Source organism: Tumebacillus avium, assembly GCF_002162355.1.
Taxonomy (GTDB): Bacteria; Bacillota; Bacilli; order Tumebacillales; family Tumebacillaceae; genus Tumebacillus_A; species Tumebacillus_A avium.
In genome coordinates, this window is record NZ_CP021434.1 from 1,344,842 (window position 1) to 1,575,527 (window position 230,686).

203 protein-coding genes and 1 pseudogene (2 of these 204 cut by a window edge) are annotated in these 230,686 nt (G+C 55.6%); 56 read left to right on the forward strand and 148 right to left on the reverse strand.

What is annotated here, in order from left to right; all coding sequences use genetic code 11:
• From CBW65_RS06180 to CBW65_RS06195, 4 genes are all read right to left on the reverse strand, one after another.
• Positions 1-729, reverse strand: the 5' portion of a protein-coding gene (locus tag CBW65_RS06180; protein WP_087456109.1) for a DEAD/DEAH box helicase. 1,464 nt of this gene lie to the left of the window's left edge; the window shows 729 of its 2,193 coding nt (coding positions 1-729); the start codon lies at positions 727-729; its stop codon lies beyond the left edge, outside the window.
• Between the two features lie 25 nt (positions 730-754).
• Complete coding sequence (locus CBW65_RS06185; protein ID WP_087456110.1) at positions 755-1,054, reverse strand: DUF3817 domain-containing protein; 300 nt, start codon at positions 1,052-1,054, stop codon at positions 755-757.
• Between the two features lie 64 nt (positions 1,055-1,118).
• Positions 1,119-1,838 carry a 23S rRNA pseudouridine(2604) synthase RluF gene (gene rluF, locus CBW65_RS06190; RefSeq protein ID WP_087456111.1) on the reverse strand — a complete coding sequence of 240 codons (720 nt, stop codon included), beginning with the start codon at positions 1,836-1,838 and terminating at the stop codon, positions 1,119-1,121.
• A gap of 162 nt (positions 1,839-2,000) precedes the next feature.
• Positions 2,001-2,246: a YiaA/YiaB family inner membrane protein gene (locus CBW65_RS06195; RefSeq protein WP_157721807.1), complete on the reverse strand. Its 246-nt coding sequence runs from the start codon at positions 2,244-2,246 to the stop codon at positions 2,001-2,003.
• A gap of 127 nt (positions 2,247-2,373) precedes the next feature.
• On the opposite strand from CBW65_RS06195, the gene CBW65_RS24115 reads away from it, so the two are divergent.
• Positions 2,374-2,532 carry a hypothetical protein gene (locus tag CBW65_RS24115; RefSeq protein ID WP_157721808.1) on the forward strand — a complete coding sequence of 53 codons (159 nt, stop codon included), beginning with the start codon at positions 2,374-2,376 and terminating at the stop codon, positions 2,530-2,532.
• A 16-nt stretch (positions 2,533-2,548) separates the two neighbouring features.
• On the opposite strand, the gene CBW65_RS06200 is transcribed toward CBW65_RS24115, so the two are convergent.
• The 4 genes from CBW65_RS06200 to CBW65_RS06220 form a co-directional block, all read right to left on the reverse strand.
• Complete coding sequence (locus tag CBW65_RS06200) at positions 2,549-3,736, reverse strand: hypothetical protein (protein WP_198299764.1); 1,188 nt, start codon at positions 3,734-3,736, stop codon at positions 2,549-2,551.
• Between the two features lie 698 nt (positions 3,737-4,434).
• Positions 4,435-4,869, reverse strand: coding sequence for a hypothetical protein (locus tag CBW65_RS06210; RefSeq protein ID WP_087456114.1), 435 nt, complete (start codon positions 4,867-4,869; stop codon positions 4,435-4,437).
• A 75-nt stretch (positions 4,870-4,944) separates the two neighbouring features.
• Positions 4,945-5,676, reverse strand: coding sequence for a Na-translocating system protein MpsC family protein (locus tag CBW65_RS06215; RefSeq protein WP_232463452.1), 732 nt, complete (start codon positions 5,674-5,676; stop codon positions 4,945-4,947).
• A gap of 96 nt (positions 5,677-5,772) precedes the next feature.
• Entirely contained in the window at positions 5,773-6,456 is a 684-nt protein-coding gene (locus tag CBW65_RS06220; protein WP_198299765.1) for a Na-translocating system protein MpsC family protein, read from the reverse strand.
• Between the two features lie 210 nt (positions 6,457-6,666).
• Here CBW65_RS06220 and CBW65_RS06225 point away from each other — a divergent pair, with 210 nt between their 5' ends.
• From CBW65_RS06225 to CBW65_RS06245, 5 genes are all read left to right on the forward strand, one after another.
• Positions 6,667-7,677, forward strand: coding sequence for a tripartite tricarboxylate transporter substrate binding protein (locus CBW65_RS06225; protein WP_087456116.1), 1,011 nt, complete (start codon positions 6,667-6,669; stop codon positions 7,675-7,677).
• A 156-nt stretch (positions 7,678-7,833) separates the two neighbouring features.
• On the forward strand, positions 7,834-8,304 hold the full coding sequence (locus CBW65_RS06230; RefSeq protein ID WP_087456117.1) for a tripartite tricarboxylate transporter TctB family protein: 471 nt from the start codon (positions 7,834-7,836) through the stop codon (positions 8,302-8,304).
• 13 nt (positions 8,305-8,317) lie between these two features.
• Positions 8,318-9,844, forward strand: a complete 1,527-nt coding sequence (locus CBW65_RS06235; protein WP_087456118.1) for a tripartite tricarboxylate transporter permease — start codon at positions 8,318-8,320, stop codon at positions 9,842-9,844.
• 43 nt (positions 9,845-9,887) lie between these two features.
• Entirely contained in the window at positions 9,888-11,513 is a 1,626-nt protein-coding gene (locus CBW65_RS06240) for an ATP-binding protein (RefSeq protein ID WP_087456119.1), read from the forward strand.
• Entirely contained in the window at positions 11,485-12,177 is a 693-nt protein-coding gene (locus CBW65_RS06245) for a response regulator (RefSeq protein WP_087456120.1), read from the forward strand. Before CBW65_RS06240 ends, CBW65_RS06245 begins: the two co-directional genes overlap by 29 nt.
• Here CBW65_RS06245 and CBW65_RS06250 read toward each other — a convergent pair.
• Both CBW65_RS06250 and CBW65_RS06255 read right to left on the reverse strand, forming a co-directional pair.
• Complete coding sequence (locus CBW65_RS06250; RefSeq protein ID WP_087456121.1) at positions 12,174-12,680, reverse strand: hypothetical protein; 507 nt, start codon at positions 12,678-12,680, stop codon at positions 12,174-12,176. The two genes, CBW65_RS06245 and CBW65_RS06250, sit on opposite strands and share 4 nt — an antisense overlap.
• Positions 12,677-13,153: a hypothetical protein gene (locus CBW65_RS06255; RefSeq protein ID WP_087456122.1), complete on the reverse strand. Its 477-nt coding sequence runs from the start codon at positions 13,151-13,153 to the stop codon at positions 12,677-12,679. Before CBW65_RS06255 ends, CBW65_RS06250 begins: the two co-directional genes overlap by 4 nt.
• A gap of 126 nt (positions 13,154-13,279) precedes the next feature.
• Here CBW65_RS06255 and CBW65_RS06260 point away from each other — a divergent pair, with 126 nt between their 5' ends.
• Positions 13,280-13,720 carry a MarR family winged helix-turn-helix transcriptional regulator gene (locus tag CBW65_RS06260; protein ID WP_087456123.1) on the forward strand — a complete coding sequence of 147 codons (441 nt, stop codon included), beginning with the start codon at positions 13,280-13,282 and terminating at the stop codon, positions 13,718-13,720.
• A gap of 374 nt (positions 13,721-14,094) precedes the next feature.
• Entirely contained in the window at positions 14,095-15,006 is a 912-nt protein-coding gene (locus CBW65_RS06265) for a hypothetical protein (RefSeq protein ID WP_087456124.1), read from the forward strand.
• Between the two features lie 56 nt (positions 15,007-15,062).
• Here the strand turns inward: CBW65_RS06265 and CBW65_RS06270 are convergent, their stop codons facing one another.
• Together CBW65_RS06270 and CBW65_RS06275 are read right to left on the reverse strand one after the other, a co-directional pair.
• The gene (locus CBW65_RS06270) at positions 15,063-15,734 is read right to left on the reverse strand and encodes a retron system putative HNH endonuclease (protein ID WP_087456125.1); all 672 of its coding nucleotides are present in this window, start codon (positions 15,732-15,734) and stop codon (positions 15,063-15,065) included.
• On the reverse strand, positions 15,721-17,064 hold the full coding sequence (locus CBW65_RS06275; protein ID WP_087456126.1) for an AAA family ATPase: 1,344 nt from the start codon (positions 17,062-17,064) through the stop codon (positions 15,721-15,723). Before CBW65_RS06275 ends, CBW65_RS06270 begins: the two co-directional genes overlap by 14 nt.
• A gap of 183 nt (positions 17,065-17,247) precedes the next feature.
• Here CBW65_RS06275 and CBW65_RS06280 point away from each other — a divergent pair, with 183 nt between their 5' ends.
• The 3 genes from CBW65_RS06280 (at position 17,248) to CBW65_RS06290 (ending at position 22,212) form a co-directional block, all read left to right on the forward strand.
• The gene (locus tag CBW65_RS06280; RefSeq protein WP_087456127.1) at positions 17,248-19,857 is read left to right on the forward strand and encodes a winged helix-turn-helix domain-containing protein; all 2,610 of its coding nucleotides are present in this window, start codon (positions 17,248-17,250) and stop codon (positions 19,855-19,857) included.
• An 81-nt stretch (positions 19,858-19,938) separates the two neighbouring features.
• Complete coding sequence (locus tag CBW65_RS06285) at positions 19,939-21,168, forward strand: FAD-dependent oxidoreductase (protein ID WP_087456128.1); 1,230 nt, start codon at positions 19,939-19,941, stop codon at positions 21,166-21,168.
• 117 nt (positions 21,169-21,285) lie between these two features.
• Positions 21,286-22,212, forward strand: coding sequence for a GNAT family N-acetyltransferase (locus CBW65_RS06290; protein ID WP_198299766.1), 927 nt, complete (start codon positions 21,286-21,288; stop codon positions 22,210-22,212).
• Positions 22,213-22,254: 42 nt separating this feature from the next.
• Here the strand turns inward: CBW65_RS06290 and msrB are convergent, their stop codons facing one another.
• Complete coding sequence (gene msrB / locus CBW65_RS06295) at positions 22,255-23,220, reverse strand: peptide-methionine (R)-S-oxide reductase MsrB (RefSeq protein WP_087456130.1); 966 nt, start codon at positions 23,218-23,220, stop codon at positions 22,255-22,257.
• A 150-nt stretch (positions 23,221-23,370) separates the two neighbouring features.
• On the opposite strand from msrB, the gene CBW65_RS06300 reads away from it, so the two are divergent.
• From CBW65_RS06300 to CBW65_RS06310, 3 genes are all read left to right on the forward strand, one after another.
• A complete protein-coding gene (locus CBW65_RS06300) occupies positions 23,371-24,369 on the forward strand; it encodes a DUF3231 family protein (protein WP_087456131.1) in 999 nt (332 codons plus the stop codon).
• A gap of 120 nt (positions 24,370-24,489) precedes the next feature.
• Positions 24,490-25,302, forward strand: a complete 813-nt coding sequence (locus CBW65_RS06305) for an alpha/beta hydrolase family protein (RefSeq protein ID WP_087456132.1) — start codon at positions 24,490-24,492, stop codon at positions 25,300-25,302.
• Positions 25,299-25,550, forward strand: a complete 252-nt coding sequence (locus tag CBW65_RS06310; RefSeq protein WP_087456133.1) for a transporter suffix domain-containing protein — start codon at positions 25,299-25,301, stop codon at positions 25,548-25,550. The genes CBW65_RS06305 and CBW65_RS06310 overlap by 4 nt, the downstream gene beginning before the upstream one ends.
• Before the next feature lie 32 nt (positions 25,551-25,582).
• On the opposite strand, the gene CBW65_RS06315 is transcribed toward CBW65_RS06310, so the two are convergent.
• The 4 genes from CBW65_RS06315 to CBW65_RS06330 all read right to left on the reverse strand — a co-directional run bounded on the left by CBW65_RS06315 (position 25,583) and on the right by CBW65_RS06330 (position 33,632).
• On the reverse strand, positions 25,583-26,023 hold the full coding sequence (locus tag CBW65_RS06315) for a Dps family protein (RefSeq protein ID WP_087456134.1): 441 nt from the start codon (positions 26,021-26,023) through the stop codon (positions 25,583-25,585).
• An 81-nt stretch (positions 26,024-26,104) separates the two neighbouring features.
• Positions 26,105-26,875: a MerR family transcriptional regulator gene (locus CBW65_RS06320; protein ID WP_087456135.1), complete on the reverse strand. Its 771-nt coding sequence runs from the start codon at positions 26,873-26,875 to the stop codon at positions 26,105-26,107.
• Between the two features lie 100 nt (positions 26,876-26,975).
• The gene (locus CBW65_RS06325; RefSeq protein WP_087459141.1) at positions 26,976-28,109 is read right to left on the reverse strand and encodes an NADH-dependent flavin oxidoreductase; all 1,134 of its coding nucleotides are present in this window, start codon (positions 28,107-28,109) and stop codon (positions 26,976-26,978) included.
• Between the two features lie 123 nt (positions 28,110-28,232).
• Entirely contained in the window at positions 28,233-33,632 is a 5,400-nt protein-coding gene (locus CBW65_RS06330; RefSeq protein WP_198299767.1) for a cadherin-like beta sandwich domain-containing protein, read from the reverse strand.
• 870 nt (positions 33,633-34,502) lie between these two features.
• Between CBW65_RS06330 and CBW65_RS06335 the strand changes: the two genes are divergently transcribed.
• From CBW65_RS06335 to CBW65_RS06350, 4 genes are read left to right on the forward strand one after another with little or no spacing between them, the layout of a single operon-like run.
• The gene (locus CBW65_RS06335) at positions 34,503-34,988 is read left to right on the forward strand and encodes a GNAT family N-acetyltransferase (RefSeq protein ID WP_087456137.1); all 486 of its coding nucleotides are present in this window, start codon (positions 34,503-34,505) and stop codon (positions 34,986-34,988) included.
• A gap of 23 nt (positions 34,989-35,011) precedes the next feature.
• Positions 35,012-35,518 carry a phage tail protein gene (locus CBW65_RS06340; RefSeq protein WP_087456138.1) on the forward strand — a complete coding sequence of 169 codons (507 nt, stop codon included), beginning with the start codon at positions 35,012-35,014 and terminating at the stop codon, positions 35,516-35,518.
• A 37-nt stretch (positions 35,519-35,555) separates the two neighbouring features.
• Positions 35,556-36,053 carry a phage tail protein gene (locus CBW65_RS06345; protein ID WP_087456139.1) on the forward strand — a complete coding sequence of 166 codons (498 nt, stop codon included), beginning with the start codon at positions 35,556-35,558 and terminating at the stop codon, positions 36,051-36,053.
• Between the two features lie 17 nt (positions 36,054-36,070).
• Complete coding sequence (locus tag CBW65_RS06350) at positions 36,071-36,607, forward strand: phage tail protein (RefSeq protein WP_087456140.1); 537 nt, start codon at positions 36,071-36,073, stop codon at positions 36,605-36,607.
• 70 nt (positions 36,608-36,677) lie between these two features.
• On the opposite strand, the gene CBW65_RS06355 is transcribed toward CBW65_RS06350, so the two are convergent.
• Positions 36,678-37,778 (reverse strand): hypothetical protein, encoded by a 1,101-nt coding sequence (locus tag CBW65_RS06355; RefSeq protein WP_087456141.1) that lies wholly within the window; start codon positions 37,776-37,778, stop codon positions 36,678-36,680.
• A 118-nt stretch (positions 37,779-37,896) separates the two neighbouring features.
• Between CBW65_RS06355 and CBW65_RS06360 the strand changes: the two genes are divergently transcribed.
• Together CBW65_RS06360 and CBW65_RS06365 are read left to right on the forward strand one after the other, a co-directional pair.
• Positions 37,897-38,628 (forward strand): MBL fold metallo-hydrolase, encoded by a 732-nt coding sequence (locus CBW65_RS06360; RefSeq protein ID WP_232463453.1) that lies wholly within the window; start codon positions 37,897-37,899, stop codon positions 38,626-38,628.
• Positions 38,629-38,667: 39 nt separating this feature from the next.
• A complete protein-coding gene (locus CBW65_RS06365; RefSeq protein WP_087456142.1) occupies positions 38,668-39,456 on the forward strand; it encodes a lipase family protein in 789 nt (262 codons plus the stop codon).
• Between the two features lie 117 nt (positions 39,457-39,573).
• Here CBW65_RS06365 and CBW65_RS06370 read toward each other — a convergent pair whose 3' ends face one another.
• The 6 genes from CBW65_RS06370 to CBW65_RS06395 all read right to left on the reverse strand — a co-directional run bounded on the left by CBW65_RS06370 (position 39,574) and on the right by CBW65_RS06395 (position 45,161).
• Positions 39,574-40,002 (reverse strand): SRPBCC family protein, encoded by a 429-nt coding sequence (locus CBW65_RS06370; protein ID WP_087456143.1) that lies wholly within the window; start codon positions 40,000-40,002, stop codon positions 39,574-39,576.
• A gap of 110 nt (positions 40,003-40,112) precedes the next feature.
• Positions 40,113-41,558, reverse strand: coding sequence for a nicotinate phosphoribosyltransferase (locus CBW65_RS06375; RefSeq protein WP_087456144.1), 1,446 nt, complete (start codon positions 41,556-41,558; stop codon positions 40,113-40,115).
• A gap of 3 nt (positions 41,559-41,561) precedes the next feature.
• Positions 41,562-42,566, reverse strand: coding sequence for an LLM class flavin-dependent oxidoreductase (locus CBW65_RS06380; RefSeq protein ID WP_087456145.1), 1,005 nt, complete (start codon positions 42,564-42,566; stop codon positions 41,562-41,564).
• A 113-nt stretch (positions 42,567-42,679) separates the two neighbouring features.
• A complete protein-coding gene (locus CBW65_RS06385; protein ID WP_087456146.1) occupies positions 42,680-43,765 on the reverse strand; it encodes an MBL fold metallo-hydrolase in 1,086 nt (361 codons plus the stop codon).
• 23 nt (positions 43,766-43,788) lie between these two features.
• Positions 43,789-44,556 carry a DNA-3-methyladenine glycosylase family protein gene (locus CBW65_RS06390; protein WP_332457833.1) on the reverse strand — a complete coding sequence of 256 codons (768 nt, stop codon included), beginning with the start codon at positions 44,554-44,556 and terminating at the stop codon, positions 43,789-43,791.
• Positions 44,557-44,711: 155 nt separating this feature from the next.
• The gene (locus CBW65_RS06395; RefSeq protein WP_087456148.1) at positions 44,712-45,161 is read right to left on the reverse strand and encodes an SRPBCC family protein; all 450 of its coding nucleotides are present in this window, start codon (positions 45,159-45,161) and stop codon (positions 44,712-44,714) included.
• 93 nt (positions 45,162-45,254) lie between these two features.
• On the opposite strand from CBW65_RS06395, the gene CBW65_RS06400 reads away from it, so the two are divergent.
• A complete protein-coding gene (locus tag CBW65_RS06400; protein WP_087456149.1) occupies positions 45,255-46,037 on the forward strand; it encodes a helix-turn-helix domain-containing protein in 783 nt (260 codons plus the stop codon).
• On the opposite strand, the gene CBW65_RS06405 is transcribed toward CBW65_RS06400, so the two are convergent.
• From CBW65_RS06405 to CBW65_RS06445, 9 genes are all read right to left on the reverse strand, one after another.
• On the reverse strand, positions 46,034-46,642 hold the full coding sequence (locus tag CBW65_RS06405) for an HD domain-containing protein (protein WP_087456150.1): 609 nt from the start codon (positions 46,640-46,642) through the stop codon (positions 46,034-46,036). The two genes, CBW65_RS06400 and CBW65_RS06405, sit on opposite strands and share 4 nt — an antisense overlap.
• 69 nt (positions 46,643-46,711) lie before the next feature.
• The gene (locus tag CBW65_RS06410; RefSeq protein ID WP_087456151.1) at positions 46,712-47,803 is read right to left on the reverse strand and encodes a threonine aldolase family protein; all 1,092 of its coding nucleotides are present in this window, start codon (positions 47,801-47,803) and stop codon (positions 46,712-46,714) included.
• 49 nt (positions 47,804-47,852) lie between these two features.
• Positions 47,853-48,950 carry a DNA alkylation repair protein gene (locus tag CBW65_RS06415; RefSeq protein WP_087456152.1) on the reverse strand — a complete coding sequence of 366 codons (1,098 nt, stop codon included), beginning with the start codon at positions 48,948-48,950 and terminating at the stop codon, positions 47,853-47,855.
• A gap of 96 nt (positions 48,951-49,046) precedes the next feature.
• On the reverse strand, positions 49,047-50,405 hold the full coding sequence (locus CBW65_RS06420; protein WP_087459143.1) for a DJ-1/PfpI family protein: 1,359 nt from the start codon (positions 50,403-50,405) through the stop codon (positions 49,047-49,049).
• Between the two features lie 149 nt (positions 50,406-50,554).
• Positions 50,555-50,881 carry a metal-sensitive transcriptional regulator gene (locus CBW65_RS06425; RefSeq protein WP_087459144.1) on the reverse strand — a complete coding sequence of 109 codons (327 nt, stop codon included), beginning with the start codon at positions 50,879-50,881 and terminating at the stop codon, positions 50,555-50,557.
• Positions 50,882-50,974: 93 nt separating this feature from the next.
• Positions 50,975-51,433 carry an SRPBCC family protein gene (locus tag CBW65_RS06430; RefSeq protein WP_087456153.1) on the reverse strand — a complete coding sequence of 153 codons (459 nt, stop codon included), beginning with the start codon at positions 51,431-51,433 and terminating at the stop codon, positions 50,975-50,977.
• Between the two features lie 101 nt (positions 51,434-51,534).
• A complete protein-coding gene (locus CBW65_RS06435) occupies positions 51,535-53,016 on the reverse strand; it encodes a PAS domain-containing sensor histidine kinase (protein ID WP_087456154.1) in 1,482 nt (493 codons plus the stop codon).
• A 199-nt stretch (positions 53,017-53,215) separates the two neighbouring features.
• Entirely contained in the window at positions 53,216-53,584 is a 369-nt protein-coding gene (locus CBW65_RS06440) for a DUF4180 domain-containing protein (protein WP_087456155.1), read from the reverse strand.
• Between the two features lie 72 nt (positions 53,585-53,656).
• Positions 53,657-53,998: a zinc ribbon domain-containing protein YjdM gene (locus tag CBW65_RS06445; protein WP_087456156.1), complete on the reverse strand. Its 342-nt coding sequence runs from the start codon at positions 53,996-53,998 to the stop codon at positions 53,657-53,659.
• 149 nt (positions 53,999-54,147) lie between these two features.
• Here CBW65_RS06445 and CBW65_RS06450 point away from each other — a divergent pair, with 149 nt between their 5' ends.
• Positions 54,148-55,020 carry an AraC family transcriptional regulator gene (locus tag CBW65_RS06450; protein ID WP_087456157.1) on the forward strand — a complete coding sequence of 291 codons (873 nt, stop codon included), beginning with the start codon at positions 54,148-54,150 and terminating at the stop codon, positions 55,018-55,020.
• A 312-nt stretch (positions 55,021-55,332) separates the two neighbouring features.
• On the opposite strand, the gene CBW65_RS06455 is transcribed toward CBW65_RS06450, so the two are convergent.
• From CBW65_RS06455 to CBW65_RS06465, 3 genes are read right to left on the reverse strand one after another with little or no spacing between them, the layout of a single operon-like run.
• The gene (locus CBW65_RS06455; protein ID WP_087456158.1) at positions 55,333-56,403 is read right to left on the reverse strand and encodes an endonuclease NucS domain-containing protein; all 1,071 of its coding nucleotides are present in this window, start codon (positions 56,401-56,403) and stop codon (positions 55,333-55,335) included.
• A gap of 18 nt (positions 56,404-56,421) precedes the next feature.
• Positions 56,422-57,057 carry a VOC family protein gene (locus tag CBW65_RS06460; protein WP_157721811.1) on the reverse strand — a complete coding sequence of 212 codons (636 nt, stop codon included), beginning with the start codon at positions 57,055-57,057 and terminating at the stop codon, positions 56,422-56,424.
• Between the two features lie 16 nt (positions 57,058-57,073).
• Complete coding sequence (locus CBW65_RS06465; protein ID WP_087456160.1) at positions 57,074-57,835, reverse strand: TatD family hydrolase; 762 nt, start codon at positions 57,833-57,835, stop codon at positions 57,074-57,076.
• 101 nt (positions 57,836-57,936) lie between these two features.
• Between CBW65_RS06465 and CBW65_RS06470 the strand changes: the two genes are divergently transcribed.
• Entirely contained in the window at positions 57,937-58,947 is a 1,011-nt protein-coding gene (locus CBW65_RS06470) for a DUF3231 family protein (protein ID WP_087456161.1), read from the forward strand.
• A gap of 13 nt (positions 58,948-58,960) precedes the next feature.
• Here CBW65_RS06470 and CBW65_RS06475 read toward each other — a convergent pair whose 3' ends face one another.
• The 7 genes from CBW65_RS06475 to CBW65_RS06505 form a co-directional block, all read right to left on the reverse strand.
• On the reverse strand, positions 58,961-59,335 hold the full coding sequence (locus CBW65_RS06475) for a YciI family protein (RefSeq protein WP_087456162.1): 375 nt from the start codon (positions 59,333-59,335) through the stop codon (positions 58,961-58,963).
• A gap of 84 nt (positions 59,336-59,419) precedes the next feature.
• Positions 59,420-60,097, reverse strand: coding sequence for a GNAT family N-acetyltransferase (locus CBW65_RS06480; protein ID WP_157721812.1), 678 nt, complete (start codon positions 60,095-60,097; stop codon positions 59,420-59,422).
• A 104-nt stretch (positions 60,098-60,201) separates the two neighbouring features.
• On the reverse strand, positions 60,202-62,442 hold the full coding sequence (locus tag CBW65_RS06485; protein ID WP_087456164.1) for an ATP-binding cassette domain-containing protein: 2,241 nt from the start codon (positions 62,440-62,442) through the stop codon (positions 60,202-60,204).
• Positions 62,443-62,583: 141 nt separating this feature from the next.
• Positions 62,584-63,516, reverse strand: a complete 933-nt coding sequence (locus tag CBW65_RS06490; RefSeq protein ID WP_087456165.1) for a hypothetical protein — start codon at positions 63,514-63,516, stop codon at positions 62,584-62,586.
• 243 nt (positions 63,517-63,759) lie between these two features.
• Entirely contained in the window at positions 63,760-63,975 is a 216-nt protein-coding gene (locus tag CBW65_RS06495; RefSeq protein ID WP_087456166.1) for a helix-turn-helix domain-containing protein, read from the reverse strand.
• A 10-nt stretch (positions 63,976-63,985) separates the two neighbouring features.
• Positions 63,986-64,414, reverse strand: a complete 429-nt coding sequence (locus CBW65_RS06500) for a DUF2975 domain-containing protein (protein WP_157722168.1) — start codon at positions 64,412-64,414, stop codon at positions 63,986-63,988.
• 187 nt (positions 64,415-64,601) lie between these two features.
• A complete protein-coding gene (locus tag CBW65_RS06505) occupies positions 64,602-65,477 on the reverse strand; it encodes a LysR family transcriptional regulator (protein ID WP_087456168.1) in 876 nt (291 codons plus the stop codon).
• A 119-nt stretch (positions 65,478-65,596) separates the two neighbouring features.
• Between CBW65_RS06505 and CBW65_RS06510 the strand changes: the two genes are divergently transcribed.
• From CBW65_RS06510 to CBW65_RS06525, 4 genes are all read left to right on the forward strand, one after another.
• Complete coding sequence (locus CBW65_RS06510; protein WP_087456169.1) at positions 65,597-66,337, forward strand: SDR family NAD(P)-dependent oxidoreductase; 741 nt, start codon at positions 65,597-65,599, stop codon at positions 66,335-66,337.
• A gap of 107 nt (positions 66,338-66,444) precedes the next feature.
• Complete coding sequence (locus tag CBW65_RS06515; RefSeq protein WP_087456170.1) at positions 66,445-66,858, forward strand: DoxX family protein; 414 nt, start codon at positions 66,445-66,447, stop codon at positions 66,856-66,858.
• Complete coding sequence (locus tag CBW65_RS06520; RefSeq protein ID WP_087456171.1) at positions 66,855-67,448, forward strand: YdeI/OmpD-associated family protein; 594 nt, start codon at positions 66,855-66,857, stop codon at positions 67,446-67,448. The genes CBW65_RS06515 and CBW65_RS06520 overlap by 4 nt, the downstream gene beginning before the upstream one ends.
• A gap of 131 nt (positions 67,449-67,579) precedes the next feature.
• Positions 67,580-68,017: a YybH family protein gene (locus CBW65_RS06525; protein ID WP_087456172.1), complete on the forward strand. Its 438-nt coding sequence runs from the start codon at positions 67,580-67,582 to the stop codon at positions 68,015-68,017.
• A gap of 79 nt (positions 68,018-68,096) precedes the next feature.
• Here CBW65_RS06525 and CBW65_RS06530 read toward each other — a convergent pair whose 3' ends face one another.
• The 3 genes from CBW65_RS06530 to CBW65_RS06540 form a co-directional block, all read right to left on the reverse strand.
• A complete protein-coding gene (locus CBW65_RS06530) occupies positions 68,097-68,525 on the reverse strand; it encodes an SRPBCC domain-containing protein (RefSeq protein WP_232463454.1) in 429 nt (142 codons plus the stop codon).
• Positions 68,526-68,556: 31 nt separating this feature from the next.
• The gene (locus CBW65_RS06535) at positions 68,557-69,063 is read right to left on the reverse strand and encodes a tetratricopeptide repeat protein (protein ID WP_087456174.1); all 507 of its coding nucleotides are present in this window, start codon (positions 69,061-69,063) and stop codon (positions 68,557-68,559) included.
• A gap of 73 nt (positions 69,064-69,136) precedes the next feature.
• Positions 69,137-69,724, reverse strand: coding sequence for an NAD(P)H-dependent oxidoreductase (locus CBW65_RS06540; protein WP_087456175.1), 588 nt, complete (start codon positions 69,722-69,724; stop codon positions 69,137-69,139).
• Between the two features lie 121 nt (positions 69,725-69,845).
• Between CBW65_RS06540 and CBW65_RS06545 the strand changes: the two genes are divergently transcribed.
• Both CBW65_RS06545 and CBW65_RS06550 read left to right on the forward strand, forming a co-directional pair.
• Complete coding sequence (locus tag CBW65_RS06545; RefSeq protein ID WP_087456176.1) at positions 69,846-70,274, forward strand: MarR family winged helix-turn-helix transcriptional regulator; 429 nt, start codon at positions 69,846-69,848, stop codon at positions 70,272-70,274.
• A gap of 29 nt (positions 70,275-70,303) precedes the next feature.
• A complete protein-coding gene (locus tag CBW65_RS06550; protein ID WP_087456177.1) occupies positions 70,304-70,837 on the forward strand; it encodes a GNAT family N-acetyltransferase in 534 nt (177 codons plus the stop codon).
• Between the two features lie 77 nt (positions 70,838-70,914).
• Here the strand turns inward: CBW65_RS06550 and CBW65_RS06555 are convergent, their stop codons facing one another.
• From CBW65_RS06555 to CBW65_RS06570, 4 genes are all read right to left on the reverse strand, one after another.
• Positions 70,915-71,529, reverse strand: a complete 615-nt coding sequence (locus CBW65_RS06555; protein WP_087456178.1) for a GNAT family N-acetyltransferase — start codon at positions 71,527-71,529, stop codon at positions 70,915-70,917.
• 65 nt (positions 71,530-71,594) lie between these two features.
• Positions 71,595-72,317, reverse strand: coding sequence for a YebC/PmpR family DNA-binding transcriptional regulator (locus tag CBW65_RS06560; protein WP_087456179.1), 723 nt, complete (start codon positions 72,315-72,317; stop codon positions 71,595-71,597).
• A gap of 125 nt (positions 72,318-72,442) precedes the next feature.
• Positions 72,443-73,045 carry a class I SAM-dependent methyltransferase gene (locus tag CBW65_RS06565; RefSeq protein ID WP_087456180.1) on the reverse strand — a complete coding sequence of 201 codons (603 nt, stop codon included), beginning with the start codon at positions 73,043-73,045 and terminating at the stop codon, positions 72,443-72,445.
• Positions 73,046-73,064: 19 nt separating this feature from the next.
• Positions 73,065-73,475: a DUF6157 family protein gene (locus CBW65_RS06570; protein ID WP_087456181.1), complete on the reverse strand. Its 411-nt coding sequence runs from the start codon at positions 73,473-73,475 to the stop codon at positions 73,065-73,067.
• Between the two features lie 126 nt (positions 73,476-73,601).
• On the opposite strand from CBW65_RS06570, the gene CBW65_RS06575 reads away from it, so the two are divergent.
• Positions 73,602-74,114 carry a hypothetical protein gene (locus tag CBW65_RS06575; protein ID WP_087456182.1) on the forward strand — a complete coding sequence of 171 codons (513 nt, stop codon included), beginning with the start codon at positions 73,602-73,604 and terminating at the stop codon, positions 74,112-74,114.
• Positions 74,115-74,188: 74 nt separating this feature from the next.
• On the opposite strand, the gene CBW65_RS06580 is transcribed toward CBW65_RS06575, so the two are convergent.
• Positions 74,189-74,851 carry a Type 1 glutamine amidotransferase-like domain-containing protein gene (locus CBW65_RS06580; RefSeq protein ID WP_087456183.1) on the reverse strand — a complete coding sequence of 221 codons (663 nt, stop codon included), beginning with the start codon at positions 74,849-74,851 and terminating at the stop codon, positions 74,189-74,191.
• A 688-nt stretch (positions 74,852-75,539) separates the two neighbouring features.
• Here CBW65_RS06580 and istA point away from each other — a divergent pair.
• Together istA and istB are read left to right on the forward strand one after the other, a co-directional pair.
• The gene (gene istA / locus CBW65_RS06585; protein WP_087455348.1) at positions 75,540-77,039 is read left to right on the forward strand and encodes an IS21 family transposase; all 1,500 of its coding nucleotides are present in this window, start codon (positions 75,540-75,542) and stop codon (positions 77,037-77,039) included.
• Positions 77,036-77,764, forward strand: coding sequence for an IS21-like element helper ATPase IstB (gene istB / locus CBW65_RS06590; protein ID WP_087455364.1), 729 nt, complete (start codon positions 77,036-77,038; stop codon positions 77,762-77,764). The genes istA and istB overlap by 4 nt, the downstream gene beginning before the upstream one ends.
• Before the next feature lie 52 nt (positions 77,765-77,816).
• Here the strand turns inward: istB and CBW65_RS06595 are convergent, their stop codons facing one another.
• The 15 genes and pseudogenes from CBW65_RS06595 to CBW65_RS06665 form a co-directional block, all read right to left on the reverse strand.
• On the reverse strand, positions 77,817-78,638 hold the full coding sequence (locus tag CBW65_RS06595) for a P-loop NTPase family protein (RefSeq protein WP_087456184.1): 822 nt from the start codon (positions 78,636-78,638) through the stop codon (positions 77,817-77,819).
• A gap of 41 nt (positions 78,639-78,679) precedes the next feature.
• Positions 78,680-79,022 (reverse strand): annotated as a pseudogene (locus CBW65_RS24775) (peptidase E); the annotation flags it as partial.
• Between the two features lie 179 nt (positions 79,023-79,201).
• Positions 79,202-79,879 (reverse strand): ABC transporter ATP-binding protein, encoded by a 678-nt coding sequence (locus tag CBW65_RS06605; RefSeq protein WP_087456185.1) that lies wholly within the window; start codon positions 79,877-79,879, stop codon positions 79,202-79,204.
• A complete protein-coding gene (locus tag CBW65_RS06610; RefSeq protein WP_087456186.1) occupies positions 79,876-80,994 on the reverse strand; it encodes an ABC transporter permease in 1,119 nt (372 codons plus the stop codon). Before CBW65_RS06610 ends, CBW65_RS06605 begins: the two co-directional genes overlap by 4 nt.
• Positions 80,995-81,264: 270 nt before the next feature.
• Entirely contained in the window at positions 81,265-81,927 is a 663-nt protein-coding gene (locus CBW65_RS06615) for a Type 1 glutamine amidotransferase-like domain-containing protein (RefSeq protein WP_087456187.1), read from the reverse strand.
• A 323-nt stretch (positions 81,928-82,250) separates the two neighbouring features.
• Positions 82,251-82,475: a helix-turn-helix domain-containing protein gene (locus CBW65_RS06620; protein WP_087456188.1), complete on the reverse strand. Its 225-nt coding sequence runs from the start codon at positions 82,473-82,475 to the stop codon at positions 82,251-82,253.
• A 10-nt stretch (positions 82,476-82,485) separates the two neighbouring features.
• Positions 82,486-82,965, reverse strand: a complete 480-nt coding sequence (locus CBW65_RS06625) for a DUF2975 domain-containing protein (RefSeq protein ID WP_087456189.1) — start codon at positions 82,963-82,965, stop codon at positions 82,486-82,488.
• Between the two features lie 756 nt (positions 82,966-83,721).
• Positions 83,722-85,587 carry a hypothetical protein gene (locus CBW65_RS06630; RefSeq protein WP_087456190.1) on the reverse strand — a complete coding sequence of 622 codons (1,866 nt, stop codon included), beginning with the start codon at positions 85,585-85,587 and terminating at the stop codon, positions 83,722-83,724.
• A complete protein-coding gene (locus CBW65_RS06635) occupies positions 85,584-86,186 on the reverse strand; it encodes a hypothetical protein (protein WP_087456191.1) in 603 nt (200 codons plus the stop codon). Before CBW65_RS06635 ends, CBW65_RS06630 begins: the two co-directional genes overlap by 4 nt.
• 670 nt (positions 86,187-86,856) lie before the next feature.
• Positions 86,857-88,041 carry a helix-turn-helix domain-containing protein gene (locus CBW65_RS06640; protein WP_087456192.1) on the reverse strand — a complete coding sequence of 395 codons (1,185 nt, stop codon included), beginning with the start codon at positions 88,039-88,041 and terminating at the stop codon, positions 86,857-86,859.
• 27 nt (positions 88,042-88,068) lie between these two features.
• Positions 88,069-88,812, reverse strand: a complete 744-nt coding sequence (locus CBW65_RS06645) for a DUF5986 family protein (RefSeq protein ID WP_087456193.1) — start codon at positions 88,810-88,812, stop codon at positions 88,069-88,071.
• A gap of 710 nt (positions 88,813-89,522) precedes the next feature.
• Positions 89,523-90,245, reverse strand: a complete 723-nt coding sequence (locus CBW65_RS06650; protein ID WP_087456194.1) for a DUF3800 domain-containing protein — start codon at positions 90,243-90,245, stop codon at positions 89,523-89,525.
• A gap of 35 nt (positions 90,246-90,280) precedes the next feature.
• Complete coding sequence (gene rlmH / locus CBW65_RS06655) at positions 90,281-90,760, reverse strand: 23S rRNA (pseudouridine(1915)-N(3))-methyltransferase RlmH (RefSeq protein ID WP_087456195.1); 480 nt, start codon at positions 90,758-90,760, stop codon at positions 90,281-90,283.
• A gap of 33 nt (positions 90,761-90,793) precedes the next feature.
• A complete protein-coding gene (locus CBW65_RS06660) occupies positions 90,794-90,964 on the reverse strand; it encodes a CxxH/CxxC protein (RefSeq protein ID WP_087456196.1) in 171 nt (56 codons plus the stop codon).
• A gap of 104 nt (positions 90,965-91,068) precedes the next feature.
• Positions 91,069-92,238, reverse strand: a complete 1,170-nt coding sequence (locus tag CBW65_RS06665; RefSeq protein ID WP_087456197.1) for a S1C family serine protease — start codon at positions 92,236-92,238, stop codon at positions 91,069-91,071.
• Positions 92,239-92,479: 241 nt separating this feature from the next.
• On the opposite strand from CBW65_RS06665, the gene CBW65_RS06670 reads away from it, so the two are divergent.
• Entirely contained in the window at positions 92,480-92,698 is a 219-nt protein-coding gene (locus CBW65_RS06670) for a hypothetical protein (RefSeq protein ID WP_087456198.1), read from the forward strand.
• Positions 92,699-92,797: 99 nt separating this feature from the next.
• Here CBW65_RS06670 and CBW65_RS06675 read toward each other — a convergent pair whose 3' ends face one another.
• Genes CBW65_RS06675 through yycF form a run of 5 tightly spaced genes read right to left on the reverse strand, consistent with a single transcriptional unit; the run spans position 92,798 to position 98,341 of the window.
• The gene (locus CBW65_RS06675; protein WP_087459145.1) at positions 92,798-93,598 is read right to left on the reverse strand and encodes an MBL fold metallo-hydrolase; all 801 of its coding nucleotides are present in this window, start codon (positions 93,596-93,598) and stop codon (positions 92,798-92,800) included.
• 24 nt (positions 93,599-93,622) lie between these two features.
• Entirely contained in the window at positions 93,623-94,504 is an 882-nt protein-coding gene (gene yycI, locus CBW65_RS06680; protein ID WP_087456199.1) for a two-component system regulatory protein YycI, read from the reverse strand.
• Positions 94,491-95,855 carry a YycH family regulatory protein gene (locus tag CBW65_RS06685; protein WP_157721813.1) on the reverse strand — a complete coding sequence of 455 codons (1,365 nt, stop codon included), beginning with the start codon at positions 95,853-95,855 and terminating at the stop codon, positions 94,491-94,493. Before CBW65_RS06685 ends, yycI begins: the two co-directional genes overlap by 14 nt.
• Before the next feature lie 2 nt (positions 95,856-95,857).
• Entirely contained in the window at positions 95,858-97,636 is a 1,779-nt protein-coding gene (locus tag CBW65_RS06690) for an ATP-binding protein (RefSeq protein ID WP_087456201.1), read from the reverse strand.
• 6 nt (positions 97,637-97,642) lie between these two features.
• Positions 97,643-98,341: a response regulator YycF gene (gene yycF, locus CBW65_RS06695; protein ID WP_087456202.1), complete on the reverse strand. Its 699-nt coding sequence runs from the start codon at positions 98,339-98,341 to the stop codon at positions 97,643-97,645.
• Between the two features lie 122 nt (positions 98,342-98,463).
• On the opposite strand from yycF, the gene CBW65_RS06700 reads away from it, so the two are divergent.
• Entirely contained in the window at positions 98,464-98,844 is a 381-nt protein-coding gene (locus CBW65_RS06700) for a hypothetical protein (RefSeq protein WP_087456203.1), read from the forward strand.
• A 128-nt stretch (positions 98,845-98,972) separates the two neighbouring features.
• On the opposite strand, the gene CBW65_RS06705 is transcribed toward CBW65_RS06700, so the two are convergent.
• Positions 98,973-100,265, reverse strand: coding sequence for an adenylosuccinate synthase (locus CBW65_RS06705; RefSeq protein ID WP_087456204.1), 1,293 nt, complete (start codon positions 100,263-100,265; stop codon positions 98,973-98,975).
• Positions 100,266-100,481: 216 nt separating this feature from the next.
• Here CBW65_RS06705 and CBW65_RS06710 point away from each other — a divergent pair, with 216 nt between their 5' ends.
• Positions 100,482-101,501 carry a carbon-nitrogen hydrolase family protein gene (locus tag CBW65_RS06710; RefSeq protein WP_087456205.1) on the forward strand — a complete coding sequence of 340 codons (1,020 nt, stop codon included), beginning with the start codon at positions 100,482-100,484 and terminating at the stop codon, positions 101,499-101,501.
• Between the two features lie 48 nt (positions 101,502-101,549).
• On the opposite strand, the gene CBW65_RS06715 is transcribed toward CBW65_RS06710, so the two are convergent.
• The 15 genes from CBW65_RS06715 to CBW65_RS06785 form a co-directional block, all read right to left on the reverse strand.
• The gene (locus CBW65_RS06715; RefSeq protein WP_087456206.1) at positions 101,550-102,506 is read right to left on the reverse strand and encodes a hypothetical protein; all 957 of its coding nucleotides are present in this window, start codon (positions 102,504-102,506) and stop codon (positions 101,550-101,552) included.
• A 5-nt stretch (positions 102,507-102,511) separates the two neighbouring features.
• Complete coding sequence (gene dnaB, locus CBW65_RS06720) at positions 102,512-103,858, reverse strand: replicative DNA helicase (RefSeq protein ID WP_087456207.1); 1,347 nt, start codon at positions 103,856-103,858, stop codon at positions 102,512-102,514.
• A 23-nt stretch (positions 103,859-103,881) separates the two neighbouring features.
• Positions 103,882-105,834 carry a Lon family ATP-dependent protease gene (gene lonC, locus CBW65_RS06725; protein WP_087456208.1) on the reverse strand — a complete coding sequence of 651 codons (1,953 nt, stop codon included), beginning with the start codon at positions 105,832-105,834 and terminating at the stop codon, positions 103,882-103,884.
• 5 nt (positions 105,835-105,839) lie between these two features.
• Positions 105,840-106,286 (reverse strand): 50S ribosomal protein L9, encoded by a 447-nt coding sequence (gene rplI, locus CBW65_RS06730; protein WP_087456209.1) that lies wholly within the window; start codon positions 106,284-106,286, stop codon positions 105,840-105,842.
• Between the two features lie 153 nt (positions 106,287-106,439).
• Complete coding sequence (locus tag CBW65_RS06735) at positions 106,440-106,754, reverse strand: MazG-like family protein (RefSeq protein WP_087456210.1); 315 nt, start codon at positions 106,752-106,754, stop codon at positions 106,440-106,442.
• Between the two features lie 93 nt (positions 106,755-106,847).
• On the reverse strand, positions 106,848-109,916 hold the full coding sequence (locus CBW65_RS06740) for a cyclic peptide export ABC transporter (protein ID WP_232463455.1): 3,069 nt from the start codon (positions 109,914-109,916) through the stop codon (positions 106,848-106,850).
• A 14-nt stretch (positions 109,917-109,930) separates the two neighbouring features.
• Positions 109,931-114,421 carry a non-ribosomal peptide synthetase gene (locus CBW65_RS06745; RefSeq protein WP_087456211.1) on the reverse strand — a complete coding sequence of 1,497 codons (4,491 nt, stop codon included), beginning with the start codon at positions 114,419-114,421 and terminating at the stop codon, positions 109,931-109,933.
• Between the two features lie 20 nt (positions 114,422-114,441).
• Positions 114,442-115,413, reverse strand: a complete 972-nt coding sequence (locus tag CBW65_RS06750; protein WP_087456212.1) for a hypothetical protein — start codon at positions 115,411-115,413, stop codon at positions 114,442-114,444.
• A 12-nt stretch (positions 115,414-115,425) separates the two neighbouring features.
• A complete protein-coding gene (locus CBW65_RS06755) occupies positions 115,426-117,174 on the reverse strand; it encodes a non-ribosomal peptide synthetase (RefSeq protein ID WP_087456213.1) in 1,749 nt (582 codons plus the stop codon).
• Entirely contained in the window at positions 117,171-120,350 is a 3,180-nt protein-coding gene (locus CBW65_RS06760) for a non-ribosomal peptide synthetase (protein WP_198299771.1), read from the reverse strand. Before CBW65_RS06760 ends, CBW65_RS06755 begins: the two co-directional genes overlap by 4 nt.
• A gap of 19 nt (positions 120,351-120,369) precedes the next feature.
• Positions 120,370-127,428: a non-ribosomal peptide synthetase gene (locus tag CBW65_RS06765; RefSeq protein ID WP_087456215.1), complete on the reverse strand. Its 7,059-nt coding sequence runs from the start codon at positions 127,426-127,428 to the stop codon at positions 120,370-120,372.
• A gap of 15 nt (positions 127,429-127,443) precedes the next feature.
• Positions 127,444-137,745 (reverse strand): non-ribosomal peptide synthetase, encoded by a 10,302-nt coding sequence (locus tag CBW65_RS06770; RefSeq protein ID WP_198299772.1) that lies wholly within the window; start codon positions 137,743-137,745, stop codon positions 127,444-127,446.
• An 18-nt stretch (positions 137,746-137,763) separates the two neighbouring features.
• Entirely contained in the window at positions 137,764-142,371 is a 4,608-nt protein-coding gene (locus CBW65_RS06775) for a non-ribosomal peptide synthetase (RefSeq protein ID WP_087456217.1), read from the reverse strand.
• 8 nt (positions 142,372-142,379) lie between these two features.
• Complete coding sequence (locus CBW65_RS06780; protein WP_087456218.1) at positions 142,380-146,660, reverse strand: condensation domain-containing protein; 4,281 nt, start codon at positions 146,658-146,660, stop codon at positions 142,380-142,382.
• Positions 146,661-146,865: 205 nt separating this feature from the next.
• Positions 146,866-148,092 (reverse strand): NAD(P)/FAD-dependent oxidoreductase, encoded by a 1,227-nt coding sequence (locus CBW65_RS06785; RefSeq protein WP_157721814.1) that lies wholly within the window; start codon positions 148,090-148,092, stop codon positions 146,866-146,868.
• A 115-nt stretch (positions 148,093-148,207) separates the two neighbouring features.
• Between CBW65_RS06785 and CBW65_RS06790 the strand changes: the two genes are divergently transcribed.
• Complete coding sequence (locus tag CBW65_RS06790; RefSeq protein WP_087456220.1) at positions 148,208-148,972, forward strand: class I SAM-dependent methyltransferase; 765 nt, start codon at positions 148,208-148,210, stop codon at positions 148,970-148,972.
• A gap of 30 nt (positions 148,973-149,002) precedes the next feature.
• Here the strand turns inward: CBW65_RS06790 and CBW65_RS06795 are convergent, their stop codons facing one another.
• From CBW65_RS06795 to CBW65_RS06825, 7 genes are all read right to left on the reverse strand, one after another.
• A complete protein-coding gene (locus CBW65_RS06795; protein WP_157721815.1) occupies positions 149,003-149,887 on the reverse strand; it encodes an ABC transporter permease in 885 nt (294 codons plus the stop codon).
• A complete protein-coding gene (locus tag CBW65_RS06800; protein ID WP_198299773.1) occupies positions 149,862-150,782 on the reverse strand; it encodes an ABC transporter ATP-binding protein in 921 nt (306 codons plus the stop codon). Before CBW65_RS06800 ends, CBW65_RS06795 begins: the two co-directional genes overlap by 26 nt.
• A complete protein-coding gene (locus CBW65_RS06805) occupies positions 150,779-151,177 on the reverse strand; it encodes a GntR family transcriptional regulator (RefSeq protein ID WP_087456223.1) in 399 nt (132 codons plus the stop codon). The genes CBW65_RS06800 and CBW65_RS06805 overlap by 4 nt, the downstream gene beginning before the upstream one ends.
• 114 nt (positions 151,178-151,291) lie before the next feature.
• Positions 151,292-152,404, reverse strand: coding sequence for a polysaccharide deacetylase family protein (locus tag CBW65_RS06810; RefSeq protein WP_087456224.1), 1,113 nt, complete (start codon positions 152,402-152,404; stop codon positions 151,292-151,294).
• Positions 152,405-152,538: 134 nt separating this feature from the next.
• Positions 152,539-153,714 (reverse strand): M20 family metallopeptidase, encoded by a 1,176-nt coding sequence (locus CBW65_RS06815; RefSeq protein WP_232463456.1) that lies wholly within the window; start codon positions 153,712-153,714, stop codon positions 152,539-152,541.
• Between the two features lie 62 nt (positions 153,715-153,776).
• Positions 153,777-154,706, reverse strand: coding sequence for an NAD(P)-dependent oxidoreductase (locus CBW65_RS06820; RefSeq protein ID WP_087456225.1), 930 nt, complete (start codon positions 154,704-154,706; stop codon positions 153,777-153,779).
• A gap of 7 nt (positions 154,707-154,713) precedes the next feature.
• Positions 154,714-155,895, reverse strand: a complete 1,182-nt coding sequence (locus tag CBW65_RS06825) for a nucleotidyltransferase family protein (protein ID WP_157721816.1) — start codon at positions 155,893-155,895, stop codon at positions 154,714-154,716.
• Positions 155,896-156,130: 235 nt separating this feature from the next.
• Between CBW65_RS06825 and CBW65_RS24120 the strand changes: the two genes are divergently transcribed.
• Complete coding sequence (locus CBW65_RS24120; RefSeq protein WP_157721817.1) at positions 156,131-156,715, forward strand: DnaJ domain-containing protein; 585 nt, start codon at positions 156,131-156,133, stop codon at positions 156,713-156,715.
• A gap of 19 nt (positions 156,716-156,734) precedes the next feature.
• A complete protein-coding gene (locus CBW65_RS06835; RefSeq protein ID WP_198299774.1) occupies positions 156,735-157,865 on the forward strand; it encodes a trans-sulfuration enzyme family protein in 1,131 nt (376 codons plus the stop codon).
• A 16-nt stretch (positions 157,866-157,881) separates the two neighbouring features.
• Here CBW65_RS06835 and CBW65_RS06840 read toward each other — a convergent pair whose 3' ends face one another.
• Entirely contained in the window at positions 157,882-159,117 is a 1,236-nt protein-coding gene (locus CBW65_RS06840; protein WP_157721818.1) for an MFS transporter, read from the reverse strand.
• A 211-nt stretch (positions 159,118-159,328) separates the two neighbouring features.
• Here CBW65_RS06840 and hcp point away from each other — a divergent pair, with 211 nt between their 5' ends.
• On the forward strand, positions 159,329-160,621 hold the full coding sequence (gene hcp, locus CBW65_RS06845; RefSeq protein ID WP_087456229.1) for a hydroxylamine reductase: 1,293 nt from the start codon (positions 159,329-159,331) through the stop codon (positions 160,619-160,621).
• Between the two features lie 66 nt (positions 160,622-160,687).
• Here the strand turns inward: hcp and CBW65_RS06850 are convergent, their stop codons facing one another.
• The 3 genes from CBW65_RS06850 to CBW65_RS06860 form a co-directional block, all read right to left on the reverse strand.
• Positions 160,688-162,307, reverse strand: coding sequence for a phosphodiester glycosidase family protein (locus CBW65_RS06850; RefSeq protein WP_087456230.1), 1,620 nt, complete (start codon positions 162,305-162,307; stop codon positions 160,688-160,690).
• A gap of 63 nt (positions 162,308-162,370) precedes the next feature.
• A complete protein-coding gene (gene abc-f / locus CBW65_RS06855) occupies positions 162,371-164,119 on the reverse strand; it encodes a ribosomal protection-like ABC-F family protein (protein ID WP_087456231.1) in 1,749 nt (582 codons plus the stop codon).
• A 294-nt stretch (positions 164,120-164,413) separates the two neighbouring features.
• Entirely contained in the window at positions 164,414-165,571 is a 1,158-nt protein-coding gene (locus tag CBW65_RS06860) for a YhgE/Pip domain-containing protein (RefSeq protein ID WP_087456232.1), read from the reverse strand.
• A gap of 177 nt (positions 165,572-165,748) precedes the next feature.
• Here CBW65_RS06860 and CBW65_RS06865 point away from each other — a divergent pair, with 177 nt between their 5' ends.
• On the forward strand, positions 165,749-166,366 hold the full coding sequence (locus CBW65_RS06865; protein WP_198299775.1) for a TetR/AcrR family transcriptional regulator: 618 nt from the start codon (positions 165,749-165,751) through the stop codon (positions 166,364-166,366).
• Between the two features lie 18 nt (positions 166,367-166,384).
• Here CBW65_RS06865 and CBW65_RS06870 read toward each other — a convergent pair whose 3' ends face one another.
• From CBW65_RS06870 to CBW65_RS06880, 3 genes are read right to left on the reverse strand one after another with little or no spacing between them, the layout of a single operon-like run.
• Complete coding sequence (locus CBW65_RS06870; RefSeq protein WP_087456234.1) at positions 166,385-167,395, reverse strand: LLM class flavin-dependent oxidoreductase; 1,011 nt, start codon at positions 167,393-167,395, stop codon at positions 166,385-166,387.
• Positions 167,386-168,267: an aminoglycoside phosphotransferase family protein gene (locus tag CBW65_RS06875; protein ID WP_087456235.1), complete on the reverse strand. Its 882-nt coding sequence runs from the start codon at positions 168,265-168,267 to the stop codon at positions 167,386-167,388. The genes CBW65_RS06870 and CBW65_RS06875 overlap by 10 nt, the downstream gene beginning before the upstream one ends.
• 28 nt (positions 168,268-168,295) lie before the next feature.
• A complete protein-coding gene (locus CBW65_RS06880; protein ID WP_087456236.1) occupies positions 168,296-169,264 on the reverse strand; it encodes a D-2-hydroxyacid dehydrogenase family protein in 969 nt (322 codons plus the stop codon).
• 175 nt (positions 169,265-169,439) lie between these two features.
• Between CBW65_RS06880 and CBW65_RS06885 the strand changes: the two genes are divergently transcribed.
• The gene (locus CBW65_RS06885) at positions 169,440-169,895 is read left to right on the forward strand and encodes an RDD family protein (protein WP_157721819.1); all 456 of its coding nucleotides are present in this window, start codon (positions 169,440-169,442) and stop codon (positions 169,893-169,895) included.
• 69 nt (positions 169,896-169,964) lie between these two features.
• On the opposite strand, the gene CBW65_RS06890 is transcribed toward CBW65_RS06885, so the two are convergent.
• The 4 genes from CBW65_RS06890 to CBW65_RS06905 form a co-directional block, all read right to left on the reverse strand.
• Positions 169,965-170,363 (reverse strand): VOC family protein, encoded by a 399-nt coding sequence (locus tag CBW65_RS06890; protein WP_087456238.1) that lies wholly within the window; start codon positions 170,361-170,363, stop codon positions 169,965-169,967.
• Positions 170,364-170,381: 18 nt separating this feature from the next.
• On the reverse strand, positions 170,382-171,293 hold the full coding sequence (locus tag CBW65_RS06895) for an RNA polymerase sigma-70 factor (RefSeq protein ID WP_087456239.1): 912 nt from the start codon (positions 171,291-171,293) through the stop codon (positions 170,382-170,384).
• 24 nt (positions 171,294-171,317) lie between these two features.
• Positions 171,318-172,613, reverse strand: coding sequence for a phytoene desaturase family protein (locus CBW65_RS06900; RefSeq protein WP_087456240.1), 1,296 nt, complete (start codon positions 172,611-172,613; stop codon positions 171,318-171,320).
• 70 nt (positions 172,614-172,683) lie between these two features.
• A complete protein-coding gene (locus CBW65_RS06905) occupies positions 172,684-173,148 on the reverse strand; it encodes a cupin domain-containing protein (RefSeq protein ID WP_087456241.1) in 465 nt (154 codons plus the stop codon).
• Between the two features lie 146 nt (positions 173,149-173,294).
• Here CBW65_RS06905 and CBW65_RS06910 point away from each other — a divergent pair, with 146 nt between their 5' ends.
• Positions 173,295-174,188 carry a DMT family transporter gene (locus CBW65_RS06910; RefSeq protein WP_087456242.1) on the forward strand — a complete coding sequence of 298 codons (894 nt, stop codon included), beginning with the start codon at positions 173,295-173,297 and terminating at the stop codon, positions 174,186-174,188.
• 23 nt (positions 174,189-174,211) lie between these two features.
• Here the strand turns inward: CBW65_RS06910 and CBW65_RS06915 are convergent, their stop codons facing one another.
• Positions 174,212-175,228, reverse strand: a complete 1,017-nt coding sequence (locus CBW65_RS06915) for a hypothetical protein (RefSeq protein ID WP_087456243.1) — start codon at positions 175,226-175,228, stop codon at positions 174,212-174,214.
• Between the two features lie 209 nt (positions 175,229-175,437).
• Here CBW65_RS06915 and CBW65_RS06920 point away from each other — a divergent pair, with 209 nt between their 5' ends.
• Positions 175,438-176,037, forward strand: coding sequence for a TetR/AcrR family transcriptional regulator (locus tag CBW65_RS06920; RefSeq protein ID WP_087456244.1), 600 nt, complete (start codon positions 175,438-175,440; stop codon positions 176,035-176,037).
• A complete protein-coding gene (locus CBW65_RS06925) occupies positions 176,034-177,170 on the forward strand; it encodes an FAD-dependent monooxygenase (protein WP_087456245.1) in 1,137 nt (378 codons plus the stop codon). Before CBW65_RS06920 ends, CBW65_RS06925 begins: the two co-directional genes overlap by 4 nt.
• Positions 177,171-177,245: 75 nt before the next feature.
• On the opposite strand, the gene CBW65_RS06930 is transcribed toward CBW65_RS06925, so the two are convergent.
• From CBW65_RS06930 to CBW65_RS06985, 13 genes are all read right to left on the reverse strand, one after another.
• Positions 177,246-177,650, reverse strand: coding sequence for a RidA family protein (locus CBW65_RS06930; protein ID WP_087456246.1), 405 nt, complete (start codon positions 177,648-177,650; stop codon positions 177,246-177,248).
• Entirely contained in the window at positions 177,637-178,857 is a 1,221-nt protein-coding gene (locus CBW65_RS06935; protein WP_157721820.1) for an MFS transporter, read from the reverse strand. The genes CBW65_RS06930 and CBW65_RS06935 overlap by 14 nt, the downstream gene beginning before the upstream one ends.
• 5 nt (positions 178,858-178,862) lie before the next feature.
• Positions 178,863-179,735, reverse strand: coding sequence for an alpha/beta fold hydrolase (locus tag CBW65_RS06940; RefSeq protein WP_087456248.1), 873 nt, complete (start codon positions 179,733-179,735; stop codon positions 178,863-178,865).
• A gap of 35 nt (positions 179,736-179,770) precedes the next feature.
• A complete protein-coding gene (locus CBW65_RS06945; protein ID WP_198299776.1) occupies positions 179,771-185,962 on the reverse strand; it encodes a non-ribosomal peptide synthetase in 6,192 nt (2,063 codons plus the stop codon).
• A gap of 45 nt (positions 185,963-186,007) precedes the next feature.
• Complete coding sequence (locus CBW65_RS06950) at positions 186,008-187,813, reverse strand: non-ribosomal peptide synthetase (RefSeq protein WP_087456250.1); 1,806 nt, start codon at positions 187,811-187,813, stop codon at positions 186,008-186,010.
• A gap of 301 nt (positions 187,814-188,114) precedes the next feature.
• Positions 188,115-189,371 carry an RNA polymerase sigma factor gene (locus CBW65_RS06955; protein WP_087456251.1) on the reverse strand — a complete coding sequence of 419 codons (1,257 nt, stop codon included), beginning with the start codon at positions 189,369-189,371 and terminating at the stop codon, positions 188,115-188,117.
• Positions 189,368-189,802, reverse strand: a complete 435-nt coding sequence (locus tag CBW65_RS06960; RefSeq protein ID WP_087456252.1) for a YciI family protein — start codon at positions 189,800-189,802, stop codon at positions 189,368-189,370. The genes CBW65_RS06955 and CBW65_RS06960 overlap by 4 nt, the downstream gene beginning before the upstream one ends.
• 323 nt (positions 189,803-190,125) lie before the next feature.
• Positions 190,126-190,821 (reverse strand): hypothetical protein, encoded by a 696-nt coding sequence (locus tag CBW65_RS06965; protein WP_087456253.1) that lies wholly within the window; start codon positions 190,819-190,821, stop codon positions 190,126-190,128.
• Positions 190,822-191,622: 801 nt separating this feature from the next.
• Positions 191,623-191,805 carry a hypothetical protein gene (locus CBW65_RS06970; protein ID WP_087456254.1) on the reverse strand — a complete coding sequence of 61 codons (183 nt, stop codon included), beginning with the start codon at positions 191,803-191,805 and terminating at the stop codon, positions 191,623-191,625.
• Positions 191,806-191,913: 108 nt separating this feature from the next.
• Positions 191,914-192,594, reverse strand: a complete 681-nt coding sequence (locus CBW65_RS06975) for a hypothetical protein (RefSeq protein WP_087456255.1) — start codon at positions 192,592-192,594, stop codon at positions 191,914-191,916.
• A complete protein-coding gene (locus CBW65_RS24125; protein ID WP_157721821.1) occupies positions 192,591-192,830 on the reverse strand; it encodes a hypothetical protein in 240 nt (79 codons plus the stop codon). Before CBW65_RS24125 ends, CBW65_RS06975 begins: the two co-directional genes overlap by 4 nt.
• A 269-nt stretch (positions 192,831-193,099) precedes the next feature.
• Positions 193,100-193,609, reverse strand: a complete 510-nt coding sequence (locus CBW65_RS06980) for a hypothetical protein (protein WP_087456256.1) — start codon at positions 193,607-193,609, stop codon at positions 193,100-193,102.
• Complete coding sequence (locus tag CBW65_RS06985; RefSeq protein WP_087456257.1) at positions 193,596-194,336, reverse strand: site-specific integrase; 741 nt, start codon at positions 194,334-194,336, stop codon at positions 193,596-193,598. Before CBW65_RS06985 ends, CBW65_RS06980 begins: the two co-directional genes overlap by 14 nt.
• A gap of 47 nt (positions 194,337-194,383) precedes the next feature.
• On the opposite strand from CBW65_RS06985, the gene tnpA reads away from it, so the two are divergent.
• The 3 genes from tnpA to tnpC are packed head-to-tail and all read left to right on the forward strand — an operon-like array spanning position 194,384 to position 196,702.
• Entirely contained in the window at positions 194,384-194,695 is a 312-nt protein-coding gene (gene tnpA / locus CBW65_RS06990; protein ID WP_087456258.1) for an IS66 family insertion sequence element accessory protein TnpA, read from the forward strand.
• Entirely contained in the window at positions 194,689-195,045 is a 357-nt protein-coding gene (gene tnpB, locus CBW65_RS25330; protein ID WP_087456259.1) for an IS66 family insertion sequence element accessory protein TnpB, read from the forward strand. The genes tnpA and tnpB overlap by 7 nt, the downstream gene beginning before the upstream one ends.
• A gap of 58 nt (positions 195,046-195,103) precedes the next feature.
• Positions 195,104-196,702: an IS66 family transposase gene (tnpC, locus tag CBW65_RS07000; RefSeq protein WP_087456260.1), complete on the forward strand. Its 1,599-nt coding sequence runs from the start codon at positions 195,104-195,106 to the stop codon at positions 196,700-196,702.
• Positions 196,703-196,740: 38 nt separating this feature from the next.
• Here tnpC and CBW65_RS07005 read toward each other — a convergent pair whose 3' ends face one another.
• The 14 genes from CBW65_RS07005 to CBW65_RS07075 form a co-directional block, all read right to left on the reverse strand.
• Positions 196,741-197,697, reverse strand: coding sequence for a site-specific integrase (locus CBW65_RS07005; protein ID WP_087456261.1), 957 nt, complete (start codon positions 197,695-197,697; stop codon positions 196,741-196,743).
• The gene (locus CBW65_RS07010) at positions 197,690-199,081 is read right to left on the reverse strand and encodes a tyrosine-type recombinase/integrase (protein ID WP_087456262.1); all 1,392 of its coding nucleotides are present in this window, start codon (positions 199,079-199,081) and stop codon (positions 197,690-197,692) included. The genes CBW65_RS07005 and CBW65_RS07010 overlap by 8 nt, the downstream gene beginning before the upstream one ends.
• A complete protein-coding gene (locus CBW65_RS07015) occupies positions 199,081-200,181 on the reverse strand; it encodes a tyrosine-type recombinase/integrase (RefSeq protein ID WP_087456263.1) in 1,101 nt (366 codons plus the stop codon). The genes CBW65_RS07010 and CBW65_RS07015 overlap by 1 nt, the downstream gene beginning before the upstream one ends.
• A gap of 209 nt (positions 200,182-200,390) precedes the next feature.
• Entirely contained in the window at positions 200,391-201,110 is a 720-nt protein-coding gene (locus CBW65_RS25335) for a single-stranded DNA-binding protein (RefSeq protein WP_087456264.1), read from the reverse strand.
• Between the two features lie 20 nt (positions 201,111-201,130).
• The gene (gene rpsF / locus CBW65_RS07025) at positions 201,131-201,415 is read right to left on the reverse strand and encodes a 30S ribosomal protein S6 (protein ID WP_087456265.1); all 285 of its coding nucleotides are present in this window, start codon (positions 201,413-201,415) and stop codon (positions 201,131-201,133) included.
• Positions 201,416-201,438: 23 nt separating this feature from the next.
• On the reverse strand, positions 201,439-202,539 hold the full coding sequence (ychF, locus tag CBW65_RS07030) for a redox-regulated ATPase YchF (RefSeq protein WP_087456266.1): 1,101 nt from the start codon (positions 202,537-202,539) through the stop codon (positions 201,439-201,441).
• A 125-nt stretch (positions 202,540-202,664) separates the two neighbouring features.
• Complete coding sequence (locus CBW65_RS07035; protein ID WP_087456267.1) at positions 202,665-202,928, reverse strand: DUF3892 domain-containing protein; 264 nt, start codon at positions 202,926-202,928, stop codon at positions 202,665-202,667.
• Positions 202,929-202,995: 67 nt separating this feature from the next.
• Complete coding sequence (locus CBW65_RS24130; protein ID WP_157721822.1) at positions 202,996-203,733, reverse strand: hypothetical protein; 738 nt, start codon at positions 203,731-203,733, stop codon at positions 202,996-202,998.
• Positions 203,734-203,911: 178 nt separating this feature from the next.
• The gene (locus tag CBW65_RS07050) at positions 203,912-204,142 is read right to left on the reverse strand and encodes a hypothetical protein (RefSeq protein WP_087456270.1); all 231 of its coding nucleotides are present in this window, start codon (positions 204,140-204,142) and stop codon (positions 203,912-203,914) included.
• A gap of 161 nt (positions 204,143-204,303) precedes the next feature.
• Positions 204,304-206,319, reverse strand: coding sequence for a molybdopterin-containing oxidoreductase family protein (locus CBW65_RS25045; protein ID WP_087456271.1), 2,016 nt, complete (start codon positions 206,317-206,319; stop codon positions 204,304-204,306).
• Positions 206,319-206,522 carry a DUF951 domain-containing protein gene (locus tag CBW65_RS07060; RefSeq protein WP_087456272.1) on the reverse strand — a complete coding sequence of 68 codons (204 nt, stop codon included), beginning with the start codon at positions 206,520-206,522 and terminating at the stop codon, positions 206,319-206,321. The genes CBW65_RS25045 and CBW65_RS07060 overlap by 1 nt, the downstream gene beginning before the upstream one ends.
• 21 nt (positions 206,523-206,543) lie before the next feature.
• Positions 206,544-207,446, reverse strand: a complete 903-nt coding sequence (locus tag CBW65_RS07065; RefSeq protein ID WP_087456273.1) for a mechanosensitive ion channel family protein — start codon at positions 207,444-207,446, stop codon at positions 206,544-206,546.
• 79 nt (positions 207,447-207,525) lie between these two features.
• Entirely contained in the window at positions 207,526-207,774 is a 249-nt protein-coding gene (locus CBW65_RS07070; protein ID WP_087456274.1) for a putative Se/S carrier protein, read from the reverse strand.
• A gap of 16 nt (positions 207,775-207,790) precedes the next feature.
• Positions 207,791-208,393, reverse strand: a complete 603-nt coding sequence (locus CBW65_RS07075; RefSeq protein ID WP_087456275.1) for a hypothetical protein — start codon at positions 208,391-208,393, stop codon at positions 207,791-207,793.
• A 98-nt stretch (positions 208,394-208,491) separates the two neighbouring features.
• On the opposite strand from CBW65_RS07075, the gene yyaC reads away from it, so the two are divergent.
• Entirely contained in the window at positions 208,492-209,160 is a 669-nt protein-coding gene (gene yyaC, locus CBW65_RS07080) for a spore protease YyaC (RefSeq protein ID WP_087456276.1), read from the forward strand.
• Positions 209,161-209,244: 84 nt separating this feature from the next.
• Positions 209,245-209,502: a YkuS family protein gene (locus CBW65_RS07085; RefSeq protein WP_087456277.1), complete on the forward strand. Its 258-nt coding sequence runs from the start codon at positions 209,245-209,247 to the stop codon at positions 209,500-209,502.
• A 73-nt stretch (positions 209,503-209,575) separates the two neighbouring features.
• Here the strand turns inward: CBW65_RS07085 and CBW65_RS07090 are convergent, their stop codons facing one another.
• The 15 genes from CBW65_RS07090 to rpmH form a co-directional block, all read right to left on the reverse strand.
• Positions 209,576-209,824, reverse strand: a complete 249-nt coding sequence (locus tag CBW65_RS07090) for a hypothetical protein (protein ID WP_087456278.1) — start codon at positions 209,822-209,824, stop codon at positions 209,576-209,578.
• A gap of 94 nt (positions 209,825-209,918) precedes the next feature.
• Entirely contained in the window at positions 209,919-210,416 is a 498-nt protein-coding gene (locus CBW65_RS07095) for a DUF4446 family protein (RefSeq protein WP_157721823.1), read from the reverse strand.
• A gap of 186 nt (positions 210,417-210,602) precedes the next feature.
• Entirely contained in the window at positions 210,603-211,313 is a 711-nt protein-coding gene (locus tag CBW65_RS07100; protein WP_198299777.1) for a DUF554 domain-containing protein, read from the reverse strand.
• 168 nt (positions 211,314-211,481) lie between these two features.
• Positions 211,482-212,660 (reverse strand): aminotransferase class V-fold PLP-dependent enzyme, encoded by a 1,179-nt coding sequence (locus CBW65_RS07105; protein WP_087456280.1) that lies wholly within the window; start codon positions 212,658-212,660, stop codon positions 211,482-211,484.
• 297 nt (positions 212,661-212,957) lie between these two features.
• On the reverse strand, positions 212,958-213,806 hold the full coding sequence (locus CBW65_RS07110) for a ParB/RepB/Spo0J family partition protein (RefSeq protein WP_087456281.1): 849 nt from the start codon (positions 213,804-213,806) through the stop codon (positions 212,958-212,960).
• Entirely contained in the window at positions 213,803-214,561 is a 759-nt protein-coding gene (locus tag CBW65_RS07115) for a ParA family protein (protein WP_087456282.1), read from the reverse strand. The genes CBW65_RS07110 and CBW65_RS07115 overlap by 4 nt, the downstream gene beginning before the upstream one ends.
• 139 nt (positions 214,562-214,700) lie before the next feature.
• Positions 214,701-215,564 carry a nucleoid occlusion protein gene (gene noc, locus CBW65_RS07120; RefSeq protein ID WP_087459150.1) on the reverse strand — a complete coding sequence of 288 codons (864 nt, stop codon included), beginning with the start codon at positions 215,562-215,564 and terminating at the stop codon, positions 214,701-214,703.
• 134 nt (positions 215,565-215,698) lie between these two features.
• Positions 215,699-216,421 carry a 16S rRNA (guanine(527)-N(7))-methyltransferase RsmG gene (rsmG, locus tag CBW65_RS07125; protein ID WP_087456283.1) on the reverse strand — a complete coding sequence of 241 codons (723 nt, stop codon included), beginning with the start codon at positions 216,419-216,421 and terminating at the stop codon, positions 215,699-215,701.
• Positions 216,414-218,300, reverse strand: coding sequence for a tRNA uridine-5-carboxymethylaminomethyl(34) synthesis enzyme MnmG (mnmG, locus tag CBW65_RS07130; protein ID WP_087456284.1), 1,887 nt, complete (start codon positions 218,298-218,300; stop codon positions 216,414-216,416). Before mnmG ends, rsmG begins: the two co-directional genes overlap by 8 nt.
• Positions 218,301-218,311: 11 nt before the next feature.
• A complete protein-coding gene (gene mnmE, locus CBW65_RS07135) occupies positions 218,312-219,691 on the reverse strand; it encodes a tRNA uridine-5-carboxymethylaminomethyl(34) synthesis GTPase MnmE (protein WP_087456285.1) in 1,380 nt (459 codons plus the stop codon).
• 169 nt (positions 219,692-219,860) lie between these two features.
• Positions 219,861-220,553, reverse strand: coding sequence for an RNA-binding cell elongation regulator Jag/EloR (jag, locus tag CBW65_RS07140; protein WP_087456286.1), 693 nt, complete (start codon positions 220,551-220,553; stop codon positions 219,861-219,863).
• Positions 220,550-221,317, reverse strand: coding sequence for a YidC/Oxa1 family membrane protein insertase (locus CBW65_RS07145; protein ID WP_232463458.1), 768 nt, complete (start codon positions 221,315-221,317; stop codon positions 220,550-220,552). The genes jag and CBW65_RS07145 overlap by 4 nt, the downstream gene beginning before the upstream one ends.
• 15 nt (positions 221,318-221,332) lie before the next feature.
• On the reverse strand, positions 221,333-221,572 hold the full coding sequence (gene yidD / locus CBW65_RS07150) for a membrane protein insertion efficiency factor YidD (RefSeq protein WP_087456288.1): 240 nt from the start codon (positions 221,570-221,572) through the stop codon (positions 221,333-221,335).
• Positions 221,573-221,998, reverse strand: coding sequence for a ribonuclease P protein component (gene rnpA / locus CBW65_RS07155; RefSeq protein ID WP_232463459.1), 426 nt, complete (start codon positions 221,996-221,998; stop codon positions 221,573-221,575). It lies immediately after the preceding gene.
• A gap of 91 nt (positions 221,999-222,089) precedes the next feature.
• Entirely contained in the window at positions 222,090-222,224 is a 135-nt protein-coding gene (gene rpmH / locus CBW65_RS07160) for a 50S ribosomal protein L34 (protein WP_087456289.1), read from the reverse strand.
• Between the two features lie 551 nt (positions 222,225-222,775).
• Between rpmH and dnaA the strand changes: the two genes are divergently transcribed.
• From dnaA to gyrA, 7 genes are all read left to right on the forward strand, one after another.
• Positions 222,776-224,143 carry a chromosomal replication initiator protein DnaA gene (gene dnaA, locus CBW65_RS07170; protein ID WP_087456291.1) on the forward strand — a complete coding sequence of 456 codons (1,368 nt, stop codon included), beginning with the start codon at positions 222,776-222,778 and terminating at the stop codon, positions 224,141-224,143.
• A gap of 258 nt (positions 224,144-224,401) precedes the next feature.
• The gene (gene dnaN / locus CBW65_RS07175) at positions 224,402-225,538 is read left to right on the forward strand and encodes a DNA polymerase III subunit beta (protein WP_087456292.1); all 1,137 of its coding nucleotides are present in this window, start codon (positions 224,402-224,404) and stop codon (positions 225,536-225,538) included.
• Between the two features lie 13 nt (positions 225,539-225,551).
• On the forward strand, positions 225,552-225,773 hold the full coding sequence (gene yaaA / locus CBW65_RS07180; RefSeq protein WP_087456293.1) for a S4 domain-containing protein YaaA: 222 nt from the start codon (positions 225,552-225,554) through the stop codon (positions 225,771-225,773).
• Positions 225,774-225,779: 6 nt separating this feature from the next.
• The gene (gene recF / locus CBW65_RS07185) at positions 225,780-226,889 is read left to right on the forward strand and encodes a DNA replication/repair protein RecF (RefSeq protein ID WP_087456294.1); all 1,110 of its coding nucleotides are present in this window, start codon (positions 225,780-225,782) and stop codon (positions 226,887-226,889) included.
• Between the two features lie 12 nt (positions 226,890-226,901).
• A complete protein-coding gene (remB, locus tag CBW65_RS07190; protein ID WP_087456295.1) occupies positions 226,902-227,153 on the forward strand; it encodes an extracellular matrix regulator RemB in 252 nt (83 codons plus the stop codon).
• A gap of 104 nt (positions 227,154-227,257) precedes the next feature.
• Positions 227,258-229,186 (forward strand): DNA topoisomerase (ATP-hydrolyzing) subunit B, encoded by a 1,929-nt coding sequence (gene gyrB, locus CBW65_RS07195; RefSeq protein ID WP_087456296.1) that lies wholly within the window; start codon positions 227,258-227,260, stop codon positions 229,184-229,186.
• A gap of 23 nt (positions 229,187-229,209) precedes the next feature.
• A protein-coding gene (gyrA, locus tag CBW65_RS07200; RefSeq protein WP_087456297.1) for a DNA gyrase subunit A crosses the window boundary here: on the forward strand, positions 229,210-230,686 show its 5' portion. It continues 1,043 nt past the right edge of the window; only the first 1,477 of its 2,520 coding nucleotides appear in the window; it begins with the start codon at positions 229,210-229,212; its stop codon lies off the right edge, out of view.

The window sequence follows — 230,686 nt, forward strand, 5'->3', positions numbered from 1 at the left end:
CAAATACGGCTGATGCTTCTCGATCAGCTTCATCACCGTATCTTTTTTCCCACGGTCGGTCGTTTCGACCACGATCTGTTGAATCTCATCAAGCGTGACCCGCTTGCTCTCGACCTGAATATCTTCCGGCACGCGCAAATACTTATCGGCCAGCTTCCGCACATTCTCCGGCATCGTCGCCGAGAACAACAGCGTCTGCCGATCGATCGGCAGTTCGTCCATGATCATGTTCACTTCCGGCAAAAAGCCCATATGCAGCATCTGATCCGCTTCATCGAGCACAAAAGTCTGCACGCCGGAGAGGTCGATCGACCCGCGCGACACATGATCCAACAGACGTCCCGGCGTCGCCACGACCACATGCATCGCCCGCTTCAAACGCTTCAGCTGCGCCTCCACATCCTGCCCGCCATAGACGGCCAGCACATTCACGCCTTCCAAGAACAAAATCATCTTCTTCACTTCTGCCGTGATCTGCAACGCCAACTCTCGCGTCGGCGTCACGATCAACGCCTGCACTTCATTGCGAGCCGGGTCGATCTTCTCCAAGATCGGCAGCACAAACGACAGCGTTTTCCCTGTCCCGGTCTGTGCCTGCGCCACCACGTCGCTGCCGGTCAGCACGACCGGAATCGCCTGCTCCTGCACCGGCGTCGCCTCAAAGATCGCATGCGCCGTCAGCGCCCGCACCAATTCCGGCCTGATTCCAAGCGATTCAAAATCCGCCACAACAACACCCCTTTTCTCCTTAGTATTACCCTTGATAACGCTTCTTCAGTTGCGCATCCAGCACAAACGTGCCAAGCGGAATCGAAGACGCGATCAACGCCCACAAGCTAAACAGCCACGACCATTTCTTCACGACGGCCGCATTGATCACCGCCAAAATAAACAGCACGAACAGCGCCCCGTGAATCGCGCCAACCACCGCGACCGGCACCGGATTGTCCATCCAATACTTCATCGGCATCGCGATCAGCAACAGCACCAAAAACGAAGTCCCTTCCACCAGCCCGATCAAACGCAAGCGGCCAACTGCCGTTTTCAAGTTCATCCTTCTCTCACTCTCCCGGAAAAAATAGCAAGCAAAACAAGGGAAGCCTCCCGACTCCCCTGTTTTACTCCTCGTCGTCCAGCATATCCATCAGGCCGGCGAGTTCCTTGTGCGTCAGATTGCGCCAATGGCCCAGCTTCAGCCCTTCGAGGCGAATGTTCATGACCCGAATCCGCTTCAGCGTGCGCACTTGGTAGCCCAGCGCTTCACACATCCGGCGAATCTGGCGGTTCAAGCCCTGCGTCAAAATGATCCGGAACGTTTTTTCGCTGACCGGATACACTTTCGCTGGCTTGGTCACCGTGTCCAAAATCTCCACGCCGCTGGCCATCTTTTTCAAAAAGTCTTTCGTCACCGGCTTGTTCACCGTAACTACGTACTCTTTCTCATGGTTGTTTTCCGCCCGCAAAATCTTGTTGACGATGTCCCCGTCATTCGTGAGCAGAATCAGCCCTTCCGAGTCCTTGTCCAAGCGCCCGATCGGAAAAATCCGGTCGTGGTGGTTGACGAAATCGATGATGTTGTCTTTCACTTTCATTTCGGTCGTCGACGTTACGCCGGCCGGCTTGTTCAGCATGATGTAGACCGACTTGCGCCGTCTGCGGCGCTCGCCGCCTCCGCTGCCGATCTGCTCGCCGTCAACGCGCACGTCATCGCTGTCCTCAACTGTCATGCCCATTTCGGCCACACGGCCGTTAATCGTCACGCGGCGTTCTTCGATCAGCTTGTCCGCTTCCCGCCGGGAACACATCCCGGTGCCGCTTATGTATTTATTAAGCCTCATCTAGATCCCTCTCTGCGCCATTTTCCAAGTAGTGTTTTCAAAAGCACAGACCCATTATACCATTTCATCCAAAAAAGCTCTCACTAACAGCACGGATTGCACGCCTTTTCAATAGAAAAACCTGCCCCAACGACGGGAGCAGGCCAAACAAGTCCTGTAGAATTACGCTTGCGGCGCTTCGCTTGGCGGAGGCGGGTTGCGTTCGTCGTCCTCCTGGTTGTCGCGAATCGTCTTTTGCAAAACGAACGAAGACATCACCAGAAACAGCGCCGTCACCGCATAATACCCCTTCACCGGCAGAGTAGCATCTAACGTATAAATTCCGATAAACATCGCCAAAAAGGCCAGTACAAAGGACCCCCATGCCAAAAAAGTAAAAGCAGATGTATTCCGTCTTTTCGTTCTCACTGGAAAATACCTCCTTTCGAACTCCACCTTGATTTTACAATTTTCGGTTATCTTTGCGCAACTAAAAAGCAGGAAAAACTATAGCACAACACGAAAACTGAAACACAGAAACGGAGGTACGGAGAGTATGAGTGACCAACTGCAAAAGATGAGAGAGCTCGTCAACAAGAAAAAGGCAGCCAACAACGGGCAAAATGGCAAGCTGCGCCCGGAGAAGAACCTGGTCGAAGGCAACTTCAAAGTGACCAAACAGCACAAAAAAGGCGGCCTGTTCGACGGCAAATAAACACAAAACCACCTGTTCACGCAGGTGGTTTTTCTTTGCACAGATATTGTCGCGAGCAGATCAGCCCGGTCAGATACAAGAGAAGCGCAATGTAGGCGGGCAGCAGATGCCAGAAATCGGTGTACAGGATCTTCACATGCACGCCAATCCCCGCCGCCAGCCCGCAGAACCCGCCGATCAGATAGCTCCACCACAGCCAGCTCTCCCCTTGCCGATAGCCCCAGAGCGAGATCAGGAGCAGAAGCAGCCCTTCGGTGATCAACGATCCGCCAAATCCGGCCCGGTCGTGCGCGATCAAAGGAATCAGCCGGTGGTTGTAGTCATGGATCTGCTCCGGCGTCAGGCCCATATAGGCGAGGTCTTCCGGCACAAACACGCCGGTCATCCCGATCGCCGAGATCACCACGCCTGCCGACAACAGCGCCGCGCCTAAGCTCACGAACATCAGCTGTCCGACGAGGCCCTTTTGCCACGCCTTGGTGTTGCGGCGGTTGCTCGATGCGTGCGGCGTGGACAGCTCCCGCGTGCGCACCAGCCCCCAGAGGAAGAACGGCAGGATCAGCAGGTTGTAGATCATGTGCAGCGTGTCGATGTAGCCGACCGCGTAAGAGTACAAAAAGTTCAGGAAGCCATACCCGGCCGCCGCCGCAAACAGCACGACCGCCCAGCGTTCCCCGCGCCTGACCTTGTGCCAGGCCAGCTGCGCGAACAGGAATCCTGCCGATAACATGATCCCGGCCAGCGTGATCCGGTCGTGCGACATGAAGTGGAACAGCTCCTGATTCCACCCGGCGATCTCCTCCCGCGTCAGCCCCAGAAACGCCTCATCATGTGCCAAAATCACATCAGTCAGCCCGACCAGCATCGCGATGATCCCCGCAAAAAACACGCCGCAGCCCATCAAAAACCAGCTCAGCCAGCCCGGACTGCCCTTCGCAAATGGCGCTTGAGCACCCGCTTGAGCACCCGCTTCAGCCCGTTCTGTCCCAGCATTTCGCGCTGCCTGAGACGCTTTCAAGCTCTCATCCAGCACTGCTTCATTGATCCGCTTCGGCAGCCCTGGCCCGCTGAAGACAAAACCGCTGTCCAGCATGACCAGATCCGCTCCTGCTTCCAGCAGATGAAGCGCATCTTGCGGCTCATATACGCCGCCGCCCGCGATGACCGGCACCTCCGGACGAGCCGCTTTCCACGCCGGCAACAACTCCAGCGCCTGCGCCTTCCCTTCGCGCCCGACGCGGGGCCAAGCTCTTCCAGATACACGCCGTCCAGTTCCGCCCATACGGGCAGTTCATCCTGCACAACCAGCACGATAGGAACATCCACCGCCGCCTGTGCCGCGCGGTACTCCTGCTCCGTCCCTTCGAACAGCAGCAGGCCAGCATACGGCTCCACCCGCTTGATCCACTCGACAGACGCGCTTTTTCCCACTCGCACCGCCAATGGCACGCCGACCTTGCGATGCCGCTCCAACTGCCCGAGGAACGCCTCTGTGCTCATCTCCGGCAGAGCTTCCCCGTACACCACCGCTTCCCCGGCTCTGTCCAGCTCGACTTCCTGCCGAAATCCCGGCCCAACTTCGATCAAGCCAAACCCAAACTTCCCCAGCGCCCCGGTCGCCTGCAGTTCCGGGTCGATCCGCCCGGACAAGCCGACCGGCGAGCTGAACGTCCGGCCAAACACGGTGCGCACAAGACCTGGCTCCGGCTTCATATGGCCCATCAGCTCGATCAGCAAATACCCGCCCGGCAAGCTGTTCAGCGTGCCGGTCGCGCCCAAAGTCAGCGCCCGCGCCTTAGCAGCAGGCAATCGGAACAGCAGCGGCTTAAACAGCGGGTGGTACGACCAGTCCGGCATCTTCATTCCTCCTCATGAGGTCTTCGTTACCTTCATTATCGCCCGCTACGCCAGATCGATCAATTGCCCGCACAGCCGTTTCGCCAGCACCAGCCCCTGCAGCATCGCCTGCACGCGCTCCCCATCCTTGTCGCGCTGCCACTCCAGCGCCTGCCGATGCAGCTCTTCCAGCGACGAATGGATCTCCGCCAGCCGCCGCACGCTTTTGCGCGCCGCTTCCAGCGCCGCAACTTCCAGCGGCTGCTTCTGACCGTCAGCAGCGGTGATCAAGTCCTTGAGCAGACCCTCCACCCCTTGCAATTGCGCCAAGAGGACGCGCAAGGCCCGCACCTCAGCTTCGTCCCGGCTTTCCGACATCATCACCTGCACCAACCCGTGCATCGGCGTGATGCCTTCGCGCATCTCAAACGCCGCAAACCGCATCATGCTCTGCAGCATGACCAGCCGGTTCACCTCTTCCCAGGCCACCCATGAATTCATCGTTCTCGTCTCCTTTGAAAAACAAAAAAGCCGAAGCACAAGCATCCCTGCTTGCAACTTCGGCTCATCTCCAGCTCAACCCGTGTCTGGCTCATTACCACCCGTTATTTTGTTCGGTTTTAAAACAAACAGGATCACGCTCTTATCCAGCTCAAAATGCCAATCGACAAAAGAGTCGACCACCTGCTGCTGCAAAATATTTTCAAACTGGCTGCTGCTCTGCAAATAGCTTTTCTCCAGCTGCCGTTTCACATTGCGCAGCAAATCGCCGTGTCCCAGCCGGATCATCTCTTTTTCGATCCGCACCATGATTCCGCTGCGCATCACGACCAGCGTCCGCGGATTGAGGAGACAAGAGATCGTCTGGTCGGGCAGCTTTTGCGCCTGCTTGGAGATCTTGTTGATCACTTCCTCCAGCTCGGCCCGCCCGGCATAGTTCTCGTCGATCGCCGACCCCTGCTCAAACGGGGCGCTGCTCACACCGAAGATCATCCCGCTTTTATTCGAAAGATCCCAGTCGTAATACAGTTCGTTGATGCCCTGTCCGGTCTGGATCTCCAGATACGCCCGCAGCTCCGGCAGCAGGCGGTCCAGCATTTTCTGCCGCAGTTCAAGAACCACATCGCCCTGCTCCTGCTCGAGCAGCACTTTTTCCATCGGAGACAGGAAATTGCGGATATAAATATTGAAATACGCCGACCCCATCGACACGAAAACAGACTCCGGCCCTTTGCCAAAATGGTCGCGCAGGAGTTTGCTCACATAGCTGCCGATCGTAGTCAGCATTTGCTTATTCGCTTCTTCCACGCTCTGTGCACTCCTTAAAGAAAGGCTTTATTTTCCTCACTCCGTTTAGGTGGGGCCGCAAAGCTGGATATAAGTCATTATATTCAAGCTGCGGACTTATTTCCAGACAAAACACATCAGCGAGCGGTCTGAATGCATGTTCCAGTCGATAAAAACATCCTCCAGCTCCCGGCCGATGATCGGCTCAAACAGCGCGTTGTGATGAAAATATCCTTTTTCCAGATCGGCTTTCGTGGCCCGCAGCTGCTTCTCGTAGCCTTTTTCGATCATCGCCTTCTCCAGGGCAATCAAGATGCCGTCCCGCTGCACGACCAGCATGCGCGGCGTAAACGGAACGATCCGCGTTTTTTCCGGGACTTTTTCAACGAGCTGGCACAAGCGTTCCACATCGGCCTTGAACAGGTCGAGTCCCTTCCAATCGCCAGGCGGATGGGAGAATTCCTGTTCCTCTGCCAAGATTCCGATGATCATCCCCGCGTTGTTCGTGTAGCTCCAGTCATCATAAAACTCCTCCACGCGCACCCCGAGCAACAGTTGCACGACCGCTTTGCATTCGAACAGCAGCTTCTGCACCACCAGGCCCCGCGATGCAGCCACCGCGTCATATTCGCCACCTTCGACCAACACCGCTTCCATCGGCGAGACAAAGCCCCGGATGTGCATCACGAGATAGTTTGATCCGAGAAAAACGTCGCACGCGGACAGCTCTTGCCCAAAACTCCGCTGCAAAGCGTCTCGAACGTAGTCGCCGATCTTTCCGAGCTGCTCTTGTTTGTTCATGATGAACAACACCCTCCGTCTGTCAGTTCCTCGTAAAAGTATGTACAGAATCTCTAAGTTGATGCCGTGAACACAATGAACAAAATGCGCGTAATGAGCTTTTTGCAACTTATCCGCCTTAACATAAGATTCGGAAATTACCGTGCTATGATGAGCTTGCCAATATGAAAACGCTATCATTTTTGACAACCATAAAGGGGGCTCCCACAGATGAAAAAGAAATGGGCACTTGCCGTATTGACCGGCGTAATGGCTTTGACGATGACCGCATGCGGCGGCAGTTCCGCAACCAACAGCTCGACTTCCAGCTATCCGGAAAAGCCGATCGTGATCGTCGCACCGTCCGGCGCAGGCGGCGGCTGGGATAAGACAGCGCGTTCGGTCACCAAGATCCTTGGCGAGACCAAGCTGGTCGACAAAACGATGACCGTAGAAAACAAGCCGGGCGGCGGCGGCACGGTGTTTATGGCCGAGTACGCGACGAAAGACGTGCAGAACGACTATCGCCTGTTCGTCAGCTCCCCGCCGATTTTGATCAACAACTTGAAAAAAGAAGGCAACTCCCCGTTCGGCTACAAAAACACCACCCCGCTGGCGCAGCTGACCCGCGACTACGGTGCGATCGTGGTCAGCGCCGACTCCAAGTACAGCGACCTGCAGAGCCTGATCGCTGCGATCAAAGCCGATCCGAAAAGCGTGACCATGGCGGGCGGTTCCGCGCCGGGCTCGATGGACCATCTGGTCGCCGTGCTGCCGGCTTTCAAGTCGGGCGTTGACCCGAAGGCGGTCAAATACGTCTCCTATGACGGCGGCGGCGAAGCGATCGCAGCGCTGCTTGGCGGCAACGCCGATGCGATTGCGACCGATGCGTCGAACGTCACCGAATACCTGAAGGCAGGCAAAGTCAAAGTCCTCGCCGTCTCCTCCACCGAGCGTCTGGGCGGCGAACTGAAAGACATCCCGACCTTGAAAGAGCAAGGCGTCGATGCCGAGTTCACCATCTGGCGCGGCGTGTTTGGCCCGGAGAAGATGTCGGCCGCAGCCAAGTCCTTCTGGGAAACGAAACTGAAAGCACTCTCCGAGACCCCGGAGTGGAACAAAGAGCTCGAAGTGAACGGCTGGGCTTCTGAATTCAAAAACAGCGCCGACTTCACCAAGTTCCTTGCCGAGCAAGAAAAGACCGTTCAAGAGCTGCTCACAGCGCTCGGCATGCAAAAGTAACAGCAAAAGTCATACCGGTGCAACCCAGGCTGCTTGAATCGCTTGAACAGCTTGATTTGCTCGATCAGCAACGAGTTGTGCGATGCACTTAACTTCATCAACGCAAACGGGGGAGCCGGGCTCCCCCTTATTTTTCGAGATAGGATGTGACCTTCCGTGAGCAAAACGTTTGACCGCTATGCCAGTCTCCTGTTCCTGATCATCGGGGCGGCGTTTATGCTGGAGAGCCGAAACATCTCCGACAGCGCATACGGCAGCAACGTCGGGCCGGACATCTTCCCGTTTGGACTCGGTCTGGTCTTTGCGCTGCTCAGCCTGCGCCTCTTTTATGAAACGTTTAAATATCCCAAGCAGGAAACGGACAATGGCGAACCTGCCGCCAAGCTCGACTACAAGCGCTTCGGCATCATTTTGATCGCCGCTGTCCTCTACGCTTTCTTCCTGGAGGAGATCGGCTTTATCATCGGCACCTTCCTCTTTCTGCTCGTCGGCTTTCAGACGATGGAAAAAGGCAAATGGCTCTCCACCGTCATCATCGCCGCTCTGTTCTCATACGGCGTCTACTATCTGTTTGTAGAAATTCTGCAAGGCACTCTGCCCGGCTGGCCGGTCTGGCTGGGCCTGTAAAGGAGGTTGTCCCATGGATGCGCTTCACTATCTCTTGAACGGTTTTGCCACCGCATTTGAATGGCACAACCTGCTCTTCGCGTTTGTCGGCGTCTTGATCGGCACCGCTGTCGGCGTCCTGCCCGGCATCGGCCCGATGAGCGGCGTCGCGCTCTTGATCCCGGTCACCGCCACGCTCACCTCCGGCCTCGGCCCGGAAGCGGCGGCGACGTCCTCGATCATCCTGCTCGCCGGGGTCTACTACGGCGCGATGTACGGCGGCTCGACCACTTCGATCCTGCTCAACACGCCGGGCGAGTCCTCTTCGGTCGTCACCGCCCTCGACGGCTACCAGATGGCCAAACAGGGCCGCGCCGGAGCTGCCCTCTCCATCTCCGCGATCGGCTCCTTTTTTGCCGGCGTCGTTGCGCTGGTGGCGCTGGTCTTCCTCGCCCAGCCCCTGTCGGACGTGGCGCTGAAGTTCGGCCCGGCCGAATACTTCTCGCTGATGATCTTAGGTCTGTGCGCTGTCAGCGGTCTCGCCGGCAAGTCGATGACCAAAGCGATGATGATGACGATCTTCGGCCTGATGCTCGGCACGATCGGCATCGACAACGTCTCCGGCGTGGCGCGCTTCACCTACGACGTGCCGGAACTGTACCAAGGCTTCGAATTCCTCACCGTCGCCGTCGGTCTCTTTGCGCTTGGTGAAGTGTTCAAATCGATCCTCGAACGTGAGAAAAACGGCGGCGACGTCGCCAAGATCCACCGCGTCCTGCCGACCAAACAGGACTTGAAAGACAGCGCCGCACCGATCGCCCGCGGCTCCCTGCTCGGCTTTTTCATCGGGATTCTGCCCGGTGCAGGCGCAACGCTCGCTTCCTTCTTCTCCTACATCACCGAGAAGAAGCTCAGCAAGAACCCGGACCAGTTCGGCAAAGGCGCGATCGCAGGCGTCGCTGCTCCGGAATCGGCAAACAATGCCGCTTCGGGCGGCGCGATGATCCCGCTACTCACCTTGGGCATTCCGGGCTCCGGCACGACGGCGATCCTGATGGGCGCCTTGATCATGTACAACGTGCAGCCGGGCCCTCTGCTGTTCGATGAGCATCCGCAGGTGGCTTGGGGCCTGATCGCCTCGATGTTTATCGGCAACCTGATGCTGCTCTTGCTGAACATGCCGCTGGTCAAAGTGTTCGCCAAGATCATCCAGACCCCGCCGAAATACCTGCTGCCGATCATCGTCGCCATCTCCGTGTTTGGCGTCTATGCGGTGCAGGCCAGCACGTTCGACCTGCTGCTCTTGATGGTCTGCGGCGTGGCAGGCTACTTCCTCGCCAAAAACGACTTTCCGCTTGCGCCGCTGGTGCTTGGTCTCGTGCTTGGTCCGATGATCGAAAACAACATGCGACGCGCGCTAACTGGCTCGAACGGAGATTTCATGGTCTTCTTGGACAAGCCGGTCTCGCTCGCGTTTCTGATCATCGCCGTGCTCTGGATCTCGATCCCGCTGCTGCTCAAGCTGCGCGGCAAAAAGGTGCTCGTCAACGAAGAAGGCTAAGCCAATGCGTATGGTAAGATGGTGAGTGAAGGAGGAACAGCACATGAAACTCCAATCCAAATTGATCCTGTTCATCTGTTCCCTTTTCCTCACGATCATCCTCGTCATCGGGCTGTATATCGAACACATGCAGACCGTGACGTTACATCAGCAGATCGGCATGCGCGCGCTGACCGTCGCCGAGACGGTCGCCCGCATCCCGGAGGTGCGCCGGGCCTTTTTCGACCCCAATCCGGCAAGCATCATTCAGCCGCTCGTCGAGGACATCCGCGCCGAGACAGGGGCGGAATACATCGTCGTCGGCAACCGTCAGGGCGTGCGCTTTTCACACCCCCTGCCCAGCCGCATCGGCGAGACGATGGTCGGCGGCGACAACGCCCCGGTCTTGCGCGGCGAATCGATCATCTCCGAAGCGGTCGGCTCACTCGGCCCGTCACTGCGCGGCAAAGCTCCGATTTTCGATGAGCGCGGCAAAGTGATCGGGATCGTCTCGGTCGGCTTTTTGCAAGCGGACATCGAACACCGCCTGGAACCTGACCGGCAAAAATTGGCCTGGGTGATCATGCTCGGCCTGCTCGCCGGAATCATCGGCGCGGTGACGATCGCCGGCAGCGTGAAGCGGGCGATCTTCGGATTAGAACCGGCGGAGATCGGCCGGCTGTACCGCGAGCAGGAAGCGGTGCTGGAGTCGGTGCGCGAAGGCATTTTTGCTGTCAACCGCCAAGGCTTCGTCACGATGGCCAACCACGCGGCGAAAAAGATGCTGGGTCTGTCGCCCGATTCAGATCTGATCGGCTCGTACAGCCGCGATGTGCAAAAAGGCTGGCGGCTGCTGAAAGTGATGGAGTCGGGCGTCGCCGAATACGACCGCGAGATGATCGTCGGCGACGAAGTGGTGATGGTCAACCGCATCCCGGTCAAAAGCGCCAAAGGCGACGTGATCGGCGCCGTCGCATCGTTCCGCAGCAAGTCGGACTGGTACAAAGTCAACGAAGAGCTGTCCCAAGTCAAGCGCTACGCCGAATCTCTGCGCGCGCAGACGCATGAGTTTTCCAACAAGCTGTACATGATCTCAGGTCTGATCCAGCTGGAATCCTATCAGGAAGCGATGGAGATCATCACCCGCGAATCGGACGTGCATCAGAACCTCGTGCACTTCATCATGCGCTATGTTCCCGACCCGATGATCGGCGGCTTGTTGATCGGCAAGTTCAACCGCGCCAACGAATTGAAAGTGCAACTGGACATCGACAAAGAAAGCACCTTCGTCGACCTGCCGCAAGGGCTCGACCGGAGCCATCTCGTGACGATCCTCGGCAACCTGATCGACAACGCGATGGAAGCGGTTTTGCAGGCAGACGGAGACAAGCAGGTCCATGTCTTTCTGACCGACCTCGGCGCCGATCTGATCCTCGAAGTTGAAGATACCGGACCCGGCGTGCCGGAAGCAGACGTGGAGCGGATCTTTGAAGTCGGGTATTCTACAAAAGGCGCGGAAGAACATCGCGGCTTTGGACTGGCCCTGGTGAAAAAGGCGGTCGAGCAGCTCGGCGGCTATCTCACCTACTCGGCCACTCAGCCGACAGGGAGCATTTTTACTGTCGCGATTCCGAAACACGCGCCCGGAGGTGAATCATCACATGCTGAACATCCTGATCGTGGAAGATGACCCGCGAATCGCCGAGATCAACCGCCGCTTTGTGGAGAAAGTGCCGGGCTATCTCGTGATCGGCATCGCCACCAACCGGCAGCAGGCGCAGGAACAGTTGGAAGTGCTGCGCCCCGAGCTGGTGCTGCTCGACATCTTTTTTCCAGATATGAACGGGCTTGATTTCCTGCGCTGGATGCATGAGCACCACCGCGAGACCGACGTGATCATGATCACGGCGGCGAAGGAAGTCGATACGGTGCGGGAAGCGATTCGCGGCGGCGTGTTTGATTTTATCGTCAAGCCGCTCGTCTTCGAACGCTTCGAGAACACCCTGGTCCGCTATCAGGAGTACCGCAGCAAGCTCCAGCATCTGAAAAAGGAACACAGCCAGATCGACCAGGCCAAGATCGACCAGTTGATCGGCGGCGGACAGAAGCCGCTCAAGGAATCGTACCTGCCCAAAGGCATCGACAACCTGACCTTGGAGAAAGTCTCCGCCGTGATCACCCAGCATGAAAACGGCTTGACCGCCGAAGCGGTCGGACGCGAAATCGGCGCATCCCGCTCCACCGCGCGGCGCTATCTGGAATACCTGGTCACGCGGGGCGAAGTCAGCGCCGACCTGTCGTACGGCGTGGTTGGTCGTCCGGAACGCGTCTATCGCAAACGAAAAGAGGGTTAGCTCGTGGTAGAGCTAACCCTCTTTTCGTTTTGCAAAACATGAAACAGCCACAAGGTCAGCGGCTGAACGAAGATGTAGACGGCGAAGGAGTAGCCGATCTCCCATTCCTTGTACTGGAACACATTGGCCAGATGCAGCAGCCACTCGATTCCGGCGCTGAGCAGCGACCAACCCAGAATGTAGGCCGGCACCCAGAGCCCTTTTACAGCCCAGCGGTCATAAAAATAGACAAAGATATAGGCGGTCGGCGTGTACATCGCATAGGTCATCAGGTCGCCCGCATCGAGCTTGTTCCAGTCCATGATGTCATACAGATCATGCAGAAACGGCCCGGCCAGCAGATGGTCGAACGTGCGGGCGGTGGCCAGGCTGAACAGCAAGAGCGGGATGGTCAGCGAGAGTGGGAAGCGTTTCGGCAGACGCCAGGCGATCCAAGCGGTGAGCAGCAGGAAGCCGATCACCGCCCATTCATTCAGATCAAAGTCTTGCGGAAGCGAAATCACGGGAACGCCCCCTCTCGCCTGAGCAGCCGGCGCATGCCTTTTTGCACAAAGATACCGTATATCAGCATGAGGAGCCAGAAAATTGGCGACCACCAGAACTGCCATTTGTTATATTTGATCACCTTGAGAGAGACGACGAGCAGTTCCCATCCGTATAACACCAGAAAGCAGGTCAGCGCCGCCAGCAGTTTGGCACGTCCGCGCTTCAGGGCTTGGTTGCCGTTCAGATAGAGCAGCATCACAAGCGGAATGACCAGCACTTCCCAGAGTCGGATGGAAATATAGGTCGACAGGTTTTCCTGCATGAACAGGAACTTGCCGTTTGATGGCCCCGCCATGCCAAGCAGCGTGACAAACACAAAGACCAACCCCAACCAGACCGCTGCAATCTCACGGGGATGCAGCCGTTTGGGCAGGGAGATAAACGCGACCAGCAGAAGGATTCCTGCCGAGCTTAGGAAAGCCGTTTCCATTAGACATGACCTCCACTTTCTATCCTGCCCCTTTTTCGCTAAAAAAAGTATCGAGCCTCTATAAAAATTGCATAAACTTCCGGGATTCGGTATTCTAATAAGAAGCGAGCGTAAAGGATGATACGGATGACTTATCAGGATTACAAATTGGAAAACTCCATCGGTTTCAAGCTGGCGAACACTTCGCGGCTGGTGACCAATCGGCTCAATCAGAACTTCACTTCGCAAAATTACCCGGTCACACATGAGCAATGGCTCTTGATGATGGAGCTGTGGGTCAAAGACGGCCAGACGCAAAACGCGCTCGCCGCCGCAACGCACAAGGACCAGCCCAGCGTCTCCCGGCTGCTGGACAACATGATCAAACGCAACCTCGTCATGCGGGTCGCGCATCCCAACGACCGGAGATCGAACCTGATCTACCTGACAGATGAAGGCCGCGAAATGCAAAAAGGCCTGATCGGTCAGGCCCAGCAAACGATCGCCGACACCACCGCCGGCATCGACCCGGATGAGTTGGCCGTCTGCATGCGCGTCTTGGATCGGATCGTCGAGAATTTGAAATAAAACCCTGTCCGCATCTCGACAGGGTTTTATTGTGATATACAGAATAGTTTTAATTGTAATAAAATTTCTTGAGAAGGGGGTAGATCAATGATGAAAAAAGCAATTTGTGTACTGGCACTCGCCTTCCTCGTATTCGGCGGCGGAGGCACCTGACACCAGCCGACCGCTTTGGAAGACGGCGGCTCAGGCACCTGGAACGATCTGACCGCCTTGGAAGACGGCGGCTCTGGGACGTGGGACGGCGTCGTGCGGAGCTAAGCTCTCCGCGCCCAAGAAAAAGCACTCCATCGGGAGTGCTTTTTCTTTTCCCCCTTCACTTTCTATACATAAAGGTATATAATGTGTGTATACAAAATATGGAGGAGTTGGTATCCATGATGAACGAAAGATACTTAGAACTTGGCTTGACTGCACTTGGCCGCACCGGTGAGGAACCGGGCTGGTTCGGCGGGCACTACGGTGCTGCCGTCTTGGCTGCTTACTATATGGATCGCGAATTTGACCTGCCGGAGCATGTCCGCACCGGCATCCAAAACATGGCGGATCACTACATCGCGACGTACCCGCAGTTGTTCACCCCGTACGAGAATGAGCAAGCCGACCCGGCGCTGCTCGAACGCATCATCGACGGCCTGCGCGCCAACACCGCGCGCCTCTCGCACTCCGGGCATGGCAACGCATACGGCTTCCTCGCGCTGAAAGCATTGCTCGACCGCCCCGACATGCTGCTTCCGAGCATCGTGAACGGCTTCTACAACTGCCTGATCGCCTCCTCGGAAGGCTCGGGCAACCGCTACTACGGCGTGGAAGAATACAGCACCTTCACCATCGACCAAGTCACCGACATCCCGGAATACCGGAATTTTGATGACCTTGTCGAGCGTGCGATGGATGAGTGCCGTCACGTCTATCCGGGCCAGGTGATCGACGGGAAGAAATACCACTTCACCGGCGAGATCGAGCACGGCCTGACCCACGCCCAAGCCTTGATCGAATACGACCGCCTCGGCTACCCCGAGCTGACCGCAGCCGGCCTGCCCAACCACCGCATCCAAATGCAGCTCAACCGCAACATCCCGGTCGACCATGAAGCGGTGCGCGGCACTGAGATCGTCGAGCCGTCGTTCACCTCGATCTTCGCGCCGGAATTCTGGGGCAAAACATACACCGACCCGCACTGCCTGAAAGTCCCCTACGCCGCCCTCTACCTCCTGCAGCGCCTGCCCGAGGAAAAGCGTGCCGAAGCGGAGATCAACATGTGCAAGATCCTCGTCCAGATGAAATAACTAAAAACGGCTCTTCACAGATAAATGTGAGGAGCCGTTTTGATGATTATAAAAGCTTATAGGCCGCTTTGTGCAAGTAGCGCTCTTACGAAGAGTGAGTGTTCAGCTATATCACCGTTCGCCGGATCGTTGACCGCTAATCTCAACAGTTCTTGACGATAGAAGTCTCGATCCTGCTGGCTAGTCGAACTTTCTGCCTGCATCAGAATGCGTAAGATTCTAGTTTTCAAACGCTTCCGTTTCACTACCAATTCAGGACGATTCAGCTTAGCATGTTCAATTGTTGTCTGTGCTCTTGATGAGTTTTTCGGACGAATTTTGCAATTTACGAGATCAAACTCCAAATGATCATCAGGGTCATCTACTGTCGGATCTAGTATCGGATCTGCGCTGTTCCATTTGTCCCGTTTCTTGTTGTTGCAGACCGGGCAACACCAATGCAGATTCCCCCAAGCAAACGTCAAGTCATGAAACCGGCTTTTCGGTTTCAGATGTTCGATGTTCCCGTAACTGCATTCTCCGATAATCCCTTCACAGTAACAGCATTTTTCGCCGTACATTGTCTCCAATGCCGCTTTGACATCAGCTTGGTTGTAAAGATTCTTGTACCTATCGGGCACAGCGGAAAATGTACCGTTCACTTGGATCTGATTCAATAGTTCGTTTCTCCAAGCGACAGCATTTTGAACCAGGCTTTGCGGTTCAGCAGTCCGATTAACTTTCACCATGTCCGTCACCTCGAACAGCAGCCTCTATTGCGTCCATTCTGGCAAACGAGATCGCAGGGTCACTTTCCGGGAGCAACTGAGATAGCCGTCTCATCGTTTCTTTCAAGAGTTCAAGCTCTTCCTGGCTGAGCGTCCCTTTTAACTTCTTCAGTTGCAGGGACTGAAGGATCGCGATCTCTTCTTCAACTTCCACAGTGCGGCCATGTGTATCCATCATGAACGTCAAAATATCTTCCATCAGCCACCCATAAGGAGACTTTTGTGTCAGTTCCACATCATCCTCACTGTGCTCATGCAAATCAATCAATTCCGCATCCGCGCATGAGGAAATCACAATTGGAGCATGTGTGGTCGCAATAAACTGTACTTTGGGAAACAATTTTTTTAATGATTCGATGATCTTCCACTGCCATTTCGGATGCAAATGCAGATCCAATTCATCGATCAGCACCACCCCAGGAGTTTGCTCAATGGCCGATTCTTTCAACTGTGGATTTAAGAGAGCCATACGATATGCAAGATCAGCGACCATGCCGATGACAGTCCGGTACCCCGAACTCATCACACGAAGAGCCGAACGCTCCCCTTCCATTTCAACAACCACTTCTTCTTCTTCAAAATCATATCCGAAATGCACTTCTGCCTGCTCATCATCCAACAGAAGCCGAAGCAATTGCTCAACAGCGTGAACAACCGCATCCAGTTCACCGATTTTTTTATTTTTCTGCACTTTGATCGTTGTCATTTTACGAAGCCAATTCACGAAAAGCTTAATATTGGATTCTGATTCCAGACAGTCTGTATAACCCAGAAAACGTGACAAATCGTCTTTTTTAAATGGATCGACCCATTTGTTTTTCTTTTGTGAGAACAGACGGCCTGCACTCTGGAAAGAGATCACCGGCAGAATGACGTTTTGATTCCGTTCTTTTACGATCTGATTTTGCATCCCTTTTGCACATGAAACAAGTTCTCTGGCGTTCGCCGTTCGTGTCCGTCCTGATTGCGAATCCTTCGATATTTCCCATGTCATCTCCAGATCGCAAACATGCCCCTGACATCTGAGCACGACGGGAACTTGCGGATTTTTAGTGACGGTCGCATCGCCAACCTGCTCCCACTCCACTCGAATATCATCTGTTTGAATATGACGTGCATAGACACCATCCAAGCCCAGCAAAAAACCGCCTACGCCTACCCGGAGAGCTTCCAAAAGTGTTGTTTTCCCTGTCCCATTTTCACCAATAATCAAAGTGAAATGAGGGTTGAAATGAATCTCTTTCTCTTCAAAGAGTCTAAAGTTCTTTATTTGAATCGAATCGATCCTCACCTTTTGCTCACCCTTTCAAGCGACCGTTCTTACATTCGTATCATTCATTATACCCAATAGATTCTGCCTTTGTAACGGGGCTAGTCGCATACCAGGTAAATTATTCTTTCAAGTTATTGGTAACGAATACTGATGGTGCTATGATAACAATGTGATTTTTACGAAGAAAGAAGGGTTCACAACGTGCTTAACTCCTTTGAACCTGCTCCCAATCCCTTGTTGTCCACCAAGTTATATATACCGCATCAACCTCTGTACCATGTCACCCGCGAACGGCTGCTGGCGAAGCTGGCCGACGCTTTGCAATGCAAGCTCACCGTCGTCACCGCCCCGCCCGGTTTTGGCAAAACGACACTGGTCAGCGACTGGGTGCGGCAGCAGGATGTCGCAGCCGCCTGGGTATCGCTCGACAAAGGCGAAAACGACCTCCTGCGCTTCTGGAACTATGTGATCGCGGCGCTCGACCCGCTGATGCCAGGGCTGGAGAAAAAGGCGTCCGGGCTGCTTCAGCCTTCGATGACGTATGCGATCGAAGGGCTCTTGGTCTGGCTGGTCAATCAGCTGTTTCAGCTCGACCATGACGTGGTGCTGGTGCTCGATGACTGTCATGTGCTGCAGTCCGATGAGGTGCACCGCTCGCTGAGCTTTTTCCTCGAACGCTTGCCCAAACAGGCTCACGTCTGCCTGATCTCGCGCCAGGAGCCGCCGATTCCGCTCGGTGCGCTGCGTGCCAAAGGGCAATTGCTGGCGGTGGAGATCACCGACATCAAATTCACAGAAGACGAGATGAAGTCATACTGGTCGCTCCAGACCGGCGCTCCGCCGAGTGATGATGACATGCGCCTGCTCGCTGAGCGCACCGAAGGCTGGGCGGCAGGGATTCAGCTTGCTGTCGTGTCCCAGCGGGCAGGGCAATCGGCTGCCTTGCACCATTTTTCCGGGAATCACCGCTTTGTGGTCGACTATCTGATGGAAGAGGTGTTTCTGCACCTGCCGGACGCGGTGCGGAGCTTTCTCTTGCGCACGTCGATCCTCTCGCGGATGAACGGCGAACTGTGCGCGGCGGTCACGCTGGATGGGGACGCTGAGAGCTTGCTGCGTCAGATCGGGCAGGCCAACCTGTTCCTGATTCCGCTCGACGGGAGCCATTATTGGTTCCGCTACCATCACCTCTTTGCCGACTTCCTGAGCAGTCGCTTACAGCAGGAGTTCAGCAAGGAAACGGCTCTGTTGCATGAACGCGCCTCCCTGTGGTACGAAGGGCAAGGTCTGATCGAAGAAGCGATCCACCACGCCCTCGCCGCCGGAAGCTATGAGCGGGCGAGCGGATTGATCCAGCGCATCGTCAGCTCCCTGTTCAAGCGCCGCGTGCTGACCACGCTGTACGGCTGGCTGCAGCAGTTGCCCGAGGAGGTCGCCGCCCGGCCGGAAGTGCTGTTAATTCAGGCGTGGACGGAGCTTTTGATGGGCAAGTATGACAGGATGCCCCGCCACTTGGCCCAACTCCATGCTGCGATGGCTGCCCTGGCGGAAACGGGCGATCCGCTGCTGTTGCGCATGGGCGAAGAAGTGCAAATCATCGAAAACTTCCACGCGCTGATCACCCGCAACTTCGACCTCGCGATCGAGCTGATCGACCGGCTGTATGCGCGGGATGACATCCCGGAGCAGGACTCCCTGCCGCTGCTCTTGTCGCTGGGCATCGAGCTGAACGAAGGCTCGGTGCCGTTCATTCGCGGCTATTACGGGTTTGACGGTCGGATTGAGCTGGCGTGGCGGCACCACGGGATCTACGACGCCTTTCTCAGCAAAAACGGGCTGCAGGGCTTTTCCTACAGCGCCTTTCAGCGGGCGGCGATGAGCGAGCTCTGCTATGAGCGGGGCGAGTTGGAGCAGGCGCTGCAGTTCGCCGAAGCGGCGCTCCTCCTCGCCAAGCCGGTCAAGCTGATCGGCGCTTACGTCCCGGCGGTGATCGTGACGGCGAACATCCTCCGCGCTCAAGGGGATGCAGCAGGCGCTGACGGAGCGATGCAGGAAGCATTCACCTACTTGCGCGACAACGACTCGCTCGACTCGCATTGGCATGGCGCACTTAGCGCCGCCCGCACCCGCTTCGAGCTGGCAAAAGGCAACTTGGAGCCTGTCCGTCGCTGGGTCGTCGAAGCAGAAAAAACGCTCCGTCCCGACCAGGCGTACGAAACCTTGACCTACATCCGCGCCCTCGCCGCCACTGGCCGTTCCGCCGAAGCGCTGACCCTGGCCGAAGCTCTGCTCAAAACGGCCCGGCAGCAGAGCAGCCTGATGACCGAACTGGAAGCCCTGCTCTGCCTCGCCGCCCTCGCGCATCGGCAAGGCAACGACCATGACGCCATGCTCCGCCTGCACGAAGCGCTGACCCTCGGCGAGCAGCAAGGCTACCTGCGCACGCCAGCCGTTGCGGCCCACGAGGAGGAAGCGCTGTTCCGCCGCTATGCCGAGGTGCGGAAAAAGCGCCACATGCCGGAGCTGCAGACAGGGGTCTCCTTCAACTATTTCAACCGGGTGCTGCTCACCGCCGGGATGCAGGCTGCCCCAGCGCCCGACGCCCCGCCTGTTCATACATTGACCGCCCGCGAGCTGGAAGTCCTGCACCTGCTCGCCACCGGGCGGACCAACAAAGAGATCGCCGCAGCGCTCGTCCTGACCGAAGGCACGGTCAAACTCCACCTCAACCGCATCTACAGCAAACTGCTGGCCAAAGGCCGCGTGCAGGCGATCCAAAAAGCGAAAGAACAGCGCCTGCTCAAGCCGTAAAATATAACGTCCCGTATAACGTTCGATGGATGGCTCCTCCTTTCTCCTCCCGTAAGATGGGGAAAAAGGGGGAGTTTTTTCATGAAAACCAACTATGATGTCATCATCGTCGGCGCCCGCGTCGCCGGTTCTTCGCTCGCTTATGAGCTGTCCCAAAAAGGCTTTGACGTGCTGCTTTTGGAGCGCAGCACCTTCCCAAGCGATGTCTACTCCACGCACAACTTTTTTAACAACTCGGTCGCGATGCTTCGCGAGATGGGCGTGTTAGACAAACTGCTGGCGACCAACACGCCGACCTACAAACGCTGCTATATGAAATTCGAAGACGCCGAGATCGACGGCGACATGCCTGAAGTGGACGGCGAAACGCATTGCCTCTGCATCCGCCGTCCCCTCCTCGACACCATCCTCTACGAACACGCCACCGCCCAGCCCGACGTGACTGGTATCCAAGGCTTCCGCGTCACCGGCCTGTTGAACGACGACGAAGGCACCATAACCGGCGTGACCGGCGTTGACCGTGACGGCACTAAACAGCAGTTTCACGCGAAATTGGTCGTCGGCGCAGACGGCCGTCTTTCCACCGTGCGCCGTCTCGTCGGGGCGAAGCAAAAGATGGCGGTGCCGACCGACTATGCGAGCTATGGAGCCTACTACTCCGGTTTCAAGTCGGACGGCGAGACCTGTGTCGAGTTCTACAAGATCGGCGAAAACATCGCCATCGTCTTCCCGACCAGCGATGACCTCGCCGTGATTGGCGTGATGTATCCGCTCGCCAACCAGGAGATGATGGAGCGCTTCAAGCACGATCCGGAGCGGGCGATTCATGACCTGCTTGAAGAAAGCTTCTCCACCACCACCTTCCCCGAGCGCCTGCGGGCGGCCACCTTGGTTGGCAATGTGAAAGGCTTGCACGGCTACGACAACGACTGGTACCAGGGCATGGGCCCGGGCTGGGCGCTGCTTGGCGATGCTTTGTCCTTCAAGGACCCGGCAGTTGGCCAAGGCATGCATGACGCCTTGTTTGGCGCACGCGTGCTCAGCAAGCACCTCGACTGGAACAAGTCGTGGGACGAGATGGCCGAGGCGTATGAAGGCGAGATGGAAGCGCACATGATGTCCCGCTTCCAGATGGCCTGCGTTTTCACGAAAAACATCCCGTTCACACCTGAACAGACGGCTGTTAACAAGCTGATCGGCTCCGATGCGCAGGCGACCTCCACCTTCCTCGGGTTCTACAATTACGCCAACGAGATGGAAGATGTGGAAAGAGAAGTCGGCCGCATCTTGACAACTCTTTCCCAAGGCTAATATAATTAGTGAAATTTACCTGGGCGCAGGTCTTGCAGAAAAAGGAAAGGGGGCGTTACCATTGTTGATTCCCATTCGATAACCGGACATTTCACAATCGAAAGGATGAAGATTTTTATGACAACCCCCAACACCTCGCCCTTCACGATCACCCCTGCGGTGACCGACCAGGACCTGCAAGACTGCGCCATCGTCAAAAACACGCTGACACCCAAAGAACCGGTCACATTGGAAGCTCTGCGCAACGACTTGGAAAACAACCCGGACGGACTGCTGCTCATCGCCCGCGTCGGCGACCAACCGGCTGGCAGCGCCGTCTGCAAAGCGTCCAGCTCGCCGCAGCAAGCCTTTACCATGCTCCGCGTGCTGCCCGAGTGGCGCAACAAAGGGCTCGGCACCTTGTTTTATCAGGCGGTCACTGAGCACGCCCGCAAACTGAACCGCAACTCCCTGCAGGGCCGCATCGTCGAAACGGACACGGACGCGCTGGCGTTCTTGGCGAAGCGCGGTTTTGCCGAAGTGGCCCGCGAATGCCCGGTCATCCTGAACGTGCGCGACCTCGCCGTGGAGCCTGCAGCGCTCCCGAACGGCCTCGAAATTCTCGCGCTGCAGGATCGCGAAGACCTCTTCGCAGGCGCGCATGAAGTGGCGGCAGAAGGCTTGCCCGACATTCCGCTTCCCGAGCCGCTGACCGTTCCGGCATTTGCCGACTGGGTCACCTCGGAGCTTACCGCAACGGGCGTCCGTCTCGACGGCTCGTTTGTGGCGATCGCAAACGGCGAAGTGATTGGCTACGCTGGCCTCGCGGAGATCTCCGACACCTCCGCCGAGCACCTGCTCACCGCCGTCAAGCGCAACTGGCGCGGCCAAGGCATCGCCTCGCTCTTGAAAAACGCCCAGCTGCTCTGGGCGAAACAGGTCGGCCTGCACGAGTTGATCACCTACAACCACCAAGGCAACGACCCGATCCAAAAGCTCAACCACCGCCTCGGCTACCAGCCTGAACCGATCTCGCTGGTGCTGCGCGGCCCGCTGTGCGAATAAAAAGAGGAGCCTGCCCCTTTCCGAAAGGGCAGGCTCTTTTTTCTATTTCTGATCAAACAGCTGCAGGTACTCGCCGTATCCTTCCTGTTCCAGCTCTGCTTTCGGAATAAAGCGGAGCGCGGCGGAGTTGATGCAGTAGCGCAGACCTTCCGGGCCCGGTCCGTCATCGAAGACGTGGCCGAGGTGGGAGTCGGCGTTCTGGCTGCGCACTTCCATCCGCACCATGCCGTGGCTGGTGTCCATCTTGCCTTTGATGCTGGACATGTCCATCGGCTTGTGGAAGCTCGGCCAGCCGCAGCTGGAATCAAATTTGTCAAAGGAGCTGAACAAAGGCTCGCCGGAGACGATGTCCACGTAGATGCCTTCCTCCTTGTGATCCCAGAACTCATTGCGGAACGCCGGCTCGGTGCCGTTTTCCTGCGTGACCTTGTATTGCATCGGAGTGAGCTTTTCGCGCAGCTGCTGCTCACTCGTCACGCGGTTCCAGTGCCGTTCAATAAACGCATCGCGGCCTGAGCCATGACGGTAGCGATTGTAGTGCGACGGGTTCTTCTTGTGGTAGTCCTGATGGTACTCTTCAGCCGGGTAGAACTCCTGCGCCGGCAGAATCTGCGTCGCGATCGGCTTGTCAAAACGCCCGCTGTTCTGCAGGGCATTTTTCGATGCTTCGGCCGCCTGCTTCTGTTCTTCGCTGTGGTAGAAGATCACCGTCTGGTACGACTGCCCGCGGTCAAAAAACTGCCCGCCCGGATCGGTCGGGTCGATCTGCTGCCAGTAGGTGTGCAGCAGTTTTTCATACGGGTAGACGGCCGGGTTAAACGTGATCTGCACCGCTTCGTAATGCCCGGTCGTCTCCGAGCAGACTTCCTCATACGTCGGGTTCGCTTTGTTCCCGCCGGTGTAACCGGACACGACCGAGATGATGCCCGGCTCCTCGTCAAACGGCTTGACCATGCACCAGAAACAGCCGCCTGCAAACGTGGCGCGCTGGTAGTTGTTGTTGTCCATGCGTGATCCCTCCCTCTTCATCCTTAGTTTACCTTATCTCACCGGCAGCCACACCTCAAACTCTGTGCCTGCGCATGCTTTCCTTCGGTTTGGAAAATGGTATAGATATGTAACAGTACCATTCACCGCCGAAATGAGGTTGAACACACGTTGCAAACCAACCGACTTGTCTCTGCCGAACTGGGAAGCTTGTGGCAGTGCTATGTGTCCGAATCGATGTCGCATTGCTTCATGAACTATTTTGACCGCACCATGGACGAACCGGAAGGCAAACAGTTGCTCGGGCGGCTGCTCGATCTGCAAAAAGGCCATCTGGCCGCGTTGCGCCACTTTTTTGAACGGGAAGGAATCCCTCTTCCGCGCGGTTTTATGGAGGAAGACGTGAATCTCAGCGCTCCGAAACTGTTCAACGACGCGTTTGTGATCCAATTTGTCGCGTTTATGAACCAAGTGGCGATCGAGCAGTCGCAAATGGCGGTCGCCTCCGCGCCCAACACCGAACTGCGCCGCTTCTACCTGCAGCGCATGCACGCCTACGCCGAACTGGAAGACTTCACGTTTGAGCTGATGCTGGAAAATGGCCTCTTTGTGCGCGCGCCGTATGTGCCGTACCCAAAAGAAGTCTCGTTCGTCAAAGAGCATAGCTTCCTGGCCGGGATGTTCGGCAACAAGCAGCCGTTAAACGTCTTGGAAGTCAGCCACCTGTTCATCAACTCGATTCGCAACCAGCTCGGTACGCTGCTGTTGACCGGCCTGATCCAGACCGTACAGGAGCCGGAGATCCGCGAATATCTGCTCAAAGGCAAACAGTTGGCGCGGGAGATCGCCGGGATTTTTGACAGTGTGACGAAAGAAGCCGAACTGCCTCCTTCTGCGTTGGTCAGCGTGGAGGTGACCGATTCGACCGAACCGCCTTTTTCCGACCGGCTGATCCTCAACTTTGTCGTCGCGCTGAACGTGTACGGACTGGGCATCTACGGATACTCGCTCGCCCAGACCACGCGCGCCGACCTCGCCACGCAGTTGGTGCGGATCATCGGGGAAACTGGAAAATACGGGACGGAAGGCGCCCAGTTGCTGATCAAGTACGGCTATATGGAAGCCCCGCCGACCTCGCCCGACCGTGAAGAGCTGGCCAAACAGGAATAAAAAACCTCGCCACAGCTCAGAGTGGCGAGGTTTTTTCCTGTTCGCTTGGCTGCTGAGGCCCGCCGCTGGCAAAAAGTGTTACACTGGAGGGAGAGAATTCGCAAAAGGAGCTTACCTCCCATGCATCGTCTGGCAACTGACGGCAGGATCGTGTCCGCACAGCCTGTCCCTGTCCACCCGGAATATGCCGGCCGGGTGGAGATCACGAAGATCATCTACCTGGTCGATCAGTTAAAAGTGGTCGGCTTCATCGCCCGGCCCATATTTTTAGAAAAAAGCCTCCCGGTGCTGATCTACAACCGGGGCGGCTACCGTTCATTCAGCAAGCTCAACGACGCCGCGCTGGTGCGCATCGCCGACTATGCAGCACGGGGCTACGTCGTGCTCGCGTCGCAGTACCGGGGCAACGGCGGCGGCGAAGGGCGCGATGAGTATGGCGGGGCCGATGTGAAAGACCTGTTTGCCCTCGCCTGGCTCGCCGAAGAGCTGCCGTACGCCGACGCGTCGCGGCTCTTCATGTTCGGACATTCGCGCGGCGGCATGATGACCTATCTCTGCATCCGCCACGGCCTGCCGCTCCATGCCGCCGCCGTTGTCGCCGCGCCGACCGACCTGGCCCGCCGTCCGCTGCCCCATGCCTTGGAGCAGCTCTATGGCGGACTGTTCGGGGACCCGGCTGCCAACCCGAAGCCGTACCGGGAGCGCTCCGCCCTCTGCTGGCCGGAGCGGCTGCAAGTTCCGCTGTTGATCCAGCACGGCGGACAGGACCGGCGCGTGTACCCGGAAGAGTCCCTGCAGTTGGTCGAGCGCCTGCAGGAGCTCGGAGCTGTGCACAAATTTATCCTCTACCCGGAAGGCGATCATTTTCTGCAAAACGTCCACGCCGCGCGCGACCGGGAGATCTTCAACTGGCTGGGAGGTTATGCAGAATGACCAAGAAGTACCTCGGCATCATCCTGATCGTGATTTCCTTCGTGCTGTACGGAGCGATCTTCCTTGTCCCGTTTACCCCGTTTTCCACCGGCGGCAAAGCCACGTTGGTCGCCGGGCTGGCGATCGCAGGCGAGATCACTTTTTGGGTCGGCGGCTTTTTTGTCGGACGGGAGCTGGTCAAGAAATACCGCTCCAAGCTCAATCCGCTGAATTGGGGCAAGAAAGAAAAGCAGCAAGAAAAAAGCTGACACCGCTTGGTGTCAGCTTTTTTCTTGCCTGCTTATTTGCCCAAAAACGAGTTGAGCATCCAAACGTGTTTTTCCAGCCCGGAATAGATCGCGAGCAGCATGTCGCCGGTCGGCTCGTCACCCGCTTGTTCGGCGGTGTCCATGCCCGCTTTCAGCTCGCCCATCACCGTTTCGAAATCGCGGACGACAGACTGCACCATCTCTTCCGCGTTTTCGTTGCCGTTCGCTTCCTGAATGGAAGCCAGCTCCAGCGCCTCGCGCATCGTCGCCACCGGGCGGCCATGCAGGGACAAGAGGCGCTCGGCCAGCTCGTCGATGTGCAGGGATGCTTCGGTGTAGAACTCTTCGAACTTGGTGTGCAGGGTGAAGAACTGCGGGCCTTTCACATACCAATGGAAGTTGTGCAGCTTGATGTACAGCACCGTCCAGTTGGCGATCTGTTTGTTTAATACGGCAGTCAAATCGTTGCTCATGCTCACACCTCCGGCAGTATCTACTCCAGATTAGTATGCCTCACCCTGCCGGTTAAAACCCTGTCATCGTTTCCCGGGCATCTACTTCGCGGTGTCGAGGTTGTCGACGTAGTAGTGCATCGCGTCGCGCATGAATTCGGCGAGGCCCGGTTTGATTTTTTCATAAAACTCGGTGAAGCGTTCGTCCATCACGTAGAGGTCGCCAAGTCCGCGGAAGATCTCCGGGGTGCAGTTGTAGTAATAGTCGGTGATCGCCTGGCGGTTGTCGGCGACCGCTTCCTGCACCAGCGGGTCGGCCGGGCCATTGTGCATGTTGTCGAGGATTTTCTGCATGTTGGCGCCTTGGCGGGCGTTGATTTTCGCCCAGTCGTCTTGGGTGTAGCCCTCCACGCGCTTTTCCGTTTTGTCGACGACCTCGTCGCCGTAACGCTCGCGTGCTTCCTGCGAGTATTTCTTCTTGTGGTCCTCAATCTGCTTCATGTCGAATCCTTCGAACATATCCTTTTCGCTCATCGCAGTTCCTCCTTCGATCGAAGCGATCGTCTTGTTGACGGTGTCGATGATGTCTTCCAGCCGCTGTTTCTTTTGCAGCAGGATCTCTTTGTGGGCAGCCAACGCGCGTTTGCGGTCAAAGTCCGGGGAGTCCAGGATTTCCTTGATCTCCTGCAGTGAGAATCCGATCTCCCGGAAAAATAAGATCTGCTGCAATCGCTCCAGCTCTTGCGTCGAATACAGCCGATACCCGGCCTCGCTGACCTCGCCGGGCTTGAGCAGCCCGATCTCATCATAATGATGCAGCGTCCGCACACTCACGCCCACCAGATCGGCGAGTTCTTTTACCTTGTAGGCCACACACCATCACCTCCGTTGCTTCGATCTTACCGCCTCACGTTGCGTGAGGGTCAAGGGGAAAATTGAAAAAACCTGCCCCGAAACGGAGCAGGCGGTGTGCTTACTGCTGATGCTCTTGCACCGGGAACCAGCCCGGGGTGTTGACGATCGCCTTCCAGAGCGGGTCGGGCACGACGAGTTCTGCTTGGTCGTTTTTGCTGAGCGTGGTCTTGATCTCCGACTCGCGGCCGGATTGGATCTTCTCCACCCAGTCCGGGTCGACGATCAGCTCGCGGCCGAGCGCCAGCAGCGGAATGCCGGTCTGGATGGCGCGCCGAGCATCGTCTGCCGTATGGATCGAGCCGACGCCCATCACCGGGACGCGGTCGCCCGCTTTTTGGCGGATCAGCTCAATGCGCGTGGTCTCGGTGTCGGCGCCGCTTCTCGGCTGTGAGAAGAAGTCCATCAGCGAAGCATGGATGTAATCAAGCCCCTGATCGGCCAGAGAGTCGACCAGCACCAGCGTGTCTTCCATCGTGATGCCCGGCGTTTCCGGCTCTTCCGGGGAGAAGCGGTAGCCGATCACAAACGGCCCTTTGGCATGCTCGGCCACCACGCGTTTGACTTCTGCTACGATACCCAGCGGGAAGCGCATCCGGTTTTCCAGACTGCCGCCCCACTCGTCGTCGCGGCGGTTGGTGTGCGGGGAGAAGAACTGGTGGATCAGGTAGCCGTTCGCTCCGTGAATCTCCACGCCGTCATAGCCCGCTTCGATCGCGCGGCGCGTGGCCTCGCCAAACGCTTGGATCATCGCCTGAATCTCGTCGCCGGTCAAGGGACGCGGGGCGACCGCGCCTTCTTTCTCCAGCGGCACATCGCTGGCGCTGACCGTCTCGCCGTTTGGCACCAGTTCCGGCGGGCATTGCCTGCCGCCGTGGAAGATCTGCAAGACCGCTTTGGCGCCTTTGCCCTTGATCGTATCGGCCAGGCTGCGGAGGCTTGGGATCATCTCGTCGCGGTCGGCTGCAAATTCATTATGAAACCCTTTCCCGTTTGGCGTCACATAGGTGCAGGCGGTGATCACCATGCCGACCCCGCCGGAGCGGCGCGCGTAGTAGGCGAGCTCCGTATCCGGGACGGTGCCGTCCGGGTTGGACGACCACGTGGTCATCGGGGCCAGCACGATGCGGTTTTTCAACTGAATGCCGCTCTTCAGCGTGAACGGCTCAAATAATGGCTGGTATGTAGGACTCATGTTCTCCATCTAGGCAACCCCTTTCTGAAACCAATATTCCCATCTTCGCCCCTAAAAATCAAACAAGCCGGCCTCTGCAAACGCCAGAGTCCGGCTTGTTTCTTGTGTTGCTGATGCCTTTACTTACTTCCAGATCACCATGCCGTTCCCCAGCTTCTGATACATGTGGGGGACGGAGGCGCGCATGATGTCTTTGTACGCCCAGTAGTTCTTGGGCACATCAGACCATCGCTGCGGCTTGTCGACGTTCAGGTCGTTCCAACCCAGCACTTTGTTGAAGATGACGACCGCTTCTGCCCGGGTCAGCGCATTGTCCGGACGGAACTTGCCGTCCGTGTGGCCGCTGAGCAGGCCCGCTTGTTCGGCGAGCAGGATCGCATTTTTCGCCCAGTGCTTGTCGATGTCGGTAAACGTTGACTTCTGCGGCGTGCCGGACAGCTGTTTCACTTTGCCCAGCACGATGGCGATCTCCGCACGGGACATCTGCTGATTCGGCTGGAACGTGCCGTCCGGATAGCCGACCATCAGCCCGCGCTTGGTGACTTCTGCAATCGCAGGAGCCGCCCAGTTCGAAGCGCTCACGTCGCTGTAGATGCTGACAGACGCTTCTGCTTTGATGTTGATCACTCGCAGCAGGATCGATGCCAGCTCGGCGCGCGTGATGCCGCGATCCGGCTTGAAGGTGCCATCCGGGTAGCCGGTGATGTACGGCTCGATGACGCCTTCTTCCAGCACTTTCGGCTGCAGCGTGATGTTGGTCTGCACGGCGGTTTGACCTACGTGCAGCACCGCATTGCGGCCGTCGTACTGGTCGTAGCCTTCTTTCTCAGCCACGATGTAGTAGTCGCCTTCGGGCAGCAGGAGCCATCCGAATTGACCGTCTTTGCCGGTCGTTTGGCCGTTAGCGTTCTTGTTCGTCATCGGGGACAGTCGCGGCAGCTCCACTTTCGCGCCCGGCGTTCTGCCTTGGCTCTTGTTGAGCGCCGTGTCCGCCCAGTAGACGGTGACGTTTACGCCATCGACCGCTTTCTTGCTGATCGCGTCGGTCACCACGCCAAACGGATCGATGACCGATGCGCTTGCCGTCGCTTCCTTGTTCGCGTTCACAGACAGCATCGCCGTCTGCCCGGCCAGCTTGGTGCCGTTGTCGCCAAGCACGTAGATCACCATGCGATAGGAGCCCGGCTCAATTTTGTTCAGCTCGAACTTGCCGTTTGCGCCGATGATGTCAACGCCCGCTTGCAGGAGCATCTTGCCATCCGGGCTGTACACGTCCGCGCTGAGCTTGTTGCCATTGCCGATCAGCTTGGTGATGTTGCCTTGAAGCGTGCCTTTGACTTTATCCTCAACAGGCGGCACGTAGGCAGCGCGTGTGACGGCGATCGTGTATTCCTGTGTGGTAACGCCGTCCTGAGCGGTCACCAGAATGGTGATCGTGTTCGGTCCGACGGTCAGTGCGACCGGTACGGCATTGCCGCTGACTTGCAGCGTGCCGTTGACCGTCATCGTCGCACCGCCGTGATTGAACGTCGGGGTTACGTTCAGCGTGCTGACGCTGTACGGAACCGCCACGGTGTAAGTGTCGACGTTCGATGCGAAATCAGGAGTCAACGTGCCTGCATCAACCGTCAGATTGCTCAGGGTGGCGTCGGTGGACGGGAGTCCGATCGTCACGGTGATCGTGTATTGGTTCTCCGTATATCCGGGAGCCGTCACGTTCACTTGAATCTCAGTCGTGCCATCGGAGTCAAGCGTAATACTTACTGCTTCACCGGTGGTCGCGGTGCCATTAACCGTAGCAGATGCTCCGGCAACAGCAGGCAGTGTCAAAGTAACGTCGACTTGAGTGGTGCCATAAGGCGCGGTCACCGCGTAAGTCGTCGTGTCTTGATCAAATGTCAGCGCGTCCGCAGGTGTTACATCTAAGCCGGTCAGTTTGATCAGCTCTTCTTCCGTCACCGTGATCGTGTACTGGTTCGCAGTATGACCCGGTGCGGTGACTGCAACGATGATTTCTGTCGTGCGGTCCGCATCCAGCGCGACGGTTACCGCTCCCCCTGTTGTAGAGGTCCCGTTTACCGTCACGGCCGTTCCGGCAACGCCCGGCAGCGTCGGTGTGACATCCACCGAAGCAACACCGTTCTTCACCGTGACCGCATAGCTGTCGTCGTCCGGATCAAACGCCAAACCGCCCGGCGAGTTGACTTCCAGATCGGTCAGCTTGATCAGCGGCAAGGTCGTCACGCTGATCGTGTACTGGTTATCCGTGTAACCCGGTGCGGTGACATCTACCGTGAACGAAGCTGTTCCTGCCCCGTCAAGATCGACCGTCACTTTCCCGTCGGTCAGCGTTTGTCCGTTGACCGTCACCGCCGCTCCGATGACCGGAGGCAGCGCCGGCGTCACGTCGACCTTCGTGGTGCCATACGGCACCGCGACCGAATAGGGCTTGGTATCCGGGTCAAACGTGATGCCGCCCGGAGTGACCGTCAAGCCGGTCAGCTTGATCAGCTCTTCTTCCGTCACCGTGATCGTGTACTGGTTCGCAGTATGACCCGGTGCGGTGACTGCAACGATGATCTCTGTCGTGCGGTCCGCATCCAGCGCGACGGTTACCGCTCCCCCTGTTGTAGAGGTCCCGTTTACCGTCACGGCCGTTCCGGCAACGCCCGGCAGCGTCGGTGTGACATCCACCGAAGCAACACCGTTCTTCACCGTGACCGCATAGCTGTCGTCGTCCGGATCAAACGCCAAACCGCCCGGCGAGTTGACTTCCAGATCGGTCAGCTTGATCAGCGGCAAGGTCGTCACGCTGATCGTGTACTGGTTATCCGTGTAACCCGGTGCGGTGACATCTACCGTGAACGAAGCTGTTCCTGCCCCGTCAAGATCGACCGTCACTTTCCCGTCGGTCAGCGTTTGTCCGTCGACCGTCACCGCCGCTCCGATGACCGGAGGCAGCGCCGGCGTCACGTCGACCTTCGTGGTGCCATACGGCACCGCGACCGAATAGGGCTTGGTATCCGGGTCAAACGTGATGCCGCCCGGAGTGACCGTCAAGCCGGTCAGCTTGATCAGCTCTTCTTCCGTCACCGTGATCGTGTACTGGTTCGCAGTATGACCCGGTGCGGTGACTGCAACGATGATCTCTGTCGTGCGGTCCGCATCCAGCGCGACGGTTACCGCTCCCCCTGTTGTAGAGGTCCCGTTTACCGTCACGGCCGTTCCGGCAACGCCCGGCAGCGTCGGTGTGACATCCACCGAAGCAACACCGTTCTTCACCGTGACCGCATAGCTGTCGTCGTCCGGATCAAACGCCAAACCGCCCGGCGAGTTGACTTCCAGATCGGTCAGCTTGATCAGCGGCAAGGTCGTCACGCTGATCGTGTACTGGTTATCCGTGTAACCCGGTGCGGTGACATCTACCGTGAACGAAGCTGTTCCTGCCCCGTCAAGATCGACCGTCACTTTCCCGTCGGTCAGCGTTTGTCCGTTGACCGTCACCGCCGCTCCGATGACCGGAGGCAGCGCCGGCGTCACGTCGACCTTCGTGGTGCCATACGGCACCGCGACCGAATAGGGCTTGGTATCCGGGTCAAACGTGATGCCGCCCGGAGTGACCGTCAAGCCGGTCAGCTTGATCAGCTCTTCTTCCGTCACCGTGATCGTGTACTGGTTCGAAGTATGACCCGGTGCGGTGACTGCAACGATGATCTCTGTCGTGCGGTCCGCATCCAGCGCGACGGTTACCGCTCCCCCTGTTGTAGAGGTCCCGTTTACCGTCACGGCCGTTCCGGCAACGCCCGGCAGCGTCGGTGTGACATCCACCGAAGCAACACCGTTCTTCACCGCGACCGCATAGCTGTCGTCGTCCGGATCAAACGCCAAACCGCCCGGCGAGTTGACCTCGAGATCGGTCAGCTTGATCAGCGGCAAGGTCGTCACGCTGATCGTGTACTGGTTATCCGTGTAACCCGGTGCGGTGACATCCACCTCAATAACGGTCGTCCCGTCTGCATCAAGCGAGACGGAAGCTTTTCCTCCTGCGAGGGCCAGACCATTGACTGTGGCATTTGCTCCGGCCACAGCGGGCAAAGACGGCGTGACATCCACAGATCCGGTTCCATAAGGCACCGATACTGTGTAGGTAGTATTATTCGGATTAAAACTCAACCCGCCCGGCGGCGTCACTTGCAAACCGGTCAGCTTGATCAGCTCTTGCTCTGTCACTGTGATCGTGTACTGGTTCGCAGTATGACCCGGTGCGGTGACTGCAACGACGATCTCGGTCGTGCGGTCCGCATCCAGCGCGACGGTTACCGCTCCCCCGGTTGTAGAGGTCCCGTTCACCGTCACGGTCGTTCCGGCGACGCCTGGCAGCGTCGGTGTGACATCCACCGAAGCAACACCATTCTTCACCGTGACCGCATAGCTGTCGTTATCCGGATCAAACGCCAAACCACCCGGCGAGTTGACCTCGAGATCGGCCAGTTTGATCTGCGGTATGTCTTCCGTCACCGTGATCGTATACTTGTTGGACGTATAGCCCGTTGCATGTACATCCACCTCGATCACGGTCGTCCCGTCTGCATCAAGCGTGACGGTTGCCTTCCCTCCGGACAGCGCCTGAGAGTTCACCGTTGCACTCGCTCCGGCAACAGCAGGCAAGCTCGGCGTGACCTCAACAGATGCGGTTCCATTCGGAACCGTAACCGAGTAATTCTTCGTGTTCGGCAGGAAGCTCAAGCCGCCTGGCGGTGTCACTTGCAGGCCGGTCAGTTTGACCAGCGGCTGCTCATTCACCGTGATTGTGTATTCGTTATCCTTATAACCCGTCGCCTTTACATCCACCGTGATTGTCGTCGATCCATCCGCATCCAGCGTGACGGCTGCTTTCCCGCCAACGAGGGGTTGGCTGTTCACCGTCGCGCTGGCCCCGGCAACTGCCGGCAGGGTCGGCGTGACATCAACCGAGGCGGTTCCGTTCGGAACCGTTACCGTATACGACTTGGTGGCCTTCGTGTAATCGATGCCGCCGGGAGAAGATACTTCCAGGTCGGTCAATTCGATTTGCGGCGTTTCCACCGCGACCGAAGTTTGCATCAGCCCGGCCGGGCCGACGACGACAAATTTGCTTTGGCCATAGGCGACCGATTTGAAGTTGCCTGAAGCAGTTTTCGGCGTTTCTGTTATCCAATTCACGCCGTCTTCAGAAGAGACGATCGTACCGCCATCCCCGACCGCGACAAATTTGCCGCCGCCATACGCGACGCCATTCAGTGTAGCCGCCGTCTTGCTGTCCTGCGTCGTCCAAACATTGCCGTCTGTCGATGTAGCAACAAACCCGGATATGCCGACTGCAACAAATTTGTTGTTGCCATAAGCCACATCGTACACACCGCTGCCTGAAATCGTGCCAGCGCTAAAGTTCTCCCCATCGTTCGAGTGGTAAACTACGCTGGCCGTAGCTTCAGCATCGAAGCCTGCAGCAACAAACTTTCCGTCCCCGAAAGCTGCGGCCATCAGGTACGATCCATCATTTTTAGACGGAGCGGGGCTGAAGAAGTCATTGTCATCGGAGACCAAAATCGTTCCATTATAGCCAACCAGTACAGTAAGAGGAATCCCATTTGTCCCCTCTGCACCGTAAGCAACGTCCTCCAAAAATTGATTGGTCTGCGAGGTTGCTCCGCTGTACACCTTCCATGGTTCATAAGAGTCAGTAGTTGGCGAAGTGAGATACCCGCCATCACTCGTGCCTACCCAGCGATCGCCCGCATAAGCCATGCCGGTCACCACATTGCTTCCGACAACTGTACTCTCTTCTTTGTGTTGCCATGTGTTTCCGTCGGCGGTGTACCCCAAGAAACCCGAACTGTTTGACACGAACCACTGACCGTTCCCGAACGCGATCGCTTCAAGTTCGTAGTTAAAGTTTAACGAGTTTGCGGGATCCGGGTCGAGATCTGCCCACGTAGTGGGCGCAGCGCTTGCCAGTTGTGCAAATTGACCCGCACCGCTCACCAAAAACACAAGCAGAAAAATAATGCATAAACTCAGAGACTTTTGGAACCGCCGCATAAAGTTACTGAATTGCATGAAACTCCTCCCCGCACAGATACCACTTACAGGTTAAATGGAATCTGCGGTTTAAAAGTAAACAGCCCCTTCCCCCAGTCACCCCCTTTTCTTCCGAAAGCACCCAGTTAAAGATAAAGAGTCATTCTAATGATAAAGCATCGAAGCCCACCAGTAAACGTTTTTCGGCAACTTTTTAGGTTAAATCGATTACTTCTCACATGGAAGATGATTGATCAATTACCCTATGTTATAATAAATACTAAAATGTAGAACGTTTCTGCGAATTCTGCAGGAATTGACTGGAGAGAAACCATGATTCAGAAGGTCCCGGCACGTCTGGAAGATGATCTCTTCCTGTTTCAACTGTACGCTGAGACCCGCAGCGCAGAAATGCAGGCGCTGGGCTGGGATGACGCAATGCAGCAAAGTTTTTTGCACATGCAATGGAAGGCGCAAAGCCAGTCCTACGCGTTGCAATATCCGGATGCTGAACACTCCATCCTAAACTTTCGCAATCTTCCAATCGGCAGGGTTATCGTAGACCGCAGCCGTTCGGAGACCCGGCTGGTCGACCTGACTTTGCTGGCCGCATCGCGCAATCAGGGTATCGGCACCGGGATTTTGCAAGAATTGCTGGAAGAAGCGACCAAAGCAAACCAGCCGCTGCGACTGAGTGTTCTCAAGACCAACCCGGCTCAAACGCTTTACACGCGTCTTGGCTTTGTCAAAACCGGGGAAAATGAGTTGTATAACTTCATGGAATGGAGCCAGCCCGTCTCGGGCTATGCATTCCCATAAATCTAGCTACGAGGTGAAAACGAATGAGTGAATCTTATTTGGGCGAAATCCGCATGTTTGCAGGCAACTTCGCTCCGCAAGGCTGGGCGCTGTGCAATGGCCAAATACTCAGCATTGCTGAAAACGAAGCGCTGTTTGCTCTGCTTGGAACCACCTATGGCGGTGACGGGCAAACCACGTTTGGACTCCCTAATCTTCAAGGGCGTGTAGCGGTTCACCCCAGCACCACTTATCCGCGTGGTTCCATGGCCGGCACCGAAAATGTCACGCTGCTGACCAACCAGATGCCCGCTCACACTCACACCGCCATGTCATATGGCACAGCAGGCACGATCGACACGCCGAGCAATAACGTCTGGGCCTCTCGCTCACTGAAAACTTATGCTACCGGCGACGGGCAGACCACGGTCGACATGAACGCGCAGGCACTGTCTGTCGTTGGCGGCACTCAGCCGCACAACAACATGATGCCTACCACGACGATCTCGTTTATCATCTCGCTTTACGGTGTCTTCCCGCCGCAGCCGTAGTCCCGTCAGAATTCAACCACCTAAGGAGGAATCCCCTATGTCAGAACCGTTCGTGGGCGAAGTTCGCTTGTTCGCCAACAACTATGCACCGCGCGGCTGGATGTTTTGTGAAGGCCAGATCCTGCAGATCAACCAGAACCAGGCGCTCTATTCCCTGCTCGGCAACGTATACGGCGGAGACGGTGTAACTACGTTCGCTTTGCCGGACTATCGCGGCCGTGTGCCGATTCATGTCAGCCCTACCATTCCGCTCGGAACTTCACAAGGAGAAGCTGCCCATACTTTGACGGTCAATGAGATGCCGCAGCATACACATCAAGTCTCGGCAGCATCCGCCAACGCTGCTGATCCCTCCCCGTCCGGCGGCGTTTGGTCTTCTCAGCTCAACGGTTATTCTCCGGCAGCTCAGCTCGTTGCGATGGACGTAGAAGCGATCGGTGTAACGGGTGGCAGCCAGCCGCATGAAAATATGCAGCCGTATTTGGTTTTGAACTACGCCATCGCAATCCAGGGAATCTTCCCAAGTCGAAATTAGAAGGAGGCGAACATCGTATGGCAGACGCATATATCGGTGAGATTCGCATTTTTGCAGGAAACTTTGCACCGAAAGGCTGGGCCCTTTGTAACGGCCAGTTGATGTCGATCGCACAAAATACAGCCCTCTTCTCTATTCTCGGCGTTCAGTACGGAGGAGATGGAAAAACGACCTTCGCATTGCCCAACCTGATGGGCGGCGCGGTCATGAACCAAGGTTCCGGACAAGGTTTGACCCCGCGCAACATGGGTTCAAAGGTTGGCACTTCAACCGAAACGCTTCTCATCACAGAGATCCCGGCACATACTCATGTCCCGCAAGCAGTGGATGCAGCCGGTACCGAGAAAGACGCGACGAACAACATTTGGTCACAGTCGCAAAAACAAGGTGTGCCGCCGAAATCGACAAATCTGTATAACCCGACCCCGGATATCCAAATGTCCCCAGTGGCATTAAACATCACCGGCGGTTCGCAGCCGCACAACAACATGCAGCCGTTCATCGCGCAGAACTTCATCATCTGCCTGCAGGGCGAATTCCCGTCCCGCGGCTAAGACGCTTATCGCAAGCAAAACAGCCCGGCTCCTCACGGAACCGGGCTTTTGTTTTGCACATCAAGCGCGCCTACTCCTTGTACTCGTCATCCTCTTCTTTCTGGTTGCGCTCATTCCACGGCGCGGCGATGTCTTCCAGCAGCGCCATCACTTGGATGAACTCGGCGGTGTTCATGTCGAGGCGGATGTAGGAGCGCATCTCTTCCTGCGGCACGTTGCCGTTCAGATACTGTTGATACAGCGCTTCCCAGATGTCGGACGGCACGCTGAAGGCGATGTTGTTCGCCGCCAGCTCGATCAGCTCGTCGTCGTCCTTGATCTCGGAGATCTCGTCATTTTTGCGATACTCCATCACTTTGTTGTAAATGGTCTGCAGTGCGCCTTTATGCACCCAGGACCCGCTGTTGATCGCATCTTCGAACAGGCTGCGGATGTTCGTCCCGCGCTTGCCGTCTTGTGCCATCGCTTTGACGAGGTTGGCCCCCATCTTGCCGCGCCGTTTATAATGCCCCCGGTAGGTCTCGATCTTCGCCGTGTGCACAGAAAGGTGCATCTTGTCCTGCACAAACAGATGCGTCGACTGGTCCCGCAGATGGTCGATGCCCGGGATGTTCTTATGGTAGCTGTTTGCGTCCATCTCCTCGACCTCCATGTCCCGCGACTGGGTGGAGGTGTAATGCTCCAGCAGGTCGCCCTGCACCATTTTCCCCGGCAGTTTCTTTCCGTCCCGCTCCGCCACGCGCGCCTCAAACTGCGGCCGCATCTGATCGAGCAGTTCCTGCTGATCCGGATTCAGCATGTCGGTCGGGTCGAAATCGCTGCCTGTATCGTCTTCCAGCATCCCCTGCATCTTCTGCAGCGTCTTGATCTCCTCCTGCGTCGCCTCGACCAGCCCCTTGCCGATCGCATCCAGCCATGCCGCCGCTGTCAGTTCATACACGCGCGAGTCATCGACGCTGACCTCTTCCCCCGACTGCTTGATCTTCATCCGCTGCGCCACCGGCATTTTCGCCTGCAGCATCTGGTGGCGCAACATCTGCCCCGTGCGCCGGTTGCCCAGCAGCTTTTGCATTTGCAAAATCGGATGCGGCGCCGCTCCCGGCGTCTGTGCCCGCGCCGAACTTGGCGTCGCTTGCCCCGTGCTCCCTTTCTGTTGCGAAACGAATCTCATCGCTTCCCGGCTCCCGTCTGATTAAAAGTTATATACATTTTAACACGAAACAAACGGGAGAAGGAATTCGCACTTCCACATGGAAACATTTAGGAATCAAAAAAGTGGAGGGACAACGATGCACATCAAAATGCTCAACATCACCGCCGTCATGATGGGAGAAACCAACACGATCCACCCCACGCTGGTCTGGGATGACGAAAACGCCATCCTCATCGACACCGGCTACCCTGGCCAGCTGCCCTTGATCCGCACGGCGATGGAAGAAGCCGGAGTGCCTTTTGAAAAATTGACCCAGGTCATCATCACCCACCAGGACCTCGACCACGTCGGCTCCCTGCCTTCGATTCTGCAGGAAGCGGCGCAAAAGATCGAAGTCCTCGCCAACCCGATCGAGATCCCCTACATCGACGGCAGTAAACGCCCGCTGAAGCTGACCGACGAAGCGGTCGCCCAAGCGGAAGCCTCGCTGCCGCCGGACGTGCCGGCCGAGTGGAAACAGGCCTTCCTGTCCCTTTTGAAAAATCCGCCCCAAGCGCCGGTCGACACCACCATCGCGCACGGCGATACCCTCCCCTGCGGCCTGACCGTCATCGACACGCCGGGACATACACCGGGCCACATTTCGCTCTACCACGCGCCGAGCAAAACCCTGATCGCAGGCGACGCCATGGTGATCGAAGCGGGGCAGCTGAACGGCCCGTCCCCGCTCTACACGCTCGACATGGAGACGGCGACCCGCTCCCTGCAGCAGTTCACCTCCTTCGACATTGAGACGGTGATCTGCTACCACGGCGGTTCCGCAAGCGACAACGTGAACCAGCGTCTTTCAGAGCTGGCTGGTGTATAATAGAGTTGCACTTATCTCATAAATTAGGGAGCGATCCTCATGAGCACTCTCACGTACTCCGTCTCGACCGCCATCGGGTGGGGCGAGCTGGTCAAAAGCGCCTACAGCACCTATGAACTCGACACCAAAGATATCAATCCGCCTACTGCTGTCAACCTTCCGGCCGGCTGGCAAGTTGTCGCCAACCTGCAAAGCGATCCGGTGGCAGGCATTTTCTCGCAAATCCAATTCATCGGCTTCATCGTGCAGTCCACCACAGACGCCACCCAATACGGGATCGTCTTCCGCGGCACCGAAGGCGTGATGGACTGGCTGGCCGACTTTGAAGCGCGCCATACCGATTTCACCGCCGTGCCAAACGGCGGCCGCACCGAATCGGGTTTTACCCAGATGTTCGAATCCTTGAACGCGGTAAAACCGGGTGAATCTGCGCTGCAGAGCTTGGACGAGTTCTTGAAAACGTTGCCCGGCGACACGGCGATCACCGTCACCGGCCACAGCTTGGGCGGCGCGATCGCCAACCTGACCGCGATCTGGATCGCCGCCAAACATGCGAGCTTCCCGCTGGAGCTGTACTCCTTTGCCGCGCCGATGACCGGCGACGCTACATTTGCGGCGACGTTCAACCTGCTGGTGCCAAACAGCTTCCGCATCTACAACAAGCCGGACATCGTGCCAACCGTGCCGTTCCATCAGCTCGGGTACGATCAGGTCAACACCGGGCACGAAGTGAACTCGCTCAACTACCCCAACCTGCCGCGCAACATCCTCGGCTACCACTCGATGGATACGTATCTCTACCTGCTGCAGCAAGAGCTGCAACAGTAACAGTAACAGTAACAGCAGCCAAAAAGGCAACCGTCTCGGGTGCCTTTTTGCTTATGCTTTTCAAAAAAATCATGGCCTCTCAGGAGACCATGATGAAAAGTTGATCGGCAGTATGTCTTACTTTTGCACGTATTCGACCAGTCGCGGCAATACAGCCACTTCCCAGCCATGCGCCATTTTGGCGCGGACGGCAGATGCTTCTTCGCCGCTTTCGAGCACCTTGCCTGCTTCCCAGCCGTCATGGAGCAGGGTAAATTCGGTCTTGCCCGCTTCCGTCTCGTGCAGCTCAAAGGTGACGATCCAGTTCTGGCCCCACGTGAAGACCAGCTTGTTCGGCGGGTCGAGCTCGGTCACTTTGCACGGGGATTTGCCAAACGGGCCTTCCAGCGCAAATTCATTGCCGAGCACCGGCTGAAAATCGTTTGGCATAAACCAGGTGGCAATGCCTTCCGAAGTGGCAACAGCGTCCCACACCTTTTGAATCGGCGCGTTCAATTGAATCGTATTACGAATAACAGGAAGAGTTCCTTGGTTGGTTTCAGACATGGGTACAACCTCCAAAGCAGAAGTATTGGAAACCATCTGGTTTCGTATTGATTATACGTAACCGTTTGGTTTCCTGTCAAGCAGTTCGGCTGCTCACACTTCCAGTCTGCTTACCGGGCTGCTTCTCCATACATCTCGATCAATTCCCGTTTGCGTGTCCAGAGCCGTTCGCTGAGGTTGACGTGATACTTCTCCGGGTTCAAATTCCGCAGATACTCCCCGTCGAACTGTTCGAGCTGCGTTTGGTGATACGCTTTGACCGCCCCGATCTCCGGCAGAGCATAGACCAGTTTCCCCTCATCAAAAATCGTCTCCAGCAGCGGCACCGCCGTGTAGCCTTCGACGAATTTGTGAACGTGCGTATGCACCGGGTCGAACAGCTTGATCCGCTCCCCTTTTGTCACATCGGTCTCTTCTGGCAAGGCGAGATAGTCCCCTTGCGCTTTGCCCCGTGCGTTCAAAATGCGGTACACCTTTTTCCGATACGGGGTGGTGATCTTCTCCGGGTTGCCGCTGATCTTGATCGAAGGCTCCATCTTTCCGTGCAGTTCGCGCTCAACCAGCTTGTACACACCGCCCAGCGCGGGCTGGTCATACGCGGTGATCAGCTTCGTGCCGACGCCCCAGATGTCGACTTGCGCCCCTTGGACTTTCAAATGCAGGATCGTGTGCTCGTCGAGGTCGTTGGACGCAGCGATTTTCACATAGGACAGCCCGGCCTCGTCGAGCATCTTCCGCGCCACTTTCGACTGGTAAGCGATGTCGCCCGAGTCGAGGCGGATTCCAAACAGCTTCTTGCCGCGCTGCTCCAACTCTTTGGCGACTTGGATCGCGTTGGGCAGGCCCGACCCCAGCGTGTTGTACGTGTCGACCAGCAGCGTCGTGCTCTCCGGGAACACCTCGGCAAATCTGCGGAACGCTTCCAGCTCCGTCTCATGCGTCTGCACCCAAGAGTGCGCGTGCGTGCCTTTGGTCGGGATGCCAAACTGCATCCCGGCCTGCATGTTCGACGTCGAGTCAAACCCTGCGATATACGCCGCCCGCGTCCCCCACACCGCCGCATCCGCTTCGTGTGCCCGCCGCGTGCCCATTTCGATCAGGTAGCTTTCCGGGCCGACCTCTTGGCGAATGCGGGCTGCTTTCGTGGCGATCAGCGTTTGAAAATTCACGGCGTTAAGCAGCGCCGTCTCGATGATCTGCGCCTCCAGCACGCGGGCTTCCACCTGCAACAGCGGCTCGTTGGGAAACACGACCGACCCTTCGCGCACCGCCCGCAGTGTGCCGGTGAAGCGGAAGTTCCGCAGCTCCTCCAAAAATTCGGCCGAGTAGCCCTCCGGCTGTTTTTGCAAAAAGAGGATCATCTCATCTGAAAAATGCAAGCTGCGCAGGTACGCCGCCACCCGCTCCAGCCCGGCAAAAACTGCATAGCCGCTGCCAAAAGGCAAGTTGCGAAAATACATCTCGAAGACTGTCTGCTGATTGTGCGTGCCGTTTTGAAAATGCGCATAAGCCATCGCCAGCTGATAGTTGTCTGTGTTCAGCGTCAAGTTCTCCATCGCTTAGGACTGGAAAATTTCCGACACGATTTCAAAGGAACGCAGACGGGCCGCGTGGTCGTAGATCTGCGCGTTGATCATCAATTCGTTGGCCTGCGTCTTGTCGAGGAAGGCCTGCAGTTTCTCTTTCACGCGCTCCGGACCGCCGACGATGGAAGAGCCGAGCTGCTGCTTGACCGCGTCTTTTTCATACTCGGTCCAGTAGTCGTCCATGTTGTCGACCGGCGGCTGCAATTGGCCGGGACGGTTGCGGATCAGGTTGAGGAACTGCTGCTGCATCGACGTCGCCAGGCGGCGCGCTTCCCCGTCAGTGTCGGCGGCGACCACGTTCAACCCAACCATCGCATACGGCTCGTCGAGCACGTCGGACGGCTGGAAGCTGCGGCGGTACAGATCGAGCGCCGGCATCGTGAAGCGCGGCGAGAAATGGGCGGCAAACGCAAACGGCAAGCCGAGCATCCCGGCCAACTGTGCGCTGAAAGCGCTGGAGCCAAGCAGCCAGATCGGAATCTTCAGCCCTTCGCCGGGGATGGCGCGGACCGGCATCTGCTCCGGCGGAACGGGCGGGTTGAAATACGCCCGCAGCTCCTCGACCAGCTCCGGGAAGTCTTCCCCGTTGCTGTTCAGTCCCCGGCGCATCGCGCGCATCGCCGGCTGGTCGGAGCCCGGCGCACGGCCGAGACCGAGGTCGATGCGCCCCGGATACAGGGATTCCAAGGTGCCAAATTGTTCGGCGATCATCAGCGGCGCATGGTTGGGCAGCATGATCCCGCCCGACCCGACGCGGATCGTCGACGTGCTGCCTGCGATGTGCCCGATCAGCACCGAAGTGGCCGAGCTGGCGATGCCCGTCATGTTGTGATGCTCGGCGAGCCAATAGCGGGTATAGCCCCACTTCTCGGTATGCTGAGCCAGATCTACACTGTTGCGAAACGCCTGCGTCGCGTTGCTGCCCACGACGATCGGCGCGAGGTCTAATACGGAATAGGGAATCTCACGCAGTTGCATGTTGTGCTCCTCCTCATTTGGAAACGCCATCCTTAGTATGATCTCATTTGCGTTCCGCATGAATCTGTACGATGGCTTACAGCAAAAAGTACAGCAAAGCACAGCAAAAAACCCTACCTCCACCACGTGGAGACAGGGTATTCTGCCGCATGCACGCGCACCGCTTCGCCGAGCTTCGGCGTGGCCAGCGTGACATTGTTCAGTTGTGCCGCTTGTAACACGCGCTCGACCGGATCGGTCCAGTCATGCAGCGCCAGCGTAAACGCCGCCCAGTGAATCGGGATCAGCACCTTGCCTTGCACATCGAGGTGCGCCTGCACCGTCTCTTCCGGCATCATGTGGATCGCCGCCCAGCGCGGGTCGTATTGTCCACACTCCATAAACGTCAGATCGAACGGCCCGTACGCCCGCCCAATCTCCTGAAAATGCGGGCCATAACCGCTGTCACCGCTGAAATACAGCTTGGTCTGCTCCCCGATGATCACCCATGAGCACCACAGGGTCGAGTCGCGGTCGGTCAGGCTCCGTCCGGAAAAATGCCTGGCAGGCGTGCAGGCCAAGGTCAGCCCTTCGTACTGGAATTCACTCCACCAGTCGTGCTCCTGAATCTTCTCCGCCGCCACGCCCCAGCGTTTGAGATGCGCGCCGACGCCAAGCGGGACGATAAACTGGCGGACTTTATGTTTCAAGCGTTTGATCGAGCCATAGTCCAGATGGTCGTAATGATCGTGTGACAAAATCACCGCGTCGATCACCGGCAGCTCTTCGATCTCAAACGGCAGAGAGCCGCTGTAGCGCCCGCCCCCAAACTGCGGAAACGGCGACGGGGTCCGGCCGAACATCGGGTCGACGAGCAGCGTTTTCCCGTCCAGTTGCAAGAGCAGCGCCGAGTGCCCAAACCACGTGACTTTTGCGTCCTGATCTTCCGGCAGGTGCAGCGGCTCCATCGGCAAAGGCGAGCCTGGTTTGCGATTCGGATTCGGTTTCACAAAATCCCGCAGGATCGACAGTGACGTTTTGACACTGCTGTCCATGCGGGTCGGGATCTGGTTGATGAACTTCCCGTTTTGAAAATTCTTCGACTGCACGCGGCGCTGTTTCTGCTCAGAGGAAGGCTTGCCCCCGAGATGCGGATAGAAGTTGAGCACCAGAATGACAGCGACGACGAGTGCAGCCAGTATGCTGAGTGTAAGGATCATCGACAGTTCCCTCTTTTATCGTTTCAATATAAACTTCGCCACAGATAAAAGGTAGCATACGCCTCCCAATTTTTCCACGGGCGGGCCAGATGTTCCATTTCCGTAAGCGTCGGTTTGCGCTCCAGGCCAAGCTGCGCCTTGATCGCGTTGTGCAGCCCGACGTCAGCAAGGGGAAAGGCGGAGGTGTCGCCGAGACAGCGCAGCCGCACGTAATTTGCCGTCCACGGGCCGATGCCGCGGACTTTGACCATCTGCTTTTCCGCCGCTGCCGGGGTGAGTTCGAGCAGGGCTTGTTTGCTTAGTTTGCCAGTGGCCAGCTGTTGTGCCACTTCGATGATGTATTCTGCTTTTTTCCCGGTGAATTGCAGTTCGCGCAACTCGTCCACCGTAAGCGTTGCCACTTGTTCCGGGCGCGGGAAGAGCCAGTAGCTTTGAAACGATTCGCCGAACGCTTCGACAAAGCGGCGTTTCAGCGTGTAAGCAAACGCCAGATTGATCTGCTGGCCCATGATCGCCCAGCACAGCGCCTCGAACAGGTCAGGAATGCGGATCACGCGCAGCCCGTAGTACTTTTCTGCCAGACTCTTCAAGATGGAGTCTTCCGCCGCCATCGCGTAAAAAGGCGCCAGATCCCGATCCAAATCAAGCCACTCCCGCACGTATTCAACCACTGCCGCCTTCTGCGCTTCGCTTGGCATCCCGTTCAAAAACCGCAAGAGAAGCGTTCCGACCTCCCCGCTGCTGAGTTCAAACAAGACAGGTGCCCCGTCGATCTTCAACAGCTTCCGCACACACCCGTCTTCCACTTGGTACAGGCACTCATTCGCTGATCTCCCCAGATAGACCAACGCCTCTTGAAACCTAAAAGCATCAGGCACTTCAATCACACAAATAGATTCGGAAACAGCGAAAGGCACCTTCTCAGGTGCCTGCTGGTCTTGCTTTTCTACCATCCGAAGTCCAGCGTCTTTCCGGTCTCGACGAGCGTCTTGATGTTGCTCAGGATCATCCACCAGCTCGACTCGGCGTTTTGCAGGGACGGGTGGTCAGGCTTGATCTGGTCGTTGACGAGGGTCAGCTTGGTGCAGTTGCCGACCGTCTCCAGCGTAAACGTCACGCGCGTATCCAGTTCGGCATCGTACTCGCGATAGGACGGGCCTGCATTCTCCGTGTAGCTGAGCACTTGATGCGGCTCATACTGCAAGATCTTCCCGTGCACATGCACCGTCTCATCTCCGTCCGCACCCGGTCCCACGTACGCGTAAGGTGTGCCCACTTCAAACGTCGAACGAATCACACAGTTGAAAAACGTCTTGCGCGTTCCTTCCGGCGATACGAACGCATCCCAGACCTGCTCCCGGGTGCCGTCGATATAAAACTCATACTTCAGTTCCATGTTTCTCCTCCTCGAGATATGCGTTACTATGAAGTATAACCGTTTATTAGATAAATGTATCGTAAAAACGCGACACGCACAGGAGTGAAACCAATGAAGCCGATGGGCGTTCTGAAAATAGCAGAGGGCAAGTCCAAATTCACCCTCACCCGCCATGCCCCGTCCGACGCGCTCCGCCCGTTTATCAAACACTACTGGATCGTCGCCTGGGACCTGCGCGGCCAAGAGCCGTACCTGCAACACGTCGTGCCAAACCCCTGCGTCAACCTCGTGATCGAGCCCGGCAAAACGGCGATCTACGGCGCCTCCACCCAGAAATTCTCCTACTTCCTCCAAGACCACGGCTTGGTGTTCGGCATCAAATTCCATCCCGGCGGCTTCTACCCGTTTCTCAAGCAGCCCGTCTCCCAACTGTCCACACAGCCCCACCGGCTCTGCGACGTATTTGGCGTCGACGACTCGCACATCGAGCAGCAAATCCTCGCCCAAGACAGCGACGAACAAAGAATCGCGCTCGCCGAACAGTTCCTCCTGCCCAAACTCCCGCAGCCCGATGAAAATGTGACCCTGATCAACGCCATCATCGACCGGATCATCACCGACCCCAACATCACCAAAGTCGATCAGGTCTGCGAACAACTCTTCATCAACAAAAGAAAACTCCAACGCATCTTCGACCAATACGTTGGAGTAACCCCGAAATGGGTGATCAAATTATACCGCCTGCAAAACGCCGCCGAAGCGCTGGAACAGGGTCAGCACCGGGACTTGGCACAGCTTTCCGCCGAGCTCGGCTACTACGACCAGTCCCATTTTATCAAAGACTTCAAAACGATCATCGGCAAAACGCCTGTCGAGTACACGTCCGCTACCTAGCGGCCCGGATTATTTCCCACGTTGTTGCGCTCTTCCAGCATCTCCGGAAGCACGTTGTCCAAAAAGTACTGCACCGAACGCAGCTCCCGGAAGGAGTTGATCGTCGACAGAGCTTCCTCGTAGATCTCCATGAACAGGGGCTCCGGGTTGCCTTTCAAAATCTCGCCAAACGATTCGTACAGCAGGTCGATCTTGTCGGCTGCGGCGAGGATTTTGCCTTCGATCGTGTCGTCCTTGCCTTCGCTGAAGCGCTGCGTGTAGATCGCCCGAAACTCCTCCGGAATCTCCGCCTCGATAAATTTCCGCGTCATCGTTTCTTCCACTTGAGAAAAGAGTTCCTTCAGCTCCGGGGAGGCGTACTTGACCGGCGTCTTGATGTCGCCGGTGAACAGCTCGGCGTAGTCGTGGTTGATCGCTTTTTCATAGAGCAATCTCCAATCGATCGCCGTCCCGTGGTGGTCTTCCACCGTGCCAAGGAATTGAGCGATTTTCGTCACTTTAAAGGAGTGGCTGGCCACCGAATGCTCCTGATATTTGAACTTGCCCGGGCAGCGGTTGATGCCCTCCAGATCGGACAGGCTCTTAAAGTAGTTATGGATTCCCATGTTGAATCGCTCCTCTCTCTCGTCTAGGTATTTCGAAAGACTATATCAAAGAGCGCCGGGAAGCACAAGCTACAGATTTTGGAGTTTTTCGTGGAGCAGTCGGAATGCGGTGTGCAGCGCATCTTTGGGCACCTGTGCATAGCGGTCGCCGATGCCGACTTCAAAAGAGCTGGTGCTCTCATCATACTCGCGCACATAAGGCGTTAAGCCAACACCGGTCTCCGCATAGACGGCCGCCAAGATCGGCTCCAGCTCTGCTTTCGGCAGCTCAACATGCACATGGAACATGTTCGACACCGGCACTTCCGGCCACGTCGTCACGCGCGGGCACTGGTTGTAAAGGCCGGCCAGCTCTTGCGCCTGCTCGTAATACTGCCCCATCTTCGGAATCCGCTGGTCGAAATATGCATCCGCGGTGAGGATATACGGATACAGCGAGATCAAGTCCCCGCCATGGCGGCGTTTCCAGACTTTCGATTGCTTGGTAAACTCGGCGCTCCCGGCCAGAATCGCCCCGGCAATCCCGCCGATGCCTTTGTAAAACGACACATAAACGCTGTCAAAAAGCGCGCAGACTTCCTGCGCCGTCTTTTGATAGTACGGCAAAATTTCAAACAGGCGCGCCCCGTCCAGATGCAGCCGGATGCCCTTTTCTCGGCAATGGGCGGAGATCTTCTGCAGATCTTCAAACGACGGCAACTGCCCGCCGATCTCGCGCTGCGGCAGTTCGAGCAGCAGGCAGGCGATCTCCTCCTGCAGGTTCAAGATCTCCTCGAGCTGAATCAAACGGTCTTTCTCGCCGAGCAGCACCGATTCGATGCCGTGCAGTTCGCGCAGGCCCGCCTCTTCATGGATTTCCAAATGGGACAACGGGTGATAGGCGACCTTTTTCAGCCCCAACTCATCACACCAGATGCGCAGCGCGATCTGCTGCGCCATCGTGCCGCTCGGAAAAAAGACGGCCGACTCTTTGCCCAAATACTCTGCCATTTTTGCTTCAAAATCTGCGATCAGCTTGCCCGAACCGTACATATCGCCTTCAACGGTGCCTTCCACCTCATTCAGCACATCTTTCAGCACTTGCACGATGCGCTTGCCGTGGCCCCCCACTTGATACTGCGTCTGGGCAAAAGCCTCTGCTACTACGTTATGTCCGCTCACTTGATCATTTACCCCTTTCCAGCTCTTCTTCTGTCCTCATTTTACCACATCAGGATTCCAGCATCACGGCAGCCGCCGCCGCTTCTTGTCCATTTACGAGCAGCACGATCCGATGCTCCCCCGGATAATGGCGGCGGGTCGACAGGTCGGCCCATTTGTGTGTCCGCACGCCGGAAAGCGTTGCGCCGCCGGGCACCGTTTTGTCGGAGAGCAGAAACAGCTTGCGCGAGACGCCACGCTTTTTCACAAAATCAATCCCGTACTCCACCCGGATCTTCACCTGCTCGCCTTCGCGAATCTGCAAGGCATACTGCAGCTCACAGTTCTCTCCGATCCGCACCGTGGCAGGCGCTGCCGAGAGCGAGGCTTGCGTGACCAGGGCATCACCTTCCGCCGTATCCGCATAGCCAAACAGCTGCATCACTTCCGGGTCGGCTTGGCGCACCAGCGTCCGGCACCCGCGCCGCACGATCCAGTCGGTCAGCGGATGCACGCCGAGCCAGCGGCGTGCCGTCTCGATGACCAGCTGAGGGTGGTCTTTGGCGATGTCGTTTAAGTTGTTGGCCACGCTTTTGCGCACATAGAGCGACGGGTCTGCTTTCAGCAGTTCCAAGAGCTGCAGCACCGGAGCCGGGTCGCGTTTGAACATCGGGAGCGCTTGTCCCCACGGCAGGCGCGGGCGGCACCCTTCGCTGGCCAGGCGGCGCAGATGTTCATTTTCATCCTGCGCCCATATCGTCATCTGCGCCATCATCCGCTCCGGCTCGCGCAGCAGAAACGGCCGCACAGCAAACTCTGCCGTCGACAGCTTGGTAAACCGCGCCAACGCCTGCATCGACAGCTCCCAATCTTCTTCCGCCTGCCCGTACACTTCCACAAAGTCGGGGAAAAATAGATACGGCAGCCCCGTGCAGCCTTCCTCGACCGCAAACAGCACCGCCAGCGCCTCCTCATAGCGCGACGGCAAAAACTGCCCCAGCCGCTCCGTGATCCGCCGCATCCGCGCTTTCAGCTCCAGCGTCTCCCACGGCGCTTCCAGCACCGCCGCAACAAATCCGTCCACATCAAACGCGCCATACACTGCACGCACCTTCTCGCCAAAACCACGCAAGAATTCCTCATGATAAACCGCCTTCAATTCCGCCACCCTGACCGCCTCCCGATCCGCTTCATCCACAAAAAGAAGCAGACCTCTTCCCAGCTGTTCAGCTTCGAGAGGTCTCCTTCTGCTAATTCTTTACAATCACTCTACCACAGAGGCATCACGCTTCGCACCGAAAACGAATTTCTTTTTCGAGATGAACCGTCTGTCGATGATGAACGCGAGGAGCACAGCCGCCACGATCAGCAATGCCAAGTTGCCATACGTCTCGTACGCAAACGCCTTGCCTTCCAGCGTCACACCGTTGGCGCGGTACTCAAATCGCTTCACCGCATGTTCTGCCGTCGAGACATCTTCCTGCTGCGCCAGGTCTTCCAGCGGCTCTTCAAAAACGAAGCGGTCTGCCGAGTTCGCATGGGGGTACTCGATGGCAGGCACATCTTGCAATTCACTCCAAGCCTTAACTTCATCCTCCGCCAGCGACTTGCCCTCCGTGCCGGTCACAAACATGCGATCCAGCTTCGGTGCATCTGCCAACTGATGGCGGGCCACGATGTTCAAGCCGTGCTTCGTGACGATCGGCCGATCCGATTGGGAGATCGTCTTGACCTGCGTGGTGCCGGTGTCGGCATAGGTGTCAAAGACGGACGACAGCGCCATCTCTTCCATGCCGTCATAAAGCATCACGCCCGTTTGCACCTTGTTCCATTGGAAGGCATTGTTGACCACATAGATCCCGAAGAAGCGGGCATCAACCGAATATGGATCAACCGTCGGGTTCTGAACGTACTGGTACATCGGGTATTTCGCTTCCGCTGCCACTTTTTTCGCCATCGGCTCGCCGAGTTTTTGCGAGATCGTGTAGAGAACTGCATCAAAGCCGCCCGTCTGTCCGCCGGAAGTGACGAGGTTGCCAGTTGCGACATAGCGCTGGTTGGCTTGCCAGTCGACATTCGGGAAAGAACTGCCCTGCAAACTGATCGCCTGCCAGTGCGTTGTCGCCTGCTTCCCGTCGAGCAGCCCGGCGTCGGCCAGGTTCATCGCGCCGCCGCAGATGCTGACCAACGTGGTGTCCTTGTGCTTTTGGATATACTCGCGAATCGGTTTGTACAGCTCTTTGTCTACAATCGGGATGTACGGAATCACGATGATGTCCGGGCTTTTCTTGAGCATGGCGTCCAGTTCATCAAACGAGTAGTGCGGTGCCACTTCCAGCCCGCCGGACAGCGACTTGACCTTTTTGTCAGGCGCCACCGCGTAGACGTTATACGCTTCGGTCATCGCAAACAGATCATACGGAATGAGAAAATCGAACACTTCGGTCGTCGTCGACGCATCGCTCATCAGGACGGCCACGGTCGGTTTTTCCGCATCATGTTCCGGAACGCTCACATCCTGCCATTCCGGGAACGTCCCTTGGTACACCGAGCCGTAAAAATCGCGGTAGGTGCTGCCATATCCCAAGAACCCGGCCCCGCCGACCACCAAAATCAATGTCATCAGATAGACCACAAAACGCAGCAAAATCTTTTTCACTCGCTTCTTCCTCCTCCAATGTTTTCCTGTTGTTGGCTCTAATTTACCATACCCCCCTACTGTATGTAAAGCATAAAAAACAAATGTGCCGGGTTAGCACATTTGTTGGGTTCCTACTTTTTGATCAGTTTGGTGATCGTGATCAGGAGTTCGTCGATCACTTCCTGATCGCCTTCCTGGAGCCGCTCCACGACGCAGCTGCGCATGTGGCCTTCGAGCAGCAGTTTGCCGACGCTATTCAGCGCCGATTGGCAGGCGGCGATCTGGTTGAGCACGTCGTCGCAATAGGCGTCCTTCTCGATCAGCCCTTTGACGCCGCGGATCTGCCCTTCGATGCGGTTCAGGCGCGCGACCAGATTGGACTTCATCTTGTCCGAATGGTGGCTTTTGCGTTCACCGTCAGCGTGGCAGCTTACGTCGTTCAGCTCCACGTCTTTCATGTCTTCCGATTCCACAGGGCATCCCCCTCCTTGCTTTAAATATGAGATACCTACGTAGGGTATGTCAAGCAAGGATTTTTAAACACGATGCAATTACGAAGTCATTTTCAGCGCTTCCTGCTCCACCAGTTGCAAGAACTCCTCGACCACTTTCAGGTTGCTCTTCTGGTTCCCGAGCTTGATCATCGCGCGTCCCAGGAAATTCACGCCTTTGTTCTGCCCGGCGTAGACGAACTTCGTGTGCGTCTCATCAAGCTTCTGCAGCGTAAAGGTCAGATCGACCTCAAATGCCTTCCCGATCACAAAAGCGATCCGCTTCCGCTTCAACTCCGGCAGGTCTTCATAAGCGAGCGTCTCCACGATGTACGTTTCCACGCGTTTCCCTTCCCGGTATTTCTGCTGGTGTTTGGCGCCAACTTCCTGCTCCGATTTTTCAATGCAGGTGTGCTCTTCGACCTTGGGCATGATCTTCTGAATGTGCTTGTCCGAAAACAGCGCCCACACTGTTTCGATATTTGCCCCAATCGTCGTTTCCTCGTTCCACTCGATCATTGGTCTTCCTCCTTGCCAGAAGCCAGAAATTCGTCGATCCGGCTCTGCACCTTGTGCTTTTTTATCTTCACAAAAAGGGAGCCTCCCGGAGGGGAGGCTCCTTAGTTCGGCAGCGGCAGATAGACATCCACCGTCGTTCCCATGCCGACCTCGCTGGTGATTTCCAGGCGGCCGCGATGGCCTTCGATGATTTTTTTGCTGACCATCAGGCCCAGACCGGTGCCTTTGGTCTTTGTTGTATAAAAAGGTTCGCCAAGATGCGTGAGATGCTCCTGGGGAATTCCGGTGCCTTCGTCCTGAACGCGAATGCGAATCTGCGGCTGCTCAGCTGCCAGAAGCTCGGCCGAGATATGGATCACGCCTCCGTCGGGCATCGCTTCGATCGCATTTTTAATAAAGTTGATGAACACCTGTTTCAGTTGGTTGTGATCGCAGTCGATCTCCGGCAGCTCTTCCAGCAGCTCCGCCCGGATCTGCACATTGTGCAAAATCGCCTGTGTCTCGCTTAAGGTCAGCACATCGCGCAGGATCGAGACAAGATCCATCCGTTTAAAAGAATTGGCCTGCGGTTTGGCCAGCACGAGCAATTCGCTGACGATCATTTCGATGCGGCTCAGTTCCGATTCCATGACTTCGAGGTATTTGCGGTGCGTCTCCTGACCCACTTGCATCAGTTGGACAAATCCTTTTAATGCGGTCAGCGGATTGCGAATCTCATGCGCCAGTCCGGCAGCCAGCTGACCGGCGATGCTGAGCTTCTCCGTTTGAATCAAAAGTTCCTCCGACCGCTTGTTTTGGCTGATGTCGCGGCAGGTCCCGCTGAAGCCGATCACTTCGCCCAGGGTGTTGCGCACCGGCGACAAGGTGGCACTGACGTAGATGAGACGTCCGTCCTTGCAGATGCGCTGTGTTTCATAGCCGCGCATGGACTGGCCTGCTTTGATCTCTTGATGCAGCCGGTAAATTTCCTCACTCAGAAAGTCGGGGATGATCGGCAGGTGTTTCCCGACCACTTCCGCTTCCGACCAGCCAAACAGCGCTTCAAAAGCCGGATTGATCTGCAGCACGCGCTCCTCCAGATCGACCAGCCAGATCGCGTCGGCGCTGTTGCGGATGATCGCTTCCAGCTGTTCCTTGGTCTTGCGCAGCTCTTCCTCCGAGCGCTTGATGTGGCTGATATCGCGGCAGGTGCCGCTGATGCCGATCACTTCGCCCTGGGTGTTGCGCACCGGCGACAAGGTGGCGCTGACATGGATCAGGCGTCCGTCACAGCAGATGCGCTGCGTTTCATAGCCGCGCATCGATTGGCCTGCTTTGATCTGCTGGTGCAGCTTGTGCATCTCCGCCGCGAGAAAGTCGGGGATGATCGGCAGCCTTTTTCCGAGCACCTCCTCTTCCACCCAGCCAAACAGCGCTTCGAAAGCCGGATTGATTTGCAGAACGCGCTCTTCCAGATCGACCATCCAAATGGCATCGGCGCTATGTTGAAGGAATGACTCGATGCACAGCTCTTTGCCGGTTTCATTTGGTTCGTCCGCATCGTGCACATGCAAGTCGAGAACCTTGTCCTGCTCATCTATCATCGTTTCGACCCTCTCCGTGAAATGCTTTTGGTATCCATCTGGATTCTATATTTATCCTAAGATATGCGAGCCTCAGTTGTTTTCACCCATCTTTATATAGTACGGCGTCCTTGTTCTTATACCTTTTCCTTGTAGAATCTTAACGAATAAACTAAACCGTAAGCCACAGGCTTACGGTTCTTTATGCATGATTTCGTAATCAATTGCCCCCGTGCAGCGCTTGCAGCCCGGCCGGCAGATCTTTGGCAAAAAACACTTGGTTGCCGCGGTTGCACTCGTAGATGAAGCTCTGCAAGCTCTTGCTCGCGTACCCGTCAAAATCGCCGACGATGGCGATCTGCACCTGATAATTGGTGAACTTTTGCAAAATCTCTCCGGCCAGCCTCGTCTTGAGATCGAAGAACTCCTCGGTGATGTTCGCCTTCGGAATCAGAATCTTGCTGCTGCCGCTCTCATACCTTACGGTCGCCATCAGATCCAGCGCGTCTTGGACGTCATGGATCACAACTTCCGCGCTTTCCACGATCGCGACTTGCGAGTTGCCTTGCCGGTCGAGCCTGATCTTCATCTGCCCTGCCCCTTTCGAAAAAAAGAGACCTCCTGCGGGATTGGTACACGAGGAGGTCGAATCATAGCTGCGTTATGCTTTTTTGACAAACTCAGACTTCAATTTCATCGCGCCAAACCCGTCAATTTTGCAATCAATATCATGATCGCCCTCGACGAGGCGAATATTTTTCACCTTGGTGCCCATCTTTAAGACGGAGGAACTGCCTTTCACTTTCAGGTCTTTGATCACCAGTACGGTATCTCCGTCGGTTAACACATTTCCGTTCGCGTCTTTGATCGTCTTGGTGTCTTCCCCGTTGTCGCTGCCAGGTCCCGGCGTCCACTCATTCCCGCACTCCGGGCAAATCAGCAGGCTGCCGTCTTCGTATGTATATGCAGAGTTGCAAGCTGGGCAATTTGGCAAATCGGCCATGATTCCATATCCCCTATCCGATAATGATCGGCACCATCTTATCACAGTCTCCACAGATTGGCAAAATGCAGGAGCCTGCAGAACCCGGCACGAAATGTCGGATGGGTGCTGTTCTTCCCTGCTATTCTGTTGCTAAAGGAGGTCATCGCATGGATTCGCTGAGTAACATGAATGCCGCGATTCAGTATTTGGAGGAGAACCTGACCGGCGAGATCGATTTTCAAGAAGCGTCCCGGCTGGCTTTGTGCTCCGAGTATCATTTTAAAAGGATGTTTTCCTTTCTGGCCGGCATCTCGCTGTCGGAGTACGTCCGCCGCCGGCGTCTGACGCTGGCAGCGTTTGAGTTGCAGAACAGCGAGGTGCTGGTCATCGATCTTGCCATCAAGTACGGCTACAACTCGCCCGATTCGTTTGCCCGGGCCTTTCAACACCTGCATGGCCTGACGCCAACCGAAGCCAGAGCCAGCGGCCATTCCCTGAAAGCGTATCCGCGCATGACCTTCCAGCTTTCGATCCGAGGGGGAAGAGAAATGAACTATCGCATTGTGGAAAAAGAGGCATTTCGCATCGTGGGATTGATGAAGCGGGTGCCGATCATTTTTAACGGGGTGAATCCGGAGATCGCCGCGATGTGGTCTTCGCTGGATGCCGCCCTGATCCAGCAGTTGAAGTCGCTGTCCAATCTGGAGCCGTCCGGAATCATCAGCGCGTCGGCAAACTTCTCCGAAGGCCGCATGGAGGAACGCGGCGAGCTCGACCACTACATCGGAGCGGCCACCACTCATGCGCCGCCCGACAGCCTCGCCTGCCTCGAAGTCCCCGCCTCCACCTGGGCAGTCTTCGAGTCAGTCGGCCCCTTCCCCGACACCCTGCAAGATGTCTGGGGCCGCATCTATTCCGAGTGGTTCCCCTCCTCCAGCTACCAACAGGCCCCCGGCCCGGAGATCCTCTGGAATGCGGATAAGGACGTCACGTCTCCCACTTTTAAAAGCGAGATTTGGATTCCCGTTGTGAAGAGATGATAGAAAAAACGCCCTCAATGCGCTTCAACGCGAGGGCGTTTTTTATGTTCCTCGTAGCAGCTCTAACTTTGATCGTGACGATTTTAAAGCATATGTTGGACAGTCAAAACAAAAAGAAATAGATCGCCCTCTGAGTGGATAGCTCTGGCGATCTATTTCCCCAACTATTGAGCCGACACCCTTGCCGGGTATCAGTTGTGTCAAAAGACCGTAGGTGTTCGAGCACCTATGGTCTTTTTTATCTTACGCATGTTCTGTAAGTTGATTCTAACATATGAGATCTGGCCCCTTCAAGGAAAGACAATTCATTTGCTACAATCCGAAAAACTCCGAGACCTTCTCAATGGTGTATTGATGTCTCAATTTGTACGCGCTGTTTTGATTCGCACGTAATCCAGTTGTCCAAAACGCTTTCTCCCTTGAAACGGTCTTTTCCCACTCCACTGTCACTACGTACTCACAGCGTTCTAGGTCGTCAAGGTCATGTTTCATGTTCCTCGCTTGAAGGTCACAGTCGACAAGCTTTTTCGTCATACCATTGATATGGACTTCAGCATCCTTTAATGGAACTGATTTTGAAGTCACTTTTCCCACCGCGACATAGCCGCTTTTAGGAATCATACAAAAAATACGAGCGCCCACAAACAATGAGTCAAGCGTCCTGCTGTACCACTTACCATTGCCTGCTGAAACAAAACCGTATTTTACGGCATCCTCCCAGCTCCGATACTGATCATCATCAAAATTCACCACGAAGTCCTGCTGATTCCATTTTTCTTTTTTATTGTCGCGTTTCGAAATCGACGTCTTTTCTTCCACGACGTTTGGGTCAATCAGCCAACTTCTTGAGATAAATTCCTCATGGCCTTCTTTGAAATAACGGAAAAACACGGCGTTGACCGGCACCCCGAAATTTGAAGACAAGTATTGAATAATTCGTTCCGTCTCATAATCCAATTCTGCGCTGACGATAATCATTTGATGTGCTTTGTTAATTTCCTCGGGCAGACCTGTTTCAAATTTGGCAATAAACGCGTCTTCTAGAGATGCTTTGTAGCTATCTTCATAGATCTGAACAATTTCATCGTACGACAAAGATTGAATCCAACTTGCATAGTCGATGATCTGGGCAACTACATCACGTGGTGTCCGCTGCTTTTTCAATTCCATGATGACGATATTGCCGTCCTGATCGATCGCCAGCAGATCAATAAATTTTCCAAATGCAGTCGGGACTTGTCTGCCTAGTAACAACAAGTTGTCCGAAATGATCGAGATGTCCTCTTCCAGGATCTCTTCGAGCTTTTTTTCCGACGCAATCGCAGTAAAATTTACTCGTTTTACGCCATTGCTGACATTCCAGATACCTACTTCAATCGGCATACCTGTACCCCTTTTCTTTTACAAATAATAACGAATACGTAATGTAGCTCCCTTCCCTTTTGGCGGGGCATAAAGCACTTCGTCCGTTGGCTTTTGCATGGAGTACATCACTTCACAACAACTCGCCATTCTGTGATTGCTGGATGGATATCCCCCTACCATGCTATGTACGTCGCCTGCGCAAATATCGACCGATTCTTTTCCTGCGCTTCGTGCCTCTTCCATGATTTCTTCGATCTTCTTTTTGAATGTTTCCGAGTTAATGACTTGCTGAGCTCTCTTGCAAACAATTTGAATCGGGTTCCCATCCGGGTCTTTTACCCAGCCGGATCGGAGGTTGTGCAGGAAGTCGTGCGGTTCGGATAACAGCGTGGCGCCGTTTTCCAGTAGGTAGTGGATGGCTGCATCTGTATCTTCCGTCCAGACGACGATTTCACAACCCGCATTTGACCCAGGGGTCAAACCATGGACTTCACGCGTCGATTCCTTGGTGGCGATGCCTAATTTGAAACCGTCTAACACCAGCTCATGGTGGACTTCCTGGCCTTCAATGACCGCTGTGAATGTCAGTTGGAAGCCAAGGCGTTCGTAAAATGCTTTTGAGACCTCCAGATTCTCGACATAGAGGTTGATTTGCGGGGCACGAAATTGCATCGGACACACTCCTCTTTTATGTGATGAAGCCATACAGCGCACCGATATTGGCACGGTGCTGTTCGGCATAAAACGCTTCGCTTACCCCTTTCAAAGCGGCCACTTGTTTCAGGACGGCGGGCAGAAGCAGCGGGGTCGTCTTTTGCCCGGAAAAAGGGCCATCGTACGGCCAAGGGCCATCCGTCTCGATCAGGAGCTGCTTGATCGGAACCGCTTGGGCCAACTGCTGGTCACGTTCGCGATGGCAGACTTCCGGCGTTACCGAGACATAGTAGCCGGCCTTGACGATCTGCGCCAGATCAACGGCTGAAGCTTTGAGCCAGTGAAAATGCGCTTTGGTCACCCGATGCCTTTGCAGCAGCTCAAGGGCAGTGCGCGCTTGGTCATGCACGGCGTGCAGCACGAGAGGGAGGTCAGACTCTACAGCAGCCTGGGCGAACCGATCCAACAGTTCCACATAGCGGTCCAATGCTCCTTCGCCTTGCTCTGCCAGCGTGTAATGCGGTAGCCCCACCTCGCCGATCGCAGACAGGCGGGGACGTTCCGTGCGGATCAGCGTGAACAGTTCCGGCAGATCTTGCTCTGCCGGACACGCTTGCTCCGGATGCCAGCCAATCGCGGCGTGGATGAAATGCGGATGGCGCTCTTTTAGCTCCAGCGTTCGGTAGGAGGAGCGCAGATCGGTCGCCACCGCCACTACCGCTTCGATACCGGCCGCGATCCATCGTTCGATCTCGTCCGGTTCGTATTGAGCGAGATGCAGATGGGAATCGATCATCGTCACTCCTCCAATCATTTTTCTATTTCACAATTTGCATGGATTTCATGATCTTGGAGACCTTCTAACTGAGTGTAGATACATAATGAGGAGGTCTTTTCATGAACGCCGCTCATCGAGCAAAACTGACTTCGGCCGAGATCGCCGCCCTGTGGACGCAGTACATGAACGATACGTCCGGGCTCTGTTTCAATACATACATGCTGGAGCACCTGCAGGACTCTGACATCCGGAAAGTTTTCCAAGATGCTGTGCAGCTCAGCTCCCGACATGTTAACACAATAAAGAAGTTCTTAGAAGATGAAGGATTCCCGATTCCGATCGGGTTCACTCCTCAAGACGTAACAGTTGGCGCGCCACGCCTTTTTTCGGATACGTTTTGTCTGCATTACTTAAACATTATGTCGATCCACGGCTGCCATGGGTACAGCGGGGTGCTGACGACATGCACCCGCCGTGATATTCGCGACTATTACACGACCTGCATGACGACTGCCGTTGAATTATGCAACCAAACCAAAGACATCATGCTCGACAAAGGCGTGTATTATCGCCCCCCGGCGATCTCGCCGCCTGAAGGGCCGGAATTTATCAAAAGCGACAGTTTTTTAGCCGGCTGGTTTGGCGAAAAACGACCCCTGAACTGCATCGAGATCTCCGATATTTATTTTAATCTAAAAAAGAGCATCTTGGCGAAAGCGCTTATCGTTGCTTTCAGCCAAGTTGCTCATTCTAAAAAAGTGCGTGATTTTTTACTGGAAGCTGTGCAAGTCAAAGACAGCCACATCAATCTGTTTCATGAGACGCTGAACAACGAGAACCTGCCTGCTCCCCCCACGTTTGACGCGGAGATCACCGGTTCGACCACAGCTCCGTTCTCAGACAAGCTGATGATGTTCCAAATCGGATTTTTGTTCTCCACCGCCATGGTCTATTACGGAACGGGATGGGCCTCCTCGCTCCGCACCGATTTGACCCCAAAATACATCAGCTCCATTGCCGATGATATGCGAATCGGCCGCAACTGGATGAACATCATGATTGAACACCAATGGTTTGAACAACCGCCTCTCGCTGCCGATCGCAAAGCATTGGCGATGAAGAACAAATGAGTTTCGGTGCGCTTTACTCCGGCTGCCGGAAGTAATGGATCGGGCGGATCTCCAGACGCCAGCCGAACTCCTCCCCCGCATCCATTCGGGTCGTGGGATGCAGGGAAGCGATCCGAATCGCTTCCTCGATGTTTTCCGCTTCGATGAGGAAGGCGCTGCCGATCAACTCTTTGGTTTCCGAAAACGGCCCGTCAGTAACGCGCACCTTCCCGTTAGCCCGCTGCAGACTTTTCGTCTCGGAGTCGAGACCGGCATCGAGCAGCACCTGCCCGCTGTTGTAAAATTCCTGGAGGTGCGGCATACATTCGCTCATCACAGCATCGATCTCTTCCTTGGAACGGGCATCCATTTTCTCCGGATTCAAGTAGCCAAGACACAGGTATTTCATTTGAAATCCCCCTTTCTACTATGATGACGAACGGCAGACGGGATCATCGACAGGCCCGCCAAGAAATCGCAGCGTTCCAGTCGGTCATTTATCATCTTTTATCCAAAAGGCAGAAAGATAAGCAGTCCGAAACCCTGCCCGTTCCATATTGGCATGGCTGACCGAACCAAACTCGACATCCGTATACAGCGTATCGAGACCCAGTTGAACAGCTTCCGCCAACCGATGTCTTAGCAGGGCGGTCTGACAGCCTCTGCCGCGATACTCCGGGAACGTGAAGTCATTGGCCAGATACCCCGCCTGTCCATGCACAAACATCGACCCCATCGCCGCCGGGTTCCCGTCGATCGTCAGCATGTAATTCTTGAAATCGGGGCGGTAAAAATACGGCTTGCTCCGCGCAACCATCTCCTCGGTGAGCTCCATGCCCCCGTTGGACAGCGCGATCCACTGGATAAACTTTTCTGCAGTTTCCTCAGTGACCAGCTCAAATTGGAACTCATACGTCCCTTCGAACTTTTGCAACGGGTCGGCATGCAGAAAGACCAGTTGCTCGGCTGGCAGATACCCTTTTTCAATCAATGCTCGAGAGACATCGGGTGACAGGAGATCTGGCGTCAAATCAAAACAAGGTGCGCCGTCTGGATAGTGGTTGAGGATCGTATCCAAAAGCGGCACGTCTTGAGCGCCAAACCCTTTGACCCGGTTGTAGTAGATGGACGCAGGGTTGGTTGGTTCCCGAAGCAGAGTACTTCCTCCCACGGAAAGCACTTCTAACTGCTTGGGCACTGCCGCTAATGCGCGGCTGGCGTTCAATTTGGTAAGCTCCAACTCAATCTCTTCAATGCGTTCTATTCTCCTGCGCATTACAAATACCGCGCCGTGACAGAGCGCTCGCACTTTAAAATATCGGCGGGCGGGCCTTCGTACAGAATTTCCCCGCCGCCGGTACCGCCATTCGGACCCAGGTCGACGATCCAGTCGCTGTTGCGGACCACATCCAGATTGTGTTCGATGACGATCACCGTGTTGCCTTTCTCGACCAGCTTCTCAATGATGCGCAGAATGTTCGAAACGTCCGACATGTGCAGCCCGGTGGTCGGCTCGTCCAGAATGTAGACGTTGCCTTTCTTGTTCAGTTCCTTCCCCAGCTTCAGCCGCTGGCATTCACCGCCGGAAAGCGTGCTGAGCGGCTGCCCCAACGTCAGATAGCCAAGACCTACCGTTTCGAGGCTTTTCAGCTTGCCCAGAATGTCTTTCGTCTCGAAAAATTCCAAAGCTTCCGCGATGGTCATCTCCATCACATCCACAATGTTTTTGCCTTTGTACAGGTACTGCAGCACATCCTGTTTAAACCGGCTGCCGTTGCATTCGCTGCAGACGATCTCCATTTTGTCCATAAAGGACATGTTCAGCTCGATCATGCCCGTACCGCCGCACCCTTCACAGCCGCCTTCCGAGTTTGCGCTGAACAGCCCGGCTTCCACACCGTTGGCAGCAGCAAACGCTTTGCGGATCGCATTCATGATGTCCGAGTAGGTCGCCGGATTGGAACGGATGTTAGCGTGCACCTGAGTTTGGTCGATGCGGATCGCCTCCGGGAAATCCTTGGCAAACACTTCGTTGACCAGCGTGCTTTTGCCCGAACCTGCCACGCCCGTAATCGCTGTAAATACGCCTTTCGGAACGCGGAGGGAGACGTTTTTCAAATTGTGCAGGGAGCTCTTGCTGCTTTCAAAGAACTCGGAAACCGGCCTTGGCGCGGCATTGATCTCCGCATGACGAGAGAGATACTGCCCGGTCAGCGTATCGGAAGCCAACAAGCCCTCGTAACTGCCGCTGTACATGATCTCCCCACCGCCGGAGCCTGCTCGCGGTCCCACGTCGACGATGTGGTCGGCCACTTGGATCACATCGGGGTCATGTTCCACCACCAGCACGGTGTTGCCCTTGTCCCGCAACTTAACCAGCAGTTCGTTCAAGCGGTACACATCGCGCGGATGCAGGCCGGTGCTGGGCTCATCAAAGATGTACATCAACCCGGTCAAACTGCCGGACAGATGCTTGACCATCTTGACCCGTTGCGATTCGCCGCCGGATAAGGTCGTCGTTTCCCGGGTCAGGCTCATATACCCCAAGCCAATTTCACAGAGATTTCTCAAGCGTTCCACAATGCCGTCCACGACAGGCTTCGCGGCGGGAGTGTCGATCTGCAGCATAACATCGATCAGCTTGTCCAACTGCATGTCGGTCAGATCAAAAATCGAGTAGCCCATGACTTTCGAAGACAACGCTTTCTCATGGTAGCGTTTGCCTTCACAAGCCGGGCATCTGCTGGTTGTCGTAAATTCACTCAGTTTTTTGGCGGCTGCTTTCGTGGTGTCTTTGTCGGAATTCACATTCAACCGCATAAAGCGCACAGCAAGGCCTTCGTAGATCGTGTTCATATCGGTGTCCCTGTAGCTGACGGTCACTTTTTGCGGCTCGGCGTGGAGCAGTTGTTGGAGCTCTTCTGCCGTGTAGTCTTTGATCTGCTTGTCGTTGTCAAAGAAGCCCGATTCGCCATACAGCTTCCACTGCCACGAGCCCGGCGCGAATCCTGGCAGCAAAATCGCGCCTTCATTGAGGGATTTGTCCATGTCCAGCGCTGCTTCCGTTCGCAGCGTGATGATCCGACCAATCCCCTCGCATTTCGGGCACATGCCTTGGGGGTCATTAAAGGAAAAAGCGTTGCTGTATCCGATCTGCGGTGTGCCAAAACGCGAAAAGAGCAGTCGGAACAGCGAATTGATGTCGGTCACCGTGCCAAGTGTGGAACGGGCATTACCGCCCAGCCGTTTCTGGTCGACCACCATCGCGGTGGACAGGTTTCTGATTTCATCCGCTTCCGGCCGGCTGTAGCGCGGCAGAAACGTGCGGACAAAACTGCTGTACGTTTCATTGAGTTGACGCCCTGCTTCCTGGGCGATTGTATCAAACACGATCGAGGACTTGCCTGAACCGGATACCCCGGTGAAGATCGTGATTTTTCCTTTGGGAATCTGCAGACTGACGTTTTTCAGATTGTTTTCGCGAGCGTTCGTGATTTCGATGTAGCCTTGGTTCATGGAAACGCCTCCTTCAGTCTTTTCAGAGTCAATTATCCCAATTGGAAGTTCATAAAAGCAATAAAAATTTGGAAACAAAAAGAAAAACCTCCCTTGAGCATGAGCCTGAGCCCGCCAAGTGAGGTCTTGCTTCCCGATCCTTTATTTAAATCTCTGATCATCCACCGCATGGCTGATTCTGAAGAAGTCAAAGATCCCTTGGGCATTGGCTCCATTCACATAGTTCAGCCACTTTTGGCTTTCCGTTTTCTCATCGAAGGTTTGCAGGGCATTGATGATCGCTTGAGCGACAATCACTTCAATATCCCCGGTGAGCATGGTCTGTCCGTCCGATTTTTTGGAGGTGATGATGTCAACATTCCCCGGCTTCAGCACATCGCCATAAGGATTGGCCCCTTCAAAAAATTGCTTGAGCGTGCAGACGTGATAGTTATCCCAGCCATCGACGACCGTCGCCTTTTCAGGATCAAAATCACGGGCATTTTTGACCTTCTTGTGGTAGGTGATGTTAAAAGCATGGTCAAAGTTTCTGGTCTTCGATCGCATCGACGCCTGGTAGACCCACTTGTCTTTCGTGTTTTCAACGACCCACCAGTGCACCACCTTGGCAAATTCTCCGCAGTTGCCGACGCGCAATAATGTCGAGGCATAGGCCATCATCCGGTCGTTAAACTCAGTCCAGTCCCCGATTTTGATCTTCTGTTTCGCAAGTTCCTGCGAGACTTCCTGAGCGATCCCTTTCCAATGGTTCCGCAAAAATCTCAGCTTCGCCGTGCTGACCCCATTGGTGCTGTCCGGGCCGGTGATCGAGCCCCGGCGATTGCCTCGACGGATGTAGGCGTCGCCCGGAAACTGGGCGGCAAGGTAGTCCTCAGCTGCAGACTGTGCGCTCGGCACATCTTTGAACTCGTAGTTTTTCGGGAACCGAACCCACTTTTTCAGCACATCCCGCACTTCCGGCGACACATCGGCGATCGTGTTGGCGTCGAGAATTTCATTGTTGTTGATGACCAATTTCGCCTGTGCCACCGGCTGGCCGTTTGTGTTCGCCGCGCGGGATTTCAACAGTTGCATGACCCTTTGGTTGCCCATCTGTTTTTGTAATTGCAAGATGGCATGGGCGGAAGGCATCGCGGCAGCAGCTGGCTTGGCTGGAGCGGACGTTGCTTGTTTCTGAGGAGTTTTAGAAGTATGAGACTGGTAGGACTGCATGTCTTGTCACCTTTGTTAAGAATGATGTATGTGTTTTCAGTATGACTGAATTTCGGTTGAGTTGTCTACTTAGAAAATTTTAACTTGGTGACAAGCTCGCAGCGCTTACGCTTCTTTCTCGCCTTTGTACTCCAAAATGTCCCCGGGCTGGCAGTCCAGCGCTTTGCAGATCGCCTCTAACGTAGAGAGTCGAATCGCTTTTGCCTTGCCATTTTTCAGAATCGAAAGGTTCGCCATCGTGATTCCAACCTTCTCCGAGAGTTCGGTTACACTCATTTTCCGTTTTGCCAGCATCACGTCAATGTTGATAAGTATCGCCATGTTCTTCACCTCAGACCGTTAAGTCATTTTCAGACTTGATATCGATGGCATGTTTCAACAGCTTTTGAAGAACAGCAGCAACGACTGCGACTGCGATGGAAGCAAACGTAATGACCAAGGGGATTCCTACAAGGCCTGGGGCGTCGTCTGCCTGTGCCATGGGAAATAAGAAGGGCATGCACACCACATACAGACCGCCGATTGTGAGTGCGCAGCGTTTTATATTCTGTAAAGCTTTTACAGACAGCTCCGAGAACGCTTTGTTCTTGTCGATATAGGTGAGCAGCTTGAAAGCCTGATACAAGGCACCGAAAAACACGATCGCCGTTATATAGACAACGACCAAAACGTATTTCAAATACTCCATCTCCGTACCCGTAGCTGTTACATCAGCAGCGAACCAAGGCATGATACAAAACGCAAGAACCGGAATTCCCATCAGCAAAACAACGACTTTCAAAAACAGTGTTTCACGTTTCACCCAAAGCACCTCACTTCGTATTTGTTGATTTGATCTTACCACGCTATTTATCGTTTTGCAATAAATTATTATTGCCTTGGGTCATAAAAGATCTGATAAACAGAAAACGACCTCCACCGCGACAGTATTCGCGGCGAGGTCACCTTTACAGGTTTTGCATGAGAAATTGATAAAGCTGTGCCGTTGCCCGGTTCATTGGATGCGCCGATGTTTTGCAGAGGATTCCGAACGTCATCTCGATCGGACTGCCACTCAGCGTTCGTGCCGTCGTTCCTGCGGGAGCCGGGTCTAATACAATTTTCGGGACAAGCGCGATTCCCAAGTCGCTTTTGACATAGTATTTCAAAGCGGTCATACTCCCAATCTCCATCGTATCTGCCGGCCTGCTCCCGGTTTCATGCAAGAGCAGCTCCAGTTTTCTCCGGTACGGACAGGTCGCAGAAGTGATGAGCAGGCGTTGATTCTGAAGGTCGTGCAGTGCCAGTACCTCCTTATCGGCAAGCGGATGATTCTCCGGTAACAAGACGGCAAACTCTTCGTTCAACAAGGGCTCAAAATAAAGATCGCCCCCCTGTTCAGGCGCGGAACAAAGCGCCAGATCAAGCTCACCTCTCTGCAGACGCTCGCTCAATGTTGGTGTGTTCGCAATGTCTACAGCTATTTTGATCCTCGGAAAGCTCGAGAAAAAGCTCTTTAAGATCTCAGGCAAGCGATAACTGGCCGTCGGCTCCGTGACCCCCAAGCGCACGCTTCCCGCGGCGCCCACTTGCAGATCCGCCAGGTCTGTTTGCAGTTGCTCCACATTCTTTAGAATCTGCAAGCTCTGTTCGTAAAAAAGCCGCCCGGCTTCCGTTAAACGGATCTTTTTCCCGCGTTCGAGGAGTTGGACGCCTAAGTCGGATTCAAGCTTTTGGATTTGCATCGTGACGGTTGACTGCGCGTACTTTAGTTCTTCAGCTGCACGGTTAAAACTTCCGTATTTCAAGATCAGGTGAAATGATTTTATCGTTTTCAGATCCATCTTGGCACCTCGGGTATTGTGATCAATTTTTTTGAATGACCAGTTTGAATAGTTCAATTATACAAAACGGAGTTGCCCAGATACAATTTTTTCAAGACCAATCAAAGAGGTGGCTCGAAATGGATCTGAAAAACAAAGTGGCACTCGTGACCGGCGGCGGGACAGGAATCGGCAGGGCTGTATGTATCGCACTGGCTCAGAAAGGAGCAGCAGTAGCCGTCAATTATTCGCGTTCACAAGTGGAGGCCGAAGAGACGGTACAACTGATCAAGAACGAAGGCGGACGTGCAATTGCCATGCAAGCGGATGTTTCACAAGACGGGGATGTTCGGAACCTGGTTGCTGCCGTCGTGCAAACCTTCGGGACGGTTGATCTGCTGGTCAACAATGCGAGCATCACACGGCACATTCCTTTTGACGATCTGGAAGCGGCAACGGAGGATGTTTGGGATACGATTTTTGACGTGAATGTCAAAGGGATGTTCTATTGTGCAAGAGCTGTTGCTCCTTACCTGAAAGCGAACCAGCAAGGCGCAATCGTGAATGTCGGCAGCATCGCCGGACAAACAGGTCTCGGCTCCTCGATACCCTACGCCGTGTCCAAAGCGGCCGTGCACAGCCTTACGAAATCGTTAGCGCGCGCCTTAGCTCCGGAGATCCGAGTCAACTGTGTGGTACCCGGCGCGGTTGCAACCAGATGGTGGGCCGGCCGAGAAGAACAAATGAAGAACCTGGCTCCACAGCTGCTGTTGCAGAGTATTGCAAGACCAGAAGACATTGCTGCCCTGATCTGTTCCGCCTTGGAACAGGAAGCGATGACCGGCCAAATCATCACAGTGGATAGCGGTCAAACATTGTGACAATGATGGGAAGGTCGGCAACTCGCCAAATATTCCTTTACAGGAATATTCCTGAGGTGGTATATTGAACTCAACCACAATATGTCATCAGAGGAGATGAATGCGAAATGAGAAACAAAAAAGTTCTTTACTGGGTGTTTACCGGTCTTTTGGCTGCCTTGATGCTGGTAGGTTCGATTCCCGATATCATGTCCGTCCCCGAAGCGGTCGAGTTGTTCGATCACTTGGGTTACCCAGCCTACCTCCTCCCCTTCCTGGGAGTCGCCAAAACAGTAGGCGTTATCGCGATCTTGATCCCCGGCTTCCCGCGCATCAAGGAATGGGCATATGCCGGCTTCGTATTTGACCTGGCGGGCGCAATGTATTCCAGCATCGCCGTGGGCGACCCGGCCAGCGGATGGTTGCCATTCCTGTTCGGCTTCCTGTTGATCGCCGGCTCTTACGTTAGCTACCACAGCTTGCGCAAAGCTGCCCCGTCGCAAGGTCTGAAAAACGTCATGAAAGAAGGGGTCCCTAGATGACAACGACCGGACTGAATCCTAAGGTTAATGTATTTTTAAGCAAAGCGAAAAAGTGGCAGGCAGAATTCGAGAAGTTGAGAAGTATCGTTCTTGACTCTGAACTGACCGAAGATTTTAAGTGGATGCATCCTTGCTACACCCTCAATCAGAAAAACGTCGTTTTGATCCATGGATTCAAAGATTACTGCGCCCTTCTGTTTCACAAAGGCGCCTTGTTGCCAGATCCCCGTGGCATCCTCATCCAACAAACAGAGAATGTCCAAGCGGCGCGCCAGATTCGGTTCACCAGCCTTCAAGAAATCATTGAATTGGAGAACGTCCTGAAAGACTATATTCGTGCAGCGATCGAAGTTGAAAAGTCCGGTTTGGAAGTGGAACTCAAGGAGACGGCAAAATTTACAGTCCCTGAAGAATGGGAAAGAAAGCTCGAAGAACTCCCCGCCTTGAAAACTGCTTTTGAAGCATTAACGCCGGGACGGCAAAGAGCTTATCTTCTCTATTTCGCTGAGCCCAAACAATCCAAAACCCGAGAATCCCGGATCGTAAAATACATGCAACACATTTTCGATGGGAAGGGATTGAAGGATTAGGCCGCAGAGCGACTTTCGTTCTTTCAGCTTGAAAGTACCCCCTTCTTCCGCTTCGTTGACGAGTCTATTTTAACAATGTTACGATGTGGGTGCTATTTTAACGGCATGAATTTTGAAAAGGGGATGTATCGATGAGCATCAGCAGCCTGACCGTTCAAGATGTTTTGGAGACTTACAAAACCGCAGTCTATGAAAAAGATGTGGAAGCGTATCTGGCCTTATACACATCCGACTTCCACGTTTACGATTGCTGGGATGACTGGGAGTGCGTCGACCGTTCCCAATGGGCAGCCAGCACGAAAGAATGGTTCCACGGTCTTCAGGAGGAAAACGTTCTGCTGCACGTAGCATTTGATGATGTGGTTACAGAAGAGAGCGGGAGTCTCGCTTTCGTGCGTTGCAATGTCACGTTTGCAGCGCACAACGAGTCGGGCGAGAAACTTCGTCAGATCACCAACCGGTTCACGTTTGGCCTGCGCAAAGAAAATGATTCGTGGCGCATCGCGCACCAGCACTCCTCCCTGCCGGTCAACGGCGAGACGGGCCAGGGTGTTTTCCAGCGCAAGTAATTCTGAGCACTGCAAACAAAAAAGACGCTGCAGACGATCGAATCGTCGCAGCGTCTTTTTCTTTTTCACGCCTTGAGTTCTACTCAAGGTCTTGTTGTTCCAGCATTTTCGCCAGCACGGCTTCCCAGTACACTTTCATTTCTTCCCGCATAAACTGGTCGGCCAGCTTTTCCTGATGAAAACTCACCGTGGTCTTATCCGGATGGTTGGACAACAGTCGAATTTGCAGTGTGGAAGGATGATTCCACGCGGGTCTCTGCCACGTCAGCCTGAGCTGCTCCATCGGCTTCACCACGCGCATCTCCCCAGAGATCCCTTCTTTGGTATGGAACGCATGCCCCGCCTGCAGTGTGAGCGTCGGTAGAGTGCCAAGCCACATTTTCACGAATTCCTGCGAGGTCAGCAATTGCCACGCCTGTTCTCTGGCCATGGGCAGGGTCCGCCGCACGCCAATCTGAAATCCTGCCGTTGCCGTCTGGCCCACAAGTTTTTTCCCTTGTTCGGTCATGTTCATCCTCCCTCATCGGACGGTCTCGATCTTACCAGGTCTCGTCGAGATGTTTCGCATAGTAGGAAAGACCGCGGCCGAAATACTGCAACTTTTCATCCGTGGTGGTCTCCAGCAAATGGGTCAGTGCGAGCTCCATCGCCTCTTTGTAAGACTGGGTGTTGTACAAGGCCATCGAGAGGAAGATCTGGATCGCCCGGTTGTCAGGAAACTCTCGCATGCCTCGACGCAATGTTTCCACCGCCTCCTGATAGAAGCCCAGCGCGCGATACGTGCTGCCAAGACCCATCAGACACCGTTCCAGATCAGGGCCGCTCAGCCCGAGCTCAAGCGCCTTGGCGTAATAAGGAATCGCCTCGCGCCCAAGCCCGGAATTGTCATGCGCCACCCCAAGCTGATAGAGGACTTCCGCCTGATCTGGATGGGCAGCCTCCAGTTCAAACAGAATCTCAAGAGCTTTCCCCAAAATGTCCCGATCCTGCTTCGCCCGTCCCTCTTCCCGCAGTTGAATCGCTTCGTCCAAACGTTGTCGCATCATGGCCTATTCAAATCCTTTCCGGAATTGCACGTTGATTGCCAACAGTATATAGATTCCACCTTATTTTTACAAGTTAATGAGCTGTGTTCCGGAAGTGCCGATACACTTTCTCCAGCTTCTGCTGATGCTTGCCACGCGTGCTCTCCATATTGCCAAATTCAAAGAACTTCGTGCGCTTGATGCCGACATAGTTGAAGAGCGCCTTTCGCATGAGGATTTTGTGAGCATTGTTGAGCCAGAAGAACGGATAGAAAGTCGGCCCCTTCATGCTGGAGATGCACACGACCGACTTGCCTTTTAGCAGCCCTTCCGGAATCAGCGAGCCATTGTCACGATAAGCGAATCCCGAAGCAAACATCTGATCGATATACCCCATCAGCATCGCCGGAGGGCGTCCCCACCAGATCGGATAGACCAGCACGATCTGATCCGCCCACAAGAGCTGCTCCCTGTACGCGGCGAGATCCGGGTCGGCATGCATGTCTCTACGGCGTTTGTTTTCGTTAAAAACGAGGACCGGGTTGAACTGCGCTTGATACAAATCCAGCACCTGCACATCTACAATGTTCGGGTTCTCCTCGCATCCGCGCAGGACTGCTTGCAAAAAAGCATAACTCAAACTCTGATGGTTCGGATGCGTGTAGATGACCAGCGTTTTCACGGACAACACCTCATTTAGTTATCTTTTGATAACAATAACGGTAGCACATCCAGTTTTTAGTTGTCAAATGATAATTGTTTTTCGATAACCAATTTGATACCTTGTGAGAAGAGGTGATTCTATGGATCAACAAGCGCTGTTCAACAAGTTCGTGACCTTCACGTCATCCGTTCATCAAATCACAAATGAAATGACCAAAGACGTACCAGCCGAGGACGTCACTCCCCTTCAATATAAGATCCTTGAACATCTGGCCGTCTGCGAACCGGTCACGATCAGTGCGATCAGTGACTGTTTGCATACGTCGCTCCCAAACACCAGCCGGGAACTGAGAAAATTGATCGAAAAGCAGCTCTGCGAAAAAGTCCCCGACCTTGAGGACCGCCGCAAACAATACATTCGCCTGACAACGCGCGGACAAGCGATAATGCAAGCCGCGTTCCAGCAGATCGAAGTACACTTCCAGCAGCGGATCGCACACCTTTCCGAGGAAGAGCTGCGCGAGATCGAGCGTGCATTGGATGTGCTGCAGAAGAAAGTTTTTTATTAGAGCCTGAGAGTAGGGCGAGGAGGATTCCTATGAACTTCGAGATGGCAAGCGAGCGGTTGCTCTTCACCAAACTGGATGCAAGCGATTGGGAACTGTTCCGATCAATCTATACCAACCCCGCACTGTTGCAGCATATTCAGGCGCCGCGCAGTGAAGAGGAGATTCGAAACCAATTCGAAAAGGAACTCACCCCGTGGAGCCCCGCCTCTTCCCATTGGCTGACCTGGACGATTCGTGAGCAGGCGTCCCATCAACATGTGGGCGTGATGGGCATTTGTTCACGTGACGGAGAACAGCCGACGGCGGAAGTGGGTTTCATTCTGCTGGACACGTCCGCAGGCAAAGGGTATGCGACCGAAGGGCTGAAACAGGTGATAAAGTTCGCAACAGATACGTTCGGTTTTGAAAAATTCACCGCGCTCTGCTCCGAAGAGCACACAGCGTCGCGAAACGTATTGGAGAAAGCCGGCATGACGCTCGACGAGATCCTGCCCGAAAACTCAGAAATCAACGGCCAGCTGATCAATGATTGCTTTTATTCGATGATGGTCGGTGAGAAGTAAAATGAAATAAGAAAAGCCCGCAGAGCGATTTGTCTCGATCTACGGGCTTCTATTTTTCTAACTTGCACATTCGCCGTCTATTCGAAATCGAGACGCATCACGACCCGGCGCTCAGTAGGTCTGGTCACCTCACGAAAACCGGCCGCGACAAAGGCGTTGCGGCTGCCAACGTGGAGCTCCCCCCACGTGATCTCCTTACCAGGGACGGTGATCATCGGATACCCCTCAACAGCGCGGGCGCCCTGCTGACGGGCGTATTCAACGGCAGCCCGCGTGAGCTCGTAGGTGATCCCGCGCCGTCGATAGCCGTTGCGAATCGTGAAACAGGTGATGGCCCAAACACTATCGTCGTTCTTGTCCTCGTTCCGTCCCGTCCACGGGACCCGGCTCTTGAACAGCTTTTTGTAGGCAGTCCGAGGCTCCATCGCGCACCACGCGACCGGCTCGTCGTCGAGGTAGGCAACAAGGCCGCTGGTTGTGCCAGCCTCCGGGTTCCCGCAGTTGGTCTCGGCGCGCAGCAGGAAGGCGCGTTCATCGTCTTCTGTCTGCTTCCACTGAGTGTTGGGGATCTTAAACCGCTGGCAATAGCACCGCCCAGAGTGGCATTTGGCAGAGCCCAGTACAGCTTCTAAGTCCTCCCAAGATGCCTTGTTCGCGGGCACAACAGAGATGACGCCATCTATCGTTGACATGGAACCGCCTCCCTTGACTTCGAAAATGCAAAAACAGCCGCCAAGAATGGCGGCTAGTTTAAGTTCTATTCATCACCAAAATCTACGTTGTGGTAGACTTGTTGCACATCGTCGAGGTCTTCCAACACGTCGATCAGCTTGCGGAAAGATGCTTCTGCATCGCCTTCAAGCGTAACTTCGTTTTGCGGAAGCATGGTGAGTTCAGCCACCGTGAAATCGGTAACTCCTGCGCCTTTCAATGCTTCTTGCACAGCGTGGAATTCTTCCGGTTGTGCGTACACAATGACTTGCTCGTCTTCCGCAACGATGTCACGTACATCGACATCCGCTTCCATCAAGGCCTCGAGGATTTCCTCTTCCGATTTCCCTTCGACACCAACAACAGCCACGGAATCAAACATGTACGCGACAGAACCGCTCACGCCCAGGTTGCCGGCGTTTTTCTTAAAAGCAGAGCGGACATCGGAAAACGTACGGTTGACGTTGTTTGTCAGAGCATCAACGATCAGCATCGCGCCGTTCGGGCCGAAGCCTTCATAGCGAAGCTCATCATAAGTCTCATCAGAGCCGCCTTTTGCTTTTTCCAACGCACGATCGATGATGTTTTTCGGTACATTGTATGTCTTCGCGCGGTCTAAAACAGCTTTCAAAGCTGCGTTGGAGTCAGGGTTTGGATCACCTTTTTTAGCTGCTACAAAGATCTCGATCCCAAACTTTGCGTAAACTCGAGTCTTCTGCGCGTCGTTTTTCGCTTTGCCTTCTTTAATGTTGTTCCACTTGCGACCCATTTATTTCACTCTCTTTCAAGTAGTGTAAATTTGATTCTCAAAACCGATAATTCGGCACGCATTCCATTATACCAAATCACTGTCAATCCGTCTCGCAACTCGAAAGAGGCTCCTGGTTGGATCGATTATTTTTGAGCATCAAGCACAAAGATAGATGCGTCTTGGTTCATGAATATGTTACTTCCAGAATAGACCGTTTTGGATTGGATGTCGCGATAGCCTAGTTTTCTCATCCGCTCGGCAAGGTCCGCTTGATCAAATCCGTTATGTACAAGGTCGGAGACTATGCTTTCGTTCTTATCAAAATCTACGATTAGCAAATGACCTCCTGGGTTTAGGACATCATACAGCCTCGATAAGACCAATTCAGTATCCGGTATATGGAGCAGAACCTGCGCCATGAAAATGTAGTCAGCCTGCAGCTCCGACTGACCTTGCTTCTCGAAGTCAAAGCATAACGTGTCTGCATTCTCGATGTTAAATTCCGCAATTTTTTGCTTGATCTGCTGGATCATATTTTGCGATGAATCCAGAAAAAGTACAGATTTGAAATCATCTAATAAGTTCATCCCCACAAGACCCGTTCCGCATCCAAAATCAATCGCGGTCTTATCTTTTGCATCCACTACATATTCACGAATGGCGTCCGATGCGATCTTGGCAATTTGGACTCTTTCAGAATTGTCGTATCGATCAGCCATCTTTTCGAAGATGTCGGTATTTCCCACTGTGATCTCTCCAATCTGTTTAAGCGCGACTTGAGCGCATTGCTTTTACGTTCTTGATAGTATCATCGTTCACAAACTTTCTATATTCATCCGACTCGACAGCATACAGAGCCACTTTGCCCTCTGGATCATGGTGCATGCCCCAACCATAGCGCTTGCACAAAGACGAGGTGCGAAGACAGGGCTGCCCTTTGGAGAAAAACTTCTCGCGCGCTGCTTGCCTTTCTTCTGCTGGTATCTCATTGCGTAGAGCAAATACTTCAAACACTACATCCTCTTGTGTGTATTTGTAAGGATGGTTCGCAATCATCTCATACTGTAAAACCGGAATGGTCTTCGAGCCAGCCTTTGCTTCCGGGATCTGAGCCACACGTACCGGGCAGTCTTCGGAGACTTCGATAAAAGTGCTGTAATAATTCATGTCTTTCATGTTGAAATATTCACCCTTTCATGAGCCGACACCCTTTGAGGGAGTCACTACTGCTGGTTTGAGTTGATGCCGGAATGTTCAGATAGTAAACTGTTTTGTACAAAGGCAAAACTGAAAGGAGTTATTATGAACAGCATTCCTTTACATGAACTCGTGCCCGTTAGTGCTTGCCAGGCGAGACTACAGGACTTGGAGTTGGAACTGAGCGGTACCGGCTATGTTCAAACTCGTGAATCCTATCAAGTTCCCTTACAGATCGAGGTCGTGGCAAAGACTGACTCCACAAATTTACGTCTGCATTTCGGCAAGGGACAGATCATTCTCAATTGGGAGGAAGACCCGAACTGTTTTGTCATTCACGAACCTGTCATGGGTCATGACTGGAAATTGCAAGGCAAGGGAGGCATCCCGATTAACGAATGGGTCACCGTGACCTGGATCATCGACAGAACTCAAATGACCGTACTCGTCAATGGAGAGGAAAGATTCACGTTTAGCCCCGATGATGGATTGGTCACATTAGGATCGGGGATGCCTTGGCTTCTGGCGAACTACATTCATCTTAGCTCCCCAATTGGCGTTGGACCCGCGTGGGGATCTACGGTGACGATTCGATCGGTGCGAGTTGGTAAGGTATGAAGATGATTCGGTCACTCAGCGTTCGATATGTTTGACGTAATCGCATAAAAAAAGCCATCCAAAGGATGGCAGGATCATGACTTCAACAGTTTCCATTTCCCTTCGGAAATAACTTCGACCGCTCCATTGATCACTTTGATGGCGGTATCATCACACACAGCATAGGCAGGCCCCTTCATTCCGGCTGCCCATTTTTCTGCATTCGCCATCGTGTTATACGGCAGCATCTCGTGTTCCAGATGCGGGAACATCGCAAAATCGACCAGACCTAGCGTTTCATCACCACCGGTGGGCGGAGTCCAGTTAACGAACCAGTCCCCGATGTTAGGTGCCATGATCATGCTCCCGGCACTCATTCCCACATAGACCAACTTCAGCGACGGCAAGAGTTCTGCCAGTCCGGACTGCTGCATCCAGTAATTCAAAAACAGCGGGTCGCCGCCATTCACGAGCAGAACGTCAGTCTCCTCGAGCAAAGGAACCCAACGGTCTCTACCGATGCTGGGCAGCGCCGTGAGCTCCAGCACCCCCATGGACTTCCAGCCCAGCTCCGTCATCGGTGCGCTGTCTTTTCCATTGAAGAAACTCCATGCAAGACGTGCACCATTGCGTAATGCGTACGACGCAGTGGAAATGCAAAGGGCGCTCGACTCGGCAATCGGTTTGTCCAACATGTCAACCAATGCGTCATGTATGCTTTTGTTGCTGATACCTCCAGATGTAAGCAGAAGTTTCATGATTCATCTCCTCGTCTTTGTGTGCGTCTGACGTTTCATTCTTCGGACTCTTCATATTTCTCATTATGAACGCTTACTGTTATGGGTATGCAGTTGCATGCTATGTCTTAATACTTACATCAGGGCGTAGCAAGAGTCAATAGCATAATGTAAATATGTATTTATCTTAATAGGTAACAACCCTTTCCGTTTCGATACGGCTCTCCACGCAGTCTGTAACGACATCCCACGTCCGTTCTTTTAATCCATTACCTTATTAAATACAGTCCCTTTTGTCGTCCACTGCTCACAAATCTGTTCCCCAGTAAGAACAAGTTTTTCTTCGTCAATTTGAATTCTTATGGGATTATCACTTAAAGAAAACTCCATCCTTGATTTAGGTACAATTCGCTTTCTCTCACCGTTCGGTGTTATCAAGTAATCTCCCGAAATTTCGATAATCTGATTGAGAATACGGTTGTGGTACCGCCCGCTAGGATACCGCCCATATTTTTGATCAGATTCCACGTAAGGTAATTCAAAAAATTGGAGTAATGTATGCTGGTGTTTATCGCATAATGAAAATGCAGAATGTCGCGGCGTAAAAGTGCAGACTTTGCCCGCGACATTTTGGCATTAAAAAAGCACTTGCCAACATCGATCTACTATCTTACCCTACGGTTTGCGACGACCAAGGGGGATCGAGAGGATGTTGAAAGTGCCTGAGCAACAGTATATCAAATTTTTGCGCGAACACGAAGGGTGTTCGATTACCGAAATTGCAGAACGATTGGACATAAATTGGAGAACTGCCAAAAAATATGCGGACAAGGACGATTGGAACGAGACGACTGGAAAACGATTCGGACGTTATCCGGTTCTCGGTCCGTTTCTCGAAATCATAGATACATGGCTTATGGATGACGAGGCTCTTCCACGCAAACAGCGCCACACCGCTCGGCGGGTCTTCCACCGTCTCAAAACAGAGCATGGATTTAATGGCGGCGAACGAACGGTACAGGAGTACGTGTCCAAATGGCGGGCGGCTTACGCCCATGAACGAGCGAAGAGTTACGAACGGCTGGAGCATCCAGGTGGCGAAGCCCAGGTGGACTTTGGAACCGCGCATGTTTCGCAGAATGGGAAGTTGGTGGAGCGCAAGATTCTTACAGCGTCTTTCCCATTCAGCAACGCTGCTTTCGCATTCCCTGTTCCTTCGGAAAATAGCGAGTGCTTCCTCGAAGCCTTGAAGCGCCTCTTTGAGCAAATAGGTGGTGTACCGCGACGAATCTGGTTTGACAACCTCGCGGCAGCGGTTGCATCCATTGAGAAGAACGGTGACCGAAAGCCGACTGATGCGTTCGCAAGGTTTTGTGCTCATTACCGTTTCGAACCAGTCTTCTGCAATGTGGCAAGTGGCAACGAGAAAGGAAATGTAGAGAACAAGGTCGGTTACGGCAGGAGGAATTGGTGTGTCCCAATCCCCATAATTCAATCGCTCGACCAATTGGCTGAACATCTGGAAAAGGAATCTAGGGAGGATCGTCAACGCATTCACTATGCGAAGAAGGAGAAGGTGGACGATCTATGGCGACAGGAGCAGACAATGCTTTACTCCCTGCCATTAGAACCGCTCGAAGTCTTTCGCCTGGATATAGGCCGATTAAACAAATATCGTGAACTGTCGTTCGAGAAAGTCAAGTATCCACTCCCGCAATGCAAAGCGGAGCAGCGTGTGTTGCTCAAGGTCAAGTGGGATCGGATTGAGGTATTGGACGAATCTTACAGCAAGATCTTCGAGTTTCCGCGCCCCTATACGGACAAGACGATAGAAGTCGAGTGGAGAGCCGTTTTGGACGGGCTCAAGCGGCGCCCCCGTTCCGTCAAATACTCGACCTTTGTGTCGATGATGCCCGAGACCCTGAAACGCTTCTTGAGGGAAGTGGAGTCGGAGAATTGTAAGGCACGCCTGTCACTTGTGAGACGTTTGTTGGAGAACTATTCGATGGAGGAGATCGCCGATGGCCTGCACGAACTCATGCCTTGGGATTCTCGCGCTGAAACGGCTCTAGAGCACGCCTTGTACAAGAAACGGCATCCTGAGTTTCATCCTGAACCGTTCCAAGAGCTACACACCCCGACAGAGATTCAAGGCTATCATCCCGGTGACTTGGCTAATTACAACGACCTGCTGGGGGTGACACTATGAATACAGAGATGTTGGCGCAGGCGTGCAAAACGCTCCATCTGGCGCATGTGATGAGCAACTACGATTCGGTTCCGTTCGAGAATCGGATTGACTTCTTGCTGGCAATCCTGCAGTCGGAGATCCAAGGACGTGAGTCCAGCAAGATGAAAAGACTGTTGAAACGCGCCAATTTCCCGCATTTGAAAACGTTTGAAGGGTACAACTTTGAGGAAGTCACGTTTCCAAATCATTGCACGGAGCAGTCGTTACGAGAACTCGCCTTTCTGAAACATAAAGAAAACATTTTGATGTTGGGCAAGGTGGGAACTGGGAAAACCCATCTGGCAATTGCTTTAGGAATGGAAGCCTGTAGGCAGGGGCATAACGTGAGGTTTTACCGTGTCTCGGAGCTGGTTGGAAAATTGCTGGAAAGACATGAAAGCGGGACTTTGACGAGATTTCATAAGGAACTGATGAAGTGTGACCTGTTGATTTTGGATGAGGTGGGCTTTGTACCGTTTCACCAAACGGGCGCTGAACTTCTGTTTCACGTCATCTCGGAATGCTACGAGCAGCGAAGTCTCATCGTGACCTCCAATCTGGAGTTTGGACAGTGGAACAGCGTGTTCGGTGATACACGATTGACCAAAGCGCTGGTGGACCGATTGGTTCACCACGCGCACATTCTGGGCTTCACGGGCGAGAGTTATCGCTTGCGCCATGCTCTATCGAGCGTAAATTCATAAATTTCGGTGTTGGCGGTGCTATGCACAAAATGGCCGCGACACTCTGCACTTTTTAGTTGCGAAACACATGCTGGTACTTCGACCAGCACCCCTCGGTTATTTCTAAAGCCAATTTTGGAACTGGTGCAATGGTAAAGAGCCTATTTGCATATTCTGCATAATCGAGCAAAAACATTTTATAACCTTCACTGCCAGAAGGACGGTCTTTATAGTACGGTTGATTTCGATCTCTTTCCCAAATACTCTCCAGAAAACGCACTCCACGCTCTTGAATGAGATAGTCGATGGTGTCGTTCGTGTTCTCTCGGTAAAAATAAACCAGTGAAGGGTTAAGCGGAGAAATGATATCGAAGAGCCTCTCTATAAAACAATGCAAATCCTCATATCTCTTACCCGCCAACAGAAAACTGTAGACCTGAAACTGAAAGATGCTGCTATCCAGTATGACAATCTCGTCCGAAGTCATCTGCTTTTCTACAAAGTGCTTCCATTTCTCCAAAGCGATATTCGCATAACGATCGATTGAGTAATTCCAAACATCATACTGCTTTAAGTCGAGGGTGGCTTCTTCGGAGAATAGGTCATTTTGATTCCATTCAATTTCCAATAAATCGACTCCGTAAGAATCACCATGCTTAATGGCCAGTTCTCCTAGTATTGAGGCAGTTTGAGGGTAGCGTGAAATATAGTCACGATACTCTATTTCGTCCAGGGACGCCTCGAAGAAAAAAAGTGTAGGATGAGGTCGGGCTACTTCATGAATCCATGTTGATCGTTGACCGTTTTTCTCAAGTTGGTCTAAAAGAAATCCTGAATTTGTTGATTTTCCTGTAGACGGAAGACCTTCCATTAGGATGAGTTTTGTTTGTCTCATAAAACGTGCCCGCTTCCTTTTGTGGGATATGACGAGGATGTTGCCAGCCCGGACTGCCGCATCCAATAACTCAGATACAAAGCGTCACCACCATTCACGAGTAGAACGTCCGTCTCCTTGACCATCGGCACCCAAAGCTCTCGATCAATGCTGGGCAGAGCGGTGAGCTCCAGCACCCCCAGGGACTTCCAGCCCAGCCCACACATCGGTGTTGTGGTTTTTCCATTGATGAACCTCCAAGCGCCGCCTGCACCACCAGGATTTGCGTAGATCGCAGTGGGTATGCAGAGGGCTACATTCGGCAATTGGTTTGTCCAACATGTCAACCAGTGCGTCATGTATGCTTTTGTTACTGATGCCTCCAGATGTAAGCAGAAGTTTCATGATTCGTCTCCTCGTCTTTGTGTGCGTCTGACGTTTCATTCTTCAGGCTTTTCAAATGTGGATGTGGATGTGGCTGTATCTTAATGCTGACACCAGGGTGCAGTAAGAGTCAAGGTGAAAGCATAAATAGTTTTTGTTTTTATTTGGAAAGTGGACTAAGAATCGTGAGGTTGCTCGATTTATCTTTCGACTAGTTTTCCATTCTCCAGCCAAAGCACCCGATCACAAAGCGACAACACTCTGTCATCATGAGTAACCATCACAGCACTCTTTCTCTGCTCCCTCACCTGTTTCCTAATCATTTGTACGACATCGAGTCCTCGCGCAGCATCCAAACTCGCTGTTGGTTCATCTGCAAACAGGACAGCCGGATCATTCATGAAAGCTCTGGCAATCGCCACCCGTTGACGTTCACCGCCGGAAAGCGTGTCCGGATAGGCGGTTCGTCGGTGAGCTAGCTCCATTTTATCGAGCAGCTCTTTTGCTCGTTTCCCCGCCTTTGCCTTCTCCATCCCGGCAAGTTTGGCCACCAGCATCAGCTGTTCTTCCACTTTCAAATACGGAATCAGGTTGGCGCTTTGAAAAATAAAACCGATTTTGCGAAGCCGCAGTTCAGATAGTTCTTGCTTCTCCTTGCCGATGATCGATGCTCCGTCAAGCAGCACACGCCCGCTCGTCGGTTCAAGAAGCGCTCCTGCTATGGACAGAAACGTACTCTTGCCGGAGCCTGAAGGTCCCATCACCGCGACAAATTCGCCTTCGTCCACCTCAAGATTTAGCCGGTCCAGAATTGTTCTTTCATTCCCTCCATCATGAAACGTCCGAGTAATTTCCTGCAATTCGAGTCGATTGCTCATGCTGAAGCCCTCCCAATCGCGTCCAAAGCATCAATTTTAGCGACCTTCCACACCGAAAACAGCGAGCCGGCGAGAGACATTGCGACAAAAGATAAACAAGTCATCACCAACGTGGAGACGCCTAATTGGAATGGCATGGATTCGGGTAAGACGACCTCGAACAGTTGAACCAAGAGAACGCTCAGGACCAAACTGCCCACCGATAAGACCAACACCTGCAGGGTCACACTTTTTGCCAAATAGGCAGTACGTGTGCCGATCGCTTTCAAAATGCCAAACTGACTGGTTTTCTGGATCGTGATGACGTAAAAGAATACGGCGAGTATAAATGCAGAAATAACAAACAGGAAAACAATCATCATGATCAGGGAGCCTTGCTCTTCTTTGTAACCGGGTATCGCTGACACAGCCTCAGCCTTTGTGATCACGTCCGTATCGGGCAATGCGGCCTGAAGCTCCTTCGCTTCTTCTTTCGAAGCCTGAATGGCAATCGCACTGTACGATTCCGTTGCTGGTTCGGCCCCTGGACGAGCTGTCTGCTCCTGAAGCTGCAGCCAATCCTGCTTATTTAGAAAAACTGCCGGTGAGTGGCTAAAGGATTCGTTTTGTACAAATCCACGTACGGTCCACTTCGTTCCAGAAGTTTGATCTGTAAGGATCGTACCGATGCTGACTCCAGAATCGGACAGTTTTTGATCCACGAGCACATCCCCTTTTGTCTGATCGGAGAGGGGTGTACCGTCTGTCATTGTTGGTGCCAGCCAACCAGCAGGATCGACTGCGAGTATCGTAACATCAATTTTCGCCGTTGCTCCAGATGGAATGATGGTGGTCATTTTCACGCCAAGCGGTTCGACATCGTGTTCCCCGACGATCTGGCCGGCTTGTTCAATCTGATCCTGATCGACTTGAGATCGGGTCAAGCGGTGATTCGAGCCCTGTTCCACAACAAAATGTGTTGCATTTCGATTCTGAACAGAGGCAGCGTTGTCATACGCAAGTCCCTGTGCCAGCCCGGTGACAAACAGTACAAGAAAGGCAACAAGCACCATAATTGTGGCGATTAGTGCATACCTAGCCTTCGCAAACCTCATTTCTCGAATCGCTAGAAACATGTTCGATTCCCTCCTTTGTCATGACTCTACTATAGGGATCGAACATGAACGAAACATGAATAACAGATTACAGTTGCTGGGTGTTACGAATCTCCACCAGATGTGTAAAGACACCATTCTAAATGAATGGTGTCTTTGTCACTCCGTATTTGTGGTTATTTCCCGCCTCACTTTTGTACTCTAAAAGTTCGCCAGGCTGTTGCGGTCAATTTTGGCTGAAGTACACGTTGTATTCAAGATTGTAACCAAGAAACTAGCACCCTCGTACGATCATGGTGTGAAAAGTTTCCAATTCCCTTCGGATATCACTTCTACCTCTCCATCGATCACTTTGATGGCGGTATCATCACACATTGCATAGGCCGGTCCCGGTATCTCGGCTGCCCATTTCTCCGCATTCGCCATCGTGTTTTCCGGCAGCATCTCGTGATCCAGATGCGGGAACATCGCAAAGTCGACCAGACCCAGCGTTTTATCTCCACCGTCGGGTGGAGTCCAGCCCACAAAGTCTTCCCCGATGTTCGGGGCCATCACCATGCTCCCGGCACTCAATCCCACATAGACTGCACGCAACGACGGCAAGAGGTCTGCCAGTCCGGACTGACGCATCCAGTAATTCAAATACAAAGCGTCACCACCATTCACGAGTAGAACGTCCGTCTCCTTGACCATAGGCACCCAAAGCTCTTGATCGATGCTGGGCAGAGCGGTGAGCTCCAGCACCCCCAGGGACTTCCAGCCCAGCTCACACATCGGTGTTGTACTTTTTCCATTGATGAACCTCCAAGCGCCGCGTGCACCACCAGGATTTGCGTAGGACGCAGTGGGTATGCAGAGGGCGTTACATTCGGCAATTGGTTTTCCCAGCATGTCAACCAACGCGTCATGTATGCTTTTGTTTTTGATGCCCGCAGATGTGAGCAATAATTTCATAACTTCACTCCTCATAGATTTTTTGCATAGTTGTGAGTTCCTCATCTATTCTTGCTTAATAATCCATAAAAAGTTACCAAATTAAATATAACAGATCGCGGGAGAATTGACTTGATTCTCCCGTTTTTCTTTCAGGTTTAACACCACTCAAGCGTTCGTCTTTTCCGTCAACTCTCGGACAGCACCGCCTGTCAATTTACGGGCATCATAGGGCAGTCGTAACACTGCAGTCAGTTCAAGGTGTGAGTCATGATGAGATCTCCACCAAATGTGTAAAGACACCATTCGCAATGAATGGTGTCTTGGTCACTCCGTATGTGTGGTTATTCCTCATCAGCAGCTTCTTCATTTTTGTACTCTAAAAGATCCCCAGGCTGGCAATCTAATGCTTTGCAAATTGCCTCTAAGGTTGAAAGCCTGATCGCTTTTGCCTTTCCATTTTTCAAGATCGAAAGGTTAGCCATTGTGATTCCAACCCTCTCTGAGAGTTCTGTTACACTCATCTTCCTTTTCGCCAGCATCACGTCAATATTGATAATGATTGCCATGTTCTTCACCTCAGACCGTTAAATCATTTTCTGATTTTATATCGATGGCATGTTTTACGAGCTTTTGAAGAACAGCAGCAAAAACTGCAACCACAAGTGCGGCAAAAATCAAGCCGTATCCGACCGGCATGATAATTGGCGGATCGACTCGCCACGCCATGAGGTAGTACAGTGGCAAGTTTAGTGCATGCAAAATACTGACTGCAATGGCACAGTATTTTATATTCTTTAAGGCTTCGAAAGATAATTCCGAGAAGGACTTGTTACGATCAATATGGCCTAGCAGTTTGAAAGTCTGATACAAAGCAATGTAATACGGTATCGTCGTTGCATACAAACCGATCATCAGAAGATATCGCAGATAAGCTGCCTCAGGATACAATTCTCCCATAAAATTTGAGATGGCAGGTACAAAAAATATACACAAAACAAGAACAGGGATACCCATAAGGATAACAGCTGTCTTTAGAAAAAGTGTTTCACGTTTCATACAAGGCACCTACCTCAGTTAGTTATTCGCATTCTGATTCTAACATGCGATTTATCGTTTTACAATAAATCATCGTATTTCCAACTCCTACCATCTACCATCTACCATCTACCATCTACCATCTACCATCTACCATCTACCATCTACCATCTACCATCTACCATCTACCATCTACCATCTACCATCTACCATCTACCATCTACCATCTACCATCTACCATCTACCATCTACCAACCCAAAACAAAGAAGCATCAAAGACATTGAACTCGTCGTTGATGCTTCTTCTTCCTCAATATACGTGCTACTTGTAGTACGGCTCACCGAACCGGAAGTAAGCACAAACCATCAGCGACAGATAAAGTTTATCTCATTCTAAGAAAATACGTTCCGATTTCGATTCTTCTGCGATTGAATACAACCAGCACAATTGAATAGGCACCTCAAGTGTGATTGGCTCATCCTCTCAAAGAAAGGGATGAGATCATTATTATGACAAAGTTTCAGGTGCTTCTCATAAATCATATGGCGCATTTCTCGCCACAATCATTTTTGATTTGCTCTATGTTTTCCATAGAAGGAAGACCTTAATTTAGCTGGCCACCAGGAGGTCTTTCTTCTGTATCAACCTAGATCCGACACCCTTTTAGGGTATCAGTCGTTCAAAGAACCACAGTTGTTGGCATTGAGCGTAGAATTGGTTATCCACGTTAACTGCAAAAAAATTCCCTTAGTTTCACTATTTACTAATATGATATTTCACGAATTTCGATTTATTAATCGATCGATATAATGGGGTTCAACAAGGGCACCCTTACTCTTTTCGACGCTGATGCACAAACATACCTTTTTCTTCATGCGAAGCAAAAAAGGCATTATCTCATTCCAAAAACGGCAGTCAACGCCGACGACTCGATAGTTGTCGTGATTAGGATTGGATGTCAACCATTGAAGCGCATCTGGTTTGGAATTGAAGAAAAGGGGATAGTGCCCTTCCGTCTCGGCTTTTATGTTGCCCGTATTGCGCCCTCCTTCGAACTCCATCAAAGTGTAAAACGGTTCGCCTACTGTCAAAAGGGTGGGTAAGGAGGCAATACGCTTATAATGGTCCTTATGCTTGATTTGGAGGACATTGTCCAGCAAGGTGCGAGTGAAATCAAATTGAAGTTTTGTGGCGGAATCTTCTAGCGAAGCGTACTCTCCCTTGCTGTTCGTAAGAAAAGTCGTAATCCAATGCATAACCATCAGCATGTCAGGCTCGTTGGCAAAACAGGAGAAAATTTTGAGAAATTCTTCTTGATTCGAGTACAGCACCGCGCCACTCAGCCCGTGGTTTTCGATTAGCTTCATTCCTAGTCTTTTGGTTGTCGGAAAAACAAAAATCGTATTCGGATCATGACGCCGGTTAAAAAACAGAATTGTAAAGAAGTTTTTTACCGTTTCGTCGTAGAGGTTTCCGACGTAGATTTCTCCCTTTTGAAGTTCATTTTGGATCCAATCACGGCATTCTTGGTATTCTTCGATGAGAACGACCACAGGTTTGCCAGAAGGATCGAAATAGTTGGGTCGATTATTATTCCAGTCGTACTCGCTTAGGCGTACAGCGACACAAAGCTTACTTCGGATTAGCTCGGTCATTTCGGATTCCGATGCCTCTTCAGCGATGTAAATCGGTTCCCCTTTGTCATCCATGTGGTCAAGCAAATAATAGTTCTCCGCGGGAAAATCCAGATTGTCGCAAAGTTTTAGTACGAAAAGACCTTTCGAATCGCGCCCTTGGAACGAAAGGCCTCTGAAGACCTTTATCGAGCTGATATCGAACACCTGAATACTTTCTTCCATGTGATCGTGATAAAGAGAGGTAAGATGCTCCAGACTAGACTTGTCCACTGCGATTGTACTTAGTATCTCATTAAATTTTAGTTTCATCTCCTCCGAATAAGCATATTTCAGAATACCATCTATCTGCATTCGTTCCATAAATCGATCGATGTCGATGCGAAACGAATTGTAGAGTGGTTCTAGCTCCCCGCTGCGAAACAAGTTTAAACCCTTTTCCAAACGCCGCGACGGATGTTGCTCACCACTAAAATATCGGGCTAATTCGTCTGTTCGCAAAGCAGCAAGGAATTCCTCCGATGACGCATCGATATTCATTGCATACATGCAGACCAGATTTACTAGCTGCTGTTTTTCCAGCGTGCTTTTCTCGTCATTCTCGGTAATGATCTTTAGAGCATCGCAGTATTTTTTGTATTCTTTCGGCTTACAATCATAACCTTTCTTTTCTGCTTCATACCCAGCGTGTTCGCGAATCCATAGCAATTCCATGTTGTTGGCATAAATCTCCTGAACCTCCAGCATTCTCTGGCTCATCACATCCATCAACTTCTGAATCCGTCGGCTATGACTAGCGTCCGTTTCTTCGGCGAAGACGCGTTCTAAATCCAACATGTTTAGAGCTAGGCCGAAGTTGGTCTTGTTCGTAAGATACATATGGTACATTTCGTGGACGAGAGTGCTTTGCTCCGTTCCAAGCTCCATATTGGGGCCGATAAAAAGTTGGATGGATCCCCCCTCCTGGAAGCGATACTGACCTAGTATTTTGATGGTTTCGGATCTCATGATCTCTCCTCCAATAAATAAACCCATGTACACTCCCTTGTTTCTGGATCCAGCGTTTCCGTATACCTGATTATCTCCTCAAAACTTATATCCTTTTGTTCGGATTGAGCTATGGCATTTCGAGGCGGAGAAACAAATTGGGATGAGAAGTGGCTCCATGGCTTTAACATCTTTAGATTTGAATGGATGATACTGGTTTTCGTTTTCTCTCTGTGTCGCTCCAAGTAACCCGCCAGTTTCGAGGCAGTAACGAAATATGTATGATCCAGTCCTTCAAACCATTGACCGGTGCCAACAAATGCAGGCAAAGCATAATAAGTTCGTAATACGTGTTGCTGACTATTAATGACGCTTAGCTGATTTCTGCAGATTTGCCAACTGTATAGAGATTGCGTGGCCACGTATGCAAACGGACGTTTATATTGAATATAAAACGATCTGCCGGATAGAACGTACCCAAAGTCAAAGCCTTTGCTACTCTCTTCGATCTGGCTGATACTGAATGGATACAACCGTTTGTTGTATCTCTCCTTAAATTCGTTAACCAGGTGGTGGGTGATACAGGCTTCATAATACTTCTCAGGAGGAAAACCGGCCATATTCTTTCTCCTCACTTTCTAACAGCAATGTGGATTTCGTATGAAGTTCTCTATTCTTTACATTCCTTTACAATTCCTTGTTGCTATCTCTTCTGACTCAATAATTTTATCTCCAATGCCATCAACTCACGTCCCTTTCGTGACTCGGGGGACTGTAATCTCCACATGTGATCCGTTAGCGTGTCTTGCCGTTTGGGCGAACAACTCATTTAACATGTCTTGTAAGCCTTGAACAGACGACGTATTTTTTGTGATTTGATCCTATCAGGTTTCGGAGTTTATAAGAAGATTTTAAATAAGCCCAAAGAGGCTGACGTGCTCCTTGTATAAAACATGTGTTGGATCTATACCACCCGCCTAAGTAGAAGTCCTTGCAAGATACCACATATAGAAAAAGACCTCCGCCACTATGGTATCATGGCGGAGATCTGCACCTCACTAAACGGCCAATATGGTGGTTTGGACCGATTGGGATGGCAAAAAAGACGTTATCAGCATGTAGATTTTGGTGAGAACGATTCGGCAAACTCTAGTTGAATGTGCTCAATGAGTTGAAAACTCGTGGCGTCATCTAACCAAGGTATCATAACTATTGTGCATCAGTTTAACCCTGACGTTTAAAAACAAAAAAGGTGCCATTTTTATGGGCGCCTTTGCATCAGTGTAAAAACTAACTTGTTATGTCCCTAGATCTTGACTCTAACTTATCTTTAATGCTCACAATATTGCCTGTATAGCTGATTTCAGTCTCCAAATAACCTTCTTCCAGCCCCAATAAATCTTCAACTTCTTCCCTTAGCAAGCTTAATCCATAATGCTGCGATAATTTCTGCATGAACCCATCGCCGCTGATGTAGTCATTCTCAATCAACAACTCAACAGCCTGCTTCATCGAAACCGGATCTTTCAAATCCTTTAAATCATCAAGGGGCTCTTTAGTTCTCCATCCTTTATGGCTTATAGACCGCTGCATGTACTGGTAAGTGCCATCATTGATCGCACCTAACTTGTAGGCTCGCATCACCATTGCTCCGATAGACACACACCACTTTTTCTTAAGCAATGTATAGTAGTTCAAGTCATTTGGATGAATAGATACATCTCTCAGGAAACTTTCTCTTGGGAGCAAGAACGCCGCAGCAAAATCATTCGCTTCCTTCTCAATTTGCTTAAACTCTTCTTTGCTTAAGTCTTCAATATTCAAATATGGGTCATGCAAAACTTTATGTCCTAGCTCGTGAGCAACGTCAAATTGACGTCTATAAAAAGACCGTTTGTCATTACCTAAAACAATGGAATAGTATAACCGTCCATCAATTTCATGTTGTGAGCCAAAAGCATCAATCATCCTATTACCTAAATTCAAAGATGATATAACAAACCCCTTAGTTTCAAGCAAATAAATAACATCCTTTATAGGCTTATCACCAAGCGACCAAGCCATTCTGACTTGGTCGGCCACTTCTTCAACACTTCCAATATCCCGATCAGAAAAGTCCGGAACATCAAGCTCTGGGAAATCCACGTACTCCTCAAGCAAAGCACGAATAATTGTTAGGTACTTTACCCGATCATACTGCATCTCTCGTTCTTTCTTTCCTGTAGTCAACAAAGAACGAAAATAGGTACTTCCCGTCTTTACTTCAACAGGTGTTTCATAAAAGTACTCTCGGGGAAATTTTAAAATATTTGTAATGTGCAACAACGAATCTAGGTTAGGAACAGCTTTGTTATTTTCATACTTCGAAATCATCTGTTTACTAACACCAAGTTCGTTGGCTAGATCAGTAATAGTAAGACCGCGATATATTCTTCCCTCTCTTAGTCTCGCTCCATTAAACTGCCGCTGAAACATTTAGATTCCTCCTTTTATCGAGGAGTATTAACCGTTATTTTCCTCTTTTTCCTTCTTCTTGTTCTTTTTCTTGGCAAGATCCTCTTTACGCTTCTTAACTGAAGGCTTAATTTTCGGTATGATATCTATGTTCTCCACGACTGGATCATTTAAAACAGCCACGTCACTATATTCATCTTTAGACACATAAGCTGTCCATTCCGCCTTGTCGATCAACTCAAAATAGCGATTAAACAGGCGCGCTTCTACACCAACAATTTTTTTATTAATTTCCTGACCAACTACAAAAATTACCTGATTGACCAAAGGATATTCTTCCCCCAGGATCTTCTGAACTTCAAGTAACCTTTTACTTTCGTATTCTTCTGGCAGCGATTCGAACAACTTCATTTGTTGGTTAGGAAACTCTAGGGGATCACTGTTCAACGAAACAAATGCATGGAAATAATGTATACTCTTTTTACCAAAATTCTTGATTACAACGTCTAAGTTCTTTTCCTTTGAGAAAATGTACAGGCTTCCAGTACCTAAGTCCAGAACACAGACAAATGTCCAGATACCCCTGCTCCTCGTGAGTACCACCAGATCATTTTGAAGGGCTACATCTTTAATACGGCCAAAACGTTTATCCCAAGAACCACCATTCCTAAAGTTCCCGGTACCCATACTATAATCCTTCGAGATGTCGTTTAAGACACTCTCTGTTTCTTGAGTAAAGGACTTGACCAATAACTGTACCATATCATCGTTCAATGCTAAGCGGTTCAGCAAATTATTCCACCTCCAGATCACTATTCCGATCTTTTTTCTAATTATACTACACAAAACAAAAAAAAGTAAACCTCCAGCCGCTATTTTACCTCATTATTCTCCAACACAACATCAAATCGAATGAAAGAGAAGAAAAAAGAAGTCTTACTAAGCGGTTGAAGTTTGGACTTTAAATGTTGGAGGAGGGAGCATGCTGGAAAAGGTCATTGTCGTACTTATCCATTTCTCAACCGAGGGACAGGGCTATAACCTCGAAGAACACACGTTCGGCGATATCCGGTACGATACGAATTACGAATTAACAGAACCAGGTAACGCCTGTCCCACTCTCGGAAACCGACTGCTTAAAGCCCTATCACCATGAATAACTCACACAAATGTATGAAAAAAACTCTATCCCGATTATAGGGACAGAGTTTATGTGCGTTTCAGTGGACTTTAGGTGGACATCAGGCGCCCTTCAGGCAGGCTCTAATAGAGCAATGAATAGTCAACTATTCAACAGATCCTTCACTGGCCTTATCCGGATGTCCCCGTTGGCCGCAATAGTTGCGATAACGTTTTGCAGTACCCTATGAAGACGACCTAAGTAGGCATGTGGCACTTGAGTGCCGCGCAATCTTCAAGCTGGATTTATCCGCTACTCAAAGTGTTCTCTGTTACGTACTAATTATACCCTAAGATCACACTGTTTTTCAACAGAGAATATCCTAGGAGAATACATCCACCCCGGGGAGTTGATATACTCTGCTGACGACTTTCGGTTTGATCGTGTGATACAAACTCATGAGGGGCAAAAAAACATCCCTTCTTGGAATTCCCAAAGTATGGAATTGCATCTTGTAGAAATCCAGAATGAAAGATGCGACAAAATCTACAGCTTGCAACATCCTCATATTCGGTCGGCTGTCGTAAATTATCTCAACATTATTCCAAATATGCAGGCGATCCACGGGGAAATTGATGGACAAGGATAACAGTTCGTGAAGCCTCGTTTTGGACTGTTCTCCACGTTTTGCATCTCCATCAATAGTGAGGACAATCTTTTTCCTCGTCGAATCTTCGTATGGTTTAGAAAGCTCTGTTACAACCCTTGAGAGGAAAAAGTTCTCCCCTTGCTCCTTAGCTCTCGATTCGGCACCCGTAACAAAGCTTTTTTGATGTTCGGCCAATGATTGCTTATCCACGACCACATAAGCAATCCTTAAAGATGCAAAAGAGACCAGCGCATCGAACACTTCTTTTCTCTGCACATAATTTGCATCGAAACCTTTTTTCTCGTTGTAGTTTTTCGTATTTGGCATTTCAGAGAATATACTGTCCAGAGTCTCTGTCAAACGCGGGCCTCCCGATTTGATTGCAATTCCTGCCCAAACGTATAAAGGGCCTCTGTCGCTGTCAAGACCGCCGGAATCATCAAGATACATATACATACTATGCTACCTCCTTTCTATGCAGACCTAAAGGCTCACTTATGATACGGCTCCCCTCGCTGTATCCGAAATGCACGATACACCTGCTCAAGCAGGATCACGCGCACCATTTGATGCGGAAATGTAAACTTGGAGAAAGAGAGCTTGTAATTCGCCCGCTTCAACACCTCATCATGCAGCCCTAACGACCCGCCGATGATAAAGGTAAACGTGCTATACCCCTGCGTGGCCATCTTGTCCAAATGCTCCGCAAACTCCTCAGAAGTCACACTCTTCCCCTGAATAGCCAGCGCGATCACATAATCGCGCTCCCCGACCTTCGCGAGCAGTTTGTCCGCTTCTTTCTTCTTGATCATCTCTTCCTGCGCGGCCGACGCGTTATCCGGGGTCGGCTCATCCGGCACTTCCACCACATTTACTTTGCAATATGAAGAGAGCCGCTTGGCATACTCGTCAACGGCTCCGGTCCAGTATTTTTCTTTGAGCTTGCCTACTGCAAGCAGATTGATTTGCACGGCTGATCCGCTCCTTCCAGTCTCTGCGCTGCCCTACACCACGAGATACTTCGGGTGCTGGTCGCAGTATTCGCACTTTGCCGGGGCTTGCCAGGCGGTGAAGGAGAGGTCGTCTAGTTTATGAACGTCTGGGGCTTGGCCTTCGTATTCTTCGACGAAATCGTCGAGGGCCATTTCGACATGGTCTTTGCACACCACGTACATGGGGTTCCACCTCATCTGCTGTTGGTGACTTTATACTAGCAGTCTCCCCCGTTTTTGTCCAAAAAAACAGCGGCTGATGCAGATCAGCCGCTGGTGTCACACTATTACTCGGGTTTCGCGAGGGTCATTTCTACCGTCTTCAGCTCTTTGTCGCGGTAGAACTCGACCTTGATCTTGTCGCCCGGCTTTTTCTTGTACAGGATCTTGCGCAGTTGGATCGGGTCTTCTACCGCTTCGCCGTCGATCTTGACGATGACGTCGCCGGCTTCGATGCCCGCTTTTTTCGCGTTTTCATGCGCTTCGTAGACGTAGAGGCCGGATTCGACCGGCACTTCGCCGCGGTAGCCTTCCGGAACTTCGGTCAGCGCTACCGGGGAAATACCCATCACCGGACGCACGATCTCGCCTTTTTCCATAAGCTGCTGCAGGATCGGGTCGGCTTCGTTGATCGGGATCGCAAAACCAATCCCCTCCACACCCGTCGAAGAGATCTTCGCGGAGTTGATGCCGATCAGCTCGCCTTTGATGTTGACCAGCGCGCCGCCGGAGTTGCCCGGGTTGATCGCCGCGTCGGTCTGCAGCACGTTTTGCGAGAACACTTCGTTGCCCGCTTCATCATAGATCGGCATTTCACGCTTGGTCGCCGAGATGACGCCCACGGTGACCGATTGCGCGAATTTCAGGCCCAGCGGGTTGCCGATCGCGATCGCCGGTTCGCCGATGTTCAGGGACTCGGAGTTGCCGAATTTCGCCGGGGTGATGTTTTTGACATCGTTCGGGTCGACTTCCAGCACCGCCAAGTCGGTCATCGCATCCGCACCCAGCACTTTTGCTTTGATGCGCTTGCCGTCTTGCAGGGACACTTCGACCGTGTCCGCACCTTCGACGACGTGGTTGTTCGTGATGATGTGACCTTTATCGTCAAACAGAATCCCGGAGCCGGTGCCGGCCATCTGCTCGTCGGAGCTGCGGCCGAAGAAATCGCGGCTCTTCTGCAGGTTCAACACGCCGACCACCGCCGGCTTGACTTTGTTGACCGCTTCGACGACCCCGGTCTGGATGTTTACGTTTACCGTTTCTTTCGAACCGCTCGTGGTGCCGTTATCTGCAAACGCGGATTTGGTTTCAATCACGTTCGACTTGATCATTGTCGGAACCAGCACGACGGTGGTCGCCGAACCGATCAGAGCAGACACGAGCGACACTGCGATCCAGGTGCCTAGGTTGCCTTTGTTTTTCTTTGGCTTCGTATCGAAATCATCATAGTACCCCATGCTCAAAACCTCCCTCAATGTACGTATCAGTGTACCCTTATTATACAGAGGATATTTTCTGCTTCTCAAGATCTTCAGGCAGTCTGTCAAAAATCGTTCAAACAGTTGTTTGAAAATTCTTCACAAATAACTTCCTGCTGAGGCAAATCACAGTTTTTTTGCCGTAATGTGTTTATTTCCACGCCGAACGGTCAAGACTGTTTGCTAGGCACGGACGAAATGAAACTTGGAGGGATGCCTGATGAACCGGCTGAACGGACTGCCGGCGGAAGTGGACATGATCGCCCAATTGGCCGATCTGAAGGAAGTGGACTACAAGAACACTTTGGTCCTCACCGCTCTGGTCGAACTGCTCGTCGAGAAGGGAATTCTCGACCGCAAGGAAGTCATTCAAAAGGCACGGCAGCTCGATGCCGACATCTCCCTCGAGGCGGATGATCGTTCGCTGTATGCCAACTAAGCTGTGAGCCAGCTTGCTTTTGTCTCCCCCTTCTTTTTTATTGAAAACCCACCACCCGTTTGGCTCGGGAAGTGGGTCCTTTTTTTGTCTATTGCCCTTCTACAGGCGTTTGATTGTCTTCAAAGGTGTCGGCTTGTCGCGGAAGGTATCGTGGAGCACCACGTCTTTGCCCACGTCATAGCCGTTTTGCGTCAACACCCCGCGCACGGTGATCTCGGCGATCTCCGGCATGTTGTTGTCGGGGCTCAAGTGCGCCAGATAGACGTCTTTCGAATCGCCGCTGAGCACTTCGGACAGCACATCCCCTGCCGCTTCGTTCGACAGATGGCCTTTGTCGCCGAGGATGCGCTTTTTCACATTCCACGGGTACGGCCCGATGCGCAGCATCTCCGTGTCGTGGTTGGCTTCGAAAATCAAAGCATCCGCCCCGGCGATCGCATGCTTCACGCGGTCGCTCGCATAGCCGAGGTCGGTCGCAAGCGCCAGCTTGCTCGTCCCGTTGTAGAAGCAAAAGCCCACCGGGTCGTTCGCGTCATGCGAGATCGGGAACGGCTCGATGCGCAGGTCGCCAAAATCGAGCGCGTCATCGACGCCAAACACGTGGCGCTTCTCTTCGGCAATGTCGCCGACATGCTTTTGCATGCCTGTCCACGTCCCGGCCGTGGCGTAGACGTCAAGCCCTTTGACTTTGCGGGCCATGACGCCGACGCCGCGCACGTGGTCGGAATGCTCATGGGTGACGAGCAGCGCGTCGAGATCGCTGACATCCACGCCGATCTCTTGCAGCGAGGACGTGATCTGCTTGCCGGACACCCCGGCATCGATCAAAATTTTGGTCTGGTCGGTTTCAACAAAGATGGAATTCCCCGTACTGCCACTGCATAACACGCTAAAGCGAATCAAAACGTTTCCCCCTAAGCTATCTCACGTTCCGTTGTCTTCCAACTGGCCCGTCAAGGCGTTCACGTAGAATACTTTCCCATCGGTCACAATCCGCCACATCGGCGCAAGGTACCAGACGTCGGCACCGACGTAGTTTTGCGAGTAATACCCCAATTTCACATCATGGATCGCCGCGATCCCGGACGGATCGGTGACCGCTGCCGGATCGAACGTTTCCGCGACGGTGCGGATCGCTCCGATCGCGGAGATGACGCGCTGGCCGACTTCTTCTTCGGCGCCGACCTCCAGCGCTTTTTGCTTATAGCTGATGATCTCGGCATTTTGCAGGTTGATCTCCAGCACCGCCGAGAAGATCGGATAGCGCTGGTAGCTTTGCAGATAGCGCAAGGTCGTCGTCCCTTTGGCAAAATTGTTCAAGGCCACGTCTTCCTTGTACATCGCGCCGTTCCAGACGTATGGAGCGACGCGCTGCAACGCATACTGGCCGCGCTTGGTGCCGAGATCTTTCTCCGCTTTCATCAGGCCGGGCTCAAAGTTCAAGCGGAAAAATCCATCCGGCGTCACTTCGAAGTCCCCTTCCAGCGAGCGGAACTTCATCGTGCCCCGGCTCTGGTCGTTTTCGACCAGCCTCTCGTCCTGCAAGATCTTGCCGGCGATCTGCTGAATCGGCTCTTTGGGATGCCACACCTGAATGAAATTGAGCACCGGCGTTTCTTTCGGCACTTCGGTGACGATCATCATCTTGCGTTCGCGCAGGACTTCTTTTAATTCCTCGAGCTGCGTGTCAAACGACTGCACATAGCCAAGCGCTTCCTGCTGTGAGGTGTAATATTGGTAGCCAAGCACGAGGTCGAGCAGCAGGAAGGTCAGGATCAGATAGGTCTTCGCTTTACTCCAATCCACGAATCATCCCCTCCTCCGTGCGCAATTCTTCGCCGGTCACCGCATCAAAGATCGCTTCGCGGTAATCGCCGGCCTGCTCGACGACCCAGACCGGACGCAACTGCGCATGATTTCTGCGCTCATCGCCCATCAGATAGGCCTGGTAGACATCGGTTACGCGGCTGGTCTTGAGCAGCGCATTGCGCTCGACCAGTTCGATCACCTCGGAGCCGGACAGCGTCTCGATCAGCGGCCCGCGCACCGGTTTCGCTCCGGTCATCAGCGGGGAGCGACGCATCGCCGCCACATCGTTGTTGACGACCTGCACCGCAACGGACGACAGGTCGCCGATCACCGACAGCCCTTCGACGTTCGGGCGGAACTCAAACTGGCGTCCCACCATCTCCGACGGGCGGATCGTGCGCACCTGATGGATCATCACCGTGCCCATAAAACCGCCGTGGGCGTTGGCAAAATCGAGCGAGTTGGTGATCCCCGTATCCTCTTCTAACTGATTGAACCGGGTCTCTTCCAAACTGAGGTTGCGGTATTGAATCAACTGCCCCAGCTTGTCGATCCGCACCACGCGGTTGCCGTCGGTGACGATCTCCGAACCTTCGCGCTCAACAACGCGGCGGGTCAGCGACTTGTCGAGGAAGAAGGAATCGACCAGGCGCTCCGTGTCGATCACGCGGTTGACATCAAGTGAGTAAGAGTAGACTTTCGGCCGCTTGATCGGCAGGTAAAAATGGCGCAGCAAAGACGAGCCGTACAACTTGTAGAGCGGAGCGCTTTTTTCCGCTTCGAACAGACGATTAAACGGGTCGCGTGGCAACACCACGTTCGCGCTGTAGATCATATCGGCATTGGCCACGAAAACAGCGCGGAATTCGTTGCCTCCGTTCGGGTAGAGGTAAAACGTCTTCACGTTCATAAACGGCTCCAGCCGCGACGTGAAATGCAGCAGCTCCGACTCGTTGAGCAGCGTGATCGGCACCACCGCATCAAAATCAAACTGGAGGCTTGGGCCGTCGCCGGTCAGCTTTCTCCACTCGGCATCTTGGAACGAGGTTTCCAGCTTGATGTCGAAAAATGTGGCGAGGGTCAGCAACTCCATACCGGTCTCGTAGCCTGATTGCCCAGGAAATAATACCTGGTGTTTATCTTCGCCCCGGTGCAGGTAGATCGAGCGCGGCCCCAGCACATTGTGTAATGACCGCTCAAAACTCGGGTCGGAAATCGCAACATTCGACGCAAACTGCGGGCCGTCGATCGCTTCGTACTGCGGCGTGATGCTCCAGATGCCCAGTGAAAAGAGCAGCGAGGTCACGACAAGGACGGTGAGGAGCAGCGTTTTCAGTTTTTCTTTCACGATCACGCACCTCCCGTCGCAGCGGGCAGCGTGAAGGAAACGGTCGTGCCGACCCCTTCTTCGCTGTCGATCTGGATCTGCCCGCCGTGCATCTCGATGATCCCTTTGGCGATCGACAAGCCGAGCCCGGTGCCGCCTTGGGCGCGGGAACGTGCTTTGTCGACGCGGTAGAAACGGTCGAAGATCTGCGGCAGGTCATGTTTGGGAATGCCCATCCCGGTGTCGATGACCTGCACGAGAATGTTTTTGCCGCTCGGTCGGTGCGCCCGGATGCGGACGCGACCGCCGCTTTGCGTGTATTTGACGGCGTTGGAGATCAGGTTGTCAAACACCTGGTCGAGCTTGTCAGCATCGACGTTGACCATCAGGTTGGCCGGCACTTCGAACGACAAGGACACTTCCTCGCGCTGCAGATGCATCGTGAAGCGGAAGCAAGCTTTCTGCACCAAGTCGCGCAAGGCGTGCGGCGCGGTGCGCAGGTTGTCGCGGTTGGAGTCGAGGCGCGACAGCTGCAGCAGGTCGCTGACCAGCCGCGTCATACGCTCCGTCTCGCCGTGAATGACCGAGAGGAAGCGGCGGGCATGGTCGGGCGACTCGATCGCGCCGTCTTCGAGCGCTTCGATGTAGCTTTTGATCGTCGTCAGCGGTGTGCGGATCTCATGCGACACGTTGGCGACAAAATCGCGGCGGGCGCGGTCTTCGTTTTCCTCTTCCGTCACGTCGCGCAGAACGACCACCGCCGCGCGGTCTTCGATGCTCTCACCGCGAAACGGCACGGAGTACGCCTGCACGATGCGACCGGACGGGCCTTCCAATGTAAATTCGGACACGGCGGTGAGCAGGACTTCGGTGTTGCCTTCTTCGCCGAAGATGATCGCCGAGTCGAGCGAGCGGTCGAGCAGTTCTTCGACCGTCTCGGAATTGAGCATTTTGGCGGCGGCCGGGTTGGCGAGGATGATGCCGCCTTCGCGGTCGATCGCCAGCACGCCGTCCGACATGTGTTGGAGGATCGCTTCCAATTTGTCCTTCTCTTGCTTATTTTCTGTCAACGCTTCCCGTAACCGGACGCGCAGGGTATTAAACATTTCGGCGAGCTGGCCGATCTCATCGTCGGAGCGCACCGTCACCGTCTGGTCAAAATCGCCGCGGGCCATCGCCCCTGCTTTTTTCGTAATCTCGACGATCGGGTTGGTGATCGTGCGCGAGAGCAGGATGATCAGCCCGGCGGTGAGCAGAACGGCGATCACCGTGCCGGTGTAGAAGATCACCGTGATGTCGTGGATCGTCTGGTAGACGGACGACAGCGGCGCGACGCAATAGACCGCGCCAAGCACGGCGTTGCCTTCTTTGACCGGAATGGCGAGGTAGAGGTAGCGCTGCTCGTCTTTCGGGTCGACTTTGATCGTCTCCGCCTGGTTGCCCAGCAGCGCGCGCGTGACTTCCGGCTGGAGGCTTTTCTGCTCCAGATAGTTCTCATTGCCGGAGGTGGCGATGAGGATCTGCTGGTTGTTGATGATGTTGATCTCCGCTCCGGCCGCAGAGGCAAAGGAGTCGGCCAGAAACCCGATGTCAGTTTGCAAATTGCTTTTCTGCCGGGTGTCATTGAGGTACGGCGGCAGAACATCAGCGAGCACGAGGAGCTGGCCGGAGACTTTTTCCTGAAACGAGTTGATGAAGTGGGCGTTGACCCGTTGGATGAAGTAAAACCCGATCACCTGCATCGCCACGAGGATCACCAGCAGGTACATCAAAACGAGTTTCCACTGGATGCTTTTGAGCAACCGTCCCTACCTCCTCAGCGTGTAGCCAACGCCGCGGCGGGTCATGATATATTCCGGGTTGCTCGGATCATCCTCGATCTTCTCGCGCAGGCGGCGAATGGTGACGTCGACGGTGCGGACATCGCCGTAGTAGTCGTAGCCCCAGACTTCCTGCAACAGCTGTTCGCGAGTGAGCACCGTGCCGCGGTGTTTGATCAGGTACACGAGCAGTTCAAATTCGCGGTGCGTAAGTCCCATGTCGACACCGTGTTTGCTGACTTCGTAGGTCGCCGTGTCGATCACGAGGTCGCCGACGGTGTATCTCGGCTTTTGCTCACCGGCGGACTTGGCATCGGCAGGCTGCTGCTGGCGGCGCAGGTTGGCTTTGACGCGCGCCATCAGTTCGCGGTTGGAAAACGGTTTGGTCACATAGTCGTCCGCGCCGATCTCAAGACCCAGCACTTTGTCGATCTCGCTGTCCCGGGCGGTCAGCATGATGATCGGGACGCTGGAGAACGCACGGATTTCGCGGCAGACGGCAAACCCGTCTTTTTTCGGAAGCATTACGTCGAGCAAAATCAGGTCGGGGAGCTCGGCCGTCGCTTTGTCGACCGCTTCTTGACCGTCGTGCGCCATCACGACTTGGTAGTTCTCTTTTTCCAAGGAGAACTTGAGAATATCGGCAATTGGCAGTTCGTCATCGACTACCAAGATCTTATAGTCCATTCGACTCACCTCTTTTGAAGAGTTGTGAAGGTATCACCCTCTATTGTAACACGTGCAGGCAGGAATCTGGTTAGTTTCTCGGGATTGGGAAACACTACAGGAGGAAAAGGGGGTCTGCTTTCATGGCAAAGACGCAAGCGATTCTCGCCTATTTCAACTCCGAGGCATTAGCTGAAAAAGCGAAACAGCAACTGGTGCAGCAACTGGATATGAAAGATGAGGACTGTCAGATCGACCGTGTCAGTGCACAGCCCGGCGAAGCGACGGAAAAGGTGCTCAACCCGATCACGTCCAACTTCGGCGGTCATGAAACGCTGATCGAAAATGTCGCCCCGTCCAACGAGAGCGTCGGGCGGCTGCTCGGCTCTGACCCGGCCGTATCGGGCATGGCGGACGGTTCCGGCATGATCACCGGCCTTGACGTGCTGCTGACCATCGTCTGCCCGACCGACAACGTGCAACAGGCGCTGCAGATCGTCGAGCGGAACAAAGGGCATCATTAAGAGATTAACCCTCTGCCAGAGTTGGCAGAGGGCTTTTTTGTGACCTTGCCGATTGCAAAGGTGACGGACGGGCTGGTGATAGAGAAAAAGCCATCTCCGTATAGGAGATGGCTGTTGAGTATGTGTGATTAGCGAGCTTGGTAGAGTTCGACGACCGGGATCGTCTGTTCACGGCCCGGGCCGACGGAGAGGATCGCCAGCGGCACGGACGTGATCTCTTCGAGCTTGCGGATGTACGCCTTGGCATTCTCCGGGAGGTCATCGAAGGAACGCACGCCGGAGATGTCTTCTGTCCAGCCCGGCAGCGTTTCGTAGACCGGTTCGCAGTCTTTGAGCACGCGGAATGCGGTCGGGAACTCGGTCAGGGTCTCGCCTTTGTAGTTGTAGGCGACACAGACTTTCAGTTCTTCAAGGCCGGTCAGGATGTCGAGGCGGGTCAAAGCCATGCCGTCGAGACCCGATACGCGGCGCGCGTGGCGGACAACCAGCGCGTCAAACCAGCCGCAGCGGCGCGGACGGCCGGTGGTGGTGCCGAACTCGCGGCCTTGGGTGCGGATGAACTCGCCGGTCTCATCGAGCAGCTCGGTCGGGAACGGACCGTCGCCGACGCGGGTCGAGTAGGCCTTGACCGTGCCGATGACTTTGTCGATCTTGGTCGGGCCAACGCCGGAGCCGATGGTGACGCCGCCTGCGACCGGGTTGGACGAGGTGACGTACGGGTAGGTGCCTTGGTCGATGTCGAGCATCGAAGCCTGTGCGCCTTCGAACAGGATGTCGGTGCCTTTGTCGATCTCTTCGTTGAGCACAACCGATGTGTCGGTCACGTACGGGCGCAGCAATTCTGCGTAGCCCATGTACTCTTCGTAGATCTCTTCGAACGTAAACGGTTCAGCGCCGTACAGCTTGGTCAGCACTTCATTCTTTTGCTTGAGGTTGCGCTTCAAGATCTCAGCGAAATCTTCTGCGTCCATCAGGTCGATCATGCGGATGCCGATGCGCGCTGCTTTGTCCATGTACGCCGGCCCGATGCCTTTTTTCGTGGTGCCGATCTTCGCGTCGCCTTTGCTCTCTTCTTCGAGCACGTCCAGCTTGAGATGGTACGGCAGCACGATGTGCGCTTTGTCAGAGATGCGCAGGCCTTTGGTCGAGACGCCTTTGTCATGCAGGTATTGCAGCTCTTTGACCAGCGCGGCCGGGTTGACGACCATGCCGTTGCCGATCACGCAGATTTTTTCTTCATAGAAGATCCCGGACGGGATCAGGTGCAGTTTATATTCAATTCCGTTAATCCAGATGGTATGGCCGGCGTTGTTGCCGCCTTGATAGCGTGCTACAACTCCTGCATTCTCCGCCAGGAAGTCCGTAATCTTACCTTTCCCTTCGTCGCCCCATTGGGTTCCGACAACGACTACTGTTGCCACACGACAACACCTCCACATATTAACATGCTCATGAAGAGCGTGACTTACTCAGCATAATGAGTGTAGCAAGGATCGGGTGTGATGTCAATGAATTTTCCGAACGATGATGTTTCTTTAGATGTAAATTGTTCGTATTTGCAAAAGTCGTTTACCATTTTTGGAAAGTATGGGATAATTTAAGCATTCGGTAAACTTTTTGTTTAGGAGGAATAAAGTATGTCTACCACACCTGCTCCCTTTCAAGTCGCGATGGTGACAGAACCGCCGGTTTATCTGGATTTGCAACAGTCGGTTGCGAAGGCCTGCAACCTGATTGCGCAAGCTGCGAAACACGGCGCGAAATTGATCGTATTTGGCGAGTCCTGGCTGCCGGGCTATCCGTTCTGGGTCTGGCTGCGTTCGGTGCCGGAAGCGGTGCGCACGACGGCTGAACTGTGGGACAACTCGCTGGTGATCGATTCGGACGAATGCCAGCGTCTGCAGAATGCGGCTGCTGAACATAACATTGCTGTTGTGATGGGGATCAATGAGCGTGAGGGCGGGACGATTTACAACTCCCTGCTCTTTATCGATACTGACGGCTGCATCCCGCTGGTGCGCCGCAAGCTGAAACCGACCGGGGCGGAACGCATGGTCTGGGGTCAAGGCGACGGTTCGAACCTGAGAGTTGTGGAGACGAACGAGATCGGCTTGCTTGGCGGGCATCTGTGCTGGGAGCATACGATGCACGGGCTGGATGCGGCGTTTGCTGCTCAAGGCGAACAGGTGCATGTGGCGGCGTGGCCGTCGTTTTCGCTGGATCTGGACTACTCGCTGGGGCGTGACGCGAACGCGGCGTTGGCACAGGCGTATGCGATTCGCTCGCAGTCGTTTGTGGTGAGTGCGGCGACGGTGGTCACGGAGGAGATCGTTGAGAAGGTGAATCTGTCGGAGAAGGACGCGCAGTTCTTCCGCACCGGCGGCGGGTATGCGCAGGTGTTTGCGCCAAACGGGATGCCGCTGTTGCCGCAGGTGGATGAGCATGAGGCGGGGATTTTCTACGCGGAGATCAACTTGGAGCTGATCAAGTTTGCGAAGCTGATCTGCGATTCGACCGGTCATTATACGCGCCCGGATGTGATCCAGACGGTGATCAACCGGACGGAGACGAGTCCGGTGACGTTTGTGGATGATGAGGATGCGAATTTGGATGTGAAGGTCGATTCGCTTGTCGAGACGATGATTGGGATCGACTAAGAGCAGTATATAAAAAACCCGGTGGCTCCGTTTTGGGAGTGACCGGGTTTATTTTTGCAAGAAGTCTTCTTGGAAGCGCCAGAGTACGATCGGCTGATCGACGATGGCGGCGAAGTCGTGCAGGTTGAGTTGGTATTGTTGAAAAGTGGGTTCGGTGTCGCCGAGGTAGTTGTCGAGCTTGTAGACGGGCGGGCCGAACCACCAGGGTTTGAGTACGAGGAAGCCTTCGCCTTGTTCGTAGGCGGACACGTTGTCGCGCACGAGGTCGGGCACTTGGTGGACGTAGCCGAGTTTGCCGTATGCGAGGACGAGGATGAGCAGGACAGGCACGAAGAACATCAGCAGACGGTAGGTCCATTTGCCGATGACAGGTTCTGTTTCTTCCTCATCTGCTTCGAGGTCGGCCTCGGCAGGCGCCGGGTCGATGGCCAGGTCGGCCGGAGTGATAACGGCCGTCGCGGCTGCGACCTGTTCCTGGGCGGCTTGCAATTCGTGCTGTTGAGCGGCTTGCTGAGCGGTTTGGAGTTCCAGCTGACGCTTCGTTTCCGCGCGGATGGCGTTTAGTTCGCGCAGTTGGGCAACTTCTCGTTCAGCCTGGAGTTCGCGAAGTTGAGCCGCTTGATCAGGCTCACTCTGTTCCTGCAGGCGTTGCTGCTCTTGCAGTTGCTGTTGCTCTTGCAGTCTCTCTTGCTCCTGCAGTCTCTCTTGCTCCTGCAGTCTCTCTTGCTCCTGCAGTCTCTCTTGCTCCTGCAGTCTCTCTTGCTCCTGCAGTCTCTCTTGCTCCTGCAGTCTCTCTTGCTCCTGCAGTCTTTGCTGCTCCTGCAGTCTTTGCTGCTCCTGCAGTCTTTGTTGCTCTTGCAGTCTCTGTTGCTCCTGCAGTCGCTGTTGCTCTTGCGCCTTTAGATCGGCTTGTTGCTTTTTGCTTTTATTTTTGCGGGCATGGGTTTCCTTGCGGCTAGGAAGGGGCATGCCGGGTTGGTATTCGGAGTTATTGAAGCGGCTCATCGTGCTTAGGCTCCTGGGGCTCTCTCTAAGGAGACGAATTTGTTGAAGTTTTTCAGGAAGACAAGTTCGACAGTCCCCGTCGGACCGGAACGCTGCTTCGCGATGATGATCTCAATGATATTCTTGCGCTCTGACTCCGGGTTGTAGTAGTCATCGCGGTACAGGAACGCAACGATATCGGCATCCTGCTCGATCGAGCCGGACTCACGAAGGTCGGACATCATCGGACGCTTGTCCTGACGCGACTCTACGGAACGCGACAACTGCGACAACGCAATGACCGGCACATCCAGCTCACGCGCGATCAGCTTCAAGGTACGGGAGATCTCGGAGACTTCCTGCTGACGGTTGTCCCCTTTGCCCTTCCCTTGGATGAGCTGGAGATAGTCGATCATCACCATGCCGAGCTTGCCGCCTTGCTCTGCTTTCAAACGTCTGCACTTGGCCCGGATTTCCGAAACGGTAATCCCCGGCGTATCGTCGACGAAGATCGGCGCTTCCGACAGCGTCCCGACCGCCATCGTCAGCTTCGGCCAGTCATCCTCATCGAGGAAACCGGTCCGCATCTTCCCCGCGTCGATGTTCGCCTCCGCACACAGCATACGCTGCACCAACTGCTCGGCGCCCATCTCCAGCGAGAAAATCGCGACAGCTTCCCCCGCCCGCACGGCGATGTTCTGCGCGACGTTCAAAGCAAACGCCGTCTTCCCAACCGCCGGACGAGCTGCGAGGATGATCAGTTCCGACCCGTGAAACCCGGATGTCATCTTATCCAAATCGGGGTAACCGGACGGTGTGCCCGTCACCCCGCCTTTGTTGTTATACAAAAACTCAATCCGCTCAAACGTGTTCAGCAACACATCCTTCACATGCGTAAAGCCTTTATTAACGCTCCCCGCCTGCGAAATCTGCAAAATGCTGCGCTCCGCCTCGTCAATCACATCGGTCACGTCAGCGCCGGTATATCCCGTCGCCGCGATCTTTGTCGCCGTGCTGATCAGGCGTCGCATCACCGACTTCTCTTTGACAATCGTCGCATAGTGGTCAGCGTTCACCGCTGTCGGCACCGAGTGAGACAAAGAAGCGAGGTACTGGACCCCGCCCACTTCATCGATCAAACCCTGATTTTGCAAATCGGTCGTCAGGGTGACCATATCGACCGGATTGCCTTTTTCCGCGATGCGAATGATCGCTTCAAAAATCATCTGGTGCGTCTTGCGGTAAAAATCTTCCGGAGCCAACAGCTCCGAAACGGTGATCAGTGCCTCATTGGAGATCAAAACGGCCCCGAGCACCGCCTGTTCTGCTTCCACGTTCTGTGGGGGCACCCGCTCCACGAGTTCTTCTTCCATTGTGTCACGTCGCCTCCCTTGGTTTAACTTGCTGCAATCGTTTCGACCGACTCCTCGAACACCAGTCCGAGCACTTCGTCGATCGTCTTCACAATATGCACGGTGACGCCTTCCGTATCGCTTGGCACATCGCGGCGGTTGTCATACGGCACAAGCACGCGGGTCATCCCCGCCTGGCGCGCGCCGAAAATTTTCTCAAACACGCCGCCGACCGGCTTGACCTTGCCCTGAATGGAAATCTCGCCGGTGATCGCCACGTTCTGCGGAATCGGCTTGCCAAGCAGCGCGCTGTAGATCGCCAAGGTGATCGCCACACCGGCCGACGGACCGTCGATGCGGCCGCCGCCCACGACGTTGACGTGCACATCATAGTCGGCGATATCCTTGCCCGCGATGCGGCGCAGAACTGCGGCGGCGTTAAACACCGAGTCTTTCGCCATCGAGCCTGCCGTATCGTTAAAGCGCAAACGTCCTTTGCCCGCTTCGCTCGCCGGGAACGCCACCGCTTCGATCTCAATCGTCGAGCCGAGGAAACCTGCTACGCCGAGGCCGTAGATCTTCCCGACCTCGGCCAGCGCTTCCCCATGCTCCTTGTCTTTCACATACGGCACCAGACGGTTCATGCGCAGCACTTCTTCGATGTCATGCTCCGCGATCACCACCGGCTCCTCCGCACTCCCGCCTGCGCGGTACACGGCGAGGCCGTGCGCGTCCGACAAGAGGTTGACCGCTTTGCGCCCTTCGATCGTGTATTTGGCGATCGTCTTGGCAACCGAATCCTCCAAGTTGACCTCCAGACGCTCGGCAGCTCCGGCCACGATCTCTTCGACCTGCTCCGGCACCAGCGGCTCAAAGTAAATCTCCGCACAGCGCGAACGCAGCGCCGGGTTGATCTCCGACGGGTCGCGGGTCGTCGCGCCGATCAAAATAAAGTCGGCCGGCGCGCCTTCTTCAAACAATTTCTGAATGTACTTGGGTACGTTCTGATCGTCCGGATCATAATAAGGAGACTCGAAACGAACGCGCTTGTCCTCCAAGACTTTCAGGAGTTTATTTTGCAAAACCGGGTCCAACTCGCCGATTTCGTCGATAAACAAAATGCCGCCGTGGGCATCGGTGACCAGACCGGGCTTGGGCTCCGGAATTGCCGTATCGGCAAAATCGCGGCGCGCGCCTTGGTAGATCGGGTCATGCACCGAACCGAGCAGCGGGTTGGTGATGTCGCGCGGGTCCCAGCGCAAGGTCGTGCCGTCGACTTCCACAAACGGCGCTTCCTGCGCAAACGGAGTCGAGGCGAGCTTCGCCGCTTCCTGCAGCGCGATCCGGGCTGCAGTCGTCTTGCCGACGCCGGGCGGGCCGTAGATCAAAATGTGCTGCGGGAACGGAGAGGCCAGCTTCGAGAGCAGCGAGCGCTTGGCCTGCTCTTGTCCGACGATCTGGTTCATCTGCTGCGGTCGCACCAGCTCATAGGTCGACTTGGAGAGCTTGACCGTCTCCAACTTCTCCAGCTGGGCAAATTTCTTCAAGGTCTGCGCGTTTTCCGGCCCGGACTGCTCCTTGACCATCTGCGTGCGGATGTCCTTGATGTATTCTTCGTGTTTCTCCTGCATGCGCTCATTGACGCGCTTCTCCAGCTCTTCCTCCACAGATTTTCTCGCCACGAAGTTGGCGATCGACTCTTCCACTTCGTTCAAGATCTCCGGGATGCGATCCGGGGTCGGGCGTTCTTCAATGGTCGGGTTCTCAAACACGATGCGCTGCAAAGCGATGACGCGGTCTTCCACCGAGGTGGAGCGCATCAGCGAGAGCGCCTCGAGTTTCCCTGCGCGAAGCACCAGCTTATCCGGTCCATAGATACTGCTCAGAATCCCAAACAATGCGGTGACCTGACGACGCACCGCTTCTTCGTTGTCCAACTTTTCATGCAGCTTGCTGCCAGGGATTCGATTGAGTTTCTTAAGCAGTTTTTTCAGCATATTGGTTACTCCGCAACTACCTGGACGCGCATCTCGGTCGTCACTTCCGGGTGCAGTTTGACTGTGACCACGGTCGTGCCAAGCGCTTTGATCGGCTCGTCCAGGAGAATTTTACGCTTGTCGAGATTTAATTTTTTCTGATCTTTCAGCGCATCGGCGATCTGCTTGGTCGAGATCGCGCCAAATACGCGGCCGCCGTCGCCTGCTTTGGTTTTCAGGATGACGGTGGTTTCTTTCAAAACCGCTGCCAGATCTTTCGCTTCCTGCAGCACGCCTGCCGCTTTGCGCTCATCGCCGGCCACCTGTTGCTTGTGGCGGTTGATCGTCTCCGCGGTCGCTTCTACTGCGAGGTTCTTTTTAAAAAGGAAGTTTTGCGCGTAGCCCGGAGATACCTCTTTGACTTCGCCTTTCTTCCCTTGGCCTTTTACGTCTTGCAAGAAAATTACTTTCATATCAACACCCTCCAATTCCGATTAGGAGTTCAGAAGCAGTGTCCAGGACCAGATATCTACGTGTAGCTATCTTATCTCTAGTTATACCATTTTCCGCTCCCAAACGCTTTCAAAAGAAAATAGAAGCAGATGAAGAAATTACATCTGCTTGGATTAGCGTCTCCGTTTGATATGCTCTTTTAAACCGCTGAGATCGCCGTACCACGTCTCGGACTGGTGACCGGTCTCGATGCCGTGATCGACCTTCTCGACGACAGAGCGTTCCAGTTCGTGAAAATCGATCCCGCAGCGGCGGGCCAGCATGTACGTGAGCACCACGATGTTCGCCAGATGGTCGAGCAATACCGATTCGGTGCCTTTTAAGAAGCCGCGAAACAGACCCGAAACGTTGTCGAGCAGCTCGGCCTTCAGCCATTCGATCATCCGAATGTTTTTGGTGATGTCCATATCTTTATGGAAGTCAGGCATAGGAAACCCCCTTTTCCGTTCCCTGCTTAGAAAGAAGACTTCGACAAACCATTTGGCACTTCCTGCATAAAAGGAGTGATGACCACAAGGTCATCACTCTTCCTGATTGGCGATCTGTCCAAGCTCCATTTTGATCACGCGGTCGGCGAGGTGGAAATAGCGGTCGTCGTGCGTCACCGCGATGACCAGTTTGCCGCGCCGCTTCATCTCCGGGAGCAGGGTCAGGTAGAAAAACTCCCGGAATTCCGGGTCCTGATCGGCTGCCCACTCGTCGAACAGATAGACCGGACGGTCTTCGAGATAGGAGATCAGCAAGGCGATGCGCTTGCGCTGTCCGGTCGACAGCCGGATCGTGCTGAACACGCCGTCTTGAACGGTCAGCTTCTCTTCGAGCTGCAGGACTTTCATGTGCCTTTCCAGCTCTTCGCGCTTCGCTTCATAGTCGATGCCATACAGCTTCTCGAACAGATAGAAGTCGCTGAACACCGTCGCGAAATGCTGCCCCAGCGTTTCGGGACTCATCCGCTCGCCGTTGAGCAGAATCTCGCCCCCGTCCGGCGCGTACAGTCCGGTGATCAGCTTGGACAAGGTCGATTTGCCGCTGCCGTTGCCCCCGGTGATGAACACCACTTCGCCGGGGTGGAAGCTGTAGTCGACCGGGCCGACTTGGAATTCCTGCCCTGCGCCGCCCGCCTTGTAGCGGTACTCCACGCCGCGCAGTTCCAGCCCCTGCAGTTCCGTTTTGGCAACAGATGCGGCAGCCACCTCCAGCGCCGGGGCTGCCTCTGCCTCCAGTTGCGACAGTTCGTCGATCAGCTGCTGAATCCGCTGCCAGGAGATGCGCACGCGCAGCAGCTCCGGGAAACCGTTCATCACGTTGTGCAGCGGCCCGGTCATGTAGAGGAACACAAAGACGAAACTGACCAAAGTCTCCGTCTCCACATCGGTGAACAAGAGCGGAAACAAAAACGCCACCCCGCCGATCACAAACGTGAACAGCAATTCCCCGATCACAAACACATTGGCGAATTTCATGTCGCCTCGCGTCCGCTTCTCCCGGTATGTGTCGCAGCTCTCCTCCATGTCTTGGCGGAACGCGTTGCGCCGGCCCTGGTGCAGATACAGCTCTTTAAACCCTTTGTTCAAATCGAGGATGAATTTGAAAAAGACGTTTTGGATGTCGCGCGTTTCTTCCCACAGCCGGTTGGCCGCGTTGCCGACCGCCAGATACAGCCCGACCGCGACGGCGACCACCGCGATCGAGGCCAAGAGTCCGAACAGGTTGATGTAGCCGAGATAGACAAAACAGCAGACCAGCGTGATCAGCGACGTGATGCTCGTCACCACGATGTTGGAGAAGCGGCTCACCGTCTCCGTGTCGTTGTTGAGGCTGGCTTGAATCTTGCCTTCTTCCAGCGACTGCAGCTTCTGGTACGAGGTGCGCAGGATCTTGTTGATCAGCTCCATCCGCTTGTCAAAGACGGCGCGGTTGGTGATGTCGATCAGCCGGGTGCGGATCAGCCGCTGGCCGAAGACATAGAGCACGATGCCCATCACGAAGTAGAGGAACAGCCCGCTGTTAAACGTTTCGCGCGCCTGCAGCGCCTTGTTGATCACAAAGATGATAAACGCGTTGCCAAACCCGCTGGCCAGACCCAAGACGATCAGCGCAAAGAGCGCTCTATCTTGGTTTTTTTTGAAAAAAAAACTGAGCAGAAAGTACAGGCACAAGAGCAGGACGGTCAGACTCACCGCCCCGATGGCGAGAAACAGGGTGCAGGGCGTCCAGACATAGACGAACCCCCACGGCAGGCCGGAGAACAGCACATCGGGCAATTTGTACAGGCAGGCAGTAAAGCCGGCCAGAAACACGAAGGCAAGCCCGGCGCCCAAGGCGATTTTTTTCCCGTTGCCGGTGAATTGGCGTGTGCCTTGGCGCACTTGGCGCAAGAGCAGCACGAGGAAGCCCAGCGTGACCAGGCTCATCGGGACGAGCAGCGCGATCACGACAACCGCCACGGTGTCGACCTGCTGATAGAGGTCTTTTTGCAGCACGGGTGTTTTCTGGAGCATCATGTCCATGATGCCTTGCCCGATCGCCGCCGTCACCGCGGAGTTCATGTTGGCCAGCACCGCGACGCCAAGCTGATCTTCGGGGCGGAAGACGATATAGGAAGAAAAGTTCGGGTTGTTGCCGCCGTGGGCGATCTCCCCGCTCCCCTTTTGATAGACCTGCCACCCGGCGGCATACGAGGAGCCGTCGTAATACGGCTTCACGGAGCGGTCGGGGAGGCGTGACTGCTCAATCAGCGGGGAGAGGTCAGGATGTTGCTCCAGACCGAGCTGGAAGCGCAGCCATTTCTCCATGTCGTCAGCGTTCGAGACGAGATAGCCGGCCGGCGTGTTGCCGCGATAGGTCGGCGCGTCATAAGCCAGCGCACTCAGAAAGCCCGGCTTGTACCCGGTCGCGAGGCCCGGCAGCGCTTCGGGGCCGGTGCGCAGGACAGTATGCGAGAGACCAAGCGGCTGCAGCACCTGCTCCGCCATGTAGGTCTCATAGTGCCGACCGCTGACCGTCTGCACGAGCAGGCCCAGCACATCGTAGTTGACGGTGGCGTATTCGTAGACCTCGCCCGGACGGTTGGCCAGTTCATAGCCGTCGAGCTTGCGCACCGTCTGCTCCAGCGCGTCGTCTGCAGTCGATGCTTCGATATCGCCGATCGTTTGGAACGGCAGCCCGGACGTGTGGTGCAGGAACTGCTCCACGGTGACGTTCGCCGGATCTCCTCTGTACATCAGCCGCAGCCACGGCAGATAGGTCTGGACCGGCTCGTCCAGTTTGATCTTCCCCTGCCCGACCAGTTGCAGGACGGCCAGGCCGGTGAACGCTTTGCTGTTCGAACCGAGTTCAAACAAGGTGGAGTGTTCGACGAGTTGCTGCGCAGAGGTGTCTGCATAGCCAAACCCTTTTTTGTAAGTTTCCTGTCCGCCCTGCACGATCACGACCGAGAGGCCCGGTATGTTGCCGTCGTCCATGTTTTCCCGCACAAACGATTCGATCGCCTGCAGGTCGACATTGGCTTCGGCCTCTGCAAAACCGGGCCAGGCTGTGACCAGCAGGCAGCACAGCAGGAGGATGGAGACGATGTTTTTGATCTTCATGTCAGGCTCCTTTCTCAGCTGAACAGATCGTCCAGCAGGTCTTGGCTGAGTTCGGCCAATTCAAAATCGGAAGGCGTAAATTCCACGTCGTCCCCTTTTTTCGTGCAATGGTCGAGCACTTTTTGCAGCTCTTCGCGAATCCCGGCCAGCAGACGCTCTGCGGTCGCATCTTGAAAATGATGGCGGCTGTAGGTGACCGCCATGTGCAGCTGCCCCTTTGCCACATAGGCGTTGATGTCCAGCAACGCGGTCAGCGCATTCTGCGGCGCCGACTCGGAAGTTTCGTCTGCGCCGCCGCTCCACGCCAGCCACTCGTTGTCAAACGAGGCGTCAAAATCCCCGAGGTAGTTGAAGCGGATCGGCTGCGGGGGCTGATGCGCCGCTTGCAGCTCATCTGTCAGGTGCCGGAGCACACCGTAGCCAAACCCGTTGTGCGGCACCCGGCGCAAGGTTTCTTTGACAGCGCGGATCTGCTCGCGGGTGTCGCCGCCATGCACCGGCAAGCGCACCGGGAACATCGTGGTGAACCAGCCGACGGTGCGCGACAGGTCGAGCTCACCGAGCTCTTCCCGGCCATGCCCTTCCAGCTCCAGCAGGACCGCATCGCCGCCGCTGAACGTTCCGAGCGCAGCGGCCAGCGCGGCGATGATCAGTTCATGCGGCTTGGTGCTGTACGGGTCGTTGGCAGCGCTGAGCAAAAGCGAGGTCACGTCGGCCGGAAGCGCAACGCCGATGGTGTTGCTGTGCTCTACCAGATGCTCGCCATGGTCGAAATCGACCGGGAACGGGCGCACCGGCTGCAGGGCCTGCTCCCAATAGGGAGTTTCCTGCAGCAGGCTGTCTTGGCGGGCGTAGGCGGCGAGCGCCTCGGCCCACTCCTGCATCCCGTGCGTTTTCGGCGGCAGTTCGACCGGCTGCCCGGCGCGGATGTGTTCCAACGCCGTCACGAAATCGCCGAGCAGAATGCGCCACGATACCCCGTCGACAACGAGATGGTGGGCGGTGAGCAGCAGTTGCTGCGGTGCATCGCTGCGCTCGAACAGGCAAGCGGCGAGCAGAAGATCGGCGGAGAGGTCGAAACTTGATTTGCTGGCCAGCGCCTGCTCGCCGATCAGCTTGTGCTGTCCTTCCTGCGTCAGACCTGACAGGTTCGTCACTGCGACAGACAGGTGCGGCGTTGCATGCAGCTCGTTGTAGAACAACGCTCCGGTTGCCGGGGCAACGGTCAGGCGCAGCGCATCGTGCCGTACCACCAACGCGTGTAGCGCCCGCTCGATCTCCTGCCGCTCGACCCGCTGTTTCAAGGTCAGGAACAGCGATTGGTTGTAATAGCCGGGCGCGGCGAAGTTCTGGTCGCCAAACCAGCTCTGGATCGGCGTGATGCCCACTTCGCCTGTGCGCAGGGACTGGTCGGCGAAGTGGCTTGCCGCGTGCTGCTCCAGCAGGGCGGACAGCTCGCGCACCGTTTCGCAGCCGAGCAGGTCTTTGACTTTGACCGTGTAGCCCAGCTCCGGCAGCTTGGCGGCGATCTGGATGGCTTTGATCGAATCGCCGCCCATGCTGTAGAAGAGATCGTCCAATCCCATGTCCGGCGCGCCCAGCACGCGGCGGTAGATGGCGAGCACTTCCTGTTGCAGCTGCGAAACGTCTTGCGCTGCGGCCTGTCCTGCCGGTGTGATGCTTGCCGGTGTGGGCAGGGCGGCGCGGTCGATTTTGCCATTGCGGGTCAGGGGCAGTCGTTCCACCGCGACGAACTGTGCCGGGATCACGGCGGAGGGCAGCGAACGGGACAGGTGTTGGCGCAACTGAAGGGGCGCGATCCCAGGGTCTGCCGCCACATACGCGCAGAGGAAGCGGCGTCCGTCTTCCTGCTCCAGGTCGAGCACCGCCGCTTCCTGCACGCCGGGATGGGCGAGCAGCAGGCTTTCGATCTCGCCGAGCTCGATCCGGTAGCCGTTGATCTTCACCTGATGATCGAGACGGCCGAGATATTCAATGTCGCCGTTGGCGCTGCGTTTCGCCCGATCGCCTGTGCGGTACAGCCGCGTGCTGCTGCCCGGTGCGGTGACAAACCGCTCGGCCGTCAAGTCCGGTCGGTTGAGATAGCCGCGAGCCAGCCCGTCGCCGGAGATGTACAGCTCGCCTGCCGCACCGGGCGGCTGCGGCTGCATCTGCCGGTCGAGGATGTGAATCCCGGCGTTGGCGATGGGACGTCCAATCGGCACGTCCGCCCCTCGGTCAGCCTCCGCGTCAAAACGATGGATCATGCAGCCGACCACCGCTTCGGTCGGGCCGTATTCGTTGTAGATCTCCACGCCTGCAAACAGCTCTTCCGCTTGCCGGGCGACGCTGGTCTTCAACGCTTCGCCGCCGACGATCAGCCGCTTGAGCACAGAGCCTGACGCATCGAAGTCCTGCAACAGCGCCAGATGGGCAGGCGTCAGTTTGAGAATCTGCGTGCGGTTCTCCCGCAACAGGCGGTACAGCACGAACTCCGGCTGGTCGTCGCGGTAGATCAGCACGGGGTTGCCGCTGAGCAATGGCGTGAAGATCGACGTGACCGTCAAGTCGAACGCCAGCGAGGAATACAGGGCGAACGCCTCGTCCTCGTGGCGGATATACGCTCGTTTCGCCCACCAGACGTAGTTGACGAGGCCTTGCTGCTCAATGACCGTGCCCTTCGGCTTGCCGGTGGAGCCGGATGTGAAGATCACATAGACCGGGTCGTGCGGCCCGCTGGGTTTTTCAGGCGCTGTGGAGTCTGGCGCGTAGTTCGCCGCCTCCTGCAAGTCGATCCATTCGCCCGGCCAGTGCAGCGGCAGACGCTCCCGGCAGTTGGACAGCACCAGCTCCGGTGCGGCGTCGGCCAAGATGGTTTGGTTGCGCTCCACCGGCGACTCCGGGTCGAGCGGCACGTACGCGCCGCCCGCCTTCAGCACCGCAAACAGCCCGACCAGCATCTCCGGGGAGTGCTCTGCCAACAACCCGACCAGCACGCTCGGCCCCACCCCTTTTTGGCGCAAGGTATGGGCCAGGGAGTTGGCCTGCTCGTCCAGCTCGCGATAGGTCAGCGTCCGCTCCCCGTCGCAAACGGCGATACGATCCGGCGTGCGGGCCGCCTGCTGGGCAAACAGCTCCGCGATCGTCTGCTCTTTGGGATACGGTGCTGCGGTGTCGTTCCACGCTGCGATCTCCTGCAGCTCCTGCTCGGTCAGCAGCTGCAGCCGGCCGACCTCCTCCTGCGGCTGATTCGCCACCTGCAAGGCCAGTCCCAGCAGGTGGCGGTGCATCTGTGCGATCTGCTCCGCTGTATAGTCGGCCAACTTGTAATCGTAGGCCAGTGTGATCTGTCCGCTGTCCGACCATTCTTTGACGACCAGTTGCAACGCATACGTCTGATGCCCGCTGTACATTTCGTACAGCTCCGCCTTGCTGCCGCCAAAATCATTGCGAAACGAGTTGTTGTAGTAGTTGACACAGACTTGGAACAGGCTGTCATATCCGTTGCGCTTCAGCTCCAGATCCTGGGCCAGCAGATCGTACGGATAGCGCTGGTGCAACAGGCAGTTGCGCAGCTGCTTGTCGACGGCGCGCAGGAACTCGAGAAACGTCCCTGCGTCCGGCACTTGGGCGCGAAACGGCATCGTCGAGGTGAACATGCCGAGGATGGCTTTTTCCTTTTGCCCGGAGCGGTTCAACACCGGCACGCCAAGCACCAGGTCCTCCTGCCCGGTCGTGCGGTTCAGGTAGATCAGCATCAGCGCTGTGAAAAACGTATTGTACGAACAGCGTGCCTGCTCGCAAAACGCCCGGATCGCCTCCGAGGCAGCTCCCTCCAGATCGAAGGCCAGTCGGCTCCCGGCCGTGTCGGCAGCCGACTTGCGCAGATGCGCCAGCCCGTCGAGATCGGCAAACAGCTCCGTCCAATAGGCCCGGTCTTTCTGACAGCGTTCCGATTGCAGATACGCCTGCTCCCGCTCCAGAAAATCGGTGTAGGCGTGCGTCTCGTCTGCTGCCGGCTCCCCTTGCTGCAAGCGGGTGTAGTTGGCCAGCACCCCTTCGACCGCCACTTTGATCGACCAGCCGTCGGCGATCAGGTGGTGGAATTTTGCCAGCACGCCGCCTTCTGCCGCCGAGAGACGAAACGTTGCAAAGTGGCAGAGCAGGCCGCCCGCCAGCTCAAACGGGCGGGCAAACTCTTCCTCCAGCCAGCGCTGATACGCAGCCTCCGGGTCTTCCTCACGGCTGAAATCGAAAAACGGAATCTCCTGCTCCGCTCCCTCGACCGCAGATTGCGCCGCGTCGCCGTGCTCTTCGACCAGCCGGATGCGCAGCGACTGCTGCTGGCGCTGCAGGTGGCGCACCGCTTCGGCAAGCAGCTCATAGTCGAGGCTCGCCCGCACGCGGAGCGTTCCGCCGATGTTGTGCATCGCCGTGTTGGGATTGATTTTTTCCAGATACCAGATTCTCTTTTGCGGATGGGTCAGCGCGACAGGACGTTGCATCGGACGGTCTCCCTCCTTTTCTAAAGCGTCTTCGCCAGCAGTTCGGCGCACTTTTCTTCCAGCAGGATCACTTTGTCGAGCGCGGCGAGGATACGCTTTTGGCTGTAGGTGTCGGTCATCTTCGCTTTCAGCATGCCGTTGCGCAGCGCGTACCAGGCGATGACCGTCTCGTTGACGGCGGTCAGCAGCTCCGGGTCGATCTGCTGCTGATACAGCTTGGGCTCGTGCTGTTCGAGGTAGTAGAGAAACTCGTAAAAGCCGCTGCGCACATCGTTGATCGGTTTGAGGAACTCCCACCAGTCGGCGATGTGCTCTTTCGCAGTGTCGCCCATCGCCACGAGGTCGCCCCGGAACTTCTGCAAGCCGCTGAGCCCGGCCCACTCGCCGTCCGATTCGCCGCCGACCATCAAGGCATGGCAGTTGATCATCTGCGTGCGGAACAGCTCATCGGAATAGTGGAAATCGGGTCGGGTCAATCGCACCATCAGCTTGTCCCCGGCCTGATACGCCGTGTCGATCACGCCGGCATCCATCCAGTCGGTAAACACGGTCGGCCAGAAGTCGGTCATGCGCAGGCAGTCGTTTTCCTTGTCCACATCGACGACAGCGAGGGCGTGCATCTCGTGTTTGCTTTGAAACGCATAGTACCACGGCACATGCCAGCCGTCGACGAAGATGAACAGGGCCTCGTCTTCGTTGATCGCCGTCTCAGCTGTCGCGCGCAGGTCTTCTTCTCGCAGCATCGTGATCTCGATGCCGTAGACGCGCTGCAGCGAGTTCATCCACGCCGGCGCTTCCCCGGCCTTGTTGATCGAAAAATCGGTGTGCGAGCGGTAGAAGAAGCCCCAGCTGTCGGAGAGGAACCATTGAAACGGAAAGCCGTGCGCGACGAGATAGGAGCAGACCAAGGCGCGTTCGCAGTTCAGAAAGTCAAAATTGTAGTTGTTGTAATGCAGCAGCACCGGTTTGTCCAAGGAATAGGTTAACGGCATGCCAAGACCCCCTTAGGAAAGTGATAGTTGCGCTTCCAGATAGTCCGCCAGTTTGCGGATCGTGTTGTAGTTGAAGAGGAGCAGGTCTTCCGAAGGCAAGTCCAGATCTTCGAGCATCACTTCGAATTTGACGGAGAGCAGCGAGTTGCCGCCGATCTCAAAAAAGTTCTCGTTCACGCCGACCCGGCTTTTGCCAAGCAGCTCTTGCCAGAGCCCGGCCAAAGTGGCTTCCAATTCGGTCTCCGGAGCGTCGTACAGGCTGTCCTGTGTTTCCGCCTGCGGAAGCGGCAGCGCGGCGCGGTCGATTTTGCCGTTGCGGTTCAAGGGCAGCTGTTCGAGCTGCACATACTGGGTCGGAATCATATAGTCGGGCACAAGCTGCTTGAGATGCGCCCGCAGCGCCGCCGCATCGGGCATCGTCGCAGCCACCACATAGCCGATCAGATGCATGTGTTCGGCCGCCATGTCGGTGCGGGCGGTGACGACCGCTTCCTGCACGTCAGCGTGTTGGAGCAGCGCCGTTTCCACCTCGCCAAGCTCGATGCGGTAGCCGCGAATCTTCACCTGATGATCGACGCGGCCGAGATAGATGAGCCGCCCGTCGGGCAGCTGTTTGACGAGGTCGCCCGTCTTGTACAGGCGCGTGCCGCTCGCAAACACGCCCCGGACAAATTTTTCAGCGGTCAGATCGGCCCGGTTCAAGTAGCCTCTCCCAAGCCCCGGACCGGCGAGGCACAGTTCGCCCGCTTCCCCCGGCGTGACGGGCTGGAGCTGTTCGTCCACAACGGCGGCGGTCACGTTCAAAAGCGGCTGCCCGATGTGGATCGGCTCCCCGTCCTGCATCAGGGTGCCGGTCGCCCAGACGGTCGCTTCGGTCGGCCCGTACATGTTGAAAATGGCGGCTTGGGAAGCGGCGCGCAGTTCTGGCAGCAGACCCGGCGGGAACGCTTCGCCGCCGATCAGAATCTGCCGGATCGAGCAGGGCAGCGTCCCATTCGCCCAGACCAGTTGCTGCATGCGCGACGGCGTCGTCTGCAGGATGGTGACCTCATGCTGCCCGATCAGCTTTTGCAGCACGCGCGGGTCTTTTTGCTGCTGTTCATCGGCGATGACGATGCCCAGCCCGCTGATCAGCGCCCCGATCGTCTCCAGCACCGACATGTCAAACGAGATGCTCGCCATCGCGAGGATCGTCTCCTCCGCAGAGAACGCGAGAAACGACTCAATCGCCGTCTTCAGATGGGCGATGGCGCGGTGTTCGATCATCACGCCTTTCGGGCGGCCGGTGGAGCCGGAGGTGTAGATGACATAGATCAGATCGTCCGGCGTGTTGCGCAGCTCTGGGTTGTGGATTTCCGCCGCGCAAACGGCGGGGTCGTGCAGATCGGCGACACGGCCTTGGAAGGCGAGCTGCTGCCCAAGCCCGCGATGGGAGAGCAGCACGGCCGCGCCGCTGTCGGCGAGAATCTCTTCGCTGCGCGCCGCCGGATACTCCGGATCGAGCGGCAGATAAGCGGCGCCCGCTTTCACAATGCCGAGCAGCCCGGCGATCAGGTCGGTCGAGCGCTGCATGTACAGCGCGACGAGACTGCCCGGGAGCACGCCTTGTGCCCGCAGGGCATGGGCGATCCGGTTGGCACGCTCGTTTAACGCGCCGTACGTCAGCTGCTCGTCGCGGTGCATCAGCGCGATGCGCTCCGGCTGGAGAGCTGCCTGCTCTTCAAACAGCTCCTGCACGGTGCAATGGCGAAACTCCGTCATCTCTTCGTCACTCCTTCCTCAGCCTGCAGACGCTCGATGTGGGCGGCCAACTCGCGGATTGTACGGTGCGTGTAGATCGCCGCATCTTCGATCGGCAGGTCGAGATTCTCGATTTCCACTTCCATCTTCACCGCGAGCAATGACTGCCCGCCCAGTTCGAAAAAGTTGTCGTGAACGCCCACCCGCTCGACGCCGAGCAGTTTCTGCCAGATCTCGGCAAGCGCGGTCTCAAGCTCCGTGCCCGGCGCTTCATAAGCGGTGCCGGTGCCAACCTGCAGGTCTGCAGCCGGGAGCGCCTTGCGGTCCGCCTTGCCATTGGCATTGAGCGGGATGCTGTCCAACTGGATAAACTGCGCCGGAATCATATAGTCGGGCAGCGTGCGGGCCAAATGGTCGCGCAGCTTCTGGGTTTCGAGCGTATGGCTGGCCGTGACATAGGCGATGAGCATCTGGCTGCCGTTGCTGTGCGTATGGGCGATGACGACCGCCGCTTTGACGCCTTCCGCTTCCAGCAGCTGCGCTTCGATCTCGCCAAGCTCAATGCGGAACCCGCGGATCTTCACCTGATGATCGATCCGCCCGAGGTACTCGATGTTCCCGTCGGGCAGCCAGCGCGCCAAGTCGCCGGTGCGGTACATGCGACCGGCCGGTGCCAGCTCATGTGCAACAAATTTTTCGGCGGTCAGCTCCGGACGGTTGAGATACCCGCGTGCCAGCCCGGTCCCGGCGATGTACAGTTCGCCGCTGACGCCGACCGGCTGGGGATGGCCATAAGCATCCATGACATAGAGCTGATGGTTGTCGATCGGCTTGCCGATCGGAATCAAGTCCGGCTCGCCCGGCTGCGAGCAGTCATACCAGCTCACGTCGACCGTCGCTTCGGTCGGCCCGTAGAGATTGATCAGGCGGGTGCCGTGGTGCGCCTGCAACTGCCGCTTGAAGCGGACCGCCTGTTTGACGCCCAGCGCCTCTCCGCTGGCAAACACATAGCGCAGCGTGCCCAGTTCGCCCCTGCGCCCGCCCGCTTCCAGCACGTCGAGAAACACGCTGAGCATCGACGGCACAAAATGCATCACCGTCACGCCGTGGCGGCCGACCGCGTCGATCACCTGCTCCGGCTCTTTTTCCCCGCCCGGCTGCAGGAAGCAAACGCTCGCTCCGGCCAGCATCCACCAGAACAGTTCCCAGACCGATACGTCAAACGTAAACGGCGTCTTTTGCAAGATCACATCCTGATCGGTCAGCGGGAATTGCTTTTGCATCCAGGCCAGACGGTTGATCACGCTGTGCTGCTCGATCAAGGCGCCTTTGGGCTGACCGGTCGAGCCCGACGTGTAGATCACATAGGCGAGATCGGTCGGCCCGCTCATCAGTTCCAGATCCGCAACATCGCCGCCGCTAAGCAGGTCGTTCAGGCCGATGACGGTGCCGGCAAAATCGGCGTCGCCAAGGAGGCTCTCCGCCCCTTGCACCAGCAGCACTCCGGCGCCGCTGTCCGTCAAAATATAGCGGGTGCGCTCCAGCGGGTGATGCGGGTCGAGCGGCAGATAAGCCCCGCCCGCCTTGAGAATCGCCAAAATGCCGATGATCAGCTCCGGCGAACGCTCAGCCAGCAGCGCGACGATGCTGCCCGGCCCAACGCCTCCTTCCCGCAACTGGCGGGCGGCTGCGTTCGATCGCTCCTGCAGCTCACGGTAGCTGAGCGTGCGGTCGTCAAAAATCGCGGCGGCCTTGTCCGGCGTCTTGGCCGCTTGCCGGGCAAACAGCCCGGCGAGCGTCGTGTCCTGCGGATAGGGAGCTGCCGTGAGGTTCCACGCCGCGATCTGTGTCTGCTCCTCCGCCGTCAGCAAGCTGATCTCGCTGATGAGGAGCTGCGGGTTGGAGAGCACCTGCCCGATGATCGTGCGCAGGTGCCCTTCGACCCGCTCGATCACGGCGCGGTCGTAGACGAGCGCGTTGTATTTCAACTGCACGGTCAGCGTGTCGCCGGTCATGACGATCACGTCGAGGTTGAAGTTGGTCTGCTCAAACATCTCCGCCTCGCGCACCGTAAATCCAACGTTGTCCTCGCCGAGCTCGCGGGCCAGCTTTTGGTCGACCGGGAAGTTTTCAAAGACGAGGATGTGATCGACCAGCTCATCTTTGAGCGGCGTTTTCAGCTGCAGGTCGGGGAACGGGTAGAAATCGTGCTTTTCCCCGGCCAGCGCACGCTCCTGTACGCGGCGCACCAGTTCGGAGAACGAGGTGTCGCCTGTGCTTTGCACGCGCACGGGAACCAGATTGATAAACAGGCCCACCATCGTCTCGATGCCTGGGATCTCCGCCGGACGCCCGGAGACGACCGAGCCAAACACCACATCATCGGTGTGGTTGCAGCGCTGCAGCATGATGCCCCAGATCGCTTGGAACACGCTGTTCAGTGTCGCCTGTTGCTTGTTCGCCAAGTTTTGCAGGCCGGACTTCACTGTTTCGTCCAGCGTGAAGACCACCTTTTCCTGCCGGGATGCGCCCGGTGCGGCCGGCGTCTTGCGCAGCGGCAGCACCGCCGCCTGGTCATATCCGGCCAGCTCGTTCAGCCAATGGGCTTCGGCCGCTTCCCGATCCTGTTTTTTCAGCCATTTGATGTAGTCGCTGTACGGCTTCACCTCGCCGAGCTGGAGCTGCGTGCCTTGTGTGAGCGAACGGTAGATCTGGAAAAACTCGCCCATGACAATCCCGTTGCACCAGCCGTCCATCAGGATGTGATGGAAGCTCCAGACCACCGTGCAGGCGTCCGCTGCCGTTTGCAGGACGGAGACGCGCATCAGCACGTCTCGCGAGATGTCGAAGCCCCGCTTTTTGTCCTGCTCTTTGAAACTGGCGATAAACGCCGTCTGCTGTTCCGGCGCGAGGCCGGAGATGTCCTGCCAGTCGATGTCAACGGAGCGCTCTTTGAGCACGACTTGGCGGGGGCGCTCCATGTTCTGATGGACAAAGATCGTCCGCAAAATGTCGTAACGCGCCACCAGTTGACGGAAGCTCTCCGCAAACGCGGCCCGGTGCAGCTCCCCTTCCAGCGACAAGGTCAACTGTTCGAAATAGACGCCCGATTTCGGGTAGAGCAATGAGTACGCCATCATCCCTTCCTGCATCGGCGTCATCGGATAGATCTGCTGAATCTGCGGTTTGGTCTCCACGGTTTGTTCCCTCCCCCTCCTATAAGCTGAGTCCGCTGATAAAGTCGGACAGGTCTGCAAACTCTTCCAATGACAACTCATCGTCGCCGAGGTCGGTCGGCGTCAGTTCGGTATCTTCTTTTTGCGTGCAGTGTTCGAGGATCGCACGCAGATGCTGCAGGTACAGCCCCAGCAGCTTGTCGATCGTAGCTGGGTCATATTCCAGCGCGTTGTAGTTGACGCTGAGCTGGAACACGCCGCCGGCCGTCATGCCGTTGATGTTCAGCGCGGTATGGCGCTCCGAGGCGGGCGAGATCACATCGCCTGTCGCCGCTTCCGAGACGGCAAACACATCGGTCTGCAACGTCTGGTCGAACTGCCCGAGATAGTTGAAGGAGATCTCCGGCGCAAAGGCGTGGGCTGCTGTCTGCTCCGGCTGTTGCGCTCCACTCGCGGCGAGGTATTTCAGCACGCCGTAGCCGGCCCCTTTGTTCGGGATGCGGCGCATGTTTTCTTTGACCGACTTGAGGAGATAGCCAAGGTCTTTGCCCGGCTCAAGCTGCAACAGCACCGGGAAGATCGACGTGAACCAGCCGACGGTGCGCGAGATGTCCAGGTTGGAGTCGAGGTCTTCGCGGCCATGCCCTTCGAGGCTGACCGGCACGGAGTTCAGTCCGGCCCAGTCCTGCACAGCCAGTCCCAAGGCGGTGAGCAGGAGATCGTTGATCTCTGTGTTGTACGCTCTGTTCGCCTGCTTGAGCAGGAGTTCGGTCTCCTCAGGAGTCAAGCCGGCCGTTGCGATGGCGCTGTCCTGCATGCGGTTGGTCGCCGCGTGGCGGTCTTTGGGCAGTCCGGCCGCCGAAGTGGATTCGATCTGCGCCCAGTACGCTTTTTCCTTTTGCAGCTCTTTGCTGCCGGCGTAGGACTGCAAGTGTTCCGCCCAGGACAGGAACGAGTCGGTCTTCAGCGGGAAGGAGATCGTTTCCCCCGCCAGCGCCTGCGTGTACCCTGTGACAAAATCTTCGAGCAAAATGCGCCATGACACGCCGTCGACGATCAGGTGATGCAAGATGATCAGCAGGTGGTCGCCTTCATCGGTCCGCGCCAAGCCCAGCTTGAGCAGCGGGCCTCGCTGCAGGTCGAAACTGCTCTGCAGGCGGTCGGCGTCTGCCAGTTCGAACGCTTCCAGCTCCACGGCCGCCTGGTCCAGCCCTTGGTTGATCTGCACAACGCCATCGCCTTGCGTTGTAAAGACCAAACGCAGCGCATCATGGTGTTCGAGCATCTTGGCAAACACCATTTGGACGATGTCTGCGTCGAAACCGTCCGGGCGGTGGAGCATCACCGCTTGGTTCCAGTGGTGCGCATTCGTCAGCTTTTGGCTGAAGAACCAGTGCTGGGCCGGGGTCAGCGGCACGATGCCTGCGACCGGGCCTTGATCGATCGCGCGGTCCTGCATCTGCAGGCGCGGGCGCAGCGTTTCGATCGTCGGGTATTGGAACAAGTCCGGCATGTTCAGCTTCAAGCGGTGTTCATGCAGGCGGGCGGAGACTTGGATCGCTTTGATCGAATCGCCGCCGAGTTCAAAGAAGTTGTCTTTGATCCCGACCTGTTCTGCGCCCAGCACTTCTTGCCAGATCAGGGCGAGGATCGCTTCCAGCTCGTCGGTCGGCGGCAGATACTCGACGCCAAGGCTCATGCTGCCATCCGGCATTGGCAGCTCGCTGCGGTGCACTTTGCCGTTTGGCGTCAGCGGCAGTTCGGCCAGTTGGACAAAATGCGCCGGGATCTGGTACGCGGCCAGTTTGGCTGCTAATGCTTCGCGCAGTTCGGAGACGGTAAATTCCCGGTTGCCAACGACATAGGCGCACAGGTAGTTCGCGCCCTGGTCGTCCGTCAGGTCGATCACCGCCGCCTGGGTGACGCCATCGATCTGCAACAGTTGCGTCTCGATCTCGCCCATTTCGATCCGGTAGCCGCGGATCTTCACCTGGTGGTCGATGCGGCCAATATATTGAATTTCGCCGTTGGGCAGCCATTTCGCCAAGTCGCCCGTGCGGTACATGCGGCCCGATGAGGCGAAAGGATCCCGGACAAATTTTTCCACGGTCAGCTCCGGACGGTTCCAATAGCCGCGGGCGAGCACAGGACCTGCGATGCACAACTCGCCGACAACGCCGACCGGCTGCAGGTTGTCCTGCCCGTCCACGATGTAGGCGCGGTAGTTGCCGATCGGACGCCCGATCGTCACCGCATCGTCATGCGTCACTTCTTTCATCGTGCTGCAGACGGTCGCTTCGGTTGGCCCGTAGGCGTTAAACAGGCGGGCAGCGGTCAGGCCGCGCAGTTCATGCACCAGATGCTGCGGCAAAGCTTCCCCGCCAAGCAAGACGATCTGCAGGCGGCTGAGCACGCCGCGATGCACCGTGTCGGCGGTCAGCATTTGCATCCGCGACGGCGTGGCATGCAGGACGTCGATCCCCTGCCGCCCGATCAGGTCGAGCAGGAGCGCCGGATCGCGGTGCTCCGCTTCATTCGTCACGACGATGCGCATCCCGATGGCGAGCGCCAACACCGTCTCAATGACCGAAGCGTCAAAGGAGATGCTGCTTTGCGCGAGGATCGTGTGTTCTGCCGACAGCCCGTACGCCGCCTGATAGGCTGCGATCAGGTTGTTGACGGTGCGGTGCTCGATCATCACGCCTTTGGGCAGGCCGGTCGAGCCGGAGGTGTAGATCAGGTAGGCCAGATCTTCCTCCGTGCAAAGCGGGGGCAGGTTCTCGCCTGCACCGTTGTACAGATCGGCGTCATCGAGCAGCAAAAGTTCGCCGCTCAGCACCGCTTGCAATCTGTCGGCCAGATGCGACTGGGTGAGCACCGCATCCGGCTGGCAGTCTTGCAGTAGATACTCGATGCGGTCGAGCGGATACTCCGGATCGATCGGCACGTATGCGCCGCCCGCTTTCAGTGCGGCGAGCATGCCGATGATCATCTCGGGAGAACGTTCCATGATCAGCCCAACCCGCGAGCCTTGACCAACGCCTTTTTGGCGCAGCGCTCTTGCCGCCTGATTGGCGCGGGTGTTCAGTTCGCCGTAGCTCAAGCTCAGGTCACCAAAGACCAGCGCCGTTTTATCCGGGTCGGCCGCAGCATTGCGTTCAAACTGCGAGTGAATACTCCCGCCCGCTTCCACGGCGAGCCCGGACTGGTTGAAATCGTGCAGGATCTGCTGCTGCTCCGCTTCGGGCAGCATGGTGAGTTCGCCGAGGCGCCGGTCAGGATGCTCGACGATCGTCTGCAGCAGATGCAGGAAGTGGCCGGACATTCGGCGCATCGTACTTTCGGCAAACAGCTTGGTGCTGTACTCAAACTCGACCTGCAGACCGCCTTCCGCTTCCATCGCCAGCACGGTCAGTTCGAATTTTGTCGTTTCGCCTTCGAACGGATAGGGCTCGATCTTTAAGCTCTCCACCGCCAGCTCTTTGATGTCGAGGTTGTGCAGAACAAACATCGTATCGAACAGCGGGTTGCGGCTCAGGTCGCGCTTGATCTGCAGCTTGTCGATCAGCTCTTCCAGCGGATAGTCCTGGTGCTCGTAAGCTTGCAGGGCGCGGTCGCGCACTTCGGCCAGATAGTCGCGCCAACTCAGCTGCGGAACCGGCTGATTGCGCATCGCCAGCGTGTTGACGAACATCCCGATGATGCCTTGCACATCCGCATGCGATCGTCCGGCGATCGGCGAGGCGACCACGATGTCCTCTTGCCCGCTGTATTTGGCGAGCAGCAGCTGATAGGCGGCCAGCAGGAACATATACAGGGTCGTGCCCGATTCGGCGACCTGCTTTTTGATCAGCTCGGTCAGCTCGCGGCCGACTGCAAACGTAAAGGCGTGTCCTGCAAAATTTTGCACCGTCGGGCGCGGATTGTCGGTCGGCAGGTTCAGTACCGGAATCTCACCGCTGAAACGTTCCAGCCAAAACTCTTCCTGCCTTTGCCCGGTCCCGGAGCGCATCGCTTCGTTTTGCCAAGCCGAAAAGTCTTTGTATTGCACCGGCAGCGGCGGCAGTTTCTCGCCCGCATAGAGGCGGGTAAACTCCTGCACCAAAATGTCGATCGACATCCCGTCGGAGATGATGTGGTGCATGTCGAACAAGAGCAGATAGCTGTCATCCGGCCGCTTCGCAAATCCGAGTCGCAAAAGCGGCGGTTTTTCCAGATCGAACGGACGAACGAAACGGCGAATGATCTCCGCATCCGTCCCGGCCGGGTCGGTGTCGTGCTCGATGTGGAGCTCGACCGTTTGATGCACGCGCTGCACCGGCTCGCCATTGACCCACTCGAAGCCGGTGCGCAGCGTCTCATGGCGCTCGGTCAGCTGGGCGAGCACCCCTCGGAAGCGCTCCAGATCGAGCTCGCCTGCCACCCGCATCACGCGCGGCATGTTGTAGATCGTCTGCTCCGCTTCCAGTTGCTGCAAGATCAGCATGCGCTTTTGCGGCGAGGAGACCGGGTAGTACGGCTGCTCCTCCACTTTTACGATCCCGGTATAGACGCTTTCCTGTGCGCTGTCCATGTACGCGGCCAGCCCGCGGATCGTCGGATGCTCGAAGAACGTTTTCATCGGCACTTCCACATGGAAGCGCTGGTGAATCTTCGAAGCGAGCATCGTGATCTTCAGCGAGTGCCCGCCGAGTTCAAAGAAGTGATCGTCGATGCCGATCGGCGTCAGGCCAAGCACCGCTTCCCAGATCGCCGCCAACTCCTGTTCACGCTCGTTGCGCGGCGCGGTGTAGGAACGGCTCGACTTGCCGGCCGGGCCGGACGGGGCGGGCAGCGCTTTGCGGTTGATCTTGCCGCTGGTCGTAAGCGGCATCACGGCGAGCGGCAGGAAATAGGCCGGGATCATATAGTCGGGCAGATGGGAGGCCAGACGCTCGCGCAGCATCGCGACCGGCAACTCTTCCCCGTCGGCCGGCACATAGTAGGCGGCGAGCGCCTTTTGTCCGCCGCTCTCCTCGACCGGCATCACGGCCGCTTCGAGAATTTCCGGTTGTTGGAGCAGGCGCGATTCGATCTCGGTCAGCTCGATGCGGTAGCCGCGAATCTTCACCTGCAGGTCGATCCGGCCGAGATGCTCGATCCGGCCGTCCTGCAGCCAGCGCGCCAAGTCGCCCGTCTTGTACAGGCGCGTGCCCGGCTGAAACGGATGCTCGACAAACGCCGCAGCCGTCAGGTCGGGGCGGTTCAGATAGCCGCGCGCCAATCCGTCGCCTGCGATGCACAGCTCGCCCGCCACGCCGATCGGCTGCAGGCGCCCTTTTGCATCGAGGATCAGCACCGAAGTGTTGTGGATCGGGGTGCCGATGTCCACCGTCTCCTGCCCGGTGAGGTCTTGCAATGTGGACCAGACGGTCGTCTCCGTCGGCCCGTAGGCGTTGTAGATCTTGGCTTGCACCAGCCTGCGCAAGTCGCTCTGCAGCAGATCGGGGAACGCTTCCCCGCCGATGATCAGCTCGCTCAGCCCGGACAGGCTGGCCCGCGTGCTCTCTTCAGCCAACAGCTGCTGCATCCGCGACGGCGTGGTCTGCAGGATGTCGACGTTCTGCTCCGAGATCAGCTCGCTGAGCAGCTTCGGGTCGCGCTGCTGCTCTTCATCGGCGAGCACGATGCGCAGGCCGTTCAAGAGCGGCACCCACGATTCCAGCACGAAGATGTCAAATGAAATGCTGGTCAGCGCCACGACCGACTTGCCCGGCGTAAACTCGATGCGGTCATGCATCGCCTGAATGAAGTTGGCGACGGTGCGGTGTTCGATCATCACGCCTTTGGGAACGCCGGTCGAGCCGGACGTATAGATCACATACGCCAGTTGGCTGGAGTCTTGCGCATAGGCTGCGGTGGACTCTGTTTGCGGGATTTCCTGCTTCCACTCCTCCGCATCGAGGCACACGTAGTGCTGCAAGGCTCCCTCTTCCTGCAGGGCGACGAGCGTCTCCAGCTGTCCGGTGCTCGACGCCATCCATTCGATGCCGGCATCGGCAAGCACCGCTTTGATCCGTTCGCGGGGCAGGCTCGGGTCGAGCGGCACATAAGCCGCCCCGGCCTGCAAAATGCCGATCATCGCCGCAAACAGCTGCGGCGTGCGCTCCATCAAGAGTCCGATGCGCACATCCCGCGCCAGTTCCACACGGCTCTGCAAAAAGCGGGCAAACTGCGCCGCCCGTTCAGCCAGCTCGCGGTACGTCCACGTCACTGCACCGCAGACGACCGCCGTCTCCTCCGGCGTTTTGGCCGCTTGCTCAGCAAACCATTCGTGCAGCAGCTTCTCGCGGGGATACTCGGCGGCGGTGCGGTTGAAGCTGTAGAGCAGTTGCTCTTTTTCCACATCGTCCAGCAGCGCCAGATCGCCGACCAGCCCGTCCGGCTCACCCGTCGCCTGCTCCAGCAGGTGCAGAAAATGCCGGGCTGCCTGCTCGGCCGTCTTTTGCGAATACTGCGCAGCGTTGTAATCGAGGGCAAACAGCAGTGCGTCCTCGGTGCGCGTGAAGCGGAATACCATGCCGTGCTGTGCGCCGACAAGCGCCGAGACGTCATGGATGCTGTCCAGCACCACCACGAGGTCGAACAGCGGCGAAGCTTTCTCCCGCATCTCCAAGCCGAGATCGAGCGCCAGACGCTGGTGCGGATACCGGCTGTGCTTGTACGCTTCGATCAGTGCGGTGCGCAACTGGCCGAGAAACCCGCGAAACGTCTGCGCTTCCTCCACACTTTGGCGGACGGGCAGCAGGTTGGCCGGCTGCCCGCCTTCTCGCAGCGACAAGGTGCCGACAACCGGCGTTTCCTGTCCGGCATAGCGATGCACCAGCAGCATGGCACCGGCCGTCAGCAGCGTGTGCAGGAGCTGATCGGACTGTTTGCAGATCTTTTGCAGCTTGTCCCAGAGCGCCGCATGCAGCGGCAGGGTCAGCGTCTTTTGCTGCCCCCTGTCCGCTCCCTGGCGCGGAGCATCTGCCGGCAGGGCCGACGAGCCAAGCTCTCCGGAGAGTCGGCTCAGCCAATACGTTTTTTCTTCCACAATCGCTTTGTCATAGATGAGCATGAGAACACTCCTCCCCTAGAAGTCGAAATCGACCGCTTCCAATTCAATCGTCTCCGCTTGCTCCGCCGTTGCGGCCGCTTCCAGCTCCTGCCCGCTCTGCACGTCCAGCTCGGCGATCTGCCGCTGCGGATTCCCGACGATGTTCCAGAGCAAGGTCACAAAATGCGCTGCGAACGTTTCCATCGTCTGGCGCGTGAACAGGTGGGACGCGTATTCCAGCAGGAAGAAGATCCCGTCTTCCGTCTCTCGCGAAATCAAGTTGATGTCGAGCTTCGAGGTCTGCGTGCCAAATTCGTACGGCGTGACTTTGATGTCTTCCGCTTCGATCGCCGCATGCTCGAAGTTCTGCAGGACAAACATCGTGTCAAACAGCGGATTGCGGCTGACATCGCGTGCCGCGTCCAGTTTGTCGATCAGCTCGTCAAACGGATAATCCTGATGCTCGTACGCTCCGAGCGCGCTCTGCTGCACTTCCTGCAGGAACTGGAGATAGGTCTTGTCCATCGCCGGACGGTTGCGCAGCGCCAGCGTGTTGACGAACATCCCCAAGAGATGCTCCAGATCGCCGTGATGGCGTCCGGCGATCGGCGTGCCGACGACGATGTCTTCCTGCCCGGTGTATTTGGCGAGCAGGATATAAAACGCGGCCAGCATCACCATGAACAGCGTCGCACCCGTCTCGTTCGCGAGGCTCTTCAGCTCGTCGAGCAGGTCGTGCCCGACGGTAAATTCGAACTTCTCGCCGGCGAACTGCTGCACCGCCGGACGCGGCTGATCGGTCGGCAGCTGCAGCGGACGCAGGCCGCCTTGGAACTGGCTCAGCCAAAACGCCTCCTGGCGCTTGAAGAGCTCCGTTTTGAACAGCGCGTTTTGCCACTCCGCATAGTCGCGGTATTGGATGCGCAGCGGCGGCAAGGTCTCACCCATGTATAAGAGGGTCATCTCTTTGATCAAGATCCCTGTCGATACGCCGTCGGAGATGCTGTGCTCCGTGTCATAGAGGAACAGGTAGCGCTCCGGCCCGGTCTTGACCAGCATCGCACGCAACAGCGGTGCCTGATGCAGGTCGAACGGGCGGATGAAGCTGCGCACGATGCTTTCCGCATCTTGCTCGCTGGCCTCGCGGTAGTCGAGCTTGAAATCGACATGCGCATGAATGCGCTGCATCAGCACGCCGTCTTGCGCTTCAAACGAGGTGCGCAAAACTTCGTGGCGCTGAATCAGCCCTTGGAACGCCAGCTCCAGACGCGCTTTGTCGACCGGGCCTTCCACCCAGATCACGCCCGGCATGTTGTAGCTGACTCCGACATCGGGCAGGTTGGCCAGGATGTAGGAACGCTTCTGTGCCGCCGACGCTTCGTACAGGTCGCGGTCTTCCACATGGGAGATCGCCTGATACTCGCTGCGGTTGATCGTCTCCAGATGCGCCGCGAGCTCGGCGACCGTCGGCGTGCGGAACAGCTGAATCAGCGGAATCTCCACGTCGAGCGCTTTGCGCAGGCGCGAGGCCAGACTCGTCACTTTCAGCGAGTCGCCGCCCCGTTCGAAGAAGTTGTCGTAGAGCCCGATTCGCTCCACGCGCAGCACTTGGCGGTACACGTCGGCCAGCATCTGCTCCAGCTCGGTGCGCGGCTCGACAAACGCCTGCTCTTGCAACGCATCGCGCTCCGGTTCCGGCAGCGCTTTGCGGTCGATCTTGCCGTTTGGCGTCAGCGGCAGGCGCTCAAGACGCACCCAGGCGCCCGGCACCATGTAGGCGGGCAGCTCCTCTGCCAAAGCCTCGCGCAGAACGGTCATCGCCAGCTCTTCGTCGCACGCCACATACGCACAGAGGTATTTGCTGCCATCAGCATCGGTGCGGTCGAGCACGACCGCCTCTTTGACCTCCGGCTGCTTGTGCAGGCGGCTTTCGATCTCGCCGAGCTCGACGCGGAAGCCTCTGATCTTCACCTGATGGTCGATGCGGCCGAGGAACTCCATGTTGCCGTCCGGCAGCAAGCGGCCGAGGTCGCCCGTCTTGTACATTCGCTCGCCCGGGCGGAACGGATTGTCCACAAATGAGCCATTCGTGCGCTCCGGGTCGTTCATATACCCGCGCGCAACCCCGACGCCGCCGATGTACAGCTCGCCAGCCACGCCGTTCGGCACCGGACGACGCTGCTCATCGAGGATGTAGAAGAAGTTGTTGTCGATCGGGACGCCATACGGAATGCTGGTCTGATGCTCGCCCGTCTCCAGAATCGGATAATAGTTCGACCAGACGGTCGCTTCGGTTGCACCGCCAAGCGAGATGACGCGGGCATTCGGAAAATACTTTTTGATCCGGCTGGCCAGCTGCACCGGAATCCAGTCGCCGCTCAGGAAGACCAGACGCAAAGCTTCCTGCTGCCAGTCCGCCCCTTCATCGTCGATCATGTTCAGCAGATGGTTCATCGTCGTCGGCACCGAATCCCAGAACGTGATCCCGTGCTCCTTGAGCAAACGGGTCAGCCGATCGGTATCTTGCACCTGCTCTTTGCGGGCCAGCACGATGCGGCCGCCGGACGCAAGGATGCCGAAGATGTCATACACCGACAAGTCGAAGCACATCGAGGTGATGAACAGCAGGGAGTCCTGCTCGCCGACACCAAACTCGCGGTTGACCCATTGGATCAGATTGACCGCCGAGTGGTGCTCGATCATCACGCCTTTGGGCTGGCCGGTCGATCCTGATGTGTAGATGATGTAGGCCAGTTCGGACGCGTCTTTTGGCTCCCCGAGCGGTTCTGCCGAACTCCTGGTAAGATCCAGTTCGCCAAAATGGAGCACCGTCTGCACCGGCAGCGTTTCCGCCTGATCGGTCAGAGCAACTTTTACCCCGGCGCTGGTGATGATCTGCTCTTGTCTGGCCAGCGGGTATTCCGGGTCGATCGGCACATACGCCGCGCCCGCCTTGAGGATCGCCAGCATCCCGATGATCATCGCAAAGCTGCGCGAGACGACGAGCCCGACATGGTCATTTTGCTCGACCCCGCTTGCCTGCAGCACGCGGGCCAGCCGGTTCGCCGCCGCCTCGACTTCCCCGTAGGTCATCGTCTGTTCGTCGACGACGATGGCGGTGTTGTGCGGCGTGCGTGCCGCCTGTGCTTCGAACAGGCCGTGCAGCGTCTGCTCGCGCGGATACGGCGTGACCTTATCGTTGAAGTCATAGACGATATGCTGATGCTCTGCTGCCGTCAGCAGTTGATCGTCCTGCACGCGTTGCTCCAACTGCTCGGTGAACATCCGCAAGAGGCGCAGATAGAGCTCGAACGCCGTGATGATCTCTTCACGAGCAAAATAGTTCGGCGAATATTTGATCCGCACGCCAAGACGGTTCATCGTTTTCGAAACTTCGAGGTCGAACAGCGTGTTTGTCATCTCATTGGTCTCGATGTCTAGACCGTCCGCCGCCGAGATCGCCCGCTGTGTCGCTTCATCGTCGAGGACGTGGAAGTCGGTAAAGTTGAAGATCGCATCAAAAATCGGGTTGTCCGCCCCGCCCTGCACATCGCCGATCAGCAGCGCGATGTCGGAGAGGAACAGCTCGTGCGGCTTGATGCGGAACAAAGCGTCTTTGACCTTCTGCATCACTTGCAGCTTCGTCAGCTCCGGCTGCACTTGCATCCGGACCGGCACGGTGTTCAGGAAGCAGCCGAGGATCTTTTCCCCGTCTTCCAGCGGCGGGCGGTCATGCGTGACGACGCCGACGACCACATCCTGCTCGGTCGTGGTGATGTTCAGGAGGAGCAGATAGGCGCTCAGGCAGATCTCTTTGAACGTCAGGCCATGCTGCTGCGCGACCTCGTCAATTTTTTCATAGAGATCGGCGTCGACATTCCCCTCATAGACGGTGTTGACGGTGACGCTGTTGATCTTTTTGCCGGAGTAGTTGAACGGCAGCTTGTTGCGCGTGTAACCGGCCATCGTCTCCTGCCAGTAGCGGCGCGTGCTCTCATCCGCTTCGCGGCCGAGCTGCACGGCGACATAGTCTTTGTAGCTCGTGCCAAGCGGCATCGGCGATACCTGGACGCCTGCCCGCAGCTGCTGGTAGATCTCGATCCATTCGCGGTTCAAAGACGCCACGCTCCAGCCGTCCAGCACGGCGTGGTGGACGGTGAGGATCAGCGAATGCTCCTCCTCGTTCAAGCGGAACAGCCCGATGCGCCAGAGCAGTTCGCCGTCAAAAACGAACTTGTCAGCCAAGTCCTGCTCCAGATACGCCTTCACCCGCGCTTCCTGCTCCGCTTGGGGCAGACCGCTCACATCCTCGATCAGAATCTGCGGCGTCAAGTCGCGGTGCACGATCTGCACCGCTTCGCTAAACGTGGCGAGATGGAACGTCGTGCGCAGGATCGAATGGCGCTTGACCAGCATCTGCAGCGCCTCGCGGAACACGTCAGGAGCAAAATCGGGCATGTGCAGGCGGTACATGAAGTGGTCATGGTAGACCGGCTCATCCGGCTTCAGCTTGGAGTAAAACACCATGCTCTGCTGAATCTTGCTCAGCGGATAGAAGTCCTCCGTGTCGGCAGGCAGCAGCCGGGCCTGGGTCAGATCGTTGTAGACGTCCGCCTGCAGCTTGCCGATGATGCGCAAGCCAGCGCCCAGCACGTCGCCCGCCGCGCCCGCTTCGCCAACTCCGGCGTCGATCAGCCCTTTGATCGTCGGATGGCGGTAGATGTCATTGATCGCGATCTGCGCGCTGAGCTGTTTGTTCATGCGCGAGATCAGGTGGATGACTTTGATCGAGTCGCCGCCAAGCAGGAAGAAATCGTCGTTGATGCCAAGCTGTCCACGGCCCAGCACGTCCGCCCAGATCGCGGCGAGCTGCTCTTCGGTCTCGTTGCGCGGCGCTTCGTACTCCACGCCAAGAGCCACGCTCAGGTCGGGCTGCGGCAGGGAGCGGCGGTCCGTCTTGCCGTTTGCGGTGCGCGGCAATGCATCCAACTGCACGAAATAAGACGGCACCATATAGCCGGGCAGATCTTGCGCCAGGAACGTGCGCAAGGCGGAGAGCGTCAACTGCGCATCGGCCACAAAATACGCGCAGAGATACTTTTGCCCCTGCTCGTCCTCGCGGTCGAGCACGATCACCTCTTCGATCGCCGGATGAGCGAGCAGCCGGCTCTCCACCTCGCCCAGCTCAATGCGGAAGCCTCTGATCTTCACCTGATGGTCGATGCGCCCGAGGTATTCCATCTCGCCGCCCGGCAGCCAGCGTGCCAAGTCGCCGGAGCGGTACATGGTCTCCTCGCGGTACGGATTTTGCAAAAAGCGCTGGGAAGTCAATTCCGGGCGGTTGAGATACCCGCGCGCCACACCGTCGCCGCCGACATAGATCTCGCCGGTCACGCCAAACGGCGCCAGTTTGCCATAGCGGTCGAACAGATACATGCTAAGCGTCGGGATCGGACGCCCGATGTTGCTTTCGTTGTGCAAGATGTGATGTTCGGTGATCTCTTTAAACGTCGAGTGCACCGTCGTCTCCGTGATGCCGTACATGTTGATCAGGCGCGTCTTGGGATACTTTTCATGGAAGCGGTGCAAGAGGGCCGGCTTGAGCGCTTCGCCTGCGAAGATCACATACCGCACCGCTTGCAGGGCGCGTTCCGGGTGCGCGACATCTTCCTGGGCCAGCGACGAGAAGGCGGTCGGGGTCTGGCTGAGCACCGTCACCCCTTCCCGCTCCAGCAGCTGCCGGAACTGCTGCGGATCTTGAGTGACCGCTTTGGGCACGATCACCGCTGTGCCGCCGAAGAACAAGGCGCCGTACATCTCCCACACCGATACGTCAAAACAGAAGGAATGGGCGACCGAAAAGACATCCTGCTCGCTGAACTCATACTGCAGGCCGTCGGTGCGCAAGAGGCGCACGACATTGCGATGTTCGATCATCACGCCTTTCGGGTTGCCGGTCGTGCCGGACGTATAGATGATGTAGGCCAGATCGCGGGCCGACTGCTCCAGCTCCGGGTTGGCAGAGGATTGGGCCAGCAGGCGCTCATCATCCGCTTCCAGCACCGTCTGCGCCGCCGGGGCGATGCCATCGAGCGCACGCTCGGTCACCAGCACGCGGCTGCCGCTGTCCTCCAGCATGTAGCGCACACGGTCCTCCGGATACTCCGGGTCGAGCGGCAGATACGCGCCGCCCGCTTTCAAAATGCCAAGGAACGCCACAAAGATCAGCGGCGAGCGCTCCAGCATGACGCTGACGAGATCACCGCGCTGCACCCCTTGTTCCCGCAAGGCATGGGCGAGCCGGTTGGCGCGCACATTCAGCTCAGCATAAGTCAGCGATTCCTCCCCGCAGACCACCGCGATGCGGTCGGGCGTCCGTACGGCCTGCTCTTCCACCAGCCGGTGAATCGTGCTCGTGCGCGGATATCCGGCATGTTGCCCGGTGCCAAGCGTCAGCAGTTCCTGCTCTTCCGCCGCAGACAGCAGTTGCACGTCTGCCAGCGTCCCATCCGGACGCTCGGCCATCTCCGCTAACACGGCCAGATAATGCCGGGCCATGCGGAAGATCGTCTCCGGCAAAAACAGCTCAGTCGCATATTCGAAACTGCACTGGATCTCCTCGCCCAGAGCGGTCGCTTCCAAGAGCAGGTCGAACTTGGCCGTCTTGTGCTCAAAGGGGCGCGGGCGCATCTGCAAGCCATCTGCCGTCAACTGCTCAAGATCCACATTTTGCAAAACGAACATCGCGTCAAACAGCGGATTGCGGCTGCGGTCGCCTTGATGCCCCAACCGCTCGAGAAGCCGTTCAAACGGATAGGACGCATGCGCATAGGCAGCCAACGCGGTGCTCTTCACCTGTTCCAGATACTCGCGAATGGTCAGCGTGCCCACGGGCTGCCCGCGCAGCACCAGCGTGTTGACGAACATGCCGATCACATGCTCCGTATCGGCATGCTCCCGCCCTTCCATCGGCTGGCCGACCAGCAGGTCTTCCGCACCCGTATAGCGGCTGAGCAGAATCTGATACGCCGCCAAGAGCACCATGTTCAGCGTCGTGCCGGTCTCAGCCATCAGCCCTTTCAGGCGCGAGGTCAGCTCCGCGTCGATCGCCAGCGCATGCTCAGCGCCCGCGAAGCTTTTCACAGCCGGGCGCGGCTTGTCGAGCGGCAGTTCCAGCGCCGGCAGTTCGCCAGCCATTGCATCGAGCCAATATTGTTCCTGACGCTGGAATTCCTCCCCTTGGAAAAATTCGTTTTGCCAAGCGGCATACTCTTTGTATTGGACAGGCAGCAGCTCCCCTGCCCCGCCTTCGTACGCGATCAGCAGGTCACGGATCAGCAGATTGATCGAATGCCCGTCCGAGATGATATGGTGCATGTCGAACAACAGCACATGCTGCTCAGCGCTCTCCCGCACCAGCGCCGCCCGCAAGAGCGGTGCCTGGCCCAGATCAAACGGCCGGACAAAAGCTGCGATGTGCCCATCGACCGTTGTTTCGCCCGCCTCAGCCAAAGCAAGCGTAAACTCGACCGCAGGCAGGATGCGCTGCACCGGCTCGCCGTCCACATAAGCAAACGACGTGCGCAGCGCCTCGTGCTTCGCGATCACCTGCTGAAACGCCGCTTCCAGCCGCTTGGCATCGACCAAGCCCGTGATCGTCAAAGCGCTTGGCATGTTGTACGAGGTGGACGCCCCCTCATGTTCGTGGATCAAAAGCAAACGCTTCTGCGCCGAAGAGACTTCGTACGCGTCCTGCTCCGCAATCGCGCCAATCGCAGAAAACGCTTTTTTGTCTGCGCCTTCCACTTGCAGGGCCAACTGTTCGACCGTCTGCGAGCGGAAGATCTCATCGAGCGGAATCAAGACTTCGAACCTCTTGTGCATCCGCGACACCAGCGTGGTGCCTTTCAGCGAATCGCCGCCCAAGTCGAAAAAGTTGTCCTGCACGCCGACGCGCTCCACGCCAAGCACGCTTTGCCAGAGGCCGGCCAGCACTTGCTCCGTTTCGGTGCGCGGCGCGACATAGGGGGTGCCGCGGTCATTTTGATCAGGCTCTGGCAGGGCTTGACGGTCGATCTTGCCGTTTGAGGTCAGGGGCAGCTGCTCCAGTTTGACAAAATAGGACGGCACCATGTACGCCGGCAAAGCTGCCCGCAACTCTTCGCGAAGGGCCGCTGTCGAGAGCTCTTCTTTGAGCACCACGTACGCGCAGAGGTACTTAGCACCGGATGGGTCGGTGCGGTCGAGCACCACCGCTTCCTTGATCGCCTCGTGCTTGTTCAGCCAGCTGTCGATCTCGCCAAGCTCGACGCGAAAGCCGCGGATCTTGACCTGATGGTCTTTGCGCCCGATAAATTCCAGGTTCCCGTCGGGCAGCATCCGGCCGAGGTCGCCCGTCTTGTACATCCGCTCGTCTTCGCCTTCCAGAAACGGATTCTGGAAAAAAGCGGCTCCGGTGCGCACCGCATCGTTCATGTAGCCGCGCGCCACCCCGACCCCGCCGATGTACAGCTCGCCGACCACGCCTTGCGGAACCGGATTCTGCTGATCATCCAGCACGTAAAAATAGTTGTTGGCGATCGGGCGGCCATACGGAATGCTCTTTTGTTCCGGGCTGACCTCTTCGATGGGATAGTAGTTCGACCAGACGGTGCCTTCGGTCGCCCCGCCAAGCGCTATCACGTTAGCCTCGGGAAAATACTGTTGGATGCGTCCCGGCAATTGCACAGGAATCCAGTCGCCGCTCATAAAGACGAGGCGCAGCTGCTCCTGCCGATAGTCCGGGTCGATCTCGTCCAGCGTGTTGATCAGATGGTTCATCGTCGTCGGCACAGAGTCCCAGAACGTGACTCCTTCCTGCTTCATCAGGCGGAGCAACGCTTCAGAGTGGTGCACCTGCTCTTTTTGCGCCATCACGACGCGTCCGCCTGCCGCGAGGATGCCAAAGATGTCATAGACCGACAAGTCGAAGCACATCGAAGTGATGAACAGCATCACATCGTGTTCGTCCACCGCAAATTCGCGGTTGACCCATTCGATCAGGTTGACCGCCGAATGGTGCTCGATCATCACGCCTTTGGGCAGCCCGGTCGAGCCGGACGTGTAGATCGTGTAGGCCAGCTCCCCCGAATTTTTTGCCAGCCCGAGGTCATCCGCTTCATAGCGTTCCAGCGCCGCTGCTTCCAGCTTGATCGTGCGGGCGAATTCCCGCTCTGCGGTCAGGTCGGTCAGCACGGCAGCGACATCTGCGCTGGCGGCGATCTGCTCTTGGCGGCTCGCCGGATAGTCCGGGTCGATCGGCACGTACGCCGCGCCCGTCTTCATGATCGCGTACATCCCGGCGATCATGTTCACGTTGCGCTCAGCCAGCAGCGCGACGTTGTCGTTGTTCCCGATGCCCTGCTCCACGAGCAGGCGTGCGATGCGATTGGCCTGCTCGTTCAAGCGGCGGTAGGTCACCTGCTGGTCGCCGATGGTGAGCGCGATGCGCTCGGGCGTTTTTGCCGCCTGCTCTTCGAACAGTTGATGAATCGTCTTCTCGCGCGCATACGGCGTCACGGTACTGTTGAAGTCGTAGAGCAGCCTCTGGCGCTCCGCAGCGGACAGCACATCGATCCGGCCGATCGTCCGCGTTGTATCCTCCAGCGCCTGCTGCAGGAAATTGGACAGATGCAAGGTGAACTTCTCAATCGCCCCCTGCGAATAGAGGTCTGCCCGCCAGTCCACAGTCAGGGCGACCGACTCCGCACGGCGTTCAAACGAGAATGCCAGTTGAGCATCGGCGTCCTGGGCGTACTGTGCGTTCTGCAGATTGTGGAGCAGCACCAGCACTCCGATCGAGCTTGTCGCCTCCGCGCTGCCCTGCACCCATTGAGTCAGATCTCCGAACGGGAAGTTTTGATGCTCGCCCGCTTCTCGCACCGTCTGGCGGACGCTGCCGAGAAATTCCCGGCAGGTCGCCGCCGGGTCGAGCGGCGTGCGCATCGGGAGCAGAGTGTTCACCGTCTGCCCCGTGCTCTCTTTTTGGAAAATCGGCGTGGCCACCAGCGCGTCGCCGTTGCCCGTATAGCGATAGAGCAGATCGTGGACGCCGGAGAGCAAGATCATAAACAGCGCCGTATCCGACCCGTTGCTGACCTGCAGGACGCGCTTGGCCGTCTCTTCCGGCAGGAAGGTCTGCCACGCCTCCCGCTGCCCTTGTTTTGTGCGGCCCGCCAAGTCGGACGGCAGAGCGCCCCATGTGCAGTCGCCCGCCAGTTTGGCGTCCCAATAGGCCCTTTCCCGTTCAAATCTGCCGCTCGCAAGCAGGATGTTCTGTGTCGATTTATCCAGCCTCATCATCTGCGCCTCCTTATCCTAGAAGAGAAAATCTGCATCGTCATCTAACCCGTTGGCAGCTGTCTGATAACCGGCTGCCAGCTCAATCCCGCCGATCGTCTGCGTCTGGTCTTGCACCATCGCCCGCAAGATCGTCTCCAGATCGGCTTGCAGACGCTCCGCCGTCTGCGGTCTGAACAGTGCGGTCGCATATTCGAACATCACGCGCAGACCTCCACCCTGCTCTTCCGCATAGAGGGTGATGTCAAATTTCGCCGTATCGTCTTCCAGCACATACGGCGTAACAAGCAGCCCCTCCATCGTCAGCGATCGGTTGCCGAGGTTGTCCCAGACGAACATGGCGTCAAACAGCGGATTGCGGCTGCGGTCAACCCGCACTTGGAGCGCCCCGGCCAGCTTTTCAAACGGATAGTCGCCGTGTTCAAGCGCCTGCAGGGACAGCTCCCGCACTTCCGCCAGATACTCCCCAATCGTCTTCGCCGCCTGCGGACGTCCGCGCAGGGGCAAGGTATTGACGAACATGCCGATCAGCCCGTCCGCATCCGCATGGGCACGCCCGGCGATCGGGGTGCCGACCACGACATCTTCCTGCCCGGCATGTTTGGCGAGCAGAATCTGATACGCGGTGAGCAGCACCATAAACAGCGTCGCGCCGCTGTCCTCGGCCAGCCGTTTCAGTCCCGTTGCCAGCGCCTCGTCATACAGCGCAGAGGAACGTGCTCCTCCATAGCTCTTCACCGGCGGACGCGGGAAATCGGTCGGCAGCTGCAGGACAGGCACTTCGCCCGCAAATGCTTCCAGCCAGAAGCGCTCCTGCCGCTCCCGCTCAGAAGATGCTTCCATCTCCTGCTGCCAGAGCACATAGTCTTTGAATTGCAAGGGCAAGGGGGGCAAACTCTCCCCCGCATACAACGCAGCCAGCTCTTGCACGAGCAGGCGTCGCGACACGCCGTCGGCGATCGCGTGGTGCATGTCATACAAGAACAGGTGGCGCTGTTCAGCCAGCTTGATCAGCCCGGCGCGCATCAGCGGCGCCTGCGCCAGATCGAACGGGCGCAGGAACGCGCGGGCGGCCGCTTCGATCTGATCATCGTCCGCCGCGATTCCTTCGCTGTACAGCAGCGGCAGCGTGACATCCGGCGCGATCTGCTGCACCGGTTCGCCGTCGACCCAGGCAAACGAGGTGCGCAGCGTTTCATGGCGTTGCGTCAAGGCTTGCAGCGCCTCGGCAAATCGTGCGGTGTCGAGGTGTCCGTCGAGCAGGAAGCCGCCCGGCATGTTGTAGGTCACGCCTTCCGCGTCCAGCTGGCTGATGATCAGCAAGCGCTTTTGAGCAGACGAAACCGGGTAGTGCGCCCCCTTCGGCGCAGGCTGGATCGGCCGGAAGCGGCCGTTTGCAGCTTGCAGTTGCTGAGCAAGCCCGCGAATCGTCGGCGTTTGGAACACGTGGCGCAATGACAGCTGTGCGTGCAGCTCTTTTTCGATCCGCGCGGTCAGCACCGTCGCTTTCAGCGAGTTGCCGCCGAGGGCAAAGAAATCTCCATCCAAGCCCGGATGCTCCACGCCGAGCACCTCTTGCCAGATCAGTGCCAGCTGTTGTTCCAGCGCCGTGCCGGGCGTTTGCTGCTCTAGTTTGCCCGCTCCGTCAGGCAACGGGAGCGTCGGCAGCGCCTTTTTGTCCAGCTTGCCATTGGGCGTTACTGGCAACCGTTCGAGCCGGGCATAATACGCCGGAAGCAGATAGGATGGCAAAAGTCGGGCCAGACGCGCCCGAAGCTCATCCGGCTGCAACTGCTCCTCCCCTGTCACGTACGCGCACAGATCGTAGCTGCCGTGCCGGTTCTTCTGCGCGATGACCGCCGCCTCGCGGATGCCCTCCTGCGCCAACAATGCTTGTTCGATCTCGGCCGGCTCCACGCGATAGCCGCGAATCTTCACCTGCTCATCGGTGCGGCCGAGGAATTGAATGCGCCCGTCCGGAAGTTGCCGGCCAACATCGCCCGTCTTGTACAGGCGGCCCGCTCCAAAGCGGTTCGGGATGAATTTCTCCGCTTCCAGCTCCGGGGAGTTGAGGTAGCCACGGGCAACACCCGCTCCGGCGATGTGAATCTCGCCGCGCACGCCGACCGGCACCGGATGGCCCAGCGCATCCAGCAGGTACACTTGCGCGTTGTGGATCGGCTTGCCGATCACCGTGAAGGAGGAGTGGTCGTCCCAGTCGATCAGCTGTGCGACCGCGCCGACCGTCGTCTCGGTCGGGCCGTAATGGTTCATCACCTGAGCGGACGGCACATGGCGATGGAACGCCTGCACATCCTCCACGTTGAGGCGCTCGCCGCCAAGCACGACGAGGCGCAGGTCGGTTGGAGCCCCGCTCTTGGCCAAGCCCGGCGCGGACACCAGCATGCCAAACAGCGTTGGCGTCGCTTTGATGAACGTGATCTGCCGTTCCTGCAGATAGGCGAGCAGCAGGGCCGGATCGGCGTAGTGCTCCTGGGCGAGAATATGCAGTTCGGCGCCGGTCAAAAGCGCCGGATACAGCGCCGTATAACCAAGGTCAAAACTATACGAGGCGAGCAGCGCCGTCTTGTCTGCTGCGCTCACGCCGCCCGCCTGCACCAGCCAGTCCGCATAATTTAGCAGGCTGTGGTGTTCGATCACAACACCTTTCGGACGTCCCGTGGTGCCCGATGTGTAGATCGCGTAGACCGCATCACCCGGAACGTTTTGCACAGGCAGGTTGAAGTCGTCCCCCTGATACAGCGTCTCGTCTTCGATCAAGAGCAGTTCCCCGGCAAACTCCAGATCGGCGATCAGCTGCTTTTGCGTCAACAGCACAGAAGCTCCGCTGTCTGCCAAGGTGAACCTAATGCGCTCCACCGGCAGTTCCGGGTCGATCGGCACATACGCCGCGCCCGATTTCAACACGGCGAGGATCGCCGTCACGACGGCGGCGGAACGGTCGACCATGATCGCGACAAAAGAATTGGGAACTGCGCCGCGCTCCTTCAGGCGGCGGGCCAGCTGGTTCGCGCGTCTGTTCAGCTCCGCGTAGGTCAGCGTTTCCTCGGCGCTGACCACCGCGATAGCTTCCGGCGTTTTCTCCGCCTGCTCTTCAAAGCGCTGTGCAACGGTCCCTGCAGCTTGGCGCGGCAGGACAGCCGTATCATTAAACTTCAACAGCACTTGCTGCTCCTCTGCGGAAGACAGCATACGCAGTTTGGCCAGCTCTGCCTGCGGAGCGGAGACCGCCGCTTGCAGCAGCAGCAGGAAATGCGCCGCCATGCGCTCGGCGGTCGCCCGGGCAAACAGGTCGCCCGCATACTCCAATTTCAGTCCGATGCCGCGCTCCTGCTCGACCGCATGCAAGCTCAGATCAAGCTTGGCGCGGCCCAAGTCCGCCTCGCGCGGTGTAAACGTGATCCCGCCGGTGGAGATCGCCGCCAGATCGAGCGGCTGCAACACCAGCATCGCATCGAACAGCGGATTGCGGCTCAAGTCGCGCGGCAGGGCCAGTTTGTCCACCAGCTCTTCAAACGGGTACGCCTGATGTTCAAACGCTTCGAGAGCGAGCTGTTTGATCTCGGCCAGATACGCGCGGAACGATTTATTCGGCTGCGGGTAGCTGCGCAAAGGCAGCGTGTTCAGGAACAGGCCGACCATCTTTTCCAGATCGGCATGCGGGCGGCCGGCGACCGGCGTGCCGACGACGACGTCTTCCTGCCCGGCATACTTGGCCAGCCAGACGCTGTAAATCGCCAGCAGCACCATGAACAGCGTGGTGTCGGTCTCCGCCATCAAACGGCGCAGCTTCGCGGTCAGCTCCGCATCAACTCCAAACGCCACCTGTCCGCCGGAGAAACTTTTCACGGCCGGACGCGGCGCATCGGTTGGCAGGTCCAGCGTCGGGAGTTCGCCCGCAAACTTGTTCAGCCAATACGCTTCCTGTGCGCGGTGAGTTTCGCTCGCTGCCCGCTCCTGCTGCCAAACGGCGTAATCCTTGTAATGCAGGGTCAGTTCCGGCAATTCCGCCCCGCCGTACAGCGCGGCAAACTCCTCGACCAGCACGCCCATCGACACGCCGTCGGCGATGATGTGGTGCATGTCGAAGATCAAGACGTGCCGCTCCGGGCCAAGCGTAATCAGTCCGACGCGCAGCAGCGGGCCGCGCGCCAGATCGAACGGCCGAATGAACGAATGCAGGATCACGTCCAGTTCGTCCTCGTCTGCCGCCCTTTGCGCCACCGCAAATGCCGGGCGCTCCGCCACCTTCTGCATCACTTCGCCGTCTGCCATCACAAACGAGGTACGCAGCGCTTCATGACGCCAAACGAGCGCTTGTGCGGCCCGTTCGAACCGCGACGCATCGAGCGGCCCGGACAAGTCCATCACGCCGGTGATGTTGTAGCTCAAGTCATCCGCTTTCAGACGGTGGAGCACATACATCCGCTTTTGTGCGGAAGAGGCGGGATAGAGATCGCGCTTTGGCGCCGCCGGGATCGCTGCAGCGCCGCCGCTTTCCGTCCCGCCGATCACCGCTGCCAATTCGGCGATGGTCGGATGCTCAAAGATCGTGCGCAGCGGAATCTGCTTCTTGAACGTTTTGTTCAGCCGCCCGATCAGCATCGTCGCTTTCAGCGAATGCCCCCGAGGTCGAAAAAGTGATCGTGAATCCCGACATCCTGCACATCGAGCACATCCTGCCAGATGCCGGCAAGCTCTGTCTCCAGTTCGGTGGTCGGAGCGGCATAAGCAATCGTCGCCTCGCCCTGGCTGTCCGGCTCAGGCAGCGCTTTTTTATCGATCTTGCCGTTGTCGGTGAGCGGGATCTGCTCTAGGCGCAGGAAGTGCGCCGGGATCATATACTCCGGCAATTCCCGGGCCAGCTGTTCCTTGACCGCTGGGACAGACAGTTCACCGTCGGCAACAAAGTACGCGCACAAAAATTTGTTTTGTGCCGCATCGTCCTTTGCCAGCACGACCGCTTCCACGATGCCCGGCACGCGCAGCAGCTGTGCTTCGATCTCCCCAAGCTCCACACGGTAGGAGCGGATCTTCACCTGATGGTCGATGCGCTCGGAGAATTCCAAGCTGCCGTCTGGCAGCCAGCGTCCGCGGTCGCCTGTGCGATACAGGCGCACCTCGCCGTCTGCAAACGGGTCGCGGAGGAATGCAGCGTTCGTTTTTTCCGCGTTGTTCAGATAGCCGCGGCCCACCGAGATGCCCGATGCGCAGATCTCGCCTTTGACACCGACCGGGCAGAGATTCAAGTCCTTGTCGAGAACATAGACGACCACATTTTGCACCGGCGTTCCGATCGACACCGGGTTGGTCGCCGGGTCTTGCTCCATGATGTAGTGGGTGAAGTCATCGGAGCACTCGGTCGCGCCGTACGAGTTGATCAGGCGGGTCTTGGGAAACAGCGAGAACCACTTGCTGACCAGCTGCGGCTTGAGCGCTTCGCCTGACGTGCCGAGCACCTGCAGGTGCGGCAAAGGGCGCAATTCGTTTTCCAGCGCGTCGGCGAGCAGGGCCAGATAGACCGGCACCACTTGCAGGACGGTGACTTCATCTGCGAGCAGGCGGGCGATAAACGCGTCCAGATCGAGCTGCACCTCGTTCGAATACAGCACGGTGCGCCCGCCGGTGATCAGCGGAGCGAAAAACTGCCAGATCGACTGGTCAAAACAATGCGAAGCGACTTGCCCGACCGCGCTGTCTTCCCCAATCGCAAAGTCGGCGATCTTCGCCAGCATGTGATTGGTCATCCCGATGTGCTCGATCATCACGCCTTTGGGCTTCCCGGTGGAGCCTGAGGTGTAGATGACGTAACACAAGTCTTGCGGTTCGTTCAGGCAAGCCAGATTCCCGGTCGGATACCCGGCCAGCGTCCGGCTGTCCACAGCCAGCAACAGAGCTTTGCTCATGCTGCTGTCTCCTGCCGGCATCAGGTCTGCTCCCGTATACCGCCGCTTCTTCCGCACTCCGGCGACAGCGGGCAGCGGGTTGCGCTTGTTGATTCTAAGCAGCACATCATAGCGGAAGGAGGTCAACTCGTTTTCAATCACGCCCGTCTTGCGCGTGCTCTCGATCGAGATGATCTCCGGGAACCGCACCTGCAGATCGCGGAACAGCTGCTCCGGGACGAACAGGTCCTCGTCCCAGTCCGTTTTGACTTTCGCGGCCGGATGCTGCTCTTTGTAGTCGCGCATCGACGCGACCAGCTCCGCCTTCTTGGCGACATCCATCATGTCGTCCAGATAGATGATCCCTTCGTCACCGAGCAGCTCGATCGACTGGCGAATCACCTCTTCCAGATACAGCGTGTTCGGGAAAAAATGCACAACGGACGAAGAGATCACCGCATCAAAGCCGCGCTCCGGCACCTGCCCGATCTCGCGGGCGGCCAGCTCATACAGCTCGACGTGCGCAAGTCCCGCCTCCTGCAGACGCGCCCGGTTTTTCTCGATGATCACCCCGGACAGGTCGGTCGCCACATACTGCCCGACTTGCGGCGCGATCTCGAACATCACCAGCCCATGCCCGCAGCCGATCTCCAGCACTCGCGCATCCGGCTTGAGGCAAGGGAGCAATTTCCGCTTGAAGTTGCCGATATATTCGCCCATCTCTTCCGGCGAAAACGGCTGGCCCGTATAACTGCTCGTCCAGCCGTAGTCATTGACGGCCGTCGTCGAAGTTTCGGCGACAAAGTTCCAGAGGTGTTTGAGATTCGCTTCTTTCCCTTCCGCCTCGTCCGCTTCCGCCTGATCGAGCTGGATCAGCAGCTGCAGCGTGTCCGACTCCCAGAGCAGCGCATCCCATTCATCGAAATGCCTGCTTTCGGTCAGCACCGTCCCGATCGCCGCCTCCTGCAGCAGGCGCTGCTTCTCACGCCTTGCAGCCAACTGATCGATCTGCACCGCTGCCAGGCCAAGCCTGTCCAGCGCCGCTTCGGCGACCAACTGCTGACGGCGAGTGGTGAACGCGATGCCAACCGGCCCGTCCGGCAACTCCGTGCGCCCGCGCAGAAAGACCTCCAGCCGCTCCACGTCCTGCTCCACGCTCTGTGCGGCACGCTGCAGACGCTCATTGGCCTGCGCCAAGTCTCCATGCTCATCCAGATACAGAAGCGTGTGAATCTTCGTGCCTGCACAGATCGCCTCGATCAGTTCATGAGACAGTTCATACGACGAAGCGGTCAGCAGCACCGTGCTGCCGATCTCCTGAAAAATGCCGAGCAGCCGCTCGACCGGATAATGCACATCGAGCGGCACGTACGCTCCGCCCGCTTTGAACACGGCGAGCATCCCCGCCACCAGCTCGGCCGACCGTTCGCCGAGGATCGGCACCAGCCCTTCCCGGCCGATGCCTGTTTCACGCAGGTACTTGGCCAGCTGATTGGCCCGCTCGTTTAATGTCCGATACGTCCACGTCCGCTCCCCATCGACGATTGCGATCCGATCCGGCGTGCGCTCGGCCTGCTCCTCGATGCGCTGATGCACCAGCAGGTCACAGCTGAAATCAACGGCAGTCTGATTGAAATCCGCGACCAACTGCCGTCGCTCTTCCGCAGTCAGCATGGAAAGCTTTGCGACACTTTGCTCCGGCTGCTTGATGATCGCTTCGATCAGGGAGATCAAATGCCCGGCCAGCCGGGAGATCGTCTCCTCCGCAAACAGCGCGGAATTGTAGCTGAGATAGACCTCCGGCTGTTCAAAGTCGTTGACGACCAGCACCATGTCGTAGTTGGTCTGCTCCAGCGTCGACTTAAACTTCACTTGCAGTGCGTTCTGCTCCTGATTCAGCCCCATGTCCAGCGGATAGTTCTGGATGACGACGATCGAATCAAACAGGCTCTCCTTGCGGTCTGCCGCGCTCCAGCCTTTGATGTCGACCAGCGGCGTGTGCTCATACTCCTGATGATCGCGCAACTGCTGCCCGGTCTGGCGGAGCAGGTCGGCCACACTTTGTCCCGGCTTCTGCCCCAGGCGCAGCGGAATCGTGTTGATGAACAGTCCGACGATCTCCTCAATCCCTTTCAGATTGGCGGAGCGCCCGGAGACGGTGGTGCCAAACACCACGTCATCGGTGTTGTTATACTTCTGCAGCAAAATGCCCCATGCCGTATGAAACAGCGTCGAAAGTGTAAGATTCTGCACGCGAACAAAGCGCTTGATCGCAGCTGTCAGCTCCTCAGACAGCGAGAAAAAGCGGTCAACCGTTTTGTGCGCAAGCGCATGGTGCCGGCGATCCGCAGGCAGCTCCGTCTTGGTCTCAAATCCGCGCAGACAGCTCTGCCAGTAGTTTTGCTGCACGCCTTTGTCCTGCTGGAGCTGCCACTTGATCCACTCTTTGTATTTCGTCTTCTGCAGGCGGACCGGAACTTTTCCTTCATTTTTTAACAAATAGTTATACTTATCAGAAAACTCTCGCAACAAAATGCCATTGCTCCATCCGTCATAGAGAATATGATGACTGGAGATGATCAGTTCGCATTGAGTCGCACTCAGACGGCACAGTGTGATCCGAAACGGCGACGAGGTCAGATCCAAGTGTTCAGCCGCGTCGTTCGCCGCCGCTTCGTCCAGCTTTTCCTGACGCTCCGCAGCGGCCGCCTCTGTGAAATCATAGTACCGAATCGGAACGGCGTGCTGTTTCAACACGATCTGCAGCGGCTTCTCTACGTTTTCAAAGCGAAAGACGGTGCGCAGCAGCTCATTTTGCGCGACGACTTCCTGCCAGGCTTGTTCAAACGCCTGCTTGTCAAGCTCCCCCGTCACGGCAAGGCGGATCTGTTGAAAATACTCTTGGCTGTCCGGATCGCTCAGATAGTGAAAAAGCATCCCTTCCTGCACCGGCGTCAACGGCCAAATATCCTCTACATTTTGCTTGTCCAATTTCCCTGCGTTGCTCATCTGCGCTTCCACCTCGCTGGAATGTTAGTAATTGAAACATTTTAATTTAACGAAATTGTCACTCTCCTCACCCCATGCTAAAGGAACCCTTTTCTGCTGTCAAACGGCCGTCCATTTCGAATTCTTGAAAAAAACAGTAAAAAAACGCCCCTGCAGACAGGAGCGTCTTGTATATTCTTGAATTCCAATGAATAATTCCTTACAGTCAATTTCCTGCAGGCAACAAGGTCTGCAGCACCGCGCCGAGGTCTTCCTGCTCCGCCGTGTAATTGAAGAAGCCGAGGAACTTCTCCGTCGCCAGGGGCGAGGAAGCGATCAGCTGAAACGCGCCGAGGTCCTGTTCGGTGAGCGGCGCGACTTGCGTGACGGTGACCGCTTGATGATAGCGGGCCATAAATTCATTTTCGATCCGCGTCTGGTACTGCTCCGCCATCATCTGCCAGCTCTGCTCCCAGTCTTTTGTTCCTGCCAGCAGTTCACTGAGCATCCGCGCGCCGAAGATCGCGTCATGCATGCCTTGCCCGACGCCCGGGTCTTTGAAGCAGATCGCGTCGCCGACCAGCGCCCAGCCTTGGCCCATGCCTTCGTACCAGTAATTTTCATAGGAGTACAAGCCGCGCAGCGGTTCTTCCATCACCGCATCGGCGATCCGCTCGGACGGACGCGGGAAGTATACCTTATAGTAGTCGCGAATCGCCTGCTCCGGCTCGCGCTTGAAGCGCTCGATCCACCCCGTCTCACACAGCGGCACCTGCATCACCACGCAGACCTGCTGGTTGCTGGTCGGGAACAGATAGGCGCGGTGAATCTCGCGGGTGTACAGCTCGAACTGCACCTCGTCGCTCATCTGCTCCACATTGGAAAAGTAAGCATAGAGGCTGGCGTACTGCGATGGGGTCGAAGTTTTCTTGACCGCCCCCGCCGCTTTGCGGACGATCGAATTGCGCCCGTCCGCGCCGATGACGATGCGCGCGCGATACTCAGTCACGTTGCCTTCCCGATCCTGCCCGCGCACGCCAACCACCGTGTCGCCTTCGCGGAGCAAATCGGTCACGCGAAACCCTTCCACCGCCGTCACGCCGGGCTGTTCGCAGGCGAAGTCGAGCAGCACTTTATCAAAATGGGTGCGGCGGAAACAATAAGAATCTGCTTCCTCGCCATAGACCGGCATCTGCCCTTCGATCACCGCATCGTTAAACTGCGCCCGCGTCCGCCCGATCGGCGGCGCATCATCGGTCAGCAGCCGCTCCATCACGCCGAGATCGCGCAAAGTCTCCACCGTATTATTAAAGATCGTATGTGTTGAAATCACATCGCTCGGAAAAAACGACCGGTCCACGAGCAGCACCTGCAGCCCGGATTTGCCCAAATAAGCGGCCAGCGTCGCCCCGGCATTGCGTGCCCCCACGACAATTGCGTCATACGTTTTCAAAATGACCCCTCCCCAAAGTTCCAAAAAATGTCTATAGTATGATTATACTTGGAATGTTGCGGTGATTCAAAGGAAAATAAATCACTTTTTATGTATACACAAATGGAGGTTGCTTATGTCAGTTCAAGCCGGATCTTTTGAAGACTTTGTCAGTGACTACGAAACCAAGATGAGCGAGCCGTGGGCGCTGATGCTCTATGACATTCTGTACGCGCAGCTCGGCGGCCTGCTCGATGCCGATGCGAAAACAGCGCTGGTCGTCGGCAGCGGCCTCGGCACGTTTGACCGCTGGCTGGCCGGACGCGGCCTTGAGGTGACAGGAACGGATGTCGCCCCGGCGATGGTCGAATACGCACAGCGACAAGCGGAGCAGGCCGGGCTCTCGATCTCCTACCGCGTCACCGACGTGCTGACCGGCACGATGGAGCAGACGTATGACCTCGTCGTCTGCCACAACGTGCTGGAGTATGTGGCCATGCCCGATTTTGCCGTGGCCAATCTGGCGTCGTGGCTGAAGCCGGGCGGGATGCTCTCGCTGGTGCTGCACAACCCGGTCAGCAAAGCGCTGAAGGCGGCGGTAACCGCTCAAGATCCCTTGAAAGCGCTGGAACTGCTCGACAAGCGCGAGTTCCATTTTGACATGATGAATGCCACCGCCCGCAACTACACGCTGGCCGAAGCGGCGAACTGGCTGCAGCTCTGCGGATTTGACGTCATCGAGCACTACGGAGTGCGCACCGTGTACGACCTGATCCCCAACGAGCCGAAATTTGACCCGGAGTGGCACCAAAAAGCTTTGCAGATGGAGCTGGTACTGGGCACTCGTTCGCCGTATAAAGAGATCGGGATGTTCCACCACCTCATCGCCCGCAAGCGATAGAAAAAGCCTCCCCGAGCGGGAGGCTTTTTGCTATCTGAAAAACCACAGGAACACGCAGATCACAAACAGAGCGATCAACGGCAGCGTCAAGCGTTTGTAGACGAGAAACCGCCCATGGTTCTCAAACGGATTGCGCTGGAACAACTTAACCGACAAGAACCAGCAGAGGAGCGAAAAGACCAACAGCCCAAGGAAGATCAGATATGGCTGACCGCTGCCGACCGGGTCCATGATCGACGGCATGTAGTTGAGGATGGAGAGATAATCCAGCCACGACCTTTCATACGGGTAATCTGACATGATCTCATTGTTTAACACGCCGATGAAGGCATGCCAGCCAAACGTCGCCGTCAGCCCCAGCATCCCCGCCGCCAGCCGGTTGCCTGCAATCGTCGACATCAGGAAACTGACGCTGTACAGAGCCAGCAGTACGCCTGCAAACTGCATGCCCCACTCCACCGCATCGGCCGCCACATACCGCACATCGCCAAACAGCAGGATCCAGCACAGCAGCGCCAGCACGTTCAGCGCGACCGTGACCAGCAGGAACAGTGCGCCAACCGCGTATTTGGAAGTCAAGATCTCCCGGCGGCTGACCGGAAGCGCGGCGAGGAACTCCAGCGTGTTTGTGACGCGGTCATTGGTCAGCATCATCGCGCCGACGCCGATGGCGATAAAGACGGAGAAGATGCTGCTGAACGGTTCGCCGCCGTCCATCATATGATACGCATCCCGCAGCCAGGTCAGCTGCGTCCAGTCCAGCTCATTATACGGCGTCGGCAGCGTCAGCCAGAAAACCAGCGGGCCGAAGATCGCCGGAATGCTGATCACGCAGAAATAGATGAGGAACATAAAGCGGTGGTCCCGCCACTCTTTGTTGAGCAATGTCTTATTCAAGCTGAAACGCTGCATCATGCGCATAGCCCTCCTTCCCCATCATCTGGATGAAGATCTCTTCCAGCGACAGATCGACCGTCTCGACAAAAGCGGGCCGGTGCGCTTCGATCAGGCTCATCACCTCGGCCGCATGGTCCTGCACGACGATCGTCGACACCTTGCCCTGCTCCTGCACACTCAGCACGCCGGGCGCTTGACGAATCGCATCGGGCAGTCCTTCGGAAAACACCGCCTGGATCTTGCGCGTGTTTGCTTTCAGCTCATCGAGCGAGCGCGTGAAGAGCAGCTTCCCTTTCATCAGCACCGCGACATGATCGGCCATCTGCTCCAGATCGTGCAGGTTGTGCGTGGAGAAAAAGACGGTCGTGTCGCCGCTCGCCGCCACTTGCAGCACGAGCTGTTTGAAGTGGTGCTTCATCACCGGATCGAGCCCGCTTGTCGGCTCATCGAGCAGCAGGAGCTTGGGGCGCATCGCGACGGAGATGACGAGGGCGAGCTGTGTTTTCATGCCTTTGGACAGACTTCGCACCCGTTTCTCCGGCGCGATCTTGAACACGTCGAGCAGGTCGCGGCACCGCTTGTCATCCCAGTTCGGATACAGCTTGGCGCAAAAGGCGAGCAGTTCGCTCACTTTATAGTGCGGGAAGAAGTTCTGATAGTCGGCCACATAGCCGACGTCTTTGCGCCAGTCGCCGGACAGTTCGGTGATGCTGCGCCCAAGCACTTCACCTCCGCCCGCTGTCGGCTGCAGCAGTCCAAGCAGCAGGCGGATCAGTGTGCTTTTGCCCGCTCCGTTTGGGCCCATCAGGCCAAAGACGCTGCCGTGCGGGACAGCGAGGTTCAAGCGGTCGAGCGCCCGCTCGCCGTCAAATCGTTTCGTCAATTCATGCGTTTGAATCGCATATCCGCTCATGTCTGCTCCCTCCGTTCCCGGTACCATTCCCGGACCGACTCCTCCAGGATCTCCAAGAGTTCCTCTTCTTCCAGCTGCAAGTAATGCGCTTCGACGAGCATGCGTTCCAGCATCCCTTTGATCACCTGCTTGCGCTCCTCTCTTGATAACGTCATACGCTGTTCCGCCACGAATGTTCCCCGGCCGCGCAAGGTCTCGATGATCCCTTCGCGCTCCAGTTCCTGATACGCTTTGGCGATCGTGTTGTGGTTGATCGTGATCTGGCCGGCCAGTTCCCTGACCGACGGGAGCTTCTCCCCCGGCGTCAGCGTCCCTTTGGCCACCGCCCCTTTGACCCCTTCGATCAGCTGCTGATAGATCGGCATGCTCGATCGCGGGTCGATGTTAAACCACATAGGGCTCCTCCTTCCTGCTCTGTACCGTGTGTCATACGTGTACTATATCATATGGTACACTTTGATGACAAGAAAAAACCACCCGAAATTTTCCAGATGGTCTCCTCCTGCCGCTCAACGGCGGTCATTCCAAAAGTTATGCGGCTTCATGCTGCCTTGCAAGGGACGCAGCTCATACTTCTTTTGCTGCAAATGCTGCAAAATGCGCGGCAGAGCTTCCAGCGTTGCTTGGCGGTCGTGCAAAAGGATCACCGGTGCCGTCTGACCGGCCGTCTGGTCGGCGACTTCCTGCACGATGTCGTCCGGGTGGGGGTTGATGCTGCGCGAGTCGTAGCTGTCCACCGTCCAGTCCCACATGCGGTAACCGGCGTTGACCAGCGCATCGCGGTAGCTTTGCGTCATCCATGGCTTGCTGCCGTACGGTACACGCACCATGTTCGTGCGCAGGCCGGTGACGCGGGTCAAAGCGGCATTGCACGCTTCCATCTCATTGACGACCGCCCATGGCGACGCGTAAATCTGGCTGGCGTTGTGCGTCACGCCATGCAGGGCCAGTCCATGTCCGCTCTGCGCCATGCGTTTGACTTGCGCCGGGTAGTTATCGATGCCGCCTTTCAACATGAAAAAAGTAGCTTTTGCCTCATAGCGGGCCAATGTATCTAAAATTTGTGCGGTGTATTGATTGGGACCGTCATCAAATGTCACATAGGCAATCTTATCGGGAAGTTTCGCTTTTTCAGCCAGGATGATCTGCTTGTTGGCGCTATAGACCTCTTCATCGGTCAGTCGGGCCCGGCTGTCTTTGGCGCGGGCGATCGGGCCATGCGGGGTATAAGAAACGTCATAGCCAAACGTCTCGCCGATGAAGCGAAACGGCACCATGAGTCTGTTTTTCTTCATGAAAAGCGGGAAAGAGGTCGTGACGCCGTCCGCCGTGGTGATCTTCTTGTGCGGAATGTCGATCAGGACGTGTTGGCTTCCGCTGTCGATCCGCACCGTTTCATTGGCAGCGTTGTACTCGACGCGCGCGCCCATCGCTTCCGCAAAAAAGCGCACAGGCAAATAGGTGACGCCTTTGACAACTTCGGGCATCGCATCGGGAAAGTGAACCAGTTTGTCGTTAAACGCGATGGCGACATACTCCGATTGGGTCTGCGCGTGGGCGACCGCAGTGAAGGAGCAGGTCAGGATTATCAGCAGCGTGAGCAACAACAGGATTCTTTGCACCAGATTTTCCCCCTTCGAACTCTCTTTCGCACTCTCTTACTCAATCCTATGAATGAGCGTGATAGAGTAGACCGAAGTTTATTTCCCAGAAAATAAAAATGCCCCTCACCGAAAAGTGAGCGGCATTTTAGCCATTACGCCAACAGTTTGAAAGCGGCGCTGACGAACATTTTCACCCCGCGCTCCAACGCATCTTCGTCGATGTTGAAGTTCGGGTGGTGGTGCGGGAAGTCGGTGCCTTTTTCGGCGTTGCCGGAGCCGGTGTAGAAGAAGCAGCCGGGCGCTTTTTGCTGGAAGGCGGAGAAGTCTTCGCCGCCCATGCTCGGGCGGACGCGGTCGATCGCTTCTGCGCCAAACACTTCCAGCACCGTCTCTTCGATGACGGAGGTCACGTTGTCATCGTTGATCACGGCACGGTAGCCGTTTTCGTAGCGGAAGGTGTACGTTGCGCCGTGCGCGTCACAGATGCCGCGAATGATGCGCTCCATCCGCTGCGGCGCTTCAGCCCGCAGGTTCGGGTCGAAGCTGCGCACGGTGCCTTGCATCTCCACCGTGCCCGGGATGACGTTGTGTGTCGTGCCGCCGTGGAACTGGGTGACGGAGACGACGAGGTTGTCGAGCGGGTCGATGTTGCGCGAGACGATGTGCTGCAAGTTGGTGACGACTTGCGCCCCGATGGCGATCGAGTCGACCGTCTGCTGCGGGACGGCTGCGTGGCCGCCGACGCCGTGGATCGTGATCCAGAACGTGTCGGGCGCGGCCATCGTCGGGCCGTAGGAGATGCCGACTTTCCCGGTGTCCATCGACGACCAGAGATGCTGGCCGATCACCATGTCGACGCCTTCCATGACGCCGGCGTGGACCATGTCCTCCGCTCCGCCCGGCTGCACTTCTTCGGCGTGCTGGAACAGGAAGCGGATCTCGCCGTGGATCTCGTCTTGCAGTTCGGAGAGGATCTTCGCGGTGCCGAGCAGCATCGAGGTGTGGCCGTCGTGACCGCAGGCGTGCATGACGCCCGGATTTTTCGATTTGTATTCGAGGTCGTTCGCCTCTTCGATCGGCAGCGCGTCCATGTCGGCGCGGATGGCGAGGACTTTGCCCGGCTTGGCACCGATCAGGCGGGCCATGACGCTGTTTGGCGTCGGGCGGGACAGTTCGAGATTGTTGAACGTCTGCAGAGTTTCGTAGACGAACTGGGCAGTTTTTTCTTCATGGAAAGACAACTCGGGGTGTTGGTGCAGGTAGCGGCGCCAGGAGATGACCTGATCTTTGACGCTGTCCACCAGTTGGTTGACGTTGACTGTTTGCACGGGCAGACCCTCCATCTTTGTCGTTTCGATTGTCTGTTTCTGGTACATGTGTATGTGTCAAATTATAACGGCATCCGTTTATTTGGAATAGAGACAATCTTCTTAAAACGGTCGTCGTGGAGGTACAAGAGCGACGTGGCCGACACGTCGAGCGCGCCAAAGCCGGACAGCACGGCCTGACGGAGGCGCTCGGCCGCCTGCTCGCCGACCGGGAAGTTCTGGTGCGGATCGGTGCTTTCGATGGCGTAGGCCATGTCTTTGTGCAGGATGCTCATTTTGGAAAACACTTCGTCGTGGCGGCCGTCGATCATCTTCTGGCCTTTGTCTTTCAGGTTGCGGATGGCAAAGCCGGTCGCTTCCAGCGTGTCGACGACCTGCTGCAGGTCGAGCCCGAATCCTTGCGCCATGCCAACCGCTTCGCCAAGCGCTACGAGCATCGTGCCGGTGAACAAGTTGTACATGAGCTTGAACCGCGTGCCGGAGCCGGTCGGGCCGAAGTGAAACTGCTGGGAGGAGATCGCCGACAGCACCGGGCGGATCGTTTCAATCGCGTCAGGGTTGCCGCCGAGAAACAGGTTTAGCGTCCCCGCTTCCGCCCCGGCGCGGTTGCCGGTGGTCGGGCTGTCGATCGGGATCAGGCCCTGATCGAGCAGAGCATCGCGCCACGCTTCGATGCACGGGACGGACAAGGTCGAGCACTCCAGCCCGACCGTGCCCGGCGCAGCGCCGTGGATCGCGCCGTTTGGGCCAAACCAGACCGCCTGGTGCGCCGCATCATCGGTGATCACGGAAAGGATGAGATCAGTGCCTTGCGCCGCTTCGGCCGGTGTGGCGCAGATGACATCATTTTCTGTGGCGAGGTTCTGCACTGTCTGGAGCGTGCGGTTGTAGAGGCGGAGCGGAAAGCCTGCCTTTTGCAGATTTTTGATCATGCCCTGCCCCATCATCCCCGCTCCGAGAATCGCAACGGTTGGCAGCTTTTGCGTGTTCATGCAGAGATCACCCCTTTGCCGGAAGCAGGTCGTTGTAGAGATCCGGGATTTTGTCCTCGCCCGTCACTTGGCGACGCCACTGGCGGACATAGTCGCGGCGCAACAGGATCACCGTTTTCAACAGCTCGCGGAAGGCATCGTTGTGCAGGGTCAGATGCTCGCTCCACGTGTTGTCGGTCAGGATGTGCAGGTCGTCTTTGACAGCGATGAGATGCGTGGTGTCCATGCGGCGCAAGATGGTGGAAAAGAGCTGAAGGTACGCTTGCTGTCCCTCCCGCTCTTCGCCCAAGGAGAACATCAGGCAAAGCAGCGCGTAACGGTAGGACGGCAGAATATGCTGCGATTCCAGCGATCTTTGGTTCAGGCGCTCCAACATCTCCTCGGTCGAGACTTCCGTACCTTCGAAGCCAAGGTGGACGAGCATCGAAGACTTCAGAATCCTGATAATATCCAGCTCCGGAATCTCGACGGTGCCAAACAGTTCGCGCGCCTCGGTCAACGTGGCGATCGTTTCAGGATCTAAGATGTGCGCCAGACGCGGGTCGTGCCGTTTGTGGTAGACGCTGTAGTAGCCGATCACGCCGTCCTCTGCGCTGCGGAACTGGGTGCGCAGGCATTCGAGGATCAATTTGATGTAGTGGTAGCGCACTTCCGGACGGAAATACGCCCCTTTGCTCAGCCCGCTCCACTGCGGGTGCAGAAACGTGTTGGAGATCTGATGCACCATCACGTTAAACATCTGCGTCTTGTCAAAAGCGTCCCGGTTCACAGGCTCGACGCGGAACGACTCGTAGACCGGGAAGTTTTGCGCCAGACGGATGTCGCGGGAGAAGAAGCCGCTGGCATTGCTCAGGTCGGAAACGAGCGCCACCGTCGAGTTGAACTGCGGATGGTGCTGTTTCAGGTAGGACTCGAGGTTTTTCAGCCACGGGTCATTCTGATACTCCAGCGTGGTATGAACCACAAAGTCGATGTCGGAGAACAGGCGCAGTTCCCCGTCTTCCGTCCAGCGGACAGAAGGCTCTTGGCGGGCGAGCGATCCGCCGGTGTAGACGACGGCCGGGATGTTTTGCGCTTGGAACAGGCTGCGAATGATCTCGAAGTACTCGTGCAGAACATGGTTGAGTTCCGATTGGACGTCTTCGTTCAGGAAGACGGAGTTCTGGCATACGTTATGCGGTGCAGTCATGAGGGTCCCTCCTGGGATGAAATTTGTAAACTCTTTGCGGAAGTTTTACACAATTGACCTTGCTGGTTTATGTTGGTGTATAATTATAAACAAAATTAAACCTGTGAAAACATTTATACCAGCGGCGTTACTTAAAGTCAACTATAAAATCGGTCACTCGTCCCTCAATTCGAAACTAACGCCGCCCTGTGGTAAGATAATGGAAAGTTCTTGGAACGGAGAGGGGTCACACACCATGCTGGACGAGTCATTGCGGAAGTTGGCGGGGATGGAGCTGGAGAGCCTGTCTGACGCCGAGCTGTTGAAGCTGCATGCGCAGATGCTCCAGTGGCAAAGCCAGCTGCAGCACCTGGTCGACGACGTGGCCGGGCTGCGTGCTGAAAAGTGGTGGCAACAGCTGCCACAGGGCGATGCACGGACGATACGACTGTTGCTGAAGGGCGGACGCTTAACCGCCGAACTGCTGAAAAGCCTCCCTGCACTCTCCCACTTGATGCTGCTCGTCGACATCGAGAGTCCGGACGTGGTGCGGCTCTGGGCCCGCATGTCGCCGGAGCTGCGGGCAGAACGGATCGAGGAATTGCACACGGCGATCTCCCACACCGAAGTGCGCCGGACGACATCGCAGCGGGAAGACGCGGAGGAAAACCGCCTGCTCGCCTACGACGTGCTGGGACTGACGGCGAGCGCTTCGTGGGCGGATGTGAAAAAGAAGTATCGGGAGCTGGCCGCACACCACCACCCTGACCAAGGCGGCGATGCGGCCGTGTTCAAAGCGGTGCAGCGGGCATATCGGCTCTTAGAAGGACGGTATCTGTAAACGGGGAGGCTGAAACGGAGTGAACGAAGAGTTGAAGTTCGAGACGAGAGCAGTCCACGCGGGACGCACGGCCGACCCGGCAACAGGTGCGGTTGCGCAGCCGATCTATCTGTCGACGACGTTTGAACGGGAAGCGGACGGCAGCTTTCCGGCCGGGTATGTCTATTCGCGCAGCGCCAACCCCAACCGGGCGGCGTTGGAGACCTGTATGAGTTCATTAGAAGAGGGCGCGTCGGCCATCGCTTTTGCTTCCGGCTCGGCGGCGACGATGAGCGTATTCCAAGCCTTGTCCCCCGGCGCCCACGTGATCGCGCCGGAAGACGTGTATTATGGAACCAAACTGCAGCTCCAAGACATCTTCGCCCGCTGGGGGCTCCAAGCCAGCTTTATCGATATGAGCGATCTCGAAGCGCTGAAAGCCGCCTGCCGTCCGAACACGGAACTGGTCTGGATCGAGACGCCTTCCAATCCCCTGCTGAAAATCACCGACATCTCCGCCGTCGCTGCCATTGCCCATGAAGCGGGCGCACGCGTGGTTGTCGATAACACCTGGGCCACGCCGCTGCTCCAGTCGCCTTTTGAGCTGGGAGCCGATCTGATCATGCATTCCAGCACCAAGTACCTCGGCGGGCACAGCGACGTGCTGGGCGGTGTGCTGGTGGCGAAAGTCGAAGATGACTTCACTCGCAGCATCCGCGCCCTCCAAGGCGCAGGCGGTGCCGTGCCGTCACCCTTCGACTGCTGGCTGGTATTGCGCGGCATCCAGACCCTGCCCTGGCGCATGCGTGCCCACTCCGACAATGCGGGTCGCGTCGCTCAGTTTCTGCAGGAACATCCGCGCGTGGAACGCGTCTTTTACCCCGGCCTCCCCGAACATCCCGGGCATGAGATCGCAGCAGGCCAGATGAAAGGCTTCGGCGGCATGCTGTCCGTGCAGATCACAGGCGGTGCCGATGCTGCGATGAGCGTCGCGGCACGAGTCCAGATTTTCACCCGCGCCACATCGCTTGGCGGCACGGAAAGCCTGCTCGAACACCGCGCCTCAATCGAAGGGCCGGCCAGCAAAACGCCTCCCAATCTGCTCCGCGTGTCGGTCGGGCTGGAGCATGCGGACGACCTGATCGCCGATCTGGAACAAGCGCTGCGCTAAGCAAAAAGAACCTTGGCTACTGCCCAAGGTTCTTTTTTATGAAGCGGTGCGGCATCAGTTGCAACAGTCCGATCAGAATCCCGATGGCAAACGGACAGAGGCTTAACATCTGCACCGCCTGATGAGCGTCAAAAATCGCCGCAAACGTCGTCGCCAGCGCCATACCGGTGATCGTGCCGATCGAAGCGAGCGCCTGGTCGACCGAAAACACATCGGCCGTATCCCCTGTGCGTGCGGTCTCCTGCTGCACATAAGTCACCGAGGCATTATCCTCCAGCCCGTTGCCAATCCCCAGCAAAAAGACCATCGGGAGTGCTGCCCATAGCCTTTCCGAACCGCCGAAACTAAATACGCAAAGCGACGCCATGATCATCGCGCCGGAGTACACCCGCAGCGGCGCAAACTTTTTCTGCAAATTCGGCCCCAGCAGCGTCCCCAGCATCAAGCCCCCGCCCAGCGCCGACATGATGTAGCCGTACGCGATCTCCGCATCGGGATACAAGTCTTCCGCCAGCACCGGAAACAAAGCATTCAGCGCCCCGCCGTAGCCGAGGTTGGAGATGCAGGTGCCAAGCAGCAGGAAAAAGAGCATCTTGCGGCTCCACAGATTTTGCAAGATCGCAAACTGCTGCCGCCACGTGCGTTTCGGTTCGTTCTCCCCTTCCACCGACTTCTGTTTCACCGGCTGTACCTTGATCCGCATCAGCATCAGGGCAGACACCAGAAACGTCAGCGCACTAAACACAATCCCCGCCTCTATCCCGAAAAACGCAAACGCCACCCCGCCGATCGCCGGACCGATCAGCATCATCAATTGGTTGGCCACGCCGATGTACGAGTTCGCCCGCGCCAGCACTTCCTGCGGCACCAGCGACGGAATCAGCGCAAACTTCCCCGGATTAAAAAACGCCGTCGCCGACGAGATCACAATCGTCAGCAGATACATCGCCAAGGGCGTATCGGTCAACAAAAACCCCAGCATCGCCACCGCCCGCACCAGATCGGACTCGATCATCACCCGCAGCAAGGAGCGCTGCCCGATCACTTTCCCGACCAATGGAGCCAACAGGATCAGCGGAAGCAGCCGGCAGGAGATCAAGATCCCCACCGCCACCGGGTCTGCTGTCATCTGGTACACCAAGAGCGGGATCAAAATATAACTCGACCATGTCCCCAACGCCGTGATCAACTGCCCGCCAAACAGCCACGCAAACCCTCTGTTTTGAAAAGGAATCCGCCATTCCGCCTGCATGTGCCTCACCCCACAGATTTGATATGCATCTAATTCGAACAACATCTAATTAGATAATATTCAAATCCCCTCTCTCTGTCAATTCCCACCAGCAAAGAAAATCTGTTCAGGGAATCCCCCGACCATTTCGGGGAATCTCCCGATATCGAATCTCCCTCCCGCCTCCTATACTGAAGACATCAAAGAAAACAACAACGGGAGGCTACACACTATGTTCTGCTACCAATGTGAACAAACGGCAAAAGGCGGTTGCAAAGTCATCGGCGTCTGCGGCAAAAACGAAGAGATCGCATCGCTGCAAGACACGATGATTTTTGCGCTGAAAGGCATCGCGGCATACGCAACACATGCCCGCCAGCTCGGCTACTATGATGAAGAGGTCAACCGCATCACCCATGAAGCGCTGTACATGACCTTGACCAACTCCAACTTCAACCTGCAAGAGCACATCGACATGGCGATGAAAGTTGGCTCTGCGGCGATCCGCGTGATGGAAATGCTCGATGAAGCGCACACCAAACACTTCGGCATTCCGCAGCCGGTCACCGTCTCGCAAAACAAGATCGAAGGCCACGCCATCGTCGTCACCGGCCACAACCTCTATGCACTCGAAGAACTGCTCAAGCAGACTGCAGGCAAAGGCATCAACATCTACACCCACTCGGAAATGCTGCCCGCGCACGGTTATCCGGCGCTGAAACAATACACCCACCTGAAAGGCAACATCGGCAAAGCCTGGCACGACCAACGCCGACTGTTCGAAGAATTCCCCGGCGCGATCCTTGCAACCACGAACTGTGTCATGCCGATCCGCGGCACCTATGCAGACCGCTTCTTCTCGTATGAAGTGGCCGGCTTGGAGAACGTTGCAAAGATTGAGAACGATGACTTCTCTCCCCTGATTGAAAAAGCGCTCTCTCTCGCACCGGCGGAAATCGATTCTGACCTCACTCTGACAACCGGTTTCCATCATGAAACTGTGATCGGTCTCGCCCCGGAGATCATCGAAGCGGTCAAAGCTGGCAAGATCAGACGCTTCTTTGTCATCGCAGGCTGTGACGCACCGGGCCCGGGCGGCAACTACTATCGGGAACTGGCGCAAAGCCTCCCGCACGACACGGTCATTCTGACCACCTCCTGCGGCAAGTTCCGCTTTAACGACATCGATTTCGGCACCATCGACGGCACCATCCCGCGCTACATCGACCTCGGCCAATGCAACAACTCGGTCTCGACCGTGAAAATTGCCCTCGCCCTCTCCGATGCATTCGGCGTGCCGGTCAACGAACTGCCAGTCTCGATCGTGCTCTCCTGGTTTGAGCAAAAAGCGGTCGCCATTCTCCTCGGCCTCTTCTCGCTGGGCATCCAAGATGTCCGCATCGGTCCTAAGCCGCCGGAGTTCATCTCCGAAGGCGTGATGAACGTGCTGGTCGAAAACTTTGGCTTAAAACTTGTGACCACTCCGGAGCAAGACCTGCTGGAAATGCTCCCGATGGTCCAGTAAAAATAAACCACTTTCCTCTTTCCACAAAAAACCCCGCCACTCACTGTGGCGGGGTTTTGCTGTCCGTTATTTCCCGATCTTTTTCATCGCCGCATCCAGCAGCACCGCTACCCCGGCGCGCTGAGCCTGATCTTTCGGCAGGAACGGCTTGTCTCCAAACGCATCGACGATCAGGCCTTGCTTGATCGCCAGATGCACATCTTTTTCCGCCCATGAGCTTGGCGCGTTTTGCATCCAGAGGTCCTTTTGCGTGGCTGCCACGCCGTTTTTGGCGAGGACGCGGGCGAGAATCGCGATGACCTGCTCTTCGGTGACCGGGTCGTTGCCGCCAAATTGCGTCGCAGAATAGCCGGCCATATAGCCTGCGCTGACCACCGAACCGGCAAAGCTGTCATACCACGAACCTTTAGCATCGCTGAACGTATGCTTGCCTGCAGGCAGCGCAAACGCTTGGGTCAGCACCGCCGCCAGCTCGGCGCGGGTCATCGTTTTGCTGGGGTTAAAGAAGCGCGACGTGCCGACAACTTCGCCGCTCATCACGCCTTTTTGTTTTAAGTTGGCAATCGCCTGATAGGCATAGTTATCGTTAAATACGTCGACATAACCGGACGTGGTGACAGAAGAAGCGTCACGCTTGCGCACGATCACCGCATTGGGAACTTCCCGGCCCGGCGTGGTCAGATAGCTGCCGTTCGCATACAATCCTGCCGTCGCGCCACTGTCCATGCCGACGGCGTGCGTCATCTTCAGCGCTTTGGCCACATCGGCCAATTCATAGACCGAGACGTTCGGCACGGTGGCAAAGACGAGACGGTTGTCAGAACGCCAGCCGATAAAGGTGCGGGTCGAGCGGGAGGTGCGCGACGTCTGTTTCGGGTCGGTAAACTTCTCAGCAGCCGGATCGACCACCACCGCGCCGCCCGAGACGAGCAGCGGACCGCCGCCCATCATGTTGCCGATCGCATCGACGTTCATCGGTTTGCCCGACGAGCTGCGATAGGTGATCTTGTACGACGCCTTCTCACCGACGCTAAACGCATTGGCCGAAGACAAGACGTTGGCGCCAAAATGCACAAGATAGCCGTTCGAAGGAATCGCCGTGTCGCCATTTACGATCTTGCTGACGACGCCGTTTTGCACGACCACCGTTTTGCCGCTCGCTGGCAGCGCGCGTTTCTTCGCGTCCGGCGTCAGGATCGAAATCGCGCTGGCGTTGTCGTAGTAGTGGTTGATGCCCCACGCCGTCCAGTTGTTCGGCCAGCTCCACGAGCCGCCGGTGCTGCCTTCGATCGACGGATACATCCGGCCGAAAAACGGCTTGTTCAGCGCATTGATGCCAAACACCGCGCCGAAACTGCCGTTGTGCATAAACTTCCCGTTCGTGCGCACCACCGTCAGCGGCTGGCCGTCCGAATAAGCGTTGAAATAGCCGCCGTTGATCGCGGCAAACGCGCCGTTGCGCTGGGCGAGCGCAGCCAAAGGTTCGGTCTCGCCAACTTTGTTCTCCGACGAGACCGCTTTGACCTCGAGGTTGGGATCGTTCAGGTTGATATACACGAGCTGGACCGTCCGCCCCAGCACCGTCTGCGTGCTGGGCGCGACCCCGGCATACGCAGCCTGTGCTGCTGTCGGCACGCCTGCGACGATCAGAGCTGCCAACAGTGCCGCCGCCACTTTTTGTTTCATGTTGCACCTCCAAAATGTTACCCCTTGCCCGTACTCTTTTCGCCGCCCGCCGCCAAAGCCCTGCTATCCGTTCAGCTCGGCGCGCAGCCCGTTGCGGCGGCGGCTGAGGTCGATGAACTCGCGGTCCAGCTCCCCCTTTTTCACCGCATCCAGCACGGTGCTCAGCTCCCAGGACAGCTGCGCCAAACGGGTCTCAATCTGCAAAATTTCATCTTTCAGGAGCTGCTTGTTCTGCTTCTGTTCTTTCTTGCCCTTGCCCGGCTGCTTTGGCGACTTCTGCTCCTGCTGACGCTCCCAATACTCTTTGAAGCCGTACGGGTGCACAGTCAGTTTGCCGTCGCGCAGCTCCCAGACTTTGTTGGTCAGCTTTTCGAGGAAATAGCGGTCGTGTGACGCGCAGATCACCGCGCCCGGATAGTCGGAGAGCGCTTCCTCCACTTTTTCTCGCGTTACGATGTCCAAGTGATTGGACGGCTCGTCGAGCACCAGCGTGTTCGTGCGCGAGAGGATCAGCTTGACGAACACATAACGCACGCGCTCGCCATAGCTCAGCGTGGACAGCTTGCGGAACACTTCGTCATCCCGGAACAGGAAACTGCCGAGGAAGATGCGTGCCGTGGTGCGGTCCATCCCGTCGAGCTGGAGCAGGTCGTCGAGCAGGCTGCGCTCCAGATTCAAAGTGGCAAAGACTTGGTCAAAATACCCCAAGTTCGCCGTCGGCGTGACCCGGAGCTGACCCTCCTGCGGTGCCAGCTCGCCAGTGAACATTTTCAAAAGCGTGGTCTTGCCGGCGCCATTTGGGCCGATCAGCGCGATCCGGTCCTGTTTTTCCACTTCAAAATTCACATCGGTCAGCAAGCGGCGCTCCTCGTAGCCAAACGAGATCTCTTCACCGCGCACCAGCACCGGGCGCTCCGCTTCCTCGATGTCGAGAAAGCGGACTTTGGCAACGAGACGCTGTTCCGGCTTCTCCTCCGGCTCCATGTCGTCGAGGCGGCGCTGCATCGCTTTGACGGTGCTGTGCGTTTTTAAAACGCGGGCCTGGTCGATCGCTTTGAGGTGGCGGGCGAAAGAGTCGGTCGCTTTGCGCCCTTTGGCCCCTTTGGCTGCCCATTGCTGTTTGCGGGTGATCGCTTCTTCGAGGCGGCCTTTTTCTTTCAGGTATTCGCTGTACTCCTGCTCGATGCGCTCCCGTTCGCTTTCCACCCAGGCGGCATAGTGGGTGTAGTTGCCGGGGAACGCGGTCAGCTTGCCTTTTTTCAGCTCCCAGGTGGTGTTCGTCACTTCGTCGAGGAAGCGGCGGTCATGGGAGATGACGACCAAGGCGACTTTGAGCTTCTTCAGCGTTTTCTCCAGCCAGCGCACCGCGTCGAGATCGAGGTGGTTGGTCGGCTCGTCGAGCAAGAGCAGCTCTGGACGAACGCTGAGCGCGGCGAGCAGCGCGATCTTGGTCTGCTCCCCGCCGCTCAAGCTCTCCACCGGGCGCTCCCAGACATGGTCGCCGACGCCAAGCTCCTTGGCGATCTCCAGATTGGGCAGAACGTCCTGACGGGCGAACCAGTCGGTCACTTTCAGGCTCCCGTCCCCTTCCATCGACTGCGGGATATAGCCGGTGATGCAGGAGGTGAGCAAGGTGCCGCTCTCCGGCTCGTCAACGCCGGCCAGCATGCGCATCAGCGTCGACTTCCCTTCCCCGTTTGGCCCGATCAGGCCGATGCGGTCCCCGCTGCGAATCTCCAGATCCACGTGTTGAATCAATTCCTTTGTACCGATCGACTGGTACAACTCATGTGCTTGTAAAAGTACCATCATAAGTGTAGGTCACTCCCTGTTTTGCAAATTTGACAACAGAGCCCTACATACAAAAAAACCGTGGGTGCAGATGCGCCCACGGCAAAACAGACAGATTCCCGGTCAAGGCGAATCGGTTTGTCGGCACATGGTTCACTCTGCGAGTCTCGGAAAGCAGACAGACTGCTCCCTTACCCGCCGCCTGCCGTTTGGCAGGCCGCGTTTGCATTCTACACCCTATGTTCCTAGATGCGGGGCATTTAGAATACAAACAAAGTGTCCATGTCCGTAAAACCAATCCACCTTTCAGTTCAGTTAATTTGAGGATACCAGACCGGCCTGCTTTTTTGCAAGCCTGGTTTTGATGGCAGACGCGAGAATCATCACGACACCCGCTGTGCCGATCCCGCCCAGCGTCCACATCGGGTCGGACAGGTTGTCGCCTGCGCCAAAATACAGAATGTCGCGCAGCCCGTCGACGCTGAAGCGCAGCGGGAGCCAGGAGTACAGCCAGTCTTGGGTGATCAGCGGCAGCATCTCTTTGGGCAGGCTGAGCACCGGTGCGCCAAAGAAGAAGACCAGCACCAACAGCGGCATGCCGCCCAGACCGATCCACGACAGCAAGGTCGTCTGCAGCAGGAAGAAGCAGTAGCCTGCAAACATCATAAACAAAGCGACCTGCCAGAAGTCGGGCAGCTCCAGTCCCAAAATGCCGGTCGTGATGCCCAGCACCGTCAACACGCCAACGGCGATCACTGCGATCCCGGCGATCATCTGGCCGAGCAGCACGGCCACACGGTTTTTGCCGTGCGCGTTTTTCGATGCGGCGAGGAACATCATCACCGCGCCGATCATCGAGCAGAACCAGGTCAGCTGGGTCAGCACGGCCGGCGCATTGCCGTTGGCGCTGTTGCTGCCGACCGGGTGCAAAGGCGTGCTGGTCAGTTTGACCGGCGCTGCCAGCACGCTGGCCAGCTCCGTGGACAGCATGTTGCCGCGTTGTTTGACAACGGCCAGCGTCTGTTCGCGCAGCTGAGTGTTCACGCCGGCTACGATCTTTTCAATCACGCCGCTGGCCAGATTGGCTGCGGTGAGGCTTTTGCCTTGGTTGACGTACAGTGTGACTTCCGCCTGTTTCGGTGCGGGCGATTGCAGAGTTGCAAGCTGTGCGCTGAGCTCTTGCGGCAGCACGACCGCCGCGTAGTACTCTTCCTTGGCGAGCGCATCCAGCGCCGCCTGCTCACTGTCCAGCACCGTCCATTTCAGCGGCGTTTCGATGCCTTGGATCTTCTCGGCGATCATCGGCCCCAATTGGCCTGCATCTGCGACGACAAGCGCCACCGGCAGATCTTTTGGCGTCGGGCTGACCGTCGAGCCCATGTTGGCAAACGCCATGATCGTGCCGACCAGCAGCACGACTCCTAAGCCGATCAGGAAAAACTTTTGTTGAAACACATGTAAGAAGCTTTTCATAACGTTCTCCCCCTGTACCACTTATTCGACATGATGTTGATTAGTAGACCCTATGTTGAGTATCCTAAGAGCAAAAGGGTGAAGAAGCAAGCAACAACTTCCTCCTCAGTGTCGAGTAATCAACATCGAGCGGATTTTTGTCGATTATCCCCTACAACTTCAGCAAGGAGCTATCTCATGTCGAGTGAAAAAAAGATCGATCCGCGCATCAAACGCTCCCGCCTGCTGCTGCGCGATGCCCTCGTCTCGCTGATCGATGAGAAAGGTTATGAAAAAGTCACCGTGCAGGAGATCGCCGAGCGCGCCGGGCTGAACCGGGCGACGTTTTATCTGCATTACAAAGACAAGCAGGACCTGCTCGACCAAAGCACCGATGAGCTGTTGACCGAGCTGATGCAAGGCATTCAGATTACAGAAGAAGCGATCTTGAACGCCAATCCGCCGCCGCACATCGTGCATTTTTTTGAACAGATCGCCGCCCATGCTCCCTTTTTCCAAGTGATGCTGGTCAAAAAAGGCGACCTGAATTTTTCCAACCGCCTGATGGAGGAGTTCCAGACCAAGTTCCGCAAAGGCATGAAGTCGCTGGTTGCTTCGGAAGACCAGTTGCTGGTGCCAAAAGACATCGCGATCCAGTACATCACGTCGGCGATCATCGGCGTTTTGACATGGTGGCTGAAACACGACATGCCCTACACGCCGAAATACCTCGTCACCCACCTCTTCCATCTCGCCCGCCACGGCCCGATGCGCAGTATCGGCATCCTGCCGGTAGAAAAAGACACTCCCCGCTAAAGGGAGTGTCTTTTTTTGTTATCGCTTGGCCAGTCCAAACGCCTCCGCGAGCAGTTCATAAGAGCGTCTGCGCGCTTGATGCGAATGAATCATCGTGTTAATCATCACTTCATCAGCATCCGTTTGCTCGACGAGGTGCAAGATGCGCTCTTTCACCCGCTCCGGCGTGCCGACAAACAGGCGCGAGCGGAACGAGCCGATGAACAGGCGGTCGTCGGAGCTGTACTCGTAGGCCATCGCCTCTTCCGGGCTTGGCAGCAGGCCCGGTTTGCCGCTGACGAGGCGCAGGAAGGTCAGGTCGAGCGACTTGGCGTGATGCTCCGCCTCTTCTTCCGTTTCCGCGCAGATCACCGAGACGGTCAGCAGCGAGCGCGGTTCTTGCAGCCACTGTGACGGCTTGAACTCATTGCGGTACGCCTGCATCGCCGGGATCGCGTCGTGGTCGTTGATATGGTGCGCGAAGGCGAAGCTGAGCCCGACTTTTGCGGCCAGCACGGCGCTGAAGTCGCTCGATCCGAGCAGCCAGACCGGAGGCAGCTCCACGTCGGTCGGCACCGCTTTGATGTTGCGGTAGGGATGATCGTCCGGGAACTCGCCGCTGCCAAACGACAACAGTTCGATCAACTGCTCCGGAAAGTCCTGTCCGATATCGGTCTTAGATTTGCGCAGCGCCTGCGCCGTCCACGGGTCGGTGCCCGGCGCCCGCCCCAGCCCGAGGTCGATGCGGTCGGGGAACAAGGCGTTGAGCAGTTTGAAATTCTCGGCGACTTTCAGCGGCGCGTGGTTCGGCAGCATCACGCCGCCGGAGCCGACGCGCAGGTGTTTCGTTTCGCGCGCCACTTGTCCGATCATGATGTCCGGCGCGGTCGAAGCGATGCCCGGCATGTTGTGATGTTCGGCCAGCCAGTAGCGCTCATAACCAAGCTGATCGCAGAGCCGGGCCAGGTCGAGCGTGTTTTGCACAGCATCTGACGCGGTGGAGCCCGAGACGCGCGGACAGAGGTCAAGCACAGAAAGCGTCAATCCCATATGGTGGTCCCTCCCAACAGTTCCTCAAAGTAATCTGCTTTTTGCAGCGCCGATTCATACCCGTCCGTCCCGTCCTCGACATGCCACCACGCCGACAAGACCATGTGGGCGAATCCCCAGGCGGTCACCCGGCCCTTATCGAGGCCGGTCTGGGCGCAGATGCGGTCGATGCGCTTTTTCAACTGCTCCTTGTCTCGCAGGTAGTTCAGCAAAAAGGGGATCGGCTCATAACACGGGTCGCCGATCACGCCTTTCGGGTCGATCGCCACCCAGCCATCCTCTGCCGATAGCAGGTTATCATGGTGCAGATCGCCGTGGAGCAGCGTGGTGACAGCGGTCGTTTCGTTCAAGCGGCGGTGAATGCGCTGCGCTTTGGCGATCCGCTCCGCAGGCATCGCGTCTGGCTTGATCCGCTGCAGCCCCTGCCCCCAGTCGGCAAGGGTGGGAAAATCGGCCGGAGACGCGTTGATCGGCTTTTGCTTCTGCAACACACCGCAGAAGATCTCGACTGCCTGCTCCTCCTGCACCCCGCTCAACGGACGGCCCGGGCGGACTTTTTCGAGCAGCATCACGCCAAGGTCGGCATCCCCGTCGAGCAGGCGCACATAGCCCTGCCCGTCATGCAGCCTGAGCGCGTGCATCTCCGTGCGCAGTTCTTTGTTCGGTACGCTCAGCTTGACCACAATCTCTTCCCCGCTCTTGCTCTCAGCGGCCAGCACGACGTTGTAGGGGAGGTTTTCATACGGCGCCAGGATGCGGATGGCAAAACGGCGCTCGATCTCCGTCAGCGTGTCCGGGAACTCGGCCAGCCATTTCGCGCCGCGTTCGCCGTGGACAGCACGGATCGTCCGTTGCAACTTGTCAGGAATCATACGATGCTTCCTCCTCAGGCACCGGCGGCTATAGGACCTCCGGATTGGCGATGTTTTGCGGCGCTCCTTTTTGGAAAAAGCTCGCGATATTTTCGATCGAGCCGTTGAGAAAGCTCTCGAACGTGTTATCCGTCTTCCAGCCGATATGCGGCGACAGGATCACATTTTCCAGTTGCAGGAGCGGGTGGTTCGGGTCGGGCGGTTCCTGAGTCAGCACATCCAGACCGGCCCCGGCGATCTGCCCGTTTTGCAGCGCCGTGACCAGCGCCGTTTCGTCGAGCAGTTCCCCGCGTGACGTGTTGATCAGATAAGCGTCTTGGCGCATGATGGCAAAATGCTCCGCGCGCAACAGCCGCTTCGTCTCCGGCACGAGACGGACGTGGAGCGTCACGAACTGGCTCTGTTTTAACAGCTCTTCCAGCGTTGCGGCATAGCCAACTCCCTGCGCATCAGCACGCTCTTGGGTCAAGCGCGGTCCCCAGGCGATGACGTTCATGCCAAATGCCTTGGCGACACCCGCGACGCGCTGCCCGATTTTGCCGAGGCCGATGATGCCAAGCGTCTTCCCGGCGAGATTGCGCCCGATGCTGACCGGCCATGCGCCGCCCTGTACTTGTTGATGCAGGCGCGGCAAGTCGCGGCTCAAAGCGAGCAGAAACGCAAACGTCAGCTCAGTCACAGCGGCTGTCGACCCGCCCGGCGTGGTGGCGAGCGGAATTTTCCGGAGGTTCACTTCCGCCAGATCGACATGCGCCAGTCCCGTGCCGGTCTGGGCGATCAGTTTGATGTTCTTCATGCTGTCGAGCAGTTCCGCGGTCAAAGAGGTTCGCTCCCGCATCAGGATGACGGCGTCGGCGTCACAGAGCCGCTCTTTCAAAACATCCGGCGTCGGCTGATCGTGATAGACAGCAACTTCTGAAAAAGCCCGCAAGCGTTCCAGCTCAACGGCGCCACTCTCCGAGGCATGCTCCCAATCGTCCAAAATCACAGTTTTCATCGTGGGTTCCCCTCTTCCAAATAGTACCTCCATTCTATCACTCGCCCCGTCAGCCATGTATACTTGGTTACCGATTGAATACTAATCTGAATCTACAGCGCCGCTTTGGCGCTGCTTTGCCATTTCGTTACATTAGTTTATACTTATAACAAAATTGATATGGAGGTATAGTTACTTGAACACAGGGCATTACGCAGGTTTTTGGCTTCGATTTATTGCGGTTTTCCTTGACGGGCTGGTGGTCTCAGGTTTTACCACCATCTTAGGCAAAATAACGTTTGGAGTGGGTATCAAGTTCGAAGGACTTATCGGAGAGGTTTTCCTGAATATAATGTCATTTGCGATTCCATGGTTATATTTTGCCTTTATGGAAAGCTCCGTGTTACAAGGTACACTTGGCAAGAAGATCTTAGGCTTGGCCGTGGTTGATCTTCATGGGAATCGGATCTCACTCGGAAAGGCCACAGTCCGGCATTTCAGCAAGATATTATCTTTTGCAACCTTGCTGATCGGTTTCATAATGATCGGAGTCACCTCTCAAAAACAAGGTTTGCACGATAAACTGGCAAACTGCCTCGTGCTGAGAGGCAGATGGGGCATCCAAAGCCATTCTCCTAAATCAAGCATCTAGAAACAAGAACCCCCCTGTTTGCAGGGGGGTTCTCTGTCTATTCTATGTAGCTCGTAAGCGTTTTTCCAATTAGTACTGGTAGTTCAGATCCCACTGCATGCCGTACTTGTCGACCAGCTTGCTGTATTTCGCGCCCCAGAACGTCTTGTCGAGCGGAACGTGAACGGTGCCGCCTGCAGACAGTTTGGCGAACGCTGCGTCGATCGCTTCTTCGCTTTCAAATTCGAGGGTCAGGCTGACTTGGTCGCCTTTGTTCACGTCACGGTCAACATCGGAGAAGTACAGGAAGGTGTCTTGGATCTGCAAGCGTCCGTGCAGCACCTTGTCGGCAAAACCTTCCGGAACCTGCATGCCCGGCGCTTCGCTGTAGCGGCCGAGTTGCGTCACTTCGCCGTTCAGGGCGTCAGCATAAAACTTCATCGCTTCTTCTGCCTGTCCGTGAAAGGACAGATACGGAATCAATTTCATTGAGAGATCCTCCTTAGATTACGATTGCTTCTCTTTCCCATTGTACAGATTGACCCCAATCGCTGCCAGCTTATCCGGGTTGCGCATGAGATAAATGTTCTGCATCCGACCCGCTTTTTGGCGGAAACAAAGCGTGGTGTGCACCTGGCCGCCCGTGAGGAACAGCAGGCCCGGCTGGCCGTTGATCGTGACCAGTTCCACCGAAGAGTCTGGGCCGGACTTGGCGGCGACTCCCTGCAGGAAGGCCAGCACATGCGGAGCGGAAACGATGGGTCGAATCGCAGCGGTCGCTTTCCCTCCGCCATCCGAGTACAGCGTGACATCGGCAGACAGCAGCTCCAGCAACTGGTCCACATCTCCGGCAGCAAACGCGGCGAGAAACCGATTGAGCGTCGCCAAATCCTGGTGGTAATCGGCACGGGCGTCTGCCAGTTGCGGCCCGAGTTTGATTTTGATGCGTGAGTAAATTTTGCGGCAGTTCGCTTCCCCTTTTGCCACATGCTCGGAGATCTCCGCATAGCTGTACTGATACGCTTCCCGCAGCACGAAGATCGCCCGCTCCTCCGGGGACAGCGTCTCCATCAGCATCAGATAGGCGGTCGACAGATCATCCCGCCGCAACAGTTCGTACAGCGGTTCGTCAACCTCCTGCTCCTCGCGCAGCACGACCGGCTCCGGCAGCCAGGTGCCGACATACACTTCGCGGCGGTGTTTAGCCGAGCGCAGCAGGTCGAGGCAGCGATTGGTCGCCATTTTGCAGAGATAGGCCTGCACATTGCTGACCTGCTCTTTCCGCTCCTCCCCAACCCCGGCAAAGGCAAGAAACGTCCCCTGCACCACGTCCTCCGCGTCCATCACCGAACCCAGCATGCGGTAGGCCAGCGTGAACAAGAGCGGCCGATATTCCATATAGAGCTCTTGCGTTTCGATCCGAACCCCCTCCTGATTCCTGCGTTACTCGCGGAGCAGCCGGTGCGCCATCTCCTTCCCGCTGACGATGGCAGCATCGGCAAGCAACGCATCATTGACGACCCAATCCCCGGCGAGGTACAGACCGGGGATGTCAGACACGACCGTCTCCGGCTGCTTGGCACGGCGCGCCTCTGTGACGCGCTCCACCGTTGGCAGTCCATTGGTGACGGCGATGCGCGGCAGATAGCGGGATGTGACCAGTTCGCTCTGCCAGCCCGGTTGCAAGAGGTCAAGGAAGCTCTCCAACTCCTTCCGATGCTGCTCCGGGCTGGCCGTTTCTTGCGGGCTGTGATATTTGAAAAGATGCAAAACGGCATGGTCACTCTCCCGCGACAGGCGTGCCGTATGCGAATGGTTCGAGTAGTAATAGGGCAGTTCGAGATGCAGGGCAAAATTGGCGTTCGGATTTGGCAAACGCCGAACGACCACATCCAAAGCCGACCCGTAAACAGGCGTGATCCGGCTACAGAGCTTCCCGAGATGCGAATCCGGTTCCGCTCCGGTGAGCTGTGCGGTCACCTGCGGGCTGAGCGTCGACAGCACAGCGCCGGTGGCAATCTCCGTGCCGTCTGCGAGCTGCACCGTCATCTCCGGGCGAGTTCCTTTGATCGCGGTGACCTTTTGCCCGGTCTGGATGGCAGCGCCTGCTTCTTGCGCCCGTTCGCCCAGCGCCTGCACCATCGTCTTCCAGCCTTCATGAACGTAATACACCCCGCCCATCGCCAACTGGTACTGGCGAATCACTGCGCCTGCGCTGACCTGCGCCGGAGCGTTGGAATAGGTGCTGAGCCGGGCAAGGGTGAGGAAAAAGCTCCGTGCGTTTTTCCCTTTCAGTTCGCCATGCAGCCACTCTTGCAGCGTGAGTCCTTCGACCGTTTGCGGATCGAGCTTGAGGATGCGGGTGAGGAAGCCGGCCAGTTCTGCCTTTTCTGCGATCGAAAAGCAGCCCGACGTCAGCAAGCGCAATGCGGATACAGGCAGATTGTGCACCTTTTGCTGCGGCCCCGCGACCAGCAGACCGGCGAGTTTGACCTGGCCTGCATCTGGTGTCACGCCAAGCTCGTGCAGGGTCTTCAGCCCGGCTCCCTTTTTGTACAACCCATGCGGGCCGATATTTAACAAGCTGCCCTGCTTCTCATCTGTCGCCGCCCGGCCGCCCAAGCGTGCGCTCTGTTCCAGCAGCAAAACCTGTTTTCCTGCCTTGGCCAGATACACCGCTGCCGTCAATCCGGCCAGCCCGCCGCCAATGATCGTGACATCCCAACGCTTCGTCTCCATCGAAAAACGCCCCCTGTTTTGAGTATCTACCCTCAAGACGAGACAGCGCTGCGATTTGTGACATCATGAATTATTTGGTTGGTGCGTTGGGGTCGGAAGTAAAGTCTGCAATGGCGTCGCCGAGTTTGAAATCTTTTCTCATCGATCTGATATAGACCACGTCTTCATCCGGATACACGCAGATATCCTCCTTCGTCTGCAAACCGCAGTCGAGAATCTCCAGCACGTCCGTCCCGGTGTTGATGAACTGGTGGGCGATTCCTTTGCCTGCCGGTTTGGCGATAAAGTCGCCTTGTTTGACCTGATGCTCCTCGTCATTGAGGCGCAAGGTGCCATTGCCTTTCAGGATCATGAAGAACTCTTCCTGCTCGGAATGCGAGTGGAATTTGGTGCTCTTGGCGCCCGGCTCGACATAGTCAATGTTCACGTACAATTTTTCGCTGCCCGCCGCCTGCCCCAGATAGAGCGTCCGCATCGGCCCCAAGGTATCGTCTGTCCCATCCGGCATGTTGCTCAGATTGTGAATTTTCGTCATTTCATACCCTCCGTTCTGGAATTTATTACTAGAGTTCGGGCTAACTTCTTGAATTCCTTTTTTCCCCCGCAAAGGCATGAAAAAAGGGCTCGTCCTGCCCCGTTCCATGCGCTACAATCAAGTTCGGGAAAGGGGAGTTCTTGACCTTGAATCGGTTTACCACCGGCGTGCTTCTTATGTGTCTTTCTGCAACAGGATTTGCCGTGATGCCGATCCTTGCCGTCTTCGCCCATGAAGGCGGCGCGAACATCGCCACGACATTGTTTCTGCGCTTCGCATTCGCAGGCGTCTTTTTCTATCTCTGTTTGCGCTGGAACAAACGCTTCCAAGTTTCGATTACCAAAAAACAATGGGCCGCGCTGTTCCTTTGCGGCGGCGTGATCTACGCCTTGATCTCCACGCTATATTTTGCGTCGCTGAACTACATCTCCGGCTCGCTTGCCACGCTGATGCTCTACACCTATCCGATCTTTGTGGTGATCTTGAGCGGGCTGATTGAAAAAGAAGTCTTTCCGCGCAAAGTCATCTTTTCGATCCTGCTCGCGTTTGCCGGCATGACCCTCGTGATCGGCGCCTCCTATGGTGCGATCAACACGGTTGGCCTGCTGCTGGCGATCTCCGCGTCGGTCGGGTACGCGATCCACATCGTCTTGATGAACCGCGTGGTGAAACAGCTGCCTGCCTTCCTGACCACAGGACTGGTCATCTTGTTCACCGCACTCGTCCAGCTGATGATCGGACTGACCACCGGCTCGCTCGATTTTCATTTCGATACCATGGCCTGGGCCTCGATCCTCGGCCTGACCGCCGCCTCGACGATCTTGGCGCTGCTGACCTTTTTCGCCGGCCTGCAGCTGGTCGGGTCGACCAACGCTTCGATGCTCAGCATGCTGGAGCCGATCCTGACGATCGTCTTGTCGGTGATCATCCTCGATGAGTCCTTCACGCTCCTGCAAATGATCGGCACCCTCATCGTGCTGTTTGGCGCCTTTGTTGTCGTGCGCAATCAATCAACAAAAAGGGAAATCGCGTCCTCGTAACAGGATGCGATTTCCCTTTTTTCTTACTCGCCGCGCAGCAGCGCGATGTCGTCCACATAGACGGACGGCTGGGTGCCGTTTGTCGTGCCGGCGATCAGCAAGCCGTCAAACAGCCCGTTCGGGAGCTGCAAGTCGGCGAGGTTCAGCTCCACCTTCGTCCAGGTGTCTGCTGCCGGGCTGCCGGTCGGAAGCAGTTCCGAGAACGATTTTTCCGCCACCGATACGCCGCCTGCCATCAGGACGAGCTTCAACTGTTGCCCGCCGGTGCTGCCGCCGTTGATCCAGAAGCGCAGCGTGCGGTACTCCGAGGTCGATGCGACGCGGTCTTTGTAAAAATACAGCCCGAGGTCGCGGTTCGGAGTCATCTGCACGGCGTGAATGCCGGTATGCGCGTATGCAGTCTGGTTGACGTCATGTTCCACCCACGAGTAGTTCACAAAGTCCGGGCGGTTCAAATAGTCATCGTATACGGTCAGCCCGTTTGTGACCGTTTCGATCGGTGTCACCGATGCTTTGTTGATCAGCGCGATGTCGTCAAAATACACGGCAGGCTGCAGGCCATCCGTCGTGCCGCGAATCAAGATGCCGTCGAAAATGCCGTTCGGAATCTCCAGATCGGCCAGATTCAGCTCCACTTTCGTCCATTGGTTCGCCGGAATGCCGCCCGGAATGAGGTCGGCAAACGACTTGGTCGCCACCGGAACGCCGCCAGCCTGAATCACCAGGTTCAGTGCTTGTCCGCCCACTTCGCCGCCATGCACCCATACTTGCAGCGTGTCATATTGGGAGACAAATGCGACGCGGCTTTTGTACAAGTAAACGCCGCTGTCCCGATCCGGCAGCATCTCAATCGCCGTGCGTCCGGAATGGACGACCGCCTGCTGAGTCAACGAATGCTGCGCCCAACTGAAATTCGTAAAATCATTGCGAACGCTGTCATCATAAACCATCAAAACATCAGCCGAAGCTGCGGTTGCAACCGTTGTGCCGCAAAGGAAAAGAGATGCGACCAGAAGCGAATAGATACTTTTTTTCATCATAAAAAAGGAACCTCCCGAAATCGAATAGGCTCATTATATGGGCATTTTACTAAAATAGGTAGTTATAACTGCAATCATAAAAGTTATATCTTTCAGGTATATGCTGTCAGGTTTCTTGTGGAAATTTTCACTCTGCGCTACAATTATGACCATAGTCAAAAAATGACTGTGGTCATTTTTCCGTACCGCAGAAAGTGAGGCGTATTTTCATGCTCCGATCCTCGAGAAAGCAGGCGCTCAAAGACACCATCTATACGAAAGCCATGCAATTGTTTGTGGAGAAAGGCTTTGACCGCGTGACTGTCGATGAGATTACGTTGGCTTGCGGCGTGGCAAAGGGGACGTTCTATAATTATTTTCCGAAGAAAGAAGCGGTGCTGCTGCACATGGGGGAATCGCAAATGGCGCACCTTCAGGAACAGCTGGCCGAACTGCGGAGCCTGCCGGTCATCCGGCACCGCATCGAAAAGCTTTTTGCCGCCTTGTCGGAACGGTATGCGGCCCACCCGGAGCTGCTGCGGGTCTCGCTCTCCGAGATGGTCAAGTCTGCGCAGCTGCTAGGCGTTGAGTTGGCGGTGATCAGACGATTTGAGCAGGCCCTGACCCCGTTGCTGGAGGAGGCGCAGCAGTTGGGTCAAATGAACAGTGGGCACAGCACAGAGCTGGCGGCGGAAGTGCTGGTCGGACTTTATTTTCAAACGCTGATGCGCTTTGCCAGCGGCTTCTACTCCGACCCGGAACAGTTGAAGAACAGTTTGCAGGAGCAGCTCCGGCTGGTCTGGCAAGGGATCGGAGGCGTTGAACAATGAGCAAACAGTGGCTGATTGCAGGAGGCGGCATTTCCGGGTTATCCGCAGCCATCGCGCTGCAAAAATGCGGCTTGCCAGTGACCCTTTTCGAAAGCTATCCGGAATCCAAGCCGGCCGGAGCGGGGATCATATTGGCCCCGAACGCATTGGAAGCTTTGCACAGGCTGGACCCGTCCTTGAAAGTGCGTGCGTTGGAGCTGGGCCTGGCATGTACGGAAATGCGGATTTTATCGGACAAAGGAGCGGTCTTATCCCGCGTGCATTTTGGCAAAGCTGCTCCGTCCGTCACCCTCACGCGAGTTGATCTGTATCGCCTGCTGATGGAAGCTCTGCCGCAAGAGACTTTGCAATTTGGCAAAAAAGCGGTTGCGGTGAAGCAAAAAAATACGGGTGAACCGCACAATCCGGTGCTCGTGCTGGAGGACGGAAGCGAGCGGGACGCCGAAGCAGTCTTGGCGTGCGACGGCATTCACTCCGCGCTCCGTCAGCAGTTCGCGCCCGCCCCGCTCCGCTATGCCGGGTACACCTGCTGGCGGGGCATCGCCGACCTCGACATCAAGCAAGCGTATTGCACCGAAACTTGGGGTTCCCAAGGCCGCTTCGGCGTCGTCCCGCTTCCCCATGGCCGCGTGTACTGGTATGCCTTGGTGAATGCCGCACCGGGCGATCCTCAGGTCAGCGCCATGGATACTGCCGATCTTCTCCGGCACTTTGCCCGCTTTCACGATCCGATCCCGCAGATCCTGCAGCAGGCGCAGCACCATCCCTTCCTTCATCAAGATATCGCAGACAAAAAGCCCCTCGCCTCCTTTGCCCATGGCCGCGTTGCCTTTCTGGGCGATGCTGCCCATGCCATGACCCCTAATCTTGGCCAAGGAGCTTGCCAAGCGCTGGAGGACGCAGCAGTGCTCGCCGATTGCCTGGGTGAAGCAAGCTCCCCGGAAAGCGCCTTCCTTCGATATGACCAGCTGCGCAGATCGAGAGCTCATCAAGTCGTCGCCACTTCTTCCCGGATGGGGAAAATCGCTCAGCTCGAGCATCCCCTGCTCTGCAAGTTAAGAAACCTGGCGATGCGTTGCGCTCCGGCATCCCTGAGCAACCGCCAGCTTCAGTGGCTGTACCGAATGCCTTAAAAGTCCACACATGAAAAAACAGCGGAGAGCCCTTGCGTGACAAGAGTTCTCCGCTGTTTTTATGAATCATAACTTCTAGTTCCCAACCGCGATTGCTTCGATCTCGATCATCATGTCATCCCGGATCAGCTTGCGAACTTCAACCGCCGAGCTGGCCGGCGGATTCACCCGGTTGATGTACTGATCTCGAACCTCGCGCACCGCTTGCATCTGGGCGATATCGGTTACGAAAAAGGTCAATTTTACGACATCATCGAAGCTGACTTCAGCAGCCTCCAGCGCCGATTTGATATTTTCGAAGACCTGTCGCGTTTGCGCGGCCAGATCTCCCGCGCCGACCAGTTGGCCTTCCTTATTGAGCGGCACCTGTCCGGATACATAGATCGTCCGGGCGCTTCTCGCTTCCACGACGTGGGTGTAGCCAAACGTCGGGGGCATCGTGGCCGGATTTTTAAAGGTGACTTTTTCATTGCTCGACATGTGCACCGCTCCTTTCAAATTCGATTGCCCGCAGGCGTCTCTGTTGATACTCATACAAACCGCATGCCACCACGAGCGGAACAAGCAGCAACCCGGTCAAAAGGTAGCTCTGCGAAATGCCGACCGCCGTAGTCAGCGGTTCGGTGATCACCGGGGAGAAAAACTGCCCCATGAAGGCAAAGAGCACCATCGTCCCGATTGCACGCCCTTTGACCGCAGCCGGCACAAAAGACAGCAGCCAGGCATTCAGGTTGGGCAGAACCGTGCCAAGCCCTACCCCGATCATCACGAGCGCCACGATCAGGACATAGTAACCGGTCGCAAACGACAACAGCACATAAGCGGCAACGACCAGCGAAAGGGCAAGCATGGTAATCCGCTCAAACGTGAGCCTTTTGCGAAGTCGGTGATACTGCGAGGAAGCAATCCCCCAACTCAGCCCCACCACAGCCAGCAGCCCGCCCGCTTTCATGCTGTTGCCGTCAGAAAACGTCTGCACATAGAACGGCAGGTACACCGGCACCATGAAGTAAACAACCATATTGACGAACGCGATGATGCAGACAAACGCGGTCCGCCCTTTCGGCATCGGCACCTTCGTCTCGTTTTGCGAAGTTCCCTTAGTGTCGGAGCGATTCGTCCGCGTCTCGGTGATCAGCCAGATCGCAGTCGGCAGGATCAGCAGCGAAATCGCGTAGATCCAGAACGGCCACCGCCAGTTGAAGTCGGCCAGCACGCCGCTGAGCGAAACAAACAACACGTTGCCAAACGCCATAAACAGCGACTGCCGGCCCATCGAGGTCGCCAGCTTGGACTCATGCGTGTAGTCGCCGATCAGCGCGGTCGCACTCGTCGTGAGCGCCGCCACCGAGATGCCCAAGATGAAGCGGGTGAACAGGATCAACGAGAGGGACGTCAGGAAATATCCTGAAATCCCCGAGATCCCGTACAACAGCAGCGCCGCGACAAAGACCCGCTTTCTTCCCCAACGGTCGATCACAAATCCGGTCAGCGGACCGAACAGCCCCGCCGCAAGCGCAGGAATCGTTAGCGCGATCCGCACCAGAAAGTCGCCATTCGGAGTATCCCCGAAGTAGCCGGCCATCTGCGGCAGGCTCGGCGCGATCGCCGTTGTCCCGATGATCGTGATCATGCTGGCCAACATCAGCGTCAGATCACGCAGCACAATCCGAAAATTCGCCGTCATCGCCTTCACTTCACGCTCGCCACGAAGCTCGTGACGATCTCCGCCAGTTTCTCCGGCTCGTCGAACTGCACCGCATGGCCCGTCTCCAGCGTTTCCATCCGAATGACCGGCGATTTTACCCGCTCTTGCACCAGTTGTTTCACAGCGTCGTTATCGACCAGGCGCTCTTTGTTGCCAAAGACGGCAAGCACCGGCAATGTGCTGATTTCAGACAGCGCGAGATGCGACCAGTCTGCCAGCTCCGCCCAGACTTTATACGTGCTCTCCGTGACTTTCCAGAGCCGAAGATCGTCGTTCACCACAAATTCATGCCACTCCGCATTATCCGTAAAGTCGGTCGGCTGCAGCGGGACCGGCATAAACGCATGAGCCGGTTCCGGCTTCAAATCAAATTCCCTGATCACCTCGAACATCGCATGCTTCGTCAACCGCAACACGTCGCCGTAACGCTCCTGGAAGGCAAAGCCCGGCGCGATCATCATGAAGGAGGTGAGGATGCCTTCCGCCTCCAGCACCGAGGCGACGATCGCCGCCACCTGGGCGCCGAAGCACCAGCCCGCCAAATGAATGCGGGTATAGGAACCTTGCAGCGAGCGGATCAGTGAGACCATATCTTCAATCTCCCGCTCTTTGGACGGGAGATGGCCGCGATCGACCGAGTTCAGGCCGGAACCGCGCCGGTCAACGGCGATAAACGAAAGATCCGTTCTCGCGACGACCCCTTCGGCGAGGGGCGCCTGCCACGCGGAGTGGCTGATGCCGCCGTGCAAAAGAATGATCGCGTCCTCCCCGTTTGGCTTGCCCCACAGGCGGTAATGCGTCTGATAACCGTCCGACTGCGTATGTGTTTGAACCACTGCTTCTTGAAGTTGAATCATTTTCGTCAGCTCCTTCTCTTCGATCACCCATGATTTTATGATTGGACCAGTTCCTGCATGTTCAGTTCCACACCAGCCTGGGCATCTTCGATCACCCGGTTGTAGACCGCTTCATAGGTCTGGCCGATGAGCTCCAGTTGCTGCTTCGACAGCACACGGCCGTCCGCATTCAGCGTCAGGACGAGCCTGTTTTGCAGATCGTGGCCCATGTTGGCCAGCAGAACGAAGTCGGTGTGTTCAAACCACTGGACGTCCTGCAAGGTGAGGTCCGAGTAGTGCTTGAACTGCGTGTAGTTAAACACTGTCTCAAACAGCCGCTCTTGTCCGAGGTCATCTTGGATACTGGCGAGCGGATACCGTCTGTACGGGAGGCAGCGTCGTTCCGTATCGAACGTCGCTTGGATGAGATCTGCCCACGTCTGCCCGTTGACCTCTTGGCGGAACGGCACAAAGTTCAAGAACATCCCCAGCACGTTTTCCGCTTCCTCTTCTTCTGGTCTGCCGTTTGCGAACACGCCCGTCAGCACATCTTTTTCACCGCACAACTGGCTGATCACTGCCAGATGCCCGGCCAGCAGCACGTGCTTCACCGGAACACCGAGACGTTTCGCCAAACTGCGAAGGTCTTCTTGTGTCTTGGCAGCAAAACAGATCTTGCTCTCGCTCCATCTCGCACCGTGTTCCCCACGTTCCTGTAGGAGCAATGAATTGTATCGGAAATCGCGCAGCTCCTGCGACCAGAAGGCTCGCAATTCCTCCGAGGACCTGCTCTCCTGCTCAACCTTCACATAATCCCGATATTTCAGCGTCGGAAGTTGTGGTCGTTTTCCTGCGCCGGATGAGATCGCTTCCCGGTACAGCTGCACCAGTTGTTGCAGGAACAGCGACAAGCTCCAGCCGTCGATCACGGCGTGGTGGAAGCTGAGCGTCAATTTGAAATCTTCCGGACCGCAGCGGTGCGCGTAAAACCTGAACAGCCCCGGTGCGGAGAGGTCAAATCCGCTCCCTTTCTCCCCCTCAAACCAATTGCGGAAAGACTCCTCCCGCTCTGCTTCCGACAAGAAACTGATGTCGGCAACTTCGAGTTGCGGCTGAACGGATCGGTAAACCAATTGCATCGGAACGGAGTACCCATCGAACGCAAAGGCCGTGCGGAACGTCTCATGTTCCTGCATCAGCTGCGCCAGGCAATCGCGCAGCACGTCTTCCTGAAGCGGCAATCCGAGATGATACGCAAACACGTCTTGGTAAACAGACTGCGCGAGGTCGATCTGGTTTTTGCTGATCATATACAGTTGCATCGCCGTGGCCGGATACGCATCCACCACATCGGGCGGGAACACCCGCTCCTGCTCAGGCACCAGCTCAAACGGTGTCATCCGGGCGCTTTGCAGATCAGAACCGTGCTTGGATGCGCCCAGTTCGGCCAGTTGCCGGATGGTCGTTTTTTCAAATACGTCCTGCAGGCTCAACTTGATGCCGATCCGTTTGATCTTGGCGACGACACGAATGGCGATGATCGAATCCATCCCGAGCCGCATGAAGTCATCATCAATTGAGATGTCCTCCATGCCCAGCGCCGTTGAGACGATGTCTGCAATCTGCTCTTCGAGTGCGTTTCTTGGTGCGACGCGGGCCTGACGCTCCTGCATCGTCCCGGCAGCCCCGTCTAGTTCAGGGCGTGCTCCCGTACTGCGGCGGGTCGCTTCGGACAGCCCGGAGACTTCCTTGTCGGACATCGCGTCGGCTGCGACTGCGAGGAACAGCTCCAGGTATTGACGCACGCGGCTGTCCTCCACATGGGCGGCATCGTAGTTCACCGTCAAGCCCAGCTGATCGGTGAAGTTGTCGCGATGCGCGTGCACGACGACCGGAAGATTGGTTTGCTCAAAGTAGCGGGCATCCAAGATTTTGACCGTGCTGTCTCCTTGCTCCCCATACACGTGGAAATCGGTGTAGTTGAAGGCGATGTCGAACAGCTCTTTTTGACCGCTTCGCTTGAGGATCTCAGCCAGCGGATAGCGGCGGTATTGCATCGCCTCCTGCTCCAGTTCGAAGACTCGCTGGAAGACCGACGGCCAAGTGTCGGGTGCCAACTCTGTCATCAGCGGGATCGTATTGAGGAACAGTCCGGCTGCATCTTCTGCGCCTTGCAGTTCCGGACGGCCGTTTACGACGAGACCGGTTCCAACATCGCGGGTTCCAGCCATACGGCTCAGGACGTGAAGATGTACGGCGAGCAGCACGCTTTTGAGCGGCAGGTTGAGTTCGCGGGCGACCGTCTGGAACTCCGTCCGCAGCTGTTCCGGGATCACCTGCTCAAGTGATGCAGCGGCCCCGGGTTTCCGCTGAACATGATTTTCTGCTCCGAGAAAGTTCAGTGCCGGTGAAACACCGGAGACTTTTGACAACCAGAATTTTTCATGTGCCGGATCACGCAGCGACTGCTGCTCCAGAACGACATAAGTGCTGTACGGCAGCTGTTCCTGCTCCAGCGCAAGGCTCGCTTCCTGTATTCCGTTCAAAAGGCTCGCGTACGCTTTGCGGAAATCGCTGAGGACCAAAGCCACGCTCCATCCGTCCAGGATCGCATGATGGAAGGACAGGCCGAGATTGAAGACGAGCTCCGAGCGGATGTGGATCTGCACCCGGAAGAGCGGAGCTTGCGCAAAATCAAATCCCCGGCTCTTTTCGCCTTCGATCCAACGGTTGATCGCTTCCTCTTGCTCAGACACATCCAGATGGCGGATGTCAGCCATTTCCACCGTCGGCTCCGCTTTGGAATAGATGAGTTGAAGCGGCTCGCTGAATGTTTCGAGATCAAATGCCGAACGCAATTGCGGACGGTTGGCCACCACGGCCCGGAGCGCCTCGATCACCAACTCCGCCTGCATCGGCGCTTCGATGTCATAAGCAAAGATGTCGTGATAGACGGGCGATTCCTCATGCAGCATCGAGTGATAGATCATCCCCGACTGCAGCGTGGCGAGCGGCCATGCATCTTCGATCTCCGCACCAAGCTGTTTCCGGTCGGCTGCGTCGACGAGTTGGAATGGCGCGATAACTTCTTCCGTCCACTGCCCCGCCGACGTCATCTTTTTCGCAAGTTGACGAATGGTCGGATTCGCAAAGATCTCATGAACCTCCACCCCATAGCCCAGTTCCCGCAACTTTGCAGCCACACGAATGCTCAGAATCGAATCGCCGCCCAGACGGAAGAAGTTCGTTTCAACACCGATCTGCTCTTGGCCCAGCACGTCCTGCCAGATCTGCAGCAGCAAACGTTCCTGCTCGGTGGAAGGCTGGACGACCGCTTCGGTCAGATCGAGCCCGGCGAACGGGTCGGGCAGGCACTTCCGGTCCAATTTTCCGTTCGCTGTCGTCACCAGCTGCGGAACTTGGACGAAGACCCGCGGCACCATAAATTCCGGCAGTTGTTCGGCGACCCAGTCTCTTGCTACTTGGGAATCGAATGCATCGGCGACCACATACGCGCACAGCATCTTGGTGCCTTTTGCTTCATGCACCACGACAGCCGCGTCCCGCACCCCCGGCATGCGGCGCACGACAGCTTCGATCTCGCCAAGTTCAATGCGGAACCCTCGCAGTTTGACTTGGTTATCGATGCGGGTCAGGTATTGGATCTGACCGTCCGGGAGATAGCAGGCGAGGTCACCCGTTTTGTAAAGCCGCGCACCCGGTTCTGCCGAGAACGGGTCGGGAACAAACGCTTTTTCAGTCAGGTCATCCCGATTGTGATAGCCTCTCGCCAACGCGACCCCGCCGATGTACAGCTCCCCCGGAGCTTTGATCGGCTGAATCTGCATGTGCGGGTCCAACACATAGAGCCGCACGTTGTCGATCGGCTTCCCGATCGGCACCACATTGCCGGGATATTCAAGGGTACATGCCCAGTAGGAGACATCGATGGCAGCCTCCGTCGGGCCGTACAGGTTGTGCAGTTCGCAAGTCAAAGTCGCGTAGAACTTCTCGACCGCCGTGTACGGCAAGGCTTCCCCGCTGCAGAATACGAGTCGAAGCGAGCTGCAGAAGTCTGCCAAGTCGTCTTCTTCAAGGAAGACATTCAGCATCGACGGGACGAAGTGCATGACGCTGACCTGCTTTTCTTGAATGACCCCTTTCAGATACTCCGGATCGCGATGCCCGCCCGGTTCTGCCATCACGATGCGCGCGCCAAACATCAGCGGCCAGAAGAACTCCCAGACCGAGACGTCGAAGCTGAACGGCGTCTTTTGCAAAATGTGATCTTGGCCAGTCAGCTGATACGCGCTCTGCATCCAATAGAGCCGGTTAAACAGCGCCTCGTGCCGGTTGACGACCCCTTTCGGACGGCCTGTCGATCCTGAAGTGTAGATCATGTAGCAAGACGAATCCGGCCCCAGATTGCGCTCCACATTGGACTCGTCAAAAGCGGACAACTCCAAACCGGCGAGCACGACAGCCTCCGTATCGAATTCAGCCAGCGCCTCCAAATGCCACTCCTGCGTGAGAATGAGCGGAACACCGGAGTCTTCGATCATATAGCGGATGCGATCGGCAGGATATTCCGAATCGATTGGGACATACGCGAGACCCGCCTTCATAATCGAGACCAAAGCGACGACCATCTCGATCGACCGATCCATATACACGCCAACAAATTCGCCGTTTGTCCCCTGCTTGGTGAGCAGGAAGCGAGCCACCCGATTGGTCAAGCTGTTCAACTCGCTATAAGTCAGCGAGCGATCTTTGAACTCGACGGCAACCGCCTCAGGCGTCTGGGACGCTTGTGCCTCGATCATGTCGATGACGTTGGTTTTCGGGTACTCAACCTGCGTGTCGTTCCACACATCGAGGATCAGACGCTTCTCGTCATCGGGGATGACCGACACACGAGAGACTTGCACATCGAGATCCAGCGCCAACTGATCGAGCAAATGCGAGTAATGGTCCATCATCCGTTCAATCGAGGCGGCATCAAAGAGGTCGGTATTGTATTCCACCTCAAACTCGAAAGACTCCCCGACATCGCTGACATAGAGCAGCAGGTCAAATTTTGCCCCTGTGCGCTGGAACGGCACAGGCTGGCAGACAACTCCGGAGCCGAGTTTTAACTGCGGTTTCTTCCCAAGCGACGTCATCATCGTCTGGAACACCGGGTTGTAGCTCGGGTCGCGCTCGATGTTGAGGCTCTCCAGCACCTTCGGATAAGGCGCATCTTGGTATTGCAGCATCTCGAGCGACCGGTCGGATGCCTGCATGACCAACTCACGGAACGTCATATCCCCATCCAGCATCAGAGCGATCGCTGCTGTGTTGACGAAACAGCCAACCGTGCCGAAATGGTCGTAGTCATCGCGGTTGAGCACGGTCGTGCCGATGGTGATCGCATTTTGGCTGCTGTAGCGGTTAAGCAGAATGGCGTATGCGGACAACATGGCGACAAATTCTGTCGTGCCCGCTGCCTGGAAGGACTTGTCGATCAAGGCCGAGATTTTGCTTTTCGGAAGGTTGACCGTGTACGTCGAACCGCTGAACGTCTGCTGGGCCGGACGAATCCGGTCGACCGGGAGATTCAGCAGGTCGGTTCTGCCTTGCAGTGTGCTTCTCCAATACTCGACCTTCTCAGCGAACGCCCCTTGCTCATAGTCCTGACGCAGACGCGCTGCATAGTCGTGGTACGAAGCCACAGGTTGCAGAGCGGCTGTCTGGCCAGACTCGCACAGAGCCTTGTAGTTTCGGCCGATTTCGTCCAGCATGACCCCCATGCTCCACCCGTCTGTCACGATGTGGTGGACGGTGATGCCGAGGATGTATTCGTCTTCTGTCACCAGTACAACGATCCCGCGAATCAATGGCCCGGCGGCGAGATCGAATGGCTTGCGATATGCTTCGGCGATCAACTTCTCTGCCTGCTCCCGGGCTTGCTCAGCGCTCAGATGACGCAGATCGACGACCTCTGCAAAATCGGGCGCGCTGTCATGCACGATCGCGCTCAATCCATCCACCGTCTCCACGAACGTTGTGCGCAGCGACTCGTGACGCTCGGCCAGGCGATGCAAAGATTGGATCAGCAAATCCGCTTCGAGATGGCCTTTCATCTGGAAGACCAGCGGCTCGTTATAAGCAGGGCCGGTTTCCCGGCACATGCGTTCGAGCAGCCAAAGGGTCTCTTGCGTGTAGGACAACTTCCTGCCTTGTTCATTGACGTTCTGCGAATTCTTCATCATTTGATCCTCCAATCGGCAGTTTGCAAGCATCTATTTCGATCTCTAGCGTCGAGTCCGCGCCTCCAAGGCCGCTGCGATCTCCCCGATCCGCCGCAGTTTGAACATATCTTCCGGTGTCAAAAAGATCCCCTCGCGTTTGCACAGCGCCACGATCTTCAGAGCTGCCAGGGAATCGCCGCCCAGTTCAAAGAAATCATTTTCGATTCCGACTTCAGGAAGCCCCAGAATTTCCGACCAGATGCCGGCGATCAGTTCCTCCGTCGAGTTACCCGGGGCAACGTAGTCCGTCCCTTTTCCTTGAGTTGAGAGGTCCGGCGCCGGAAGCTGACGGCGGTCCACTTTGCCGTTTGGCATCAACGGTAACGCGTCAAGGCAGACGTAGTGGGACGGCACCATGTATTCCGGCAACTGCCCGGTCAAGAACGGGCGCAAGTCTTGGATCTGGAGCTGCTCCCCTTTGCAGACGACGTAAGCGACGAGCAACTGGTCGCCCGGCGTATCTTCGCGCATGACAACTGCCGCTTGCTGCACAGCTGGATGGCGCTGGAGCACCGCTTCGATCTCTCCCAGTTCGATGCGCAGCCCGCGAAGTTTGACTTGATCGTCGATGCGGCCCATGAATTCGAGCACATCGCCCTGCAGCATGCGCACAAGATCACCCGTCTTGTAGAGCCGTTCCCCTTCTGCAAACGGATGAGCGACAAACCGCTCCGCCGTCAGCTCAGGACGATGCAGATACCCGATCGCAAGACCTGCGCCTCCGATATACAATTCACCCTCAACACCCTGCGGTACGGGCTGCAGATGCTCATCCAGCACGTATACGTGCGCATTGGCGATCGGACGGCCGATCGGCACCACATGCCCGGTACCGCCCCGCTCCGCCACCCAAAAGGTAGAGTCGATGCAGCACTCGGTCGGGCCATAGAGATTGATCAGGTCTGCGTGCGGCAAAATTGCGGAGAGCCGCTCCTGCAAGTTGCGCGTCAGTTGTTCACCTCCGGCAAACACGCGCTTCAGTGACGTGCACTCGGCAAAGTCCCCCTGCTCCAACAGCATGCTCAACATCGTTGGCACCACTTGCAACGTCGTCACGCCATGCTCTTGAATCGTCTGCACCAGCGCTGCCGGGTCCAGATGAGCTCCCGGTTTGGCAAACACCAGTTGAGCGCCTGCCAGCAACGGCGCGTAGAATTCCCAGACCGAGGCATCGAAGGAGCAGGCCGTTTTTTGCAGGACACGGTCTGAAGCGTCCAGCGGAAATTCCGTCTGCATCCACTGCATGTGATTGGAAATCGCCCCATGCCCCACGACGATGCCTTTGGGCTGACCTGTCGAACCGGACGTGTAGATGACGTAAGCGGGTTGTTCGCCGGTCACTTGCAAATGGAGATTGTCCCGCGTCTCCGTTACCGAGCTGGTCCCGTCCGTGTCATCGAGCAAGATCATCTGCACCGATTGATCTTTGTAACGCTCCGCTGCATGCTGCTGTGTCAACAGCACTTCCGTTTGGGAATCCTGCAGCATGTACGCGATGCGATCCATCGGGTAGTCGAGATCAAGCGGCAGGTACGCCCCTCCCGCTTTGAGTACGGCGAGCATCCCCACGATCATGTCTAAAGAGCGATCGCAGGCGATCGCGACGATTTTTCCCGCCGCCACGCCAAAGGTTTGCAGATCGTGCGCCAAATGGTTGGCCCGGTTGTTCAGCTCCTCGTAAGACAAGGTCTGTTCGCCATACACGACGGCGATGCGATCCGGAGTCTTGGCGACTTGAGCTTCAAACAAGCGGTGCAAAGCCTGTTGATCTGTAAATTGCACGCTTTCGATCTTTGTTTTTGTCAACATCGTTCGTGCCTCCACTTCCTATTTCGTATCAGGCATCGGTGAAGTCTTATAACACAAAATTCGACGTTTTTAAACTTATTATAAAAATGTAACACTAAAATCCATAAGGATAATACTACCATTCGTTTGGAATAATTACCACTTATTGTTTTAAATGTAAACGTTTTCATTTACAATCTTCATAAAAATTTCATAGTCCTCTGTACAAAAAAAGAGATCCCTTTATAAAAAAGGGATCTCTGCATTCTTGCTGTGGAGTTTATTCTACGATACTCATTTGCATCGCTTGGTAACTATCATTTTATTCCTCGGCGCAATCGGAAGCGCGCCTCAAAAGCATCTCTCGTTCCTTTTCATTTCGCGACAGGGCTGCAGCACGTTCGAACTCTAAATAGGCTTCTTGCTTGCGTCCCAACTTCACGAGAAAGTCCCCTCGAACGCTGGGCAGAAGATGATAATCTTGCATGGATGGTTCTTGCAGTAACGCATCGACAACTTCCAGACCCACTTCCGGGCCAAACGCCATCGAGAGCGCGACAGCACGATTCAGTTCGACGACGGGCGATGGTGCGACTTGTGAAAGAGCCTCATACAGCGCCGCAATCCGAACCCAATCCGTCTCTGAAGCTGTGCGAGCACTGGCGTGACACGCCGCGATTGAGGCTTGAAGCAGATAGGGACCAAACGCCTTGCCGATTCCTTCTGCCCGTTCGATCGCAGTCAGCCCTCGGTGGATAAGCAGATGATCCCATAAAGCCCGGTTCTGGTCCATGAGCAAAATCGGCTCTCCGCTTGGGCCAACCCGCGCCTTAAATCTGGACGATTGGATTTCCATCAATGCCACGAGGCCATGGACCTCCGGCTCGTCGGGCGCAATTTCAGCCAAAATCCGTCCAAGCCGCAGCGCCTCCGCGCAGAGCACAGGCCGAATCCAGTTTCCGCCGGAAGACGCGGCATAGCCCTCGTTGAACATGAGATAGATGACCTCAAGAACAGACGACAACCGTGCCGGCAACTCGTCCTGCGGCGGTAATTCAAAGGGTACTCGCGCAGCCGTGAGCGTGCGCTTCGCTCGAACGATCCGCTGGGCTACGGTCGGTTCTGGGACAAGGTACGCGCCGGCGATTTCTTCGGTCGTCAATCCCCCGAGCAGCCGGAGCGTGAGCGCCACCCGAGCTTCGGGGGAAAGAACAGGATGACAGGTCGTAAAGATGAGCCGAAGGAGGTCGTCGCCGATGTGATCATCGAGCGCTTCGTCCCAATCAGGCTCTTGCTGCCGATCGTTCTCCCTGCCCAGCTCCTCGTACTTGCGGTCGCGAACCTTATTTCTGCGCAAATGATCGAAAGCTCGACGTTTCGCAGTTGTCATCAGCCACGCTCCAGGATTATCAGGGATGCCCGCATCCGACCACCGTTCCAGCGCGATGATCAGCGCATCTTGAGCCAAATCCTCGGCAATCCCGACATCGCGTACGATACGTGCAAGAGCGGCGATGATCTTGGCCGACTCGATTCTCCAAATGCCCTCGATGGTGCGGTGGACGGCCGATTCCTTCACGACCCCAGCTTCTTCTTCACACGTTCAATCATTTCATTTTCCCGGGCGATCGCTTCCGGGTCTTGCGTCAGGTCTGACGCCGAATACACTTGGCGCACTTCGATTTCGCCTTCTCCGAATCCATGCGGGTCTGGCATCCGCATCGCCCACTCGATCGCCTCTTCCCTCGATTTCACTTCGATCAGCGTGAAACCCCCGATCAGCTCTTTCGCTTCCGTGAAGGGCCCGTCTACCACCTTCGGTTTACCACCAGGTTCCGGATACGAGATGCGAATCGCGCTTGAGCTTGGGTGGAGTCCTTGCGCAGCAATCAGTGCGCCTGCCCTCGCCAGTTCCTCATTGAACTTCCGCATCGCGTCAAAATGCTCTTGATTCGGAATGATGCCGGCCTCGGAATCTTTTGATGCTTTGACAATCAACATGAATCTCATCGAAAATCCTCTCCTTGTCTAAAACTTGCCTCTATACTCCCAACGAACGGGAAAAATCGAAATCGACAGGTTAAAAAACTATTTTCTACTCTTTTTCAACGTGTTGCAAAGATCCCCTCCTTTCATCTTGCTCACCATTGCACAGTGATAAAACAAAAAGACCCCTTGATAGACAAGGGGTCTCTCGCATTTCTAGAACGGCAGTTATGTTACGTGGAAGGTGTGTATCAATGGCAGAATCCCAATTCTAATAGGGTTTCCTATCACTACCTAGTATCATCTACAAACGCTGTGTAATTTTCATAGTGAAATTACATGAGTTATCAATGGTTTAGATCACTATCAATTTCGTCCTCGAACTTTTTCCACTTACTAAGAAACAGATCAAACCAATCTTGATTTTGGAATTTTTTGTATTCTTGATTATGTTTTTCGGCTATATCTTCAATTAATTTCAAACACCTTTGTGCCTTGTCTTCATACTCCGCTGAATTTAGCATCACTGTTATTTCACTTTGAGGTATAGCGCCGCCTCTGTTTATCCGAATTTTATGTAAAGTTGCATAGTGTTTGCCACTCTTTCCCAATAGTTTCAGCGGCATTACCTTGCTATTATAGTGTGGGAACTCATTACTTATGGTTGCTACTACTTCATGAAATTCCGAATCGTAGAATTCTATACAAGTGTCTAATAATTGTCGACTATGTTGCACCCCGAAGAGTAATGGTAAGTTGTAACTACTGATAAAATGTAAGATTGCATCTTTTGACTGATTAAGAATTTCTTTTTTACCCCAGTAGCTCTCCATAAACCTCTTCTTTTCTTCGTTTTTGATAGTTGCCTTGACACCCAGGAAGGTAATTAAACCACTGATTACTCCACCAATAATCCCTCCGTAGTAGCTACCAAAAAAACCCATCCACGTTTGAGGATCACTGTTAGCCACCTTCACTGCCCCATACGTAACAATGGGGAGTAATAAAATACCAAACAGTACATATCTAACCAGACGAAGCATTATGACACCTCTCTCAATGCCTAGGATAAAATATACTTCGATATATCTTGATTCCCCATTTTAACAGTGAAACAGCTGATTTAGTCGTGTCCATCGATCTCAGCTCAGCCATTTTCCCAACGTGAAATCCTGCTTTTCTCCTTTGCCGCTTTTATCGAACTTTCAATGGCTGGATCGGTTTCACGGGATTTCGTTGGGAGTTCGGGAATCACCTAGAGGGGTACCTGAGTCGATGCAACCACTTCTGTCCTCACCTTTTTCTGCTCTGCGAGCAGCGTAATAATTGAGTTTGCAAATATGCTTAATGACGGAGTGTATCTTATGTTATTTTTTGCACGAAGTATTCCATTTAACTCATATCCTAGTTCCAGCTAGCGGAAGACTTGTGAGTGCAATCACCACTTCCGTTATTTATAATAACATAAATTAGACGATCTTGAGGTATGAGTGTTACGTGGGAGGTATGCAACTCCACTCTTAGGGAGCTTTTCATACATTTCATCTGCCTTTTACCCTGACTTATCATTACTTCAGCTATACGGTTTATGAGATAGAACAAACTAGATGCTGTTTCAACATCATTCTTCAGATACAGTTGTCCTGGGTGAACCGATTCGTTTCCGATCACTAGTACAGCATCGAGAATTTTCAAAGGAGAGTTTGCTGTTTGAAAAATGTCGCCTACCTAAAATCCAATCTTTGAATGCAACTACTAAGTGGGTATAATAAAAAGAAGCAGGGTTGCACCCCTGCTTCCTGATTACCAATAGGGTTGCACCCCTATAAGTAAATTAGTCTTTTTTACAAGGCCTTCGTCTTCCAGCGAAGGTCTTTCTTTCTCTTCCTTTTGATTACTCCACCCCTTTTTCTACCGTTATTTATAACCGCAGCCACTCCAATAATGCTTCCGCTTACGAAGCCACTCACAACTCCTTGTGAATGGTCTAATAAAAACCCTGCCACTGTTACTAAAAAATCTAGCATGCTTTTTCTCCTCCCAAGAACTACTTATTACTTATCCCACCTTTGAAACTCTTCAGTTAAAGTTTAGCTAATAAACCACCTCCTCAACTCCGGCCTTTCAGCTCTTCTTTAATCGGCACCGTCCGTTTCCGCTTGTTCATTTTGCGTTTTACTATCCTCCTCCGGTGCCAACACTTCATCTACATTCCCATAAACTACATGTTCGAAAAGATCGTCATCATCTTTTGAAAACTTGGATAACTGTTCTGTTACTACTTTAAGAGCTTTGTTATTGGTGATTTCTGTTAGCCTCTTATTGTGATTTAGACCTAGACCTACCAATGGTCTTTGTTCGTAGAGTAGCGGACTTTCAAATCTCACCATCTTATCAATCATTAGCTTACTAATTCCAAATCCCTGTGATCTTCTCAATTTATAGTAATGTCCAGTTAAGATACCGTCTGTTCTTTTCGTTATAAAGAGAATTAGTTGGCTATTACTTGTGCTTACAGGTTTTCTATTGGAATAGTCCCACTGAAAGAGATGAAATGCACCTATAAGCTCCCCATAAATATCCTGATACTGACTAATTCTTGCTAGATGGAAATCAAAAATTCGCTGCCAGTCCTCTAAATCAAATTTCTTAGGTGTTTGTAGTTCAATAAGGGTAGTGCTATAGGGTAACAGGTATGTATTATTTACCCTCCTACCGGTTTTCCCTCTAGCTATGAGCTGCCTATCAACTAGTACCTTGATCCAAGAATCAACAGATCGAGGACTAGTTTTAAGCAATTCAGCAATTTTGTTCACACTATAATAACTCCCCCACCTTCGTTTGCTGCTGCAAAAGATAGGAATAAATACAGGCGCAACGGCCCACCTGCTAAATCAGCAAGGTGTTTATCCCTAAAATCGTTATAGATTATCGTAAACCCATCTCTGTTGGTTCGACGCCACGAATCATAATAACTTTTAAGTACATGATCTTCATCTGGAGCGATATTGGATTCACGATTTGGTATATGAAACAAGCGCAAATCATCCATGACAAAACCCCCTCTTTTATGGTGTGCACTCATCGTAACACGAAGCAAATTGCGTTGCAAATTGCAAAATGGAACGTATTAAGCGTAATCTATTTGCATAAGACTTCGTGCCTATAACTAATCTAGCTTCGTACAAACTATACCTATAACAATACGGACGAACGATACGGAATAACAAAACGTAGCGATAAGGAGACGAAGAGATGCGGCACGAAATTAGTCGCGTTACAGACGCAAAAATTATGAAAAAAATTTTTGTCATATCTTTTCTAATCGGATTGCCTTTTTAATTTCACAACTTTCTCCTCGTTATGCCCCGCAATGAAGTCCTCCAAGTCAGCGATTCGCTGCTTGTACATCTGTTGTTCTAATTTCAACTCAGACATCTTCCCTACTAGTATCCTGTTTTTCTCTTTCTCCGTTTTTATTCGCTCCCTCAACGACTGGATCGTTCTCATTGAGTTCGTTGGGAGTTCATCTAAAGCTTCCTCTGTAGTCACTGCCACTTCCGCTTTTACTTTTTTCTGCTCAGATAGGAGAGCAATCTTAGTTTGCAACCAGTTTAGCAAAGGTGCGTTGTTATAGATCGTTTTGCGTTCGATCCCAGCTTTTTCAGCAACCGCTGCGATACTAAGTCGCGGAGCTCGTTTCCCTTTTTGTTGTTTATGCTGTGCCATACTGCGCTTGATCGATTTCACTGCCTCAACGACCTTTTTATACGTGGCATTCGACTCCACTAGTTCTTCGAACGAAGTTTCTACGCCCTCATTTTGCTTCATAGTTGTTAACCTCCCCTTGATACCCGCTCCCCTCCGTCAAGGCCGCTAGAATGCCGTGTAGATAGACTTTCTGGGTTCGGAGCTTGTCTGCATAAGGTCCATCACCAAATAGCGCTAATTCGGCGTCTACACGGTCGAGACGAGCTTCATGGACTGGAATGAACTCTGGCGTAGTCAAGTAGTTTGCACAGCCCATACAGACCCCATCACCGGCGCAAGGTTCATTTCGCATCGGATGGTGTGTACACATTCCGTGCGAAAGAACTTGTATACGCATCGCTTTTCGAAGAGAATCAACCTGGGTGGCCGTCTTCCCTTTGAACGGATTGTTGTTCGCCAATCTCTCCTTGATCTGAAGGGCCTGCTTCCCCGCGATCGTTGCTTTTTCAGAGAAAATTTCTCCGAACCGCCGGGTTACATCTTCTTGGATTTGAATAGCGTAATGCTCAGTCATACGAATGGAGGCATGTCCCAGCATTTCTTTCACCGTTTCGATCCTGACCCCTTGCTTAATCGCGTAGGTGGCGAAGAAATGTCGGAAGAAATGGGCGGTGAGGTGCAACGGATTTCCGTCTACATTCCTGAGATCCCATTTACGAATGAAAGGCTTCAACTCATCCCTTGTCCAGTTCGACATCTCGGGGATGGTGATACCGTTCGATGTGTCTCGGAGAAAAAGATATTTTAGACGTAAGCGTCTAATACTCCCCACCTCCACACGAAACATAGAGCATGAGATAATCCTCCTCAGACGGAAATGAGGAGGAATTTTTTATGACTCGAAGCGAGCTTCGAGCTGTATGGGAATCTCGAATCTCTGACTGCCGCGCCAGCGGTCAAAGTGTAGCGGCGTGGTGTACAGCTCATCAGATCAATTCTCGCCAGTACTACTATTGGCTGCGCAAGCTCTCCAACACTGAGATGCCTTCACCTCGCTGGTTGGAGGTCTGCGCAGACCAACAGCCAAGTAACGAAACCGACTCCTGCTTGCAGGTCAAAATTGGCTCTGCCGTGATCGAAGTCAAGCCAGGTTTCAATCGAGACCTGTTGGCGGATGTCGTCCTTGCCTTGCAAACGATATGTTAAACGAAACCGACATAACTCGTGTCTACATAGCCAGCGGCCACACGGACCTTCGCAAGTCGATAGACGGTTTGGCCGCCTTGGTTCAGGAGAGTTTCGAACTGGATCCATTCTCCCAATGCCTGTTTGTCTTTTGCAATCGGCAACGAGACAAACTTAAAATCCTGCACTGGGAGCATAACGGCTTTTGGCTCTACTATCGCCGCTTAGAGCGAGGAACCTTCCAATGGCCGCAAAAGAAATCTGGTCCAACGATGCAGATCAGTCGAAGAGAGTTGCGGTGGCTTCTGGATGGCTTGTCGCTTCAGCAACGAAAGGCACACCCGAAACTCACCGCACAGACGGTGATTTAGTATGAAAAAATTCTTGTTCTCACTAGGAGAATGAGAGCTTCAAGGCGAAGAAAAAAGTATGAAACCTACAATAGCCATCCCAACCACCATTGAAGAACTTCAAAAACAGAACATACAACTTGGAATACAAAACGCAGAGTTGAAAGCTAAGCTCAACTGGTTGGAACAACAGTTTCGTCTCAGCCAACAGAAGCGTTTCGGTGCCTCAAGTGAGCGGACAAACGCGGATCAGTTGGAACTGTTCAACGAAGCGGAATCCGAATCCTCCACAGCCGTGCCAGAGCCGACCGCAGAAACGATTCAATACGTCCGCAAGAAGAAACGTGGACAGCGAGAAGAATTGCTTGAAAACCTGCCGGTTGAAACGGTGGAATACCGTCTCTCGGAAGACGAGCAGGTCTGCTCGTGCTGCGGTGGTCCTACCCATGAAATGAGCACGGAGGTTCGCCAAGAGCTGAAAATCATCCCGGCTCAAGTAAAAGTGTTGAAGCATGTTCGCTATGTGTATGCGTGCCGCCGTTGTGAGCGTGAGGAGATCAGCACTCCCGTGCTGACAGCTCCCATGCCGCAACCTGTATATCCTGGCAGTTTGGCTTCCCCATCCGCATTGGCTTTTATCATGAATCAAAAGTACGGGGAAGGCTTGCCCTTGTATCGTCAGGAGCAGCAACTCATGCTTCTCGGAGTAAACCTGTCGCGACAAACGATGGCCAACTGGATGATCTATGCAGCTGACCGCTGGCTGAGCCTGCTGGAGAATCGTATGCGAGAGCACATGCTGAAGCAAGACATTCTGCATGCCGATGAAACGACCCTGCAAGTACTGCGTGAACCGGGTCGGGCAGCCAAGAGCACATCGTATCTCTGGCTTTACCGTACCGGGCGCAACAGTCATCCGATCATCGTGTATGACTACCAGCCGACACGAGCAGGCGAACACCCGCGACAGTTCCTGTCCGAGTTTCACGGCTACCTGCATGTGGACGGATACGCGGGGTATAAGAAGATCCCTAACGTCACCCTGGTCGGGTGTTGGGCACATGCTCGCCGCAAGTTCGACGAGGCTCTGAAAGCATTGCCGGCCTCCAGCCGAACCGCAGCTGTAACCGCGAAAGAAGGGCTCGAGTTCTGCAATCGTCTTTTCGCGATCGAACGCGAGATGAAAGATGCCTCGCCGGAAGAACGATACACGGCCCGTTTGGAGCGTAGTCGGCCCATACTGGAGGAATTTTCGGTATGGCTACAGACTCAAAAATCCCGCGCGTTACCGAAGAGCGCACTGGGGCAGGCCATAAAGTACTGCCAGAACCAATGGGTAGCATTGGGGGCGTTTTTGCTCGATGGGCGTTTGGAGATCGACAACAACCGAAGTGAACGCGCCATCAAACCATTCGTGATTGGACGGAAAAATTGGCTGTTCGCCAATACTCCACGCGGCGCAAAGGCAAGCGCTGTGATCTATAGTCTTGTCGAGACGGCGAAGGCGAACGGGGTAAATCCGCTGGTCTACCTGACCTATCTCTTCGAGACCCTGCCCAACCTTGCGAACCCTCATGATCACCATGAGCTGGATCGCTTGCTCCCGTGGTCGGACACGCTGCCGCTCATCTGCCGAGTATTTAATAAAAAGCACGAATCGCCTTCAGTTCTTGCGTAGCTGAAGGTTATTCGTGTTTTGTTTACGATGAATATCTTTCAAGCAGTCCCCACCTTTCGGCAAACGACACAAGGTGGGGACTGTTTTACGCTTACTTTTAGACCAGAAAGTGCACGCAGCGGACGAGTATGCTTTTCAAGTTCCATGACTGCCTTCACGACAATCTCATTTGCCGGTACTTCACGATAAGTCGCGTGCTTGCGAATCTTCCGATCTAGGAACCTAAGTTTCATCTCACCGTCTACACCTTCTACGAGACAGCCCTCTTCAAGCGTTATAAATTCGTTGATGCGGAGGCCTGTTTGAGAGGAGATAAGAATACTGGATTTACAAAGGATCAACTCGTTTTCTCTTTCCAAACAGCGGAACAATTTGTCTGCAATCTCACCGTCAACAGTCTCGGTTTTGACGTGATTTTCTGAAAGGCTTGTCTCCTTCCTGATACGAGAATTGTTGATGATCAGTTCATGGTAAACGCCCGAAACAAACGATGATACTTTGGGCACATCCCAACCTTTAACGGCACCCACCGTTAGTAAATCTTGTATCGCTTGTGCTGCTTTCTTTATGCTTTGGCCGGATAAGAGCTGATCCTTGTTCCGCCCACTCCTAACCTGCAAAAGCCACAAGTAATACTCCCTAAGACAAGACCGATCCATTTCCGAAAACGAGGTGATCTCAGGTCTCGCTTCTTCTACAAACACGAGGAATTTCGTAATCCCATCCATCATCCGTTTTGCCGTTTCGAATTTGGATTTGAGCAGCACGGATACGATGTAATGCTTCACAGTCTCTTTTAGAGCAGGTCGAGTATCCCATTGGTGGAACTTGATTTGCAGCTTAGCCCCCTTTTTGTGTGGAGCGTTTTCGATTCCGTTGAAATCCCAAAGATCATCGACGAAACGGCTGTTTCCAACTGGCATATCGTACTCTTTTTCAGTGGAGGTAAACGGTTTATATTCGACTAGTTTTAAGGCATTCTCAGGTTTAGCCATTTTTGATCTCCTCCAGTCGTTCAATGATTTCTACAAGCACCTCTTCTACTTCAGTGAGATGATGTTCGGTTCCGATGTAGTTTTCTTGCATGTAGGTTGCTTTGTTTTGCTGGAGACGCCGCAGATGATCTTTGTGAACATCGAGAAACTGCGGTGTTGTGATGAACTTCGGACAGAAGAGGCACATGTTGAACCGCTTGCACACCTTGCCTTCGCTGTTGATCGGCTTGCTGCATGCACCGTCGGGAAGAGCTGCACTCTTTAGAGTTTCAGTATCAAGCAACGCATTCTCACCAATTATCTCAGTTGATATCTCACGAACAACTTGACCGATGACTCCCGCTTTTCTCATCTCAGTTGAGACTTGGTTGTTTACCACTTTGGCGTAGTGAGCAGTGGAGTGTGAGGATTCGTGTCCGAGATATTCTTGTACTTCAAGATGGGTAAGACCGCTGTTTAGCATCTTCATTCCGAGCGTATGACGGAACGCGTGAAATGTAAGCTGATACAGTTCGCCGGATGTATCACGGATATTATTCCGAGTAACAAACGCGCTCAAAAGATACCGGGCGGCATGTTGATCAAGTCTCCAAGAATCTCTCGTATCTGAGTATTTGTAAAGAAAAATACGTTCATCTCCTGTCTCTTCTCTGATGGGAGAACAAATTTGGATTTGTTCCAAAAGTGCTTTCCTCACCTCACTGGAGACAGGGACGAATCTCTCACTCTCCGATTTTTGACTTACTACATGTAAGATAGGCTTCCCAAGAAAATCATCAAGAAGGGAATTTGTGTTCAATGCCAGGGCTTCTCCGAGTCGCATCCCCGTATCCCGTAACACGATGAGTAGGCGATTGAGAATAAGTTCCGTTCGATCCTTTTCCAGAGCAAGATTGATCTGCTCCATTACAGAGTCCGGGATAAAGCGGGTGATCAACTGATCTTCTGTTTGGAGCCTTCTAAATTCGTCTCCATCGAAAATATTCTGCTGGGGGTACCCTGCATACTCGAAGCGTTGTCCGTGGGTAATTACAGCCTTGAGAGAGGCTATAGCCAGACTCCGCGTTGTTGGCTTATCCATACCTCCAAGGAGATGCATGACAAATGCCTCGACCATCTGATGAGACACTCCTGCAAAGCTCTCCAGTTGTATTCCTTCTTGCAGCAGAAAATTGAAGAAATGACGCAAAGCATAGGAGTAGCGATGTAAAGTTGCAACTTTTACTCGCCTTGAATCGATGTTGTCCAATACGTAGCGTTTGACCTGATCCTTGATCGTTTGATTCGGGTAGAAATCAAAGTAAAAGCCGTAGTCTGAGATATTCCCCTCCGCAGGCAGAACCCAGATGTCTTCCTTCACATCGAACAACAGCTCCGTTGCCATTACAACCTTGCCCCTCTCCTATTCGTTTCGAATCTCTCATATGCCCTTACTGTGGCTTCAAGTGAAAGATGAGTATATTGCTTGGTGGATTCTACGCTTTTGTGACCTAATCGCGTCGAGATGTAGAGGTTGTCATACCCTAGCTCCGCCAGTTCTGTACCGTGTGTATGACGCAAATAGTGAGGAGTTATCTTGATTCCCGTTGCCTTCGATACCTCCTGAAAGAAGCTCTCTACCGTTTTTCGAACTAAGGGCTCCCCCTTCGTGTCCGAAACAAATATGTTGGCCACCTCGGGCTTATATGGCCGTACTGTCGTGACATAGTCCTCCAACGCGTAGATCAAACTCATCCCAACCGGGACCTTTCTCGTGAGTGTCTTGAGCTGTCGATCTGGATGCGGATCACCGTGATCTACGACAGCTATTGTGCCGAGTTTTTCATCGAGGTTTGGTTGCGAGAAGTCTTGGACCCGAAGGTTCAAAACCTCACTGATCCGAAAACCCGTTTCGTACAATGTCCTGAAAATCAATTTGTTCCTGGCTATAACGTGCTCGTTGTATCCCATGTTTTCGATGGCTTGATAAAACGTTTCGATCTGACTAGGGAATACGCGACGTGTGTTGCCCTTCTTTTGTTTTTTTAGCCTAAAATAGGTGTAGTCCACCTGCGATCTGTTTATAGTGTGGTGAAAGAAACTTCTGCCCATCGTACTTGGTCGCTGCCCCTTGACCATTACCATTGGATTGATGTCGGTGTAGCCTCCTAAGACTTCGAAATGCCGATACAGAGACGAGATCGTAGCAAGATAGCGATTGACTGTAGAAGGCGATTTCCCTTTCTTCAATCCGCACTCGTCTACGAACTTGATGAATCTTGGTATGTAAGCCGGTTTGACCTGATAGAACTGCAAACCCTCATGCTGCAACCACTCGAAGAACACCTTTAGATCGTTCACGTAACCTATAACCGTGTTTGGTGATGCTCCTTTCAGTTCAAGCCAATTGATAAAAACCAACACGGGTTCTACGATGTTATATTCATCGTCCATAAGAATTGCTGTATGCCGCCCATCCTTGTACACCGCCCTCTCCACTCTCATCGAACTACCCTCCCTAGAACGCACGTTCCTATTATTACGCAAAAGAGTAACACTCTTTACTCAATTACACAAGTCCCAATCATACTCCAAATAACCACTTCAGGTCTCACTCCCCAATTACACACCATTACACAGGTACAAAAACAAAGAGACCCCTTGATATACAAGGGGTCTCTCGCATTTCTTGCTATGCACTTCTGGCTAGTGTTTCAAAACGGCAGATCATCATCGGAAATATCGATCGGCTTGCCGTCATCGGAGAACGGGTCTTCATCACGGCGTCCGCCGCCTTGGTTGCCTCCGCTTCCGCCGCCGTAGCCACCGCCTTGGCTGCCTCCGCCTTGGTTGCCACCACCGAAACCTCCGCCTTGGTTGCCACCACCGTAGCCTCCGCCTTGGTTGCCGCCGCCGTAACCGCCACCTTGGTTGCCACCGCCGTAGCTTCCGCCTTGGTTGCCACCACCGAAGCCTCCGCCTTGGCTGCCACCACCGTAGCCTCCACCTTGGTTGCCACCGCCGTAGCCGCCCTGGCTGCCACCACCGTAGCCTCCACCTTGGTTGCCGCCGCCGAAGCCGCCTTGGTTCATGGCGTCACCGCCGCCGCCAGCGTCAGCGCGCTCCAGGAAGCGGACGTTGTCCGCGACAACTTCTGCGACGCGGACTTTTTGGCCTTCTTTGTTTTCGTAAGAGCGGATTTGCAGACGACCGTCGACCGCTGCGAGACGGCCTTTGCGCAGATATTGCGCGCACAGCTCGCCAAGCTTTTGCCAGACGACGATGTTAATGAAGTCTGTTTCACGCTCGCCGTTCTGGTTCGAACGCTGGCGATCCACCGCCAAGGTGAACTGCGCAACGGCAGTGCCAGACGGCGTGTAGCGCAATTCCGGATCGGCAGTCAGACGGCCGATCAAGATGATGCGGTTCAACATAAGGATTCCCTCCTCTGGTGTTACCCGAGGCGGACGGAGAGATAGCGCAATACGCCATCGGTGATCTTAAACGTCCGCTCGAGCTCTTTCACAATCCCAGTGCTCCCTTGATACATCATGAGCACGTAATAGCCATCTCTGGCGTCTTCGATTTCGTAAGCGAGTCGGCGTTTGCCGATTTCTTGCAATTGGGTGATTCCGCCGCCGTTTTGCGTGACGACGTGTTGGAACTTGGTGACCAGCGCATTGATCGCGTCCGGGTCCAGCTCAGGGCGCAAGACGTACATCGTCTCATACTGTCTCATGTCTGCTCCCCCTCGCGTTTTGATTACACGTTGAAGCGGAAGTGCATGACGTCGCCGTCGTTGACGACATACTCTTTGCCTTCCAGACGGACTTTGCCCGCTTCTTTTGCGGAGTTCATCGAGCCGTAGTGCACGAGATCATCGTAAGCTACAGTTTCGGCGCGGATAAAGCCTTTTTCGAAATCGGTATGGATCACGCCTGCTGCACCCGGCGCTTTCGTGCCGCGGGTGATCGTCCAAGCGCGCACTTCTTGCACGCCGGCGGTGAAGTAGGTGATCAAGCCAAGCAGTTTGTATGCCGATTTGATCAGGCGGTCGAGACCGGATTCTTGCAAGCCGAGTTCTTCGAGGAACATCTGCTTGTCTTCGCCTTCGAGTTCGGCGATTTCCGATTCTACTTTTGCCGAGATGACAACAACCTCTGCACCTTCTTCAGCAGCGAACGCGCGAACTTTTTTCACGTGTTCGTTTTCTTCGGTGTTCGCGACTTCATCTTCTGCCACGTTTGCTACGTACAGCATCGGTTTGATGGTCAGCAGGTGCAGATCGCGGACGATCAGGTGCTCTTCATCGCTCAGTTCAACAGAGCGGGCAGCTTTGCCGTTTTCCAGCGCTTCTTTGAGACGGCCGAGAACAGCTACTTCTTCCTGGACTTTCTTATCGCCCGATTTTGCGCCTTTTTTGGAGCGGTCGAGACGCTTGTCCACCGACTCCATGTCGGCGAAGATCAGTTCCAGGTTGATCGTTTCGATATCGGACAGCGGGTTGACGCCGCCGGAAACGTGCGTGATGTTGGAGTCTTCGAAGCAGCGGACGACATGCGCGATCGCGTTGACTTCGCGAATGTGGCCGAGGAATTTGTTGCCGAGACCTTCGCCTCGGGAAGCCCCTTCGACCAAGCCCGCGATATCTACAAATTCGAATGCGGTCGGCACGACTCGATTCGGAACGACGATTTCCGTCAATTTTTGCAAACGTTCGTCCGGCACTTCGACCACACCAACGTTCGGGTCAATCGTACAAAACGGGTAGTTTGCCGCTTCGGCGCCCGCTTTTGTAATCGCATTAAAAAGAGTTGATTTGCCGACGTTCGGCAATCCTACAATACCAACAGACAAAGCCATCTGGCTTACACCTCCAAAAGTATTCCAACCCCTATTATAGCAAATCCCTAGAGATTCCACTAATGTTCCACGTGGAACAAGAAAAAAGTTCTCCCGCCAAAGCGAAAGAACCTCTGTGGTCAGAATTACTGAAGAGACTCTCCCTCATGCATCGCTTCTGCAAAAGACGGGAGCATGTCCAAGTTGTTCCCGGTCTCCGGCTGCCCGTCTCCCGTGGAGTTGGCGATCGTCCAGTTGCCTTCCTTGTCCAGCGAGGTGATCGAGTCAAATTTCCCTTGAGCAGCTTCCTGCATTGCCTGCTGAATGGAAATCACCCGCCCGGTATGTGTCATCACTTCCGCGATGTCCCCGTTCTGGTCCTTGTTAACGGCGATGATCTTTTCACCCATGGTCCACATCCCTCCTTATGCTTCAGGATGCACGAGAGAGTCATTGTCTATCCGCGATCAGCTGTGGCTAAGCCCTCCGTTTCTCCTCTACCACAAGCAGATCGATTCGTGCCTTCACTTCTTTGATGCGCAGATCATGAACCTCCTGATGCTCGTACAAATCCCCAATGGAGCGCTTCATAACTTCGCCGTCAATCCGCAAAAGCTTAATTTCATCTAACGCATGTTTCATGTGCCCGCACAGATCAGACATTTGCTTCTCCAAGCGGTCAAAATTCGCTTTTACTACTCGCTCAAAGCTCTCTTGGTTCTCTTCAAGCCGGTCAAAACGTTCGTCGATACGATCAAAGCGAACCCCATGTTCCTTTAAAAGTTGACCATGCTCTTCCAACTTCGCCTCAACACGATCAAACCGCTGGTCTTGCTCCTCAAACTTGCGGTCAATGCGATCAAAACGCTGATCTTGCTCCTCAAACTTGCGGTCAATGCGATCAAAACGCTGATCTTGCTCCTCAAACTTGCGGTCAATGCGATCAAAACGCTGATCTTGCTCCTCGGACTTGCGGTCAATGCGATCAAAACGCTGGTCTTGCTCCTCGAACTTGCGGTCAATGCGATCAAATCGCTGGTCATGGTCTTCAAACTTGCGGTCAATGCGATCAAATCGCTGGTCCTGCTCCTCAAACTTGCGGTCAATACGATCAAAACGCTGGTCATGGTCTTCAAACTTGCGGTCAATGCGATCAAATCGCTGGTCATGCTCTTCCAACTTCGTCTCAACGCGATCAAAACGCTCTGTGCTCACAATGATACCTCCTGGGGGATGAAGAAAAAATGGGTTGACCCTCAGGCGAGGGTCACGTACTTGGGTCGGCTGGAGGTATTACGATTCTTCAATTGGTAGGTTCATTGTAGCACAGGCGGAGAAGAGCAGTCTTTCATAAACGTGATTCAAAAGCTATCAAAATTTCGACAGGCTCCCTTTATCTTGCGATGGGCCTTCGAGCTTGCAGGGAGGCTGCGAGGATCTGGTCGGGACGAAAGGTACGCGGCTTTTTGCGCAGGAAACAATAGGCCTGGATGCCTTCATCTGTCACGTCGGTCACTTGCACGACACGCTGGGAGATCGCCCCTTTGCTGTCCATATAGATCAGCGAGACGGGTCGATGCTCACGCTGTGAAATCTCAATCTCTTTTCTCCCTTGAACTGCCATGCCATACACCTCCGCTCGAAATTCCATCACTTGTTCTCTATACTTACATTATATACGAACACACGTTCTTTATGCTACTAAAAATCGAACATTTGTTCCTAAAAATCAACAAAAAAATCTCCCCGCCGTTTCCGACAAGGAGACTCAATCCACAATCCCATCTATACTTTTGCCAAATTGACCAGGCAATCATACTGCGCCGACCCGATTCCCAAGTCGCTGCGGCGGTTCGAGGTAAGCGTATTCAGCGCCGTGCCCCGGTTGCCCCACCAGCCCTCTTCGATCTTGATCGTGCGCTTGTGCTGCCCGGAGACGATCTTCACGTTGCCCAGCACCTCGCCGCGCTCATTGTACACGCGCACCAGATCGCCATCCGCAAGCCCCGTCTCTTCCGCCACAAACGCCGAAATCTCCACCACCGGACGCTCCGGCATCTTCAGCACATGGAAATACTGCGAGTTCAACGACCGCCGCGGATGGATCGTCAGCAGATGATACGGATACTTTCTCGCCAGTTCCCGATCGCGGCGCGGGCTTTCCACCGGCTCCTCAAAAATCGGGAACGGCGACGCCCCGTTCGCTTCCGCAACGGAAGACGCAAACTCATACTTCCCCGACGGCGTGCCAAATTGATAATCGGCCCACGCCACCGGCTCCTCATGCGCCTTCAAAAATCCGTCCTGCTGCAGCTGCTCCCGCGTGATGCCCGCCTCCTGCAGCGGCGCCATCGCCTCATCCATCCACGCATGCACATCATCCCGCCCAAACGCCTCGCCAAAGCCCAGCTCCTCCGCCAGGCCCTGCAGGATCATCCAGTCCGGACGGGTCTCGCCCTGCGGCTCCACCACCCGGTTCACGTAGGCGAGATAAGAGTGCCACATCGACGAATACATGATGTCCTCTTCCTCAAACACCGTCGTGCACGGCAAAAAGTAATCGGCGATCATCCCCGTGTCATGCAGGAACATGTCAATCACCACTTTGCAGGGAATCGACTCATACGCCGCCAGCGTCTTGCCCGTCTCCGGCAGTTGCGCCACCGGGTTGGCCCGCGTCACAAACAGCACCTGAACCGGCCGTTCCGTCCCCTGCACCGCCAGTATTTCATCGGCCTGCGTGATCTTCGTAAACGCCCGGTAGTCGGTCCGCGCATCCGGCTTCATCATCGCGTGGTAGTCGAAGCGGTGCACCTGATTCGCATAATGCACCCCGCCGCCGGAACGCCCCACCTGCCCGCTCATCGCGCCCAAGGCGTCGATCAAACGGATCGTGTTGCCACCGTTGGCATAGCGCTGCAGCCCAAGCCCAAGCAGCGTCGCCACCGCCTTGCCGGAGCCGTAGCGCTCGGCCAGCCAGCGAATGTCCTCCGCCGGCACATCGGTGATCTCCGCCGCCTGCTCGACCGTCCACGTCCGCACATAGTCGGAGAACGCTTCAAAGCCCACTGCATGCTCTTCCACAAACATCCGATCGACCAGCCCCTGCTCCAGCAAGTGAGCCGCCATGCCCAGCACCAGCGCCCCGTCTGTGCCCGGACGCGGCTGGAGCTGCTTGACCGCTTTGCCGCTCAAATCGGTCATCAGCGGATCGACGATCACCAGTTCAGCTCCGCGATTCATCGCCCGCTTCAAAAACGGCATCATGTGCATGTTCGTCACCGAGACATTGCGGCCCCAGACGACGATCACATCGGTATGCTCCGCCAAGTCCTCCGGATCATGGCTTTTTCCATAGCCAAAATCATATTTTTGCGCTTCCAGACCGGCTCCCCAGCAGATCGACCCGATCGTGTCGGTAAATCCGCCAAAAAGGTTGAAAAAGCGCCCCTCCAGATTTTTCAGCAGCCCCGACGACCCATAATCATAATGATGCAGCACCGACGTCGGACCGTACTGCTCTTTGGCCTCCCGCATCTGCCCGGCAATCTCCCGGAAGGCCTGCTCCCAAGAGATCTGCACCCACTCGCCATCGACCTTTTTCAAAGGCGAGAGCACGCGCTCCTCATGATACAGCCGGTCGACCAGCTTCCGTCCTTTGATGCAGAGCGACCCCTGCGTGATCGGATGGTCCGGATCGCCTTCAACCTTGATCAGCTTCCCGTCCTCCACATGCGCGATCATCCCGCAGCAGTCCCAGCAGTCCAGCGGGCAGGCTGTGCGAATCGTCTCCACCGCCATCAGGACTCACCGCCCTTGCGCCGCAAGACTTTGCGCAAATTGCGTTCAAAATCCCGGCGCGAAATCATCACCGAGCGTCCGCAATTCACGCATTTCATGCGAATGTCCATCCCCAGGCGAATCACTTCCCATTCATTTGCGCCGCAGGGGTGGCCTTTTTTCATCTGCACAACATCCCCGAGATCAAACTGTTTGGCCTCCATCGCTCTCTCTCCTCAGGCAGATCAGCTTCCTGCCGCTGCCGCCTTTTTCTGCTCATCCATGTCGGACTGTCCCGGAAACAGCGCGACCTGCTTCGGATACGGAATCTCAATGCCTTCGCGGTCAAACGCTTCTTTGATCTTCTGGCGCAGTTCGCGTCCGACGCCGTAATGCTCCATCGGCTTGCAATCCATCGTCATCCGCACGACCACATTGTGCGGCCCAATCATTTGCACGCCGAGTACCTGCGGATCGCCCAGCACGTTTTCATTTTCCGCCTGGACCGCATGGCCGACTTCTTTCATCACCGCAAACACTTTTTGCAGATCTTCTTCATAGGCAACCGAAACATCGACAACTGCCAATGAATTCGTCTTCGAGAAGTTCGTCACCTGCTGGATCTGCGAGTTGGGGATAATATGAATCTCCCCCGTATAGGCGCGCACTTTCGAAATGCGCAGCCCCACTTCCTCAACATTCCCGCGAATCTGCAGGTTGGTATTGATCATCACATTATCGCCGACACCGAACTGATCCTCAAAAATGATGAAAAATCCGGTGATGACATCCTTCACCAAGCTTTGCGCCCCAAAGCCAATCGCCAGTCCGGCCACCCCGGCCCCGGCGATCAGCGTGGTCACGTTGATCCCGATGTTCGACAAGATCATCAGCACGACCAGGAAATAGACCACATAGCGCATCACATTCAACAGCAGCGCGATGATCGTCTTCCCGCGCCGTTCATCCATCCGCATCGTGCGGTGCGACAACACGCGCTCGATCATCACACGTCCCAAGTTCATCACCAGTTTCGCCGCGACCAAGATCAGCACGATCTTAAACACGATCCAGCCCAAGCCCAGCCAGAACTCGGTCGAAGCTAACGTGGCGCCTAAGTTTGCTAACGTTTTTTGTATCGTCTCCATATTCGCCTCCTATGAGAAAAGTTATTGTCTATTATACAAACTGCGAGAGTATCAGTCATCCAATCTCATGACGATCTCATCATAACGTCACATATGTAGTCCCATCCGGCTTGTAGTAGCCGCGCACCACAACTTCCTTTTCGGTCAACACGCGCTGCACCGTCTCCAGATCCTGCGGGAAAAAGTCGATCGACAAAGCGCACCCGGCCGTCACCGTTTTCGGCGTCGGGCGAATGTCGATATCCAGCCCCGCCCCTTCCAGTTCCGCTTCCGCCCTCAGGGCATGATGCGTCGAATCAAATGCCACCAGCCAATATTCCACAGCCATTTCCAAGCCACCATCCTCACCAGAATATAAACCGGTACAAGGCATGCACAAACACCGACTGCATCAGCCCCTGATCCAGCCACTGCATCCCCTGAATCCAGCAGATCAGCCCTAACACGCTGACCAGGTACGTCGAGATGGTCAGCCCGATTCCGAGCCCCATCAAGCCGCCCAGCGCCTGTGAGCGCCACATGCCGTGCGCATCTCTCCATAGTGTCTCATACACGCGCAAGATCATTTGCAAACCGATAAAAACCGCCCCGCCCATCAGCCCCAGCAAAAACAGGTCATAGAAGCGCTCGACCACCGCCGGCGCGTGCGAGTTCAGCCCTTTCGTCACCGCTTGTGCCGTCTCCAGCTCCATAAATCCATTCGAATAGGGCGATGTCTTGACGAGATGCCCGGCCATCCATTTGGCCAGCCCAAAGTTCCAGCCTTCGTCAAACAGCACACTTTTCAAAAACGGGATCGACAGCGTCAAAAAGAAAAGGGGCACCACCAGCGCCAACGCGTCGATGCAAGTCCGCAAAAACCCCCGCTTCCAGCCAAAATACGCGCACCACGCCACCGCCACCATCAACAGCAAGTCCACCATACGCAGCTCTTCCTCCGTTCCCATAGGTCCTCTTCTCAAGGTATGAGCGGAGTGGACGAGGTATGAAACCTTTTCCAACTGCATATACTGGTAAAACCTATGAACTGCGGAGGAGAAACCACATGTTCAAACAAAACGTAACCCGGAGTGCAGATCTGCCGTACAAGGTTGACCATACAAGCGTTGAATCTGCCAAGTTTCTTTCCGAACGACTGCTCTATACTGTCCATCAGCCATCCCGTGAACGCCAAGTGGTGATCGTCTGCATCGGCACCGACCGTTCCACAGGAGATGCGCTCGGACCGCTCGTCGGCTCCAAGCTGAGCGGACGCCTGCAAGCCAGCCAAGCGGTCGTCTACGGCACGCTGGATGCGCCTGTTCATGCTGTCAATCTTAAAGATACCATACAAGAGATCGAAACGACGTACCACAATCCCTATGTGATCGCCGTAGACGCCTGCCTCGGCCAGCTCGCCTCCGTTGGGATGGTCACGCTTGGCGACGGTCCGCTCAAGCCAGGTGCTGGCGTCAACAAAGTCCTGCCCGAAGTCGGCCACATCCACATCACCGGCATCGTTAACGTCGGGGGCTTTATGGAATACTTCGTATTGCAGAACACGCGTCTGTCGGTCGTCATGAAAATGGCCGACTGCATCGCCGATGCGCTGACCGAATCCCTGACCCAAGCGGCTACTTTCACGCTCCCCGAACCGGCGAGCCTGCCTGAGCCCCTTCCGCAAAAACAGCCGCTGGTCAACCGGATCAACAATCTGCTGGGTTTCAAAAGCTAATACCTCCCGCATAACAAACCCGACCTCTCCTCATACTAGCTTTGGTTGTCCCACCTACCAAAGTCTCCGAGGGGAGGTTTTCTAATGACCAACAAACGTGTTGCTGTTGAAGCCAATCTGGGCAATGTGCGTGACTACCTGAGCCAGCAGGGTTATGACTGCTGCGACCTCGCTGCCCAAAACCTGAACAACCAAGGCCAAGGTCTCGACGCAATCGTTATCTCCGGCGCCGACCAAAACATCATGGGCATCTCCGATACCCAGACCAAAGCACCGGTCATCAACGCCCATGGCATGCGTCCCGACGAAGTGGCACAACGCATCCAAAACGCAACCCGCTAACCACCAACAAAAAACATCCTGGGTGCCTACTCCCCAGGATGTTTTGCCATGTGTTCCACGTGAAACACAACCTCTATTTCAAATACCGCGACCGCAAAAACAGGAACAGCCACACCACGCCTAAGCCCACAAAAGCCATCCCAAATGCCAGCGATTCCCGAATCAACATGTCGCCCAATCCCCAGAAAACAAAAAACAAACCGGTGAACAGTTCACGCAACTTGATGAATTTCGCGTTCGTTTTGTTGCGGAATGCCAGCACAACAAACGTAAAAGCACCCAGTGCGGAGAGAACCATCAAAATATCGATGAATTTCCACATTTTTTGTCACTTCCCCTTCCGTACGAAACCAGCCTCATACTCCCATTATACTATATCAACGCACAAAAAAAGACCCCGCATCACTGCGGAGCCCTTATTTCATCTTGTTCAGCGCCATCGAGATCGCCTGCTTCTCTTCCTCGCTGAGCGGATAAGTCGACGCCCCGGCCATCACCGGCTTGGCGTAGGATCGAGACTCCTCCCGCCCGAAAATCGACGTGAACACAACGCCATCCGCATCCCGATTCAACACGGCAATGCTATAGCTCAAATCGCTGCCTGTGCCTTCAAACGCATTGTAGCGCACCACGCCAACCGGCCCGCACGAGATCTGCAGATCCTGCGCCTGCTGCTCCTGGGTGGCGATCACCCCACGCACCGTCTCGCGCATTGCCCGCACATCGTCCGCATATGTAAACAGCACTTCCTCCAAATTCGCCTGCTTCAGTCCTTTCATCAGCATCCGATACCGCTTCTGGACTTTGCGCAGGCGCACCGACTGGATGATAAACACGATCAGCAACAGGAACAGCAACCCGAAAATCAACGCGACGACCGCATCGAGATTGGCCAAAATCCAATCGTTCGCCATACCCCTCGTACCTCCTCTTCTACCACTAAACCGTAACGTTAGCATCTACTGGGCATATCTGCTATTTTAGCACAGAATACGAGACCCCTGCCTGTACTTTTAAAATGCCCCATCCCAGACAGGATATGGCCGCCAAAAACCCCCATGAATAAAGGGAGCCTGCCGATTCGCAAGCTCCCTTCGCCTTTAAAATCCATATGGAATCAAAATGACCTTGATGATCGCTGCCACGAAAATCGCCGGCAGCAGATTGCCGACATTGACCTTCTTGATCTCCATGACATTTAGCGAGATCCCCATGATCAAAATCCCGCCTGTTGCCGACATCACGGTAATCACCGGGTCGGACAGATAGCCGGCCAGCCATACTGCGGTCAGGGCAATCGCGCCCTGGTACAAAAACACCGGGATCGCCGACAATCCAACGCCAATCCCCATCGCCGACGTAAAGAAGATCGCCGAAAAGCCGTCCAGCATCGCCTTGGTATACAAAATCTTATGTGACCCTTCCAGCCCGCTCTCTAGGGAACCAACAATCGCCATCGCCCCCACACAATACACCAGAGACGAAAACACAAATGCTTCGGCGATCTTGCCCTGCCCAAAGCGGCTCATCTTGCCTTCAATCCACTTCCCGAGGCTGTTCAGCTTGCCTTCAATATCGAGCAGTTCCCCGATGATCCCGCCAAACACCAGCGATGCGATGACAATAAAGAAATCATACCCTTCTGCCGTCGCCACGCCGACAACCATCGACAGCCCGATCACAAACACAGCGAGGCCCAGGCCCTGCAAAATCGTCACTTTCATGCGATCCGGAATCCGGCTCATCAGCCCGCCGATCGCCACGCCAATCAAAATGGCAATTGCATTCACAACCGTCCCTAACAGAGACATCCTTCCGACTCCCTCTCTTCTGCCTGACTCAGCCAGCAATTTCAGCAACCACAATCGTGCGTCCCTACAAGACCTTCGTCTGACCTCTCTTCGGCCCGAACCAGCCAGCAATCTCGGCGACTGCAATCGTATCTACAAGACCTTCGTCTGGCCTCTCCACAGCCCGAATCAGCCTGCTATCTCGGCGACCGCATCCAGCAGCGCCTTTACGTCTTCCTCGGTGTTAAACAGCCCCACAGAAGCCCTGACCACGCCTTGCTCCACCGTCCCGATCGTCTCATGCGCCACGGGGGCGCAGTGCAGCCCGGAGCGTACGCAGATCCCATAATTGCGATCCAAAATAAACCCGACTTCATGCGACTCATAGCCCTCCACCGTAAACGATACAATCGGCACCCTCGGTTCGCTCAGCGGCGGTCCATAGACCGTGACGCCTCCGATGGCTTCCAGCCCTTGATGAAGTTGATAAGCTAAAGTTTCCTCATGTTCCCGAATCTTGTCAAGACCTTTACTTTCCACAACCGAAATCCCGGCCAACAGCCCGGCGATCCCGACCGTGTTCCGAGTCCCGGCCTCATACCGATCCGGTCTGGTCTTCGGCATCTCCAGCAGCTCCGAGTATCCGCCCGACCCGCCGTGCATGAGCGGTTCCAGCTCCACCTCCGGGTGCAAATACAGCCCCCCGGTGCCCTGCGGCCCATACAGGCCCTTATGACCCGTAAACGCCAACATCCCGATATTCATCGCCTCCACATCAATCGGGTAGACCCCAGCCGTCTGGCAGACGTCGACCATGAGCACAACGCCATGTTCCTTGGCAATCGCGCCAATCTCCCCGACCGGCAAAAGCGTCCCGGTCAAATTCGATCCATGTGTAACAACAATCAGCTTCGTATTCTCCCGAATCGCATTCCGAACCGATTCAGCCAGCAGGCGACCCCGTTCATCCGCCTGCACATATGTAAGTTCAACCCCGCGTTCCCGCCGAACATATTCCAGCGGCCGCCGAACCGAATTGTGTTCCAGCATCGTCGTAATCGCGTGATCCCCAGGCTTCAACAGCCCCAGAATCCCCAAATTCAGCGCTTCCGTAGCATTCTGCGTAAAAATAACATTGTCCGGATTCTTCACGCCAAACAGCCCGGCCACCTTGCGCCGCGCCTCAAAAATAACCCGCGAGGCTTTCATCGAAAGCGCATGACTGCCCCGCCCCGGATTCGCCCCATACTCCCGCAAGCATTCCTCCATCTTCGCCGCCACCTCCGGCGGCTTCGGCCACGAGCTCGCCGCATTATCCAAGTAGATCACTACAACCCAACCTCCTCCATCAGCCAACAAAAAGTCCATAACCACTAAAGTATCAACCACCCAACCGCCCTGCCCTTCCCCCCATAAGCCCTATGAACCCCTTGGGGGAGGGCGGGATATGCGGAAGTGGTGATCTTTGAATCTTTACCCTTCCTCTAAAAAGGGTTTACTCAATCAAGGGGTACAGATGAAACGTGAACCCGGAGCATGTCCCGCCCGGACCCGACCACCCATCCCCCTCCAGCCTCCATCTTTCCCCCTACAAATATAGCGGAACCTTCCACCACCGGCTCTACAACTACCAGTATCGGAAGACCCCGCTATCTCTATCCCTTACTACGAATTCTGCAACAAACTCAAAATCCGTTCCAAATCATCTGTCGAGAAGTACTCAATCTCAATCTTCCCGCGCTTTTTCCCTTGCATAATCTTCACGCCAGTACCCAGCCGCGTCCGAAACTCTTCCTCATACTGCTTCAAAACAGGATTCGGCTTCGCAACCTTCTTCGTCTCGCGCTGTTGCAGATTTTGCAATCGGTTCACCAAATGCTCAACCTGCCGTACCGACAATTCCTCATCGATCGCCTTCTCCGCCAACGCAATCTGCTGCTTCTTATCCTGCAGCCCCAACAGCGCCCGCGCATGACCCATCGACAATGTTCCACGTGAAACATGCTCGCGAATCTCACCCGGCAAATTCAGCAAGCGCAGCATGTTCGCCACATGCGACCGGGATTGTCCGACCTTCTTGGCCATGACATCTTGCGTCATGTCGAACTTCTCCATCAAGCTCTGGTACGCTTCTGCCACCTCAATCGGATTCAGATCTTCACGCTGCAAATTCTCAATCAGCGCAATCTCATTCATCTGACGATCGGTAAAGTCACGCACCACAACCGGCACTTCACTCAAACCGGCCAGCTTCGAAGCGCGCAAACGGCGTTCCCCCGCCACGATCTCATAGCCGCGTACAGCGACGCGAACGATCAGCGGTTGAATGACACCATGCTCCCGAATCGAAGCTGCCAATTCCTCAATCTTTTCGTCATCGAACACACGACGCGGCTGATACGGATTCGGACGCAATTCCGCTACAGCAACGCTGGAAACCGGCTCGTCCCCTTTCGGATTCGAGTTGAAGATCGCTTCCAATCCTCGCCCGAGTCCGCTTGCACGCTTATTCATGCTCCGACCACTTCCTTTGCGAGTTCCAGATAGACCTCAGCACCACGCGATCGCGGGTCATACTGAATGATCGACTGGCCATGCGAAGGGGCTTCCCCAAGTCGGACGTTACGCGGAATCACCGTCGTGTACACCTTCTCGCGGAAATACTTCTTCACTTCCTCGATCACCTGCAGACCCAGGTTGGTCCGTGCATCGAGCATCGTCAGCAAGACGCCTTCGATCTCCAGCGACGTGTTCAGATGCTTCTGCACCATCCGAATCGTATTGAGCAGCTGGCTCAACCCCTCCAGCGCATAATACTCGCACTGAATCGGGATCAAAACAGAGTCGGACGCCGTCAGCGCATTGACCGTCAAAAGCCCCAAAGAAGGCGGGCAGTCGATCAGCATATAATCAAACTGCGACTTCAAAGGCTGCAACGCCTGACGCAGTCTGACTTCGCGCGACATCGTCGACACCAGCTCAATCTCCGCCCCGGCCAGTTGGATCGTCGCCGGGAGAATTTTTAAGTTCGGAACATCCGTATCGTTGACCGCTTCGCTCGCGTTCACTTCGTTAATCAACACATCGTAAATATCATAGCGCACATCGGCTTTATTAATGCCAATCCCGGAGGTCGTATTCCCCTGCGGGTCGATATCGATCAAAAGCACGCGCTTGCCAAGACTCGCCAGGCAAGCACCGAGGTTCACCGATGTCGTGGTTTTGCCCACGCCACCTTTTTGGTTCGCCACTGCGATGACTCTCGCCATGAGCATCACCCTCTTTCAAAACGTTAAGACGCATCCTTCATTTTACAAGATAAAGCGCAAAATGGGTAGCATGCAAAAAAGCAGGCTTATCGCCTGCTGGAATGAATTTCGAATATAGCGAGGAATTTATCAAAAAAGCTTACGATTTTGATTTCGGCACACGAATTACGAATTGGTAATAGTCCTCGTGATCCTCTTCTTCTTTTTCACAGTTGATCCCGCTCTGCACGATCATGTCGAGCGACTGGCGGATCGTGTTCACGGCAAGACGAATATCGCGGGAGAAAGAGATCTTCCGCGGCTTCTTGACTGGAACCTGCGCTTCGAGCAGCGCCTTGACGCGCGTTTCTGTCTGTTTGACGTTCAGCTCTTTTTCCACGATTTCCTGGAGCACCTTCAGCTGCAGTTCCTCTTGCCCCAGCGCAAGCAGTGCGCGGGCATGACGCTCCGAAATCTTGCGCGCCATCAAAGACTCTTGCACCGCCTGCGGGAGATTCAGCAAGCGCAGTTTGTTGGCAATCGTCGACTGCCCTTTCCCCAAACGCTGTGCCAGGCTCTCCTGTGTCAAGCTATGCAGTTCCAGCAGCTTCGCATACGCCACCGCTTCTTCGATTGCCGTCAGCCCTTCACGCTGCAAGTTCTCGATCACCGCGACCGATGCGGCCTGCGTGTCGTTCAACTCGCGGATGATGGCAGGGATCGTCTCCATGCCGAGCTTCGTGCAAGCGCGCCAACGGCGTTCCCCTGCGATCAGTTCATATCTATCGCCAACTTTGCGAACGACGATCGGTTGAATCATCCCGTGGGTGCGGATTGTCTGCGCTAACTCCTCGATGCGTTCATCGTCAAAAATCGTTCTCGGCTGATAGGGGCTGGAAACGATCTGGTCGATTGGAATCTGCTGCACCTCTTCTTGAGCTTGAGCTGCATCCTGCCCGGCCACTGCCGTCATCGCTTCTTCCCGATCACCCAGACCGAAAATTCGTGACAATTGCTCTTTCACCACCGAACTCACCCACCTACTCCTAGTACATGCACTTAAAACTTCTCAACATACTTCGGCAAAACCGTGGATATTTCCTGCTTTTCAGCCACAAACCGCAAATCTTCCTATCTTTTTACAAAAAGCGACTTCATTTAGAGCGGACTTTTCGCCGGTGTTCCCGCTTTGCGCGGATATTGTTTCGGCGTGGCTTTGATCTTTTCGACGACGATGATGTTGCGCTCGCCTTCTTCGACCGGCAAAGCAGTCTTGATCACATCGACGACGCGTCCGCCGAGAATGTCGAGCGCCTTTTTCGCTTCCGACACCTCGTTGTCCGCATCCGGCCCTTTCATCGCAAAGAAGTGGCCGCCCGTCTTCACATACGGCAGGCACAATTCGAGCAGCACATTCAGCCGCGCCACCGCACGGGCGGTGACCTGGTCATACTGCCCGCGCCACTGGTCCGGCTTGGCGAAGTCTTCCGCCCGGCCATGTACCGCTTTAAAGCTTTTCACTCCTAACGCGGCACCGAGCTCATTCAAAAACCCAATCCGCTTGTTCAGCGAATCGAGCACCGTCACCTGCAACTCATGTGCCGCGATGTGCACCGGAAGCGATGGAAAACCGGCCCCGGCGCCAACGTCAAGCAGCGTGCCGCTGCGCTGAAAACGCGCTGCCGACAACAACGTCATCGAGTCATAAAAATGCTTGAAATACACGCCCTGCTCATCGGTGATCGCCGTGAGATTCATTTTTTCGTTCCACTCGACCAGCCATTTGAAATACAGTTCATACTGCCCCATCTGCTCGTCAGACAGAGCGACCCCCAGCTTTGCTGCCACTTGCGATCTAAACAAGGTCTGCACCTCAGACATTGGCTGCACTCCTCTTCCCGTGAGTTTCCAAATAGACCATCAGGATCGAAATGTCGGCCGGGTTGACGCCGGAGATACGCGACGCCTGCCCGATCGAGCGCGGGCGGATCTTGCCCATCTTTTCGCGGGACTCGGAGGACAAGCCTTTGATCACGCTGTAGTCGATATCATCCGGGATCAATTTCAGCTCCAGCTTCTTTTGCTTTTCGATCTGCAGGTACGACTTTTCGATGTAGCCGGCGTATTTGGTCTGGATCTCGACCTGCTCCGCCACTTCCGGATGCAGTTCCTCCGGTGACGGTGCGACCTCAGCCAGCACGTTGTACGCCACTTCCGGACGGCGCAGGAGTTGCTCCAGCGACACCGCATCGGCGATTGGAGCGGAGCCAAGCTCGGTCAGGCGCGGGTTGATCTCATCCGCTTTGACGCGCGTGGTGCGCAGGCGGCCTTTTTCGCGCTCAATCGCTTCTTTTTTCTGCAAATAGCGGCCAAAGCGCTCATCGGACACCAAGCCGATCTTGTGCCCGATCTCCATCAGGCGCAGGTCAGCGTTGTCGTTGCGCAGGATCAGGCGGTACTCTGCACGCGAGGTCAGCAGGCGGTACGGCTCGTTGGTGCCTTTGGTGACCAGGTCGTCGATCATCACCGCGATGTAAGCGTCCGAACGGTCGAGAATCACCGACTCGCGCTCCAGCGCATGCATCGCCGCGTTGATCCCGGCGATCAGGCCCTGCCCGGCCGCTTCTTCATAGCCGGACGTGCCGTTGATCTGGCCGGCCGTGAACAAGCCTTCTACTTCTTTGGTCATCAAAGTCAGCTGCAGCTGCGTCGGGACGATCGCATCATATTCGATCGCATAGCCCGGGCGCATCATCACGGCATTTTCCAAGCCTTTGATCGTGCGCAGGATGCGCAGCTGGACTTCTTCCGGAAGTGACGTGGACAGCCCTTGCACGTAGTACTCTGCCGTGTGCCGCCCTTCCGGTTCGAGGAAGATCTGGTGCGACGGGCGCTCGGCGAAACGGACGATTTTGTCCTCGATCGACGGGCAGTAGCGCGGGCCGGTGCCTTCGATCACGCCGGAGAACATTGGCGAGCGGTGCAGGTTTTCCTGAATCACCGCGTGGGTCGTTTCGTTCGTATAGGTCAGCCAGCACGGCATCTGCTCGCGGGCCTCAACATCGTCGGAGAATTGGAAATGGTAAAACGCATCGTCGCCCGGCTGTATCTCCGTCGCCGAAAAATCGATCGAATCGCGGTGCACGCGCGGCGGCGTTCCCGTCTTGAAACGGGTCAGCTGGAAGCCGTGGTCGAGCAGCGAATCGGTCAGCTTCAAGGACGGCAGTTGCCCGCTCGGACCGCTCTGGTACTGCACTTCGCCCATGATGATCTTGCCGCGCAGGTAGGTGCCGGTCGTGACGACAACCGCCTTCGCTCTGTATGTAGCCCCGGTGTGGGTGACAACGCCGGTGATGCGGCCGCCTTCGGACAGCAGCTCATCGACCATCGACTGGCGCACCGTCAAGTTGTGCGTCGCTTCCACCGTCTCTTTCATCCGGTGCGAATAATAAAATTTATCAGCCTGCGCCCGCAACGCATGCACCGCCGGGCCTTTGCCCGTGTTCAAGAGGCGCATCTGCAGGTAGGTCAGGTCGGTGTTGCGGCCCATCTCGCCGCCCAGCGCGTCGATTTCGCGCACGACGTTGCCTTTCGCCGGCCCCCCGACCGCCGGGTTGCACGGCATATAGGCGATATGATCAAGCGAGATCGTCAGCATCAGCGTCTGGCAGCCCAAGCGAGCTGCCGCCAGCGCCGCTTCCACGCCGGCATGACCGGCGCCGATGACGATCACGTCGTATGTTCCAGCTTCGTAACGCATGTTGTCCCCTCCTATTTCCCCAGGCAGAATTGCGAGAAGATCTGATCGAGCAAATCCTCGCCGACCGCTTCCCCAATCACTTCGCCAAGCGACATCCAGCAGTTTTTCACATCGACGGCGACCAGATCGAGCGTCATGCCCATCTGGGCCGAGGAGATCGCTTCGTTCATCTCCCGCATGCCTTTTTCGAGCAGCGCGACATGGCGCGCATTCGAGACGTACGTGCCTTCCTTGCCTTCGATGCCGCCGGACAGGAACAGGTCTTCCACCGCCGCTTCCAACTGCTCCAGCCCTTCTCCCATAGCGACAGACGTCTCAACGAGCTTCTTGCCCTCGGCAAGCCCGCGCAGCTCCTCCAGATCGACTTGGCGCGGCAGGTCCAGCTTGTTCAGGATCAGGATCGCCGGGTACGGCCCGACCGCTGCCAGCAGTTCGCGGTCCACCTCTTCCAAGGGTCGCGAAGCATCGACCATAAACAAGACCAGGTCGGCTTGATTCAAAGCGGAGCGGGAGCGCTCGACCCCGATTTTTTCCACCACATCTTCCGTCTCGCGAATCCCCGCTGTGTCGATGATGTTTAGCGGGATGCCGCGCAGGTTGATCATCTCTTCCAAAATATCGCGGGTCGTGCCCGGAATGTCGGTTACGATGGCGCGGTTCGTGCGCGACAAGGCGTTGAGCAGCGACGATTTGCCGACGTTCGGCTTGCCGATGATCACCGTCTTCAGCCCTTCGCGCAAAATTTTCCCCGTCGTGGCGCCGGCGAGCAGCTTCTCGATCTCGGCCGCGACAACAAGACCTTCACGGATCACATTTTGTGTCGTCACATCTTCCACATCATGCTCCGGGTAGTCGATCGTCACTTCGATGTGAGCGAGCATCTCGACCATCTTTTGGCGCAGAAGCCTGATTTTCCCCGACAGCTGCCCTTCGACTTGCGAGAGCGCGACTTTCATCGCCATGTCGGTCTTGGAGCGGATCACGTCGATCACCGCTTCCGCCTGCGACAGGTCGATGCGGCCGTTCAGGAAGGCGCGTTTGGTAAATTCGCCAGGTTCGGCCAGTCGCGCGCCATGATTCAGCACGAGGCGCATAACGCGCTGCACGGCGACGATCCCGCCGTGGCCCTGAATCTCCACCACCTCTTCGCCGGTATAGGTGCGCGGCGCTTTCAAAACGGCGCAAAAAACCTCATCGACCGTCTCGCCCGTCTGCGGGTCGACGATGTGGCCATAGTTAAAGGTGTGGCTGTCCACAGCGGTCAGCTTTTTTTTGCCCCGATAAATCTTATCCACAACGGAGATCGCCTCGCTGCCGGAGACGCGAATGATCGCGATGCTGCCTTCTCCAAGCGCGGTGGCAATCGCCGCGATCGTATCAAACTCATTCATGCATTTCTCTCCCAACTTATCCACTTTCCGTTTAGCTTGCCCGTTCGTGAGGATGTGCATAACCATTCTATCATAGCTCAGCAAAAGCACAAAAACTATCCACATGTGGATAGAAAAACATAAAAAAAGAGCCCTGTGGGTTATCCACAAGGCTCTGCGATGCGTTTGGTTACGAACGATGTTTAGTAGGAGTCCGGCGTCCGCCCCGCTCGCGGGTCTTCTCGCCGTTTTTCTTCTCCTTCGGCGAGATCACCACTTTGCGGTGCGGCTCGTCCCCGTGCGAAAAGGTGACGACATCGGGGCGGTGTTGCAAGTAAGAATGAATCACCTTGCGTTCAGCGGGAGACATCGGTTCCAGCATGATGTCGCGCTTTTGCATCAGCGCCTTGTTCGCCAGTCGCTCGGCGAGGCGCTCCAGCGTCTCTTTGCGGCGCATACGGTATTCTTCCGCATCCAGCACAATTTTCAAAAATCGCTCGCTGTGCTTGTTCGCCACCAGGTTGACGAGGTACTGCAACGCATCGAGTGTCGCTCCCCGGCGGCCGATCAGAATCCCGATCGACTCGCCGGACAGCTTGATCTCATACTCGGTGTCGCTTTCTTGCTCCACATCGATGCTGACATCTCGCAAAGACATCGACGATAAAACATCGCCCAGGAACTTTTTCGTCTCTTCAATCGGGTCGAGCTGGGGAACTTCCACTTCCACCTCTGCATCCCGCTTGCCGAAGAGTCCCAAAAAACCGCGGCGAGGCTGTGTCAGAACGGTTACAGTTACGCGATCACGGGGGACGCCCAATTTTTTCAGAGCCAATTCGGTTGCAAGTTCAACCGTTTTACCCGTAGTGATCACTTTTTTCATTTCTTTTTGCCTCCGGAAGCGGGTGCTGCTGCGCCGGGAAGGTTAGGTGCTTTGATGCCTTTGGTGAAGTAGGTCTGCACGATGGTCAGGATGTTCGAGAAGATCCAGTACAGGCCCAAGGCTGCCGGGAACTGCCAGGTGAAGAAACCGATCATCAGCGGCATGATCGCCAGCATAATCTTCGTGTTCGGGTCGTTGTTGACCATCGACATCTTGGATTGGAGGAAGGTGGTGCCTGCCGCCAGAATCGCGAGGATGATGTTTTCGAAGGACTGGGTGCTGGACAGCGTCAGGAAGCCCAAGAATTCATGCAGCTTCAGCGCCTGGTTGGTGTTGATCGCCTGATACAGCGCCAACAGAATCGGCATCTGCACGAGAATCGGGAAACAGCCGGCCAGCGGATTGGCGTTGTACTGCTGGAACAACTTCATCGTCTCTTCGTTGATCTTTTGCTTGTCGTTCTTGTACTTCTCGCGGATCTTGGTCAGCTCCGGCGAGAGTTGCTGCATGACTTTCGTGTAGCGGATCTGCTTAATCATCAGCGGAAGCGTGATGATACGCACGATCAAGGTAACGATCAAGATCGCAACCCCGTAGTCGGTGGTCAAGTGATAGAAATAATCGAGTCCGTCGGAAACGATGCCGACAAACTTGCCCCAGATACCGCTTCTGTCCAAGCTGCCGTCAGCGTTTGTGCTGCCGCAGCCGGTCAACATCACGGCCAGGAGCAACAGGGTGACAGGAATTCTCATTCGTTGAAACAAGCTGAGTTCCCCTCCTTAATGGGAGCAATCGTGATCTATGTAAGGTTCAGGCACGGGGTCAAATCCCCCTGGATGCCAAGGACCGCACTTGAGAATTCGCTTGATGGTCAGGAAGGAGCCGCGCCAAGCCCCGTGGGCCCGCACAGCTTGCATTCCATATTCGGAACAAGTCGGATGAAAACGGCAGGATGGCGGTTTTAATGGAGAGATAAACGTTCGATAAAAGCGAAAGAAGAGCAAAAGCGCCCGCTTCATCTAACGCACCCCTTTTCTCCGCTCGCCCTGCTTGTCCTGCGCGCCGGGGCTGTTCGTGCGCTGCGGCGCCGGTTTGCGCTTGCCCGCATCCGGCCGCTCCATGTTACGCAGCAGATGATGGACGTTTTGCACAACGCTTTCATACTCCAGCTCGGCAGCGGAGGGCCGCGCGATCACCACCAGATCGTAAGACTCCTTGATCTGATCGCTGCTGTTGCGGAACGCTTCCCGCAGCAGTCGCTTGACCCGGTTGCGGGTCACCGCTTTCCCAACCTTCTTGCTGACCGAAAAGCCAACGCGGAACGCTTCGCTGTTCCGATTTTTTAAATAATAGATGACGAGATAGCGGTTGGCGAAAGACTGTCCATGATGAAAAACCCGCTGAAAGTCTCGTTTGTCTGTCAACCGGTGTTCTTTTTGCAGCATAGAGCCTGGCCCCCATTCCATCTCCTAGTATACGGAAGCAAGGGTGCCGTTAAACCGCCTGTTATGTAAAAAAGACCACGAAAACGTGGCCTTATGCGGACAGAACCTTTCTTCCTTTGCGACGACGTGCAGCCAGTACGCGACGGCCGTTCTTGGACGCCATACGAGTACGGAAGCCGTGAACTTTCTTGCGCTTGCGTACGTTCGGTTGGAAAGTACGTTTCATCGATCTACACCTCCCTATAGAACTTTCTATCTGAATGAGAGAAAGCCAACTGTAGACAATACACTACGTCATTATAGCGGAGATGCAAGATGATTGCAAGATTGGTTTCACACGCAAAAGAAGGAAATACGATCCGCGGGCCTGTGGAAAACTTTTTCGACACGTAAAATACTTTTCGACAAGTATTCAACAGCATTATCCACAATCCACATGGCTGTGAACAAACTCGGTTGCATACTGTTTTTGGTGTGGATAAGTTTAAAAAAGTCCGTTGTCATCAGGGTTTCATTTCTGATATGATGGAGTAGCTTGTCCGTGGATAACATTTCTGAATCCACACACTTACTAACAGGTGTGGATAACTTGGTGGATAACTATCCTCAGATGTGGATTCGTTATCCAGATACGTGGGGACAAGAGACTGCACCATCCTTCAAACTACGGAATAAATCGACACCGTACGCCTCAATTATTATCCACAATACTTGTTGGTAACCGCAAGGGGATGTGGATTTTTATTGTGTATTTTTTTTGGGGAGGTTCCTGACTTCATGGATCGGCAAGCACTAGACCTGTGGCAGAAGACGACCGCCACCCTGGAAACGAAGCTCTCCAAGCCCAGTTTCGAGACGTGGTTCAAATCGACGCAGCCCGTGTCCTATGAGAACAACACGCTGATTGTCTCCGTGCCGAACGAATTTTCCCGCGACTGGCTGGAATCTCGTTACTCGGCCATCATCAAGGAAACGCTCACCGCCATCACGAGGCAAGAAGTGACGGTCAAGTTTGTCATCCCGCAAGTTTTTGATGAATCTCTCTATGAAAATTCACCAAAACCTGCGCCGCCAAACACACCGGCCGGGCCTCAAGATGAAGAGCTGTCAGAGTTTGTTCCATCGGCACTCAATCCCAAGTACCTGTTCGACACCTTTGTCATCGGTGCCGGCAACCGCTTTGCGCACGCAGCCTCCCTGGCTGTAGCCGAAGCTCCGGCCAAAGCGTACAACCCGCTGTTCATCTACGGGGGCGTAGGCCTTGGCAAAACGCACTTGATGCATGCGATCGGCCACTATGTGCTCGACAGCAACCCGCAGGCGAAAGTCGTCTACATCTCGTCGGAAAAGTTCACCAACGAGTTCATCAACGCCATTCAGTACAACAAGACGGTTGATTTCCGCAACAAGTATCGAAATGTGGACGTGCTCTTAATAGACGATATTCAGTTCCTGGCCGGGAAAGAACAGACCCAGGAGGAATTTTTCCATACGTTTAATACGCTGCACGAAGAGAGCAAGCAGATCATCATCTCCTCCGACCGTCCGCCCAAAGAGATCCCGACGCTCGAGGACCGCTTGCGCTCGCGCTTTGAATGGGGCCTGATCACCGACATCCAGCCGCCGGACTACGAGACGCGGATCGCCATCCTGCGCAAGAAGGCCAAGGCGGAGGCGCTCGACATCCCGAACGAAGTGATCTCGCACATCGCCAACAAGATCGACACCAACATCCGCGAGCTCGAAGGCGCGCTGATCCGCGTCGTCGCCTACTCGTCGCTGATCAACCGCGACCTGTCGGCAGAACTGGCGATGGAAGCATTAAAAGACATCATTCCTTCTAATAAACCGAAACAGATCACCATCGCCGAGATCCAAAAGGTGACCGGGGAGCATTTTGACATGAGACTTGAGGACTTCAAAGCGAAAAAGCGCACCAAGGCGATCGCCTACCCGCGCCAGATCGCGATGTACCTCGCCCGCGAGCTGACCGATTTTTCGCTGCCGAAGATCGGCGATGAATTTGGCGGCCGCGACCACACGACCGTCATCCACGCGCATGAGAAGATCGCGAAAGAACTGAAGACCGACTTCACTTTGCGCCAGACGATCGAGACTTTGAAAGAAAAACTTGGCCACAATTAAGAATTGGGGATAACGATTGTGACTAAGCTGTGAATAACTACACAGTCCAACCGGGCACTGGATATGTGGATAAGTAAACGAACCTTACGCACAGATTGTCCACACGCGCCAAACCTGTTCAGTCGTGAGGTTTCGACACTTTTCCACATATTCAGTGCCCTTATTACTGTTATTACTGAAAATCTTATAATAACTACTCCACCTACTACTACTATGCTCGGGGGACTGAGCGTATGACTGCCTGAGGGGGAAACATCCATGAAAATCGTGATCCAGCGCCAAAGCCTCGTGCAAGCGATCCAAAATGTTCAAAAAGCCGTATCCGGCAAAACCACCATTCCGGTGCTGACCGGCATCAAGATTGTCGCTGCCAAAGACGGCCTTTCTCTGACCGCGACCGACCTTGAGATCGGGATCGAGACCCGCGTCCCGACACACATAGAAGAAGATCAGATTGTAAACGTTATCGAAGAAGGTGCGATCGTGCTGTCGGCAAAGTTTCTCAGCGATATCGTGCGCAAACTGCCGAGCCAGCAGGTGGAGATCGAAGTCAAGCAGAACTACCTGACGATCATCCGCGGCGGCAAATCGGAGTACAACCTGCACGGACTCGACCATGAGGAATTCCCGCGCCTGCCGCAAGTGAACGGCAACCAGATCTTCTCCGTGCAGTCTGACATTTTGAAAGACATGATCCGCCAGACTGCGTTTGCCGTGTCCGGCGAAGAGATCCGTCCGGTGCTGACCGGCGTCATGTTCACGCTGAAAAAGGGCAGCTTGAAATTTGTCGCCACCGACTCGCACCGCCTTGCGACCCGCGAATCGAGCGTCGAAGCGCCGGAAGACCTGGAGATTCACAACGTGATCATTCCGGGCAAGAGCCTGAACGAGCTGGGCCGTCTGCTGGCCGACGATTCTTCACTTGTCGATATCGTGGTCGCCGACAACCAGGTGCTCGTGCAAATGGACAAAACGCAGTTCTACACCCGCCTGATCGACGGCCAATACCCGGACATCTCGCGGATCATTCCGTCCAATTTCAAAACGGGCCTGACCGTGAAGACCAAAGATCTGCAAGGCGCGGTGGAGCGTGCTTCTTTGATCGCCAAAGAGCATGAAAACAACCTTGTCCGCTTAAACATCAAAACAGGCGGGATCGAGATTTCCTCCAACTCCCCGGATGTCGGGAAGGTGTCGGAGTCGATCGAAGAGATAAACGTGACCGGGGATGAGCTGCTCATCGCTTTCAACTCCAAGTTCATGCTCGACGCGCTGCGCGTGATCGACAGCGAAGATCTGCTGATCGAGTTCACCGGCTCGATGAGCCCGTTTTTGGTGAAAATCCCGGACAACCCGAACTGCCTCCACCTCATCCTGCCAGTGCGGATTTACTAAGGGGGACCTTGTTGTGACCTATCAGGACGTGACGATCGAGACGGAATATATCACCTTGCAGCAGTTTCTCAAGTTTGCGGAGATCCTCGATTCGGGCGGCGCGGTGAAATGGTTTTTGGAGGAGCAAGATATCAAGGTGAACGGATCGCCGGAGAAGCGCCGCGGCAAAAAGCTGCGTGACGGCGATCTGATCGTCATCGCGGGCATCGGCTCCTACCGCGTCGTTCAGGGCTAAGCCGAGATGTGGATCAAGGCGCTTGAGTTGCGCAACTTTCGCAATTACGAATCGCTTCAGCTCACCGACCTCTCGCCGCGGGTGAACATCCTCGTCGGCCAGAACGCGCAGGGCAAGACGAATGTCGTCGAAGCGATTCTGCTTTTGTCTGTCGCCAAAAGCCACCGAACGAACAAAGATGCGGAGATGATCCGCTTTGAGACGGAGTTTGCTGCGCTCAAAGGCATGATCGAGCGGAACGAGCGCAGCTACCGGCTCGATCTTCGCCTGCTGCCCAAAGGCAAAAAAAGCGCGGTCAACGGCGTTGAAAAGCGAAAGATGAGCGACTTTGTCGGTCATCTCAACGTCGTGCTGTTCGCTCCGGAAGACTTGCAGCTGATCAAAGGCGGCCCGCAGCAGCGGCGCCGTTTTCTTGACGTGGAAATCGGGCAAGTCTCGCCGCAGTACCTCTACAACCTCACCCAGTACCAAAAGGTGCTTCTGCAGCGCAATTCCCTGCTCAAAGAGATCGGCCAGAAAAAGTCGGGCGATGAAATGCTGATGATCTGGGACGACCAATTGGCCGTCTACGGCACAAAAGTGATCAAAAAGCGCCTGGAGTTTGTGGACAAGCTGGAAGGCTTCGCAAAAGATATCCACAAGCGGATCTCCGGCGGCAAAGAAGAGCTGTCCTTTCACTATCAAAACTCGCTGGATTGTACAGAACTTGTACAACTCGAAGACCTGTACCGCAAGGAGCTGGAGCAAAAGCGCCGCGTGGACATCCTGCGCGGATCGACTTCGGTCGGGCCGCACCGCGACGATGTGGAAGTGCGGATCAACGGCCACAAAGTGCAGACGTTTGGCTCGCAGGGCCAGCAGCGCACGGCGTCCTTGTCGATGAAACTGGCGGAGATCGAATTGATCAAAGCGGAGGTCGGAGAATATCCGGTGCTGCTGCTCGACGATGTGCTCTCCGAGCTCGATGAGTCTCGGCAGTTGCATCTCGTGCAGAGCATGGGGGAGAAAGTGCAGACGATCGTCACTACGACGACAACCTTTGGCCTGGAGCACTTTCTGAGCGAGGAAGCTAACGTGTACCGGGTGGAACGTGGTATAATCACGAAAGAAGGGTAGGTGGATTTTGGCATGTTCATTCACTTGGGCGGTGACGTCATGGTCCAGAGCAAAGATGTGATTGCCATTTTTGACCTGAAGATGAAGTACTCTTCGGACAGCACCAAAGAATTTTTAAATGTGGCAGACGAAGAAGGATTTGTTGTCATGATTGACGAAAGTGAGAGCAAATCATTTGTGGTGACTACGAAAAAAGTCTACTATTCGCCGATCTCGTCTCTCACGCTGAAAAAGCGGGCAGGTTTCGTTTCGGAGCTTGAATAGCTGATTTGCCGTCCCCAGACTTAAATCTGGCGGACTTTTTGTGTAAATGATAGGGAATACGTCAAGACTACATACAAACGTGTTGAATCTGGAGGGTACCGACATTGACTCAGGAATTGAATGCCTCCGTTTATGATGAGAATCAGATACAGGTTCTCGAAGGATTGGAAGCGGTCCGGAAGCGTCCGGGGATGTACATCGGTTCCACGACTTCGAGAGGGCTGCATCACCTCGTCTGGGAAATCGTTGACAACGGCATCGACGAAGCGCTTGCCGGTTTTTGCGATCATGTGCAAGTGATCATCCAAGCGGACAACAGCATCAAGGTCAGCGACAACGGCCGGGGGGTGCCTACCGGGATTCACCCGAAGATGGGGATTCCGACAGTTGAGGTCGTTTATACGATTTTGCATGCCGGCGGCAAGTTCGGCGGCGAAGGCTATAAAGTTTCCGGAGGTCTGCACGGCGTTGGCGCGTCCGTTGTAAACGCATTGTCGGAGTGGATGGAAGTCACCGTCCGCCAGAAGGGCAAAGTGTTCCAGCAGATGTATGACCGCGGCGCCCCGCGCTTCGGACTGAAAGAGATCGGCGAGATGGAAACAGGCGAGCGTTCGGGCACGACCGTTATTTTCAAGCCCGACCCGCAGATCTTCACAGAGAGCACCGTCTACGAATACGAGATCCTCGAAGGCCGTCTGCGCGAACTGGCCTTTTTGAACGGGGGCCTGCGCATCACCTTGCGTGACGAGCGCGAAGGCAAGGAAAAAGAAGATGTGTTCTTCTACGAAGGCGGGATTGCGTCCTTCGTGGAGTACTTGAACAAAGACCGGGAAGTGCTCTTCTCCCCGCCGGTGTTCACCGCAGGCGAAAAGGACGGCATCATCGCCGAAGTGTCCCTGCAGTACAACGACTCGTATTCCAAGGACAACATCTTCTCGTTTGCGAACAACATCAACACGCATGAGGGCGGCACGCATGAATCAGGCTTCAAGTCGGCGCTGACCCGCGTGATCAACGAATATGCGCGCAAGTACAACCTGCTCAAAGAGAACGAGAACAACCTGACCGGCGATGACGTGAGGGAAGGGATTTGCGCGATCGTATCGGTGAAGATTCCGGAGCCGCAGTTTGAGGGGCAGACCAAGACCAAACTTGGCAACTCCGAAGTGCGGGGGATCGTCGAGACGATTTTTGCAGAAAAGTTCATGACGTTCCTCGATGAGAACCCGACCACAGCGAAGAAGATCATCGAGAAAGCCCTGCTCGCGTACCGAGCGCGGGAAGCTGCCCGCAAAGCGCGGGAACTCACCCGCCGCAAATCGGCGTTGGAAGTCTCTTCGCTGCCGGGGAAACTGGCCGACTGCTCGTCGCGCGACCCGCACGAGTCGGAGATTTTCATCGTCGAAGGTGATTCTGCAGGCGGATCGGCCAAACAAGGCCGTGACCGTCACCGCCAGGCGATTCTTCCCTTGCGCGGGAAGATCATCAACGTGGAGAAGGCGCGTCTCGACAAAATTTTGTCGAACAACGAAATCCGCGCGATCATCACGGCGCTTGGTACAGGTGTCGGCGATGACTTCAACTTGGAGAAAGCGCGCTACCACAAGATCGTCATCATGACGGACGCCGATGTCGACGGTTCGCACATCCGCATCCTGCTCCTGACCTTCTTCTACCGCTACATGCGGGAGTTGATCAACGCAGGCTACGTGTACATCGCGCAGCCGCCGCTCTACAAGGTTTCCAAAGGCAAAGCGGTCTCCTACGCGTACAACGACCGCCAGCTGGAAGAAAAGCTGAACGAGATCGGCCGCACCGGCATCAACATCCAGCGCTACAAAGGTCTGGGCGAGATGAACGCCGAGCAGCTTTGGGAGACGACGATGGATCCGGAGAGCCGCACGCTGTTGAAAGTTGGCATCGAGGATGCCAAGATGGCCGAATCGTTTTTTGACAAGCTGATGGGCGACCGGGTAGAGCCGCGCCGTGAATACATCGAGCAAAATGCGCGTTATGCGCAACTTGACGTCTAGAACAAAATCTAAGGGGATTCCTCATGGCTGAAATTGATCGCAATCCGACGATAGACATATCCAAGGAGCTTCGAAACTCCTTTATCGACTACGCAATGAGTGTCATCGTCTCCCGTGCGCTGCCAGATGTGCGCGACGGGTTGAAGCCGGTACATCGCCGGATTTTGTTCGCGATGTACGAAGTTGGCATGACGCCTGACAAGCCGTACAAAAAATCGGCCCGCGTCGTCGGTGACGTATTGGCAAAGTACCACCCGCACGGCGACGCGTCCGTATACGACGCGATGGTGCGGATGGCGCAGGATTTTAACACGCGCTATCTGCTCGTCGACGGTCACGGCAACTTTGGTTCGGTCGACGGCGACTCCGCTGCGGCGATGCGCTACACCGAGGCAAGAATGTCCAAGATCGCGATGGAACTGTTGCGCGATATCAACAAAGAGACGGTTGATTTCGGGCCGAACTATGACGGCAACGAAAAAGAGCCGCAAGTGATGCCGGCGCGCTTCCCGAACCTGCTCGTCAACGGTTCGGCAGGGATCGCGGTCGGGATGGCGACCAACATCCCGCCGCACAACCTGCGCGAAGTGATCGACGGCGTGCTGATGATGATCGACAATCCGGAGGTGACCGTCTCCGATCTGATGACGGTGATCCCGGGACCGGACTTCCCGACTGCCGGCCAGATTCTCGGCCGCTCCGGGATCCGCTCGGCCTATGAGACGGGCCGCGGCTCGGTCGTCATGCGCGCCAAGTCCGAATTTGAAGAAGCGAACAACGGCAAGACCCGCATCATCGTTACCGAGCTGCCGTTCCAGGTCAACAAAGCCCGCCTGATCGAGAAAATCGCTGAATTGGTGCGCGACAAGAAGATCGACGGCATCACCGACCTGCGCGACGAGTCGGACCGCAAAGGGATGCGCATGGTCATCGAGCTGCGCCGCGACGTTAAGCCGCAGGTCGTCTTGAACAACCTGTACAAGCAAACGCAGCTCCAGACGACGTTTGGCGTCAACATGCTGGCCCTCGTACACGGCGAGCCGAAAGTGCTCAACCTGCGCGAAGTGATCTACCACTACATCCAGCACCAAAAAGACGTCATCACCCGCCGCACTCAGTTCGAGCTGAAAAAAGCGCGTGCGCGCGCCCACATCCTCGAAGGCTTGCGCATCGCGCTTGACCATATCGACGCGGTCATCGCTTTGATCCGTGCTTCGCGCACGGCCGAAGACGCGCGTAACGGTTTGATCACCGAGTTCAAGCTGTCCGAAGAGCAGGCGCAGGCGATTCTCGACATGCGTCTGCAGCGCCTGACCGGTCTCGAGCGCGACAAGATCGAAAACGAGTACAACGAGCTGATGAAGATGATCGCCGAATACGAAGCGATCCTCGCTGACGAGACGCTGCTGATGCAAGTCATCAGAGAAGAAATCACGGAAATTCGTGAAAACTTCGGCGATGACCGCCGCACGGTGATCACGTCTGCAGAAGGCGAGATCG

Coding starts and splice junctions, on each gene's coding strand:
- CBW65_RS06625 (WP_087456189.1), bottom strand. CDS start 82,965: ATGAAACGTGAAACACTTTTTCTAAAGACAGCTGTTATCCTTATGGGT.
- CBW65_RS06790 (WP_087456220.1), top strand. CDS start 148,208: ATGTCAGTTCAAGCCGGATCTTTTGAAGACTTTGTCAGTGACTACGAA.
- CBW65_RS06985 (WP_087456257.1), bottom strand. CDS start 194,336: ATGTTTCGTGTGGAGGTGGGGAGTATTAGACGCTTACGTCTAAAATAT.
- CBW65_RS06490 (WP_087456165.1), bottom strand. CDS start 63,516: ATGCAACTGTTGAAATCCCGCGCGGCGAACACAAACGGCCAGCCGGTG.
- CBW65_RS06870 (WP_087456234.1), bottom strand. CDS start 167,395: ATGGGATTGACGCTTTCTGTGCTTGACCTCTGTCCGCGCGTCTCGGGC.
- recF (WP_087456294.1), top strand. CDS start 225,780: ATGTGGATCAAGGCGCTTGAGTTGCGCAACTTTCGCAATTACGAATCG.
- CBW65_RS06460 (WP_157721811.1), bottom strand. CDS start 57,057: ATGCAATTTCGTGCCCCGCAAATCAACCTCTATGTCGAGAATCTGGAG.
- CBW65_RS25335 (WP_087456264.1), bottom strand. CDS start 201,110: ATGTTGAACCGCATCATCTTGATCGGCCGTCTGACTGCCGATCCGGAA.
- CBW65_RS07015 (WP_087456263.1), bottom strand. CDS start 200,181: ATGAGAGTGGAGAGGGCGGTGTACAAGGATGGGCGGCATACAGCAATT.
- CBW65_RS06940 (WP_087456248.1), bottom strand. CDS start 179,735: ATGATTCAACTTCAAGAAGCAGTGGTTCAAACACATACGCAGTCGGAC.
- CBW65_RS06340 (WP_087456138.1), top strand. CDS start 35,012: ATGAGTGAATCTTATTTGGGCGAAATCCGCATGTTTGCAGGCAACTTC.
- CBW65_RS06575 (WP_087456182.1), top strand. CDS start 73,602: ATGAACAGCATTCCTTTACATGAACTCGTGCCCGTTAGTGCTTGCCAG.
- CBW65_RS06405 (WP_087456150.1), bottom strand. CDS start 46,642: ATGGGAATCCATAACTACTTTAAGAGCCTGTCCGATCTGGAGGGCATC.
- CBW65_RS06900 (WP_087456240.1), bottom strand. CDS start 172,613: ATGGAGACGAAGCGTTGGGATGTCACGATCATTGGCGGCGGGCTGGCC.
- CBW65_RS06970 (WP_087456254.1), bottom strand. CDS start 191,805: ATGCTAGATTTTTTAGTAACAGTGGCAGGGTTTTTATTAGACCATTCA.
- CBW65_RS06530 (WP_232463454.1), bottom strand. CDS start 68,525: ATGACCGAACAAGGGAAAAAACTTGTGGGCCAGACGGCAACGGCAGGA.
- CBW65_RS06930 (WP_087456246.1), bottom strand. CDS start 177,650: ATGTCGAGCAATGAAAAAGTCACCTTTAAAAATCCGGCCACGATGCCC.
- CBW65_RS06865 (WP_198299775.1), top strand. CDS start 165,749: ATGTCGAGTGAAAAAAAGATCGATCCGCGCATCAAACGCTCCCGCCTG.
- CBW65_RS06450 (WP_087456157.1), top strand. CDS start 54,148: ATGGATTCGCTGAGTAACATGAATGCCGCGATTCAGTATTTGGAGGAG.
- CBW65_RS06465 (WP_087456160.1), bottom strand. CDS start 57,835: ATGATCGATTCCCATCTGCATCTCGCTCAATACGAACCGGACGAGATC.
- tnpC (WP_087456260.1), top strand. CDS start 195,104: ATGAAACCTACAATAGCCATCCCAACCACCATTGAAGAACTTCAAAAA.
- CBW65_RS06475 (WP_087456162.1), bottom strand. CDS start 59,335: ATGAAATACCTGTGTCTTGGCTACTTGAATCCGGAGAAAATGGATGCC.
- CBW65_RS07010 (WP_087456262.1), bottom strand. CDS start 199,081: ATGGCAACGGAGCTGTTGTTCGATGTGAAGGAAGACATCTGGGTTCTG.
- CBW65_RS06245 (WP_087456120.1), top strand. CDS start 11,485: ATGCTGAACATCCTGATCGTGGAAGATGACCCGCGAATCGCCGAGATC.
- CBW65_RS06330 (WP_198299767.1), bottom strand. CDS start 33,632: ATGGCCGCAGCTTTCGGGGACGGAAAGTTTGTTGCTGCAGGCTTCGAT.
- CBW65_RS06545 (WP_087456176.1), top strand. CDS start 69,846: ATGGATCAACAAGCGCTGTTCAACAAGTTCGTGACCTTCACGTCATCC.
- CBW65_RS07095 (WP_157721823.1), bottom strand. CDS start 210,416: ATGGCGAACGATTGGATTTTGGCCAATCTCGATGCGGTCGTCGCGTTG.
- CBW65_RS06860 (WP_087456232.1), bottom strand. CDS start 165,571: ATGAAAAGCTTCTTACATGTGTTTCAACAAAAGTTTTTCCTGATCGGC.
- CBW65_RS06765 (WP_087456215.1), bottom strand. CDS start 127,428: ATGCTCATCTATGACAAAGCGATTGTGGAAGAAAAAACGTATTGGCTG.
- CBW65_RS06515 (WP_087456170.1), top strand. CDS start 66,445: ATGAGAAACAAAAAAGTTCTTTACTGGGTGTTTACCGGTCTTTTGGCT.
- CBW65_RS06470 (WP_087456161.1), top strand. CDS start 57,937: ATGAACGCCGCTCATCGAGCAAAACTGACTTCGGCCGAGATCGCCGCC.
- CBW65_RS06935 (WP_157721820.1), bottom strand. CDS start 178,857: ATGACGGCGAATTTTCGGATTGTGCTGCGTGATCTGACGCTGATGTTG.
- rplI (WP_087456209.1), bottom strand. CDS start 106,286: ATGAAAGTAATTTTCTTGCAAGACGTAAAAGGCCAAGGGAAGAAAGGC.
- CBW65_RS06235 (WP_087456118.1), top strand. CDS start 8,318: ATGGATGCGCTTCACTATCTCTTGAACGGTTTTGCCACCGCATTTGAA.
- CBW65_RS06385 (WP_087456146.1), bottom strand. CDS start 43,765: ATGATCCTTACACTCAGCATACTGGCTGCACTCGTCGTCGCTGTCATT.
- CBW65_RS24115 (WP_157721808.1), top strand. CDS start 2,374: ATGAGTGACCAACTGCAAAAGATGAGAGAGCTCGTCAACAAGAAAAAG.
- CBW65_RS24125 (WP_157721821.1), bottom strand. CDS start 192,830: ATGGATGATTTGCGCTTGTTTCATATACCAAATCGTGAATCCAATATC.
- CBW65_RS06710 (WP_087456205.1), top strand. CDS start 100,482: ATGTCTACCACACCTGCTCCCTTTCAAGTCGCGATGGTGACAGAACCG.
- CBW65_RS07050 (WP_087456270.1), bottom strand. CDS start 204,142: ATGGCAGTTCAAGGGAGAAAAGAGATTGAGATTTCACAGCGTGAGCAT.
- dnaN (WP_087456292.1), top strand. CDS start 224,402: ATGAAAATCGTGATCCAGCGCCAAAGCCTCGTGCAAGCGATCCAAAAT.
- CBW65_RS06825 (WP_157721816.1), bottom strand. CDS start 155,895: ATGACTGCACCGCATAACGTATGCCAGAACTCCGTCTTCCTGAACGAA.
- abc-f (WP_087456231.1), bottom strand. CDS start 164,119: ATGATGGTACTTTTACAAGCACATGAGTTGTACCAGTCGATCGGTACA.
- CBW65_RS06355 (WP_087456141.1), bottom strand. CDS start 37,778: ATGAGATTCGTTTCGCAACAGAAAGGGAGCACGGGGCAAGCGACGCCA.
- CBW65_RS07005 (WP_087456261.1), bottom strand. CDS start 197,697: ATGGCTAAACCTGAGAATGCCTTAAAACTAGTCGAATATAAACCGTTT.
- CBW65_RS06925 (WP_087456245.1), top strand. CDS start 176,034: ATGAGCAAACAGTGGCTGATTGCAGGAGGCGGCATTTCCGGGTTATCC.
- istA (WP_087455348.1), top strand. CDS start 75,540: ATGTTGAAAGTGCCTGAGCAACAGTATATCAAATTTTTGCGCGAACAC.
- CBW65_RS06620 (WP_087456188.1), bottom strand. CDS start 82,475: ATGGCAATCATTATCAATATTGACGTGATGCTGGCGAAAAGGAAGATG.
- CBW65_RS06700 (WP_087456203.1), top strand. CDS start 98,464: ATGGCAAAGACGCAAGCGATTCTCGCCTATTTCAACTCCGAGGCATTA.
- CBW65_RS06395 (WP_087456148.1), bottom strand. CDS start 45,161: ATGGAACTGAAGTATGAGTTTTATATCGACGGCACCCGGGAGCAGGTC.
- CBW65_RS07070 (WP_087456274.1), bottom strand. CDS start 207,774: ATGGCTGTGGAATATTGGCTGGTGGCATTTGATTCGACGCATCATGCC.
- CBW65_RS06335 (WP_087456137.1), top strand. CDS start 34,503: ATGATTCAGAAGGTCCCGGCACGTCTGGAAGATGATCTCTTCCTGTTT.
- CBW65_RS06715 (WP_087456206.1), bottom strand. CDS start 102,506: ATGAGCCGCTTCAATAACTCCGAATACCAACCCGGCATGCCCCTTCCT.
- CBW65_RS06800 (WP_198299773.1), bottom strand. CDS start 150,782: ATGAGCGGATATGCGATTCAAACGCATGAATTGACGAAACGATTTGAC.
- CBW65_RS06795 (WP_157721815.1), bottom strand. CDS start 149,887: ATGATGCAGCGTTTCAGCTTGAATAAGACATTGCTCAACAAAGAGTGG.
- CBW65_RS07035 (WP_087456267.1), bottom strand. CDS start 202,928: ATGGGTGAAAAGATCATCGCCGTTAACAAGGACCAGAACGGGGACATC.
- CBW65_RS06400 (WP_087456149.1), top strand. CDS start 45,255: ATGAAGCCGATGGGCGTTCTGAAAATAGCAGAGGGCAAGTCCAAATTC.
- CBW65_RS06260 (WP_087456123.1), top strand. CDS start 13,280: ATGACTTATCAGGATTACAAATTGGAAAACTCCATCGGTTTCAAGCTG.
- CBW65_RS06755 (WP_087456213.1), bottom strand. CDS start 117,174: ATGACGGAGTTTCGCCATTGCACCGTGCAGGAGCTGTTTGAAGAGCAG.
- CBW65_RS07060 (WP_087456272.1), bottom strand. CDS start 206,522: ATGGAGGCCAAACAGTTTGATCTCGGGGATGTTGTGCAGATGAAAAAA.
- tnpB (WP_087456259.1), top strand. CDS start 194,689: ATGTTAAACGAAACCGACATAACTCGTGTCTACATAGCCAGCGGCCAC.
- rnpA (WP_232463459.1), bottom strand. CDS start 221,998: ATGCTGCAAAAAGAACACCGGTTGACAGACAAACGAGACTTTCAGCGG.
- CBW65_RS06960 (WP_087456252.1), bottom strand. CDS start 189,802: ATGAGATTCATGTTGATTGTCAAAGCATCAAAAGATTCCGAGGCCGGC.
- CBW65_RS07115 (WP_087456282.1), bottom strand. CDS start 214,561: ATGGCGAGAGTCATCGCAGTGGCGAACCAAAAAGGTGGCGTGGGCAAA.
- CBW65_RS06210 (WP_087456114.1), bottom strand. CDS start 4,869: ATGAATTCATGGGTGGCCTGGGAAGAGGTGAACCGGCTGGTCATGCTG.
- CBW65_RS06380 (WP_087456145.1), bottom strand. CDS start 42,566: ATGCAACTGCGTGAGATTCCCTATTCCGTATTAGACCTCGCGCCGATC.
- CBW65_RS06750 (WP_087456212.1), bottom strand. CDS start 115,413: ATGCCGTTAACCTATTCCTTGGACAAACCGGTGCTGCTGCATTACAAC.
- CBW65_RS06610 (WP_087456186.1), bottom strand. CDS start 80,994: ATGTTTCTAGCGATTCGAGAAATGAGGTTTGCGAAGGCTAGGTATGCA.
- CBW65_RS07100 (WP_198299777.1), bottom strand. CDS start 211,313: ATGTCTCTGTTAGGGACGGTTGTGAATGCAATTGCCATTTTGATTGGC.
- CBW65_RS07110 (WP_087456281.1), bottom strand. CDS start 213,806: ATGAATAAGCGTGCAAGCGGACTCGGGCGAGGATTGGAAGCGATCTTC.
- CBW65_RS06635 (WP_087456191.1), bottom strand. CDS start 86,186: ATGGCCGGTTTTCCTCCTGAGAAGTATTATGAAGCCTGTATCACCCAC.
- msrB (WP_087456130.1), bottom strand. CDS start 23,220: ATGGACAACAACAACTACCAGCGCGCCACGTTTGCAGGCGGCTGTTTC.
- CBW65_RS06920 (WP_087456244.1), top strand. CDS start 175,438: ATGCTCCGATCCTCGAGAAAGCAGGCGCTCAAAGACACCATCTATACG.
- CBW65_RS06650 (WP_087456194.1), bottom strand. CDS start 90,245: ATGTATATGTATCTTGATGATTCCGGCGGTCTTGACAGCGACAGAGGC.
- CBW65_RS06310 (WP_087456133.1), top strand. CDS start 25,299: ATGACCAAGAAGTACCTCGGCATCATCCTGATCGTGATTTCCTTCGTG.
- CBW65_RS06485 (WP_087456164.1), bottom strand. CDS start 62,442: ATGAACCAAGGCTACATCGAAATCACGAACGCTCGCGAAAACAATCTG.
- CBW65_RS06890 (WP_087456238.1), bottom strand. CDS start 170,363: ATGAAATTGATTCCGTATCTGTCCTTTCACGGACAGGCAGAAGAAGCG.
- CBW65_RS06560 (WP_087456179.1), bottom strand. CDS start 72,317: ATGGGTCGCAAGTGGAACAACATTAAAGAAGGCAAAGCGAAAAACGAC.
- CBW65_RS06770 (WP_198299772.1), bottom strand. CDS start 137,745: ATGAGGCTGGATAAATCGACACAGAACATCCTGCTTGCGAGCGGCAGA.
- CBW65_RS06345 (WP_087456139.1), top strand. CDS start 35,556: ATGTCAGAACCGTTCGTGGGCGAAGTTCGCTTGTTCGCCAACAACTAT.
- CBW65_RS06455 (WP_087456158.1), bottom strand. CDS start 56,403: ATGCCGATTGAAGTAGGTATCTGGAATGTCAGCAATGGCGTAAAACGA.
- CBW65_RS06905 (WP_087456241.1), bottom strand. CDS start 173,148: ATGACGAAAATTCACAATCTGAGCAACATGCCGGATGGGACAGACGAT.
- CBW65_RS06875 (WP_087456235.1), bottom strand. CDS start 168,267: ATGATTCCTGACAAGTTGCAACGGACGATCCGTGCTGTCCACGGCGAA.
- CBW65_RS06780 (WP_087456218.1), bottom strand. CDS start 146,660: ATGAGCAACGCAGGGAAATTGGACAAGCAAAATGTAGAGGATATTTGG.
- CBW65_RS06520 (WP_087456171.1), top strand. CDS start 66,855: ATGACAACGACCGGACTGAATCCTAAGGTTAATGTATTTTTAAGCAAA.
- CBW65_RS06660 (WP_087456196.1), bottom strand. CDS start 90,964: ATGTACGTGGTGTGCAAAGACCATGTCGAAATGGCCCTCGACGATTTC.
- CBW65_RS06325 (WP_087459141.1), bottom strand. CDS start 28,109: ATGAGTCCTACATACCAGCCATTATTTGAGCCGTTCACGCTGAAGAGC.
- CBW65_RS06510 (WP_087456169.1), top strand. CDS start 65,597: ATGGATCTGAAAAACAAAGTGGCACTCGTGACCGGCGGCGGGACAGGA.
- CBW65_RS06500 (WP_157722168.1), bottom strand. CDS start 64,414: ATGGGAATTCCGGTTCTTGCGTTTTGTATCATGCCTTGGTTCGCTGCT.
- rpmH (WP_087456289.1), bottom strand. CDS start 222,224: ATGAAACGTACTTTCCAACCGAACGTACGCAAGCGCAAGAAAGTTCAC.
- CBW65_RS06950 (WP_087456250.1), bottom strand. CDS start 187,813: ATGTTGACAAAAACAAAGATCGAAAGCGTGCAATTTACAGATCAACAG.
- CBW65_RS07085 (WP_087456277.1), top strand. CDS start 209,245: ATGACCAACAAACGTGTTGCTGTTGAAGCCAATCTGGGCAATGTGCGT.
- CBW65_RS06555 (WP_087456178.1), bottom strand. CDS start 71,529: ATGTCAACGATAGATGGCGTCATCTCTGTTGTGCCCGCGAACAAGGCA.
- CBW65_RS06665 (WP_087456197.1), bottom strand. CDS start 92,238: ATGGGGTACTATGATGATTTCGATACGAAGCCAAAGAAAAACAAAGGC.
- CBW65_RS06745 (WP_087456211.1), bottom strand. CDS start 114,421: ATGCAACGTCCTGTCGCGCTGACCCATCCGCAAAAGAGAATCTGGTAT.
- yidD (WP_087456288.1), bottom strand. CDS start 221,572: ATGAAGCGGGCGCTTTTGCTCTTCTTTCGCTTTTATCGAACGTTTATC.
- mnmE (WP_087456285.1), bottom strand. CDS start 219,691: ATGAATGAGTTTGATACGATCGCGGCGATTGCCACCGCGCTTGGAGAA.
- CBW65_RS06430 (WP_087456153.1), bottom strand. CDS start 51,433: ATGATCGAGTGGAACGAGGAAACGACGATTGGGGCAAATATCGAAACA.
- jag (WP_087456286.1), bottom strand. CDS start 220,553: ATGAAAAAAGTGATCACTACGGGTAAAACGGTTGAACTTGCAACCGAA.
- yyaC (WP_087456276.1), top strand. CDS start 208,492: ATGTTCAAACAAAACGTAACCCGGAGTGCAGATCTGCCGTACAAGGTT.
- CBW65_RS06630 (WP_087456190.1), bottom strand. CDS start 85,587: ATGAGATCCGAAACCATCAAAATACTAGGTCAGTATCGCTTCCAGGAG.
- CBW65_RS06840 (WP_157721818.1), bottom strand. CDS start 159,117: ATGCAGGCGGAATGGCGGATTCCTTTTCAAAACAGAGGGTTTGCGTGG.
- CBW65_RS06185 (WP_087456110.1), bottom strand. CDS start 1,054: ATGAACTTGAAAACGGCAGTTGGCCGCTTGCGTTTGATCGGGCTGGTG.
- rpsF (WP_087456265.1), bottom strand. CDS start 201,415: ATGAGACAGTATGAGACGATGTACGTCTTGCGCCCTGAGCTGGACCCG.
- CBW65_RS06805 (WP_087456223.1), bottom strand. CDS start 151,177: ATGTGGTTTAACATCGACCCGCGATCGAGCATGCCGATCTATCAGCAG.
- CBW65_RS06435 (WP_087456154.1), bottom strand. CDS start 53,016: ATGATAGATGAGCAGGACAAGGTTCTCGACTTGCATGTGCACGATGCG.
- CBW65_RS06440 (WP_087456155.1), bottom strand. CDS start 53,584: ATGAAGATCAGGCTCGACCGGCAAGGCAACTCGCAAGTCGCGATCGTG.
- CBW65_RS24120 (WP_157721817.1), top strand. CDS start 156,131: ATGCTGGACGAGTCATTGCGGAAGTTGGCGGGGATGGAGCTGGAGAGC.
- CBW65_RS06255 (WP_087456122.1), bottom strand. CDS start 13,153: ATGGAAACGGCTTTCCTAAGCTCGGCAGGAATCCTTCTGCTGGTCGCG.
- yycF (WP_087456202.1), bottom strand. CDS start 98,341: ATGGACTATAAGATCTTGGTAGTCGATGACGAACTGCCAATTGCCGAT.
- CBW65_RS06550 (WP_087456177.1), top strand. CDS start 70,304: ATGAACTTCGAGATGGCAAGCGAGCGGTTGCTCTTCACCAAACTGGAT.
- rluF (WP_087456111.1), bottom strand. CDS start 1,838: ATGAGGCTTAATAAATACATAAGCGGCACCGGGATGTGTTCCCGGCGG.
- remB (WP_087456295.1), top strand. CDS start 226,902: ATGTTCATTCACTTGGGCGGTGACGTCATGGTCCAGAGCAAAGATGTG.
- CBW65_RS06420 (WP_087459143.1), bottom strand. CDS start 50,405: ATGACATTGATTTTGGTGGTCGGCGGGGCCGGGTTCTTGGGATATGGC.
- CBW65_RS06775 (WP_087456217.1), bottom strand. CDS start 142,371: ATGCTGATCGGGCGGCTGAACAAAACGTTCAAGAAGCAGATTCCGCTG.
- CBW65_RS06735 (WP_087456210.1), bottom strand. CDS start 106,754: ATGCCTGACTTCCATAAAGATATGGACATCACCAAAAACATTCGGATG.
- CBW65_RS06360 (WP_232463453.1), top strand. CDS start 37,897: ATGCACATCAAAATGCTCAACATCACCGCCGTCATGATGGGAGAAACC.
- CBW65_RS06915 (WP_087456243.1), bottom strand. CDS start 175,228: ATGATGAAAAAAAGTATCTATTCGCTTCTGGTCGCATCTCTTTTCCTT.
- CBW65_RS06740 (WP_232463455.1), bottom strand. CDS start 109,916: ATGAAGATCAAAAACATCGTCTCCATCCTCCTGCTGTGCTGCCTGCTG.
- CBW65_RS06965 (WP_087456253.1), bottom strand. CDS start 190,821: ATGCTTCGTCTGGTTAGATATGTACTGTTTGGTATTTTATTACTCCCC.
- CBW65_RS06290 (WP_198299766.1), top strand. CDS start 21,286: ATGACAACCCCCAACACCTCGCCCTTCACGATCACCCCTGCGGTGACC.
- CBW65_RS06615 (WP_087456187.1), bottom strand. CDS start 81,927: ATGAAATTATTGCTCACATCTGCGGGCATCAAAAACAAAAGCATACAT.
- CBW65_RS06375 (WP_087456144.1), bottom strand. CDS start 41,558: ATGGAGAACTTGACGCTGAACACAGACAACTATCAGCTGGCGATGGCT.
- CBW65_RS06365 (WP_087456142.1), top strand. CDS start 38,668: ATGAGCACTCTCACGTACTCCGTCTCGACCGCCATCGGGTGGGGCGAG.
- CBW65_RS06445 (WP_087456156.1), bottom strand. CDS start 53,998: ATGGCCGATTTGCCAAATTGCCCAGCTTGCAACTCTGCATATACATAC.
- CBW65_RS06265 (WP_087456124.1), top strand. CDS start 14,095: ATGATGAACGAAAGATACTTAGAACTTGGCTTGACTGCACTTGGCCGC.
- CBW65_RS25045 (WP_087456271.1), bottom strand. CDS start 206,319: ATGGCGGTGGAGACGATTCGCACAGCCTGCCCGCTGGACTGCTGGGAC.
- CBW65_RS06350 (WP_087456140.1), top strand. CDS start 36,071: ATGGCAGACGCATATATCGGTGAGATTCGCATTTTTGCAGGAAACTTT.
- CBW65_RS06570 (WP_087456181.1), bottom strand. CDS start 73,475: ATGAAAGACATGAATTATTACAGCACTTTTATCGAAGTCTCCGAAGAC.
- CBW65_RS06820 (WP_087456225.1), bottom strand. CDS start 154,706: ATGAACACGCAAAAGCTGCCAACCGTTGCGATTCTCGGAGCGGGGATG.
- CBW65_RS06525 (WP_087456172.1), top strand. CDS start 67,580: ATGAGCATCAGCAGCCTGACCGTTCAAGATGTTTTGGAGACTTACAAA.
- CBW65_RS06240 (WP_087456119.1), top strand. CDS start 9,888: ATGAAACTCCAATCCAAATTGATCCTGTTCATCTGTTCCCTTTTCCTC.
- CBW65_RS07105 (WP_087456280.1), bottom strand. CDS start 212,660: ATGGACTTTTTGTTGGCTGATGGAGGAGGTTGGGTTGTAGTGATCTAC.
- CBW65_RS06880 (WP_087456236.1), bottom strand. CDS start 169,264: ATGAAAACTGTGATTTTGGACGATTGGGAGCATGCCTCGGAGAGTGGC.
- CBW65_RS06945 (WP_198299776.1), bottom strand. CDS start 185,962: ATGAAGAATTCGCAGAACGTCAATGAACAAGGCAGGAAGTTGTCCTAC.
- istB (WP_087455364.1), top strand. CDS start 77,036: ATGAATACAGAGATGTTGGCGCAGGCGTGCAAAACGCTCCATCTGGCG.
- CBW65_RS07075 (WP_087456275.1), bottom strand. CDS start 208,393: ATGGGAACGGAGGAAGAGCTGCGTATGGTGGACTTGCTGTTGATGGTG.
- CBW65_RS06580 (WP_087456183.1), bottom strand. CDS start 74,851: ATGAAACTTCTGCTTACATCTGGAGGTATCAGCAACAAAAGCATACAT.
- ychF (WP_087456266.1), bottom strand. CDS start 202,539: ATGGCTTTGTCTGTTGGTATTGTAGGATTGCCGAACGTCGGCAAATCA.
- CBW65_RS06305 (WP_087456132.1), top strand. CDS start 24,490: ATGCATCGTCTGGCAACTGACGGCAGGATCGTGTCCGCACAGCCTGTC.
- CBW65_RS06535 (WP_087456174.1), bottom strand. CDS start 69,063: ATGATGCGACAACGTTTGGACGAAGCGATTCAACTGCGGGAAGAGGGA.
- CBW65_RS06285 (WP_087456128.1), top strand. CDS start 19,939: ATGAAAACCAACTATGATGTCATCATCGTCGGCGCCCGCGTCGCCGGT.
- CBW65_RS07065 (WP_087456273.1), bottom strand. CDS start 207,446: ATGGAGACGATACAAAAAACGTTAGCAAACTTAGGCGCCACGTTAGCT.
- CBW65_RS06370 (WP_087456143.1), bottom strand. CDS start 40,002: ATGTCTGAAACCAACCAAGGAACTCTTCCTGTTATTCGTAATACGATT.
- dnaB (WP_087456207.1), bottom strand. CDS start 103,858: ATGGAAGAAGAACTCGTGGAGCGGGTGCCCCCACAGAACGTGGAAGCA.
- CBW65_RS06850 (WP_087456230.1), bottom strand. CDS start 162,307: ATGAAACAAAAAGTGGCGGCGGCACTGTTGGCAGCTCTGATCGTCGCA.
- CBW65_RS06425 (WP_087459144.1), bottom strand. CDS start 50,881: ATGAAAGACGTGGAGCTGAACGACGTAAGCTGCCACGCTGACGGTGAA.
- lonC (WP_087456208.1), bottom strand. CDS start 105,834: ATGCTGAAAAAACTGCTTAAGAAACTCAATCGAATCCCTGGCAGCAAG.
- mnmG (WP_087456284.1), bottom strand. CDS start 218,300: ATGCGTTACGAAGCTGGAACATACGACGTGATCGTCATCGGCGCCGGT.
- CBW65_RS06980 (WP_087456256.1), bottom strand. CDS start 193,609: ATGAAGCAAAATGAGGGCGTAGAAACTTCGTTCGAAGAACTAGTGGAG.
- CBW65_RS06595 (WP_087456184.1), bottom strand. CDS start 78,638: ATGAGACAAACAAAACTCATCCTAATGGAAGGTCTTCCGTCTACAGGA.
- rsmG (WP_087456283.1), bottom strand. CDS start 216,421: ATGTCTGAGGTGCAGACCTTGTTTAGATCGCAAGTGGCAGCAAAGCTG.
- CBW65_RS06315 (WP_087456134.1), bottom strand. CDS start 26,023: ATGAGCAACGATTTGACTGCCGTATTAAACAAACAGATCGCCAACTGG.
- CBW65_RS06640 (WP_087456192.1), bottom strand. CDS start 88,041: ATGTTTCAGCGGCAGTTTAATGGAGCGAGACTAAGAGAGGGAAGAATA.
- CBW65_RS06270 (WP_087456125.1), bottom strand. CDS start 15,734: ATGGTGAAAGTTAATCGGACTGCTGAACCGCAAAGCCTGGTTCAAAAT.
- dnaA (WP_087456291.1), top strand. CDS start 222,776: ATGGATCGGCAAGCACTAGACCTGTGGCAGAAGACGACCGCCACCCTG.
- CBW65_RS07090 (WP_087456278.1), bottom strand. CDS start 209,824: ATGTGGAAATTCATCGATATTTTGATGGTTCTCTCCGCACTGGGTGCT.
- CBW65_RS06605 (WP_087456185.1), bottom strand. CDS start 79,879: ATGAGCAATCGACTCGAATTGCAGGAAATTACTCGGACGTTTCATGAT.
- CBW65_RS06670 (WP_087456198.1), top strand. CDS start 92,480: ATGAACCGGCTGAACGGACTGCCGGCGGAAGTGGACATGATCGCCCAA.
- hcp (WP_087456229.1), top strand. CDS start 159,329: ATGTTCTGCTACCAATGTGAACAAACGGCAAAAGGCGGTTGCAAAGTC.
- CBW65_RS06505 (WP_087456168.1), bottom strand. CDS start 65,477: ATGGATCTGAAAACGATAAAATCATTTCACCTGATCTTGAAATACGGA.
- CBW65_RS06495 (WP_087456166.1), bottom strand. CDS start 63,975: ATGGCGATACTTATCAACATTGACGTGATGCTGGCAAAACGGAAAATG.
- tnpA (WP_087456258.1), top strand. CDS start 194,384: ATGACTCGAAGCGAGCTTCGAGCTGTATGGGAATCTCGAATCTCTGAC.
- CBW65_RS06220 (WP_198299765.1), bottom strand. CDS start 6,456: ATGAACAAACAAGAGCAGCTCGGAAAGATCGGCGACTACGTTCGAGAC.
- CBW65_RS06225 (WP_087456116.1), top strand. CDS start 6,667: ATGAAAAAGAAATGGGCACTTGCCGTATTGACCGGCGTAATGGCTTTG.